Source organism: Microbacterium trichothecenolyticum, from assembly GCF_041938625.1.
Taxonomy (GTDB): Bacteria; Actinomycetota; Actinomycetes; order Actinomycetales; family Microbacteriaceae; genus Microbacterium; species Microbacterium trichothecenolyticum_D.
On sequence record NZ_CP169427.1, the window covers coordinates 167524 to 398209 of the forward strand.

201 protein-coding genes and 7 pseudogenes (2 of these 208 running past the window's edge) are annotated in these 230686 nt (G+C 69.3%); 129 read left to right on the forward strand and 79 right to left on the reverse strand.

Going from position 1 to position 230686, the window contains the following annotated elements:
* The 7 genes and pseudogenes from ACEYYH_RS00825 to ACEYYH_RS00855 all read left to right on the forward strand — a co-directional run.
* Positions 1-192, forward strand: the 3' portion of a protein-coding gene (locus ACEYYH_RS00825; RefSeq protein ID WP_374976414.1) for an SDR family oxidoreductase. Its footprint begins 693 nt before the window's first position; 192 of the gene's 885 nt are visible here — the last part of the coding sequence; the start codon falls outside the window, past its left edge; the stop codon is at positions 190-192.
* A 36-nt stretch (positions 193-228) separates the two neighbouring features.
* Positions 229-495, forward strand: a complete 267-nt coding sequence (locus ACEYYH_RS00830) for a Rho termination factor N-terminal domain-containing protein (RefSeq protein WP_374976415.1) — start codon at positions 229-231, stop codon at positions 493-495.
* A 72-nt stretch (positions 496-567) separates the two neighbouring features.
* A complete protein-coding gene (locus ACEYYH_RS00835; RefSeq protein WP_374976416.1) occupies positions 568-1536 on the forward strand; it encodes a DNA topoisomerase IB in 969 nt (322 codons plus the stop codon).
* Between the two features lie 96 nt (positions 1537-1632).
* Positions 1633-2046: a fluoride efflux transporter FluC gene (locus ACEYYH_RS00840; RefSeq protein WP_374976417.1), complete on the forward strand. Its 414-nt coding sequence runs from the start codon at positions 1633-1635 to the stop codon at positions 2044-2046.
* The gene (crcB, locus tag ACEYYH_RS00845) at positions 2043-2414 is read left to right on the forward strand and encodes a fluoride efflux transporter CrcB (RefSeq protein WP_374976418.1); all 372 of its coding nucleotides are present in this window, start codon (positions 2043-2045) and stop codon (positions 2412-2414) included. The genes ACEYYH_RS00840 and crcB overlap by 4 nt, the downstream gene beginning before the upstream one ends.
* A 91-nt stretch (positions 2415-2505) precedes the next feature.
* Positions 2506-5664, forward strand: a pseudogene (locus ACEYYH_RS00850) (efflux RND transporter permease subunit); the annotation flags it as partial.
* Positions 5665-6721: 1057 nt separating this feature from the next.
* Entirely contained in the window at positions 6722-7204 is a 483-nt protein-coding gene (locus ACEYYH_RS00855) for a 2'-5' RNA ligase family protein (protein WP_374976419.1), read from the forward strand.
* Positions 7205-7488: 284 nt separating this feature from the next.
* Here ACEYYH_RS00855 and ACEYYH_RS00860 read toward each other — a convergent pair whose 3' ends face one another.
* Both ACEYYH_RS00860 and ACEYYH_RS00865 read right to left on the reverse strand, forming a co-directional pair.
* Positions 7489-7743 carry a PLDc N-terminal domain-containing protein gene (locus ACEYYH_RS00860; RefSeq protein WP_374976420.1) on the reverse strand — a complete coding sequence of 85 codons (255 nt, stop codon included), beginning with the start codon at positions 7741-7743 and terminating at the stop codon, positions 7489-7491.
* Complete coding sequence (locus ACEYYH_RS00865) at positions 7743-8465, reverse strand: hypothetical protein (RefSeq protein ID WP_374976421.1); 723 nt, start codon at positions 8463-8465, stop codon at positions 7743-7745. The genes ACEYYH_RS00860 and ACEYYH_RS00865 overlap by 1 nt, the downstream gene beginning before the upstream one ends.
* A gap of 202 nt (positions 8466-8667) precedes the next feature.
* Here ACEYYH_RS00865 and ACEYYH_RS00870 point away from each other — a divergent pair, with 202 nt between their 5' ends.
* The gene (locus tag ACEYYH_RS00870) at positions 8668-9264 is read left to right on the forward strand and encodes an RNA polymerase sigma factor (RefSeq protein WP_374976422.1); all 597 of its coding nucleotides are present in this window, start codon (positions 8668-8670) and stop codon (positions 9262-9264) included.
* Complete coding sequence (locus tag ACEYYH_RS00875; RefSeq protein ID WP_374976423.1) at positions 9261-9767, forward strand: hypothetical protein; 507 nt, start codon at positions 9261-9263, stop codon at positions 9765-9767. Before ACEYYH_RS00870 ends, ACEYYH_RS00875 begins: the two co-directional genes overlap by 4 nt.
* Here the strand turns inward: ACEYYH_RS00875 and ACEYYH_RS00880 are convergent.
* Entirely contained in the window at positions 9740-10309 is a 570-nt protein-coding gene (locus ACEYYH_RS00880) for a hypothetical protein (RefSeq protein WP_374976424.1), read from the reverse strand. The two genes, ACEYYH_RS00875 and ACEYYH_RS00880, sit on opposite strands and share 28 nt — an antisense overlap.
* Before the next feature lie 218 nt (positions 10310-10527).
* On the opposite strand from ACEYYH_RS00880, the gene ACEYYH_RS00885 reads away from it, so the two are divergent.
* Positions 10528-10956: a hypothetical protein gene (locus tag ACEYYH_RS00885; protein ID WP_374976425.1), complete on the forward strand. Its 429-nt coding sequence runs from the start codon at positions 10528-10530 to the stop codon at positions 10954-10956.
* Between the two features lie 290 nt (positions 10957-11246).
* Here the strand turns inward: ACEYYH_RS00885 and ACEYYH_RS00890 are convergent, their stop codons facing one another.
* The 3 genes from ACEYYH_RS00890 to ACEYYH_RS00900 form a co-directional block, all read right to left on the reverse strand.
* Entirely contained in the window at positions 11247-11456 is a 210-nt protein-coding gene (locus ACEYYH_RS00890; RefSeq protein WP_374976426.1) for a hypothetical protein, read from the reverse strand.
* A gap of 160 nt (positions 11457-11616) precedes the next feature.
* Positions 11617-11898: a hypothetical protein gene (locus ACEYYH_RS00895; protein ID WP_374976427.1), complete on the reverse strand. Its 282-nt coding sequence runs from the start codon at positions 11896-11898 to the stop codon at positions 11617-11619.
* An 816-nt stretch (positions 11899-12714) separates the two neighbouring features.
* Positions 12715-13719: a LacI family DNA-binding transcriptional regulator gene (locus ACEYYH_RS00900; RefSeq protein WP_374976428.1), complete on the reverse strand. Its 1005-nt coding sequence runs from the start codon at positions 13717-13719 to the stop codon at positions 12715-12717.
* 174 nt (positions 13720-13893) lie between these two features.
* On the opposite strand from ACEYYH_RS00900, the gene ACEYYH_RS00905 reads away from it, so the two are divergent.
* The 5 genes from ACEYYH_RS00905 to ACEYYH_RS00925 all read left to right on the forward strand — a co-directional run bounded on the left by ACEYYH_RS00905 (position 13894) and on the right by ACEYYH_RS00925 (position 19361).
* Complete coding sequence (locus ACEYYH_RS00905; RefSeq protein WP_374976429.1) at positions 13894-15153, forward strand: ABC transporter substrate-binding protein; 1260 nt, start codon at positions 13894-13896, stop codon at positions 15151-15153.
* A gap of 68 nt (positions 15154-15221) precedes the next feature.
* Positions 15222-16163: a carbohydrate ABC transporter permease gene (locus ACEYYH_RS00910; RefSeq protein WP_374976430.1), complete on the forward strand. Its 942-nt coding sequence runs from the start codon at positions 15222-15224 to the stop codon at positions 16161-16163.
* Positions 16160-17047: a carbohydrate ABC transporter permease gene (locus tag ACEYYH_RS00915; protein WP_374976431.1), complete on the forward strand. Its 888-nt coding sequence runs from the start codon at positions 16160-16162 to the stop codon at positions 17045-17047. The genes ACEYYH_RS00910 and ACEYYH_RS00915 overlap by 4 nt, the downstream gene beginning before the upstream one ends.
* Before the next feature lie 8 nt (positions 17048-17055).
* Positions 17056-18348, forward strand: a complete 1293-nt coding sequence (locus ACEYYH_RS00920) for a family 1 glycosylhydrolase (protein ID WP_374976432.1) — start codon at positions 17056-17058, stop codon at positions 18346-18348.
* Complete coding sequence (locus ACEYYH_RS00925) at positions 18345-19361, forward strand: glycoside hydrolase family 43 protein (protein WP_374976433.1); 1017 nt, start codon at positions 18345-18347, stop codon at positions 19359-19361. Before ACEYYH_RS00920 ends, ACEYYH_RS00925 begins: the two co-directional genes overlap by 4 nt.
* Positions 19362-19557: 196 nt before the next feature.
* On the opposite strand, the gene ACEYYH_RS00930 is transcribed toward ACEYYH_RS00925, so the two are convergent.
* Positions 19558-20031, reverse strand: coding sequence for a GNAT family N-acetyltransferase (locus tag ACEYYH_RS00930; protein ID WP_374976434.1), 474 nt, complete (start codon positions 20029-20031; stop codon positions 19558-19560).
* A 146-nt stretch (positions 20032-20177) separates the two neighbouring features.
* On the opposite strand from ACEYYH_RS00930, the pseudogene ACEYYH_RS00935 reads away from it, so the two are divergent.
* The 18 genes and pseudogenes from ACEYYH_RS00935 (at position 20178) to ACEYYH_RS01020 (ending at position 38426) form a co-directional block, all read left to right on the forward strand.
* Positions 20178-20784 (forward strand): annotated as a pseudogene (locus tag ACEYYH_RS00935) (recombinase family protein).
* 170 nt (positions 20785-20954) lie between these two features.
* Positions 20955-21794, forward strand: a complete 840-nt coding sequence (locus tag ACEYYH_RS00940; RefSeq protein ID WP_374976435.1) for a CPBP family intramembrane glutamic endopeptidase — start codon at positions 20955-20957, stop codon at positions 21792-21794.
* A gap of 66 nt (positions 21795-21860) precedes the next feature.
* Complete coding sequence (locus tag ACEYYH_RS00945; protein ID WP_374976436.1) at positions 21861-22664, forward strand: lysostaphin resistance A-like protein; 804 nt, start codon at positions 21861-21863, stop codon at positions 22662-22664.
* Between the two features lie 206 nt (positions 22665-22870).
* Positions 22871-22996, forward strand: coding sequence for a hypothetical protein (locus ACEYYH_RS00950; protein ID WP_374976437.1), 126 nt, complete (start codon positions 22871-22873; stop codon positions 22994-22996).
* A 225-nt stretch (positions 22997-23221) separates the two neighbouring features.
* Positions 23222-23425, forward strand: coding sequence for a DUF2510 domain-containing protein (locus ACEYYH_RS00955; protein WP_374976438.1), 204 nt, complete (start codon positions 23222-23224; stop codon positions 23423-23425).
* 82 nt (positions 23426-23507) lie between these two features.
* Entirely contained in the window at positions 23508-24179 is a 672-nt protein-coding gene (locus ACEYYH_RS00960) for a GntR family transcriptional regulator (protein WP_374976439.1), read from the forward strand.
* Positions 24180-24297: 118 nt separating this feature from the next.
* Complete coding sequence (locus ACEYYH_RS00965; protein WP_374976440.1) at positions 24298-25590, forward strand: amidohydrolase; 1293 nt, start codon at positions 24298-24300, stop codon at positions 25588-25590.
* Positions 25591-25636: 46 nt separating this feature from the next.
* Positions 25637-27205 (forward strand): ABC transporter substrate-binding protein, encoded by a 1569-nt coding sequence (locus tag ACEYYH_RS00970; RefSeq protein WP_374976441.1) that lies wholly within the window; start codon positions 25637-25639, stop codon positions 27203-27205.
* A 70-nt stretch (positions 27206-27275) separates the two neighbouring features.
* The gene (locus ACEYYH_RS00975) at positions 27276-28301 is read left to right on the forward strand and encodes an ABC transporter permease (RefSeq protein ID WP_374976442.1); all 1026 of its coding nucleotides are present in this window, start codon (positions 27276-27278) and stop codon (positions 28299-28301) included.
* Positions 28298-29260, forward strand: coding sequence for an ABC transporter permease (locus tag ACEYYH_RS00980; protein WP_374976443.1), 963 nt, complete (start codon positions 28298-28300; stop codon positions 29258-29260). The genes ACEYYH_RS00975 and ACEYYH_RS00980 overlap by 4 nt, the downstream gene beginning before the upstream one ends.
* The gene (locus tag ACEYYH_RS00985; protein ID WP_374976444.1) at positions 29257-30150 is read left to right on the forward strand and encodes an ABC transporter ATP-binding protein; all 894 of its coding nucleotides are present in this window, start codon (positions 29257-29259) and stop codon (positions 30148-30150) included. The genes ACEYYH_RS00980 and ACEYYH_RS00985 overlap by 4 nt, the downstream gene beginning before the upstream one ends.
* The gene (locus ACEYYH_RS00990; protein ID WP_374976445.1) at positions 30147-31016 is read left to right on the forward strand and encodes an ATP-binding cassette domain-containing protein; all 870 of its coding nucleotides are present in this window, start codon (positions 30147-30149) and stop codon (positions 31014-31016) included. Before ACEYYH_RS00985 ends, ACEYYH_RS00990 begins: the two co-directional genes overlap by 4 nt.
* Positions 31013-32080, forward strand: a complete 1068-nt coding sequence (locus ACEYYH_RS00995) for a sugar phosphate isomerase/epimerase family protein (RefSeq protein WP_374976446.1) — start codon at positions 31013-31015, stop codon at positions 32078-32080. Before ACEYYH_RS00990 ends, ACEYYH_RS00995 begins: the two co-directional genes overlap by 4 nt.
* Positions 32081-32095: 15 nt before the next feature.
* The gene (locus tag ACEYYH_RS01000; protein WP_374976447.1) at positions 32096-33541 is read left to right on the forward strand and encodes an FAD-binding oxidoreductase; all 1446 of its coding nucleotides are present in this window, start codon (positions 32096-32098) and stop codon (positions 33539-33541) included.
* Positions 33538-34596: a sugar phosphate isomerase/epimerase family protein gene (locus tag ACEYYH_RS01005; protein WP_374976448.1), complete on the forward strand. Its 1059-nt coding sequence runs from the start codon at positions 33538-33540 to the stop codon at positions 34594-34596. Before ACEYYH_RS01000 ends, ACEYYH_RS01005 begins: the two co-directional genes overlap by 4 nt.
* Before the next feature lie 25 nt (positions 34597-34621).
* On the forward strand, positions 34622-35887 hold the full coding sequence (locus ACEYYH_RS01010) for a M24 family metallopeptidase (RefSeq protein WP_374976449.1): 1266 nt from the start codon (positions 34622-34624) through the stop codon (positions 35885-35887).
* Complete coding sequence (locus ACEYYH_RS01015) at positions 35884-37134, forward strand: amidase (RefSeq protein WP_374976450.1); 1251 nt, start codon at positions 35884-35886, stop codon at positions 37132-37134. The genes ACEYYH_RS01010 and ACEYYH_RS01015 overlap by 4 nt, the downstream gene beginning before the upstream one ends.
* Entirely contained in the window at positions 37131-38426 is a 1296-nt protein-coding gene (locus tag ACEYYH_RS01020) for an amidohydrolase family protein (RefSeq protein WP_374976451.1), read from the forward strand. Before ACEYYH_RS01015 ends, ACEYYH_RS01020 begins: the two co-directional genes overlap by 4 nt.
* A gap of 120 nt (positions 38427-38546) precedes the next feature.
* On the opposite strand, the gene ACEYYH_RS01025 is transcribed toward ACEYYH_RS01020, so the two are convergent.
* From ACEYYH_RS01025 to ACEYYH_RS01040, 4 genes and pseudogenes are all read right to left on the reverse strand, one after another.
* Positions 38547-39863, reverse strand: a complete 1317-nt coding sequence (locus tag ACEYYH_RS01025) for a protein kinase (protein WP_374976452.1) — start codon at positions 39861-39863, stop codon at positions 38547-38549.
* Between the two features lie 1020 nt (positions 39864-40883).
* A pseudogene (locus ACEYYH_RS01030) lies at positions 40884-41096 on the reverse strand (DUF1214 domain-containing protein); the annotation flags it as partial.
* 54 nt (positions 41097-41150) lie between these two features.
* The gene (locus tag ACEYYH_RS01035; protein ID WP_374976453.1) at positions 41151-41549 is read right to left on the reverse strand and encodes a hypothetical protein; all 399 of its coding nucleotides are present in this window, start codon (positions 41547-41549) and stop codon (positions 41151-41153) included.
* 37 nt (positions 41550-41586) lie between these two features.
* The gene (locus tag ACEYYH_RS01040) at positions 41587-41880 is read right to left on the reverse strand and encodes a hypothetical protein (protein ID WP_374976454.1); all 294 of its coding nucleotides are present in this window, start codon (positions 41878-41880) and stop codon (positions 41587-41589) included.
* A 381-nt stretch (positions 41881-42261) separates the two neighbouring features.
* On the opposite strand from ACEYYH_RS01040, the gene ACEYYH_RS01045 reads away from it, so the two are divergent.
* Entirely contained in the window at positions 42262-42546 is a 285-nt protein-coding gene (locus ACEYYH_RS01045; protein ID WP_374976455.1) for a MerR family transcriptional regulator, read from the forward strand.
* 9 nt (positions 42547-42555) lie between these two features.
* Here the strand turns inward: ACEYYH_RS01045 and ACEYYH_RS01050 are convergent, their stop codons facing one another.
* The 7 genes from ACEYYH_RS01050 to ACEYYH_RS01080 all read right to left on the reverse strand — a co-directional run bounded on the left by ACEYYH_RS01050 (position 42556) and on the right by ACEYYH_RS01080 (position 48164).
* Positions 42556-43563: a HoxN/HupN/NixA family nickel/cobalt transporter gene (locus tag ACEYYH_RS01050; RefSeq protein WP_374976456.1), complete on the reverse strand. Its 1008-nt coding sequence runs from the start codon at positions 43561-43563 to the stop codon at positions 42556-42558.
* Positions 43564-43632: 69 nt separating this feature from the next.
* Positions 43633-44322 (reverse strand): urease accessory protein UreD, encoded by a 690-nt coding sequence (locus ACEYYH_RS01055; protein WP_374976457.1) that lies wholly within the window; start codon positions 44320-44322, stop codon positions 43633-43635.
* Between the two features lie 45 nt (positions 44323-44367).
* The gene (ureG, locus tag ACEYYH_RS01060) at positions 44368-45150 is read right to left on the reverse strand and encodes an urease accessory protein UreG (RefSeq protein WP_374976458.1); all 783 of its coding nucleotides are present in this window, start codon (positions 45148-45150) and stop codon (positions 44368-44370) included.
* Positions 45143-45817: an urease accessory protein UreF gene (locus tag ACEYYH_RS01065; protein WP_374976459.1), complete on the reverse strand. Its 675-nt coding sequence runs from the start codon at positions 45815-45817 to the stop codon at positions 45143-45145. Before ACEYYH_RS01065 ends, ureG begins: the two co-directional genes overlap by 8 nt.
* Entirely contained in the window at positions 45817-47520 is a 1704-nt protein-coding gene (locus ACEYYH_RS01070; RefSeq protein ID WP_374976460.1) for an urease subunit alpha, read from the reverse strand. The genes ACEYYH_RS01065 and ACEYYH_RS01070 overlap by 1 nt, the downstream gene beginning before the upstream one ends.
* A complete protein-coding gene (ureB, locus tag ACEYYH_RS01075) occupies positions 47520-47852 on the reverse strand; it encodes an urease subunit beta (protein WP_374976461.1) in 333 nt (110 codons plus the stop codon). The genes ACEYYH_RS01070 and ureB overlap by 1 nt, the downstream gene beginning before the upstream one ends.
* A gap of 9 nt (positions 47853-47861) precedes the next feature.
* A complete protein-coding gene (locus ACEYYH_RS01080) occupies positions 47862-48164 on the reverse strand; it encodes an urease subunit gamma (RefSeq protein WP_116194926.1) in 303 nt (100 codons plus the stop codon).
* Between the two features lie 276 nt (positions 48165-48440).
* On the opposite strand from ACEYYH_RS01080, the gene urtA reads away from it, so the two are divergent.
* From urtA to ACEYYH_RS01135, 11 genes are all read left to right on the forward strand, one after another.
* On the forward strand, positions 48441-49742 hold the full coding sequence (gene urtA / locus ACEYYH_RS01085; RefSeq protein ID WP_374976462.1) for an urea ABC transporter substrate-binding protein: 1302 nt from the start codon (positions 48441-48443) through the stop codon (positions 49740-49742).
* A 116-nt stretch (positions 49743-49858) separates the two neighbouring features.
* A complete protein-coding gene (gene urtB / locus ACEYYH_RS01090) occupies positions 49859-50743 on the forward strand; it encodes an urea ABC transporter permease subunit UrtB (RefSeq protein ID WP_374976463.1) in 885 nt (294 codons plus the stop codon).
* A complete protein-coding gene (urtC, locus tag ACEYYH_RS01095) occupies positions 50740-51873 on the forward strand; it encodes an urea ABC transporter permease subunit UrtC (RefSeq protein ID WP_374976464.1) in 1134 nt (377 codons plus the stop codon). The genes urtB and urtC overlap by 4 nt, the downstream gene beginning before the upstream one ends.
* Complete coding sequence (gene urtD, locus ACEYYH_RS01100; RefSeq protein ID WP_374976465.1) at positions 51870-52691, forward strand: urea ABC transporter ATP-binding protein UrtD; 822 nt, start codon at positions 51870-51872, stop codon at positions 52689-52691. Before urtC ends, urtD begins: the two co-directional genes overlap by 4 nt.
* Positions 52691-53371 (forward strand): urea ABC transporter ATP-binding subunit UrtE, encoded by a 681-nt coding sequence (urtE, locus tag ACEYYH_RS01105; protein ID WP_374976466.1) that lies wholly within the window; start codon positions 52691-52693, stop codon positions 53369-53371. The genes urtD and urtE overlap by 1 nt, the downstream gene beginning before the upstream one ends.
* Before the next feature lie 46 nt (positions 53372-53417).
* Complete coding sequence (locus ACEYYH_RS01110) at positions 53418-55151, forward strand: purine-cytosine permease family protein (protein WP_374976467.1); 1734 nt, start codon at positions 53418-53420, stop codon at positions 55149-55151.
* Positions 55151-55714, forward strand: coding sequence for a TetR/AcrR family transcriptional regulator (locus tag ACEYYH_RS01115; RefSeq protein WP_374976468.1), 564 nt, complete (start codon positions 55151-55153; stop codon positions 55712-55714). Before ACEYYH_RS01110 ends, ACEYYH_RS01115 begins: the two co-directional genes overlap by 1 nt.
* Positions 55714-56304 carry a helix-turn-helix domain-containing protein gene (locus ACEYYH_RS01120; RefSeq protein ID WP_374976469.1) on the forward strand — a complete coding sequence of 197 codons (591 nt, stop codon included), beginning with the start codon at positions 55714-55716 and terminating at the stop codon, positions 56302-56304. Before ACEYYH_RS01115 ends, ACEYYH_RS01120 begins: the two co-directional genes overlap by 1 nt.
* Before the next feature lie 176 nt (positions 56305-56480).
* Complete coding sequence (locus ACEYYH_RS01125; protein ID WP_374976470.1) at positions 56481-56957, forward strand: DNA alkylation repair protein; 477 nt, start codon at positions 56481-56483, stop codon at positions 56955-56957.
* A 91-nt stretch (positions 56958-57048) separates the two neighbouring features.
* Complete coding sequence (locus tag ACEYYH_RS01130) at positions 57049-57732, forward strand: phosphatase PAP2 family protein (protein ID WP_374976471.1); 684 nt, start codon at positions 57049-57051, stop codon at positions 57730-57732.
* Between the two features lie 70 nt (positions 57733-57802).
* Entirely contained in the window at positions 57803-59473 is a 1671-nt protein-coding gene (locus ACEYYH_RS01135) for an alkaline phosphatase D family protein (RefSeq protein WP_374976472.1), read from the forward strand.
* 16 nt (positions 59474-59489) lie between these two features.
* Here the strand turns inward: ACEYYH_RS01135 and ACEYYH_RS01140 are convergent, their stop codons facing one another.
* Positions 59490-60062 carry a YdeI family protein gene (locus ACEYYH_RS01140; RefSeq protein WP_374976473.1) on the reverse strand — a complete coding sequence of 191 codons (573 nt, stop codon included), beginning with the start codon at positions 60060-60062 and terminating at the stop codon, positions 59490-59492.
* Positions 60063-60126: 64 nt separating this feature from the next.
* A complete protein-coding gene (locus ACEYYH_RS01145; protein WP_374976474.1) occupies positions 60127-60615 on the reverse strand; it encodes a hypothetical protein in 489 nt (162 codons plus the stop codon).
* 481 nt (positions 60616-61096) lie between these two features.
* Here ACEYYH_RS01145 and ACEYYH_RS01150 point away from each other — a divergent pair.
* Positions 61097-61689 (forward strand): annotated as a pseudogene (locus tag ACEYYH_RS01150) (dihydrofolate reductase family protein).
* A 60-nt stretch (positions 61690-61749) separates the two neighbouring features.
* Here the strand turns inward: ACEYYH_RS01150 and ACEYYH_RS01155 are convergent.
* Positions 61750-62430: a DUF2461 domain-containing protein gene (locus ACEYYH_RS01155; RefSeq protein WP_374976475.1), complete on the reverse strand. Its 681-nt coding sequence runs from the start codon at positions 62428-62430 to the stop codon at positions 61750-61752.
* Between the two features lie 219 nt (positions 62431-62649).
* Between ACEYYH_RS01155 and ACEYYH_RS01160 the strand changes: the two genes are divergently transcribed.
* The 5 genes from ACEYYH_RS01160 (at position 62650) to ACEYYH_RS01180 (ending at position 66876) form a co-directional block, all read left to right on the forward strand.
* Positions 62650-62781, forward strand: coding sequence for a hypothetical protein (locus ACEYYH_RS01160; RefSeq protein WP_374976476.1), 132 nt, complete (start codon positions 62650-62652; stop codon positions 62779-62781).
* Positions 62782-63124: 343 nt separating this feature from the next.
* A complete protein-coding gene (locus ACEYYH_RS01165; RefSeq protein ID WP_374976477.1) occupies positions 63125-63841 on the forward strand; it encodes a lysophospholipid acyltransferase family protein in 717 nt (238 codons plus the stop codon).
* Between the two features lie 82 nt (positions 63842-63923).
* Entirely contained in the window at positions 63924-65048 is a 1125-nt protein-coding gene (locus ACEYYH_RS01170; protein WP_374976478.1) for an outer membrane lipoprotein carrier protein LolA, read from the forward strand.
* 6 nt (positions 65049-65054) lie between these two features.
* Positions 65055-65996, forward strand: a complete 942-nt coding sequence (locus ACEYYH_RS01175; RefSeq protein ID WP_374976479.1) for an ATP-binding cassette domain-containing protein — start codon at positions 65055-65057, stop codon at positions 65994-65996.
* Complete coding sequence (locus tag ACEYYH_RS01180; protein WP_374976480.1) at positions 65983-66876, forward strand: ABC transporter permease; 894 nt, start codon at positions 65983-65985, stop codon at positions 66874-66876. Before ACEYYH_RS01175 ends, ACEYYH_RS01180 begins: the two co-directional genes overlap by 14 nt.
* Before the next feature lie 97 nt (positions 66877-66973).
* Here ACEYYH_RS01180 and ACEYYH_RS01185 read toward each other — a convergent pair whose 3' ends face one another.
* Positions 66974-67648, reverse strand: coding sequence for a TetR/AcrR family transcriptional regulator (locus ACEYYH_RS01185; protein WP_374976481.1), 675 nt, complete (start codon positions 67646-67648; stop codon positions 66974-66976).
* Positions 67649-67768: 120 nt separating this feature from the next.
* Between ACEYYH_RS01185 and ACEYYH_RS01190 the strand changes: the two genes are divergently transcribed.
* Positions 67769-68257, forward strand: coding sequence for a DUF6326 family protein (locus tag ACEYYH_RS01190; RefSeq protein WP_374976482.1), 489 nt, complete (start codon positions 67769-67771; stop codon positions 68255-68257).
* A 90-nt stretch (positions 68258-68347) separates the two neighbouring features.
* Here the strand turns inward: ACEYYH_RS01190 and aztA are convergent, their stop codons facing one another.
* Positions 68348-69004, reverse strand: a complete 657-nt coding sequence (gene aztA / locus ACEYYH_RS01195) for a zinc ABC transporter ATP-binding protein AztA (protein ID WP_374976483.1) — start codon at positions 69002-69004, stop codon at positions 68348-68350.
* Between the two features lie 56 nt (positions 69005-69060).
* On the opposite strand from aztA, the gene aztB reads away from it, so the two are divergent.
* From aztB to aztD, 3 genes are read left to right on the forward strand one after another with little or no spacing between them, the layout of a single operon-like run.
* Positions 69061-71187 carry a zinc ABC transporter permease AztB gene (aztB, locus tag ACEYYH_RS01200; protein WP_374976484.1) on the forward strand — a complete coding sequence of 709 codons (2127 nt, stop codon included), beginning with the start codon at positions 69061-69063 and terminating at the stop codon, positions 71185-71187.
* Positions 71184-72107, forward strand: a complete 924-nt coding sequence (aztC, locus tag ACEYYH_RS01205) for a zinc ABC transporter substrate-binding protein AztC (RefSeq protein ID WP_374976485.1) — start codon at positions 71184-71186, stop codon at positions 72105-72107. The genes aztB and aztC overlap by 4 nt, the downstream gene beginning before the upstream one ends.
* A gap of 28 nt (positions 72108-72135) precedes the next feature.
* The gene (gene aztD / locus ACEYYH_RS01210) at positions 72136-73347 is read left to right on the forward strand and encodes a zinc metallochaperone AztD (RefSeq protein WP_374976486.1); all 1212 of its coding nucleotides are present in this window, start codon (positions 72136-72138) and stop codon (positions 73345-73347) included.
* A gap of 103 nt (positions 73348-73450) precedes the next feature.
* Here aztD and ACEYYH_RS01215 read toward each other — a convergent pair whose 3' ends face one another.
* Positions 73451-74068 carry a TetR/AcrR family transcriptional regulator gene (locus tag ACEYYH_RS01215; RefSeq protein WP_374976487.1) on the reverse strand — a complete coding sequence of 206 codons (618 nt, stop codon included), beginning with the start codon at positions 74066-74068 and terminating at the stop codon, positions 73451-73453.
* Positions 74069-74180: 112 nt separating this feature from the next.
* Here ACEYYH_RS01215 and ACEYYH_RS01220 point away from each other — a divergent pair, with 112 nt between their 5' ends.
* Together ACEYYH_RS01220 and ACEYYH_RS01225 are read left to right on the forward strand one after the other, a co-directional pair.
* Positions 74181-75005 (forward strand): sugar phosphate isomerase/epimerase family protein, encoded by an 825-nt coding sequence (locus tag ACEYYH_RS01220; protein ID WP_374976488.1) that lies wholly within the window; start codon positions 74181-74183, stop codon positions 75003-75005.
* The gene (locus tag ACEYYH_RS01225; protein WP_374976489.1) at positions 75002-76126 is read left to right on the forward strand and encodes a Gfo/Idh/MocA family protein; all 1125 of its coding nucleotides are present in this window, start codon (positions 75002-75004) and stop codon (positions 76124-76126) included. Before ACEYYH_RS01220 ends, ACEYYH_RS01225 begins: the two co-directional genes overlap by 4 nt.
* A 120-nt stretch (positions 76127-76246) precedes the next feature.
* On the opposite strand, the gene ACEYYH_RS01230 is transcribed toward ACEYYH_RS01225, so the two are convergent.
* From ACEYYH_RS01230 to ACEYYH_RS01275, 10 genes are all read right to left on the reverse strand, one after another.
* Positions 76247-77371, reverse strand: coding sequence for a M24 family metallopeptidase (locus ACEYYH_RS01230; RefSeq protein ID WP_374976490.1), 1125 nt, complete (start codon positions 77369-77371; stop codon positions 76247-76249).
* A gap of 182 nt (positions 77372-77553) precedes the next feature.
* The gene (locus ACEYYH_RS01235; RefSeq protein WP_374976491.1) at positions 77554-79269 is read right to left on the reverse strand and encodes a SulP family inorganic anion transporter; all 1716 of its coding nucleotides are present in this window, start codon (positions 79267-79269) and stop codon (positions 77554-77556) included.
* Positions 79270-79338: 69 nt separating this feature from the next.
* Entirely contained in the window at positions 79339-79551 is a 213-nt protein-coding gene (locus tag ACEYYH_RS01240) for a hypothetical protein (protein WP_374976492.1), read from the reverse strand.
* Positions 79552-79657: 106 nt separating this feature from the next.
* A complete protein-coding gene (gene ppk2 / locus ACEYYH_RS01245; RefSeq protein ID WP_374978284.1) occupies positions 79658-80563 on the reverse strand; it encodes a polyphosphate kinase 2 in 906 nt (301 codons plus the stop codon).
* A 108-nt stretch (positions 80564-80671) separates the two neighbouring features.
* Complete coding sequence (locus ACEYYH_RS01250) at positions 80672-81304, reverse strand: TetR/AcrR family transcriptional regulator (protein WP_374976493.1); 633 nt, start codon at positions 81302-81304, stop codon at positions 80672-80674.
* Positions 81301-82068, reverse strand: coding sequence for a tyrosine-protein phosphatase (locus ACEYYH_RS01255; protein WP_374976494.1), 768 nt, complete (start codon positions 82066-82068; stop codon positions 81301-81303). The genes ACEYYH_RS01250 and ACEYYH_RS01255 overlap by 4 nt, the downstream gene beginning before the upstream one ends.
* The gene (gene phnE, locus ACEYYH_RS01260; RefSeq protein WP_374976495.1) at positions 82065-82907 is read right to left on the reverse strand and encodes a phosphonate ABC transporter, permease protein PhnE; all 843 of its coding nucleotides are present in this window, start codon (positions 82905-82907) and stop codon (positions 82065-82067) included. Before phnE ends, ACEYYH_RS01255 begins: the two co-directional genes overlap by 4 nt.
* A complete protein-coding gene (gene phnC / locus ACEYYH_RS01265) occupies positions 82891-83700 on the reverse strand; it encodes a phosphonate ABC transporter ATP-binding protein (RefSeq protein ID WP_374976496.1) in 810 nt (269 codons plus the stop codon). The genes phnE and phnC overlap by 17 nt, the downstream gene beginning before the upstream one ends.
* Positions 83700-84608, reverse strand: a complete 909-nt coding sequence (phnD, locus tag ACEYYH_RS01270) for a phosphate/phosphite/phosphonate ABC transporter substrate-binding protein (RefSeq protein WP_374976497.1) — start codon at positions 84606-84608, stop codon at positions 83700-83702. Before phnD ends, phnC begins: the two co-directional genes overlap by 1 nt.
* Positions 84609-84820: 212 nt before the next feature.
* Positions 84821-85645 (reverse strand): LuxR C-terminal-related transcriptional regulator, encoded by an 825-nt coding sequence (locus ACEYYH_RS01275; protein ID WP_374976498.1) that lies wholly within the window; start codon positions 85643-85645, stop codon positions 84821-84823.
* 95 nt (positions 85646-85740) lie between these two features.
* On the opposite strand from ACEYYH_RS01275, the gene hxlB reads away from it, so the two are divergent.
* The 3 genes from hxlB (at position 85741) to ACEYYH_RS01290 (ending at position 87622) form a co-directional block, all read left to right on the forward strand.
* On the forward strand, positions 85741-86325 hold the full coding sequence (gene hxlB / locus ACEYYH_RS01280) for a 6-phospho-3-hexuloisomerase (RefSeq protein WP_374976499.1): 585 nt from the start codon (positions 85741-85743) through the stop codon (positions 86323-86325).
* A gap of 59 nt (positions 86326-86384) precedes the next feature.
* Positions 86385-87008, forward strand: coding sequence for a 3-hexulose-6-phosphate synthase (gene hxlA / locus ACEYYH_RS01285; RefSeq protein WP_374976500.1), 624 nt, complete (start codon positions 86385-86387; stop codon positions 87006-87008).
* Between the two features lie 119 nt (positions 87009-87127).
* Positions 87128-87622, forward strand: coding sequence for a hypothetical protein (locus ACEYYH_RS01290; protein WP_374976501.1), 495 nt, complete (start codon positions 87128-87130; stop codon positions 87620-87622).
* Positions 87623-87705: 83 nt separating this feature from the next.
* On the opposite strand, the gene ACEYYH_RS01295 is transcribed toward ACEYYH_RS01290, so the two are convergent.
* Entirely contained in the window at positions 87706-88920 is a 1215-nt protein-coding gene (locus ACEYYH_RS01295; RefSeq protein WP_374976502.1) for an MFS transporter, read from the reverse strand.
* 622 nt (positions 88921-89542) lie between these two features.
* Here ACEYYH_RS01295 and ACEYYH_RS01300 point away from each other — a divergent pair.
* Positions 89543-89746 carry a cold-shock protein gene (locus tag ACEYYH_RS01300; protein WP_045296627.1) on the forward strand — a complete coding sequence of 68 codons (204 nt, stop codon included), beginning with the start codon at positions 89543-89545 and terminating at the stop codon, positions 89744-89746.
* 186 nt (positions 89747-89932) lie between these two features.
* The gene (locus tag ACEYYH_RS01305) at positions 89933-91039 is read left to right on the forward strand and encodes a fatty acid desaturase family protein (protein WP_374978285.1); all 1107 of its coding nucleotides are present in this window, start codon (positions 89933-89935) and stop codon (positions 91037-91039) included.
* Here the strand turns inward: ACEYYH_RS01305 and ACEYYH_RS01310 are convergent.
* Both ACEYYH_RS01310 and ACEYYH_RS01315 read right to left on the reverse strand, forming a co-directional pair.
* On the reverse strand, positions 91024-92172 hold the full coding sequence (locus ACEYYH_RS01310; protein WP_374976503.1) for an RNA polymerase sigma factor: 1149 nt from the start codon (positions 92170-92172) through the stop codon (positions 91024-91026). The genes ACEYYH_RS01305 and ACEYYH_RS01310 overlap by 16 nt on opposite strands.
* Complete coding sequence (locus tag ACEYYH_RS01315; RefSeq protein ID WP_116194884.1) at positions 92172-92576, reverse strand: YciI family protein; 405 nt, start codon at positions 92574-92576, stop codon at positions 92172-92174. Before ACEYYH_RS01315 ends, ACEYYH_RS01310 begins: the two co-directional genes overlap by 1 nt.
* A 189-nt stretch (positions 92577-92765) precedes the next feature.
* On the opposite strand from ACEYYH_RS01315, the gene ACEYYH_RS01320 reads away from it, so the two are divergent.
* Together ACEYYH_RS01320 and ACEYYH_RS01325 are read left to right on the forward strand one after the other, a co-directional pair.
* A complete protein-coding gene (locus ACEYYH_RS01320) occupies positions 92766-93329 on the forward strand; it encodes a dihydrofolate reductase family protein (RefSeq protein ID WP_374976504.1) in 564 nt (187 codons plus the stop codon).
* Between the two features lie 273 nt (positions 93330-93602).
* Positions 93603-94685 carry an ABC transporter substrate-binding protein gene (locus ACEYYH_RS01325; protein WP_374976505.1) on the forward strand — a complete coding sequence of 361 codons (1083 nt, stop codon included), beginning with the start codon at positions 93603-93605 and terminating at the stop codon, positions 94683-94685.
* A gap of 132 nt (positions 94686-94817) precedes the next feature.
* On the opposite strand, the gene ACEYYH_RS01330 is transcribed toward ACEYYH_RS01325, so the two are convergent.
* Both ACEYYH_RS01330 and ACEYYH_RS01335 read right to left on the reverse strand, forming a co-directional pair.
* On the reverse strand, positions 94818-94910 hold the full coding sequence (locus tag ACEYYH_RS01330; protein ID WP_374978286.1) for a DUF6578 domain-containing protein: 93 nt from the start codon (positions 94908-94910) through the stop codon (positions 94818-94820).
* Positions 94911-94954: 44 nt separating this feature from the next.
* Positions 94955-96106: a hypothetical protein gene (locus ACEYYH_RS01335; RefSeq protein WP_374976506.1), complete on the reverse strand. Its 1152-nt coding sequence runs from the start codon at positions 96104-96106 to the stop codon at positions 94955-94957.
* Between the two features lie 51 nt (positions 96107-96157).
* Between ACEYYH_RS01335 and ACEYYH_RS01340 the strand changes: the two genes are divergently transcribed.
* Positions 96158-96907 carry a hypothetical protein gene (locus tag ACEYYH_RS01340; protein WP_374976507.1) on the forward strand — a complete coding sequence of 250 codons (750 nt, stop codon included), beginning with the start codon at positions 96158-96160 and terminating at the stop codon, positions 96905-96907.
* Between the two features lie 6 nt (positions 96908-96913).
* Here the strand turns inward: ACEYYH_RS01340 and ACEYYH_RS01345 are convergent, their stop codons facing one another.
* Entirely contained in the window at positions 96914-97717 is an 804-nt protein-coding gene (locus ACEYYH_RS01345; protein WP_374976508.1) for an MBL fold metallo-hydrolase, read from the reverse strand.
* A 101-nt stretch (positions 97718-97818) separates the two neighbouring features.
* Here ACEYYH_RS01345 and ACEYYH_RS01350 point away from each other — a divergent pair, with 101 nt between their 5' ends.
* A complete protein-coding gene (locus ACEYYH_RS01350) occupies positions 97819-97965 on the forward strand; it encodes a hypothetical protein (protein ID WP_374976509.1) in 147 nt (48 codons plus the stop codon).
* Positions 97966-98102: 137 nt separating this feature from the next.
* Here the strand turns inward: ACEYYH_RS01350 and ACEYYH_RS01355 are convergent, their stop codons facing one another.
* On the reverse strand, positions 98103-99188 hold the full coding sequence (locus ACEYYH_RS01355; RefSeq protein WP_374976510.1) for a DUF998 domain-containing protein: 1086 nt from the start codon (positions 99186-99188) through the stop codon (positions 98103-98105).
* 68 nt (positions 99189-99256) lie between these two features.
* Positions 99257-99886, reverse strand: coding sequence for an antibiotic biosynthesis monooxygenase (locus ACEYYH_RS01360; protein ID WP_374976511.1), 630 nt, complete (start codon positions 99884-99886; stop codon positions 99257-99259).
* An 87-nt stretch (positions 99887-99973) separates the two neighbouring features.
* Here ACEYYH_RS01360 and ACEYYH_RS01365 point away from each other — a divergent pair, with 87 nt between their 5' ends.
* Positions 99974-100498, forward strand: coding sequence for a hypothetical protein (locus ACEYYH_RS01365; RefSeq protein ID WP_374976512.1), 525 nt, complete (start codon positions 99974-99976; stop codon positions 100496-100498).
* A 550-nt stretch (positions 100499-101048) separates the two neighbouring features.
* Positions 101049-102839: a DEAD/DEAH box helicase gene (locus tag ACEYYH_RS01370; RefSeq protein WP_374976513.1), complete on the forward strand. Its 1791-nt coding sequence runs from the start codon at positions 101049-101051 to the stop codon at positions 102837-102839.
* Between the two features lie 11 nt (positions 102840-102850).
* On the opposite strand, the gene ACEYYH_RS01375 is transcribed toward ACEYYH_RS01370, so the two are convergent.
* Positions 102851-104128, reverse strand: coding sequence for a glycosyltransferase (locus ACEYYH_RS01375; RefSeq protein ID WP_374976514.1), 1278 nt, complete (start codon positions 104126-104128; stop codon positions 102851-102853).
* A gap of 161 nt (positions 104129-104289) precedes the next feature.
* Positions 104290-104952 carry a TetR/AcrR family transcriptional regulator gene (locus ACEYYH_RS01380; protein ID WP_374976515.1) on the reverse strand — a complete coding sequence of 221 codons (663 nt, stop codon included), beginning with the start codon at positions 104950-104952 and terminating at the stop codon, positions 104290-104292.
* A 69-nt stretch (positions 104953-105021) separates the two neighbouring features.
* Here ACEYYH_RS01380 and ACEYYH_RS01385 point away from each other — a divergent pair, with 69 nt between their 5' ends.
* Complete coding sequence (locus ACEYYH_RS01385; RefSeq protein ID WP_374976516.1) at positions 105022-105966, forward strand: alpha/beta fold hydrolase; 945 nt, start codon at positions 105022-105024, stop codon at positions 105964-105966.
* 54 nt (positions 105967-106020) lie between these two features.
* Here the strand turns inward: ACEYYH_RS01385 and ACEYYH_RS01390 are convergent, their stop codons facing one another.
* Positions 106021-107148 (reverse strand): Rv2578c family radical SAM protein, encoded by a 1128-nt coding sequence (locus ACEYYH_RS01390; protein WP_374976517.1) that lies wholly within the window; start codon positions 107146-107148, stop codon positions 106021-106023.
* 121 nt (positions 107149-107269) lie between these two features.
* Between ACEYYH_RS01390 and ACEYYH_RS01395 the strand changes: the two genes are divergently transcribed.
* Complete coding sequence (locus ACEYYH_RS01395) at positions 107270-108613, forward strand: M15 family metallopeptidase (RefSeq protein WP_374976518.1); 1344 nt, start codon at positions 107270-107272, stop codon at positions 108611-108613.
* 147 nt (positions 108614-108760) lie between these two features.
* Complete coding sequence (locus ACEYYH_RS01400; RefSeq protein ID WP_116194869.1) at positions 108761-109924, forward strand: acyl-CoA dehydrogenase family protein; 1164 nt, start codon at positions 108761-108763, stop codon at positions 109922-109924.
* 495 nt (positions 109925-110419) lie between these two features.
* Here ACEYYH_RS01400 and ACEYYH_RS01405 read toward each other — a convergent pair whose 3' ends face one another.
* The gene (locus ACEYYH_RS01405; protein ID WP_374978287.1) at positions 110420-110971 is read right to left on the reverse strand and encodes a TniB family NTP-binding protein; all 552 of its coding nucleotides are present in this window, start codon (positions 110969-110971) and stop codon (positions 110420-110422) included.
* 50 nt (positions 110972-111021) lie between these two features.
* Here ACEYYH_RS01405 and ACEYYH_RS01410 point away from each other — a divergent pair, with 50 nt between their 5' ends.
* Positions 111022-112341 (forward strand): ROK family protein, encoded by a 1320-nt coding sequence (locus ACEYYH_RS01410; RefSeq protein WP_374976519.1) that lies wholly within the window; start codon positions 111022-111024, stop codon positions 112339-112341.
* 57 nt (positions 112342-112398) lie between these two features.
* On the opposite strand, the gene ACEYYH_RS01415 is transcribed toward ACEYYH_RS01410, so the two are convergent.
* Both ACEYYH_RS01415 and ACEYYH_RS01420 read right to left on the reverse strand, forming a co-directional pair.
* Positions 112399-113556: an alpha/beta hydrolase family protein gene (locus ACEYYH_RS01415; RefSeq protein WP_374976520.1), complete on the reverse strand. Its 1158-nt coding sequence runs from the start codon at positions 113554-113556 to the stop codon at positions 112399-112401.
* Positions 113553-115094, reverse strand: coding sequence for a bifunctional 3-(3-hydroxy-phenyl)propionate/3-hydroxycinnamic acid hydroxylase (locus ACEYYH_RS01420; RefSeq protein WP_374976521.1), 1542 nt, complete (start codon positions 115092-115094; stop codon positions 113553-113555). The genes ACEYYH_RS01415 and ACEYYH_RS01420 overlap by 4 nt, the downstream gene beginning before the upstream one ends.
* 282 nt (positions 115095-115376) lie before the next feature.
* Here ACEYYH_RS01420 and ACEYYH_RS01425 point away from each other — a divergent pair, with 282 nt between their 5' ends.
* The 7 genes from ACEYYH_RS01425 to ACEYYH_RS01455 all read left to right on the forward strand — a co-directional run bounded on the left by ACEYYH_RS01425 (position 115377) and on the right by ACEYYH_RS01455 (position 122804).
* On the forward strand, positions 115377-116684 hold the full coding sequence (locus ACEYYH_RS01425) for an ABC transporter substrate-binding protein (RefSeq protein ID WP_374976522.1): 1308 nt from the start codon (positions 115377-115379) through the stop codon (positions 116682-116684).
* A gap of 31 nt (positions 116685-116715) precedes the next feature.
* Complete coding sequence (locus tag ACEYYH_RS01430) at positions 116716-117687, forward strand: carbohydrate ABC transporter permease (protein ID WP_374976523.1); 972 nt, start codon at positions 116716-116718, stop codon at positions 117685-117687.
* 1 nt (position 117688) lies between these two features.
* Positions 117689-118525 (forward strand): carbohydrate ABC transporter permease, encoded by an 837-nt coding sequence (locus ACEYYH_RS01435; protein WP_374976524.1) that lies wholly within the window; start codon positions 117689-117691, stop codon positions 118523-118525.
* A 114-nt stretch (positions 118526-118639) separates the two neighbouring features.
* Complete coding sequence (locus ACEYYH_RS01440) at positions 118640-119764, forward strand: Gfo/Idh/MocA family oxidoreductase (protein ID WP_374976525.1); 1125 nt, start codon at positions 118640-118642, stop codon at positions 119762-119764.
* 19 nt (positions 119765-119783) lie between these two features.
* On the forward strand, positions 119784-121322 hold the full coding sequence (locus ACEYYH_RS01445; RefSeq protein ID WP_374976526.1) for a GMC oxidoreductase: 1539 nt from the start codon (positions 119784-119786) through the stop codon (positions 121320-121322).
* Positions 121312-121713, forward strand: a complete 402-nt coding sequence (locus ACEYYH_RS01450) for a DUF6379 domain-containing protein (protein ID WP_374976527.1) — start codon at positions 121312-121314, stop codon at positions 121711-121713. The genes ACEYYH_RS01445 and ACEYYH_RS01450 overlap by 11 nt, the downstream gene beginning before the upstream one ends.
* On the forward strand, positions 121710-122804 hold the full coding sequence (locus ACEYYH_RS01455; RefSeq protein WP_374976528.1) for a sugar phosphate isomerase/epimerase family protein: 1095 nt from the start codon (positions 121710-121712) through the stop codon (positions 122802-122804). Before ACEYYH_RS01450 ends, ACEYYH_RS01455 begins: the two co-directional genes overlap by 4 nt.
* A gap of 72 nt (positions 122805-122876) precedes the next feature.
* Here the strand turns inward: ACEYYH_RS01455 and ACEYYH_RS01460 are convergent, their stop codons facing one another.
* Positions 122877-123860 (reverse strand): hypothetical protein, encoded by a 984-nt coding sequence (locus ACEYYH_RS01460; protein ID WP_374976529.1) that lies wholly within the window; start codon positions 123858-123860, stop codon positions 122877-122879.
* 146 nt (positions 123861-124006) lie between these two features.
* Here ACEYYH_RS01460 and ACEYYH_RS01465 point away from each other — a divergent pair, with 146 nt between their 5' ends.
* From ACEYYH_RS01465 to ACEYYH_RS01500, 8 genes and pseudogenes are all read left to right on the forward strand, one after another.
* Positions 124007-124348, forward strand: a complete 342-nt coding sequence (locus tag ACEYYH_RS01465) for a hypothetical protein (protein WP_374976530.1) — start codon at positions 124007-124009, stop codon at positions 124346-124348.
* Positions 124345-125667 carry an alpha-hydroxy-acid oxidizing protein gene (locus ACEYYH_RS01470; protein WP_374976531.1) on the forward strand — a complete coding sequence of 441 codons (1323 nt, stop codon included), beginning with the start codon at positions 124345-124347 and terminating at the stop codon, positions 125665-125667. The genes ACEYYH_RS01465 and ACEYYH_RS01470 overlap by 4 nt, the downstream gene beginning before the upstream one ends.
* Positions 125667-126764 carry a maleylacetate reductase gene (locus ACEYYH_RS01475; protein ID WP_374976532.1) on the forward strand — a complete coding sequence of 366 codons (1098 nt, stop codon included), beginning with the start codon at positions 125667-125669 and terminating at the stop codon, positions 126762-126764. Before ACEYYH_RS01470 ends, ACEYYH_RS01475 begins: the two co-directional genes overlap by 1 nt.
* A gap of 11 nt (positions 126765-126775) precedes the next feature.
* Positions 126776-127663, forward strand: a complete 888-nt coding sequence (locus ACEYYH_RS01480; protein ID WP_374976533.1) for a dioxygenase — start codon at positions 126776-126778, stop codon at positions 127661-127663.
* Between the two features lie 197 nt (positions 127664-127860).
* Positions 127861-128574 carry a 3-oxoacid CoA-transferase subunit A gene (locus tag ACEYYH_RS01485; protein ID WP_374978288.1) on the forward strand — a complete coding sequence of 238 codons (714 nt, stop codon included), beginning with the start codon at positions 127861-127863 and terminating at the stop codon, positions 128572-128574.
* Positions 128571-129212, forward strand: coding sequence for a 3-oxoacid CoA-transferase subunit B (locus ACEYYH_RS01490; RefSeq protein ID WP_374976534.1), 642 nt, complete (start codon positions 128571-128573; stop codon positions 129210-129212). The genes ACEYYH_RS01485 and ACEYYH_RS01490 overlap by 4 nt, the downstream gene beginning before the upstream one ends.
* 1 nt (position 129213) lies before the next feature.
* Positions 129214-129989, forward strand: a pseudogene (locus ACEYYH_RS01495) (thiolase family protein); the annotation flags it as partial.
* A 305-nt stretch (positions 129990-130294) separates the two neighbouring features.
* Positions 130295-130666 (forward strand): annotated as a pseudogene (locus ACEYYH_RS01500) (Panacea domain-containing protein); the annotation flags it as partial.
* 535 nt (positions 130667-131201) lie between these two features.
* Here the strand turns inward: ACEYYH_RS01500 and ACEYYH_RS01505 are convergent.
* The 7 genes from ACEYYH_RS01505 to ACEYYH_RS01535 all read right to left on the reverse strand — a co-directional run bounded on the left by ACEYYH_RS01505 (position 131202) and on the right by ACEYYH_RS01535 (position 137739).
* Entirely contained in the window at positions 131202-131765 is a 564-nt protein-coding gene (locus ACEYYH_RS01505) for an ECF transporter S component (RefSeq protein ID WP_374976535.1), read from the reverse strand.
* A gap of 59 nt (positions 131766-131824) precedes the next feature.
* Entirely contained in the window at positions 131825-132721 is an 897-nt protein-coding gene (locus ACEYYH_RS01510) for a siderophore-interacting protein (RefSeq protein ID WP_374976536.1), read from the reverse strand.
* A gap of 30 nt (positions 132722-132751) precedes the next feature.
* Positions 132752-133600 carry an energy-coupling factor transporter transmembrane component T gene (locus ACEYYH_RS01515; RefSeq protein WP_374976537.1) on the reverse strand — a complete coding sequence of 283 codons (849 nt, stop codon included), beginning with the start codon at positions 133598-133600 and terminating at the stop codon, positions 132752-132754.
* Positions 133597-135546 carry an ABC transporter ATP-binding protein gene (locus tag ACEYYH_RS01520; RefSeq protein WP_374976538.1) on the reverse strand — a complete coding sequence of 650 codons (1950 nt, stop codon included), beginning with the start codon at positions 135544-135546 and terminating at the stop codon, positions 133597-133599. The genes ACEYYH_RS01515 and ACEYYH_RS01520 overlap by 4 nt, the downstream gene beginning before the upstream one ends.
* Positions 135547-135624: 78 nt before the next feature.
* A complete protein-coding gene (locus ACEYYH_RS01525; RefSeq protein ID WP_374976539.1) occupies positions 135625-136176 on the reverse strand; it encodes an ECF transporter S component in 552 nt (183 codons plus the stop codon).
* 241 nt (positions 136177-136417) lie between these two features.
* A complete protein-coding gene (locus ACEYYH_RS01530; RefSeq protein WP_374976540.1) occupies positions 136418-137404 on the reverse strand; it encodes a pirin family protein in 987 nt (328 codons plus the stop codon).
* Positions 137405-137418: 14 nt separating this feature from the next.
* Positions 137419-137739: a GNAT family N-acetyltransferase gene (locus ACEYYH_RS01535; RefSeq protein WP_374976541.1), complete on the reverse strand. Its 321-nt coding sequence runs from the start codon at positions 137737-137739 to the stop codon at positions 137419-137421.
* A 204-nt stretch (positions 137740-137943) separates the two neighbouring features.
* On the opposite strand from ACEYYH_RS01535, the gene ACEYYH_RS01540 reads away from it, so the two are divergent.
* A complete protein-coding gene (locus ACEYYH_RS01540) occupies positions 137944-138801 on the forward strand; it encodes an SGNH/GDSL hydrolase family protein (RefSeq protein WP_374976542.1) in 858 nt (285 codons plus the stop codon).
* A gap of 163 nt (positions 138802-138964) precedes the next feature.
* A complete protein-coding gene (locus ACEYYH_RS01545) occupies positions 138965-141535 on the forward strand; it encodes a DEAD/DEAH box helicase (RefSeq protein WP_374978289.1) in 2571 nt (856 codons plus the stop codon).
* A 119-nt stretch (positions 141536-141654) separates the two neighbouring features.
* On the opposite strand, the gene ACEYYH_RS01550 is transcribed toward ACEYYH_RS01545, so the two are convergent.
* Positions 141655-142533: an SDR family oxidoreductase gene (locus ACEYYH_RS01550; RefSeq protein WP_374976543.1), complete on the reverse strand. Its 879-nt coding sequence runs from the start codon at positions 142531-142533 to the stop codon at positions 141655-141657.
* 152 nt (positions 142534-142685) lie between these two features.
* Between ACEYYH_RS01550 and ACEYYH_RS01555 the strand changes: the two genes are divergently transcribed.
* Complete coding sequence (locus ACEYYH_RS01555) at positions 142686-143222, forward strand: DUF1697 domain-containing protein (protein ID WP_374976544.1); 537 nt, start codon at positions 142686-142688, stop codon at positions 143220-143222.
* 115 nt (positions 143223-143337) lie between these two features.
* Positions 143338-145350: a DNA helicase RecQ gene (recQ, locus tag ACEYYH_RS01560; protein WP_374976545.1), complete on the forward strand. Its 2013-nt coding sequence runs from the start codon at positions 143338-143340 to the stop codon at positions 145348-145350.
* 4 nt (positions 145351-145354) lie between these two features.
* Here the strand turns inward: recQ and ACEYYH_RS01565 are convergent, their stop codons facing one another.
* Complete coding sequence (locus tag ACEYYH_RS01565) at positions 145355-146668, reverse strand: TetR/AcrR family transcriptional regulator (protein WP_374976546.1); 1314 nt, start codon at positions 146666-146668, stop codon at positions 145355-145357.
* 118 nt (positions 146669-146786) lie between these two features.
* Between ACEYYH_RS01565 and ACEYYH_RS01570 the strand changes: the two genes are divergently transcribed.
* The gene (locus ACEYYH_RS01570; RefSeq protein ID WP_374976547.1) at positions 146787-148091 is read left to right on the forward strand and encodes an MFS transporter; all 1305 of its coding nucleotides are present in this window, start codon (positions 146787-146789) and stop codon (positions 148089-148091) included.
* Positions 148091-149884, forward strand: a complete 1794-nt coding sequence (locus ACEYYH_RS01575; protein ID WP_374976548.1) for a glycoside hydrolase family 3 protein — start codon at positions 148091-148093, stop codon at positions 149882-149884. Before ACEYYH_RS01570 ends, ACEYYH_RS01575 begins: the two co-directional genes overlap by 1 nt.
* A gap of 59 nt (positions 149885-149943) precedes the next feature.
* On the opposite strand, the gene ACEYYH_RS01580 is transcribed toward ACEYYH_RS01575, so the two are convergent.
* Together ACEYYH_RS01580 and ACEYYH_RS01585 are read right to left on the reverse strand one after the other, a co-directional pair.
* Positions 149944-150837 (reverse strand): universal stress protein, encoded by an 894-nt coding sequence (locus ACEYYH_RS01580; RefSeq protein ID WP_374976549.1) that lies wholly within the window; start codon positions 150835-150837, stop codon positions 149944-149946.
* Positions 150834-152312 carry an APC family permease gene (locus tag ACEYYH_RS01585; protein ID WP_374976550.1) on the reverse strand — a complete coding sequence of 493 codons (1479 nt, stop codon included), beginning with the start codon at positions 152310-152312 and terminating at the stop codon, positions 150834-150836. The genes ACEYYH_RS01580 and ACEYYH_RS01585 overlap by 4 nt, the downstream gene beginning before the upstream one ends.
* A 143-nt stretch (positions 152313-152455) precedes the next feature.
* On the opposite strand from ACEYYH_RS01585, the gene ACEYYH_RS01590 reads away from it, so the two are divergent.
* Positions 152456-154153 (forward strand): formate--tetrahydrofolate ligase, encoded by a 1698-nt coding sequence (locus ACEYYH_RS01590; RefSeq protein ID WP_374976551.1) that lies wholly within the window; start codon positions 152456-152458, stop codon positions 154151-154153.
* Positions 154154-154171: 18 nt separating this feature from the next.
* On the opposite strand, the gene ACEYYH_RS01595 is transcribed toward ACEYYH_RS01590, so the two are convergent.
* Both ACEYYH_RS01595 and ACEYYH_RS01600 read right to left on the reverse strand, forming a co-directional pair.
* Positions 154172-155008 carry a glycoside hydrolase family 16 protein gene (locus ACEYYH_RS01595; RefSeq protein WP_374976552.1) on the reverse strand — a complete coding sequence of 279 codons (837 nt, stop codon included), beginning with the start codon at positions 155006-155008 and terminating at the stop codon, positions 154172-154174.
* Complete coding sequence (locus tag ACEYYH_RS01600; RefSeq protein ID WP_374976553.1) at positions 155005-155361, reverse strand: VOC family protein; 357 nt, start codon at positions 155359-155361, stop codon at positions 155005-155007. The genes ACEYYH_RS01595 and ACEYYH_RS01600 overlap by 4 nt, the downstream gene beginning before the upstream one ends.
* Positions 155362-155582: 221 nt before the next feature.
* Here ACEYYH_RS01600 and ACEYYH_RS01605 point away from each other — a divergent pair, with 221 nt between their 5' ends.
* Complete coding sequence (locus tag ACEYYH_RS01605) at positions 155583-157688, forward strand: acyl-CoA dehydrogenase (RefSeq protein WP_374976554.1); 2106 nt, start codon at positions 155583-155585, stop codon at positions 157686-157688.
* Between the two features lie 137 nt (positions 157689-157825).
* On the opposite strand, the gene ACEYYH_RS01610 is transcribed toward ACEYYH_RS01605, so the two are convergent.
* Entirely contained in the window at positions 157826-158233 is a 408-nt protein-coding gene (locus ACEYYH_RS01610) for a glucose-6-phosphate dehydrogenase (protein WP_116194854.1), read from the reverse strand.
* 136 nt (positions 158234-158369) lie between these two features.
* Here ACEYYH_RS01610 and ACEYYH_RS01615 point away from each other — a divergent pair, with 136 nt between their 5' ends.
* The 12 genes from ACEYYH_RS01615 (at position 158370) to ACEYYH_RS01670 (ending at position 180793) form a co-directional block, all read left to right on the forward strand.
* Complete coding sequence (locus tag ACEYYH_RS01615) at positions 158370-158942, forward strand: DNA-3-methyladenine glycosylase I (protein WP_374976555.1); 573 nt, start codon at positions 158370-158372, stop codon at positions 158940-158942.
* 39 nt (positions 158943-158981) lie between these two features.
* Positions 158982-161228, forward strand: a complete 2247-nt coding sequence (locus ACEYYH_RS01620; RefSeq protein WP_374978290.1) for an LLM class flavin-dependent oxidoreductase — start codon at positions 158982-158984, stop codon at positions 161226-161228.
* Positions 161229-161461: 233 nt separating this feature from the next.
* Positions 161462-163810: an ATP-binding cassette domain-containing protein gene (locus tag ACEYYH_RS01625; protein ID WP_374976556.1), complete on the forward strand. Its 2349-nt coding sequence runs from the start codon at positions 161462-161464 to the stop codon at positions 163808-163810.
* A gap of 216 nt (positions 163811-164026) precedes the next feature.
* A complete protein-coding gene (locus ACEYYH_RS01630) occupies positions 164027-170089 on the forward strand; it encodes an Ig-like domain-containing protein (protein ID WP_374976557.1) in 6063 nt (2020 codons plus the stop codon).
* A gap of 49 nt (positions 170090-170138) precedes the next feature.
* The gene (locus tag ACEYYH_RS01635) at positions 170139-171110 is read left to right on the forward strand and encodes a MoxR family ATPase (protein ID WP_159847641.1); all 972 of its coding nucleotides are present in this window, start codon (positions 170139-170141) and stop codon (positions 171108-171110) included.
* Positions 171110-172372 carry a DUF58 domain-containing protein gene (locus ACEYYH_RS01640; protein WP_374976558.1) on the forward strand — a complete coding sequence of 421 codons (1263 nt, stop codon included), beginning with the start codon at positions 171110-171112 and terminating at the stop codon, positions 172370-172372. The genes ACEYYH_RS01635 and ACEYYH_RS01640 overlap by 1 nt, the downstream gene beginning before the upstream one ends.
* Complete coding sequence (locus ACEYYH_RS01645; RefSeq protein WP_374976559.1) at positions 172369-174894, forward strand: transglutaminaseTgpA domain-containing protein; 2526 nt, start codon at positions 172369-172371, stop codon at positions 174892-174894. Before ACEYYH_RS01640 ends, ACEYYH_RS01645 begins: the two co-directional genes overlap by 4 nt.
* The gene (locus ACEYYH_RS01650) at positions 174891-176153 is read left to right on the forward strand and encodes an RDD family protein (RefSeq protein ID WP_374976560.1); all 1263 of its coding nucleotides are present in this window, start codon (positions 174891-174893) and stop codon (positions 176151-176153) included. Before ACEYYH_RS01645 ends, ACEYYH_RS01650 begins: the two co-directional genes overlap by 4 nt.
* A complete protein-coding gene (locus ACEYYH_RS01655; protein ID WP_374976561.1) occupies positions 176153-177016 on the forward strand; it encodes a PP2C family protein-serine/threonine phosphatase in 864 nt (287 codons plus the stop codon). The genes ACEYYH_RS01650 and ACEYYH_RS01655 overlap by 1 nt, the downstream gene beginning before the upstream one ends.
* A complete protein-coding gene (locus ACEYYH_RS01660; RefSeq protein ID WP_374976562.1) occupies positions 177016-178422 on the forward strand; it encodes an FHA domain-containing protein in 1407 nt (468 codons plus the stop codon). Before ACEYYH_RS01655 ends, ACEYYH_RS01660 begins: the two co-directional genes overlap by 1 nt.
* Entirely contained in the window at positions 178419-180050 is a 1632-nt protein-coding gene (locus ACEYYH_RS01665) for a serine/threonine-protein kinase (RefSeq protein ID WP_374976563.1), read from the forward strand. The genes ACEYYH_RS01660 and ACEYYH_RS01665 overlap by 4 nt, the downstream gene beginning before the upstream one ends.
* On the forward strand, positions 180038-180793 hold the full coding sequence (locus ACEYYH_RS01670) for a hypothetical protein (protein ID WP_374976564.1): 756 nt from the start codon (positions 180038-180040) through the stop codon (positions 180791-180793). The genes ACEYYH_RS01665 and ACEYYH_RS01670 overlap by 13 nt, the downstream gene beginning before the upstream one ends.
* 39 nt (positions 180794-180832) lie before the next feature.
* Here the strand turns inward: ACEYYH_RS01670 and ACEYYH_RS01675 are convergent, their stop codons facing one another.
* From ACEYYH_RS01675 to ACEYYH_RS01685, 3 genes are all read right to left on the reverse strand, one after another.
* Entirely contained in the window at positions 180833-181324 is a 492-nt protein-coding gene (locus ACEYYH_RS01675; RefSeq protein WP_374976565.1) for a recombinase family protein, read from the reverse strand.
* A gap of 100 nt (positions 181325-181424) precedes the next feature.
* Complete coding sequence (locus ACEYYH_RS01680; RefSeq protein ID WP_374976566.1) at positions 181425-183197, reverse strand: cation:proton antiporter; 1773 nt, start codon at positions 183195-183197, stop codon at positions 181425-181427.
* A gap of 51 nt (positions 183198-183248) precedes the next feature.
* Positions 183249-184271 carry a malate dehydrogenase gene (locus ACEYYH_RS01685; protein ID WP_374976567.1) on the reverse strand — a complete coding sequence of 341 codons (1023 nt, stop codon included), beginning with the start codon at positions 184269-184271 and terminating at the stop codon, positions 183249-183251.
* A 92-nt stretch (positions 184272-184363) separates the two neighbouring features.
* Here ACEYYH_RS01685 and ACEYYH_RS01690 point away from each other — a divergent pair, with 92 nt between their 5' ends.
* The 3 genes and pseudogenes from ACEYYH_RS01690 (at position 184364) to ACEYYH_RS01700 (ending at position 188470) form a co-directional block, all read left to right on the forward strand.
* The gene (locus ACEYYH_RS01690) at positions 184364-185233 is read left to right on the forward strand and encodes a neutral zinc metallopeptidase (RefSeq protein ID WP_374976568.1); all 870 of its coding nucleotides are present in this window, start codon (positions 184364-184366) and stop codon (positions 185231-185233) included.
* Positions 185230-186195 (forward strand): annotated as a pseudogene (gene pip / locus ACEYYH_RS01695) (prolyl aminopeptidase); the annotation flags it as partial. The gene ACEYYH_RS01690 and the pseudogene pip, both read left to right, overlap by 4 nt.
* 703 nt (positions 186196-186898) lie before the next feature.
* A complete protein-coding gene (locus tag ACEYYH_RS01700) occupies positions 186899-188470 on the forward strand; it encodes a DEAD/DEAH box helicase (RefSeq protein ID WP_374976569.1) in 1572 nt (523 codons plus the stop codon).
* A 785-nt stretch (positions 188471-189255) separates the two neighbouring features.
* Here ACEYYH_RS01700 and ACEYYH_RS01705 read toward each other — a convergent pair.
* The 7 genes from ACEYYH_RS01705 to ACEYYH_RS01735 form a co-directional block, all read right to left on the reverse strand.
* A complete protein-coding gene (locus ACEYYH_RS01705) occupies positions 189256-190896 on the reverse strand; it encodes a GMC family oxidoreductase (protein WP_374976570.1) in 1641 nt (546 codons plus the stop codon).
* Positions 190893-192668, reverse strand: a complete 1776-nt coding sequence (locus tag ACEYYH_RS01710) for an aldehyde dehydrogenase family protein (protein ID WP_374976571.1) — start codon at positions 192666-192668, stop codon at positions 190893-190895. Before ACEYYH_RS01710 ends, ACEYYH_RS01705 begins: the two co-directional genes overlap by 4 nt.
* Before the next feature lie 84 nt (positions 192669-192752).
* Positions 192753-194264 carry an MFS transporter gene (locus ACEYYH_RS01715; RefSeq protein WP_374976572.1) on the reverse strand — a complete coding sequence of 504 codons (1512 nt, stop codon included), beginning with the start codon at positions 194262-194264 and terminating at the stop codon, positions 192753-192755.
* A 130-nt stretch (positions 194265-194394) separates the two neighbouring features.
* Positions 194395-195660 (reverse strand): kynureninase, encoded by a 1266-nt coding sequence (locus tag ACEYYH_RS01720; protein ID WP_374976573.1) that lies wholly within the window; start codon positions 195658-195660, stop codon positions 194395-194397.
* On the reverse strand, positions 195647-196627 hold the full coding sequence (locus ACEYYH_RS01725) for a hypothetical protein (RefSeq protein WP_374976574.1): 981 nt from the start codon (positions 196625-196627) through the stop codon (positions 195647-195649). Before ACEYYH_RS01725 ends, ACEYYH_RS01720 begins: the two co-directional genes overlap by 14 nt.
* Positions 196627-197487: a tryptophan 2,3-dioxygenase gene (gene kynA / locus ACEYYH_RS01730; protein WP_374976575.1), complete on the reverse strand. Its 861-nt coding sequence runs from the start codon at positions 197485-197487 to the stop codon at positions 196627-196629. Before kynA ends, ACEYYH_RS01725 begins: the two co-directional genes overlap by 1 nt.
* Positions 197488-197778: 291 nt before the next feature.
* Complete coding sequence (locus tag ACEYYH_RS01735) at positions 197779-198012, reverse strand: glutaredoxin family protein (protein ID WP_116196883.1); 234 nt, start codon at positions 198010-198012, stop codon at positions 197779-197781.
* 175 nt (positions 198013-198187) lie between these two features.
* Between ACEYYH_RS01735 and ACEYYH_RS01740 the strand changes: the two genes are divergently transcribed.
* Positions 198188-199342, forward strand: a complete 1155-nt coding sequence (locus tag ACEYYH_RS01740; protein WP_374976576.1) for a glycosyltransferase — start codon at positions 198188-198190, stop codon at positions 199340-199342.
* Between the two features lie 38 nt (positions 199343-199380).
* Here the strand turns inward: ACEYYH_RS01740 and ACEYYH_RS01745 are convergent, their stop codons facing one another.
* Positions 199381-199962 carry an acyltransferase gene (locus ACEYYH_RS01745; RefSeq protein ID WP_374976577.1) on the reverse strand — a complete coding sequence of 194 codons (582 nt, stop codon included), beginning with the start codon at positions 199960-199962 and terminating at the stop codon, positions 199381-199383.
* A 190-nt stretch (positions 199963-200152) separates the two neighbouring features.
* On the opposite strand from ACEYYH_RS01745, the gene ACEYYH_RS01750 reads away from it, so the two are divergent.
* The 15 genes from ACEYYH_RS01750 (at position 200153) to ACEYYH_RS01820 (ending at position 223448) form a co-directional block, all read left to right on the forward strand.
* Entirely contained in the window at positions 200153-206260 is a 6108-nt protein-coding gene (locus ACEYYH_RS01750; protein ID WP_374976578.1) for a DUF4082 domain-containing protein, read from the forward strand.
* A gap of 86 nt (positions 206261-206346) precedes the next feature.
* The gene (locus tag ACEYYH_RS01755; RefSeq protein ID WP_374976579.1) at positions 206347-207408 is read left to right on the forward strand and encodes a Gfo/Idh/MocA family protein; all 1062 of its coding nucleotides are present in this window, start codon (positions 206347-206349) and stop codon (positions 207406-207408) included.
* Positions 207405-208400: an NAD-dependent epimerase/dehydratase family protein gene (locus ACEYYH_RS01760; protein WP_374976580.1), complete on the forward strand. Its 996-nt coding sequence runs from the start codon at positions 207405-207407 to the stop codon at positions 208398-208400. Before ACEYYH_RS01755 ends, ACEYYH_RS01760 begins: the two co-directional genes overlap by 4 nt.
* The gene (locus tag ACEYYH_RS01765; protein WP_374976581.1) at positions 208397-209539 is read left to right on the forward strand and encodes a DegT/DnrJ/EryC1/StrS family aminotransferase; all 1143 of its coding nucleotides are present in this window, start codon (positions 208397-208399) and stop codon (positions 209537-209539) included. The genes ACEYYH_RS01760 and ACEYYH_RS01765 overlap by 4 nt, the downstream gene beginning before the upstream one ends.
* Positions 209539-210165 (forward strand): NeuD/PglB/VioB family sugar acetyltransferase, encoded by a 627-nt coding sequence (locus tag ACEYYH_RS01770; RefSeq protein WP_374976582.1) that lies wholly within the window; start codon positions 209539-209541, stop codon positions 210163-210165. Before ACEYYH_RS01765 ends, ACEYYH_RS01770 begins: the two co-directional genes overlap by 1 nt.
* Positions 210162-211283, forward strand: a complete 1122-nt coding sequence (locus tag ACEYYH_RS01775) for a DegT/DnrJ/EryC1/StrS family aminotransferase (protein ID WP_374976583.1) — start codon at positions 210162-210164, stop codon at positions 211281-211283. The genes ACEYYH_RS01770 and ACEYYH_RS01775 overlap by 4 nt, the downstream gene beginning before the upstream one ends.
* Before the next feature lies 1 nt (position 211284).
* On the forward strand, positions 211285-213513 hold the full coding sequence (locus ACEYYH_RS01780) for a glycosyltransferase (RefSeq protein ID WP_374976584.1): 2229 nt from the start codon (positions 211285-211287) through the stop codon (positions 213511-213513).
* On the forward strand, positions 213510-214976 hold the full coding sequence (locus ACEYYH_RS01785; protein ID WP_374976585.1) for an oligosaccharide flippase family protein: 1467 nt from the start codon (positions 213510-213512) through the stop codon (positions 214974-214976). Before ACEYYH_RS01780 ends, ACEYYH_RS01785 begins: the two co-directional genes overlap by 4 nt.
* Positions 214969-216117 (forward strand): glycosyltransferase family 2 protein, encoded by a 1149-nt coding sequence (locus ACEYYH_RS01790; RefSeq protein ID WP_374976586.1) that lies wholly within the window; start codon positions 214969-214971, stop codon positions 216115-216117. The genes ACEYYH_RS01785 and ACEYYH_RS01790 overlap by 8 nt, the downstream gene beginning before the upstream one ends.
* A gap of 22 nt (positions 216118-216139) precedes the next feature.
* Positions 216140-217351 carry a glycosyltransferase family 1 protein gene (locus ACEYYH_RS01795; protein WP_374976587.1) on the forward strand — a complete coding sequence of 404 codons (1212 nt, stop codon included), beginning with the start codon at positions 216140-216142 and terminating at the stop codon, positions 217349-217351.
* Positions 217348-218670, forward strand: a complete 1323-nt coding sequence (locus ACEYYH_RS01800) for a glycosyltransferase family 4 protein (protein WP_374976588.1) — start codon at positions 217348-217350, stop codon at positions 218668-218670. Before ACEYYH_RS01795 ends, ACEYYH_RS01800 begins: the two co-directional genes overlap by 4 nt.
* Positions 218667-220226: an acyl-CoA ligase (AMP-forming), exosortase A system-associated gene (locus ACEYYH_RS01805; protein WP_374976589.1), complete on the forward strand. Its 1560-nt coding sequence runs from the start codon at positions 218667-218669 to the stop codon at positions 220224-220226. The genes ACEYYH_RS01800 and ACEYYH_RS01805 overlap by 4 nt, the downstream gene beginning before the upstream one ends.
* A complete protein-coding gene (locus ACEYYH_RS01810) occupies positions 220223-221449 on the forward strand; it encodes a pyridoxal-dependent decarboxylase, exosortase A system-associated (RefSeq protein ID WP_374976590.1) in 1227 nt (408 codons plus the stop codon). The genes ACEYYH_RS01805 and ACEYYH_RS01810 overlap by 4 nt, the downstream gene beginning before the upstream one ends.
* Positions 221450-221466: 17 nt before the next feature.
* Positions 221467-221721: an acyl carrier protein gene (locus ACEYYH_RS01815; protein ID WP_374976591.1), complete on the forward strand. Its 255-nt coding sequence runs from the start codon at positions 221467-221469 to the stop codon at positions 221719-221721.
* A gap of 5 nt (positions 221722-221726) precedes the next feature.
* Positions 221727-223448, forward strand: coding sequence for a hypothetical protein (locus ACEYYH_RS01820; RefSeq protein WP_374976592.1), 1722 nt, complete (start codon positions 221727-221729; stop codon positions 223446-223448).
* Between the two features lie 5 nt (positions 223449-223453).
* Here ACEYYH_RS01820 and ACEYYH_RS01825 read toward each other — a convergent pair whose 3' ends face one another.
* The 3 genes from ACEYYH_RS01825 to ACEYYH_RS01835 are packed head-to-tail and all read right to left on the reverse strand — an operon-like array spanning position 223454 to position 226391.
* The gene (locus tag ACEYYH_RS01825; RefSeq protein ID WP_374976593.1) at positions 223454-224362 is read right to left on the reverse strand and encodes a glycosyltransferase; all 909 of its coding nucleotides are present in this window, start codon (positions 224360-224362) and stop codon (positions 223454-223456) included.
* Entirely contained in the window at positions 224359-225672 is a 1314-nt protein-coding gene (locus ACEYYH_RS01830; protein WP_374976594.1) for an O-antigen ligase family protein, read from the reverse strand. The genes ACEYYH_RS01825 and ACEYYH_RS01830 overlap by 4 nt, the downstream gene beginning before the upstream one ends.
* A complete protein-coding gene (locus ACEYYH_RS01835; RefSeq protein ID WP_374976595.1) occupies positions 225669-226391 on the reverse strand; it encodes a hypothetical protein in 723 nt (240 codons plus the stop codon). The genes ACEYYH_RS01830 and ACEYYH_RS01835 overlap by 4 nt, the downstream gene beginning before the upstream one ends.
* A gap of 64 nt (positions 226392-226455) precedes the next feature.
* On the opposite strand from ACEYYH_RS01835, the gene ACEYYH_RS01840 reads away from it, so the two are divergent.
* Positions 226456-227127: a hypothetical protein gene (locus tag ACEYYH_RS01840; RefSeq protein ID WP_374976596.1), complete on the forward strand. Its 672-nt coding sequence runs from the start codon at positions 226456-226458 to the stop codon at positions 227125-227127.
* Entirely contained in the window at positions 227117-228007 is an 891-nt protein-coding gene (locus ACEYYH_RS01845; RefSeq protein WP_374976597.1) for a hypothetical protein, read from the forward strand. The genes ACEYYH_RS01840 and ACEYYH_RS01845 overlap by 11 nt, the downstream gene beginning before the upstream one ends.
* A gap of 46 nt (positions 228008-228053) precedes the next feature.
* Here ACEYYH_RS01845 and ACEYYH_RS01850 read toward each other — a convergent pair whose 3' ends face one another.
* Positions 228054-229652, reverse strand: coding sequence for a DUF4082 domain-containing protein (locus tag ACEYYH_RS01850; protein WP_374976598.1), 1599 nt, complete (start codon positions 229650-229652; stop codon positions 228054-228056).
* Positions 229653-229843: 191 nt separating this feature from the next.
* Here ACEYYH_RS01850 and ACEYYH_RS01855 point away from each other — a divergent pair, with 191 nt between their 5' ends.
* Positions 229844-230311, forward strand: a complete 468-nt coding sequence (locus tag ACEYYH_RS01855; protein WP_374976599.1) for a VanZ family protein — start codon at positions 229844-229846, stop codon at positions 230309-230311.
* Here the strand turns inward: ACEYYH_RS01855 and ACEYYH_RS01860 are convergent.
* Positions 230271-230686, reverse strand: partial view of a TolB family protein gene (locus tag ACEYYH_RS01860; RefSeq protein WP_374976600.1) — the final stretch only. The gene runs 607 nt beyond the window's last position; only the last 416 of its 1023 coding nucleotides appear in the window; its start codon lies beyond the right edge, outside the window; its stop codon occupies positions 230271-230273. The genes ACEYYH_RS01855 and ACEYYH_RS01860 overlap by 41 nt on opposite strands.

The window sequence follows — 230686 nt, forward strand, 5'->3', positions numbered from 1 at the left end:
CCGATCTGGACGCCACTCATTCCCGCGACCGGATGGGATGCTGAGCGCCTGGCGACGTTCGGACAGGACACGCCGCTCGGGCGCGCGGGGCAGCCTGCCGAGCTCGCCGGCGCATACGTATACCTCGCAAGCGACGAGGCGTCGTTCACATCGGGCGCGATCCTGCCGGTGACCGGAGGCAAGGGTCTGTGAAACCCGCCCACACGGCGGTGCACGAAGGAGGAAGCCATGCCAGGACAGCGCGGATCGAACCTCAAAGACCGCGAGATGTACGAGGAGCTCCGCAAGGACGGCGCCTCGAAGGAGAAGGCCGCGCGCATCTCGAACGCCGCGGCGAACCAAGGCCGCAAGACGGTGGGCAAGCGCGGCGGGAACGCCAAGGACTACGACGATCGCACCGTGTCCGAGCTGCGCAAGCGTGCGAAGGAGCTGGGTCTCAAGGGCTATTCGAACAAGAAGAAGTCCGAGCTGATCTCGATGATCCGCAACCACTGACGTCGGGGGAGACTCGGCCGGCGGGTCACCCGAGCCCGTCGGCCGGCCAGGCGATTTCGGTAGCGTGAACCGATGCCGAAGCTCGCCCGCGTTCGTCCCTACCAGGACCCCGGCTTCCGCCGGCTGCGCGCGGGATCGGGCTTCCGATATCTCGACGCGAAGGGCCGCACGCCCGCATCTCGACACCTGGATCGCATCCAGTCGCTCGTGATCCCGCCCGCCTGGCAGGAGGTGTGGATCAGCGCCCGGCCGGACGGACACATCCAGGCGGTGGGCGTCGACGACGCCGGCCGCCGGCAGTACGTCTACCACCCCGACTGGACGTCGGGCCGCGATCGCGGCAAGTTCGCGCGCTCCCTCGCGCTCGCCGAGGCGCTGCCCCGCGCGCGGGCGCGGGTGACGACGTCGATCCGCCGGGAGGCGCTCGACCGCGAGCGGGTGCTGGCGGTCGCGTTCCGCCTCCTCGACGACGCCGCGCCGCGCATCGGCTCGGAGCGCTATCTCGCCGCGCACGGCAGTAGGGGGCTCACGACGCTGCAGCGACGGGATGTCTCGGTCGAGGCATCCGTCGTCTCGTTCGCCTTTCCCGGCAAGAGCGGCAAGCACCAGGTGCTCGAGCTCGATGACGCCGACCTCGCCGCCGCGATCGAGCTGCTCGCCGCGGGCCGGCCGCGGTCGCCGCTGCTCGCGTGGCAGCGGGGCGGACGCCGCGTGGCGCTGACCCCGGCCGAGGTGAACGCGTACGTGCGGTCGCTGACCGGCGGGAAGTTCACGGCGAAGGACTTCCGGACGCTGCGCGGCACGATCCTGGCCGCCGAGGCGCTCGCGCGTATCGGCACTGTCGACACCAAGACCGACCGCAAGCGCGCCGAGGTGCTCGCGGTTCGCGCGACAGCCGAGGCTTTGGGCAACACCCCCGCCGTGGCCCGGGGTTCGTACATCGACCCGCGGGTGTTCACGAGGTACCGCGAGGGGAACCTGCTCGACCTCTCGGTCACGCCCGAGTCCGCGATCCGGGGACTGCTGCGGCCTGGACACTGACCCCTGTCCGTTCGTCACGGATGTACGCGTATTCGGCGTTGCGGCGTACATCTGTGGCGAACGAACGAGCATGGCGGCGCGGAGTAGCGTGAGGGGATGCCGCAGCCCGTCGATCCCCGGATCCTCGGGGTCACGGTGGCCGGCGGTGCGATCGGCGTCCTCGCGCGGGCGCTCGTGCTCGAACCCGTGACCGACCCCGCCGCGGTGCCGTGGGTCACGCTCGGGATCAACGTCCTCGGATCCCTCATCCTCGGGGTCATCGTCGGCTGGCTCGACGACCGGCGGCCGGTCCTCCGCTCGTTCCTCGGCACCGGGGTCATGGGCGGGTTCACCACCTACAGCGCTTTCGCCGTGGCCACGGCGCTGTGGCTCACGACGCCGTGGCTCGCGGCGGGGCTGGCCGCAGCATCCGTCATCGCAGGTGTCATCGGCGCGATCGTGGGACTGTTCATCGGACGCCGGATCGCCGACCGGCCGGGCGAGATCGAGTACCCGGAGGATGCCGCGTGAGCCCGTGGCTGCTCGTCGCCGCACTCGCGGGAGGCGTCGGGGCGGGACTGCGGTACCTCGTCGACCGGTGGCTCACGCCCGCCGCGGGCTCGCGGTTCCCGGTGGGGATCCTCGTGGTGAACGTCTCGGGCTCGCTCGTGCTGGGCGTGATCACCGGGCTGGGCACGGCGATCGCCCCCGAGCTGGCGCTCGTGCTCGGCCTGGGTCTGCTCGGCGGCTACACGACCTTCAGCACCGTGTCGGTCGAGACCGTGCTGCTCGCCCAGCGCAAGCGCCGGCGTCATGCCGCGCTCAACCTGTTCGGCACGCTCGCGCTCGCCGCCATCGCCGCGGGACTCGGCGTGCTGCTCGGGGGAGCGGTTTCATGAGAGCCGCATGAAATACTGAAGTTCGATACATCTCCGTATCGTGCGGGCTCCCGCCCTCCCCCTGCATCACCTCACCAGCGAAGGCCTCCGTGTGTCGAACCTCGCCGTTCTGAGTCTCAAGAACCGTGCGCTCATCGCGCTGATCACGATCGTCGCCGCCATCTTCGGCGGTCTTGCGCTCACAAACCTCAAGCAGGAACTCATCCCCTCGATCGAGTTCCCCGCGCTCATCGTCGTCTCGACGTACCCGGGCGCGTCGCCCGAGGTCGTGAGCAACGACGTGTCGGTGCCCATCGAAACCGCCATCCAGGGCGTTCCGGGGCTCGAGTCGACGAGTGCGACGAGCACGACGAACGCGTCGATCGTGCAGGCGTCGTTCACGTACGGCACCGACCTCGCGACCGCCGAGCAGAAGATGACGCAGGCGATCAACCGCATCAAGTCGCAGCTGCCGACCGGGGTCGAGCCGAACGTCATCTCGGCGAGCATCGACGACTTCCCCGTCATTCAGCTGGCCGTGACCGGCTACGACGACGAGGCGACGATCCAGGCGCAGCTCGAGGCATCCGTCATTCCGGATCTCGAGGATGTCGCCGGCGTCAATGCCGCCCAGATCGTCGGCGGCGTGGGCCAGCGCGTCACGATCACCCCCGACCAGGCCGAGCTGGCGGCGTCGGGGTACACACAGCAGGCGATCCGCGATGCGCTCGACCAGAACGGCGTGCTGTTCCCCGGCGGCGAGATCACCGAGGGCGACGTGACGCTGACGGTGCAGACCGGCGCGAAGATCTCGTCGGTCGACGAGATCGCCGCGCTCCCGCTGGTGCCGTCGACCGCCGACCAGTTCGTCGCGGGCCCGAAGACCATCGCCGACGTCGCGACCGTCGCAGAAGAAGCAGACCCCGTCACCACGATCTCGCGCGTGAACGGCGAGCCGGCGCTCACGATCGCCGTCACGAAGCTGCCCGCCGCGAACACGGTCGACGTTTCGCGTGGCGTGCTCGCGGTGCTGCCCGACCTCGAGGACTCGCTCGACGGCGCCGAGTTCACGGTGGTGTTCGACCAGGCGCCGTACATCCAGGAGTCGATCGACACCCTCGCGAAGGAAGGCCTGCTCGGCCTCGTGTTCGCGGTGATCGTGATCTTCATCTTCCTGCTGTCGGTGCGCTCGACGCTCGTCGCGGCGATCTCGATCCCGACCAGCATCCTCATCACGTTCATCGGCCTGCAGGCGTTCGGCTACTCGCTCAACATCCTGACCCTCGGCGCGATCACGATCGCGATCGGGCGCGTGGTCGACGACTCCATCGTCGTGATCGAGAACATCAAGAGGCATTACGTCGGCGATGCCGACAAGGGCGACTCGATCCGCCGGGCGGTGCGCGAGGTGGCCTCGGCCATCACCGCGTCGACGATCGTGACCGTCGCGGTGTTCCTGCCGATCGCGTTCGTCGGCGACGTCACGGGCGAGCTGTTCCGTCCGTTCGCGATGACCGTGACGATCGCCATGACCGCGTCGCTGTTCGTGGCGCTGACGATCGTGCCGGTGCTCGCGTACTGGTTCCTGAAGCCCGGCAAGCCGATCCTCGACGAGGCCGGCGTCGCCGTCGATCCCGAGGACCCGGCCGCTCCGCCGAGCCGCCTGCAGAGGTCGTACCTGCCGATCCTCCGCTGGACCCTCAAGCACTCGTGGATCACGCTCGCCCTCGCCGTGCTGGTGCTCGTCGGCACGATCGCCGCGGCTCCCTTCATGAAGACGAACTTCCTCGGCGACTCGGGCCAGAACACGTTCACGATGACGCAGGACATCGGCCCGGCCCCCTCGCTCGAGGCCGAGAGCGCGGCCGCCGAGCAGGTCGAAGAGGTGCTCCTCGACATCGACGGAATCGAGACCGTGCAGGTGTCGATCGGCTCGAGCGGCTCCGCCCTGCGCGACGCCTTCTCGGGCGGCGGCAGCGGCATCACCTACTCGATCACCACCGACCCCGGCGTCGACCAGGTCGCGCTGCGCGAGGAGGTGCAGGCCGCGGTCGCCGACCTCGACGACGCCGGTGAGATCACGGTCGCGTCGGGTGGCGGCGGCTTCGGCTCGACCGACATCGCGATCGACGTCACGGCTCCCGACTCCTCGACACTGCAGGAGGCGACGGATGCTGTGATCTCGGCCGTCGACGGAGCCGACGGCGTGGGCCAGGTCACGAGCAACCTCTCGGCCTCACTGCCGTACATCGCCGTGACCGTGGACCGCGACAAGGCCGCGGAGCTCGGCCTCTCGGAGGTCGCGGTCGGCGCGCTGGTGTCGAACACGATGCAGCCGCAGTCGATCGGCACCGTCGAGATCGACGACACGTCGCTCACGGTGTACCTCGCCGCATCCGAGACGCCCGCGTCGCTCGACGACCTGCGTCAGCTGCAGGTGCCGAGCGCCACCGGCCCGATCCCGCTCGAAGAGGTCGCGACCGTCGAAGAGAGCGAAGGCCCGACCTCGATCACCACCGAGGGCGGCCAGCGCACCTCGACCGTGACGGTGACCCCGTCGACCGACAACCTGCAGACCGCCACGGCCTCGGTGACGACGGCGCTCGCCGACGCCGACCTGCCGTCGTCGGCCGACGCCACGCTGGGCGGCGTCGTGACGCAGCAGCAGGACGCGTTCTCGCAGCTCGGCCTCGCCCTGCTCGCGGCGATCCTGATCGTCTACATCGTGATGGTCGCGACCTTCAAGTCGCTGCGCCAGCCGCTGCTGCTGCTGGTATCGGTGCCGTTCGCGGCGACCGGCGCGATCCTGCTGCAGATCATCACGGGCGTCCCGCTCGGCGTCGCGTCGCTCATCGGCGTGCTGATGCTGATCGGCATCGTCGTGACGAATGCGATCGTGCTCGTGGACCTCGTGAACCAGTACCGCGAGAAGGGCCTGACGGCGCACGACGCGACGGTGGCCGGTGGCTCGCGCCGTCTGCGCCCGATCCTCATGACGGCGCTCGCGACGATCTTCGCGCTCACGCCCATGGCGCTCGGCATCACCGGTCAGGGCGGCTTCATCTCGCAGCCCCTCGCGATCGTCGTGATCGGCGGCCTCGTGTCGTCGACTGTGCTCACGCTGCTCGTGCTCCCGACGCTGTACAACCTCGTCGAGGGCGCGAAGGAACGGCGCATCGAGAAGCGCACGCGCCGCGACGAGGGTGATGGCGGTGGTCCGGCTCCGGAGGGCGACGGTCCGGATGGCGGCACGGATGCTGCGGCCGCGGGCGTGCTCGTGGGCGCAGGCGTCGGAGCAGCCGGTGCGGAGGCACCGGGTGACGCTGCGGGTTCGAGTGGCGCGGTCGGTGCTGTGGGTGTGGCGGGTGCTTCGGCGTTCGAGACGCGCCGGCAGCGCCGTCAGCGCGAGGCCGGCGGTTCGGTTGCGGCCGAGACCTCCGAAGTCGCGGTGCCGGTGATCGAGGAGGGCCCCGACGTCGAGGTGTCGGACTCGACTCCGGCACCCGCTGACGCCGAAGCGGTGACGCCGTTGGCGGACGCGGGCGAGCCCGACGTGGAGGCTGACGAGGTCACACCTGTGGAGCCCGCTTCGTTCGGAACCGAGGCTGTTTCGGAGTCGGACGCCGAGGTGTCGGACGAAGCCGCCCCGGATGCGGCGGGCATCGTCGACACTGAGCCGGCGGCTGGGACGGACACCGCTGTCGACGATGAGCCGGCGGCTGGGACGGACACCGCTGTCGACGAGGAGCCGGCGGTGCAGGTCGAGGAAGCGGAGTCGACGTCGGCGCCCACCGACGCACTGGAGCAGGCGGAGACCGCCGAGCAGGCGGAGGACTCGGAGCCGGCCGCCGACACGGAGCCCGCCCGGACCGATGAGCCGGGGGTTGAAGAGGAAGCCGCGGCCGAAGTCACGCGTGACTCCGGAGAGACCGACGACAACGCGGGGCCTCGCGAGTTCGAGGATGCGCCCGAGTCCGCCGAGCCGGCGGAAGACTTCCCGGCTCCCGCCAGCGACTCCGCGGACGACGGGGACGGCTCTCGCGCGGCCGAGGACGTTGAGTCGGACGATGAAGGCTTCAATGAGCCCGAGAGTGGCGAGGATCGTCCCCGCGACCCTCAATAGAGCAGCTCTGCCGTCACGAGAGCGATTGTCGCTGTGACCTCACGTGTGGCCGCGCGAATAGCGCGGCCACACGTGCATCTTCACCGGGCCGGGTATACGCGCATGCCTGCCTCAGGTGCGGGCCGGCGCGCCGAGCCCTCGTACGTGTGCGCGCTAGGGGACCGCGTTGCGTGCGGCCCCGCTTTGGCTCGATCAGACTGTGGGTGTGGAGAACCCTGCCATCGGGGAACTATTCGTCGTGGTTGCTGCCTTGGGACCGCTCGAGGCCGGTACATCTTTTGGTCGCCGCGAGTGGCCGGCACACGTGACGCTAGCGTCGAACTTCTTCCTGACCGAATCTCTCGAACAAGTCGTTAGCGCTGTCAGCAAGATCTGTGACGGCCTGGGTCCCATCGCTATCACCTTCACCCATCGGGCGATGTTCGGCCCTCATCGAGACATCCCCGTGCGCCTCGTGGAATCCACCCAGGTCTGTGAGCTCCATCAGCGACTCGCCGACCTCTTGCAGGACCTGCCCGGGTTTCGTGCGAGCGAACCCGAGCACTGGCGAGCAGGGTACCGCCCGCACATGACGGAAGTGCCGGACGCGGAGTTCGAGAAGGGTGACCGTGCGCAACTGGCGTACCTCGCTGTCGCCACGCTGACCAAGCGAGACGCGACCATCGTCGGAACGCTTACACTTTGGTAGCCGCGGTCCGATAGGTGTGCGCAGACCGACCTGTGATCGCGCGTCGCCAACCGCGAACTTCGAGGGGCCCCTTCCGCGGATGGACCGTTGGCCGACCGAATTTCGCGGTGCCCTTTGGGCTGGAAGCCCGCGCATCGATGCCCGGCTATCGCACAGGGGCTGGGCGCGACGTGTACGACGAGATGCAGCAGCTTTGCGGTGATAGCTCGGCGCCCGCCAGTGCATCGGAACGGGGAGTAGGCATCTGGCTTGTTGACACCCACTCCCCGTCGATCACGGAATTGCTACCCCAGGGCCCGGCGGCGGCGCCGGGCGCGGTACCCGAAGGTGAACCACAGCACGGTGCCAAGTAGCGGGATCAGCAACTGCAGGACGATCCAGAGGACTTTCGTCTGCGTGGACAGGTGCTGCGCTTTGACTGTAGAAACCACACCGATCGTGATCGCGACCAGGACGATTGCGATCCAGCCGTAGAGGGCGAGGTTCCACCCGAGCGGAATGGTGGGGTCTGGAGACATCGAGACGCTCCGTTCGATCATCAGGACGAGATGTTGCCGTACGAGTCTCCACCTACTCGCAGCTGGATCCAAACCTCCCAGGATCCCCAGGGTGCAGTGACAGTCTGCTGCCAGCGCGAGGTCGCCGGTCCCGAGGCGTTCTCGTACGACTTGCGCTGCGATTCGTACGGGGCACTGCATGTTGTCGGATAGGCACACTGCTGCCATCCGTTGTACGCGTTGGTGATCTGATCGTATCCGCCCTGCACGAGGGTGAAGCTGGCGCGGAATGCGCTCTGTACGGTGCCCCACCAGGCGGACACAGTGCAACCGGTGTAGTTGGAGTACCCGCTACCCGAGCTCACGCTGCAACCCTGCACTGAGAACGGAACGATCGCCCCAGCAGGGACTTCGACGGCTTCCTCAACAGCGGAAACAGCCGGGGAGCCGTCTTCATACCAGCGCACGAAGACGGTGGCGCCGTCCTCCGCGTAGGGTGCGTCACCGACTTGGACGAACGTCGATTCGCTGACCGGCTCAGCGTTGGGAAGGAGCGCATCGATGGGCTGGCCTGCGTCGAGCTTTGCAAGGAGAGCGTCGATCGTCGTTTCGGTCATCCCGAGCGCTTCATAGCCGCTGCGAACCTCGGCGTAGGGATCATCAGCCACGGCCGCCGTGGGCGCGACGACGGTAGCCGCGAGGATCGCTGCCGCTGTGAGTGCTAGTGCCGGCGCGATCCGGCGGTGGAGCTTCCTGAACTTCATCTTTTGTACTCCCGGTCTACTTTGGCGAGGGGGCCGAGGTCCGACCCACATTCCGATATGTCCGAGACGCGGGAAAGGTTCCAAATTGCGGGAGCGATTCGAATCCGGCCCGAGGGCGATGCAGCCGAGTGGATCAGCTCCCGACGTAGGCTGGAAGAGCCTCCGCCGCATGGAGCGGCGTCGGGGATGTTCGGAGTGGGTCATGTCGGAGTCGGAGTCGAGGCCGGAGGCCTCCGACAGCCAGTTGCTGTTTCAGATGTGCAGGGGCGACGAACGCGCTTACCGCGCTCTGTTCCGGCGCCATGAACGCTCGAGCTACCGCGTGGCGCTCGCTCTTGTCCGCAGCACGTGGGACGCGGAAGAGGTCGTCGGGACGGCATTCTTCGAGCTGTGGCGACGGCGCGAGAGCGTGCGGATCGTGGAGGAGTCCGTACTCCCCTGGCTCTTGACCACAGTCTCTTATGCAGCGAAGAACCAGATCCGGGGCCGCCTGCGCTATCAGCGACTCCTTCGTCGCGTTCCTGACGCAGGCACGCAGCATGATCATGCTGACGAGGTAGCGCGGATGGTGGACGCGATCACTCTCACGCGGGACGTAGAGACTGCACTTGCGGCGCTAAATGCCCGGGATGCTGGGATTGTGATCCTGTGCATCGTTCAAGAACTCTCCTACGCGGACGCGGCCGTGGTGCTGGGCGTTCCGGAGGGAACGGTCAAGTCTCGCTTGTCAAGGGTCAAGGCACGCCTGCGCGTCGACCTCAATATGCACGCACCCGGACTTGAGGGGGTGGAAGCATGAACGAGCGGATGCCCCATGGAGCCAACATCGAAGACGCTCTTATATCCAAGATGCGCGCGGACCTCAGCAGGCAACCGTGGTACTCCCGATGGTTCGGAAAGCTCATGATCTTCGGTGGCGCCGGCCTGGTCCTCGCCGGAGGCGGAGTCGCCGCAGTGCGGCTCCTCAGCTCAGAACCTGTGACGGATTCGTTCGTTGTCCATTGCCTCAGCGAAGCGGACATCAATGCTGATGGCTCTTTCCCGGGCGCGGCTGCGAACGTTGCCTCACCAGACGGCGTCCTTCCGGTAGATGACGCGGTGGCGCTCTGCAAACAGATGTGGGAAGCCGGAGCACTGAGGAGCGCCGACCCGCTCGACGCTAACCCAGATCCAGGACGCGCCCCGGCAGAGTTCACCACTTGCGTGACCTCGACTGGTGAGGCCGCGATCGTGCCCGGCAATATCGAGTGCTCGGTGCTCCGGCTTCATCCATATCAGCCGAACGTCCCCGAGGGGCGATAGACAACTGACGATGTGAGGGCTGCAAAACTCCCCATCGTGGAGCAGTAAGGGATGCAGATGAGCACGGAGCCGCCGTAGTCGGTCTCGGTGTAGTTGCTCACCCAACAGTTGTTGAAGCCTTCGGACGACCGGATTACGTTGTTCCACCCGTTGGGCATGCTGGCGAATCCGTAGGTCACGCCGTAGCAGCCCGAGCCGGTTCCCCACTGCACCAAGACGCTGCCGCCCCGAGATGTCGACGTGTACTGCCGCCCGATGATCACAGTGCTCAATGGCGCGAGGCTTGTCCTTGCTTGGGGGACGAGACGTTCGAGATCGCCCGGCGCCCCGGCATCGATGAAGGCCTCCGCTTGCTCGATCGTGTCGAAGCACGAGGTGACGAGTGGTGTGTTGTCGGGTAGTGGTTGCCCCACCGGGACAGCCACGCCACCAATCGTGCAGACCTCACTCACTTCGTCCGCCCGGGCAGCGGGTGCGGGTGCTGTCGTGGCGATCGCGAGTACAGCGGTGATGACCAATGCGATTGTTGAGATTCTGGACACGGGACTCCTCAGGTGTTCAGTCCGCGATGTCCGGCATGTGCCCGGAGGTTCCAAACCCTCACAAAGCGGAGGTCAGTCCGACCGCCACGCGCCGCAGAGAGCGCCCGGGTCAGTGCAGGCGAGCGGAACGAGAAACGCGCAGCGATCGCGGCGCGATGGGAATCGAGTCCGGAGGGCCAAGCCGCATACGCCTACTTGGGTGGGCTCATGCTGCCGCTGTGGCTGATCGACGACGGCGAGCTGGACGTCACCATCCCTGGCGTGTGTGGAAATGGCGACTCGTGCGGGAACTGGTGCTCCCGCTCCGCAACGGCCAGTACCTTACTTCACCGGCGCTACTGCATGAGCTCGGACGCACCTATCCGGTAGTGTTCCCAGCCAGAGCAACCGAACGGGAGATCGATAGCCTGCTCCGCGCACTGGAAACAGAAGGCCTTCTCAATCGCGTGGTCGGGCAACCTGGTTACTACACCGCGGTCGACGCGAAGGATGCCGCCGCACGCTCGGAGCGCGACGTGCCGGCCGGCATGTGCCTGATCTGCGGTAAGCCGCTTTCGAAGGACCTCCTTGGCATGAAAGTGCACTTCGGCGACTGCGAGCGACGGGCGGCGAATCTCGCCCGACGTCCATCGCCGGAGCGATGGTGAACGGATCCGGTCCGGCCCGGAGACGTGGCCGAATCCCTTCCGGTGTAGGGGCACAGTCCAACGAACTAGCAGCGCAGGATCAACGGCGGCCATGGCCTCACTTGAGGCACGCTCTCATCGAAACGCAAGTGCTCGAGAACGACCCGACCCGTTCGCCGGCCGAGCCGTGCTCGACCCCGAGGGAACACAACGGTTGGGCTGATCGCACGCCGACGGCCCGGCTTTCGTGCCTCGCCCGCTTAGGGATGGTAGATGAGCGAGGCAGTTCTGGGATTCTGATCGACGACTCTTCAGCTCGCCTGTGGAAGTCCCTGGGATAACGCCTGGCGGATCCTCCAGACAGGGAAGCCGCTGAGCTGCGCAATCAAGTCGACATCGAACTCGTGCTCGAAGTAGGCCACCCGCACCTCCCGGATGCGCGACGGATTGTCACCGAAAGCAAGTGTGAACTCGGTGGCGTAGCGCTCCCAGACGCTGACCTCATACCCCGGTGCCGTCACGGTTCTCTCACCTCATCCCGGGTCTGACTCTCAGGAGTGGTCGCGGTGCTGATGCGATGCTACGACACCCTTGTTAACGCCAGGAGACAAGGAGAATCCGGGGAAGCTCGCTACGCACGATGTGAATCCCTACGGGGGATGGCCGCCCGGGGTGCACGGTTCACACCGGAGTGACCCGGGGAATTCGGTCCGGCATAGATCGTGTCGTGGTCGCGGCCGGTCGTCGCAGGCCTCGAGCGGTGCGGAGCACATCGTCCCGCGATGCATACCAGCTGGGGCGCTTGCCCAGCCCCAGCCAGATTGCCTCGTAGCCGCTGTCGACTCTTTCGACGTAGGCCACCAGACGCGCTGCGTCGTGCTCGTCAATGTTGGTGTCGCACAGCCGCCACGCTGATTCATCGAGCGGTTCGAACACCAGATTCTGTTGATCGACAGTGATCATCTGAACCTCCGAACCAACAATGCGCCCTCGCCGCGTGCTTCACCAGCCCTTGACCGATCTTCGTGGGTGACGTTCGGTTGAGCCCCCCAATCCGGCGCACCCCGGCTACGTCACGTGCCTCTGTCACCGCGTCGGGGTTGTTGTGGGGTTTGCCTGGCGCTTCCGGGAGATTGCGATCGCGGGCCCGGAAGTACCAGAAGTCCGCGTCGGCTTCGGCGCGGAGCCAGGGAGCCTCGGGTGAGGCTGTCGGCGATCCACGACGCGGCCGATTCCGCGTCGCGATGTATCGTTTCGGCCTAGATCTCAACTGTCGTCAACACTGTGAACGAGGTGCGTGCGACTATCAGGCATGGACACGTCCCGCGCTCGCTCATGTGCCGTCGGGGATCTGGGCGCCCTCGACATCAACCTTCGCGTCACGTTCTCACGCTTACCGAGTGACACGAGGTCGCGACGACGGGTGAGCGGTCGGCTCAAGCGGATTCGAGAGGTCGACTACCTGGTCGGCAACATGCGCCGCCCAGGTATCGAGCTCGTGGTGGCCTTCCCTCTCCAGCACGGAGGTGAGAGTTCAGACGTATACGGTCCACTGCCCCTCAGCTATCAGGTCCACGTCGGCGACCCGATGCTGATTCGCCAGGTGCCGATCGGCTGACGGGCTCTTGCCTTCGATGGCCCAGGCCGGGGACGCCGCCCGCAGTGCGCAGACGGGGACCGAGACCGCCGCCCGCTCGAGGGAACCAGCCAGAGCGCGTGGATCATCGATGGGTTCGGACATGCACCGCCTCCACCCAGGTCCCTCAGTGAGCCCGCGGCTTACCGTCCTGTGGACTCCCTCGCCTGGAGCGTGAAGTCGACGAGCACGCGGCGCGGCGCCGGGTGCTCGGTGGAGCCCATCTGCTCGGTGAGTGCGGCGACGGCCGTCTCGGCGATCCGCTGGCGGCCGAGATCGACGGTGCTGAGGCTGGGAATGGAGTACGACGCCTCGGCGGTGTTGTCGATGCCGATCACGGCGGTGTCGCCGGGCACGTGCAGCCCGGCGTCATCGAGCGCGCGCATCGCGCCGAGCGCGAGACTGTCGTTGAACGCGAAGACGGCATCGAACTGGGCGCCCCGCGCGAGCAGCTCTCGCATGGCGGTGGCTCCGTTGACCTGGATCCACGGGTCGGCCTCTGCGACCAGGTCGGGCTCGATCGCGATGCCGGCCCTCTCGAGCACGGTGCGGTAGCCGTCGAAGCGCAGGGCCGCCGATCCTCGAGTGTCGGCGCTGCGGGCACCGATGACGGCGATCCGTCGGCGGCCGGTGAGAAGCAGATGCTCGGTGGCGAGGGCGGCTGCGGCACGTTGGTCAGTGCTGACATGCACTGCGGCTCCGCCGACCGGGTGGTCGCCGAGAACGACGGTCGGCACCGAGAGCTGCACACTCTCGAGCTCCTCGGCACCGTGATCCATCGGGTTCAGGATGAGCCCGTCGATGTGCTGAAGGCGGGGACTGTCGAGCAGCGCTCGTTCGCGGGCGGCGCTGCCGGTGCGCTCGATCTGCACAACCAGCCCGTGCTCCTCGGCGGCGGCGATGGTCGCCTCGGCCAACTCGGCGAAGTACGCGACGGAAAGGCTCGGAACGGCGAGACCGATGACTCCGCTGCGACCGGAGCGCAGGTTCCGCGCGGCCAGGTTGAGCTTGTAGCCGAGCGCTTCGATCGCGGCCTCGACCTTCTTGCGGGTCTCGGCGGCGACGTACGGGCGTCCGTTCATGACGTTCGAGACGGTCTTCGTGGACACGCCGGCAAGGCGTGCGACGTCCTGCATCTTGACGGTCACGGCGGAGTCCCTTCCAAAAGTTCATCGTACATCGATGTAATACCCCGAACGCGGCAACTTGACGCGCGCGGCGTTAGAGGCTCATACTGATTCATACATCGATTACCGACATCGATTACCTAAACCATGGATCGCCGGGATGCCCGTCCCCGGTCGTCACGAAGGAGTGCCCCCATGAAACGACCTCTCGCCCTCGCGGCCTCAGGCGCCGCCGCCATCCTCGCGCTGGCGGGCTGCACCGCCGGTGCGCCCGAGCAATCCGACGGTCCCGTGGAACTGACGTTCTGGCATGGCTACACCGAGGCCGACGGCGACGTGCTGCAGCAGATCGTCGACGACTTCAATGCCTCTCAGGACGACGTCGAGATCAAGACCGAGGTGAAGACCTGGGCCGTGATCGACGACACGCTGTTGCCTGCGCTGTCTGCGGATGAAGGCCCCGACGTCGTGGCGATGCCGGCCGAGCGGCTCCCCGTCTACGCCGACCGCGGCGCGTTCGTCGACTTGAGCGACTGGTACGGCAGCGCCGACAGCAACACCGATCAGCTCAACCCGCAGGCCGTCGAGATGGTGACCGTGAACGGCGCCCCCTACGGCGTGCCCACCGGTTTCGTTCCGCTCTCGGTGTTCTACAACAAGGCGTTGTTCGCTGCGGCAGGCATCGCGGACTTCCCGCAGACGTGGGACGAATGGCGGGCGGCGGCGACGCAGCTGACCGTGGATGCCGACGGCGACGGCACACCCGAACAGTACGGACTCGCCCTCCCCGACCATGACACCGTCGCGAATGGACTGTGGCCGACGCTCTTCTACGGCGCGGGCGGAGATCTGGTGGAAGACGCCAAGACCGCCGTCATCGATTCCGACGCGAACCGCGAGGCGCTCGAGTACTGGGTCTCGGCCATCCGGGACGACAAGATCTCGCCGACCGGACTGGACGGGATCGGCGCCGATGAGCTGTTCAGCTCGGGCAAGGCGGCGATGCACGTCGGCGGCCCATGGATGGCCTCGATCGCCGAAGACAGCGGCATCGACTACGGCATCGCGGCAGTTCCCGCCGGGCCCGAGGCGCAGGCGGCGTCAGCGATCGGCGTCGCGATGGGAGTCACCGCGCAAGCCGGTGAGGCCGAGACCGCGGGCGCCGAGGCGTTCTTCTCCTACTTCTTCGACCTCGATGTCGCGACACAGTGGTCGCTGGGGTCCGGTTGGCCGCCGCTGCGAACGGATGTCCCGGCCGAAGCCGTCGCCGAGAACCCGGTCGTCGTCTCTCTCACCGCAATCGCTCCGACCAGCCGCGCACTCCTGCCCGGCGTCGTCAACAGCGTCGACGTCCTCGACGCCGTCGACGACCTGACCCAGCGCGCCGTCGCCGGCGAGAACCTGGACGACCTGCTGCCCGCCGCGCAGGACGAGGTCCAGTCGGCGCTCCCGTAGCGTCCGCCGATCATCCGACCCCGATCGGGGCCGCGGCGCGCAGCCCGCGCGGCGGCCCCTGGAGAAACATGGCGACAATCACGCAGCGCCCGTATCGCCCGGCGCCGCAGTTGGGCGGCAGGACCCCCGTCGGGTCGTCCCGGCGCACCTCGCTGATCGCGTTGGCATTCCTCGCTCCCGCCCTCGTCATCCTCCTCGTCTTCGTGGCGTGGCCGATGCTGTCGGCGCTGCGGCTCTCGTTCACCGACGCCTCGGGCTTCGGGCAGGAGGAATACGTCGGGTTCGACAACTACGTGCGCGTGTTCACGGACCCCGACGTGCTTCAGGCGATGGGGAACACCGCGTACTACGCGCTCCTCTTCACGCCGAGCGCGATCGTCGCGGCTCTGCTGCTTGCGCTCCTCGTGAACCATCGGCGGCTCCCCGGGCGTGGCGCTTTCCGTACGGTGCTGTTCCTGCCCTTCATCGTCTCGCTCGCCGTCGCCGCGTTCGCCTGGTCGTACCTGCTCGACCCGCAGATCGGCTTGCTGAATCACTGGCTCCGCGTCTTCGGCATCCAGCTCGGGAACGTGCTCCAAGATCCGGCGCTGGCGATGCCGACGGTCGCGCTCGTCGCGGTCTGGAAGAGCTTCGGCTTCTACCTCGTGATCTTTATCGCGGGCCTCCAGGAGATCCCGGGCTCGCTGTACGAGGCTGCCCGGGTCGACGGGGCGACCGCGTGGCAGCGGTTCCGACACATCACGCTGCCCATGCTCAGCAACACCCTGGCGTTCGTCATGGTCGTCGCCCTGATCGCCGCGCTGCAGGCCTTCGACCAGATCTACGTCATGACCGGCGGCGGCCCCTATGGGACGACGCAGACCGTCGTCATGGAGATCTACACATCCGGGTTCAAGAAGCTCGAGCTCGGCTTCGCGTCCGCGCTCTCGTACGTGCTGCTGCTCATCACCCTCGTGCTCAGCCTCGCCCAGTTCCGGTTCTTCGGTCGTCGAGAGAAGGACGTGCAATGACCTCCCTCACGACCCCGCCGGTCGCCACCTCCGCTCCGCCCACGCGCAGGAGGCGCCACCGCAAGACGGGGCGGGCATCAAGCCTCCTCCTTCTCGTGGCGGCGCTGGCGGCATCCGCCCTCGTGCTGCTGCCCATCGCGATCATCGCGTTCACCGCATTCAAACCCGTCGCCGAGGTCAACGCCTACCCGCCGACGCTGCTGCCTGAGGTGTGGACCCTCGACAACTTCGTCCAGATCTTCGAGGAGTTACCGTTCGCGCGGCTGATCGTGAACAGCTTCATCTTCGCCGGCGGCGTGACGGCGTTCGCGCTGCTGTTCGACTCGCTGGCGGCGTACGCGCTCGCGAGAATCGATTTCCGCGGCAGCCGCGTACTGCTCATCGCGATCATCGCCAGCCTCATGATCCCGTTCCAGGCCACCTTGATCCCCATCTACCAGCTTGTGAGCGACCTCGGCTGGGTGAACACCTACGCCGGGCTGATCGCGCCTCGCGCGGCCGACGCATTCGGCATCTTCTTCCTGCGGCAATTTTTCCTCTCGCTGCCGCGCGACCTCGACAACGCGGCCCGCCTGGACGGCGCGTCCGAGTGGCGGATCTTCTGGAACGTCGTGCTACCCAACGCGAAGCCCGCGCTGCTGACGCTCGCGATCTTCACCTTCGTGAACAACTGGAACGACCTGCTGTGGCCGCTCGTGTTCACAACCGACGCCGAGATGGGCACCATCACGTCCGGACTCACGCTGCTGACCGGCCCCGGCGGGATCATCCCCCAAGGCGTCATGATGGCCGGCTCCCTCATCGCCGTTCTCCCACTCGCGATCATGTTCCTCTTCGTTCAGCGGCGCTTCATCGAGAGTGTCGCCTCGACCGGCCTGAAATGAGAGATCGATTGACTGACTGGTACACCGACGGTCCCCTGCGGTTCGGGCTCGGCATCGAGAACACCTTCGTCCCACAGGGCGGGCCGGGCCTGCGGCCGATCGACGAATACGAGCTCACCGAGCACTACACGCGGTGGCGAGGCGACCTCGATCTCGCCGCCGGCGTCGGGGCGGAGTTCCTCCGCTGGGGCATCCCCTGGCACCGGGTGAACCCCGAACCCGGCCGCTGGGACTGGGGCTGGACCGACCGCGTGATCGGCCGCATGGTCGAGCTCGGCATCCGTCCGATCATCGATCTGCTCCACTACGGCACGCCGCTGTGGCTGGACGGGCAGTTCGCCGCCCGCGACTACCCGCAGCGGGTCACCGAATACGCGGTGGCCGCCGCCGAGCGGTACGCCGATCTCGTCACGGACTACACCCCGGTGAACGAACCCATGATCCATGTACTGTTCTGCGGCGAGTACGGCTATTGGCCGCCCTACCTCCAGGGCGAGGAAGGTGCTGCGCGGCTCGCGATTGCGATCGCGAAGGGCTTCCAAGCGACCCAGCACGGCATCCGCGACGTGCTGGGAGAGCGGGCGACTTTCGTGCACGTGGATGCCTCACTGCGATACGCCGGCGCGGTCGATGAGCCTGAGCACCGAGAGACGGCCGACCGGCTTCGTCACCAGGCGTTCCTCGTCGAGGACCTCGTCACCGGAAGGGTGGGGGCAGAACACCCGCTGGCCGATCTGCTGCTGCGCCATGGGGCCGACGAGAGCACGCTCGACGACTTCGCTCGCCGCCCGGTCCACCCCGACATCATGGGCGTGAACTACTACCCTCGGCACTCGACGGAGGTCTTCGAGCCGGGCGTTCACCACCGCGGCGGCTTCGCCGACCCCAGACCGACGCGCGACGACGGCCTGGCCGGGCTCACCGAGATGCTCGTCGAGTACGCCCAGCGCTACCGGGCGCCGGTCATGGTGACCGAGACGTGCGTCACCGGGACGATCGCGGAGCGGATCGACTGGCTCACCGCATCGGTCGCAGCGGTCGAACGCCTCCGCGCCGAAGGAGTCGCAGTGGTCGGGTACACCTGGTGGCCGCTGTTCGACATGTACGAGTGGACGTACCGGCACAGCTCCGGACCGAAGTCGGACCACCAGCTGGCCATGGGACTCTATGAACTGGTGGAGTCTGACGGCGGTCTGGAACGCCGGCGCACGGCGGTCGCCGACGCGTTTGCGGCGATCGGACGGCGACAGGACGATGCCGGTTGGGCACTCGCCGAGCCGACGATGGAGGAGCTGCGATGAGCGACCGGGTACGGGATGATCACGAGGCATACCTCTTCGCCCACTTCGTGGGTGAGGACGGCCCCGATGCGGAGCAGGTCCACTTCGCGGTGAGCCGTGGCGACACGCTCAGCGAATGGTCTCCGCTGGCCGGCGGCGAACCGGTGCTGCGTTCATTCGTCGGAACGGGCGGCGTCCGTGACCCGTTCGTCATGCGGCTACAGGACGGGGAACGGTTCGTCATGCTGGCGACCGATCTGCAGGTGTACGGCATAGGGCACTTCCGCGCCGCCCAGGAGCACGGCAGCACCGCACTGCTCGTGTGGGAGTCGAGCGACCTGGTGACGTGGGACGGCCCCCGGCGCGTAGAGGTGATGGCGCCCGAGCAGGCAGGAAACGTGTGGGCGCCCGAGGCCATCTGGTGCGAAGAAGCGCAGACGTACGCCGTGTACTGGGCTTCCAACCTGTACGACGACGACGGCGGCGAACGACGCAACGCCGACAGCTACAACCGCATGATGATCGCGACGACCGATGACTTCGTCACCTTCTCGCAGCCACGTGTCTGGATCGACGTGCGCCGCGCCCCCGGTTACGGGACCATCGATTCGACAGTGGTCCGCCATGGCGGTGTGTACCACCGCTTCACCAAGGACGAGCGGCCCGATGTGATGCACGTGTTCCACGAGGTCAGCGCCGATCTGTTCCTTGCCACGACGGATGCCATCGGATCGGCCTGGGACCTCGTCGCCGAGCGGATCGGGTCCGACCACCTCACCCACGGAGAGGGCCCCATCGTGGTGCCCTCGAACAGGGACGACCGCTGGTTCCTGCTGCTGGACTGGCCGCCGTACGGCGGCGGGACGGGCTACGTCCTCTTCGAGACCGACGATCTCGGCTCCGGTCGATGGGCGCGCACCGCCGAAAGCCTCCCGCCGCGGTTCCGCCACGGCTCGGTCATCCCCATAACGGGAGCGGAACGCCGCCGCTTGCTCGCGCAACTCCCGCCCGCCGCCGAGCTCGCCACGTCGTGAACTAGACACAGCGACTTCGAAATGGCGGCGTCGCCGCAGGGACAGCGACCCCAAAGGTTGACGACCAAGGGGCAGGTTCGTCGCCTATGCACCGGTGGGCGCCGTCACCGACCTCGACGCTGTCGTCTGCCCGCGCGCCCCGCATTCGCGCATGGCACGCTGGCGGATGGTGCGTGCGACGGCGAGGAGGCGGAAGTCAGAGTTCGAGGGCGTAGTAGAAGGCGCGCTCGCCCGTGTCTGGATCCTTGCCGCTGAACCCGTGGCGTTCGTAGAAGCGCTGGGCGTCGACGTCTGCCTGGTCGACGTTGATCTCGATGGCTGAGACACCGATTTTGATCGCGTCCATCAGGACCCGGTGGATAATCGCGGATCCGAGGCCGTGACCGCGGTGTGGCGGAGCGACGTAGAGCTCATCGAGGAGTGCGACAGGTCCGTCGTACCAGACGTTGGTTCGTAATGTGAGGAGAGCGACGCCGACTGCCGGGTCACGGATCAAGTACGCGATGGTGCTCGGTCCGGCGAGCATCGACGTGAGCCGTCGCGCGAGAGTGACAGCACCGGGTGTTTCGGTATCGAACTCCGTGTTGAAGTCGTGCAGCAGGCGGGCTACTTCCCCGGCTGCCTCGGGTCCGGCCCTATACGCACGGTCCGCAGCATCGAGCTCCGACATGGCGCGATGCTACCGTCCCGACCACAACGCGCCGCAACCGGCTCATGATGACCGCTCGCGGTGAGCAGTGGGTCAAGGACTTATCAGACCGCACGCAGAGGGATCCCGACCACGGATCCCTGCGATCTCAGAGGGATGCTGAGCGGATGCATGGAATACAGATTGGATACGCCCGGGTCTCGACCACCGATCAGGACCTCACGTCCCAGCGCAATGCATTGTTGCGGATGGAGTTCGCGATGCGAACCTCTCCGTCGATCACGGTTTAACCGGCACGAACCGCGCCAGGCCCGGTTTTCGCGAGGCGCTGGCCGCGGTTCGCGAAGGCGACACCCTGGTGGTTAGGAAGCTCGACCGGTTGGCCCGGTCGTTGCGCGACGCTCGCGAGATCGTCGACGCGCTGACCGCGAAAGGGGTTGCTCTCAGCCTCGGCGGGAGCAGGTACGACCCGACCGATCCCGTAGGCCGGCTCTTGTTCAATGTGCTCGCCATGGTGGCGGAGTTCGAGCGCGATCTGATCAGCATGCGCACCAGGGAAGGGATGGCGGTCGCGCGGGCGAAGAGGAGGTTGAAGGGCAAGCAACCAAACTGTCGATCACGCAGCGAAAGCTGCTGTTCGAGGTCCAGGATCGCGGCGAGTACACACAGACTGAGATTGCCGAGCTGTTCAGCGTCTCCCGGGCGACGGTCTATCGGGAATTCCGGAGGCGCCGCACGGCATTCCTCGCCGCCTGTGAAGCGAACATCTTCTGAACCGATGCTTGCCTCCTTTCGTCTCGCCCGATCCACCCGCCGTGGTGGGTGGGTCGGCGTGTCACGCACGCCCGTGTGTTGACCCAGAGAGGTGAGCTCGTCTGCCAGGATCGGATGACACACGCAGCCGACCGGTCTCGCGAGGGTCCCGATAACTCGATGGAGAGCTGATGGCTGATCGGTCGACGGGATGGAAGGGCTTTTGGAATCGTGGGGGCTTCTGGCGGGCGCTCCTGCTATCCGTGCTGTATCTCGGCGTCTACCTTCTGATCGGCTTCTTGCTCGGACTGATGGCGCCTGAGGGCGGTGACCTGCGGGGCGAGAAGGGCAGCGCGGCCGATGTGTTCTTCGCGACAGCCCTACCGATCATCCTCACGAGCGCCCTTCTCATCGCGTTCGCGGCATCTGTCGGATGGCTGAGGGAGCTGTTCGCCCGGCAGTCGCTGGGTGGCCGGGGATGGATGTGGATCGCGCTGATCGTCGTGCTGGCGATCAACGTCGCCGCGCTGTTCAGCATCGACTACGCCGAGGCTGGCCTGGTCCTCGTCTTCACGTGGCTGCTGGCGGGTTTGTTCGTCGGGTTCGTGGAAGAGCTCGTCACCCGCGGCTTCGTGGTCAACATGATGCGAAAGGCCGGCCACGGTGAGATCGCGGTCGCGCTGGCCTCCGCGGGCATCTTCGCCGCGCTCCACCTGGTCAACGCCTTCACCACCAGCCAGGGAATCGTCGTAACGCTCGAACAGGTCGTCTACACGTTCGCGTTCGGCATCTGCATGTACCTGATCCTGCGCGTCACCCGCACCCTGATCGCACCGATGCTCGTCCACGCCAGCACCGACCCGGTCCTGTTCCTACACGGCAGCTACCCGTCGACCAGCATCCTGGGCCTGCTGCCCACGCTCAGCACCTACCTCGTCGTCGCGACCGGGATCATCCTGATGATCGTGCTGATCGTCAGCGAACGACGCCGGACCGCCCAGCACAATCTCGCTGGCGCAGCGAGCTCCTGACGTCGGTCATCTCGACTGCGAACGCAGCCCATGACGACATCGCCTCCGACGACCGAAACCCGCAGGGTGCGTCCTCGCATCTGGATCGGCCTCGTCGCCGTGCTGATCTACATCGGGTTCGCCGCGGGCTTGGGCAACGTGGTGGGCGGGTTGGCCGGCGACGACGCGACCGCGGAGTTCGCGCTCTCGCACCTCATCCCGCTCCCGATCGCGATCGCCGCCGCCCTGGCGTTCGTCCGCTGGGCCGGGTGGTGGCAGCCGGTGTGGCGAGAGACGCCGACCGTGCAGCTCACCCCGCGGCGGTGGTGGCTGGTCAGCATCCCGGTGCTCGCGGTGCTCGTCCCGCTCGGCCAGGCGGTCACGATCCCCTGGGGTGACCGAGCCATCTCGTTCATCCTCATCGTCGCCATCGGGACGCTGCTGGTCGGCCTCGGCGAGGAACTCGTGTTCCGCGGCATCCTTCTCGTCACCGTCCGGGAACGACACGGCGAGCTCGTCACCCTGCTCGTCACCGCGGTCGTGTTCGCCCTGGCCCACGTGTTCGGAAGCGTCTGGTACGGTCTGCCCCCTGCGGCGATCGCCTTCCAGGTCGCCGTGCTGGCGATGATCGGGGTCGGCTACTACTGGGTGCGACGAGTCACCGGCCGGCTCTGGGCAGCGGTACTGCTGCACGCATTCACCGACTTCGTGCTGTACGTCGGCTCCGAAGCAGGCAACCCCGCCGCGGCGATGGCCACCACCTCCGACGCCACCAATCCCGTCAGCGTCACCGCCCAGATCCTGCTCGCCATCGCCATCACCGCCAGCGTCATCAGCGTCATTCGCGAAGACATCCGCACCCGCCGCCACGCGACGAACCCGGCGCCTTAGCCGCATCTCCCACTGCGCCCCAGCGCCCCTGCGTGCACGCTCGACGTCCCTGATCGCGCCGATGCCGATTACGGATCCCAAGGATCCCAACCGCGTCTGTCGTTCCGTTGTTGATCGCCGCGCGACCGGGCCGCCGCCTTCTTTACGTACCCTCTGATCATGAGCGGGACTGGATTCACCCTCAACCCGGCCGCGAAACAGAACGGGTGCTCGATCTCAACGGTGAAATCGCGATGATCGCGGTAGGTCAGTTCAAGGAGGTCGACCCGGCACTCACCGCCGAAGCACGCGCCGTGTTCGACTCGATCGACTTCGAGACACCCGCCCGGTAGACCACCGCGGGCTCTGCCCGCCAATTCTGCGGCACGTCGACCGGCACGGCTATCGAGGAGCAACATGCCCGATGCCCGCTGAGCATCCCGCCCTCGTGCACCGCACGTGAGGGGATACCCGAACTCACTCGACGCGGACCTGGCTGAAACCTGAGCCAAAGTCGCGGGTCGGGTGAGGACCCTCTCATGAAGTCTCGCTAGCTCGCTATTGCCCGGCTAGCACTCGTGTACTGGAGCCACGGCGTCGGACGTGGCTCTTTCCGTGGACGGAACACCTTGACCGATTCGACCCCCACATCCGCACCCGCCGGATGGTTCCCCGCAGGCGTTGAGGGCCAGGAGTGCTACTGGGACGGCACCTCGTGGACCGACCAGGTTCGTCCTCTCGGGGGCATCGCCAGCGCGGTAGGGATCGGGTCGCGAGTTTGACCGTCGAGCACTCGAAACAAAGTGGGTGGTCGCCGTTGGCATACTGTAGGCAATCTTCGTTCACTGCCGTGAAAGGTGTCTTATGACGTCGGACATTCCGCTGGGTCTCGCCGACCAGCCCCTGTCGGCAAAGATCTACGAGCTTCTGCGCGAACGGATCATCGAGGGCGTGCTGCGGCCGGGGGAGCGAATCCGAGAACGCGAGCTCGCTGCGGAACTGAATGTGTCCCGCATCCCCATCCGGGAGGCGATGCCGCGGCTGGAGGCGGAGGGCTTCATCAAGACTCTTCCGCGGCGGGGCGCAGTGGTTACGGAGATGACACTCAACGATGTCGAGGAGTTGTTCGCGGTGCGTTCGAGCCTCGAAGTGCTGGGCGCGAAACTGGCCGCGCAGGCATGCGCCGCGGGGCGCTCGCCGGATGAGCTCTTCAGCCGCCTCGCCACCGCCGAAGCGTCGTTGGAGGGTGCGGACGATGCCGCAATCGCCGCGGCCAACTCCGCCCTGCACGAAGAAATCCTGAACCTGTCGTCGAACTCTTTGCTCATCGGGCTCATGGGGCCGATCAATGGGCGGGTGCGGCGTCTCTTCCGGCTCGAGGCGGAGCGCGACCAGCGAGTCCTGTGCGCCGAGCACAAGAAGCTGTGCGACGCCATCGCGGACGGCAACGTGGAATGGGCGGGCGCCCTCGCCTACGCGCACGTGGAGCACAGCCGCGTCGACTCGCTGCGGATCATTCGCGAGCGTCTGGAGTGAGCCACTTCGCCGATCTGGTCTACCAGATCGGCGAAACATGCAATTTACGTAGCCGCTGATCCGGTGAAACACGTGGATGGAATCTTGTATACCAAGTTCCTCCCCCGAAGGGTCATCGGTGTACGAATCGCTCCTCCTCCTCGACGGCACACTGCAGGACGGCTCCCGAGTCGACCTGACGGTCGCCGACGGCCGCATCCGGTGCATCGCCCCGGCGGCGGGGACAGCCGATCCCGCTCGCATCGTCGTCGAGTCGGCCCGATTCGGGGATGCCGTGCGCACCGGAACCGTGGCACACGAGACCGCCATCGACCTCGGCGGGCGGCTCGTGCTGCCGGCTCTGGTCAACGGCCACGCCCACCTCGACAAGACGTTCGTCGGATCGGACTGGCAGCCGCACCGGCCGGGCGCGACAGTGGCGGAGCGCGTCAGTGCGGAGCGGGCGATCCGCGACGAGCTCGACGTGCCGGTGGCCGAGCGGGCCGATGCTCTCGCGGCAGCGATGATCGGCTTCGGCACCGGTACCGTGCGTACGCACGTCGACATCGACCCAGCCGTGGGACTCACGTCGCTGGATGCGGTCCTCGACCTCCGGGAGCGTCTGAGGGGCACCCTGCGTGTACAGGTCGTCGCGTTCCCACAGAGTGGCATCATCGCGTCCCCCGGGGTGAGCGCACTCCTCGAGGAAGCCCTCCGCGCAGGCGCCGATGCGATCGGCGGTCTCGATCCCGTCGGTTTCGACCAGGACGCCGAGGGCCATCTCGACACCGTCTTCGGCCTCGCGGCCCGCTACGGTGTCGGCGTCGACATCCACCTCCACGACCTGGGCGAGCCTGCGCAGCGCCAGTACGGCATGATCGCAGAGCGCACACGACGCCATGGCCTGTCGGGACGGGTCGTCGTGAGCCACGCGTACGGACTGGGATCGATCGGCGAGGACGAGGCCAGGCGCGCGGGTGCACAGTTCGCGTCCGCTGGCGTCGCCGTCATGACGAACGGCCCGGCGGGGCCGATGCCTCCGGTGCTGGCGCTGCGCGCCGAGGGCGCGACGGTGTTTTCGGGATCCGACAACATCCGTGACGCCTGGTGGCCGTACGGCGACGGCGACATGCTCGCCGTCGCCCGCCAGGTCGCCTATCAGTCCAACTTCCGCACCGACGACGAGCTCGGCGTCGCCCTCGATCTGGTCACGGCGTCTGCCGCTAGGGCGCTCGGCGTGCACGACTACGGCGTGCACGAAGGGGCAGTCGCCGATCTGCTCGTCATCGACAGTCCGTCCCCGGCCGCCGCTGTCGCCGCCCACCCCCCATCCCGGCTCGTGCTGCACGGCGGACGCATCGTCGCCGCCCAGCTCGCATCCGCACACGTGCTCGCGCCGATGACACTCGACGCGATGGCCACCCGGCCCTGATCCACCCCGTCCTGCAGCACCCGACCTTCCAGAACCCGGAGTGAACATGAGAACCACCAGGACCCGAGTCATCGGCGCCCTCGCGGCATCCCTTGCCGTGGGCGCGCTCGTCACCGCCTGCGCGGGCGGCTCGGCGGCGCCGTCGGCCTCGAGCGACCGAGACGACACCGTCATCATCGGCACCGGAGCGACGCCGCAGACGCTCGACCCGATCCTCGCCTCGGACGTGCAGACCGACTTCACCGTCGGCGGCGCCTACGACAAGCTCATCGACTACGACGACGACGGCGCGATCGTGCCGCTGGTCGCCACCGAGTGGACGTACAACGACGACGCGACCGCCGTCACCCTCACCCTTCGAGACGACGTGGTGTTCCACAGCGGTAATCCGCTCACGGCAGCCGACGTCGTGTACACGCTCGACCGCATCGCTTCCCTGGGAATCGGGGTGTCCTCGTTCCTCTCGTCGTATGCCTCGAGCACCGCGGTCGACGACACGACGGTGGAGATCGCGCTGAACGGCACCAACACGACCTTCGTTGGCGCGCTGAGCAAGGTGTACCTCCTCGACTCCGCGCTCGTCTCCGAGAACGAGGGCAGCGACCAAGGCCAGGCGTGGCTCGCCACCAACGATGCCGGCTCCGGGCCGTACGTCATCACCGACTACACCGCCAACCAGCAGGCCACGCTCGAGCGCTTCGAGGATTCGTGGCGCTTCGACGAGCATCGTCCCGACAGCCTCGTCTACCGCTACATCACCGAGAGCTCGACCCTGCGCGACGAGCTCAAGTCCGGCGGCGTGGACGTGGTGACCGGCCTTACCGGCACCGACCTCGACGCCCTCGCCTCGCAGGACGGCGTCTACCCGCAGGAGCTGTCGAGCATGCTCCAGCTGTTCGTCATGATGAACACGCAGGACGGCATTACGACCGACCCGAAGGTGCGTGAGGCGATCCAGCTCGCCTATGACTACGACGGGCACATCTCGTCGATCCTGAGCGGGCGCGGCCAGGTCGCCACAGGCCTCACGGCCCCGAGCGTGTCATGCCGCGTCGACACGGGTGCCGCGAAGCAGGACGTCGCGGCGGCGAAGGCGCTGATCGCCGATGCCGGTGCAGAGGGCCAGACGCTGACGCTCGCGTATCAGTCGCAGATTCCCGAGCACCAGAAGGCGGCGACCTTGCTGCAGTCGAACCTCAAGGACATCGGGATCACGCTGGAACTCAAGACGGTCACGTACCCGGAGTACGTGGCGATGATCGAGTCGCCTGAGACGACCCCCGACCTGGCGCTGCTGTGGGACTTCCCCTACTACCCGGAGATCGGTCCCATGCTCTACCGGGTCTACGACTCGCAGTTCATCGGCCAGACGAACTACGCGCAGTACTCCAACCCGGATGTCGACGCGCTGCTCGAGCAGGGGATCGCGACCGTCGACCCCGACGCCGCATGCGACCTCTTCACGCGGGCGCAGGAGCTGATCCTCGCCGACGACGTCAGCGTGAACATCTCCAACCCGACCACGACCGTCATGCTGCGCGACGGCATCGAGGGCCTCGAGTACGCGCCGACGTACCAGCTCTTCGACCCGAAGATGCTCGTCCTCGCCGACTGACCCAAGGTGGCTCCGTCCACGAGTGGACGGAGCCACCTTCCCCCGACCGACCCGAACCGAGGAGGCCCGCATGGCGAGGTACATCGCGAAGCGGCTGGGGCTCGCCCTGCTGAGCGTGTGGGGCATCATCACGATCGTCTTCTTCATGACGAAGCTCATCCCGGGCGACGCCGCGCGCGTCGCGGCGGGCCGTACCGCCACGGCCGAACAGGTCGAGCAGGCACGCCAGCGCCTGGGGCTGGACCTCCCGGTGATCGAGCAGTACTTCCTGTTCCTCGGCAAGGCGCTCCGCGGTGATCTCGGCCAGTCCGCGTCGACCCACCAGAGCGTGGTCGGCGACCTTGCGAACACCGTCCCCACCACTCTCCAGCTCGTGATCGTCACCATGTTCGTGACCATCGTCGTGGCTGTGCCGCTGGGTGCACTGTCGGCGGCCCTGCGCGACCGGGCGCCGGATGTCTCGGCGCGAATCCTCTTCGTCCTGGCCGGCGGTGTTCCCGTCTTCTGGCTCGCGATCCTCCTGCAGTGGGTGTTCGCGTCGAATCTCGGCTGGTTCCCGATCTCCGGAGCGAACTCGTTCGGGATGGCGCCGCCGGACGTCACCGGCTTCACCCTGGTCGACTCGCTCATCGCGGGCAGCCCGGCGATGTTCTTCGACTCCCTCGCCCACGTGATCCTGCCCGCGCTCGCCCTCAGCGCGCCGTTCATGTCGACGATCGCCCGCAACGTCCGTTCCAACCTGATCGGCGCACTCGACACCGACTACGTGTCGTTCGCGATCTCGAAGGGTGCGGGCCCCTACCGCGTCGTCGTCCATCACGGACTCCGCTCCACGATGGGATCGACGCTCACCCTGCTCGGCATGCAGTTCGGCTGGATGATGGGTGCCGCGCTGCTGGTCGAGAGCGTCTTCGCGCTCCCCGGCATCGGCACCTACCTGAATCAGGCGGTGCTCAACCAGGACACCTTCGCGGTGCTCGGGTGCGTCCTCGTCATCGGCATCGTCTTCACCGTCGCCAGCCTCGCCGTCGAGCTGCTGCAGATCTGGACCGATCCCCGGGTTCGCGAGTCCCACCTGACGGGAGCACAGGCATGACACTGACATCGACGCCGCCCGAAACGGAAGCGCCCGACCGCGACGCGGCCGCACCGGCATCGCGCGCGACCCGGGCCTCCGAGTGGCTCTCGCCCGCCGGCCTGGGTGGCGGCATCTCACGCGGGCTCCGCGGTCTGTTCGGGCACCGCGCGGCGGCGCTCGATCGCGTGGCCGTCGTCGTGTCGATCCTCCTCGTGGTGATCGCCGTGGTCGGACCGTTCATCGCCCCGTACGACCCGTACCTCGCCAACCCGGCCGACGCGCTGCTGCCGCCGAGCGCCGCGCACTGGATGGGCACCGACGACGCCGGCCGGGATGTCCTTTCGCGGCTCTTGGCGGGGGCCGCCACGACTCTGCTCGCGGCGGTCGCGGTCGTCGTCATCTCGACCGTGATCGGAGTCCTCATAGCCTGCGCTGCGGTGCTCTCGCCGCGCGGCGTGGACGCCACGATCATGCGCATCTGCGACATCTTCATGGCGCTGCCCGCGATGGTGCTGGCGCTCGGGATCGCAGCGGCGCTCGGTCCCTCGCTCGGCTCCGTGGTGCTGGCCATGGTCATCGCCATGTGGCCGGGCACGACGCGTCTGGTCCGCGGAATCCTCCGCGTCACGATGAATGCCGCCTACGTCGAGTCGGCCCGCGTGAACGGCATCAGCCGGTTCTGGACGCTCGTCCGCCACGTGCTGCCGAACTCGCTCGACTCCGTCTACGTGCAGGCGAGCATGGAGATCTCGGGCGCCGTCGTGCTCATGGCGGGCCTCGCGTATCTCGGCGTCGGCGCCCCTCCCCCCAGTGCGGACTGGGGCGCGATGGTCGCCCAGGGACGCGAGTACATCACCACCGCATGGTGGGTGGCGACGTTCCCCGGCCTGGCCATCACCGTCGCGGCGATCGCCTTCGGACTGCTCGGCGACGCCATCCGCGTCCGGCTGGACCCGAGCCTTCGGAGGAAGCGATGACCCTGCCTGTTCTCGAGATCACCGGCCTGACGGTGAGCGTCCCCGACTCGACGCGTACCGACGGCGGTCGCGGCGCCTTGACCCTGGTCGACGGCGTGAGCCTCACCCTCGAGCGGGGCGAGCGCGTGGCCCTCGTGGGCGAGTCGGGGTCGGGCAAGTCCATGACCGCGAAGGCCGTGATGCGACTCGACCCCACGGTGGACCTGGCGGGCTCGATCCGCGTCGCCGGTCACGAGGTGATCGGCGCACCCGAGCGCACCGTGCGGCGGCTGCGCGGCTCCGCGGTGTCGATGGTGTTCCAGGACCCGATGACCGCGCTCAACCCGGTGCTCACGATCGGCGATCAGGTGACCGAGCCGCTTCGTCTGCGGGGAGTGCCGCGGCGCGAGGCGCGGGCGCGAGCCATCGCGATGCTGGACCGCCTCGGTGTGCCCTCGGCCGCTTCCCGCATGGACGCGTACCCGTACGAGTTCTCGGGCGGCATGAGGCAACGCGTCGTGATGGCCGCGGCTCTCATCGGCGGCCCCGACGTCCTCATCGCCGATGAGCCGACGACCGCGCTGGACGTGCGCGTGCAGGAACAGGTTCTCGACCTGCTCGAGGAGCAGTCGCGCGAGCTGGGTCTCGCGGTACTTCTCATCACCCATGACCTCGCGATCGTCGCCGGCTTCGCGCATCGCGTCGCCGTCATGCGTCACGGGCGCATCGTCGAGGACCGCACGGTCGACGACCTCTACGCCGCGCCGCAGCATCCGTATACCCGCGGACTGCTCGCCTCGATCCCGAGCGTCGACGACGACCCGACGGCTCGTCTTCGGACGGTGGACGACGTGATGACGGAGGATGCTGCGCTCGCGGCGTCCGCGACCGCTCTGGAGGTGCGGCGATGACCAGCCCCGTTCTGCCGGTCGACGGCGTCGACCTGCGCGTCGAGAACCTGACCAAACGATTCGGGCGCGGCGCGCGCGAGTTCACCGCGGTGGATCGCGTGTCGTTCCACCTCGGCACCGGTGAGACCCTCGGCCTCGTCGGCGAGTCCGGCTCCGGCAAGTCGACCACCGTGCGTTGCCTGATGGGTCTCGAGCGGCCGCAGGCCGGCACCATCACCTACAACGGGCTCAATCTGCGCCGCATGACCTTCAAGGCCGAGCGCATCTTCCGTTCGCAGGTTCAGATGGTGTTCCAGGATCCGTACTCGAGCCTCGACCCCCGCATGACGATCGGGCAGATCGTGGCCGAACCGCTGCGGGTGCACACCGACCTGGACGCCGCGCAGCGTCGTGCCCGTGTGGGCCAGATCCTCGAGCGGGTGGGGCTCGAGCCCGCCCACATGAAGCGGTTCCCGCGCAGCTTTTCGGGCGGCCAGCGCCAGCGGATCGCCATCGCCCGCGCGCTGGTCGTGCGGCCGCGCGTGCTCGTGTGCGATGAGCCCGTCTCGGCGCTGGACGTGTCCGTCCAGGCGCAGGTGCTCAACCTGATCAAGGACATGCAGCAGGAGTTCGCGCTCTCGGTGCTCTTCATCGCGCACGACCTGGCGGTCGTCCGATACCTGTGCGATCGACTCGTGATTCTCGAGAAGGGGCGCGCGGTCGAGCAGGGCACGCGCGATCAGGTGTACGGCGATCCGCAGCATCCGTACACCCGATCACTGCTGGCGGCCGTCCCGCGGGCCGATCCCGCCGGCGAAAGGGAGCGCCGCCTGCGGCGCCGCGAATCCACCACCATCAGCCCATCGGAAGCGGAGGCCGCCGCATGACGCGAATCGGAACCGACATCAAGTTCATCGACGGGGTCACCCACTTCGGGGGACCGCTCGACACCCTCCGCGAAGTCGCCGCGCTCGGGCTCGAGGGCGTCAACGTGCGCACACTCGACGAGATCGCACCGACGCTGGACCGGGCATTCCTCACGGACTTCGCCCAGCTCGCAGCCGAGCTCGAGCTGTACGTGCAGATGGGCGTCGGCAAGGTCAACCCGTACATGACCGCTGAGCTGCCGCGCGTGCGCGCCCTCGGCGACGGCAGCTACCTCGCCGGCATGGCGCGGCTCCTCACCACGTGCGCCGAATTCGGCTGGACCGAGACGTGGACGGCGGTCGGCGGCTTCAAGCCGTACCCGGGCATCTTCTTCACCGACCGGTTCCGGACGGATGCTGCGTGGGAAGACCAGCTCGCCGCGATCGAGCGCTTCCTGCACCGCCTCGCACCCGTGCTCCGCGACACCGGCGTGCGCCTGAACCTCGAGACGCACGAGGAGATCACGACCTTCGAGCTGCTCCGGCTCATCGAGTCCGTGGGCGACGACGTGCTGGGCGTGTGCCTCGATCCTGCCAACCTCGCGGTCCGGGCCGAGGTGCCGCTGGAGGGGATCGCGCGGATCGCGCCGTACGTGCATACGACGCAGCTGCGGGATGCCGCGCTGTGGCGCACCGACGTCGGCCTGTCGCGCTTCATCGCGCCGTGCGGCGAAGGGGTGATCGACTGGCCGGCGGCGCTCGGCCTGGTGCTGGAACACCACCCCGCCCTGAATCTCACGATCGAGCCCATCGGGCGCGTCCGCGCCGAGATGGCCCTGCACACGTCGGACCCGACCTGGCAGGCGGGCCACCCCGATCTGACCGATGCGGCGCTCGGCGAGCTGTTCGCGCTCGCCGAGGCCTACGAGGCCCGCGCGGCGCGCGGCGAGGCCGAGACCCTCGCGCAGTTGCGCGCACTCCGGCCGGACGCGGAGTTGGTTTCGTTCCTGCTGGCATCCGCCGACCACCTGCGGGCGGTGCTCGCCGAGCTTCCGGTGGCCGTGGCCGTCGGCATCCCGAACTGACAGAAGGAGAACCTCATGACACTCACCCAGCCCGCCGAGACGGTCGTGCTCGACGAACTCGCCACGGCCGTCGCCTGCGACGTCGTGCTGCCCGGCTACGAGGGATACGACCTTCTCCGCCGCGTCTGGAACGCCGACATCGACCGTCACCCCGCTGCGATCGTCCGCGTCCGCACCGCGCAGGACGTGTCGGACGCGCTGCAGTGGTGCGTCAGCCGGGGATTGGCGGTGACCGTGCGGGGCGGCGGCCACAACCTCGCCGGCACAGCGGTGGCGGACGCCGCGGTGCTCATCGACACCGCGCTCCTGAACGACGTGGTGTTCGACGTCGAGGCCGGCACCGTCTCCGTGGGAGCCGGATGCCGGTGGGGCGACGTCGACCGGGCGGCCCAGCCGTACGATCTCGCGGTGCCCGCGGGGGTCGTCTCGCACACCGGAGTCGCGGGGCTCACGCTCGGCGGCGGCTTCGGCTACCTCGCCCGCCTCCACGGCGCGACGGTGGATCACGTGGTCGAGATCGAGGTGGTCGTCGCCGACGGCCGCGTCCTCACCGCGAATGCCGAGCAGAACCCCGAGCTGTTCTGGGCGCTGAAGGGCGCCGGGCACAACTACGGCATCGCGACGCGCTTCACCTACCGCACGGTGGCGCTCCCTGGACTCGCGACGGTGCGGCAGGCGCTGTACCCGGCTTCGGATCGCAAGGGCATCCTGCAGTTCTTCCGGCAGTGGGGTCCCGACGCGCCGGGCAACATCGGCACCTACATCCGCCTGCTGCGCGCGCCCGAGTACTGGACCCAGATCCCCGCGGAGCACCGCGGAGAGCCGATCATCTCGGTCGCCACCGTCTATTACGGAGACCCCGTCGACGAGCCCGCCGAGACGGCCGCCATGTTCGCGCACGGCACGGCGATCTACGAGAGCCTGCGCACGATGCACCACGCGACGCTGCAGCACGCCACCGACGATGAGTTCCGCTACGGCATCGCGCACTACTGGAAGCACCTGTTTCTGCAGGACCTCTCCGACGACGCCATCGACACCATCATCGAGCACAGCGACGCCTACACCGGCCGCGCCCTCAACTCGAGCGCCCACATCGCGCACCAGCTGATGTGCCCGTTCGAGATCCTCGCCGGCCGCCGCGAGCCGCGCGACGCGTCGAACGACTCGACCGCGGGCGTGGGATCGCCGTTCGCCGCGAACATCGGCGCCGACTGGGAGTACCCGGGCGAGAAAGCGCCGCTGGTCGCCTGGGCGAAGGCGTTCGATCAGGCGCTGGCACCGCACAAGGCGGGTACGTATATCAACTTCACGTCCGTCGCCGGCGACGAGTCCGTCGCGCGCGCCGTCTACGGCGACAAGTACGACCGTCTGGTCGCGGTGAAGACCGAGTACGACCCGGCCAACGTCTTCTCGCGCGGCCTCGTCGACCTCAGCGACAACGCCGGGGAGCTCGCATGACGCGCCGGGTCGGCACCGACACGAGCAAGTTCCCCGGTGCGGCGGAGCTGGGCGCGATCGGCACGCTGGAGAGGATCGCCGCGCTGGGACTGGACGGCGCGTTCTTCCGCAGCGCGTTCGAGCTGAGCCCCACGCTGGACGCGGGGGAGCTGTCGGCGGTGGCGGATGCTGCGGTCGACCTCGATCTCTACCTCGAGGTCGGCGTCGCGAAGGTGAACCCGTTCGCGACGCCGGAGGCGCCGCAGATCCGGGCCCTGGGCGAGGGGGACTACCTCCTCGGGATGGCGCGGATCATCCGCGCCGTGACGGCGGTGGGCATCAGCGAGCTGTGGACGGCCACGGCCAACTACCAGTTCCGCATCCGCGGGCTCTACGCGTGCGACCGCTTCCGCACCGATGTCGACTGGGCGGACCAGCTCGCGGCGACGGCCAAGGTGCTCGACCGTCTGGCGCCGCTGCTCCGCGAGACCGGGGCTCACCTCAACATCGAGACGCACGAAGAGATCAGCTCGTTCGAGGTGGTGCGGCTCGTGGAGGATGCGGGTCCGGACGCGTTCGGCATCACGTTCGACACCGCGAATGTCCTCGTCCGCGGGGAGGACCCCGTCGCGGCTGCGCGCCGGGTCGCCCCCTATACGCGCTCGACCCACGTGCGCGACGTCGCACTCCATCGCACCGATGACGGCATCGGCCGGTTCCTCGCCCCGGTCGGACGGGGCGTCATCGACTGGGCCGCCCTGCTGGGTGAGCTCGACCACGGTGGCGCCACCAGCAACCTGTCGATCGAGGGGGTGATCGGGATGAACGCCGAGATGCCGCTGTTCGTGGACGACCCACGGTGGTGGGCCGCCCACCCCGATCTCACGCGCGAGGAGTTCACCGTCGTCGAGGCGCTCACCGCCGACTACGAGCAGCGCGCCGCGGTGGGTGAGGTGCCCGCGCTCGCCGAGCTGCGCCGGCCGGTCGATTCCGGCCAGGCGTTGGCCTTCATCACCGACAGTGCGGCCGCGTTGCGCGCCGCACTCGCCGCCCGCGAGCCGGCGATCGCCGGCTGACCGAGTCACACCCCCGAGGAGAGAAATGACCCTGACCATCGTCCCCAATTCCATCGCTGTCGACAGCGACTACTTCCCGACCCTGAGCCTGGCTGAACGCGATCGCCGCTGGGCGAACGTGCGGGCGTTCCTGTCGGAGAACGGCCTGGACGCGCTCGTGGTGTTCGGGCAGGGCCGCAACGCCAACGACTCCTATCTCACGAACGAGGATGCCCACGCCACCGTCGTGTTCACACCGACCGACGAGCCGCTGTCGCTGCTCGGCGACGTGCCCATCAACCGCTACGACGGCGCCGGCGCCCGATACGAGCGCTGGACCGACAGCTGGCTGCACGGCAACCCCATTGCCAACCTCGCCGCGGTGCTCAAGGAGCGCTCGCTCGACGCCGCGACCATCGGGGTCGTCGGGCTGACCAGCCGTGCCGTCGGCCAGTGGAACGGCGTCATCCCGTTCCGCACCTGGAGCGCCGTGCTCACCGCCCTCCCGTCGGTGGTCTGGGTCGACGTCTCGGATGCCTTCGAGACGCTCACGCAGTTCAAGAGCGAGGAGGAGCAGGAGATGATCCGCAAGGCCGCCGCGCTCGGCGAGGCAGCCTGCGCGGCTTATGTCGACGCCGTTCGGGTGGGGGTGCGCGAGAGCGTACCGACGGCGGCCGCGGTCAACGCGATCATCGCGGGAGGCGGCTGGATCCGTGCCCCGTTCATCCTGGAGCGCGCGGGCTCGCACCGGTTCGGCTGGGGCCAGCCCGAGTGGTTCGGCATGGGAGGTGCTCCCTACGCACTCCAGAAGGGCGACAGCATCGCCTCCGAGATCTTCGCCTACTACGGCGGCTTCGAGTCGCAGCAGCAGATCGACGTCGTGCTCGGCGAGCCCGACAAGCTGCTGCGCGAGCTCGAGGACGTGTGTCTGGAGTCGTACCACGCGGGGCTCGCGGCGCTCCGCCCGGGGCTCCGGTTCGCCGAGCTCGCCGCGATCATGGACGAGCCGCTCAAGCGCTCCAAGACGTGGAACACCGGCCCGATGGTGCAGACGGTGTCGGGGGTGCTCTACAACTCCGCCACCCGGATCGACCCCAGCGTCGACCCCGCACTCTCGCACCTGCCGAAGCTGCCGTCGGGCGTCGGGCTGGACGGCGACTTCGAGATCGGCGAGGGCGTCGTGTTCGCGATCGAGCCCAACGCGCTGCGCGATGGCAAGCGCGTCTGCATCGGAGGCACCGTGATGCTCAGCAGCCGCGGCGTCGAGGAGCTCAACACGATCCCCAACCGCCTCGTGGTGGTGGACGCGTGAGTACCGTGAACCTTCCCTCTGCCGATGACGCCGCAGCAACCGGCGCCCTGCGGGTGGGCCCGGCGGTCCTGGCCGCAGGCGCCGCGACCGGTCCGCTGGCCGGAACCGTCACGGTCACGAAGGACCTCTTCGATGTCGCCGGCCAGCGCATCGCGGCCGGAAACCCCGACTGGCTCGAGGATGGCGAGCCGGCGGCTGCGAACGCGGTGGCCGTGCAGCGCTGGGTGGATGCCGGTGCCACCGTCGTCGGCATCTCCCACACCGACGAGCTGGCGTTCAGTCTTTCCGGCACGAACGTGCATTACGGCACTCCGCGCAATCCCCACGATCCCGAACGGATCCCGGGGGGTTCGTCGAGCGGATCCGTGGCGGCCGTCGCCGGCGGCCTCGTCGACTACGCCCTCGCCACCGACACCGGAGGATCGACCCGCGTGCCGGCGTCGTACAGCGGTGTCTTCGGCATCCGCACGACGCACGGCCGCGTGCCGATGGCGGGCGTGGTGCCGCTGGCGCCGCGCTTCGACACGGTCGGCGTGCTCGCGAGCTCGGGTGCGATGCTCGAGCGAGCGACGCGCGTGCTGCTCGACACCTCGGTGGCGGAGACGGATGCCTCCACCGCCGCGCCGGTGACGCACATCGTGCTCGCCGACGACGTGCTCGCCCTGGCCGACCCCGACACGGCCGACGCAATCGCGGCGGCGGTGCGGCGACTCGGGGAGGATCTGGACGTCGATGTCGCGACCACCGAGCTCGCCGGACCGGAGCTGCTCGGCGACTGGCGTGCGGCGTTCATGGCCCGGCAGATGCCCGAGATCTGGCAGACGCACGGCGCGTGGGTCACGCGGCGGAAGCCATCGTTCGGCCCCGGAGTCGCCACCCGCATGGAGGATGCGCGCAACGCGTCGCGCGACGGCATGCATCTCGCCGACGACGCACGTGTCGAGGTGCTCGCGCGCCTGGACGCCGCGCTCCCTCAAGGTGCCGTGCTCGCCTTCGCCGCAGCATCCGGTCCCGCCCCTCGCGTGGATCTCGATGCGGCGGCCAAGGGATCCCTCCGCGGCCGAACCATCGCGATGACCTGCATCGCAGGTCTCGGGGGGCTACCCGCCGTATCGCTGCCGCTGGCCGAGGTCGAGGGTCTGCCGGTGGGGGTCTGCCTGGTCGCGCGACCGGGGGAGGATGAACTGCTCCTCGCCGTGGCCCGCGCGGTCGACGCCCTCGTCGCGCGCGCCGAGTACGCGGCATGATCCGGATCGGCGATCTCGCCGCGGCCTCCGAGCACATCGTGCTCACGGATGCCGCGGCGCCGGGCATCAGCGGACGCGTCGACATCCGCATCGCCGGCAGCGTGATCGCCGACGTCTCGCCGGCCGGCGCCGCAGCGCCTCCGGCCGACGCGACGATCGTGCCCCTCGACGGGCGTGTCGTCGCTCCGGCCTTCGTCGAGCCGCACCTCCACCTCGACAAGGCGCTGCTGGGCACGCCGCTCGGCGGCGGCGACCTCGGCGCGGCGATCGCGTATACGGCCGAGCGCAAGCGGGGGTTCACCTCCGCCGACGTCCGGGCCCGCGCCGAGCGCGTCCTCGCGGCCGCGCTGCGGGCGGGGACGACCGCGATCCGCGCGCAGACCGAGGTCGATCCGACCGTGGGGCTGCTCAGCATCCAGGTGATGCGCGAGCTCGCCGAGCGTCATCGCTCGTGGCTGGATCTTCAGATCGCGGTGTTCCCGCAGGAGGGCATCCGCGCCCGTGCGGGAACGCTCCCGCTGATGCGTGAAGCACTGGCGCTGCCGGGGACGATCGTGGGCGGCTGCCCCTACACCGAGGCCGACGCGGTGGATGCTCGCGCACACGTAGACCAGGTGCTCGATCTCGCGGTCGAGTTCGGCACCTTCGCCGATCTGCATCTCGACCTCGCCGACGACACGAGTGACCAGCGGTTCGCGCTCGCCGGGTACGTCGCACGGGCCACGCGGGAGCGCGGTCTCGAGGACCGCGTCGCGATCGGGCACGTCACGACGCTGGCGGCGATGCATCCGAGCGAGCGCGGTCGGGTGCTCGACGAGCTCGCGCGCGCGGGCGTCTCGGTCGTCGTGCTTCCCGCGACCGACCTGTACCTGATGGGGAGGTCGGATGCCGCGAATGTGCGACGCGGCATCGCCCCGGTGTCGGACCTGTGGGCGCACGGCGTGCGCACCGCATTGTCGTCGAACAACCTTCGCAACGCCTTCACCCCGACGGGCCGCGCCGATCCGCTGGACATCGCGCTGCTGGCCGGCCGCGTGGGCTTCGCGTCGAGTCGCGAGGACTTCCTGCGGCTGCACCGGGCGGTGACGACGGATGCCGCTGCGGTCGTCGGCTCCGAGCGGGCTCGCGGGCTCGCCGCCGGGGCACCCGCCGACCTCGTCGTCTTCGACAGCACCGATCCCGACACGGTGGTCCTGGATCAGCCGACGCGGCTGCTCGTCCTCGCCGGCGGCCGTCCCGTCTACTCCGCGAGGCTGGAGGAGTCGTTCCACGAGGTGCCGCTGCCCGGGTAGTGCCGCGCGCTCGCCGATGTAGCGGAGGCGCGGACCGCCCCGGCAAACCGCGGCGAGGTGCGTCGCACCTGGATCCGTCCCACGCGCACGAAGTCCGACGTCGGGACTGCGGTGTGGGGATCAGTCGTCTTCGTTCTCCCCCTGCTCTTCCCTGAGCCCCTTCTCTTCCTCTTGCGCCTGCTTGCGCTGTTCCTGCTCTAGTCGCTTCTGCTCTTGATCAGCCTGCTTGCGCTCCTGCTCGGTCATCCCCGGGTCCTCGCCCGCGCCGCCGGTTCCGGTGTTCACCTCGGCGGGCGGGGCGTCGGAGGGGTCTGGGGCTGCCGGGGTCGTCACCACGGGCGCCGGGGTGGGTGGCTGATTGAGCGCCGCGATCCCGACGACGGCTCCGACGAGGACAGCACCTGTCGCGAGCACGCCCGCAATGATGGCCATCCGGCGATTGCGCCGAGCGCCTTGGCCGGCTGCCGTCGCGGCCGGCGGGAGTGCCGCGGCGTTAGGCCGGCCGGCCCCCGTGACGACGCCGACCGGAGCTATGAGGGTCGGCGCGGTGAACGGGACGGTGGCCCCCGTCATCGCGACAAGCGAGTCGGGGACGGGAGCACGCTGTGCGAGGTTGCCGGTCGCGGCCGCGACCTCTGCGGCGGTCGGTCGCTGCGAGGGCTCGGGGTGCAGCATCCGTGTCAGCAGATCGATCCAGGGCTGATCCAGGGAGGCGGGGATCTCGGGTTGCTTCTCAAGGCGGGCGACCGCGGCGGCCATGCCGCCGCCCTGCGGGTGCACCCGCTCGCCGGTGAGCGCCTCGAGGAAAACGAGACCCAGCGAGTAGATGTCGGCCGCGGGCGTGGGCGTGTCGCCGCGGAGCTGCTCGGGGGCCAGGTAGGCCATCGTTCCGATCACCAGCCCCGGCGTGGTGATCCGCGATGTGTCGAGCAAGTAGGCGATGCCGAAGTCGGCGAGCTTCGCGCGCGGGCGAGCGCCCGGGATCTGCGGCGGGCTCAGCAGCACGTTGGAGGGTTTGATGTCGCGGTGCACGACACCGGCCTTGTGGACGACGTGCAGAGCCTCGGCGAGCTCGGCCCCAAGGTTTCCGACGATGTGCGGCGGCAGCGGGCCGCCCGAGGCCAGTCGAGCAGCGAGAGTCGGGCCGTCGACGAACTCCATTGCGAGGTACTCGGGCTGACTGGGCACCAGGCGCGCATCGAACAGGGTCACGAGCGACGGGTGATTCAGCGAAGCGAGCACCGTCATCTCACTGCGCGCGCGCTCCGACGACGCGCCGTCGATGCCGGGCCGGATGAGTTTGATCGCCACCGTTCTGCCCAGCACAACGTCGTCCGCGCGGTAGACGCGCGCCATGCCGCCTTCACCCACGAGGTCGCCGAGCCGATAGCGCCCGTCGAGCAGTGGCGCCGTGTCGCCGACGTTCGCTTCTGCCATCGGTTCCTCCTTCGCCTCGACCGACCGCGACAGCCCCTACGACGGTAGCCGCTGCGTACACACCGCGCCGTCCCCTTGACGGTTCCGCGCAGCTGTGGGAGATGGCGACGGAGGAGACTCGTGAGCCGACAACAACCCCCTGAGAACCTTCGTCGCGTTTTCATGAGCGCCGGGCGCCGGAATCGACCGCGCTACGGTTCGCGGCTGCCGATCGGATCAGACCCCCGGTCACGGTCCCGCAGTCGTTCACCGCCCGCATGCGGGTGCCTCTCGAACGTACTCAGGCCCGCTCACGACGTCCCGCTTGCGAGCAGTGCGCGAATGGGGATCCGCGTTCATCGTCGTCGAGCGCCAAGCGGTCGTGCAGCTCTCCGGATGCCTCGCAGTGAGCGCCCACATACTCCCCGTATGTCGTCGCGACCCGCATTGGATGATGGCGGCGCCCACCCGACTGGCGACAGTGGCGCGAGATTCGCGCCATTCGGAGCTCTTCGCCGGCGCCGCATCTCTGAGACCCCTGCAACCTGCACCGCCCGCTAAGGGATGATCGATGGACGAGGCAGTTCTGCGACTATGGTCGACGACTCTTTCAGCTCCCCTGAGGGAGCCCGTGGGATAACGCCTGTCGGATCCTCCAGACAGGGAAGCCGCTGAGCTGCGCAATCAAGTCGACATCGAACCCGTGCTCGTAGTACGCCACCCGCACCGCCCGGATACGCGACGGATTGTCAGCGAACGCAAGAGTGAACTCGGTGGCGTAACGCTCCCAGACGCTGATCTCGTACCCCGGTGCCGTCACGGTTCTCTCACCTCATCCCGGGTCTGACTCTCAGGAGTGGTCGCGGTGCTGATGCGATGGTACGACATCGGTGTTAACGCCAGGAGACAGGCAGATTCCGGGGAAGCGCGCTACGCACCATCCCGCGCGAGGTCAGGTCCCGCGCGCTGGGGTCCCTCTCCCGGACGACGCCGGCATGAGGATCCGGATCGGGGTGTCCGTGTCCCCGTGGAGCGTGCCCGTCAGACGCTCGCGGGGCGGGTGACCTCGAAGGTCGGCATGGTGTACTCGCCGTCCTGCATCGCCGGACTCGGACCGTAGAGCCGGAGGACGAGGGACGAGTCCTTCTCGGGCAGCGGGAGGTAGTTCGGGTTGCCCCGGTTGGCTTCGTCGTCGGCGCCGAGTTCGATCGTGGAGTACCCGTCCGCGTCGGGGGTCGGTGTGCGGTCGCCGCGGGAGTGACGCCCTGGACCATGGCCCGGTGGGTCTGATCACGGACTCGCGCGGAGTTACTGGCCGTGGATGAATCTCTCGGCGTGTTCGACGGCTTTGTGGAACGAGTCGTTGCGCAGTGAGATCGCGGGATCGTCCGCCACGGTCTTGCCGGGGATCTCGGTGTACCCGGTGAGCCCGGGCGGCCGCAGAACCCAGATGCCTCCGTACGGGGGCAGGTAGAACACGGCGAAGGAGCGTTCCGACTGGTCGTCCTCCCAGACCGGGACCACGGCTACGGCGGCGCCCGTGTCGACGTTGATCCATTGTGCCCGTGGTCGGGGCTGGTCGGCGTCGTACACCGCCGGGTCGAGGAATGGGGCGGTGCCTTCCCCGAACCGCTGTTCGAACCGTTCGTGGAACACGGGGAAGAACGTGTAGTCGTACCGCCGCCAGGCGCTCGCCTTCTCTGTCACTGTGCACCTCTTCGCTTGTCGTCTCTGCGCCAGCGGATCAGGCTCTGGCGAGGTGTCCGTCGTGCACCCGGGGCGGGGCGAGGTGCGGGATAGGCACGGGCTTGGTCCGCTGCGGGGTGGTGCCGAGGTCTGCGAGGACGTCGTGCGCAGTGGCGTACCGGGTGGGCCGGGCGAGGTCTCGCATCCAGGCCACCTCGCACTGGTTGGCATCGGCTTCCCAGATCCGGGCCACGGTGCGGTGCGTGTGCCGCGGCGGGTATCGGGTGTCGATGATCACCCATTCGCCGGGGGCGATCGTGCTGAGTTCGAATCGGCTGTTGTCGACGGTCATGATCGTTCGTCCATCAAGGTCGTTGGTGGCGCCGGGCGTCACCGTGCTTCCGTTACATCGATGACTGTCAGCGTGGCGGCCGATCTCGGAGGAGGGCGGCGGCCCGGCCCACCTGAACACGGGCACCGTGGGGTGCGGGCGTCGCACACGAGACTGCGACGGCTCGACAGGGAACGACGCGGGCGAGGCGCGCCGCCACCTCACGAGATCGGCGTGCTGACTGACAGCAGGTGTGTTCTGTTGGATGCTTCGAACCGGCACAGCTCTCAAGGATCTGTGCCCTGCGCTATAGATTTGTTGTATCACTCGTGACAGGCTGATGCAAGAGGAAAATCCTGGGATGCGGGATGCGGGGAGTGTGAGGCGATGGTGGAGAGCGGGGTGGATGACGCGCAGGGGGTGTACGGGATCTCCGTCGCCGCCGAGCTGGTCGGCATGGGGGTGCAGAACCTCCGTGCGTATGAGGCGCGTGGCCTGCTCGAACCAGGGCGCACGAGGGGTGGCACACGCCGCTACAGCGCCAACGATCTGGTCCGGCTCCGCCGGATCAGCGAACTGCTCGCGGCCGGACTGAACATCGCGGGCATCGCGATGGTGCTGCACCTGGAAGACGAGAACACCCGACTCCGCGAGATGCACGCTGTCCTCACCGCCGAGCACTCCTGACGACCTCGCTCACGCCCGAGCCTCGCGCTGCGAGCGGGCGAAGATCCAGCTCGCCAGCCAGGCGAGGAGGAGTGCGGCGACGATGATCAATCCGAACGAATCGAGGTTCGTCGCCGCGATGACCTCGACAGGGGCCCACCGGATCCCGGCGGAGTCGACGAGCACGCCGCACAGGCCGACGGTTCCGACGATGAACGCAACGGTGACCGAGAGCAGGATGAGGGCGGCGTTGTAGCGGCGGCGCCGCTCGGGGCGATCCGCCGACCAACGGTAGAGCCTCGCCGTGACGATGCTGTTGATGCCGTCGCACGCGACCATTCCCGCCGTGAACAGCAGCGGCAGGACCATGGCGGCGTACCACGGCATGACGATGCCCGCTCCGCCGGCGATCAGAAGCAGCGCGATCGTGGAGGCGGTGTCGAAACCCAGCCCGAACAGCAGGCCGACGACGAACATCTTCCACGGAGCATCCAGCGTCGCCGCGGTGCGCGCGATGATCAGCGAGATAGGGCCACCCGGCACCGCGGCACTCTGACCGCCGGCGTCTCCGCGCGCGCGACGGAGAAGCCGCACGAGGATGACAAGGTTCGCGGTCGCCATGGCCAGGAGGAAGATGCTCGACACCGTCGGCCCCCACACCCCGGTGAAGACCGCCAGCGGAGAATCCTCCGCGCCGATCTGGGAGGTGAGGGCTCCGACTCCGGCCGTCACAAGGCCGACCGCGACCAGCACCACCGTGGAATGCCCCAGCGCGAACCACAGGCCGACGCTCGACGGGTCCCTCCCGTCGTCCACCAGCTTGCGGCTGGTGTTGTCGATGGCGGCGATGTGGTCGGCGTCGAACGCATGGCGCATGCCGAGCACGAAGGCGGTCACGGCGAGGCCGATCCCGAAGGTGGACGTGCCCGCCTGATAGTCGCCGGGCAGCACCACGAGAGTGAACAGCGTCCAGCTGACGAGCAGCAGAGCGCCCGCGACGACCAGCACGCGGCGCGCGGTCGGTGTCATGCGATTCATGGATGCCTCGTTCCCGGCCGCATCGGTGGCAGAAGGCCCCGCCCCGAGCGCGCCGCTTCGTTCGTGTTCTCAACCGACATGCGCAGGCTCCCGGTCGAGCCGCGCCCCGCCGAGGAGGACGCCGCCCAGCGGACTGTCGTGCGCGGCGTCGCCGAGATAGCGCAGCACCGTTCCTCCCCTGTCGAGCTCCAGGCGGGTCGCGCCGGGGACATCGGCGACGGGCTCTTGGTGGCCGACGGCGATGATGCTGTCCATGACCCGGTTCGCGCCGAGGATTCCGGGCACGCGGGCATCGCCGCGCACCTCGAGGGTCTCGCGAACGAGCGGCCCGATCGTGTCAGACACATCCGTGTCCGCCGTAAGCCGGCCGCCGAGCTCCCCGGTGCGGCCGAGGACGAGGGTCTCGCGCAGGACCGCCGACGACAGGCGTCCGAGCCTGATGGTCAGTGACCGCGTGAGGGAACCGGCATCCGTGATCACCGTCGGAAGCCCGTCCCAGGTGAGGTGTGCGTCGGGCTCGAGGTCGACGCGGGCGTGCCACTGCGACGCGTCGCCGGTCTCGCCCGGGCGCCCGTAGACGATGAGGCCGCCGATGTCGACGAGGCAGAGGGTGCAGCCCTCGCCGACGGTGATCCGGAGGCGTACGTCGTCGCCGGGAAGGAGCATCGCGCGCCCGGCGACCAGCGCGACCTCGACGGATCTCCCGTGCCGACGCACGAGTCGCGGCACGACGAGCTCGCCCTCCAGCGTGCAGGACACCCCCACTCCTCGAGGCGAGATGTCGACGACGGTGGGGATCACGGGTCAGGGGTGCACGTGGTCGGCGTGGCTGTGCGCGGGCTCATCTGCGGCGTGCGCGTGCGGCGCCGCGCCGTCCTCGTGCGAGTGGAGGAAGCCGTTGCCGTCCTCGTCGGCATGGAAGTGGGGCGCCATCGGACCCGGATCCTGCGGGATGTGCGAGCCCGCGCGGTGTGCGGCCAGCACGGAGAGCACCCACGCGCGCAGCGCGGCCACCGATGCGGCGTCGCTGCGCGACAGGGCGAGCACCGGTCGGTCGTCGCGCGCGGCGGTCGCATCGGCGACCATCTGCGGGACGTCCACCCCGACGTACGGGGCGAGGTCGGTCTTGTTGACGACCAGGAGGTCGGCGCGGCCGATGCCGGGTCCGCCCTTGCGCGCGACGTCGCCGCCGCCGGCGACGTCGAGCACGAAGATCTGCGCGTCGACGAGCGCGGGCGAGAACGTGGCGGTCAGGTTGTCGCCGCCGGACTCGATCACGACCATGTCGAGCGGAGCGAACGCGCGCTCGAGGTCTTCGGCGGCCAGGAGGTTGGCGGTGACGTCGTCGCGGATCGCGGTGTGCGGGCACGCGCCGGTCTCGACGGCGATGATGCGCTCGGGCTCGAGCACGCCGGCCGAGCGGAGGAAGCGGGCATCCTCGTCGGTGTAGATGTCGTTCGTGATGACGCCGATGCGGATCTCGTCGGCGAGCGCGCGGCAGATCGTCGCGATCAGCGATGACTTGCCGGTGCCGACGGGACCGGCGACGCCGAGGCGCAGGGCGCGGGATGCGGTGGATTCAGGCACGGAAGAGCCTCCTGGTGGATCGCGCGTGGGCCTCGGCCCACGCTTCGGATTGTGGTGCGGTGAGTGCGGGGATTTCGGTGGGGTCGGTGATCGCGGCGATCGCGGCCAGGCGGTCTTCGACGCCGCTGCACAGTTCGGCCACGAGCGACACGAGCTCGAGCGGATCGCGCGGCTCGAGCTTGAGCACGGCGGCGGCGGCCGCCTGCATGTCTTCGTAGACCACGAGTCGCGCCAGCTCCCGCGGCGCGATGTCGAGACCGGCGGCGATGACCCCGAGCACGCACGGCCGCGGCGGCGGGCTGGGACGTGCACGCCACACGGCGATGACCTCGTCCCCCGGAAGCAGCGTGCCGCCCACGCGCAGGTACCCGCGGGCCAGCACCCGGGCGGCGTCGCGCTGCGCCTCGCTCGGGGTGCGGGCTGCCCACGCGGCCTCGACCGCGTCGAGATCGCCGCCCGCGAGGCGGGCGTGCCGCGCGGCGACGGCGGTGCCCGCCTCGACGAGGGTGGTCGTCTCAGCCCTGCCGTGCAGGAGCGCACCGAGGTGCGAAGCATCCACCCCCGCCATCACCGCAGGCTCGACGCCCGCCGAGTGGGCGTGACCGCCCGAGGGCAGCCGCGCGTCGGCCAGCAGCAAGGCGGCGGTGGAGGCGGAGAGCGGTGGCATCAGAACAGCTGGTAGAGCTGGGCCAGGGGCAGTCGTGCGGCGGGCGCGGGCTCGACGCGGTCGCCGTCGATAGAGATGTCGAAGGTGTCGGGTCGGATGTCGATGCGGGGGAGCGCGTCGTTGTTGCGCATGTCGGCCTTGCCGACCTCGCGCGTCGAGCGCAGCGGCAGGAGGCGGCGGGTGAGTCCCAGGCGCTCCTCGAGGCCGGCGTCCAGCGCCGCGGGAGCGACGAACGAGACCGACAGGGAGCCCCCGATCGCGTCGGCGAACGAGGGACGCATCAGCACCGGCTGCGGCGTCGGGATCGACGCGTTCGGGTCGCCGAGCGCCCCCCACACCAATCCTCCGCCCTTGACGACGACGCTGGGGCGGAAGCCGAAGAACCGCGGATCCCACAGCACCAGGTCGGCGAGCTTGCCGACCTCGACCGAGCCGACCTCGCCGTCGATGCCATGGGCGATCGCCGGGTTGACGGTGTACTTGGCCACATAGCGGCGGGCGCGTTCGTTGTCGGCGGGAAGGTTCCCGCCGAGCGAGCCGCGGCGGGCTTTCATGACATGCGCGACCTGCCAGGTGCGCGTGATCACCTCGCCGATGCGGCCCATCGCCTGGGCGTCGGAGGACGTGATCGAGATCGCCCCCATATCGTGCAGGATGTCTTCCGCCGCGATCGTCGTGGCACGGATGCGGGACTCCGCGAACGCGAGATCCTCGGGCACGCCCGGGTTGAGGTGATGGCAGACCATCAGCATGTCGAGGTGCTCGGCGACCGTGTTCACGGTGTGCGGCAGAGTCGGGTTCGTCGACCCGGGGATCACGTACGGCAGGCTTGCGATCGACAGGATGTCGGGCGCATGGCCTCCGCCGGCACCTTCGACATGGAAGGCATGGATGCTGCGTCCCGCCATCGCCGCGATGCTCGACTCGACGAAGCCGGCCTCGTTGAGCGAGTCGCTGTGCAAGGCGACCTGCAGCCCCCACTCCTCGGCGGCGCGCAGGCTGGCGTCGATCGCCGCGGGCGTGGAGCCCCAGTCCTCGTGGACCTTGTAGCCGGCCGCGCCGGCCAGCGCCTGCTCTTCGAAGGCGGCCGCCGACACCGTGTTGCCCTTGCCGAGGAGCAGCACGTTCACCGGCAGCCGGTCGAGCGAGCGGTGCATGTGCTCGAGATGCCAGGCGCCGGGGGTGACCGTCGTCGCCTTCGAGCCCTCGGACGGCCCGGTACCCCCGCCGACGATCGTCGTGATGCCGGTGGCGAGCGCCTCGTGGATCTGTGAGGGGGAGAGGAGGTGCACGTGGGAGTCGATCGCCCCGGCCGTGAGGATCTTCCCCTCGCCCGAGATCACGTCGGTGGAGGGGCCGATGACGAGCCGCGGGTCCACCCCGTCGGCGATGTCCGGGTTGCCCGCACGCCCGATGCCCACGATCCGTCCGTCACGGATGCCGACATCCGCGCGGACCACGCCCCACCAGTCGAGGATCACGGCGTTGGTGATGACGGTGTCGAGTGCGCCGTCGGCGCGCGAGACGGTGCTCTGCGCCATCGATTCGCGGATCGACTTTCCGCCGCCGAATACCGCCTCTTCGCCGCCGACGGTGAGATCGTCTTCCAGCTCGATCCACAGGTCGGTGTCGCCGAGCCGGATCTGGTCGCCCGTGGTGGGCCCGTAGATGCGGGCGTACCGCTCGCGCTCGATGCGCACCATCAGTCGTCCTCCGTCGATCGGATCTGGATGCCGGCCACCCGGCGACTCCCGCGGAGCGACACCGCGGCGACGCGCTTCGAGACGCCGGGCTCGAACCTCTCGGACGTGCCTGAGGGGATGTCGAGCCGGAACCCCGCGGCGGCGGCGCGATCGAATTCGAGCGCGGCGTTCACGTCGGGAAGGTGGATGTGCGAGCCGATCTGCACCGGCCGATCGCCGGTGTTGAGGATCACGAGCTCGAGCCGCTCGTCGGCGGTCCGATCCGCGTTGAGCTCGATCCATCCGGGGCGCACCCGGATGGCGCCGGGTCCGGATGATGAACCTGATGCCATGGCAGCTCCTCAGTCGATCGGATGGTGGAGGGTGACGAGCTTGCGGCCGTCGGGGAACGTCGCCTCGACCTGAACGTCGGCGAGCATGTCGGCGACGCCGTCCATCACGTCGTCCCGGCTCAGCACCGTGCGTCCTTCGGTCATCAGCTGAGCCACTTCCGCTCCGTCGCGGGCGCGCTCGATGACCCAGGTCGACAGCAGTGCGACCGCCTCCGGATGGTTGAGCTTGACGCCGCGCTCCCGGCGGTCGCGCGCCACCATGCCCGCCACAGCGAGCAGCAGCTTCTCCGTGTCCGCTGGTGACAGGTGCATGGGGTGCTCCCTCCGTCGTCGATGTGTCAGAAGTCTGCCATCGCTCGGGAGCAGTGATGTTCTATCGCGCGCGCGAAGCACGCCGAAAACCCCGGAAAATCAATGGAAATCACGAAACCGGCGGTCGCTTTGTTTACATGCTCGATACGTTCGAGCAATGGCAATGTAATGCCGCGGCCCCAGGGTGGGACCCAACCTGCAGCGCCCGTGCGCTCGGTTCGCACCCCACCGCATCACACCCGAAACGCACCGCATCACCCCGAAACGGAGCACAGCATGATCACCACCCACAGGAAGCGCCTCCGGGCGATCCTGGCCGCGGGAGCGCTCGTCACGAGCGCCGCCCTCGTCCTCTCCGGCTGCGGCAGCCGCGCCGGTGACGCCGCCCCGACCGAGTCGGCCGCGGCCGCCGAGAGCTGCGTCGACACGTCCGGCGACACCATCAAGCTCGGCTTCCTCAACTCGCTCACGGGCGGGATGGCGATCTCCGAGAAGACGGTGTCGAACGTCCTGCACATGGCCGCCGACGAGATCAACGCCGACGGCGGCATCCTCGGCAAGCAGATCGAGTACATCCAGGAGGACGGCGCCACCGACTGGCCGACGTTCGCGGAGAAGACCGAGAAGCTCCTCACCCAGGACTGCGTCGCCGCGATCTTCGGCGGGTGGACCTCCTCGTCGCGCAAGGCCGTCAAGCCCGTCGTCGAGGAGCACAACGGGCTGTTCTTCTACCCCGTGCAGTACGAGGGCCTCGAGTCGTCGCCGAACATCTACTACACCGGGGCGACGACCAACCAGCAGATCATCCCCGCAATGGACTTCCTCGCCTCCCAGGGCGTCGAGACGCTGTTCCTCGCGGGATCCGACTACGTCTTCCCACGCACGGCAAACGCGATCATCAAGCTGTACGCCGCGGAGCTCGGCATCGAGATCGTCGGCGAGGAGTACGTGCCCCTCGACAAGGACGACTGGACCACCCAGGTGGCGAAGATCGCCGCGGCGGACCCCGACTACATCTTCAACACGATCAACGGCTCGTCCAACGTCGGCTTCATCAAGGCCTACTACGACGCCGGCCTCTCGCCCGAGACGACGCCGATCATCTCGGTGTCGATCGCCGAGGAGGAGGCCCCGGCGATGGGCCACGAGGTCACCGGCAACTACGCGTCGTGGAACTACTTCCAGTCGCTCGACACCCCGAACAACCCCGCGTTCATCGAGGCGTGGAAGGCGTACCCCGGCTCGAGCGGAGTGACCTCCGACCCGATGGAGGCCGCGTACATCTCGATGTATCTCTACAAGGCCCTCGTCGAAGCGGCCGGATCCTTCGACGTCGACGCGATCAACGCCGCGGCGACCGAGAACGAGATCACCGTCGACGCGCCCGAGGGCGTCGTCACCCTCGACGGTGAGAACCACCACATCTCGAAGCCGGGCCACATCGGCAAGATCAACGCCGACAACCAGTTCGACATCGTCTGGGCGTCCGACGAGTTCATCGAGCCCGACCCGTACCTCTACGAGTACGACTGGTTCCCGGCGAGCGTCCGCGACTCCCTGGTCGCCGCCGCGGGCTGATTCCGCAACGGATGCTGCGACCCCGTGCCGCACGCACGGCACGGGGTCGCAGCATCCACCCGATCCGCACCCCGCGTTCGCACCGAACGCACTCGTCCAGAAGGGAGTGATCGCACATGGAAGCACTCATCCCCCCGCTGCTCAACGGCAGCGCCGTGGGTGCGCTGCTGCTGCTGGCGGCCCTCGGGCTCACGCTCATCTTCGGTCAGATGGGGGTGATCAACATGGCGCTCGGCGAGTTCATCATGGTCGGCGCCTTCGTCACCTACCTGACCCAGCTCGTCATCCCCTCCAGCGACATCTCCATCCCGGTCGCGCTCCCGGTCGCGTTCGTGGTGGCCGGTCTCCTCGGACTGCTGCTCGAGGTCAGCATCATCCAGTGGATGTACCGGCGGCCTCTCGACACGCTGCTCGCTACCGTCGGCGTCTCGCTGATCCTGCAGCAGGTGGCGCTGCAGATCTTCCCCGCTCAGGGCGTCCCCGTCGAGAACCCCGGCTGGCTCCAGGGCCAGATCGACGTCTTCGGCTACGCGTGGCCCTACCGCCAGGCGTTCACCATCCTGCTCGCCGGGGTCTGCGTCGCCGCGCTCGCCGCGTGGCTCAAGTACACGTCCTTCGGGCGCCGCATCCGGGCGACCGTGCAGAACCGGGACCTCGCCGAGACCGTCGGCGTGCGCACCCGCAACGTCGACCGCATCACGTTCTTCGTCGGGTCGGGACTCGCCGGCGTCGCGGGCGTCGCCGCCTCACTGATCGGCGGCACGAACTCCCAGATGGGCGTGCAGTACATCATCCCCGCCTTCCTGGTCGTGGTCGCCGGCGGGATCGGCCAGATCAAGGGCACCGTAATCGCCGCATGGGTGATCGGTGTCGCGATGGCGTTCTTCGCGGACTGGACGAGCGGCAGCCTCGCGCAGGTGCTCGCCTTCGTCCTCGTCGTGGTCTTCCTCCAGGTCCGCCCGCAGGGCCTGTTCACCGTGCGCACGAGGGGGCTGGCATGACCGAACTGACGAAGGCCGATACCGTGAGCCCCGTCGCCAAGCCCGACGCCCGGGATCGCAGGCAGTGGCTGTCACTCATCGGCATCGGGGTGTTCGCGGTGCTCCTCCTGGTGGTCGCCCCCAATGTGCTCTCGATGCACTGGATCAACAACCTGGGCAAGTACAGCGCCTGGGCGATCGTCGCGGTCGGCATCGGCCTCGCCTGGGGTCGCGGCGGCATGCTCGTCATGGGGCAGGGCGTGTTCTTCGCGCTCGGTGCCTATGCGATGGCGATGCACATGACCCTCGAGACGGCGGGGCCTGGTGCGACTCCCACCTTCATGATCCTCTACGACCCGCTGGCCGCGGTTCCCGCGTTCTGGGAGCCGTTCCGCAGCGAGCTGTTCACCGTGCTGGCGATCGTGCTGCTGCCGGTGATCGTGGCGGGAGTCCTGGGATTCGCACTGTTCAAGCGCCGAGTGAAAGGGGCGTACTTCGCGATCCTGACCCAGGCGCTCGCCGTCGCGCTGGCGGTGCTGGTCAGCTCGACGATCCGTGAGACCGGGGGCGACACCGGGCTGAGCGATTTCAAGTACTTCTTCGGCTACGTCCTGAACGACGACGCGAACAAGCTCATGATCTACATGATCACCGTGGGCCTGCTCATCGTGTGCATGCTGGTGGCATGGCAGCTCTATCGCAGCCGCTTCGGCGAGCTCCTGCTCGCAACGCGTGACGCCGAGGATCGCGTGCGGTTCCTCGGTTACGACCCGGCCAACATCAAACTCGTCGCCTTCGTGATCGCCGCGGTCATGGCGAGCATCGGCGGGGCGATGTTCGTGCCCCTCGTCGGCATCATCACGCCGCGGGAGATCGGCGCGTCCGCATCCATCCTGTTCATCGCCGGCGTGGCACTCGGGGGGCGGGCTTCGCTCTTCGGCCCGGTGCTCGGGGCGATGGCGATCGGCTGGGGGCAGTCGAGCCTCGCGTCGAGCTGGCCCGAAGGGTGGATCTACATCCTCGGCCTGCTGTTCATCGTGGTGACGCTGTTCCTCCCGAACGGACTCGCCTCGCTCTTCAGCAGGATGTGGACCGCGGCGCGGAGCACGGCAGACAGGCCCAGAAAGGCCGACAGGAGGCTGGCAGCATGAGCGCGACCGACGCGACGCCTCCCCTCGCCGACGCGGGGGAGCCGTTGACTCCCGATGCCGAGACATCCGTGAAGGTGTCGAACCTCACGGTGACCTTCGACGCGTTCACGGCCGTGAACGACGTGAGCCTGCTCATGCTCAAGGGGCAGGTGCACTTCCTGATCGGGCCGAACGGCGCCGGCAAGACCACGCTCGTCGACGCGCTGACCGGGCTCGTCCCGGCCTCCGGCACGGCGACGTACGACGGCATGGACCTGCTGTCCATGAAGACGAACAAGATCATCCGCGCGGGGGTGGGCCGTACATTCCAGACCGCAACGGTCTTCGATGAACTCTCGGTGCTGCAGAACCTCGACATCGCCGGCGGGGTCCACCGCAAGGCGTGGCGGCTGCCGCTCACGCGTCGCGGCGTCCCGTCGTATGTCGAGGAGGCGCTCGAGACGATCGGGCTGACCGCTCTGCGCGACAAGCCGGCCGGAACCCTCGCGCACGGCCAGAAGCAGTGGCTCGAGATCGGGATGCTGCTCGTGCAGGACGCCAAGGTGATGTTCCTCGACGAGCCCGTCGCCGGCATGAACGCCGACGAGCGCGACGAGACGGGGCAGCTGCTGCGCCGCATCGGCGACGAGCGCACGATCATCGTGATCGAGCACGACATGGACTTCGTCCGCAACTACGCCGAATGGGTGACGGTCATGCACATGGGCAAGCTCCTCACGGCGGGGACGGTCGAGCAGGTGCAGGCCGACAAGCGGGTCCAGGAGGTCTACCTCGGGTCGGCCGCGGACGCCGCCGTCGAGGGGAAGGGCGATCACTGATGCTCGAGATCAAGGGAGTCACCGCCGGCTACGGGCGCACCAAGGTGCTCCACGACGTCACCGTCGAGATCCCCACCTCTCAGGCGGTGTCGGTCATGGGCCACAACGGCGCCGGAAAGACGACGCTCCTCCGTGTCGCCACCGGGCTGATTCCGGTGATGAGCGGCCAGGTGCTGATCGATGGCGAGGACGTCACACGGATGCCGCCTTCCAAACGCGTGCAGCGCGGACTGGGGTACGTCCCCCAAGGGCAGCAGTCGTTCCCGCAGATGACGACCCTCGAGAACCTGCAGCTGGTCGCGAAGCGGCAGTCCGACATCGACGAGGTCTTCGACCTGTTCCCGGTGTTGAAGGAGCTGTTGGCCCGCCGCGCCGGCCTGCTCTCCGGAGGTCAGCGCCAGCAGCTGGCGATCGCCCGCACGCTGCTGACGAAGCCGAGACTCCTCGTGCTCGACGAGCCGACCGAGGGCATCCAGCCCAACATCGTCGCCGACATCGAGCGCGTCATCATCGACCTCACCCGCCGCGGCGACCTCTCGGTGCTCCTCGTCGAGCAGCACGTCGGCTTCGCCCTGCGGTCCACGAACACGTTCTACGTGCTGCAGTCCGGCCGGATCACGATGACCGGCGAGGGAGGTGCCGCCGCCATCGACACCGTCCGCGGCGCGATGGCGATCTGAACCAGATCGATTCGCCGCGGCAACAGGGGCGAAACACGCCTCCGGCATGATCCAGACAGTGGAAGCGCTGGAGGTGAGTGTGCATGCGCTGGGCGTGAGAGCCGGCGCGCGGGGTGGGGACGCACGCTCCGCCGCCGAAGACAGCCTCGAGGACTACGCGTTCCGCTACGTGCCGCGCTCGTTCCGTCGCTGGAGCGCCCTCTCCGTCGGCGGCACCGCCCTCGGTTCCATCGCCTTCCTCGCCGACTTCTCGATCGGGGCCAGTGTGGGTCTCGAGCACGGCACGACGAACGCCGTCCTCGGCATCCTGCTCGCCTCCGTCATCATCTTCGTGGTCGGGTTCCCCGTCGCGTACTACGCGGCGCGGTACAACCTGGACCTCGACCTCATCGCCCGGGGCTCGGGCTTCGGCTATCACGGCTCGATCATCACGACGGTGGTCTTCGCGGGCTTCACGTGCATCTTCTTCGCGCTCGAAGGCGCGATCATGGCCCAGGGCCTGGAAGTCGCGGTGGGGATTCCGCTGCCGATCGGCTACGTGATCTCGACGGTGGTCGTGATCCCGATCGTGGTCTACGGCATGCGCGCGCTGGAGCGGCTGCAGTTCTGGACCACGCCTCTCTGGCTCGCGCTCGCCCTCCTCCCGCTCATCTGGGTCGTGTTCACGCAGCCCGACGCGGTGACCGAGTTCATCGGGTTCGAGGGTGCCTCCGACGGCACGGTGAGCTTCAGCGCCATCGTCGCGAGCGCTGCCGTGTGCTTCGCGCTGACGCCGCAGCTCGCCGAGCAGATCGACTACATCCGGGTCATGCCGCCCCGCACGGCCGCGAACTCGCGGTCCTGGTGGGCGGCGTTCGTCTTCAGCGGTCCCGGGTGGGTGATCTTCAGCGGAACGAAGCAGGTGATCGGGCTGTTCCTCGCCGTCTATCTCGTGACGAAAGTCGACCCGGCGCTCACCGACCGCGCCGCCGAGCCGGTGAAGCAGTTCCTGGGCATGTACCAGTCCCTGGTGCCGGACTGGATCGCCCTCGCACTCGTGCTCGTTCTGATCGTCGTCGCGCAGGTCAAGATCAACGTGACGAACGCCTACTCCGGCTCGCTCGCCTGGTCCAACGTCTACACGCGGGTGAAGAAGCGGTACCCCGGCCGGACGGTCTTCGTGATCTTCAACCTCGCGATCGCGCTCTCGCTCATGCTGATGGACGTGTTCAGCCTCATCTCCTTCGTGCTGAGCCTGTATGCGAACGTCGTCATGGCGTGGTTCGTCACGATCTCGGCCGACATCGTGATCAACAAGCACCTGCTGCGGCTGTCTCCGCTCTTCCCGGAGTTCCGCCGCGGAATGCTCCACAACTGGAATCCCGTCGGCCCGGTCTCGGTGGGCCTGGCCTCGGTGCTCTCCCTGCTGTGCTTCGCCGGCGCGTTCGGGCCGGCGATGCAGCCGTTCTCGGTGCTCGTCGCGATCGGCGTCGCGGTCGTCGTCACGCCGCTCATGGCGATCGCGACCCGTGGGCGCTACTACCTGCGACGGACATCGGACGGCATCCCGAGCCCGATCCTCGACAGCGACGGCAATCCCTCCGGCGAGCGGCTGCGCTGCCATGTCACCGGCTACACGTTCGAGCGGCCGGATATGCTGGCCTCGGCCGAGTCAGGACCACGGGGCGAGCTGCAGTTCGTCTCGTCCCTGGCGCTGACGCTCGACGACTCCGACCGGTACGTCCTCCCGGCGGAGCCGGCCACCACGCTCCATCGAGACGGGCGGGGAAGGATGCTGTGATGGACGAGATCGTCGACACCCCGTCTGCGATCCTCGCGAGCGCCGCCCTGCTGCTGCGGCAGCGCACCTTCGAAGACGTCTCCTACCTCGAACTCGCCGAGGCCACCGGGGTCTCGGAGCGCACGATCTACCGTCGATTTCCGACCAGGTCGCACCTCCTCGAGGCCCTGGCGCGCTGGATCGAGGCGGAGCACTTCCCGGTCCCGGACTTCCGCACGGCGAGCGAGTTCCGTGACGCGGTGCGGGCACGGTTCCGCGCGTACGACGCCGAACCGGCCTTCGCCTTCGTCGCGGCCCGCGGCGGCGCGCTCTCTCCGACTGCGGACGACCCGGCCGCACCGATCACCGAGGCGATCGTCTCGATGATCGACGCCGTGGCGCCGGGCCTGAACCGTCGCGACGCGCGGCGGGCCGCAGCATCCATCCGCTATTTCGCCTCGCCGATGTTCTGGGCGCGGATGCGGACCGGGTTCGACATGAGCGCCGACGAGACGTTCGGGGTGTTCGATCTCGCCCTGCGGCGGGTGCTGCCCGCGGCGACCGAGGCGAATCGGGCGGCGTGATGGCGACGCCTCCACCGGCGTCGCAGATCTCGGGGACGCAGGCGGCGATCCTGGCCGCGTACGCCGAGCTCATCGAGGAGGTCGGCACCGACGACGTCTCGTTCCGACTCATCGCGCTGCGCGCGGGCGTCGGCGAGCGCACGGTCTTCCGCTACTACCCGACGCGCGTCGACCTCCTGCTTGCGACCTCCGCATGGATCGAGCGCACGATCTTCACCCGCGCGGAGTCGGATTCGATCTTCGACGTGCCGATCGCGATTCGCGAGGCGATGGAGGCGTACGACCGCCGGCCCGAGCTGGCGCACGTCGTCGCCGAGACGGCGATGCGGGGCGTGAACGGCGCCGACCCGGCACCCCATCGCGACGACTTCGACGGGATGCTGCGCCGCGAGGTGCCGTCGCTGGGCGACGACGATCGCCGGGCCGTCGTGGCGGCGCTGTGCCACCTCGACTCCTCGGCGACCTGGGTGACGATGCGCCGCGAACTCGGGATGAGCGGCCGCGACATCGCCGACGCCGCCACGTGGGCTGCCGAAGCGATCCTGGACCCGGTCCGCGACCTCGGCGGTGGGGACGGGACGCGATCGTAAGGGGGCCACGAATGGCGCCACGGCCGTTGTCAAAGTCCTCATCGCTGACTAGATTCATTGTTCCCGAGGGAAGGACACAGACTATGAGCCGCGATCGCTGAAATACCAAAGCGAGCCCCCGCCCGACCTGGTCGCGCGGGGGCTTCGTCCTTCCCTAAGGGAGCGAGGATGGTGGTGTGGATTCACCCGCCGCCGCCTTCATCGACCGCACGCTACGGGCCGAGGCGTCGGAGTGGCGCACCTGGGCGGACGGAGACGCGTCGGTCGGCGGGCTGCGGGTCTACGGCGCCTCGGTGGGAGCGATCCGGGGTACCGTCCGCGACGCGCTCAGGCGACATCGCGGACTCCCGCACGACGAGATCACCGCCCTCGCGTCGGAGCTGTGGGCGGTGCCTGTCTTCGAGCGCCGCTTTGCAGCGATCGTGCTGCTGCAGGGGCAGGTGGACGCGCTCACCGGCAACGACCTCACTCGCATCGAGGGGTTTCTCCGCGACGCCCGCATCCCAGATCTCATCGAGCCGCTGGCCTTGGATGTGGTGCGGCCGCTGCTCGCCCGACTGACGGGCAATGGGGCAGATCGTGCCCGCCGCATCGTGAACCGCTGGGCCTCGGCGGATGCCGAGGGTCTCCGCGCCGCCGCCGCTCTCCTGTGACGGCCGGCACCCGCGACTGGACACATCGCCCGATCACCGGGCGAGGCGCTCCGACCTGCTCCCGTCCCGGCCGCGCGGCTAGCCTGTGGGCATGCCGTTGCTCCGAGCCGTCGTCGTGCCGGGGCTTGGCGCGATCGCCCTATTGGCCGCGGCGGGGCGGGCGATGCGGCTCCTCGGCGGCGACGACCCACGCGAGGACCGGGCCGTGCGTGCGCTCCAGAACGCGTTCGGCCACCGGCCGGACGACGGCGATGCCGCCGTCGCGACTGGCACCGCCGATCCGACTGGGCCACGCGAGCCGATCGACCGGGTCACCGCGCCGCTCTCGTGGTATTCCGGCGTGCCGCAGACCATCGCGAACGGGGCGATCTGGTGCGGCGTCACCTGGTTGTTGACGCGCGACCGGCGCTCAGCGGTCGCCCCTGCCGCGGTGCTCGCGCTCGAGACCGCGTGCTTCGTCGCATCCGCGGCGCTCGTGGGGCGGCCACGACCCGAGGGGGTGTGGCGCCCGGAGCAGCCGCACGCGACGTCGTCGTTCCCGTCCGGGCACACGGCGGCAGCCTTCGCACTCCACGGCACGCTCGCCGACCTGCTCGATCGTCACGGCGCCCGCGGCGCGCGGCTCCTCGGCCCGATTATTCGGTACGGGATTCCGGGAGCGATCGCGTTCTCGCGGGTCTACCGCGGCCAGCATCACATCTCGGACACCGTCGCCGGCGTCATCCTGGGACGGTGGAGCGCCGGTGTGGTGCGGCAGGGGCTGATCTCGTCGTAGGCGGCCTGTCGCCGCTTCGCTCACGGGCCTCTCTGGCCGCTGTGGTGTGAATCGGGGTAGAACGGGTTTCATGGGATCCCCGCTGCTGTTGGGGCCGATGCTCCGCTACGTCGACGAGACCTCGGCCAGCATCTGGGTGGAGACGCAAGCCGAGTGTCTGGTGAGCGTCCACGCCGCGGGACGGGCGTGGCAGGCCCGCAGCTTCGCTGTGCACGGCCACCATTTCGCGCTGGTTGAAGTCGACAGGCTAGAGCCTGGCAGCGTCCTGCCCTACCGGGTCGAGATCGACGGGGTCCCTGTTTGGCCCGACCCCGGCTCGGAGTATCCGGCATCGGTGATCGCGACGCGCGCGCCCGGGCAACGGTCGCGGATCGCCTACGGGTCGTGCCGCACCAGTGTCGCGCACGACCGGTCAGGCAACCGAACCCATGGCGTCGATTCGCTGCGTGCCTTCGCGCTCGCGGTGGCAGACGGCCGCCAGGTGCGGCCAGACCTGCTGCTCTTCCTTGGCGACCAGGTGTACGCGGATTCGACCACGAAGGAGATGCAGGCATTCATCCGCAGCCGTCGCGACATTCACAAGGAGCCGGGCAAGGAGCTCAAAGACTTCGAAGAGTACGCCCACCTCTACCAACTGGCATGGTCGGATGACGCGAATCGGTGGCTGCTCTCCTGCGTACCGAGCGCGATGATCTTCGATGACCACGACATCCGCGACGACTGGAACGCCTCGCTCGATTGGAAGAGGAAGATGGAGGCCACCACCTGGTGGCACGAACGCATCGTCGCCGGCTTGGCGTCGTACTGGGTGTACCAGCACCTCGGCAACCTGTCTCCCCGCGAACGTGCCGCTGACGAGATGTGGCAGCAGGTCAGTGGGCGCCGGGACGCCGCTGCCCGCGACCTCACCGCGGCGCTGGACGAATTCGCCGACCGCTGCGACAAGGACCCGAACAGCTACCGCTGGAGTTACTCCCGAGACTTCGACGGGACCCGTCTGATCGTCGTGGATTCCCGCGTCGCGCGAGATCTCACTCCGTCGGCTCGGGGGCTGCTGAACGCTCGCGAGCTCTCGTGGCTCGACGACCACATGCAGGGCGGATTCCGCCACGTGCTGATCGCCACCTCGCTCCCGTTCCTCCTGCCCTTGGGTTTGCATCATGTCGAAGCCTGGGATGAGGCGATCGCACAGGGCGCGTGGGGCCGACTGGCCGCGTGGGTGGGCGAACGGCTGCGGCGCGCCTTCGACCTGGAACACTGGGCGGCGTTCCAGAACAGCTTCCAGGCGGTTGCCGGGATTGCGATGGAGCTGGCAGACGGCGATCGCGGTCCGTCGCCGATGACGGTGACCTTCCTGTCCGGTGACGTGCACTACTCGTATCTGGCCGAGGTCGAGCGCGAGAGCGGCAGCCGCATCGTGCAGGCAGTCTGCTCACCCGTGCGGAATCCCTTGCCCCGCTTCCTGCGTTGGTTCTCTGCCCTGATGTCGTACGGCGCGGCGACACCGCTCGGTGCCGCAGCCGCGCATTCGGCGAAGGTTCCCGACCCCCCGTTCCGCTGGAAGACAGCGAAGGGTCCGTGGTTCGACAACAACCTCGCGCTGCTGCAGGAGGGACCCGACGGATTCACCATGACCTGGCATACGGGGGTGATTGAAGACGGAGACGAGCGACATCCTCGTCTCGAGGAGGTGGCATCGCTCACGGTTCCGGCGAAGAGAGACTCCGAACTGTCGTCCTGATCGGCTGCGCAGCTGGTCAGTGGAGGGTTTCGCCCCGCTTCAGCATTTCGACGTACTCGGCGACACGTGCTGCGCGCGACGCGGGTCGCTTCAGGTTGGCGACGCGGAAGGCCATCGCGAAGCGGTTCTGCGCCGACTGGGACGCGAAGGCCTCCGCGATCTTCGGGTCCGCGTCCAGGGCCTCCTGCAGTTCCTCGGGAAGGTCGCCGTCGCGCTGCCGATACGCGCGGTCCCATCGGCCGTCCGCCTTCGCGCGGTCGATCTCGAGCTGACCCTCGGGACGCATGCGGCCTTCCTCGATCAACCGGGTCACGTGGCCGATGTTGACCCTCGACCAGATGCTCCGCGATCGTCGGGGTGTGAAGGTCTGCAGGAAGTAGTCGGCGTCGAGGGACTGCTTCTGCCCGTCGATCCATCCGAAGCACAGTGCGACATCGAGCGCCTCGGCGTACGTGATCCCGGGCCGGGTCGTGGCCGTCTTCCGCAGTCGCAAGCGGATCCCGGTCGGGTCGGGGTTCGAGTCCAGCCAGGCCTCCCAGTCCGCGACGGTGTCAAGGTGCAGTTCGGGTTTGTTCGCGCGGTCGACCATGGCGGCATGGTAGCGGCCGTCAGAGCATCGGTGACCCACCTCTGCATACGTGACGTTGAACGCGCTAACCGCCGACGAAGCCCTCCGTGACGACCTGTGCTCCCGCCTGCGCGCAGAGCTGAGTGATCGTCGGGAACGCGGCGAGCCATTCATCTGTCCCGATCAACGTCGTGCCCAGCGCGCCAGGCGGGCTGTCGGGGATCGATGCCTGGAGATCAGCGACGGCTTGGCTGAGGACGGTCTCGCCCGAGATGGGTGCCCTGTCGAAGACGCGGGTCGCCAGACGATTCCATGCTTGCTGCTCCTGCGCTTGCATCCGTCCGTCTCGCAGCGCCGCCTCGGCGTTGAACTGGATCGTCAGGACATCCGAGATCGCCGCGCACGTGTCAGTGTCCGTGACCTCAGCAGCATCAGTCCTGGCTGCGGCATCCGTGGTGGGCGACGACTGCGCGCCGGCCGCCGCAGCGGGCGGGGAGGGTGTCGGCTTCGCGCCTTCGGCTGCAGCGTCCGACGCGGTGCAACCGGCCAGCGTCAGCGCGCTTGCGACTGTCACCGCCCCGATCAGAGTGCGTCGACGGGCGCGACCGGCGCCCCGTGTCTGTCCAGCTGTGTGGGCCAAGCCACTGTCCTCTCGGTGTGTGCGGCGCCTGCTGGCGCTGCATCTCCATGGTCATCGTCACACCCCTCGCGGTGAGCTCGTCGTAGACGACGCCAGCAAGTTCTCGGCCGCACTCTGGCAGTGAGGTTGTGGCGCGGAGTACTGTGCTCGCATGCGACGGGGGCTGTCGCGGCATCCGCAGTGGTGTCTTCTCCTGGGCAGTGCTGCCGCCGCACCGGGCGGCATCACAGCGCGTGACGTCGAGAAGCTGTATCGCATCCCTCCCGACTGAGTCTTCTCTCGTGGTGCGCCGGCTGCGCTGTTGCTATTGCTTGGGCACGGCGAGTCTGAAGCGGATCTCGGGGTCGATGAGGTGAGTGGTGTTCGATGCCGGAGGGTGACAGGAGACGGGGGACTCCACAGAGAGGAGGAAACCATGGGGAAAGTGGTCATGAATGCGTCGGTCTCGGTGGATGGCTTCATCGCGGCCGAGAACGACGATCCCGGTCCGCTGTTCGAATGGCTGGTCAGCGGTGACGTGCCGTTGGATGACAGTGGTGTGCTGAACGTGTCGCAAGCGTCGTACGACCACATCCGGCCGTACTGGGACGAGATCGGGGTGACCATCGCCGGCCGCCACGTCTTCGACATCACGGAGGGCTGGGACGGGAAGCCGCCGAGCGGGATCGACCACGTCGTCGTTGTGACGCACCGACCGGCACCCGAGGGCTGGGACCTCGACGCATCCTTTTCCACTTCGTCAACGGCATCGAGGCGGCCGTGACCAAGGCGCAGGAGCTCGCGGGCGGCCGCACCGTCGAGGTCGCTGCCGGCGACGTCGGCGGCCAGGTGCTTGCCGCTGGCTTTGTCGACGAGGTGCGCATGGATGTCGCGCCCGTCGTCTTCGGGACTGGCAAGCGCTACTTCGGCTCCGTCGACTCGCAGCGACTGCTGGAAGACCCAGACGTGGTCGTTCAGGGCAACCGGGTGCTTCACCTGCGCTATCGGGTGCGCCGCCGGTCGATCTGAGTGGCCCCGGCTGCGCTTGTATCACCGCCGCCGGACGGGAACCTCAGCGAGGACCGGTCGTCACATCCGGTCGCTGCGGCCTCGACTCGACGGCTGGGCGGCCTCGAGCAGTTCGGCGCCGAGCGTCTCGGTCAGCCAGGCGCACCAGGTCGAGACGGTGCGCCAGTCGTCGGCGATGATGTCGTACGCGTCGGGCGTCCACATCCAGTCGGCGGGAGGCTCTCGCCTGCCGACGGCGAGCCGTTTGAGCTGCAGGAGCGGGAGGCGGGGGTGGTCGGCCCGGTATCCGCGAGGCGCGGTCTTGAGGGCGTCGTCGCGGAGGAGTTCGAAGCCTGCGCTGCGCAGCTCCTCGAGCAGCGCGTCGAGATCCTCGGCGGTGCGCGGATCGTCGACGGCTTCGCGGAAGCGGGCCAGCGCCAAGGGCGGCACGTCATACACGCCGCCGCCCAGCATCAGACCTTCCTCGCTCAGCTGCACATAGTGCGCCACCCGCGCCTGCGAGACCATGCCGATGTGCAGCTTGTAGGGCGTCTTGTCGGCGCTGAAGCGGACGTCGCGATACGGGCGGAAGATCTTCACCGCCCCGAACTCGGGCTCGAGCTCCGCCCCGAGCGCCTCGAATGGCCCACGGACGGCCGCGTCGTAGCGCGCCTTGTTGGCCGCCCACCACGTCTTCGTGTTGTCGGCGCGAAGCTCGGCAAAGAACGCAACGGCGTCGCGATCGAGTCCTTCGAATCCCACCCGCCGATCGTAGCGAGCGGATGCTGCGGGAACGGAGCTCCGCCGCGGAGTCAACCGCATCGGGCGCTCGAGCCACGCCGAGCGCCTCGAACCTGTCATGGGTGAAGTAGCACGCCGACGGCCGTGCGGGCACACCGCCGGGAGCGCTGTCAACCCCCGTTGCACGGAGGGCCGCGTCGGTGACAGTGGAATCGCCCACACCACGGAGGTACCGACGAGATGGCCAGATCACGCACGAGCCCGGCGAGCAACTGGGATGATCACGACCCGTCCCTGCGCGATCAGGCCGACGACTTCGAGGACGACTTGCGCGCCGAGATGATCAGGTCGGGCCTGATCGCGGATTGGTGATGTCCGACGGCGGCGATCCACGGGCCGACGAGCCTTTCGAGCTGTTCCGCCACGATCGGACGACATGGATCATCCGGGCTACCGGACTTCCGGAAACCGACCCTCGGCACGTCGTCGCGGTGATCACGGACGCTCGTTCCGAAGGGGTTCACGTCGTTTGGGCACAGCCCACCGGCCGCCCGACCCGCTACTTCACAGTCGAGGCAGTCCTCGTCGATCTGTCGCGAGGGGCCAGACCGAGGTCGGGAAGCACGCGACCGGTGCCCATTCCGCATCTGCCCCCGCTCCGCCGCTGAACGAGGCGCACGAGGATCGGCCCGGCCACGACGGATAGGGTGGCGAGGTGACAGCGCCAACTCGGCCGAGCGCCGCCCCCGCCCCCGCACCGCGGCCGGGCGCCGTCTACTTTCTGGGGCGGGTGGTCCTGCGGCCGCTGTTCTGGCTGATGTACCGCCCGCGCATCGTCGGCCGGGCGAACGTGCCCGAGCGAGGGGCGGTGCTGCTGGCGAGCAACCACCTCGCGTCGCTCGACACCGTCATCATCCCGACATCCGCGGCCCGGCCTGTGCAGTTCCTCATCAAGTCGTCGTACTTCACCGGCTCCGGCGTGCTCGGCCGCGTCAAGCGCTGGTTCTTCACCTCGATCGGCGGTGTGCCGGTGTACCGTGCGACCGGTCGCGATGCACGCGCCGCGCTCGACGCGGGCAGCAGCATCCTGCGGGCCGGGAGCGTCTTCGCGGTGTTCCCCGAGGGAACCCGGTCACGCGACGGGAAGCTGCACGAGGGCCACGGGGGTGCGGCGTGGATGGCCCGCGACACGGGCGCCGCGGTCGTACCCGTCGGACTGATCGGCACCGGCACCGCCAAGCCGCTGAGCCATCTGCTGCCGGGGAGACCGCGCCTCGAGGTGCACTTCGGCGAGCCGCTCGACCTCACCGACCTGGAGGGTGTGCCGGACGGCAGGGCTCGCCGCGAGATCACCGAGCGCATGATGGCCGCCATCGCTCGCCTGAGCGGACAGGAACGCTCCGGCAGCGTGAACGCCACGTCGCGCGACTGAGCCGCTCCGCGGAAAGGTCCCGACCGCGTTCTCCTATCCATCTCCCAGCCCGCGCGTCGGCGTCCAGGCGTAGCCTTTCCCCATGGATAGGCGGCACCCGCGCCGGTCACCCGCCCGTTGGCTCCCGGTCGCCGGCGCATTCGTCCTGGTCTCGGCCGTCGCTGCGGCCGTGGTCATTCCGACCGCCGCCGATGCCCGGGTGGATCTTCCCGACAAGACCCCCGCCGCGCTCCTGGAGTTCGCCGCCGCGAGCGATGTCACCGCGATGACGGGGACGATCGAGCAGACGTCGGATCTCGGCTTGCCCGACCTCTCGAGCCTCATGGACTCCTCGGGCAGCGCCGATTCGAGCGCCGGCGCCTCCGATGCCGTCGACCTCCTGACCGGTTCGCACACGGCCAACGTCTACCTCGATGGCGACAGGTCGCGCCTGCAGGTGCTCGATCGCCTGGCCGAGCGCGACGTGTATGTCGACCGGGCCGTGGGAGAGGGCTGGTTCGTCGACTCCGAGACCAAGACGGCGACGCACTACACGGCGGGCGGCGACAACGGCTCTCTCGAGCAGCCCGACCCGACGGTGAAGACCCCGCAGCAGATGCTCGAGGACGCTCTCACGAGGCTCGGCGAATCGACCGAGATCTCGGTAGGGACCGACGGGCGCGTGGCAGGACGTGACGTGTACGAGCTCGTGCTCGTGCCGACGGACGCCGCCAGCATCGTCGGCGAGGTGCGCTTCGCGATCGACGGCGAGACGGGCGCTGCGCTCGCAGCATCCGTCACCGCCCGCGGTGCTGAGCAGCCTGCGTTCGACATCGTGTTCACGGAGGTCTCGTTCGCGGCGCCCGATCCCGCGACGCTCACCTACACGCCCGCGCCGGGGTACACCGTCGAGACGAAGACGCTCTCCCCACCCGACCGTGATCACGCGGCAGCGCCCGGCCAGAGGGATTCGAGGACGGATGCCGCCCACCAGCCGGTCGTGCATGGCGAAGGGTGGACCGCGGTCGTCGAGCTGCCGCAGGCCGACACGAGCAGCTCCGAGGCGGGAGGCCTCGACGCGGCGACGCTCGAGAGCCTGACCCGGCCGGTTGCGGGTGGACGCGTGCTCGAGACGGCGCTCGTGACGGTGTACTTCACCGACGACGGACGTGTGTTCGCGGGTGCTGTCAGCGCCGATCACCTCGCACGGGTCGCGGCCGGCGACTGAGCCCCCGTGACCGACCTCGCGATCCAGACCTCCGGTCTGACCAAGCGGTTCGGCGCACAGACGGCCGTGGATGCCGTCGCGCTCGACGTGCCGCACGGTTCGGTCTTCGGTTTCCTCGGGCCGAACGGGTCGGGCAAGACCACGACGATCCGCATGCTCCTCGGCCTCGTCCGCCCGACTGCGGGCGAGGCCCGCGTCCTCGGCCAGCCGATCCACGAGGCCCTTCAGACCCTGCTTCCCCGGGTGGGCGCACTGGTCGAAGGCCCGGCGTTCGCGCCTTTCCTCACCGGGCGGCAGAATCTGCACCGGTTCGACGCGGCGGGCCGGCACGCAGCATCCGTCACCCGCCGCCGACGTGTCGACGAGGCGCTGCAGCGCGTCGGACTGGCCACGGCAGCCGACAAGAAGGTGCACGCGTATTCGCTCGGTATGAAGCAGCGCCTCGGCATCGCCAACGCGCTGCTCACTCCCCGTGAACTGCTGGTGCTGGACGAACCGACGAACGGGCTGGACCCGCAGGGAACCCGCGAGGTGCGCGGACTCATCCGCTCCTTGGCCGGCGAGGGGGCGACGGTGTTCGTCTCGAGCCACCTGCTCACCGAGGTCGAGCAGGTGTGCACGCACGCCGGGATCATGAGCGCGGGGCGGCTCGTGGCATCGGGCACCCTCGACGAGCTGCGCAGCGGTGACGGCACGGGCCGCCTCCGGCTGCAGACCCTCGATGTCGTGCGGGCGAGAGAGGTGCTCGAGAGCGCGGGAATCCGGACGACGGATGCTGCGCCCTTCACGCTCGTGGGAACACTCGGTTCGGACGGGCCCGAGCCGGAAGACATCGTCGCGGCTCTGGTGCACGCCGACGTGCGGGTGCGCGGCATCACGGTCGAGCGGACGAGCCTCGAGGACAGATTCGTCGAGCTGACAGGGCAGGGCTTCGATGTCGTCGCGTGATTCCGCCGCTCGCCCGACCGACACTGCGCCGACGGCGTCGGCCTCGCGCGCTGCGGGGCGCGGGAGCGGCGTTCCTGGTCTTCTCGGAAGCGAACTGGCGACGCTGTTCCGCCGCCTCCGCACGTGGATGATGCTCGGAGCGCTCGGCCTCGTCCCCGTCCTCCTCGGCGTCGCGGTGCGGATCGCCGGCGGCACGCGTCCCGGTCGCGGCCCGGCGTTCCTCGACCAGGTCACCGACAACGGCGTCTTCGTCGGCCTTGCCGCGCTGACGATCGCGATCCCGCTCTTCCTCCCCCTCACCGTCAGCGTCGTCGCCGGCGACACGATCGCGGGCGAGGCGAGCCTGGGCACCCTTCGCTACCTGCTGGTCGCGCCGTCGGGGCGCGTCGCGCTCCTCGCCGTCAAGTACGTCGCCGCCGCCGTCTTCTGCGTGGTCGCGACCTTCGCTGTGGTCGTGGTCGGTGTGGTCGTCGGCGCGATCCTCTTCGGCGCCGGCCCGCTGACCTTGCTGAGCGGGACACCCGTGAGCCTCGCCGAAGGACTGCTCCGGTGTCTTGCCGTCGTCGCCTACGTGTCGGTGTCGATGCTGGGGCTCGCCGCGATCGGAGTGCTGCTCTCGACCCTCACGACAGTGCCGGTCGGCGCCATGGCGGCCACCGCGATCCTCGCCGTCGCGGCGCAGATCGTCGGTCAGATCCCGCAGCTGTCGGCGCTTCACCCCTACCTGTTCACGGATCGCTGGCTCGACTTCGGCGACCTGCTGCGCTCGCCGATCTCGTGGGACTCGTTCCTCGACAACGCCCTTCTGCAAGGGGTCTGGATCGTGGTCGCGGGAGCGCTCGCCGTCTGGCGGTTCACGACCCGCGATGTGCTGACATAGCCAGGTCGGTGCGCACCTGATGGCGGCCAGCCAGCCGCGCACGTGCGCTCAGCGCGCGTCGATCCCTGCGCGGTGATGCCCCGCTGCGGGACCGGCGCTATGCGGTGGTTCTCAGGGGCTCGAGGGCGGCGAGGACGAGGTCGAGGCCGAAGATGAACTCCTCAGCCGGGTCGAAGCCGGCCGCGACGAGCGCCGCGGCGGACTCGTTGAGGTAGGGGAACTCCTCAGGAGGGAGCTGGGGCAGGTAGACGTCCTCGGCCATGTCCGCGAGCTCATCGGCGGTGTCGAACGGCAGGCCTGCTGCCTGGAGCGCGAAACCGTACACATAGCTGTCGAGCAGCCAGTTGGCGTGCGTCGCCATCAGGGGCGAGAAGCCGGCCCGCCGCAGGCAGGCGGTGACCGCTTCGTGGTGGCGGAGGTTCGCGGGCCCCGGCGATGTCCGCGACTCCATCAGGCCGTTCGCCCACGGGTGGCGGGCGAGAACCTGTCGGGCGGACACCGCCCTCTGTCGCATCGCCGCCTGCCAGTCGGTCCCTTCGGGCGGGAGCTCGATCTCGTCGAACATGACGTCGATCATGGCGTCGAGCAACTCGTCCTTGCTCGCCACGTAGTGGTAGAGCGACATCGCGCCCGCGCCGAGTGTGCCGGCCAGCCGGCGCATGCTCAGCCCATCGACCCCGTCGCGGTCGGCGAGCCGGATCGCCTCGACCACGACCCGCTGCTTGCTCAGCCCCGCGTCTGAGGCGACCTGGCGTAGTTCCTTCGCGGACAAGTGTCTCCTCGCTTGCTCGAACGGCTTGACAATCGTACAGCGTACGGTCATAGTACAGCGTACGACGTACGGTGTACGAACCAACGACAGTCAGACCGCTCCTCGAGAAAGAAGAACCCGATGACCATCCGAACGACATCCCGGAACTCGCTCGACAGCCCGCCCATCCCGGTGCAGGTGAAGCTCGCCGCCGCGTGGACCAGCTTCATGTTCCTCTACGTCTACGTAGACGTCCTCAACTTCTACAAGCCCGGTGTCGTCGACGGCATCCTGAACGGTCTCGTCTGGAGGTTCGACATCAGCGCGACGTTGTTGACGGTCTTTCTCGTGTCGGTGTCGATTCCTGCCGTGATGGTGATGCTCTCCATGGCGCTGCCCGCGCGGGTGAACCGCGCGACGAACCTCGTCGTCGCATCGCTCCTCATCCCGTACTCGATCTTCAACGCGGCCGGGGCGACCTGGGAGTGGGCAGCCTTCTACGGCATCTCCATCGGGATCGAGGTGCTCCTCCTGGCCTTCATCCTGCGGTCGGCGTGGACGTGGCCCCGAACCTCTGTTCTCCCCGCCGCTCCCGCGACGACCGACCTTCGACAGGGCCTTCGCCAGTAGGTGCCAGCTTCAGGCCGCCACGGGCAGCCATGTCACCCCCTGCCCGAAACCGGCACGATGGCGCCTCAGCGCCCCTGGCGGCCTCTGAAGCTATGCCCCGGCCGTCGAGACACGACCTGCTGCCAGACTGACGACGACGTCGGCAGCATCGATGAGCCCTTGATCGTGGCTGACGCACACGACCGCGACGCCACGGTCGGCTTCGACCCTCATGGCGGTCGCGATCCGCGTGGCGGTGTCGGCGTCGAGGGCGGTGGTGGGTTCGTCCAGCAGCAAGGTCTGCGCGCGGCGGGCCAGTCCTTGTGCGAGGAGGGTCCGCTGCTGCTGACCTCCGGAGAGGGTGCCGAACGGTTCTCGTTCCAGAGCAGTCAGGTCGAGGCGATCGAGGGCCGCATCCACTGCTTCACGTGACCTGCGATCGAGTCGGCGCCACGCGGCGACTCGCCCCCATGCTCCCACCGTGACGACATCTCGCACGGTGAGCGGCAGTGCTGGTGAGATCACGGCGCGCTGAGGCACGAAGGCTCGCGACCTCGCACGGAGGGACACGATGCCCGCACGCGGTGTGATCGTCCCCGCGAGCACCTCCAGCAGAGTCGATTTGCCCGCGCCGTTCGGCCCCGCGACCACAGTGAGCGCACCTGCCGGCGCGTCGAAATCGACCCCGCGCAGGGCCGGCGTTCCGGCGTACTCCACGTACACCCCGCGCAGAGAAAGGGCGGCGGAAGGCGACGTTTCGGTGAGCACGGGCCCAGCCTAACTGATTTTGAGAATCGTTCTCATTAACGCTACGGTCGTCGCTCATGTCCCTCATCACACATCCGTTCACGCTGGAGTTCGTCCAGCGGGCCCTCCTCGGAGGCAGCCTCGTGGCTGTGCTGTGCGGTGTCGTGGGCACCTGGGTCGTCGCCCGGGGCATGGCTTTCCTGGGCGAGGCCCTCGGACACGGAATGCTCCCCGGTGTCGCCCTGGCGACACTGCTGGGAGTGCCCGTGCTTCTCGGAGCAGGACTCAGCGCCGCCGCGATGAGCCTCGGGATCGGGGCGCTGCAGCGCCGCGGCCGACTCTCGTACGACACGAGCATCGGCATGCTCTTCGTGGCCATGCTCGCCGCCGGCGTGATCGTCATCTCGTACTCGGGAAGCTTCGCGACGGATGCGACGGCCATCCTGTTCGGCGACATCCTCGCCATCTCCACCGAGGACGTGGTACTGCTCGCCTGGGCGACCGCGATCGGAATCGCGGTCGCCGCGGCCGCGCATCGCTCGCTCGTAGCCCTCGCGATCGACGCACGGGTGGCTGCGGTGCTCGGGCTCCGGCCGAGGATCGCCCAGGCTGTGCTGGTCGGCCTGGTCACGCTCGCTGTCGTCGCGTCGTACCAGGCCGTGGGCTCCCTCCTCGTGGTCGGCCTGCTCATCGCACCGGCCGTCGCAGCCGGCCACTGGACGCGACGGCTGCCCTCGGGGATGGCGCTCGCCTGCGTGTTCGGAGTCGCCGCCGTTGTGCTCGGCCTCCTGCTGTCATGGCACGCCGGCACCGCCGCCGGCGCATCCATCGCCCTGACAGCCGTGCTTCTCAGCGCTGCCTCGTGGGCCGCGCACGCGGCGCACTCGCACCGACGCGGAGGCCATCGCGTGACCCGATACCCGGGGCGCGCAGCATCCGGTCCCGACCACCCACGAAGGAACGAACGCCCCGTGCTCCACAGATCCGCCAGATTCACCACGGTGCTCGCGGTCGCCGGGCTCGCGCTCGCCGGCTGCGCGAGCGCCGAAGCCGACGCCCCCGCCGCGACCGCGACATCCACCGGCCACGGGACGGTCGCCCGGGCGAGTGAGCTGAGCGAGCCGCCGCTCGCCGTGGTGACGATCGACCCCGACGGCGTCGTCCGCCAGCACGACCTGCTCGACGAGTCCGTCGCACAGCTCGGCGAGGTGGCGAATGCGTCGCGCGTGAGCACCGACGGCCGCTACGTCTTCGCCGGCACCGGTGAGGCGCTCTCGATCATCGACAGCGGCCGGTGGACCTGGGACCACGTCGACCACTTCCACTACTACCTCGCGGAACCGGCGATGCTCGGCGAGGTGCCGGGACGCGGTCCCGCCACCGTCGCGACGACGTCGTCGTCGACCACGGGCGGCACCGGGGTCTTCTTCGCTGGCAGTGGCGAAGCAGTGCTCCTCGACACCGCGGCGCTGGCGAAGGGCGAGCTCGTCGAGCGATTCCGCCGGGAGACCGAGCCGCATGACGGCATGGTCGTGCCGATCGGCTCGTACGCACTCGTCACCGAGCCGCAGCACGGCGTTGCCGCATCCGTCTCGGTCCTCGACGAGGACGGGATGCCGCAGCCCGGCGCCACCGCCGACTGTGCCGATGCGCGCGGCACCGTCACGACCCGTGTGGGCGCGGTCATCGGGTGCGCCGACGGCGCGCTGCTGGCGACCCTGGTCGATGGGACCGTGGCGCTCGAGCGCATCCCGTACCCGTCGGGCACGACGGTGCCGCGGGCGACGGCGTTCGCGGGACGCGATGGCCGTCCCACGGTGGCAGCGACGGCGGGGGACCACGCGATCTGGCTGCTCGACACCCGCGAGCGCACCTGGACGCTGCTTGCGGTCGATCGCCCGATCGTGCAGGCGGCCGCGGTCGACGACGAAGCGCAGCACGTACTCGCGCTCGCCGCGGACGGGCGGGTCCTCGTGATCGACGGGACCACCGGCGCGCTGCTGTCGCAGACCGATCCGCTGGTGGCCGACTCGCTCGCGACGGGTGCCGGCAGCCCGACGCTCGTCGCCGACCACCCGCGCGCCTACCTCAACGGCCCCGCGGAGCACGCGGTCTACGAGATCGACTTCGCCGACGCGGCCCGCGTCTCGAGGACCTTCGCCACGCCCACGCAGCCCGCCCTGTTCGCGGAGACCGGCCGATGACCCGCCGTCGGTCGGCAACGCTCACCGCGCTGCTGACGGTCGGGGTCGCAGCATCCGTCCTCTCAGGTTGCGGGCCCACAGGCGACGACCGTCCGCTCGTCGTGGTGTCGACGAACATCCTCGGCGACGTGGTGAACGAGCTCGTGGGCGACCACGTCGAGGTGATGACACTCATGCGGCCGGATGCGGATCCGCATTCGTTCGAGATCTCGGCACAGGATGCTGCGCGTTTGCGCTCCGCCGACCTGCTGGTGTCGAACGGCCTCAGCCTCGAGGAAGGACTGCAGCAGCATCTCGATGCGGCGGTCGCGGAGGGCATCGACAGCTTCGTCGCCGGTGAGGCGATCGAGGTGCTCGATTATGCGAAGGGAGATGCCGCCGGCACCCCCGACCCGCACTTCTGGACCGACCCGGGCCGCATGGTCGATGTCGTCGAGGCGCTGGCGCCGCGGCTGTCGGCGCTGGCGGGCGCGGACGCGGCTGCCGTCGACGAGCATGTCGACGCCTACCTCGCGCAGCTCGAGAGCCTCGACGACGAGATGACCGCGGCGTTCGACAGGATCCCCGCCGAGCGCCGCGCCCTCGTCACCAACCACCACGTGTTCGGCTACCTCGCGGAGCGGTACGGCTTCCGCGTCGTGGGCGCCGCGATCCCGGGCGGAACGACCCTGGCCGCGCCCAGCGCGTCCGACCTCGCCGACCTGGTGACCACGATCGAGGACCACGGCGTGTCGGCGGTATTCGCCGAGTCGTCGTCTCCCGACCGGCTGATGCGGGCGCTCGCCCAGGAGACCGACAGGCACGTCGAGGTGATCCAGCTGTACACCGAGTCGCTCACCGCCGAGGGCGGCGGCGGCGAGGACTACCTGACCATGATGCGCGAGAACACGCAGCGCATCGTCACCGGGCTCTCTCAGTGAGCCCCACACCAAGGAAGAGGAACACCACATGCGCACACGCACACTGCGGCGCGCCGGCCTGATCGCCGTCGCCGCCGGTGCCGTCGCGACCCTCGCGGCCTGTTCATCGACGCCGTCGGCGTCTTACGACGCCGGCGCGGAGACGCCGTCCGCCACTGTGGCCGGCCCCCGGATCGCGGTCTCGTACGAGGGCGGCATCCTCGTGCTCGATGGTGAGACGCTCGAGCAGGTCGCCGACCTCGCTTCGGAGGAGTTCACCCGCCTCAACCCGGCAGGCGACGGACGCCACGTGATGGTCACGATGAGCGAGGGGTTCCAGGTTCTCGACACCGCCGCGGGGAGCACCGACGAGGCCGAGCTCACCGACCTGGTCTTCGCCGCCGACGCCCCGGGTCACGTCGTCCACCACGGCGGCAAGACGATCCTCTACGCCGACGGCACGAGCGACACCACGATCTTCGACACCGACGCGCTGCTCGCGGCCGACGACGAGTTGCCCGATGCGCAGACCGTGCCCGGCGTCGAGGCGCACCATGGCGTCTCGGTCGTGCTCGAGGACGGCACCTTCCTGACAACGGTGGGCAATGCCGATGGCCGAACCGGCATCACGGCGAGCGATGCGTCGGGCGCGGTGATCGCGACGAGCGATGCCTGCCCCGGCGTACACGGCGAGGGGACCGCGGCCGACGAGGCCGTCGTCTTCGGCTGCGAGAACGGGGCCCTGCTCTACCGCGATGGCGAGATCCTCAAGCTCGACGCTCCCGACCAGCCGTACGGGCGCATGGGCAACGCCTACGTGAGCGAGACGAGCCCGCTCGTCGTCGGCGACTACAAGAACGATCCGGATGCCGAAGGTTACCTCCTCGGTGCGGTCACCGTCATCGACACCGAGGCCGGCACCCTCGACGTCGTCGACCTTCCTGAGGGCGTGGAGTACACGTTCCGTGACATCGCCCGCGGTCCGGAGGATCTCGCCTACATCCTCTCCCGTGACGGATCCGTCCACGTCTTCGATCCAGCCGCCGGCGAGATCACCGACGCCTTCCCTGTGATCGAGGCCTGGGAGGGGCCCGCCGAATGGCAGGACGCTCACCCGGCGATCGTCATCCAGGGCGACATCGCGTACGTGACCGAGCCCGCCGCCGACGCGATCCACGCCGTCGATCTCACGACGGGCGAGATCGTGGCTTCGGTGACGCTCGACATCACACCGAATGAGATCGCGGTCGCCGAGGGATGATGGCCGGCGAGGGCGGACCACCAGAACGAGCGGTCCGCCCTCGCTGTCGAGGCCGGCGCACTGAGTGAAGCCGGTGCCGCGTGGCGATCGCGGATGGTTCGGATCAGGACGGCGCGAGGAGCCGTTCGAGGAGCAGCGGGGACTCGTCCTGTGGTGCTGTGGCGTCGAGCAGCCACTGCGTCTGCAGGCCGTCGGATGCCGCGATCACGAGTGCGGCGACCGCCTGGGGATCGACATCGGCCCGCAGCCGCCCGGCCTGCTGACTGCGGACGACCCGGTCGACGAGGCCCGCGCGCACGCGCGCGAATCGTCGGGTCGCGAAGTCCCTCGCAGCCGGGTGTCCCTCCTCGAGCGCCGCCGCGACGAGCATCGAATACAGCTGCACCAGTCCCGCGATCTCGCGGTTGACTCGCGCGGACTCGCGCATCACCTCCACCGGTGTCGCGTCGCGGTCGTCGGGGTGATGAAGGTCGCCTTGACGTTCCGACTCGCGATAGACCTCGACGAGCAGCTCTTCGAGCGAGCCGAAGTAGTGTCGCAGCGCCGCGTGCGTGACGCCGACCTCTTCGGCGATCGCGCGCAGGCTCGTGCGGTCGGAGCCGCGCCGCGCGAACACCTCGATGGCTCGCTCGAGGATCTGCTGCCGCCGCGCGACGCCCTTCGCGTATGAGCCGCGAGAATTGGGCCTTCCTGCAGGATCGGTCTCGGTTTCGTCGGCCATTCGGTCATCCTAGAGCGGCGCGACGGGCAAAACCTCCACGTGGAGGTTTTATGCTACTCTGCCCTGACACGATGCAGTCGATCCGCACGAAGATGTACGAAAGGTGTCCGAAGTGACTCGACCTGAGAGCTCGGTGCAGCTCTACACCCTGGCCGCCGCCTTCTCCGCCGACATGTCCGGCTCGCTGGACAAGCTCGCCGCGATCGGTCTCAAGAACGTCGAGGCCTTCGACTTCGTCCGCCGCCCGCAGGAGATCCGCGCGGCGCTGGACGCGGCCGGCCTCGCCTCGCCGACCGGTCACGCCCCGCTGCTTTCGGACGAGCTGTGGACTCCCGACGGCTCGATCCCCACCCCCGCTCCAGAGGTCGTGTTCGAGGCCGCGGCGGCGATCGGCGCGACCACCGTCATCGACCCGATGGTGCCGACCGACCGCTGGCTGACCGAGGAGGGTGTCGCCGACACCGCCCGCCGCCTGAATGACCTCGTCGATGTCGCAGCCGGATTCGGCCTCACCGTCGGCTATCACAACCACGCCCAGGAGTTCCTGGCCTCGTTCGACGGCCAGACCGCGTTCGAGCGCTTCCTCGAGCTGACCGACGACCGCGTCGCCATCGAGCTCGACCTGTACTGGGCCGCCGTCGGCGGACAGGACGTCACCGCACTGACCCGTGCGATCGGCGACCGACTGGTGGCGCTCCACATCAAGGATGGACTGGTTCCCGCCAGCAACCCGTTCGCTCCCGACGCGCCGGCCTTCACGTCGAAGAGCCTGCTGCAGACCCACCCCGGCGAGGGCGTCGTCGCGCTCTCGGACGCGCTGAACGCCGCCACGGCGGTCAAGTACGCGGTCATCGAGTACGACAATGCGCCAGGCGACGTCTTCGCCGACATCGCGGCGTCGTACGCGTTCCTGCAGGACGGCGGCTTCGTCCGATGACCCGCGTGGGAGTCGGCATCATCGGTGCCGGTGTCATCAGCGACACGTATCTCAAGAACCTGACGTCATTCCCGGACGTCGAGGTGCTGGCCGTCGGCGACCTGCTGCCCGACCGCGCGAAGGACAAGGCCGAGCAGTACGGCGTGCCGGTGCACGGCGATGCCGCGGCGGTGCTCGAGCACCCGGACGTCCAGGTCGTGGTGAACCTCACCATCCCGGCGGCGCACGTCGCGGTCTCGGAAGCGGCGATCAGCGCCGGCAAGCATGTGTGGACCGAGAAGCCGGTCGGCCTCGACCTCGCCGACGTCTCGCGCATCCTGGAGGCGGCGGATGCTGCCGGTCTGCGTGTCGGTTCGGCGCCCGACACCATCCTCGGACCGGGCTTCCAGACCGCCAAGCGCGCGATCGCGGAGGGCGTGATCGGCGAGCCGCTGTTCGCGCAGACCGCGTTCCAGACGCAGGGGCCAGACCTGTGGCATCCGGATCCTGCCTTCCTCTTCAGCACGGGCGCGGGCCCGCTGCTGGACATGGGGCCGTACTACATCAGCGGGCTGGTGAGCCTCCTCGGACCAGTGGCCCGCGTCTTCGCGGCGGGCCTGCGTGCTCGCGACGAGCGGACGGTTCACCTCGGCCCGATCGCCGGCACCAACTTCACCGTGGAGGTGCCGACGACGGTGCAGCTGACGACGGTGTTCGAGGCGGGCCAGCAGGCGCAGAGCCTGCTGAGCTTCGACTCCGCACTCGAGCGCCACGGCATCTTCGAGGTGCACGGCACCGAGGGCACGATCGTGCTGCCCGACCCCAACCAATTCGAGGGTCGCATCGCCTACGTGAAGCCGCTCGGCGTGCTGCGCGACGGTGCGAAGTTCGAGCAGGAGTGGATCGACGTCCCCCAGCAGGGCGCCGTCGTCGGTCGTGGCCTCGGCCTCCTCGACATGGTGCGCGCCATCGCCGAGGACCGCCCGCATGTCGCCAGCGGCCAGCTCGGCCTTCACGTGCTCGACGTCATGCTCTCCGCAGAGCAGTCGGTCGAGACCGGGCAGTCCATCGAGATCGCCACCACGGTCGCTCCCGTGCCGTCGGTACCGGCGGACTTCGATCCGTTCGCCGCGACGCTCTGACGCAGCATCCGCACACGAGGCCGCGCCGTCCCTTGAGGGGCGGCGCGGCCTCTTCGTCGTCGCCGGTATAGGGCTTTGGTCCCGGATTCGTCCGCCGTGAGCGCGAGCGGTGCAGGCCGTTCACTCGACGATGGCGAGTCCGTGATCGGTGTCGTTGAAGCGACGCCCGCCGTCCGCGGTCACGGTCACGATGTCCTCGATGCGGACGCCGAATCGTCCCGCAAAGTAGATCCCGGGTTCGATGGAGAAGCACATCCCCGGCACGGTCGGCCGCACCTCGCCCTCCACCATGTACGGCGGCTCGTGGGTGGTCACGCCGATCCCGTGTCCGGTGCGGTGGATGAACTCGTCGCCGTACCCCGCCTCGGTGATGATGCGGCGGGCGGCGCGGTCGATGTCCTGACAGGCCACACCCGGGCGCACCGCTTCGAACGCGGTCTGTTGGGCGACGCGCACGATCTCATGGACCTCGCTCATCTCCGCCGTGGGTTCGCCCACGCACACGGTGCGGGTCGTGTCGGAGCCGTAGCCGGCCATCAAGCCGCCGAAGTCCAGAACCACCATGTCCCCGGTGAGAATCGTGCGGTCGCCCGCCTCGTGGTGCGGGTTGGCGCCGTTGGGACCCGACCCCACGAGGGTGAAGTCCACCTGTTCATGCCCGAACTCGCGCAGCAGCCGCGCCAGGTCGGCGGCGACATCGGTCTCCTTGCGCCCGGCGAAGCGCACCTTCACGATCTCGCGGAAGGTCGCGTCCGCGGCCGCGCCCGCCGCCTCCAGCCGGGCCAGTTCCGCGGCATCCTTCACCGGCCGCAGCATCGGCAGCCGTTCCGTGATCGACGAGTACCGCACCTTCGGAAGACGTGACTGCAGACCCAGCAGGTGCATCGCCCAGGCAGAGTCGGAGATCGCGAACTCGCCGTCGGCGGTGAGCAACGGGGCGGCCGCGGCGTACGGGTCCGCGCCGTCCCGCCAATCCCTGATCGTCACGGCCCCGGCACCGGCTGCCGACGCGGCATCCGGATGCTCCAGTATCGGCACCAGCAGCTGCGGCTCGGCGTCACAGCGGAGCACGAGCAGGGTGAGCCGCTCGGTGATCGCCGTCGGTTGATACCCGGTGAGCCAGACCAGATCCGGGCCTGGGGTCACGAGCAGTCCATCGAGACCTTCCGCCGCCGCGGCCCGTGCGGCCATGCCCATGCGTGCGCGGTAGTCATCAGACGTGAACGGCGCCGACACTGCTTGCATGGGATCTCCTCACAGCGGACGACGGATGCTGCGACCACGGGTGAACCCGCCGGGACGCAGCATCCGTTCCCGCGACTATCCGGCGAACTCGGGGAGGTCGGCGCAAGAACCCTCATGTGCGTCGAACGGTCCCCATCCTGGACCCGCGTTCGAGGGCGGTCAACAGCATGCGGTGCTCGCGGTCAGACGCCGTCGCCTCTGTTCTCGGCGTCGTTCTGCTCGGCCGCGACCGCTCTGTGGATGTTGCCGTGGATGTGGTCCGCTCCGATGAGGGCGATCACGCCCTCGCGTTCGAGGACGGCGCGCGGGCCCGGCTTCAGCCGCGTCAAGCGGAGTTGGACGCCCGCGTCGCGGACGAGCCTGACGATGTCGGCCATCGAGGCCGCGCCCTGGGAGTCGATGAAGTTGATCCCCCCGCAGTCCAGGACGATCCCCGTCAGTCGCGGGTTCGCCTGGATCACCTCGCGCACGTGGTCCTCCAATGCGTCGGCGGTGGCGAAGAACAGGCCGCCGTCGAACCGGACCACCGACACACTGGGCAGGATCTCGTCGCCCGGATTCGTGTCGATCTCGCGGAAGACCTGCGTGCCCCGTTCGCGACCGAGGGTCGGCATCTGCGGGTGAGTGGCTACGGCGATCAACCAGATCAGCGAGAGTCCGATACCGATGATCACACCGGCGAGCACACCGAAGATCACCGTGGCGAGCAGTGCGACGATCGCGATCCAGAAGTCGACCTTCTTCACCCGGAAGAGCCGCCGCATCTCCGGAAGATTCATCATGCCGCTGACGACGGCCTCGATGATCAGCGCACCGAGGACCGCCTGGGGCAGGTCGGAGAAGAGCGGCGCCAGGAACAGGAGCGTCAGCAGCACCGTGACACCGGAGGTCAGCGATGCCAGCCCGGTCTTCGCCCCCAAGCGGTCGTTCAGCGAGCTCGCCGACAGACTGGTGGAAACCGGCATCCCCTGGAACAGTCCCGAGCCGATGTTGGCGAACGACTGCGCGACGGATTCCTGGTTGATGTCGATCCGATACCGATGCTTGGCCGCGAACGTGCGCGCGTCGCCCGCCGTCTGGGAGAAGCCGATCATGACCAGCGCGACCGCGGCGACGGCGACGGTGCCCGCGTGATCCCACAGCAGCTGACCGTTCGGAATCTGCAGCGCGGGCAGGCCCGCCGGCACGTCCCCGACCACCGCCACCCCCTTGGCCCCGAGATCGAACAGCGCCGACGCGAGGAGTCCACCCACGACGAGCACCAGGGCGCCCGGAACCCGCGGCGCGATCACGCGGAGCCCGAAGACGACGACGAGCGAGATGGCCCCGACGAGCGCCGTCGCCCCGTGCACCGCGTCCAGCGTCCCGAACCACGACCACAGTTCCTGGATCGGGTTCGCGCCCGTGGTCTCGGTGCCGGTGAGCTTGGGGAGCTCCCCGATCACGACGTCGATGGCCGCGCCGAAGAGAAAGCCGGTCACCACCGCTCGCGAGAGGAACTGGGCGATCCAGCCCATCCTGAAGACGGCGAGCAGCAGGAACACGATGCCCGAGGCGAGCGTGATGCCGGCGACGAACGACGCGACGTCCTGTTCGCCGACGATGCCGGCGGCGAGTACGGCACTGGCCGCAACCGCAGCGAGGCCGGAACTCGGACCCATCGAGATCTGCCGGCTCGTGCCGAAGATCGCGTAGAGGATCGCGCCGGCAGCCGCTGCATAGAGGCCGTTCTGCAGCGGCACCCCCGCGATGCCGGCGTATCCCAGGTTCTTCGGGACGATGAGCGCGGCGACCGTGACCCCGGCGATCACGTCGCCGCGCAGCCACACACGTTGATAGGACCGGAGCTGGCCGACGAGCGGAACCCGGGTCGGACGTTCACCACCTGTCGTCGCCATGGGCATGTCTTACCGCAATGTCGAATCGTCCGACAAGCCTGCCGGCGCCGCGGCGCCGCCCAGCGGCACTCACCGATCGGATCGGGAGTCACCCTCCGGCTTCGACTTGTGTCGCGCTCTCAGGGCGGCGAAACCCCACACCAGGCCGAAGAGTACAGATCCGACGCCCCAAGCGGCCTCGCCGGTGGCCCATCCCCACACGCCGAGACCGACGAAACCGGCGGCGAGCACGAGCATGCTGATCCAGCCGACCTGGTTACCGGGCTCGTTCTGCTCACCCATGTGGCTCTCCCCGTTGATCGACGCGCGCCCTGTCTGCTCATCCGACTGTACGACGGCTCCGCCCGCGCCTCGCGAAACGCGGGCCGGGTGGACACCCCCGCCGGGATTACTCGTCCGCGGTCTCGCGGATACCGCGCATCACCAGGCGGGGGTCGGGAGTGCCGATGACCTTGTCATCGCGTCCCTCGTAGTCGAACTGGCGGAGGAAGAATCGCATCGCATTCAGGCGGGCGCGCTTCTTGTCGTTCGAGCGCACGATGATCCATGGGCCGTGCTTCTTGTCGGTGCGGCGGAACATCTCCTCCTTCGCGCGGGTGTAGTCCTCCCAGCGGTCCAGCGACGCCAGGTCCATCGGCGAAAGCTTCCACCGCCTCACCGGGTCGAGCTGGCGGATCGCGAACCGCGTACGCTGCTCGGTGCGCGACACCGAGAACCAGAACTTGGTGACATGGATGCCGGAGTCCACCAGCATCCGTTCGAATTGAGGTGCTTGCACCATGAACTGCTCGTACTCCTCGTCGGTGCAGAACCCCATCACCCGCTCCACACCGGCCCGGTTGTACCAGGACCGGTCGAACATCACGATCTCCCCAGCGGTCGGCAGGTGCTCGATGTAGCGCTGGAAGTACCACTGCCCGAGTTCGCGCTCGGTGGGCTTGCTCAGCGCGACGACACGGGCGGTGCGGGGGTTGAGGTGCTCGGTGAACCGTTTGATGGTGCCGCCCTTGCCCGCAGCATCCCGGCCCTCGAACAGGATGATCGCCCGCCGGCCGTTGTCTTCCAGCCAGTACTGGAACTTGAGCAGTTCGATCTGCAGCCGGTACTTCTCGAACTCGTACGCGTCGCGGTCCAGCAGTTCGCCGTACGGGTACCCCTCCTGCCAGGTGTAGACGGGGTTCCCGTGCGGGTCGATCAGATCCGGATCCGCGGTGTGCCCGTCACGCACCGAATAGCCCTCCTGGCGCAGATGCTCGATGTACTCCCGCAGACCTTCGACCGGCACGCCATCCATCACCGTCGGCTCCTTCCATGGCGGCACGCACACGCCATGGACCGCATTATCCCGGGCGCAGGTGACCGGCGGATACGCCGACCGGTGAGGGCGCCGAGACGAAGCGCGTCAGTCCGCCTCGGCGAGCATGCCCCGCCAGGCGATATCGAAGGCATCCTGGCACCGCTGCCAGACGGCCGGGTCGCTCATCTCCTCGCCGCGGACGACCAACTGGTAGTAGACGACTCCGGCGAGCAGATCGAAGCACGTTGCGGGGTCGAGCTCAGGACGCAGGATGCCGCGCTCGATTCCTGCGGCGATGGCGCGCTCGAGCGGCCCGCGGCGGCGGGACACGTGGGAGGCCCAGTACGCCTTCTGCAGCTCTCGGTCGGCCATGGCGAGCCGGATGCGCTGCCGGAACCGCTCCTCCGAGTAGCCGACGACGCTGATGCTCTGTCCGCCGATGAGCGCTCCCATCACCGCTTCGCGGAGGTCGCCGTCGAGCGGCAGATCGGGTGGCACGGTGCGTCCGACGTCCAGCGCCGCGGCGACGAGAGTGGTCATTGAGGGCCAGCGGCGATAGATCGCGGCGCGGCTGACACCGCTGCGGTGCACCAGCTGCCGCACGGTGACGCTCTCGCCTTCGTCGATGAGCCCGAGCGCACCGGCGAGGATCTGGTCGTCGAGGTCCTCGACGCGCGGTCGACCGGGACCGCGGCGAACCGCGGCCCCGGTCTGCTCTACGGGCGGAGCGATGCTCACGCGGCCACCGCGCGGGCACGCAGCCGCGCCACGATGTCGTCCGTCAGGCCTGCGGCGCGGACCGGGGCGAGGGCGTCGCCGTGCCGCTCGCGGAGCCGGGCGAGCAGGGTGCGCATCGAGATGTCCATGGGCTCAGCATCCGTCGTCAATGCGGTCATCTCGCCGAGGTCGAAACCGAGCCGTTCGAGAAGCACGCCCATGACGGGCTTCATTCGTGCCTGGATGGCGGCCATGTTGGCGTCGGTGCGCGCGTAGTCGGTGACGATTTCGTCGTCGGCGGCGCCGAGGGCGAGCAGCAGCATCGCGGCGAGCACGCCGGTGCGGTCGCGACCGGCGGCGCAGTGGAACGCCGTCGCTCCGGGTGCGAGCGCGATGATCGACAGCGCGGTCGCGAGCTGCGGCGCGGAGGTCTCGACCATGTACGCGTACATCTCGCCCATCGACACGTGGTCGAACGAGATGCGGCCACCCTGCGGCATCCCCGCTCCGATGCTCGCCATGAGCGGCAGGTGGTGGTAGGCGACGGCCTGGTCGGCGAGCGGGCCACGGCCGGTGAGCGCGACCTCGTCGCTGGTGCGCAGGTCGATCACGGCCACCAGGCCACGGTCCACCAGGTCGTGGGCGTCCTGCTCGGTGACGACGGCGAGGTCGTCGGCGCGGAGTGCGATGCCTTCGCGCAGCACTCCGCCGGCCACCGGGATGCCGCCCAGGTCGCGGAGGTTGACGGGAGCGCTGAGCTCCAGGTCGATGAGGGCGGTGGTCATGTGATTCTCCTTCTCATGAATGCGCTGCCCTGGTCGATCGCGGTGACCAGGACGATGATGCAGATGACGATCGCGCACAGGTGCCCGTAGTCGTACATGCGCATCGCGGTGGTGAGCTCGAGGCCGATGCCGCCGGCACCGACGAGCCCGAGGATGGTCGCGCCGCGCACGTTGCCCTCGAAGAGAAGCAGCGTGTACGACACGAGAAGCGGTGCTGCCTGCGGCAGCACGCCGTATTGGACGACCTGTCGCTTCGAGGCGCCGACGGCTTCCATCGCGACGAGCGGTCCGCGGTCGACGGATTCCATCGCCTCGGCGAAGACCTTGCCGATGGAGCCGACCGAGCCGAGCGTCATCGCGAGGATGCCCGCGAACGGCCCGAGCCCGACGGTCGACACGAACATCAGCGCGAACACCAGGTCGGGCACCGACCGGATGATGTTCATCAGCCAGCGGCACGGGTAGTAGACCCATTTCGGAGCGATGTTGGATGCTGCGCCGAAAGCGACCAACAGCGCGAAGACGGCACCGAGCACGGTGCCGACGATCGCCATCTGGAGCGTCTCGATCAGCAGGGCGACGATGGTGCCGAAGTCCGAGAAGTCCGGCGGAAACAGCCGGCCCAGGAACTCGGTCATGTTGACCGCGCCCTCGGCGAGCTTGGCGACGTTGAACTCGGCGCCCTGGAAGGACCAGACCAGCACCGCGAACGCGGCGACCAGGCCGAGCCCGAACCGGGCTCGCGGGATCCGGAAGGCATGCTCGAGGCGGTCCCGCTCCTGCGGGTCCAGCTGCGTTGGCGTCTTCTGCGGGCGCGTCCGCTCAGCCGTGGTGCCCATCGGCGTCCTCCCCGTCGTCGTAGACCACCGCGAGGGCGGTGGCGTCGAGATCGGCGGTGGGTGCCGACACCACGACCTCTCCGTGCTGGAGTCCGACGATGCGATCGCTGTGCGCGAGCGCGAGCGATAGCACGTGCAGGCTGACGAGCACGGGGATGCCGTCCTGGCGGGCGATGTCGCGCAAGAGCGTGAGCACCGAGTCGGCGAGCTTCGGATCGAGCGACGCGACCGGCTCGTCGGCCAGGATCACCCGCGGTCGCTGCATGAGCGCCCGGGCGATCGCGACACGCTGCTGCTGCCCACCGCTGAGCGAGCGGGCCGGCGCGGTGGCCTTATGGGCGATGCCGACCCGGTCCAGCAGCTCAAGCGCGCGGCTGCGCTGCTCCCGCGTGAACCCGCCGACGAGGTTGAACGGCCCTGCGTGGTGCAGGGCACCCGTCAGCACGTTGGTCAGCACGCTGAGCCGGGGGATCAGGTTGAACTGCTGAAACACCTGACCCACCTGCGCGCGCAGAGCCCGCAGCTCGCGCGGTCGCATCGCGGCGACCTCCTGCCCCGCGACCCGGACGCTGCCCCCGGTGATCGGGGCGAACCCGGTGAGGCTGCGCATCAGCGTGGACTTGCCCGACCCGGACGCTCCGAGCAGCGCCACGGTCTCGCCAGGTTCCAGGTCGAGGTCGACCCCGGTCAGCACCGGGGTGCGGTCGTACGCCACCGCGAGGTCGCGCACCGACACCACAGGGATGACGGATGCTGCGACCCCCGCAGCATCCGCCGTCACGGTCAGCGTCATCAGCGCAGATCCTCGAGCTTCACGCCGGCGACCGCGGCGATGTCGACGAAGCCCTGGAACAGCTCGGGCTCGGGGGCGATCACGGTCTCGCGACCGATGAAGCCCTCGCCCAGCGCGCCGAGCGCCTCGGCGTTCTGCTCCGAGAACACCGCCGGCAGTGCCTCCTCGAGGAGCGCGCGGGTCTCGTCGTCCAGTGACTGGCGTGCCAGCACTGTGCCCGCGACCGGCATCGACGGGCTCTCCCCGACGCCGCGCCACTCGCCGTCGGCGAACGGGAAGTACGGCTCACCCATCTGCGTCAGCATGATCGCCGTGCACGCGGCATCCACCTGCCCCTGCTCCAGCGCCGCGAAGCTGCCCTCGTGGCCGCCGGCGAAGATCGCCTCGTAGTCCTCACCCTGCTCGAGGCCCGCCTCGTGGAGCATGTAGACGGGCATGAAGTACCCCGAGCTCGATGCCTGATCGGCGAACGCGACTGTCTCGCCCTCGAGGTCTTCGACCTCCTGGATGGGTGAGTCCTGCAGCACGACGCAGGTCGAGACGGGGGTGTCGTCGCCCTTCCACGCCAGCAGCGCGTCGACCTCTCCCGTGTTGACCGCGAGAGCCGAGGGGAACCCGCTCATGATGCCGATGTCGACGTGGTCGGCGCGGATCGCCTCGACCACGCTCAAGTAGTCGGGCACGTCGGTGACCTCCACGGTGCGACCGGTCTCCTCTTCGAGGAGCGCCGCGAAGGCCTCGATCGGGTTTTCGGCGGAGGGGTCGTCACCGAGCGGGATCGTGGCGATGGTGATCGGGGCGTCGGCGGCGGCATCCGTGTCAGAAGCGGACGCCGCACCGCCGCAGCCAGTGAGGGCGAGGGCGGCGATGCCGAGGAGGGCGAGAGTGGGGAGTGCGACGGCGCGCATGAGGGTGTTCCTTCCGGAGTTCGGGGGGTTTCGAGAACACCGGTATGCAAACTCCGCGAAGTGACCGCGAATTACGAGACCGCTGGACTGCGAATGGAACGGAAGGTGAACAGCTTGTGCGGGCTCGGTTGCGGGTGACGCAGTTCGCCAGATCGCACGTAGAAGGCGCGGCTGCCCATTCGGATAGGCGGCGACCCGCCGAACGGGTGGGTTCAGCCTCGCGCCAGGGACACCAGCTCGGTGCGGGAGGTCGCACCGGCCTTGCGCAGCAGGTTCGACACGTGGAATTTCACCGTGTTCTCGCTGACACCGAGGGTCTGTGCGATGTCGCGGTTGCGGCGTCCGGCGACCACCAGCCGCAGCACATCGCGCTCGCGGGGGCTGGCGTCCACGGCATCCGGCAGATCCTCCGGTTCCGCGGGCGGATCGAGCGGGAGACGGATGCCGATCTCCGACCCCCAGCCGGGCGTCGAGGCGACGGAGAGATGGCCGGCGAGAGCGGCCACCTGCTCGGCCACCGGGCGGAGAGCATCGTCGTGGAGTGTGAGCTCCCCGCGGCCGTCGTCGCGGAGCGCGATGAGCAGGTGCAGCCCGTCGCAGTCCCATTGGATGCGCACGCGGCTCGTCTCGCCGCGGTCGACGATCGCGAGCACCGCGGTGCGCACGATCGCGCGCGCGGCATGCGCGATGTCGCCCGGAAGCGCGCGGCCGTTCGCGGGCGGCTCGACGAACTGCACGTCGAGTTCGCTGTAGCGGACAAGGGGGCGCAGGTCGCCGCGCAGCCGCTCGAAGGCGCCGACGACGGGTTCGAGCGCCGCGCTCTGCTGGTCGGTCTGCACCCGCAGCCCGACGAGGGCACCCGCCGCCACATCGAGGGCCATCGCGCGTGCCGCGCGGTCGTCGAGCCGAGGTGAGCGGAGCGTTGCGAGCAGGGACTCGAGCGTCAGCGCATAGCGATCGCGCTGCTCGGCGAGGGCGCGGGCGTGGTCGGCGGCGGCACGGCGCGCGGCCGCGGCGCGGCTCGGATCGTCGGTCACGAGGACCTATCCTACGACGGTCTCTCCTTTCGGGTAGTAAGGACTGCTCGCGGGGAGGAGCGCGCGCGACCGAGGCGGCGGCGACGCTGGAGGGCATGCCCAGCACCACCGCCACCATCTCGTCCGCCGCGGCGATCTCGCTCGTCGCCAACGAAGCGCTGCGCGCTGCAGAGCGGGCGGCTGTCGCGAGCTCGGAGCAGCTCGACGCCCTCGCGGACCTGCTCCTGTCGGCCGACCGGGTGTTCGTCGGCGCAGCCGGACGCTCCGGCATCGCGCTGCGCATGACGGCGATGCGTCTCATGCACCTCGGTCTCGACGTCCACGTGGTGGGCGACGCCACCACCCCCGCCATCGGCGTCGGTGACGTGCTGCTCACGGCGAGCGGTTCGGGCACCACCGATTCGGTGGTGCGTACGGCGCAGAAGGCGGCCGCCGCAGGCGCGCGCGTCGGCGCGATCACCACCGCCGCGACATCGCCGCTGGGGGACATCGCCGATGTTCTCGTCGTCGTCCCCGCCGCGCAGAAGCTCGACCGCACCGCGGCCTCCTCCGACCAGTACGCCGGCAGCCTGTTCGAGCAGGTCGTCGTACTCCTCGGCGACGGTCTCTTCCATGCGCTGTGGCAGCGCCAGGGCTCGAGCGCCGACGACCTCTGGCCCCGCCACTCGAATCTCGAATGACCTCCGACCCTCGTCGCCGGCCGGCGACAGCATCCACCCCACCACTGATTGGAGCCCCCATGAAGCTGCAGTTCGCGATCGACACCCTGACCACCGAGAAGGCGCTGGAGCTCGCCGCCGCCGCAGCCGCGCACGTCGACATCCTCGAGCTCGGCACCCCGCTGATCAAGAGCGAGGGCCTCGCGGCCGTCACCGCGCTCAAGGAGGCGCACCCCGACAAGGTCATCTTCGCCGACCTCAAGACGATGGATGCCGGTGAGCTCGAGGCCGACATCGCGTTCGGCGCCGGAGCCGACCTGGTGACGGTGCTCGGCTCGGCCGACGACAGCACCATCGCGGGTGCCGTCAAGGCCGCCAAGAAGCACGGCAAGGGCGTCGTCGTCGACCTCATCGGCGTGGCCGACAAGCCCGCCCGCGCCAAGGAGGTCGTCGCGCTCGGCGCCGAGTTCGTCGAGGTGCACGCGGGTCTCGACGAGCAGGCGCAGGAGGGCTACTCGCTCGACTCGCTGCTGCGTGCCGGTGAGGCATCCGGCGTGCCCTTCTCGATCGCGGGCGGCGTCAACGCCTCGACCATCGGTTCGGTGCGCGACGCGGGCGCCCGCATCGCCGTCGTCGGCGGAGCCCTCTACGGTGCCCCCGACGTCACGGCGGCCGCCGCGGAGCTGCGCGCAGCCATCGCCTGACACGTCCCGCACGGCTCGCGGCCCGGGAGCGCCGGAAACGGCATCCCGGGCCGCAGCTCCGGTCGACGACGAGCGTCGGCGAGCGTACTGTGGCGCTCATCGGGTCGTCGGGAGGGATCGTGAAGAAGCGGCGCACTCAGCGCGCGATCACCGCGGACGAGCAGATCGCGCGGTATGCGTACGTCCTCGGAAATGTGCCGGCGAGCGTGGCCGACAAGGCGTACGCCGCCGCCTTGTCCCGACTCTCGCAAGCGCAACGTGAGGCGATCGTCGGCCAGCTCAACGCGGAGCTGCCCGACGCCTCGAAGGTCGCAGCGTCCGTCGATCCCGGTGCGTTCGCGCTGCGCATGCGCGATCTGCTGGTGCGCAACGCGCTGGTGCGCATCCCTGACGCTGCTGTCGTGGCCGCCGCGTTCGTCGCGAGCCCGCCGGTCGCGGCGTACTTCACGACCGGAGCGGGCTCGGTGACGATGGACCAGCAGCCACCGTGGATCCACCAACTGGCCGGGCATGAGACCGCCCCCGTCGACGGAGGAAGGACGCACCACCGCCCCGGCGTGCCCGGCTTCCTGGGCTTGGATCACGACAACGCGGGCGACTCCCGCGAGTGGTGAGTGCACCGGTACGGGGCGACCTGTCGCGACGCTGATCCGCGGGTGACGGGAACGAACGACGACTTCTGTGAGGCGGTGCTGGATCACTGGGGCGTCTGAGCGGTGACCTCGCGGGCGGTGTCGGCGGGCGGGTTCTGCGCTCGGCTCATCAGCACGAAGGGAACGGCGATCGCGGTGATCACGCCGCTCCAGACGAAGGAGGCTCCGTAGCCGCCGACATCCGCCACGCGGCCCAGCACGGGCTGGATGACGACGCCGCCGCCCGAACCCATGAGCGAATCGAAGGAGAGCACCGTCGCACGCTGCTTCGACGGGATCATGTCGTTGAGGTAGGCGCGATGCACGGGGTCGTCGATGGCCGAGGCGATGCCCCAGAGCGCGACGAGCACCACGGCGACCCAGAAGTTGCGCACCAGCCCGACTCCGACCAGCACGAGCGCACTGGTGACCGCCGCCAGCAGGATCGTTGAGGTGCGCCGGCGGAAGAGCCTGCGCACCCATGGCGCGATCGCACCACCGAGGATCGCGGTGCCCGACACCAGGGCGGCCGCGAGTCCGGCGACCGTGTACGCCTCCTCGTCGCCCCACAGCTCCAGCAGGTACGGCTGCAGTGCATAGAACACGTAGATCCCGACGCCCGCCGTGAATGGGCTCGCGAGCATCAGCCAGCGCACGGGCGGATCGCCGAGGCCGTAGCGGATCGAGGCGCGCAACACGGTGCGCGTCGCGCGCAACGGGCTCTCGCCGCGATCGGGCGTGAAACCCAGGTCCCGCATCAGCAACGCGGCGACGACGAACATCAGCACCAGGATGGCGCCTCGAATCAGGAACGGCATACCGAGGTTCGTCAGCTGCGCGACGACGCCGCCGAGCACCGATCCCGACAGCATCGCGACCCCGCCCACGATCTGCGCCCGGCCGAAGACCGTCTCGAGACTGCCTTGATAGGCGGTCGCCTTCAGCGCATCGACCAGCCACGCGTCGACCGCTCCGGAGAAGAACGTGAAGCCGAGACCGAGCAGCACCGAGACGACCGCCCACGCCCAGAACGGCGATTGCCAGATCCACAGCATCCAGTACATGACGGTCGTCACCGCCAGCGTGACCGTGCCCAGAAGGTACGACGCCCGGCGCCCTACGGTGTCGGCCACGACTCCCGTCGGGATCTCGAAGATCAGCATCCCGGCGCTGAAGAAGGCGTTCGCCGCGAACGCCTCGAGGTTGGACAGACCGGCGTCGAGCAGGAACAGCGTGTTGACGCCCCAGATGAGCGACGCGGCGAGCGTGTTGCCGAGCATGAGCGTGTAATACGTGCCCTGGACCCTGCGCGGCGTAGGCAGGGTGGGCGCGGTACGGGTCCTGGAGATGGCGGCACCGCCTCTTTCCACCGAAATCGGACGACACCGCGACCGTATCCCTCACGGGCTCCGTCGGCTACCCCGATTTCGGCATCCGCCGCTGCGCATGCTAGTGTTGTGAGTTGCCTACGGGCAACCGCGCGTTCACCTCTCTGCCTCATCGTGGAGACGCAGATCTGAACGCCTCCATCCTTCCCGCGGCTTCTGCACGCCGCCGCCGCGAATTGCTTCCCACGCATCGCGCCAACCAACGAAACACACCATCATGCACTCCCATCTCCAGGCGCTCGCCTGGCGTCAGGCCGACGACGACGTCCATGTCGCGACGCGCTCCGACGAATACGCTGGCTTCATCGACACGACACTGCACGGTTTCCGCGCGCACGGACCCCGTGGCGAAGACCTCGGGCTCCACGCGACGCCGGCAGACGCGCGCGCGGCGGTCGCAGCATCCGTTCCTTCACCGTTGTCGATGCCGACACCGGTCCCCGTACGTCCGCACCGCATTCGTCGGCGCGGCACCCCCGGTCGCTCCGGCGGCCCGAAGAATAGGAAAGACACGATGGCCACTGGCACCGTGAAATGGTTCAACTCCGAGAAGGGCTTTGGCTTCATCGCACCCGATGACGGCTCGGCCGATCTCTTCGCACACTTCAGCGCGATCGCAGGCAGCGGTTTCAAGGAGCTTCGCGAAGACCAGAAGGTGGAGTTCGACGCCGAGCAGGGCCCCAAGGGCATGCAGGCGGCGAACATCCGTCCGCTCTGACGCTCCCGCGTACACGGCGCCCGTCCCGGCTTCGGCCTGGGCGGGCGCTGTCGTTCACCTGGGCATCACCGATGAATCAGGGAGTATTCCCTCGCGCTCATGTGGATGCACGTAGCCTGAGGTCAGCGATGGGCAACCGCCTCTGGCTTCCAACGGCCGAACGGTCCCCATCGGAACTGGTGCATCATCTCCTCCACCGCTCTCGAGTCTCGGCTCGGTCCCATCCGTCAGACGTACGCCGGCACCGCCGACTTCCCCCACATGACCCGCGCCTACACCGAGGTGTCGCAGGTCGTCCGCGAGACCGGTCTGCTCCGCCGCGCCGAGTGGTTCTACGCCCTCGTCGGGGTCGGTCTTCTCCTGGGCTTCGGCGGCGTCATCACCGGCTTCGTCCTGCTCGGCCAGACCTGGTACCAGCTCTTGATGGCCGGCGCCCTCGGCATCCTGTTCACGCAGGTCGCCTTCCTCGCCCACGAGGCGGCCCACAAGCAGATCCTCGCCTCGGGACCGGCGAACGACCGGCTCGCGCGCTTCCTCGCCGCCGGAATCGTAGGCATCAGCCTCTCCTGGTGGAACAACAAGCACAACCGCCACCACGCGAACCCCAACCGTGTGGGCAAGGACCCCGACATCGAGATCGACACGATCTCATTTCTCGAGACGGATGCTGCGTCCGCAGGCCGTCTGCGCGCTCTGGTGACGCGCAAGCAGGGGTGGCTGTTCTTCCCGCTGCTCACACTCGAAGGACTGAACCTGCACGCGCACGCGTTCCGGCATCTGTTCTCGCGCCAGGACGTCAAGGATCGCTGGATCGAGCTCGCGCTCATCGCCGCGCGCTTCGCGGTGATCTGGACGCCGGTCTTCCTCTTCCTTCCGCTGGGCATGGCGTTCGCGTTCCTCGGCGTGCAGCTGGCGGTGTTCGGCGTGTACATGGGCGCCTCGTTCGCGCCCAACCACAAGGGAATGGCGATCATCGCCAAGGACGCGAAGCTCGACTTCTTCACCAAGCAGGTGCGCACCTCCCGCAACATCAGCGGCGGCTGGTGGGCGACCATGCTCATGGGAGGGCTCAACTACCAGATCGAGCACCACCTGTTCCCCAACATGCCCCGCCCGCACCTGGCACGCGCCCGCGAGATCGTGATGGACCAGTGCCGCCACCTCGACGTGCCGTACACCGAGACGACGCTGTGGCGTTCCTACGGCATCGTCATCGCCTACCTGAACCGCGTCGGCCTGGCCGCGCGCGACCCGTTCGACTGCCCGATGGTCGGGACCTACCGCCCGGTTTGACGCAGGCGCTCCGCCTGGCGCAACAGGTGCTGCTGTTCGAGCGTGCTGGTCGCGCGACGCGCGGCCTGCGCGTATTCGGCAGCGGCAGCATCCGTTTCTCCCGCCCGCTCATGGAGGTACGCCAGCGCGGCGTGGTACCGCGGCACATCTTCGTCCACGGCGTCCAGGGCGGCGAGGCCCGCGCGCGGACCGTCGGCCTCCCCGATCGCGACCGCGCGGTTCAGCCGGATGACGGGTGAATCCCCGAAGACCAGCAGCTCGTCGTACCACTCGACGATCTGCACCCAGTCGGTGTCGGCGGCCCTCTGCGCATCCGCGTGCAGCGCCGCGATCGCGGCCTGCGCCTGGTATTGGCCCAGCCGGTCGCACGCGAGGGCTGACTGCAGGATGGCGACTCCTTCGGTGATCGCGTCCACGTCCCACAGGGCGCGATCCTGCTCGGCGAGCGGAATGAGCCGCCCGCCGACCACCCGGGCCGGTTGCCGCGCATGGTGAAGAAGCATGAGTGCGAGCAGTCCGCTCACCTCGGGCTCGTGGGTGAGCGCTGCGAGCTGCCGTGTCACGCGGATCGCCTCGGCGGCGATGTCGATCTCGCCGGAGTAGCCCTCGTTGAACAGGAGATAGAGCACACGCATCACACGCGACAGGTCGCCCGGCTGATCGAGCGGGATACCGGCGAGCCGCTGCTTCGCGCGACTGATGCGCTGCGCCATCGTCGCCTCCGGCGCGAGGAACGCAACCGCGATCTGCCGCGTGGTCAAGCCCGCGACCGCCCGCAGGGTGAGCGCGATCGCCGAGGTCGGAGTGAGGACCGGGTGCGTGCAGAGGAAGTAGAGCCCGAGCGTGTCGTCCTGCTGCGGCACCGGCCCGGGTTCGGGCTCCTGGGCGAGCCGCTCCTCGCGGGCGCTGCGCGCCGTATCGCTGCGTACCTGATCGAGGAACGCGCGCCACGAGACGGTGACGAGCCACGCACGGATGTCGCGCACTCCGTCGAGGACCGGTCGCTCGGATGCGCGTACGAGCGCGGTCTGCACGGCATCCTCGGCCGACGCGAAATCCGCGCCGCGCCGGACGAGGATGCCGACGACCTCAGGGATCGCGCGGCGCAGTGCCGTCGCGTCCTCCGGATTCATCACACGTCGGCCGGCGGTGCGCTCATCACCTCACGCAGCTCCAGCCACTCGCCGAGAGGAGTGCCGCCGGCCCAGGGAGCAGCCGACAGCTCGGAGGCGAGGTCGAGCGCGCGCTGATAGGAGTCGACCTCGATCATCATCCAGCCCGCGATGAGGTCCTTCGTCTCGGCGAACGGACCGTCGACGACGGGCGGTCGCCCCTCGCCGTCGAATCGGACCCACGCGCCCTCCATCGAGAGCCCCTCCGAGGAGACCAGCTCGCCCGATGCGATGAGCCGCTCCTCCATGTCCTGCATGTACTTCACGTGCGCGGCCCACTCGTCCGGCGTGAGCTGGTCCATCGGGACGGAGTTCACGGAGGTGCGTCCGCCCCGGTAGTGCTTGAGCATCAGGTACTTGGCCATGAGAGCCTCCCGTTCGGTGCGGCCCATTCTGCCGCGTCACAGAGGAGACGGAACCGAGCCCGCGATCTCTACATCGGTCGCCGAAAATGCTTGGAAGGATCGCTGCCGGCGCGGCAGACTGCTGGCGAGCTCGACCCGCCATGAGCGGGTCCGGCCTCGCGAGACCGACGGACAGGAAGGCGTGGCGTCATGGGGAAACTGGTCTACGGCATGAACCTGAGCCTGGACGGCTATGTCTCTGCGGCCGGCGACGATCTCGGATGGAGCGAGCCGAGCGACGAGCTGTTCCAGTTCTGGCTCGACGAGGAGCTTGCGATCGATCAGTTCCTCTACGGGCGCCGGCTGTGGGAGACCATGAGCTCGTATTGGCCGACCGGGGATCAGCAGCCCGACGCGACCCCCGCGCAGATCGCGTTCGCACAGAACTGGCGGGATACGCCCAAGGTCGTGTTCTCGTCGACGATCGACACGGTCGACTGGAACACTCGTGTGTTCAGCGGCGACGCGGTCGCAGAGATCGCCCGCGTGAGGGCGCAGGACGGTGGGCGGCTGAGGGTCGGTGGTGCAGCGCTGGGCGGCGCGGCGATGCGGGCCGGACTGGTCGACGAGTACGAGATCGTCACGCACCCCGTGGTGGTGGGCGGTGGCGCACCGTTCTTCGCTGCGGTGGACAACCGGGTGAACCTGAACCTCACCGAAGTGCGAAAGTTTCCCGGCGGCGTCGTCCTGACCCGGTACGAGACGAGGCGCTGAGCTCGGTCTGCGGGAAACGCCCCGGCAGGTTCCGTCGCGGCCGGTTTCGGTGCATCGGGGTCAGCCGAACGCAACTCGGGTGTCCAACGATGACGCTCGGTGACCGGGTTTGACGACCCGATGTATGTCGGGGGCTTCGGCGCTTCTACGCTCACCGATGGGCCCCGATAGGGTCCGCGCCCGGTAGCTCGATCGTCGCCGGGATCGTGCGGGTCAGTGCGTCCCGCGCGCACCTTCACCATTGAGCAACACCCGACCTGAGGAGGCGACACCGTGAACAAGATCCGCACTGCGACAGCACTCACAACCCTGGGACTCGTGGCAGCGATGATGGCCGGGTGCGCCTCCGCTGCGGCGGAGCCGGGCGAGTCTTCTGCCGGGGCCGACGCCGGCCCCTCGGTTGACGAGCTCCGCCTCGGCTATTTCGCGAACGTGACCCACGCGCCCGCGCTGGTGGGGCTCGAGGAGGGCCTGTTCGCCGACGCGCTGGGCGACGTCGAGGTCACCACCCAGGTCTTCAACGCCGGTCCGGCCGCGATCGAGGCGCTGTCTGCCGGCGCGATCGACGCGACCTACATCGGCCCGAACCCGTCGATCAACACCTTCATCCAGTCCGGCGGGGAGTCCGCCCGCATCGTGGCCGGGGCTGCGACCGGTGGCGCGGCGCTCGTCGTGCGCGACGGCATCGACGACCCGGCCGACCTGGAGGGCACCACGATCGCGACGCCGCAGCTGGGCAACACCCAGGACGTCGCGGCCCGGGTGTGGCTGGCCGATGAGGGCTTTGAGACCGACGCCTCCGGCGGCGGCGACGTGCAGATCACCCCGACCGAGAACGCGCAGACGCTGACGCTGTTCCAGGACGGGCAGCTGGACGGCGCCTGGCTGCCCGAACCGTGGGTGTCCCGGCTGATCGTCGACGCCGGCGCGCACGTGCTGCAGGACGAGGCCGACCTGTGGGAGGACGGGCAGTTCCCCACCACGGTGCTGCTGGTGCGCACCGAGTTCCTCGACGAGCACCCGGATGTGGTCGCCGACCTGCTGACCGGCCACGAAGCCGCGGTGCAGTGGATCGCCGACAATCCGGATGAGGCGCCGACGGTGATCAACGGCGCGATCGAGAAGGAGACCGGCAAGCCGCTCGCCGACGCGGTCATCACCCGGGCGCTGGAGCACGTGAGCTTCTCCGTCGACCCGCACGCCGACACGTTCCAGACCCTGGTCGAGAACGGCATCGAAGCCGGCACCCAGAAGGACGGCTCGATCGAGGGCCTGTTCGACCTGCGCCTGCTGAACGAGCAGCTCGAAGCCGCCGGAGAAGAACCCGTCTCCGCCGCCGGACTCGGCGAGGACTGAAATGACCGACCCACCCCGCTCCGGGGTGGTGTGAGCGCACGACCTGCAACAGAAGCGAGAGGGACGGCACGCAAGCCGCCCCTCTCGCTTCTGGGCGTTGCGGGCTTCGCAAACCTTGTCAGTTCACCGTCATCACGGAGTGCCCGTGCGGGCCCGGATGCCGAAGTCGACCTCGTCGCCTACTGCGAACGGCCTACCGCAGCAGGCCCACTCCCAGTCGTTCAGTCACACCCGCGTCATGCCGACCCACGCTACAGATTCCCGAGGCGTCAGGCGGCAGCATCCGTCTCCGCCTCCGCCGAGTCGGCTCGTTCGGCCGCAGCGAGCGTGCGCGTGAACAGCAGCAGCCAGCCGACCACGAGTCCGGCGCAGACCATCTCGTGGGTGGCGAGGGTGTAGTACCCGATCCAGAACAGGCTCGCCGAGAAGAAGATGCCTGCCGCCACCGCGAAGGCGAGCGCGATGATCGGCCACCGCAGGCACGGCAGCACCCAGCGCAGGCCGAGGAGGAGACCGCCGAAGACGATCGCCATTCCGATGGCGAAGATGTTGTGACCCACTTGGCTGAACGTGACGGGCACGAGTGCAGCGCCGATGAAGCACGCGGCGAGCGCGAGGAACACGAAGTAGACGATGAGCGCCCTCGTGCGGGTGACCCGCGACTCGGTGCGCGCCCACGCCTGCAGGCTGGTCAGCAGGTACATCGCGAGCAGCGCTGTCACCCCGCCCGCCAGGATCAAGGTGGCGTTGAAGACCGCGGACGTCATGTCGCCCCGGCCGCCGAGTTCGCTGAAGTTGAGCCGGTACCACTCGTCGTCCTGCGTCGTCGCCACACTCACGGTGAACCCGGTGGCTACGACGGCGAACAGCAGCAGCACGAGCCGCGTGGCGGTGACATGCGCGGCGAGGGCGAACGACATGTATCCGCAGCCACCGGCCACGAGGGCGACGATCATGGTCGCTGTCAGCGTGTCGACAGCGGCGCCCGGCCAGATCAGCGACGCGGCGTGGAACAGCATCCACTGCACCATCGCGAACACCGCCGCGAGGGAGATCGCCAGCGCTGCGGTCATCCACCGTCGCCGCGAGTGCCTGACGCCCTTCAGCCACGCTTGCCGCGGATCGCGGGCGGCGAGCCGGTAGCTGACAGACGCCGCGGCGAGGGTGACGGATGCTGCGATCACGATGCCGGCCGCGCCGACCGACGCCCCCTCCCACACCGGTGCCGCACGGCCCCAGAACCCGAGTGCTCCGCCGGCGAGCCCGACGGTGAACGCGAGCGCGGCGACCACGATCGCCCGTGCTTCGGTGCGCACGGCGAAGCGTCGCGCTTCGATCACCCCGTCGCGGTGCAGCTGTCTTTCGACCCGCACCGCGGCAGCCTCGAGGCGTGCTCCTTGCGACCACGCACCGCGTGTCATGGCTTGATTGTGCACCCATCGGGGCCCCCGCGGGGGGGGTACGTTGAGGCTGTGGACGGATGGCCCTCCGCACCGGACTCCGACCCCGAGTCGCCCGAGCTCACGGAAAGAAGCTCGCGCCCGTCAGACATCGAACGCGAGCTCGACGCGCTGCGCGCACGGGCCTACGGGCCGGAAGCCGACATCGACGCGGATCCGTCGGCGATGGCGCGGCTGGTCGAGCTCGAGGCGGCCCACCGTGCCGCGACGGCCGCGCGAGCCGCCGCACCGGTCGCCGTCGCCACGGCCGTCACCGCGACAGCACCCGGGGAGGAGCCGACGGCCCCCTCATCGCGGGACGGCGGCTCCCGCGGAGTCAGAGGCCGCCGGACGTGGGCGGTCGTCGCGGTGATCTGCCTTTTCGCGATCGTCGCTGCCACCGTCTGGAACCTCGTGCTGCGCCCCGACGCGACGCTGCGACAGATCGACGCCGACGGCGGCAGCGACGTCATCCGCGTGCTGAGCGCACAGGGGAGGGGGCCCGACGCGTCCACGCTCCGCCAGTTCGAGCCGTACCACGACGTGGGCGTGTGGTCGGTCGAGAACGCTGCGGGGAAGGTCTGCTTCGTCGTCTGGGACCGCTTGGCGAGCGGGCGGTTCTCGATCAAATGCGCCCCACCCGGCCGCGAGGTGGCGCTGTCGCTGACCGTGGAGTCCGAGGGGGTCGACGACTTCGCCCCGTGGCTCCCCGATGGCAGCATCGTCGACTTCCATCTCCGCGACGACACGGTCGACGTCTTCGTGCGACCTCCCGCCGACTGAGCGCCGTCAGCCGCGCTCGGCGATCGACTGCACCTGCCAGTCGTGGATGTCGACGAGCCAGTCCAGCGGGGCGGAGGGGCCGACGCGCGGGTCGTCAGACGCGCGGCCGTCGCGGAGAGCCTCGACGTACGCGCGGTCCTGGGCGAGCCGAAGGCGTAAGGCGTCGGCGCCGCCGACCAAGCCGTGGCCGGGGATGACTGCGGTCACGCCGTCGGCCACGCTCTCGAAGAGGTGGAGCGCGGCGAGGTAGTCGCCGATCGGGTCGTCGGCCTGGAGGTTGAGGAACGGCATCAGGATGTCGGAGAGCATGTCGCCGGCGACGAGGACTCCGCTCGATTCGACCAGCAGTGCGGCGTGTCCGGGGGCGTGCGCGCGGTGCTCGAGGACCCGTACGGCGGGCCCGTCCCAGGGGAGGTGCGTGGTCCCCTCCGGCAGACCTTCGATCAGGCCGAGCAGCTCCATCGGGATCTCGTCGGCGTACTCGGGCGGAAGCCCCTCGGCGACCTGCTCCTTCCAGTCCGCCATAGACAGCAGTTCGCGGACGGATGCTGCGCCCCGGGCAGTGCCGTAGCGCGGCGCGGCGCCGAGGTCGGGGTGCCAGAGCACGTGGTCCCAGTCGGGGTGGGTCGAGAAGGCAGCGACGATCGGGCGGCCGAGCTCGCGAATGTCGTTCGCGAGGTCTGCCATCTCGGCGCGCGTGATGCCGGGGTCGACGAGGAGCACCCCGTCGCGCCCCTGCACCACCGTGGCCTGGGTCTGGATGAACTCGCTCTCGTGGGTGAGTACGTCGTCGGCGACGTGGTTCAGCATCGGATACCTCCGCGGTGGTGTGCGATCGCTCGAGGAAGACGCTAGTCGCGGGCCGGAGCCGTCATCCAGCCCGCGGCCCGCGGCGTGAGACGATGCACGAGATGGATGCCGTGACCCTCGACGAGCTGCGCACGCTGCGCGCCCGTGCCCATGGCCCCTCCGCCGACATCGACCAGGACCCCGCGGCGCTGCAGTTCGTCTTCGACGGCAGCCGCATCGGCGTCTTCCTCGCCGCCGGCGACTCGTGATGGTTGCGGATGCCGCGGCCCCGCAGCATCCGTCATCCCCTCATCGTCGACAACGTGCGTTCTCGCCGAGATCGCACGTTCCGCGCGTCGATGGCGTGTCATCTCGGCGAGATCGTGCGATGTCGACGCGCTGGCCGTCAGTCCTTGCGGCCGGCGACGCCCAGGAAGCGGATGAAGACGGCGATCCAGCCGAAGATCAGCGCGAACACGATGATCTCGAACGCGGTCAGGGAGAAGAAGCCGATCGCGGGGATGAAGAGGATCACCGACGCGACCATCGCGGCGAGGAACGCCCAGGACGCGACGAAGTAGGTGCGGGGCATGCCGCGGAAGAACCGCGTGCCGCCGATGAGCAGCACCAGGTACATCACGGCCATGCCCGAGGCTGACAGGTTATGCGCCGGCATGTTCACGTCAACGGGGAAGATGCCGACACACGCGAGCATGATGCCCATGATGACGAAGAGCACCGGGACCGTTCGCACCGCACGAGGGTTCTCGAGGATGCCCGCCTCCGAGAGCGCGCGCATGTCGTTGGCGACGTAGACGGCGAACGTCGTCACGAGGAGGCCGGCGGCGATGAGGGTGCCGTTGAACACCCAGCTCGAGAGGTCGTCCTCGAAGGTGCCGAGGTGGCTGAAGTGGATCGTCCACCACTTCGGGTCGGGCGTGGTCACCATGGCGGTGAGCGTGCCGATGGCGATGAACGCGAGCAGGAGCGACGACATGCGCTGCGTCGTCATCGCCGACACCGAAAGGTAGACGAACCAGGTCGTGAGGCCGAGCGTGACCGACATCAGCACGACGGCCCAGAACGTCACGATCGGCAGTCCGATGAAGCCCATCGCGAGCACGCGGTACAGCGCGTACACCGCGACGAATGCGAGAGCGGTGTGCACGATAACGACCGAGACCGTGTTGACGATGTACTTCCACGACGGCAGCGACCGGCGCCATTCCTGGCCGGGCCGGTCGCGGGAGCGCCAGTACTCGAGGGTCGAGGCGACGGCGGCGACCGCTGCGGCACCGCACGCGGCCCAGACCGAGAACGAGTCGGCGACGCCGGCGAGCTGCAGATCCGGGGCGAAGATGCCCACCAGCAGGCCGTAGATCGCGCCGATGATGCCGGCGGCGAACGCGGCGTAGACCGCCTCGGATTCGGCCTTGCGGCCGGGCGTCGGGGGAGCGGCGTCTGGCCGTGGCGAGGTGTTCACAGTGCTCACGAGGTCAGAGTACGACCGGGTGAGAACCCCGAGGGTGATCGGCGCAAGAAGATTCGGTCACGGAATCGTCAAGCGCCGCGCTGGAGCCAGGGGCGCAGCATCCGTGTCACCCACGGAAGCACCGCGTACGTCATGACGGGCGTGAGGAGCACCGTCGAGAGCAGCACGCGGGCGATCAGCGGCCACTCCGCGAAGCCCGGGACGAAGCCGAGAAGCCACGAGGCGAGGAGGTTCGTGGGGAAGAAGCCGAGCCAGATCGTGACGGCCTGCTTCCAGCGCGGCGGGGCCGCCGGGATGGGCTGCTTGACCGGGCCGGTGACCGGTGCGCTCGCGTGACCCGGATGCCTCGACTCGACGTGAGTGGCGAACGGGGCGTCGAACCATCCCTCGATGCCGGTGCGACGCTCGACCCTGACTTCGCTCGCGAAGGCGCGACCGGAGTCGAGCCACCAAGACCGCTGCGGCGAGTCCTCCCAGGCTTCGAGGGTCGGGATGTCGCGGAAGCGGTAGAGCATGTACCAGAGGTCGCTGCCTTCGCCCGCGCGTACCCAGCCGGAGCCGAGGAACCCCGCGAAGCCCGCGGCGAGATCGGTGCCGGCTTGCATCCAGCTCGTGGCTTCGACGGTGCGAGATGGATCGATGCGCCGTTCGATCGCGACGGTGATGGGGTGGGCCACGGGTTCTGCCATGCCATCCATTCTGCGGATGCCGGGATCGTGGTGCTCACCGGGACGCACGCAGGCGCGGCGGCGTAGGCGAGGGCGCGCGGCAGTGACAGCAGCCAGATGCCCATCGTGACGAACGCGACGAACTCGAAGAGCGCGAGGGTGATCAACCCGGCGGTGAGTATGCCCATGCCCGTGGCGAGCAGGGCGACGCAGAGCATGGTGGTCGTGCGGAATCGACGGCTGCGACCGGGAATTGCAAGTCCCGTCGCGACCGTCGAAAGAAACGACAGACCCAGGGCGGTGGCGATGAGGTCGTGGCCCACCGTGCTCACCGGGATCGGCACGAGTCCGACGCCGGTGAGGAACAGGCCCGCCGAAACGATCGATCCGCGGAACGCACGGGCCGAACGACGACGGATGCCGCTGGGCAGCGCCACCGCGATCAGCACGCCGTACACCGCGAGGAAGAAGCCGGAGAAGATCGTGATGCTGTTGAACGTGCGGCCTGAGAAGTCGGTATGCGTGCCCAGCTGCGAGAAGTGGAGCTGCCACCACGTCGCGTCGCGCGTGGTGAGGATCGCGAGGGCCACGCCGACCGGGAGCGACAGCACGGCCAGCCTGCCGATGCGGTGGGCGATGTAGCCGGGATCGGCCGTGGCGGCCGCAGGCTCGGCCGGAGTCGTCGCGACGGTGGTGGTCGTGACCGGGGTGACGGTGGCGCTGGCGGCGACGGCGGTGGTCGTCGTCGCGGAACGGGGAGCGGCGTCGGCGGATGTGCTCGTCGCAGCGCGCGAGAGCGCCCGGGCGACGGCGAATTCGGGGTCGACGCGGGTGAGCGTCGACGCGCTGACGGCAGCCGTCGCGCGCAACGGCGAGACGGTGACCGGTGGAGCGTCGGAAAGGGTCGTGGGAGGCATTCGACTCACGATCGGTTCTGCACGGCGTGCCCGAAGCCGGACATCCCCCCAAAGAACCCCCGGTCCGGGGCCCGTTGGTCAAGACGGTAGATCCCCAGTTCAGCGGCGAACCGCTTACCGAAACTGTATCCCGTAGAGCCGGGAAAGCGCTGGTCGATGGTATATAGGGTCTCCGTGGCGCACGCACGATGCCCGGTACGCTGGACACGCCGGTTCACGCGCCGCGCCGGGTGGACGGCGTGCGGGTGCCGCTGACCCGCACCTGGAGGAGCCGGATGCCCAAGAACAAGAAGCCCGGCGGAGGCCGCGCGGCGAAGAACTTCGACCCGCGGTACAACCCCAAATACCGTGCGGCGAGCGAGGGTCGCGACGGTCAGGACGGCAAGCGCCGACCCGGCGAGTCGTCGGCGGGGAAGCCCGGGAGCCGCAGTGCCGGGCACCGCGGACACCGCACGGAATCCACGGATGCTGCGGCCCCGAAGCGCCGCTGGACGGAGCAGGAACGCGCGGGCCGCGACGAGGCGCGGGCGATCCGGACGCACACGCGGGACGACCGCGGGCGCCCAGGGCGTGACCGCGACGACCGCCGCGACCCGGGACGCACCGAGACTCCGCGCCGGGATGCGGCCCCCCGCCGGGATGCGGCGAGCCGGGATGCGGCCCCCCGCCGGGATGCGGCGAGCCGGGACGCGGCGCCGCGCCGGGATTCCGGCGCGCGTAGGGATCTTGAGCCGCGTCGCGATGCGGCGCCTCGCCGGGACTCGGGCGTGCGCAGGGATGCTGCGCCCCGGGGAGGATTCGCGCCGCGCCGGGACGCGACGCCGCGCCGGGACGAGTCCGCTCGCCGTGACATCGTGCACGACCGGCTGCAGGCCGACGCGGTCGCACCTGCCGCGGTCGAAGGTGCGACCTTCGCCGATCTCGGCCTCGGACAGAACATCGTCAAGACGATCGCGGAGCTGGGGGCGCAGCATCCGTTCCCCATCCAGGCGGCGACGATCCCCGCGATCCTCGACGGTCGCGACGTGCTCGCGCGCGGGCGCACCGGGTCGGGCAAGACCATCGCGTTCGGAGCGCCGCTCGTGGAGAGCGTGCTGCGGTCGCAAGCGGGGCAGAATCGCGAGTTCGGCCGGCCGCCGCGCGCGCTGATCCTTGCGCCCACGCGCGAGCTGGCGCTGCAGATCGACGCGACGATCCAGCCGATCGCGCGCAGCGTCGGCCTGTTCACCACCCAGATCTACGGCGGTGTGCCCAAGGCGCGGCAGCTCGGCGCGCTGAAGAAGGGCATCGACATCGTCATCGGCACGCCGGGGCGCATCGAAGACCTCGTCGAGTCGCGCGCGCTCGATCTCTCGCAGGTGCGCGTCGCCGTGCTCGACGAGGCCGATCACATGTGCGAGCTCGGCTTCCTCGAGCCGGTGCAGCGCATCATGCGCCGCACGCCCCGCGACGCGCAGCGGCTGCTGTTCTCGGCGACGCTCGACGGGGAGGTGTCGTCGCTGGTCGGCGAGTTCCTCAGCGAGCCGGCGGTGTACGAGGTCGCGGGCGAGACACAGCAGTCCGGGACGATCGATCACCGCGTGCTCGTCGTCGACCACCGCGACAAGCGCGACATCCTGCGCTCGCTCGTCGACCGCCCGGGAAAGACGCTGGTGTTCACCCGCACGCGGGCGTTCGCCGAGATGCTCGCCGAGCAGTTCGACGAGGTCGGCATTCGTGCGCTGGCGCTGCATGGGGACCTCGACCAGGCCCGCCGCACGCGCAACCTCGAGAAGCTCACCTCGGGGCGCATCGACGTGCTGGTGGCGACGGATGTCGCGGCCCGCGGCATCCACGTCGACGACATCGATCTCGTGGTCCAGGCCGACGCGCCCGACGAGTACAAGACGTATCTGCACCGGTCCGGCCGCACCGGCCGCGCCGGGCGCTCGGGAACCGTCGTCACGCTGGTGACGCGCGCGCGGCGCGAGCGCCTCGCCGACCTGCTCGAGCGCGCCGACATCGAGGCGCCGTTCGACGACGTGCGCCCCGGCGATGACCTGCTGGAGGAGCTCGCCGGGCGCTGACGTCACGTCGCTCACCGCCCCGACTGGGCCACGAACCCTTCGAGGAGTTCGGCGGCGCGCGGCGCTCCCCCGAGTGACCTGAGCTCGGCGGCGATGCGGGTCGCAGCATCCGTCATCGTCCGATCTGTCGAGGCGCGCTCGAAACCCGCGGCCACCTGGGCTGGTGTGGGCGTACCGGTGCGGAGGTCGACGCCCGTGCCCGTCCACGCCACGCGCGCCGCGATCTCGGGTTTGTCCAGGTCGCCGCCGGCGATGACGAGGGGGATGCCGTGGCTGAGGGCGGACAGGGTGCCGCCCCAGCCGCCGTTGGTGATGACGACGTGGGTGCGGGGGAGGAGCGCGTCATAAGGGAGGAATCCCGCGACGCGTGCGTTCGCCGGGACGGGGAACGGCAGCTCGTCGCGACCGCGCACGCCCGTCGACACGACGGCGAGCACATCGCGGTCGGCCAGTGCCTCGAGTGCGGGGCGGATGAGGTCGGTGGGGTCGATGTTCTGCGTGCCCTGCGTGACGTGCACCACGGTGCGGCCGTCGAGGTCGCCCCACCAGTCGGGGAGGGGCCCTGGCGCGGAAGGCGGCGCGGCGAGGAGGCCGACGAAGTCGAGGTGCGCGGGACGGTCGGTGCGGGCGAAGTCGAGCGACGGCGATCCGCTGGCGAGGATGCGCTGGGGCGACAGCGCCGTCTGCTCGAACGTCAGCGGGGCGGGCGGCAGGCCGACCGCGACTCGCGCACGCACGATCGGCTTGGTCAGCGGTCGCATCGCGAGCGGCGCGATGCCACGGAGCGCAGCATCCCGTGTCTTCGTGACGGAGTTGCGGCCCGGCGTGAGGCCCATGCCGCTCGGCGGCCCCTGCCGGCTCGTGAGGTGAAGCGGCAGCACGGCGATCGTCGCGCGCGGGCAGCCGGACCTGTCGGCGAAGAGCGCTGCTCCGATGGAGGTGTCGTCGGTGACGAGCGCGTCCCAGGGCTCGCGATCCCACTCGGCCTGCAGATCGGCGACCTGCGCCGGGGCGGTGTTGATCATGACGTCTTCGAGGTTCAGGAAGACCTGCCTGAGGCCCTTGCGGCCCTCGAGTCGAGGGAACGTCGCGCGCAGATCGTTCTCGTCGAAGTCGGGTGCTTCGCGCCACGGCACGAGGACGGCTCCGGATGCCTCGACCCCTTCACGGAACGCACCGCCGGTGTAGAACCGCACGTCGTGGCCGCGTGCGACGAGCTGTTGCGCGACCGCCCGCAACGGCGTGACATGCCCGGTGAAGGGCATCGCCGTCACAAGGAATCGGGTCATTGGGACATCGTGTCGCAACCTGGGGAGGACGCACCAGGGGCCTCGCGTGCAGCAGGGTGCGTCGCCGAGCCAGGGGACTTCGGCCGAGACCGGGGATGTCGCCCTCTGTTTCGGCGGGAATCCCCCGCTTCGGCGGGCCGATGCGGCGCGTGGGCGCCGGGTCAGGCGGCGGGCTGGGCGCTGATCGTGGCGATGACGTCGGGGTCGCCGCCCAGGGAGGTGAGACGCGCGCGGAGCGCGACCTCCGCGCGGCGGTACGGCTCTTCGCTCGTGTGGAGCAGCGAGCGGGTGTTCGCGGCCTCGAGGAACGACACCATCTCGAACGTGAGCTGCCGCGCGTCGTCGAGGAGGGGCAGCTCCCCGGCGGCCATCGCGTACTCGATGCTCACCGTGAGGTAGTCCTCCCACTCGCTCGACGCCGCCACGATCGCGTCGCGGACGACGCCCGGCTTGGCGTCGAATTCCACGGATGCTGCGGCGAAGAAGCATCCGCCACGGAACACGCGATCGCGCGAGTAGCCCAGCCAATCGCAGAGGAGGGTGCACACACGGACGAGGCCGCGGGGGGTTCGCGCGCGGGCTGGTGCGACCACGCGATCGATGAACACCTCACGGGCAGCGGCGACGACGGCGAGCTGCAGCTGCTCCTTCGAGCCGAAGAGGGTCGCGATGCCACTCTTGCTGTGCCCCGAGGCATCCGCCAGCCGCCCGATCGTGAGGCCGTCGAGGCCATCGACCGTCGCGGTGTCGACCGCGTACGAGAGCACGGCGCGCCGCGATTCATCGCCTCGCAGGCGGCGTCGATCGATGGGGGCTTGTGTCACGCCTCGAGATTACCGTACGATCGTTCGTGTTCATAAGTACGATCGTTCGTATTCTCTGATCGGAGCACCATGAATCTCGCACTCGCCGCCGCCGGCACCTCCGTTCGTACCGCGGCCGCCCTCTCGCCGCGGTGGGGAGCCGCCGTGGCCATGCCACTCTTCGGTCACGTCGCGAAGCCGCGTCCCGTGCACGCCGATGACGAGGCCACGATGCTGCGCGCCCGCCTGGGCACGGTGCGCATCCCGGGGATCGCCCGCCGGGGTGTCGACGTCGACACCTACGAGTGGGGCCATGGCCCGCGCACCGTCGTGCTGTCGCACGGCTGGAACGGGCGCGCCAGTCAGTTCTCGTTGCTCGTGCGCGAGCTCGTGGCCGAGGGGTACCGGGTCGTCTCGTTCGACGCGCCTGCCCACGGCGCGTCGGGTGGTCGGCGCACGTATCTCGTCGACTGGCTCGGTGTGTTCGCCGCTCTTCAGGAGCGTCACGGCGCATTCGAGGCGATGATCGGGCACTCGTTCGGGGGGCTCGCAACGCTCGTCGGCGTCGCCGGCGGCGTCGATGCCGCGCGCGTCGCGACCATCGCCGCGCCCGCGGACGCCGACCTGCTGCTGAGCCAGTTCCAGGGCATCCTCGGCTACCCCGACACGGTCGCAGCGAGCATGCGCGAGCTCTTCGCGAGCCGGTACTTCCCCGGAGAGCCCGACCCGTTCGCGTGGCTGTCGACGGTGCGGCGCCCGCTCCCGGCCGGAGTGCCGCTCCTTGCTGTTCACGACCACGGCGATCGCGTCGTGCCGTTCGACGAGGCGGGCCGGATCGTCGCCGCGAATCCGGGGTCGGAGATGCTCGCGACGACGGGCCTCGGGCACAACCGCATCCTCACCGACGACGCGGTGCTCGACGCCGTGCTGGAGCACGTGCGGGCCTCGCGCGCGGTGGCAACGCGCGGTCTCGCGGCCGAGGTCGCGCCGGTCGAGGTCGGGCCGGTCGAGGAGTTCAGCGCCGTCGCGGCGTAACGGCCCGCGAACATCGGCCCTCGAGCGACGACGCCGCCCGCCGGCGGGTGCGACTCAGAAGAGGCGACCGGATGCCTCGGCCCCGGGTGTCGACCGCGACGATGCCGCTCGCAATGACGTGGCGCCGGCGCGTCCCCGCGACGTCACGACGATCGGCGGCGCGCTGCGCGCGTCGGCGCGATCGGCGAGACCCGCCACGGGCGCGCCGCGCGGATTCTCTTCCTCGGCCTGTCCGTCGAGGCCGTGCACGCGCAGGAGCGGACGCACCCGCTTCGCGAGCCAGGAGCGGTAGGCCTTCGGCGCGTACGCCGTCGCGCCCGGATAGAGTCCGCGATACGACGACACGAGTTCGGGGTGCCGCTCGGCGAGCCACTCGAGGAACCACTGCTTGGCCCCGGGCCGCAGGTGCAGCGCGCCGTACACGACCCGCACCGCTCCCGCCGCCTTGATGCGAGCGAGCGCGTGGTCGATCGCAGCGATCGAGTCGGTGAGGTGCGGGATGATCGGCATCAGGAACACCGTGACGCGGAACCCCGCCTCCGTCGCCGCCCGCACCGTCTCGAGGCGCGCGGTCGCATTGGGCGTGCCCGGCTCGATGAGGTGCTGCAGCTCGTCGTCGAACACCGCGATCGACATCGCGAGCGTCACGTGCACCTGGTCGGCAGCATCCTTCAGCAGTGGCAGATCCCGCCGCAGCAGCGTGCCCTTCGTGAGGATCGAGAACGGCGTGCCCGACTCGGTCAGGGCCGACACGATCCCGGGCATCAGCCTGTAACGCCCTTCCGCCCGCTGATACGGATCGGTGTTCGTGCCGAGCATGACCGGCTCATGCTGCCAGCTGCCCCGCCGCAACTCCTTCTCGAGCACCTCGGCGACGTTCACCTTCACCACGACCTGCGTGTCGAAATCCCGCCCCGCATCGAGCTCGAGGTACTCGTGGGTGCCCCGGGCGAAGCAGTAGACGCATGCATGGGAGCACCCGCGATACGGGTTCACGGTCCAGTCGAAGGGCATCGCCGACGCGCTCGGCACGTGGTTGAGGGCGGACTTGCAGAGCACCTCGTGGAATGTGACGCCGGCGAACTCGGGGGTCGTGACCGAGCGCACCAGACCGTTGAGCTGTTCGAGGCCGGGCAGGGCTGCGGCATCCGCCACGCCCAGTTCCTGACCTTGCCACCGCATCCACCTATGAGAACAAAAGTTCGAACTTAAGTCAAGCTTCGCGCTGCGGTGTCTAGAACATCAACGAGACGGATGTCGCTTGCCTGGCCAAAACGGGCCGTCACGGGTCAGAATGGCAGACGTGACGGAGCCTGGCCGGCTCGCTACCCCCCGAGCCGCCCCCGAGACTCGTCGCGCCGCCCGAGCGATGCGCGAGGAGGCTGAGAGGCGTGCCCGCGCGGCGGGGGCCGCCCCGGCCGCCGGTGCTGCCGACGCCGCTCCCGCCGACGACCTCCTGGCGTTCGAGCTGCCCAGCGACGACTTCGTGCCCGGGTCGATCGCAGCGGGCGCGCCGTCGACGCTGCCGCTCGAACTCCGCCCGACGGGCGCCGCTCCCGAGCGCAGCGACTCGACGCCGCACCACGTCCCCGACGCGCGGGTCCGCGGGCGCCGCCGGGCGGTCCGCTCACCCCGGCCCGTCGTCAGCGAGCGCCGGGCGGCGCGCGCCGACGGACTGCTCGACGTCGACCAGGGTGCACAGCCTGTCCGCCACGCGCGACCGCGCCGGCTGACCAAGCGGCTGATCATGGTCGCCGGGCTCGCCACCGGCGCCGCGCTGCTGCTCGGATCCGCGGCGATGACCGCGATGATGCTCCCGTCCGAGCCGCAGGCCGCGGGCACCGATGCCGCGCTGACGATGAAGGCGGAACTGCCCGAGGTCGAGCAGCTCCCCGTCCCCCAGGTCGAGGAATCCCCCCCGGCGGCCGACATCTGCGCCCTCCCCGACGTCGCCGCCGCCGTGCAGCGCGGCGACGACGAAGCCGCGATCGTCGCAGCGGGCGGCGGTGAGGCGTTCCGCGCCGCCGTGGTCGAGGGGCGTGCCCCCTGCGTGGACCTCGGCGACTCGGCGCGCGTCTGGACCGTCATAGACAAGATCCGGCCGGCCAATCCGATCGACTACCGCCCCAGTGCTCTCGTGCTCCCCGACGGGGTGCGCAACATCGAGGGCGGCGCATTGCGCTCGGACGCGGCATCCGCTCTCGCCTCCCTCGTCACCGCGGCCCGCAACGCCGGAGCGGGTGAGATCGCGCTCGAGAGCGGGTTCCGCTCGTACCAGACCCAGCAGCAGACGTATGGGCGCCACTTCGCCGAGAGAGGCGACCGAGCCGACCAGGTCAGCGCGCGACCCGGGTACAGCGAGCACCAGCTCGGCCTCGGTGCCGACATCGTCGCGTGCGCCGGCTCGTGCGGCACGCTCGACCAGCTCGCCGCGACGCCGCAGGGCCGGTTCGTCGCCGAGCACGCGTGGGAGCACGGGTGGATCGTCCGCTACACCGACGGAGCCACGCCCGTGACCGGCTACCTCCCCGAGCCGTGGCATCTCCGCTACATCGGCCCCGAGCTCGCGAAGGCCTATCATGACGGCGGCTGGACCTCCCTCGAGGAGTTCTTCGCCCTCGACCCGGCTCCCGACTATCTCGGCTGACGTCGGGCGTCGGCACTACTCTGGCGGATCACGGATGCCGCGGGGTCGAGGCATCCGTGAAGGCTGAAACTGAGTACCATTGAAGGTGAGATGCAATTCCACCGGGGCCGCATCTCCCCAGACTCGAAGACGAGAGGAAGGCGCATCATGGAGCGCGAGATCTACGACGAGGACCACGAGGCGTTCCGCGACGTCGTCAAGGAGTTCGTCAAGCGCTACGCGTCGGACGAGAAGCGCAAGCAGTGGGACGCCGCCGGCGAGATCGACCGCGCGACCATGCTCGCCGCGGGCGAGGCCGGCATCATCGGCCTGTCGGTGCCCGAGGAGTTCGGCGGCGCCGGCATGCTGCAGGACTATCGCTTCCGCTCGATCGTGCTCGAAGAGACGATCGGCGCCGGCCTCGGCTCGCTCGCCGGTGCCCTGGGCATCCAGGACGACCTGGCCGTGCCGTACATCGTGCACATGGGCACGCAGGAGCAGAAGGAGAAGTGGCTCCCGGGCATGGCGACCGGCGAGATCCTCGGCGCCCTCGCGATGACCGAGCCCGGCGCGGGCAGCGACCTGCGCGGCATCAAGACCACGGCGAAGCGCGTCGAGGGCGGCTACATCGTCAACGGCGCGAAGACGTTCATCTCGTCGGGCAAGACGGCCGACATGGTCGTGACGTTCGTGAAGACCGGCGAGGGCAACCGCCCCGACGCCTTCAGCCTGCTGATCCTCGAGGACGGCATGCAGGGCTTCGACCACGGCAAGAAGCTCGAGAAGATGGGCTTCCACGGCTGGGACACCGCCGAGCTGTCGTTCACCGACGTCTTCGTGCCCGAGGAGAACCTCATCGGTGGCAAGGAGGGCCTCGGCTTCATCCAGCTCATGATGAACCTGCCGCTCGAGCGCCTGTCGATCGGTGTCGCTGCGGCCGCGGCCGGCGAGGCGGCGTTCGCGTGGACCCGCGACTACGTGCTCAGCCGCGAGGCGTTCGGGGAGCGCATCGCCGACTTCCAGAACACCCGCTTCAAGCTCGCCGACATGGCAACGACCGTCGACGTGATGTGGGCGTACGTCGACCGCGCGATGATGCTCTACAAGGACGAGAAGCTCACCGCCGAAGAGGCCGCGAAGGTCAAGTTCTGGACGACCGACCGCGAGGCCGAGCTCCTCGACGTCGGCGTGCAGCTGCACGGCGGCTACGGCTACATCACCGAGTACCCGATCGCCCGCGCCTACCTCGACGCACGCGTGCACCGGATCTACGGCGGCACCAACGAGATCATGCGCGACCTCGTCTCGCGCCAGATCGTGGGCAAGCGCTGACGCTCACTCGATAACTGTGAGACAGCATCCAAGTTGATCCAATGATCCATCGAAGTTGATCCAGCAAATCCAACTTGATCCAAATCACGTAGTTGATCCATGGAAACACTGGGATCGCGGCAGTGATTGTCTGGGAGGGCCCGAGAGATGCCCATGAAGAATCGGCCGACGCCGGCGCAACTCACTGCCTCTTGGCCGGACCAGCCTTCGACAGACAGCGCAGGTGAAGTTGCTCGTCGCTTCGCGCTGAACCTTCGTGTGGCTATCGGCGACCGAAGCATCCGTTCGATTGCCCGAGAGGCCGACGTGGACGAGGGGTCGGTGAGGGCTATTCTCACTGGCTCCTCGTGGCCGGACTTACGGACGACCGCCAGACTTGAAAAGGCACTCGGGCAGGCTCTCTATCCACGTCAGTGAGCAGGAGTGACGGACTTCGCGCAAATCGCGATACCGCTTTCCTGGGGAAGTCAGCGATGAGTTCGAGGGCTGCCGTGGTCAGGAGTCGGGACAGGGCGCCGATGGAGCCTCCAGTCCGTCTCCAGAGGAGTTCCGCGTGCGGCAGGAGCGTCTTCGGAGGGTGCGCGAAGAGGTTGATCTGCTCCTCGAAGGAGCAGATGATCCCTTCCACAGGCTGCGGTCCGCCGCGGTTTCATATCCGAGTCCGCCGAGCTTCACGAGCGTCGACCGCGCAGCGAACTGAAGGCCCAAGTCTCCCTCGGTCACCGAGGTGCGTTCGAGGTTGATTCCCACGTACATGGGGACCGCGTGGACTCCATTCATCAGGTTCTTGATTGCCTGCGCCGACTCGAAGTTGGACCGAGTGACGGCGGCGAGGTTCTGCATCTCGTCGATGACCACGAGGCTTGTTCGTCCTTCGCGCAGGTGGCGCAGTACGAGCTGCGTGCGCTCCTCCAGCGTCATGGTCCTGGTCACCGGATTGCTCGAGTATCCAACGTCAGCTCTCCGTCGCGAAGGTGATGTAGGTCTCACCCTCTGGCGCATGATGAGCACGGGATAGACGTGACGGTTGATTTGAGCACGATCGATGTGCTCTCCTGAAGATGACTTTTGGCCATGGTGTACATATCCTTGGGAGGATGCAGAACTTGTCGGCTGAGTATTCGCCGGCCAGGCCGCTGGCGCCGGAGCAGATCGAGCCGTTGGTGACGCTCATCAATCTCGTGCGGACGGGCGAAGCGACGACGCGACCGACGCTGGGGCAGGTGTCGGCGCTCGGCCGCACGATCGTCACACAGCGAGTCGACCAGGCGATCGAAATGGGGTACCTCGCTGAGGGTGAACTCGGTCGTTCGACGGGTGGCCGACAGCCGAGGCATTTGCGATTCTCCGGCCAATTGGGGCGGTTCGTTGCAATCGAGTTCGGCACGCTCCACGTAGGTGTCGCCATCATGGATCTTGCTCAGAGCGTCGTCCGTGAAGGCCATGCGGAGTGGGACCTCACGCGAGGTCCGGATGAATCTATGGCCTTTGTCAGTGAGTTGCTGGACGGGATGCTTGAGGAGGGCGTCCCGATCTGGGGAATCGCGGTCGGAATTCCGGGGCCCGTCGACTTTGGGTCCGGACGACCGATCGCACCGCCGATCATGCCCGGGTGGCACCTCTTCAACATTCGTGCCTGGATGGAGGACCGCTACGGTGCCCCGGTGTTCGTCGACAACGAGGCGAACCTCAAGGCCTTGGGCGAGCTGTATGCGCTGGGGGCGTGGGACCAGCACAACTTCGCTGAGACGGACAACATCCTCTACGTGAAGGTAGGAACCGGTATCGGGGCCGGTCTGATCTCTGAGGGCCACGTGCACCGCGGTGCTAACGGTGCGGCCGGTGATGTGGGTCATATCGCGGTCGCTGATCGAAACGAGGTGGTATGTCGTTGCGGTCAGCGGGGGTGCCTGGAAGCGATAGCGGGCGGATGGGCGCTCGCCCGCGATGGCGAAGTCGCCGCATCCAGTGGTGAGAGCCAGTTTCTCGCGCGGATCGTCGAGCGTCGGGGCTATGTCCAGCCTGCGGATATCGCGGAGGGGGCACTGAATGGGGATCCGACGTGCATCGATCTTGTAAGTCGGTCGGGCCGCGTCGTGGGCGAGATGCTCGCTTCGCTAGTCAACTTCTTCAATCCGTCTGCCGTTGCGATCGGCGGGTCCATCGCCAGCACAGGGGACCTTTTCTTGGCGGCCGTGCGACGGGTTGTGTATCGGCGGAGCCTTCCCTTGGCGTTGCGCGACCTTCGAATCATTCCGGCTGTCGCCGAGCATGAGATCGGACGGATTGGCGCCGGCCGGCTCGTCGCGGAACGCATCTTCCAGCACGAGGCGATGGTGACTTGGCTGCCTCAGGGGTCTCCGCGCGCGAACCTCGAAGCTGTCTATAGCGCTCGCCTTCGCAGAAACCCGGCATAGGGAGGTCGAGAGCGCGTTGATCGGAGGCGCTCCGGACCCGGCGCGATGGAACCGCGGTCAACCTGCCAGGCTCTCTAGACTCCCAGGGCGGAGAAGTTGCTCGCGAAACCAGTCTGCAACCACTTCATTTCGCTCCACGCTGTGGTTGTAGAGGGTGTGTTCGCCGTCTGGCCAGTGCACCAGCTCAGCTGCGTCGATGTCGCGGACTGCCTCGAGGTATGCCGCCGCGTCTTGCTGCGTGACCAACTGGTCAGCGCCGCCGTGCAGCACCAGAAGGGGCGAGCGCAGTCGGTGTCGCTTAGGCAGAAAGTGGAGACCTCGAATGAGGTCGCTGGAGTGGTCTCCGCCGTCCGCCAGGCCGAGGAACGCCAGGAACTGTTCGCGGGGTCCGACGGCGTCGGGCAGGTCAGCGGCCACAGGTGAGCAGTTCACTGCGCAGGCCCGCACGCGGGTGTCGGCCGCGCAGACACGTGCCGCGAGCATCCCACCGATGCTGTTGCCGTAGATTCCGACGGGCAGTCCCGACGTCCGTGAATCGGTCTCGAGAAAGTCCACGAATCGGCGGTAACCCGCCAGCGTGTTCTCTGAGGCATAAATGTGGGACTCGAGGCGCGTGGATCCTTGCCCAGGGCCTTCTGCCAGGAGGCAAGCAAGTCCGCGTGCAGCCAGCGCCTCGCCGACTGCGAGGTACGCGGCTCCCCATCCGCTCAGCCCACCCCATACCGCTACCGCTCCGGAGGGAGCGCTGGGGGGAAGTATGAGCCAGCCCTCGACGACTCCGTCGCCGTAAGGTAGCGAGACTCTTTCGATGCCGCCCTTCAGCTGGGCGTAACGCCCCACTGCGTCCTGAAATTCGCGGTAGAGCGCGCGTTTACGGGCAGTGTCCTGGTTGATGACAATCTGAGCAACGTTGATCGCCGCGGCGCCAGCTCGAATTGCAGCCAGTTGTGTCGCCGCCGTCCCGCTTGCGCCTGCTTCGTTGGCGCGCACCAATTGGCGGTGTCCGATCTCGGCTGCGACCGAGACCCATTCCTCGTCGCGCGCGGTTCGCCAGAGAAGCTCTCGCGCATCCGCGGCATCCATTCCGTAGTCGGTCAGGCGCGTGTAGGGAAGTGATGCATGCCACTCACGGGGTTCGCCACTCAAGCTTTCGAGTGAGGGGAGCGCTCCCCCCCGTCCGACGACACCGCGCCGAGGCATCGGCTTGTCGATCATGCGACCGCGGTCTCCCGCAACTGGAAGGCCTCGTGCACGCTCGCGATAAGGGGACCGACTTCGGTCGCGTCCCCAGCGCCGTAGACAATGTGATCCGGGCGAACCAGAGCGGCGACCGCACCGATTGACTTCAACCATCCGGTGTATCGGTTGCTCACGTCTTCCACTTGGTCAAGATCGACGATCTGAGCGCCTATTGCTTTCAGGGTCGCGAGCTCGCCGTCATCGAGGGCGTCGATCACGGAGCGGAAAGTGATCAGTCGAAACCCGGTGCCGAGAAGATCGTCGCCGCGCCCGCGACGTCCGCCCACGACGACGTCGCCCTGCGGAGCCATCACGCCCGACGCGGAGTCACCATGCAACGCAGGCCCAACGAGCCTGGGGAAGGGTGCCGGTCCTTCCGCGGTTCCGTCGAAGAAGGATCGGTCTCGCGCGGCTGCCGCGACCGGGTCGGTTGTGTTCGCAACCCGACCGAGCGCGATCGCTGATTGCACTACGAAGTCGGCATGCGGTCGCCGTTCAGACTCGTACGTGTCCAACAGGGTTTCATCGGCCCTCCCTTTCAGGACGAGATCGAGCTTCCACGCGAGGTTGGCCGAGTCGCGAATCCCCGAGCAAGCGCCCTGGCCGAGATACGGGGGCATTGTGTGTGCGGCGTCCCCGGCGATGAAGACTCGCCCCTTGCGCCACTTGTCTGCGACACGGCCGGTAAAGCTGTAGCGCAGGTAGCGCAGCGGCCGCAGGTCCGCCTGGGTGAGACCGTGAGTTTTCTCAAGCCACGCCCAGCCTGCAGAGATGTCGGCGTACTGTTCGGGATCCTCGCTAGGCAGGATCGCGAATTCGAATCGCTGACGGTTGTGTCCGATGCCCATGAACATGTGCCCGCGGCGAGGGTCACAGTACTGCTTCGCGATTGAGAACTTCTCGGGCATTGGCCGCAACCACTCGGCGTCGAAGGTCACCCATGTCTCGTTGAAGTCGTAGACGGTCATGCTGGTTTCCATTGCTTCGCGCACCATGCTCCGGTTCCCGTCCGCGCCGATCGCGTATCGCGCGTGGACCGTCTGGGCCTGAGAAAGGTCGGGCTGTCGATCCACAAACGGAGCGATTGTGATCTCGACGTCGGTGTCCGACTGCGCAATGTGCGTGACGACCCAGCCCTGACGGATGTCAACGTTCGAGAGCGTACGAAGTCTCCGGTCGAGTGCGTCCTCGATGTCGGGCTGGTAGATGGAGTTGTGCTCGGGATACCCCTGATCGCCCTCGTGAGTTGGGATGAAGAGAAGCGGTTGGTCCTGACCGTTCACCCACTCGTACACAGTGGGCGACGAGTCCGCCATCGCGGCATCGATGTCGCATATCTCCTGGAGGGTTCTCGCGGTCTGGTCATCGATATGCGTCAGTCGGGGAAGCCCGTAGAGCGTAGGCCACCGTTCGATGACGATTACTCGATGCCCTGCCTTGCCGAGGAGGCCGGCGGCCGAGATGCCCGTGGGCCCATAGCCAATGACTGCGACATCGTAGGTGGCAACATCCATGTTGGACTCCTTGTCGGGTAGAGCGACCCGGATCCGCTTGCATCACTGCGAGAGGGGGCAAAGTCTTTTGTCTCACAGAATCACAAGTGCCGCAACCATGCGGCACGGGTGAGCCCTGTTGGTTCGTTTTCTGCGCCTAACGTCGGAGTCAACGTTTGTCGATGAGCATCTTCTGTTGCGCAGAAGCACAAGTATGCGCAATGATATACGACTGCGGGCCCGCATCCGACGGCCCCCGGCTCGGCCCCGAGCCAGACAACGAAGTCAGAAAGGCATCACAGCATGAGGCAGAAGAACCGGCGGCCGCTGTTGGTCGCTACCCTCGCCATTCCCTCCGTTGCCGCAGCGACAGTGCTCGCCGGCTGCGCACCCGGAGGAACCGACGATAACGGCGGAGAGGGTGAACCCGTCACCATCACGCTGGCAACCGAGACTCGCTTTGGCGAAGACAGCGCCTACGAAGACGTCATCACCGCATTCAACGAGTCCAACGACCAGAACATCACGGTGGAACTCCAGGAGATTCCGACCGAGGACTACTACAAGACGATTCGCACTCAGTTCCAGGCAGGCAACGCACCCGATGTCGTTTGGGGCTCGCCGGGCAACGGGTCCTTCAACGCGTTGGGTCCGTTCGCCGAAGCCGGTCAGCTCGTGGATCTGTCCGGCGAAGACTGGGCGACCTCATCGATTCCGGAGAGCTCCCACGAGCTCTACTACTCCGACAATGTGCTGACCGCCGTACCGGTCGACGTTGCACCGATCTCGCAGGTCATCAACGTCACCGCCTACGAGTCGGCGGGTCTGGAGTACGCGACAACGTTCGATGAGGTGCTCGACCAGTGCGCTGCGGTTCGCGATGCGGGACTGACCTCCCTCCTGGGTGTCGCAGGCGCCCAGACCAGCAACACCGGTCTTGTGGCGATGGAACTCGCAGCCTCCACGGTGTACGCGGAGGACCCCGATTGGAACGAGCAGCGTGCCGCCGGCGATGTGAGCTTCGCGGACTCGGACGGGTGGAAGCAGGCCCTCGAGGACTTCCTCACACTCAACGAACAGGGCTGCTTCCAGCCGGGAGCGGAGGGCGGTTCGCCCGAGACGGTCACACCCGAGTTCGCCGGAGGCAAGATCCTTGGGATCTTCGCGCCTGCCGGTATCGCCGTGAACCTCGCCACCGTCGCCCCCGATTCGGAGATCTCGGTCGGAGCATTCCCGGGCGAGACTGCGGAGGACACCTTCCTCTTCGCGTCGCCTTCGAACGCGCTGGCGATCAACGCAGCAAGCCCTCACGTCGATGCCGCTAAGGCGCTGCTGGAGTTCTGGATGCAGCCCGAGCAGCTCGACTCGTTCGCCGAGGTCAGCGGAAATGTCTCGCTCACCAGCATCCTCGAGGGAACTCCCGTGGCCGATCGATTTGCGAGCCTTGAGACGTACCTGACAGACCCCGAGCGAAACGCACCACTGCCGAACCTGGTGTGGCCCAACACGGAGGTGTATGACGCTCTGGGGACCGGCGTGCAGGGGCTCATCACGGGGCAGACCACTGTCGACGATGTTCTGCAGGCGATGGACGCGGCCTGGCAGGGCTGACGAGCACACCTGGAATCGAAAGGGGAACCGCATGAGCTCCATGGCTACGAGGCCTGACGGAGCCGAAGCGGCGCGCTCGGTCGGGTCGGGCAACCGGCCCGACCGAGCGGGGCTCCCGCGTCGGAAGCGCCCGGGCCGCGAGAGGGTCGGCCGAAGGGTGGCAGTCTGGTGGTGGGCGGTGCCCGCCGTCGTTCTCACCATCGGAATCCAGTACTTCGGGGTTGTCGCGGGGTCAGTGTTCGCATTCACTGACTGGCGGGGAATTGGCCCGTTCAACTTCGTCGGGATCGATAACTTCGTCACGGCTTTCCAGTCACCCGAGACGCTGCAGGCCCTTTGGAACACGCTCTTCCTCGCGGTGCTGTTCGTGCTTCTCACCAACGCGATCGGCCTCGGGCTTGCAGTCGCGCTCAACAGACAGCTAAGGCTTAGACACCTTCTGCGCGTCCTGATCTTTCTCCCCGTTGTGCTTAGTCCGCTTGCCGTTGCCTTCGTATGGAAGTTCATCTTTCAGCCGAACGGCCCACTGAACGGGTTCCTGCGATGGGCCGGCTTGGAGGGCACAACAGCCTGGCTAGGGGATCCCGACACGGCGATCTGGACCATCGTGATCGTGGTCGTCTGGCAGAACATCGGGTTCACGATGGTCATCTATCTCGCAGGTCTGGCAAACATACCGCCGGAGCTGGAGGAGGCGTCCGCCGTCGATGGCGCTGGAGGGTTCACACGGTTCTGGCGAATCGTTTTCCCGCTGCTGCGTCCGACGGTCGTCATCGCTTCCGCGCTGACACTCATCCAAGGCCTGCGGATCTTCGATCAGGTGCTTGCGCTCACAGGCGGTGGACCCTTCAACGCGACTCAGACGCTGGCGACGCTGGTCTACAAGGAGACTTTCGTGAACGGAAAGTTCGGCTACGGGTCTGCGCTTTCGCTCGTCCTCACCATTCTCATCACGATCGCGGCGGTCCTCCAGGTCCTAGTGCTGCGACAGAAGGAGGACTGACATGCACCGGTACTCCGGACGCACGTTCGCACTCGAGATCGCGGTGCTTCTATTCGCAATCGTGCTGATGATCCCGTTCTTCTTCCTTGTGAATGTCGCACTCAAGGGTGATAGCGACGCATTCTTGTCGCCAGCGATCGCGCCACCCAACCCGCCAACGGTCGCGTCGTTCGTCGACGCCTGGGCTGGGTCACCCACCGGCAACATCCCCTTGGGATTGCTGAACAGCGTGATCGTGACCGCCGGGAGCCTTGTGGTTCTGATCGCATTCGGATCGATCGCCGCCTACACCATCACTCGGATTCCGGGACGGTTGAGCACTGGGCTGTACATCCTCTTCCTGATCGGCATCATCTTGCCGTTCCAACTCGGCATGGTCCCGATCTACGTCGTGCTGAGATCCGTTGGGCTCGTGGGGACGCAACTCGGAATGATCGTCCTCTATAGCGGGCTTCTCATGCCGCTTGCCGTATTCCTGTATTCCGGGTTCACTCGATCCCTGCCTCGTGAGTACGAGGAAGCGGCGCAAATGGACGGATCGTCGCGGCTGCAGACGTTCATTCGGATCATCTTCCCGCTACTCGGACCCGCAACAGGGACGGTCGCCATTCTCGCCGGCCTGATCATCTGGAACGACTTCTTCACGGCTCTCATATTCCTTGCGGGCTCGAAGAACGCGACTCTCCCAGTCGTCATCTACGGGTTCGTGGGAGCCAACGTTTCCACTTGGAACGTCATCTTTGCCGGGATCATCATCTCGATGATTCCCATCCTTCTCTTCTACGTCTTCGCACAACGGAAGTTCATACAAGGGTTCGCCGGCGGCATCAAGAGCTGACGACCGACCGATCCGATAAGGGCCGACGTCGCGTCCGACGGAGAGCCCACTCGCACACCGCGCCAGCGCACCGGACTGACGCGCCGCCAGGCGTATCCACGAAAGGAGAAGACCGTGTCAGAGGCTCTTCGAGCTGCCATCATCGGAACGGGCTTCATGGGTACTGTCCATGCACAAGCAGTCCGTGCGACCGGGAATGAGGTCGTAGGTTTCGTTGGCACGTCCGCTGAATCCGCCCAAGCGGTGGCCGATCGATTCCCCGGAGCGGCGGCGGCGACGTCACTGGCCCAGATGCTCCGCCACGGCGTTGACGTAGTCCACATCTGCGCACCAAACGATGTTCACGCCATCTACGCCGAGGAGGCGATCAACGCCGGACTTCACGTCATCTGTGAGAAGCCGCTGGCAACCTCGGTCGACGACGCGACCCGGTTGACCCGGGACGCGCGTGCGCGCGATCTCGTGACAGGAGTGCCTTTCGTTTACTGGTTCTACCCGATGGTCCGCGAGATCAGGAGTCGCGTCGAGGCGAACGCTGACGACCGGCTCTGGCTCCTGCACGGCAGCTACCTACAGGACTGGTTGGCTGACCCTGCGGCGAGCAACTGGCGGGTAGACCCGAAGCGGGGCGGCGCATCCCGGACCTTCGGTGATATCGGGGTGCACTGGTGTGACCTGATGGAGTTCGTCACCGGCCAGCGCATCACGCGACTGACCGCAAGAACGGCCAACGCGTTCCAGCGCCACGGAGGGGAGACGGCGAACCTCACTGAGGATGGCGCCGTGGTGCTCTTCGAAACGGATCAGGGCGCCCTGGGCTCGTTGGTCGTCAGCCAGGCCAGCGCGGGACGACGCAATCGGCTCTGGTTCTCTTTCGACGGCCCAGGGTCCGCTTACTCATTCGACCAGGAGCATCCCGAGCAGGCGTGGATAGGAGGGCCGGCGCAATCCACCGTCGTCGACCGCGCACCAGTTCCGGGAAGCTCTACGACCCGCCCATTCGCCTTGCCCGCGGGGCACCCGCAGGGATATCAGCACTGCTTCAACGACTTTGTCGCAGACACCTACTCGGCGATACGGGGGGCTGCGCGCGCAGGGCGGCCTGAATTTGTGGACGGTCTCCGAGCCGCCATCATCACGTCCGCAGTCATGGAATCCGTAGAGACGCAATCTTGGGTGGACGTGCCCACGCTCGACGACACGTTGTCCCACACACGCTCGCTCGCAGCCCAGCGATAGAACGAGAGGTTCAATCACGATGAAGCAGGACAGCTTCGACGTCGTTATCGTCGGAAGCGGCCCAGTAGGTTCTACCGTCGCCCGTACACTCTCGGACGAGGCATCCGGCCTGCGAGTACTTCTCGTGGAGGCCGGCCCGCTCGTGACAGACCCCCCGGGGCGTCATGTGAAGACGCTTGCAGATCCGGCGGCGGTGGAGCGAGCCCAGAGGCTGTCGCAAGCGGGACGCCCGACCACAGCACCTCCACCCGGAGCGATTGCCGCGCGACCCGGCACCTACCTCGTTGGTGATGGGAAAGTTGCCCCCGACGGGACCGGCTTGCCTGCCGCCGCGATGTCGAAGAACGTTGGCGGGATGGGCGCCCACTGGACATGCGCCTGCCCCGTTCCTGGGGATGGTGAGCGGATTCCCTGGATCCCAAGACCCGACTTCGACCAGGTCTTCGACGATGCGTGGCGCCTTCTTCATGTCACGCAAGAGGCTTTCGAAGGTTGGCCGCTCGGCGCCGAGGTCCGGGCCGCACTCCGGGGCGCCCTCGATCCAAGCGTTCCGGCCGACCGACAAGTACAGCCCATGCCGCTTGCCATCCGGGTCGCGCACGGCGACCGCTATTGGACGGGGACTGACGTCATCCTCGGCGACGCGGTGACCAGCGGATCGGTCGAACTGCGGGCCGAGACCACCGCGACGCGGATCGAACGAGACGGCGACCGTGTGTTCGGCTTGACTCTGCGTGATCGCGACGGGCGGGAGTCAACGGTGAAGACCCGGGCGGTGTTCGTGGCCGCCGACTCCTTCAGAACCCCTCAGCTGCTACACGCGTCGGGTATTCGGCCGTCCGCGCTCGGCCGATACCTCAACGATCATCTGCAGGTCATGGCTTTGGCGAGGCTTGACGACAGCCTGATTCCAGACACCGTGCGCACGGAGTCGCCACGAACGGAAGGCACGCTCGAACTGTTCTCCGGCGTGAACTGGATCCCGTATGACCAGGAGCGATCCCCTTTCCACGGTCAGATCATGCAGATGGACGCCTCGCCGGTTCCGATAGAGAACGTCACTGAGACGTGGCCAGGTTCGATTGTCGGCATCGGTCTGTTCGGATGCAAGGAGATTCGACCCGAGGACCGAGTCACTTTCGATGACTCGAATCTCGATGAGAGTGGCCTGCCGGCGATCGGAATCGAATATGCGCTCACCGAGACAGACCGCGCGACGATCGCCGATATGCAGCGCGCCGCCGGTCGTCTGGCCGACGCGCTCGGCGGGCTCGTGGAGGGCCAGAGTCCTACTGCTTTGCCGAACGGAAACTCGCTGCACTACATGGGCACCGTGCGCATGGGAGCTGCCGACGACGGCGCCTCTGTCTGCGACCCATTCGGCCGCGTATGGGGGACGCAAGGGCTGTATGTCGGCGGAAACGGCGTCATCCCCACGCCCACTGCGTGCAACCCCACTGCTACGAGCGTCGCCCTCGCGATCCGCTCGGCGCGCGCGCTGATCGACGACATGCGCCAACTCGGCGTCCCCACGAAGGAGAACCCCATTGCTACCTGAACAGATTATCGAGCGGGGGACGCTGCGCGCGGCGGACGGTCGCATCAGCGTCTCGGTGCGGATGCCTTGGTATCGCGCCCTGCCGCTCTCTTCAATCGCCGCCGTGCGCATGAACGTCGACGGTATTGAACTGCCGTCCGAAGACCTTGTGTGGCAGACAACCGACGGCGACCGCTATCGATTGGATGAGTTGCCTGCAAGGCACGACCGGTGGTGGTTCGTACTCGACTCGGCGACGCTCGAGGGGCCGATGCCGGATATCTCGGATGTGGCCGACCATGAGGTCCAGGTCGCGATTGGACTGTACATCCCCTACGTGCCCTCCGCCCAGGGGCCGCCGCTACTGATTGAGAACGACCGCAAAACGATGACACTGGAGCAGGCAGCATGACAACAACCACGTCTACGGTCGACCTCGGGACTCCGATCCAGGGAGTGACCCTATATTCCTTCACGAGATTCTGGCACTCGCGCCAGATGACCTTCGGGGAGCTCATCCGTGAGGCCGCTCGTCGCGAGCTTGGCCCGGGGTTGGAGGTGGTCGGCTTCCAATCGATCCGAGGGTTCCCCTACTTCGATGACGAATTCGTCCGAGAGTTTCAAAGCATCGTCGACGAGACGGGTCTTCTGCCGACCGCCCTCGGGGCGAACGCGGATGCGGGGATGCGCCGTGACCGGATGCTGAGTCCTGACGAACTCGTGGACTATATGACGCCGCAGATCGAGGCCGCTCAGCGGCTGGGATTCCCCATCGTCCGCGTACAGTACTCCGTGACCGCAGATGACATGGAGCGGCTGCTACCGGTGGCGGAGCGAGCAGGCGTCACGCTCGGGATGGAAATCCACGCACACCACAGCCCCAACCATCCGACGATGCAGCGCCTGCTCGAACGATACGAGAAGCTTGGATCTCCGCGCCTCGGCTTCATCCCGGATTGGGGCGCGACGATGGTCCAGGTGCCGCGCTCGCTGCTGGAAAAGTGGAGGCGGCGCGGCATCGCACCCGAGGTGATCACCGCCGTTGACGAGTACTGGAACGGCAAGCACGGGCATGGTGGATTGACCGACGAGGAACAAGAGCGCCAGCTCCACGAGTTTGCGGAGTTCGCTCGTTCCCTGGGAGCCGAAGAGATCGCCTTCGAGCTCGCTGTGAATGCCGTAACACTCTTCGGGCATGCGCCACTCGAGGAATGGCGCGACATCTTGCCGTGGGCGGTCCACACGCATGGCAAGTTCTACGAGATTGACGCGCAGGGCGAAGACCCGTCGGTGCCCGCGAGGGAGATCATCGATCTCTACGTGAAGGAAGGATACTCGCGAACAATATCCAGCGAATGGGAGGGGTTCCACTGGAATGACTGGGAGAACGCATTCGATGTGATCGCCAGTCAGCAGGCGCTCCTCCGGGACGCGGCGGCGAGAAGCGGGTCGCGCATGATCGTCGACCCTTCCGAAGCGCGCTCAATTCGGGGCTGGGTCTAGTTCCACGATCTAGCCGAGTGGCGTCGTCCGTGCGATGGGCGGCGCCACTTCCCGTCTAGCTCGGGCAGTGCCTCACTCTCTGATGGCCGATCGGAAGACCTCTCGGTGCGCAAGAGTCATGGTCTCACCGTTGGTCTCCGCGGCCGGAAGCCATTCATGGCCGCCCCACTCGCTGGTGATGGGGCCGGCGAAACCCGCCCTCTGCAGCTCGCGCGCGAGATCGCGGATCGGGGAGGTGATGATTCCGGCCTCGTCCTCAAGGTCCCAGAATTTCAGGTGCACGACATCGACTAACGCGAGGAAGTCGCGAAACTCTCTGACGTTCGAGTTCCCGAATCGACTGAAAGGCATCGAGAGTCGCAACTTTGCGTCTGGCGACATCGGGCCAGCGGCGGCGAAGGCCTCGCTCCGAATCGAGTCGCCGCCTAGGGGCCACCCCTCCTCAAGCAATCGCACGGCTTCCTCCGCCACTCCGAGTCGCCTGAGGTCCTCCAAGTACGTCACTGGCAGGCCGTACATGCACGCCGACAGGTCGAACACGAATCCGAACTGATCTGGGAAACGCAGTGCGAGCTCGACTCGCCGAGCCAAATCGGGTGAGGTCGCGCGAATAGGACCTTGCGCCTCCTGATTCAGCCTCATGCCGAGTCGATCGAGGTGTGGGAGAAGCCTCTCTAGGATCGCCAGCTCCAGGCCCCAGGTTATCTTGACCGTCGTGAACCCGAGTCGCGACGCGGAGTCGATCTGACGGACGATGTATTCGACCCGAGAGCGCATATCGGCCGCGGACCGAGGGTCGATGAACAAGTCGTCGTACACGCCAAATTGGGTCAGCTCAATGTCATGTTCGTCGACCGCCTGCCGGAACGCGGCGGCCTCCCAACTGGCGACATCCGGGAGAGTCGCGAAGTGCTGAAACCCGTCGATTTCGAACGAACGGGCAACGTTGCTCTCCCGTAAGTTCACGAGGAGCTGGGTCGCACTCACGTCCCCGCGCATGAGTTCTCTGGTGAATGAGAACAGTGTGACTGCCCATTGATCATCGAGCGTGGTCATCGATCCCAATCTTTCTGCACTTCTGTGGTAGCACACATAGGTTATGCTTCTGGTAAGCATAACCCTCTGCGAGCGAGGACCACTTGTCATTCACCAACGGATTCATCGTCGATCTGTCGGCATCATCGAGCGAAGGCGCGCTGGTCGTGACCATCACGCTCCCTTGGATGCGCAGCATTCCATGGACGTGCGTCTCTGACATCGTCGTCTCTGACTTCGGCGCCGCGATGCCGATCGGCGAGGTGATCCTGGTGCGCGGACCGGACGAGGTCAGTGCGCGGGAATGCAGCGCGCTCGGCGGGTACTGGACGACCGGGGAGCGTGTCACGCTCCGAGTCCATGGACTTCCTGAGCCCGGATCGGGTGTCTCCCTCGAGGTGCGCGTCGCGTTCTTCATCCCATATGTGAACGCCGGTGGACGTCCGCCCCATCTCATTGCGACCGACAGAGTGGCAGCGACATCGGCCCCAATCGGGAGGGCAGCATGAACCGACGCATCCCGCGGGTCGCGGATCTGCTCCCCCTTGTTCGCTTTCAGCGACCCGCCCTCAGCTTGCGTGATCGGCTGGCGAACGCGCACACCATCGAAGACCTCCGGTTGCTCGCCAAACGCCGAACTCCGCGCGGACCGTTCAATTACGCAGACGGGGCGGCAGACGAAGAGATTTCACTGCGCCGTGCCCGAGATGCCTTCGCTGACGTTGTCTTCCATCCCTCGGTGCTCCGCGATGTCGCGGAAGTGGATGCCTCTACGACGGTTCTGGGGAAGCCGGTTTCGATGCCTTTTGGTATCGCCCCCACTGGTTTCACTCGCCTCATGCACACCGAGGGGGAGCTCGGCGGGGTGACGGCCGCGGCGGAGGCCGGAATCCCGTTTACGCTCTCGACGATGGGGACGGCGGCAATCGAGGATGTCGCTAGGCGCGCTATGAGCGTCTCGTCATCATCCAGAACCTGGTTCCAGCTCTACGTCTGGAAGGATCGCGGTCGGTCCACCGAGCTCATTCAGCGCGCGGCGGCAGCCGGCATGGAGGCGCTGGTTGTCACGGTCGATGTCCCCGTCGGCGGACGCCGGCTTCGAGACCTCCGTAGCGGAATGACGGTGCCCCCGGCTCTGACGCCGAAGACGTTCCTGGAGATGATTCCGCATCCCGCTTGGTGGTTCGACGTCCTGACGACAGAGCCGCTCGCATTTGCATCGCTGGACCACTCCACCGGAAGCATCCGTGCCCTGTTTGAAAGCATGTTCGACCCATCCGTGACCCTTGACGACCTCGACTGGATCAGGGAGACCTGGAGCGGTCCGGTCGTCGTGAAAGGGATTCAGACTGAAGCCGACGCCGTTCGAGTTGCCGAGGCGGGGGCCGATGCGATCGTGCTCTCAACCCACGGAGGTCGTCAGCTGGATCGGGCGCCGGCCCCCTTGGACCTCCTCCCGGCGGTCGCGTCGACGCTTCGGGACCGGTCCAACAGGACCGAGATCTGGCTTGACACGGGCATCTCATCGGGGGCGGACATCCTCGCGGCGCGTGCCATGGGTGCCAACTTCACCCTCATAGGGCGCGCCTATCTGTACGGCCTCATGGCGGGTGGGCGTTTGGGAGTCGCCCGAGCGATAGAGATTCTCCGCACGGAGATGGAGCGCACAATGCGGCTCCTCGGAGTGCGCGACTTGAGCGAGCTGTCGCCAGCGCACGTCTCACACATCCGCTCAGCGGCCGGCACTCGGGAGGGCGGCCGACTGCTCGGGGACCGCATCGAGACCCGCCGCGCGCACGGACGCGCAGAAGCAACGAGGGATTCATGATGGCTGATTTTCGCGAAAGGGACGCCTCCCGTCAGCAGACTGAGTTCGACCACGTCACCCTTGGCCAGAGAGTGCTCTTTCGTAGTGGCGCCGCCGCGGAACTCGCAGTCCTGGCTCTCGACGATCTGCGTGCCGAGCGCGTGCTGCTCATTGCGGACGCCTTCGTTCAAGACCTGAGCGACGAGGTTGCACGTCTTACGCCAGTTGTCGCTCGCATCCACGAAATCGTGCAGCATGTCCCCGGCGTCAACGCGAGAGATGCGGTAGAGCTCGCCCGAACCAGTCGCGCGGATGCGGTGGTGAGTATCGGGGGTGGGTCGTCCACCGGGCTGGCGAAGATCGTCGCCCGGGATACATCCCTACCCATCGTCGCAATCCCCACGACATTCGCGGGCTCCGAGGCGACCAATGTGTGGGGGATGACAGAAGGCGAGCGCAAGACGACCGGCGTGGACAACAAGGTGCTGCCGGGCACGGTGATCTACGATCCCAGCCTGATGGCGACCATGCCGACACGGCTAGCGGTCGCGAGCGCGTTCAACGCGGCTGCGCACGCCATCGATGGCTTCTGGGCACCCCGAGCAGATCCGATAAACCGTGCGCTGGGCGCTGAAGGGCTTCGTGCGTTGTTCTCCGGGCTGCGGTCGCTCCATGGCGAGTCGAACAGCCTGCCCGCGATGGAGCGAACCGTTTACGGCGCGTATCTCGCCGCTGTCGCGTTTGCTTCAGCGGGGTCCGGACTCCATCACAAAATCTGTCACGCCCTGGGCGGCACGTTCAACTTGCCTCACGCAGAGACACATTCCGTCGTGATCGGATACGTGACGGCGTTCAACGCTCCGTATGCAACTGACGCTGCCGAGCGTGTTTCGGCCGCGCTCGGTGGGGCCGCACACCCTGGCAATGCCATCTACCTCCTGCGTAAAGAGGTCGGGTCGCCCTCCTCGCTCGCAGAACTCGGGCTGCGGGAGCGCGACATCCCGCGGGCCGCCGAAATCATCCTCCCTTCCGTGCCGCCATCGAATCCGCGACCCGTCGACCAGGCGGACCTCGAGTCGCTGCTGCGAGCAGCATGGGCGGGTGACCCGATCGAATGAAGGGGTACGACGTGGACCATGACGTCTCTACGGAGCAGGTCGCACGCGAGCAGGCGCTCGTCGAGACAGTCGTCGCCTCGTTCGACGGCGCGCCCGACCCGAGGCTTCGCGAACTCCTCCAGGCCCTCACGCGTCACCTCCATTCCTTCGTTCGCGAGGTGCGACTCAGCGAAGACGAATGGAACGAGGCCATCCGCTTTCTCACAGCGGTCGGCAAGATCACCGACGACAGGCGCCAAGAGTTCATCCTGCTCTCCGATGTGCTCGGCCTCTCCATGCAGGTCATCGGCGTGAATAACGAGGCCTATGGCGATGCAACGGAGGCCACCGTCTTCGGCCCGTTCTTCGTCGAGGACGCGCCTGAAATCCCGCTGGGTGGGGACATGGCGTTTGGGGCCGCGGGTGAGCCATGCTGGGTGGTCGGCACGGTCCGTGACACGGATGGCAAGCCAGTGGTTGGCGCACGGATCGAGGTGTGGGAAGCCGACGAGGACGGCCTCTACGACGTTCAGTACAGCGACGACCGTCGCGCCGCGCGTGCACATCTATTCACGGACGGGGCGGGGGAGTACCGATTCTGGGGTCTAACACCCACGCCATATCCCATTCCGCACGACGGGCCCGTAGGACGGATGCTCGCAGCCACGAACAGGTCACCGATGCGCGCGTCGCATCTCCACTTCATGGTCACCGCGCCGAACAAGCGCCGCCTTGTCACGCACATCTTCGTCCGCGGGGATCGAATCGGGTGGAAAGACACCGTCTTCGGTGTCAAGGAAAGCCTGATCAAGGACTTTCACCGCCATGCGCCTGGGTACCCTACCCCAGATGGTCGCATCATCGACGGAGCCTGGAGCGACGTTCGGTTCGATATCGTCCTGGCTCCATCCGATCACTGAGGTGGCCCACCGAGGATGAACGGCACGTCGGGCGCTGCCGGCGACCGGACCATGACGACCGGAGAGGGAAGACGATGACGCGGACGATCACCTCGTTCGCCGGGCGAAGGGTCGACCTGACTCCTCCCGAGACCGAAGTTTGGCTGAGTGCAGATGATCGATAAGAGTGTGACGGATGCTACGGCCGCCGTGGCGGGATCCCGGACGGGGCCACGGTGATGATTGGGGGCTTCGGCCGGGCCGGGCAGCCCGTGGAGCTTATTGACGCGCTCATAGACCAGGGCGCATCGGGGCTAACCATCGTGAACAACAATGCCGGAAACGGCGACACCGGCCTGGCGGCATTGCTGGCCAAGGGCCGGGTCCGCAAGATCATCTGCTCGTTCCCCCGGCAGCACGATTCCTGGGTGTTCGACGACCTGTACCGCGCGGGCGAGATCGAGCTCGAACTCGTGCCACAGGACAACCTCGCCGAGCGGATCCGCGCGGCCGGTGCCGGGATCGGGGCGTTCTTCTCGCCCACGGGCGCCGGCACGCAGCTCGCGGAGGGCAGGGAAGTGCGCGAGATCGACGGTCGCGCCTATGTGCTGGAGTACCCGATCAGGGCCGACTATGCGCTGATCTCGGCTCTGCGGGCCGATCGCTGGGGCAATCTCGTCTTCCGGGAGACGGCGCGGAACTTCGGGCCGATCATGGCCACCGCGGCGACGACCACGATCGCTCAGGTGGACGAGCTCGTGCCGCTTGGATGGATGGACCCCGAGACGGTCGTCACGCCCGGCATCTTCGTCGGCCGTGTGGTCGCGGTGGGGGAGCGGGCGTGGCTCCGGGACGGCGAGTTCGTCGGCGGGGTCGACATCGAGGGTCGCCCGGCCGTCGCATCCGCAACTGCGCCGGAGGTCGACCAATGACCCGGATCACCCGTGACGAACTGGCGGCGCGGATCGCCGCCGACATCCCGGAGGGCGCGTACGTGAATCTGGGGATCGGGGCGCCCACCCTGGTCGCGAACTATCTGCCCGACGAGCTGGAGATCATCCTCCACACCGAGAACGGCCTTCTCGGGATGGGACCGACGCCCGACGAGGGTGCCATCGATCCCGACCTGATCAACGCAGGCAAACAGCCGGTCACCGCTCTACCCGGCGCCGCGTACTTCCACCATGCGGACTCGTTCGCGATGATGCGCGGCGGCCACCTCGATGTCTGCGTCCTCGGAGCCTTCCAGGTGTCCCAGACCGGCGACCTCGCCAACTGGTCCACCGGCGCACCGGGCGCCATCCCGGCCGTCGGCGGCGCGATGGATCTAGCGATCGGTGCGAAGCGAGTGTTCGTGATGACCGACCTTCTCACCAGGACAGGCGGCGAGTCCAAGCTCGTCGAGGCCTGCACCTATCCGCTGACTGGAGTGGGCTGCGTCACGCGCGTCTACACCGACCACGCCGTCTTCGATGTGGCCGGGGGTCGCTTCGCGGTGCGGGAGGCGTTCGGCGACAACACCGTCGAATCGCTGGCGGCGCTGACCGGCCTCGACCTAGAGGAGGAATGAGATGTCCGGCACCTACATCTACGACGCCGTGCGCACGCCTTTCGGGCGTGCCGGAGGCGCCCTGTCCGGCATCCGTCCCGACGACCTCGCCGCCGTGGTCATGCGGGCGGCCGTCCAGCGCACCGGCCTGGACCCGGCGCGCATCGACGACGTGATCTTCGGTGACGCGAACCAGGCCGGCGAGGACAACCGCAACGTCGCGCGTATGGGCGCGCTGCTGGCGGGCTTCCCGACGACCGTGCCGGGCGTCACCGTCAATCGCCTCTGCGGATCCTCGGCCGAGGCGGTGATACAGGGGTCGCGCGCCATCGAGGCCGGTGACGCTGAGATCGTCCTCGCCGGCGGCGTGGAGTCGATGAGCCGTGCACCGTACGTCGTCGAGAAGTCCCCGAGGCCGTGGCCGGCCGTCGGTAACCAGACGCTCTGGAACACGGCGATCGGCTGGAGGATGACGAACCCGAAGCTGCCGGCGGAGTGGACGATCTCGAACGGGCAGTCCGCAGAGAAGCTCGCAGGCATCTACGGGATCTCGCGCCAGCAGCAGGACGCTTTCGCGCTGCGCAGCCACCGACTCGCCGCCGAGGCGTGGGCCCGGGGGTGCGTACGACGACGAGATCGTGCAGGTCGAGGGGGGCGGAGCTGGCTCGGGACGAGGGCATCCGCGACGACACGTCGCTCGACAGGCTCGGCACGCTCAAGGCGCTGTTCGCCGCCGACGGGACGGTGACCGCCGGCAACTCCTCGCCCATCAACGACGGCGCATCGGCGGTGCTGCTCGTCTGAGCAGATCGCTGTCGCGCGGACCGTCGGCAAGTTCATCGAGATCGGGATGAAAGGCCTTGCCGACGGAGCTGAGAATACCGCGCCCGAGGTGGCAGGAGCGATAGCACTGCTGGCCAAAACACCGGAGTCTGGCGATGATGAACCGGGGAATGTCCCTGATGACCCATACAATCCGAGTGACGACCTGGGGGTGAAGTGACATGACGACCATTCATGACGTCGCCGCCTACGTGCTTGAACGCTTTCCCGGCGGCGTGTCAACCATGAAGTTGCAAAAGCTCTGCTAACTCGCGCAGGGGTGGTCGCTAGCGCTGCTCGGCCGCCAACTCTTCGCTGCTGATTTTCAGGCGTGGCGGCGTGGCCCGGTTAGCCGGGACCTTTACAACCTTCATCGTGGTGACTACTCGGTGAGTTCGTGGCCAAACGGGGACGCTACCGCGCTTTCCCAGCGGGAGCGCATCGTGGTTGACGCGATGCTCAAGAACTACGGAGCGCTCAGCGGCCTCGAGTTGAGCGAGTTGACGCATCGTCCTGGAACTCCGTGGAGCAGGAGCCGCGGAAACATCCATACCGACGCTGCATCCAACGCTGTAATCCCGAAGCCCGCGATTGAGAGTCACTTCCGGGAGAGGCTTCTCTCACGGGAAGTGGCAGCGCGCAGCTCGTTCTAGAGCCGAGGGGTCGACGTAGGAATCGCGACGTGTCGGTAATGCCTGCGGGACGCTGTGCTGGCGTCGTTCGGCGGGCCTGAGAGACCCCGGACGCATTTACGGGGTTGGGTCTCGGCCCCCAAGATTCGTTCCAGACTGGATCAAGTAGTTTGACCGAGCCGCGCCTGCCGTTGTCGCCGGCAGGGCGTATTTCCATGGATCAAGTATCGAATCCTGGATCAAGTGAAGAGGTGTCTCACAATAACGGATGCCGCGACCCGGCGCCTCTGCGGAGGCACGGGGCCGCGGCATCCGTTCGTTGTCGCCCCAGCGTTGACGCGCCGCCCGGATTTGGCGAGTCGCCAGAAAGCACGGTCAGGGTCGTGCAGCTTTGGCGAGTGGCCAGAATGCGCCCTGAGGCCCGTGCTGTTTTGGCGAGTCGCCAGAAGGCACGGTCAAGGCCGTGCGGCTTGGCGAGTCGCCAGAGCGCGCCGTGGGGCCCGTGCCGTATTGGCGAGTCGCCAGAAACGATGTGCGGGGTGGGGAGCCCGTCTTCTCAGTGCTGACCGGCGGGGCCGGCACCCCGGCCGAGACCGCGGGATGCGAGGCCCCGACGGCGGGCGAGCTTCGCCACGCCGGCCTTGCGGAGCCGGTCGGCCACGAGGATGCCGAGCGCGACGCCCGCGACGCAGCTCGCGATCGTGAGGGCGAAGAACGTGATGAGGGCCCACGGCTCCATCGTCCACAGGTTGAACGATGCGGCGGCGAGCACGGGGTATATCGCGCCGACGAAGACGGCTCCGGCGTAGTACTGCCACGTCCGCCACGACCGGTACAGGGTCACCAGGAACGCGAGCTCGGCGAAGAACGCCCACCAGATCGCCGCCCCGAGGAACGGGAACACGACCAGTCCCGAGATCACGCCGACGAGGATGCCGGCGAACGGCCGCTCGAGCAGGCGCAGCGCGACGGTGGCCGGCAGCAGCCAGAGCCCGGCGATCGCGACCGAGACGAACGGCACGGTGGCGAACAGCACGGTTGAGATCCAGCCGGCGCCCCACAGCATCACGCCGCCGGCGACGCCGATCGCAGCGCACGTCAGCAGATACGCGGTGGTCACGCGCGCGCGGGTGCTTCGCGGCGGGGTGGGCGCGCCAGAGGACGGGGCGGCGGGCGCGGTCACGAGTGGGCCTCGACCGTCGCGCGCTGGGACCTCGGGGCGGGCGACGCGGCGCCGACGCGCCAGTAGCCGCAGAAGCTCACGAGGTCCTTCGAGACGCCGCGTTCGCTGACGAGGTGACGGCGGCCCTCGGTCGCCAGGGCCTGTTCGCCGACGAGGTAGGCGTGGAACGCAGCATCCGGAATCGGAGCCTCGCGAAGTGCCTGCAGCGCCAGGGTTCCGGGCTTCACGTCGTGCTCTCGCACGATCCACCGCACGGTGACGCCTTCGGGGTGGGGGAAGTCGAGGGCGTCCTCAGCCGAGGGGACCTCGACGATCGCGAGCCCGGTCGCGTGCGACGGCAGGGCGGCGCAGATGCCGGCGATCGCGGGGAGCCCGGTCTCGTCCGAGACGAGCACGACGCGGTCGGTGCCGCGGTCGGGGTTGAACGTGAGGCCCTCGTCGATCACGACGACGCTCTCGCCCGCCTGGCAGGACTCGGCCCAGCGCGAGGCGGGGCCCGCCGTGCCGTCGGCCCCGCCGGCTGTGCCGTTGCTCGAAGCAAGCCCGTGCAGCACGAAGTCGACGTCGATCTCGGCGCCGGTCGTCGCGGTGGCGGGGCGGAACGCGCGCACGGTGTAGTTGCGCATCACCGGCCGCACGCCGTCGGGGATGCGAAGGTACTTGAGGTACCCGAACATCTTGTTGGCCTTCGCGGGCAGGCGCTCGAGGCCCTCGTCGCCGCCGAGCGGCAGGAACAGGCGGAACCACTGGTCGTAGCCCAGGGGCGTGAACCGGTCGATCTCGCCGCCGCCGAGCGTCACGCGCATCCAGTGCGGCGACAGGCGTTCGGTGCGCAGCACCGTGAGGTGCACGAGACCCTGCGTCTCGGGCTTGACGAGCCGGGGGTGAGCCATGTCGGTGCTCCTAGTCGGAAGGCCAGGGGGTCAGAGGACCCAGGGGAAGAGGACGATGAACAGCGCGGCGGAGACCGCCCAGAACGCGAGCACGAACACGCTGTCGCGCACGCGCCACGGCACGAGGTACCGCTCGGTGCGGTCGGGGTGGGCGCCGAAAGCGCGGGCGTCCATCGCGAGGGCGACGCGCTCGGCGTGACGGATCGCGCCGGCCATGAGCGGCACCACGTAGCCGAACCAGCGGGCGATCGCCGAGAACGGACCCCGGCCGCCGTGGGCGCCGCGGACGCGGTGCGCCTGCCGGATGACGTCGAGCTCGTGGCCGAAGCGCGGCACGAATCGGAACGCCGCCAGCGCCGTGTACCCGATGCGGTAGGGCACGCGCAGCTGCTGCACGGCCGCCCGCACGAGATCGGGGCCGGTCGTCGAGAGTCCGGCGATGAGGGTGAGGGCGAGGATCGCGGCGAGGCGCAGGCCCGTCGCGAAGCCCACCTCGAGCGCGCCGCCGTACATCGTCCAGCCGCCGATCTGCCACAGCACCACGGACTGCTCGACACGCGACGCGTCGGTCCACAGCGCGAAGCCGAAGCCGATCACGACCGCGCTGAGCGGCAGCGCCAGGAACAGGATCGCCGCGAGACGCCGCGTGAGCGACACCCCCACCAGCAGCACGACGTACGCGAGTGCGAGGAACGCGGCGGGGGTCGCAGCATCCCGCACGAACACGAGCAGCACCATCGCGGGCAGCGGGGCGGCCAGCTTCGCGAGCGGGTTCATGCCGTACAGGAAGCGGACAGCGGATGCCTCGACCCGCCGCGCGTACGGATCGAAGGTCGAGTGCGCAGCAGTCGCCGCGGTGAGCGGTCCGGTGTCGGTCACGCGGCACCTCCCGAGCGGCGCCGGGTTCGCAATTCAGGCTGAACGGGGCCGATCCCTGCGGTTTCGCCGGGATTCGCTGCGTCCTGCCTGAGTTGTGAGCGCGCGGAGAGGGGCGAGGGAGCCTGCGCGGAGCCGGGGAGGTCGGCGAGGCGGGCGACGCGGGACAGCTCGGGGTGGTTGCGCACGCCCTGAAGCGCGCGGCGGAGCGGCGGCGGGCGCAGGCCGGCGCGGGCGATGAGGGCATCGTCGGCGAAGAGGTCGGCGGTCGGGCCCTCGGCGAGCACGCGCCCTTCCGACAGCACCACGGCGCGGTCGGCGTAGTCGGTCACGAGCTGCATGTCGTGGGTGACCACGACGATGGTGGTGCCCTCGGCGTTGAGATCCGACAGGAGCGAGAGGAGTTCGTCGGCGCGGGCACGGTCCTGGCCGAATGTCGGCTCGTCGAGCACGAGCACCGGGGCGCCGGCCACGAGGGCGGTGCCGACCGAGAGGCGGCGCTTCTGCCCGCCCGACAGGAGGAACGGGTGGCTCTCGGCCTTCGCGGCGAGGCCGAAGCGCTCGAGCAGGGCCTCGGTGCGGACGCGGACCTCGTCATCGGAGAGGTGCTGGCGGCGCAGGCTGTGCGCGATCTCGTCGAACACGGTGTGCGCGATGAACTGGTGCTCGGGGTTCTGGAAGACGAAGCCGATGCGCGAACTCAGGGTGCGGGCGTCGGCTCGGCCGACGTCGAGCCCGTCGACGTGCACGGTGCCCGTGGGTGGGGAGACGACTCCGGCCAGGGCTTGGATGAGGCTCGTCTTGCCGGCGCCGTTCGCCCCGACGACCGCGACGAAGGCCCCGCGGGGGATGTCGAGGTCGACGTCGTGCAGGACCTCGGTGCGCCCGCGGCGCAACGAGAGGCCGCGAACCCGGATCAGAGGCCGCTCCTGCGACCTCCCGTTCGCGGATCCGGAATCCGGCGATGCGCCGGTTTTCCGGGTCGCGGCAGTAGCAGCATCCGGAAACGGCGCGATTGTCCGAATTTCGGATGCCGCGGGCAAGGGTGCGTGCGGAAGCGTGGCGGAAGGGAGTCCAGCGGGCGCGGGCTCGGCGTCGAGCGCGGCGCGGAGCTCGCCGGGGGTCAGCGGCAGCGGATCGAGGGCGAAGCCGGCGCGGCGCAGCCGCAGGGCGGCGATCGTCGACACCGGGAGCCAGACGCCCATCGCGTGGAGGTCCTCGGCGCGCTCCCGCAGCACGTGATCCACTGATCCGTCGGCGGCGAGGAATCCATCGTGGTCGAGCACGACGACCCGGTCGACGAAGCCGACGGCGGCGTCGAGGTTGTGCTCCACGAGGAGGATCGCGCGGTCGCCGGCGGCGACGAGTTCAGCGAGGGCGGCGTAGACCTCCTCGATCCCGGCGGGGTCGAGGTTCGCCGTCGGCTCGTCGAGCACGAGGAGGGGCGAGCCCATCGCGAGAGCGCACGCGATCGCGAGCCGTTGGCGTCCGCCGCCCGACAGGCGGTCGGGGTTCTCGCGCCGGCGTTCCCACAGGCCTACCCGACGAAGCGCCTCCTCGGCGCGGGCGAGCACCTCGGCCACCGGCATCCGCAGGTTCTCGGGTCCGAAGGCCACCTCGTCGAGGAGCGTGCCGGTCACGAGTTGCGCGTCGGGATCCTGGAAGACCATCCCCACACGCGTGCTCAGCTCGGCGACGGGCGTCGCCTGCGTGTCGAGCCCGTCGACCTCGACCGACCCGGTGACGGTCGCCGGCACGGCCTGCGGCAGCAGTCCGTTCACCGCGAGGGTCAGCGTCGACTTGCCCGATCCGCTCGGTCCGAGCAGCAGCACGACCTCGCCGGGGGCGATGTCGAACGACACGGATGCCGGCGCCGGCGTGGTCTCGCCGTCGTGGGTGATGCCGAGCTCGCGCACGCGCAGCAACGGCACGGCAGAGGACACGGGCATCCGATCGTCGAGGGAAACTTAGCCTTCCCTAACTTACCGGCCCACCCGGCGGCGGCGAAACGGCCTCGAGCGCGGAAGTCAGCGCTGACTGCGGCGGGCGACCCCGGCTCGCCGCAACGCGGAGCCGATCGCGAGGCCGACGGCCGTCCAGGCCACGGGTCCGACGATGAACAGCGCGACGTACACGATCTGACCCCATGGCGGGAAGCGCGTCACGTCGGCCGCGAACCAGATCGCGGCCGCGATGACGACGCCTACGATCACCGCCGAGAGGAAGAACCGCCACGGCTCCCAGCGCTTGTAGCGCGAGGTCGCGGCGATGAGCTCCTGCAGTCCGCCGATGAGGAGGGCGGTGCCGATGTAGCGCCCGATCCAGAGCGGCACGACCGCGCTCGCGACCAGCGCGGCGACCATGTGGGTGATCAGCGCGACCCAGGGTCGGCGCAGCAGCTCCTGCGCGACGACGCCGGGAAGCACATGCACGCCGAGCACAAGCCCGTAAAGGATCGGCGCGGCTGCCGAGACGAAGCCGCTGATCGCTCCCGCGCCCGCCTGCAGAACCCCGGTCGCGACGCCGATAGCGGCGCAGGTGAGCAGAACGCTCGTCGACATCCGGGTGCGGCCAGCCACCTGACCAGCGTACTGGGATGCGGCCTCGCGATTCTCACCGAGCTCTCATTCGTTGAGATCCCTCCGGCCGTTACCGTGGAGGTCGCTGCGCTCCAACGTTGTGGCGCAGCGACCTCCACGAGTCGCGAGCCTCGGCTCGAACACGACCTCGCAGGTTCGGCCCGGGCGCCTCTGCGCGTTGCGGATGACGGAGGCCGCGGCCGCAGCATCCGGTTCCCCGAAGACGTGTGCGGGGGAGGCGTTACAGGCGGCGCCGGCGCCGGGTGAGGCGGACGGCCGGCATGGGCGGGGCGGGGATGCGCTCGTCGCCGTGGTCGATGACGTGGCCGAAGCGGGCGGAGCCCGACTCCCAGGCCTCGCGGGCCGCGACGATCTCTTCGTGGGTGCGGCCGACGAAGTTCCACCACATGACGACGTCGTCCTCGAACGGCTCGCCGCCGAGGAGGAAGAGCGTCGCGCCCCCGGGGCTCGAGATCACGACGTCGTCGCGATGGGTGCCGAGGTAGAGGAGGTGCGCGGCGTCGACGACGACGTCGTGACCGGCATCCGCGGCGACCGCGGCCTCGCCGTAGACGGCGACGACCGCGTGCTCCCAGGCGGGGTCGAGCGGCACCGTCACGGTCGAACCCGCCGGAATCCGCAGCTCCGCGCCGACGATCGGCGTGTAGACGGTGGCCGGCGAGGCGACGCCGGCGAGCTCGCCGAGCACCACCGTGGCCGAGCCCGGCTCGCCCGCGGCCGGCCGGAGCTCCAGTTCGGGCAGCACCGCGTGCTGCTCGAACGCCGGCCCACCGTGGCGTCGCGACTCAGGCAGGGCGACCCAGAGCTGCAACGCGTCGAGGGGTGCGGCATCGTCTCCCACGGAGTACTCGGAGTGGGCGATGCCTGCGCCGCTCGTCATGAGGTTGAGGGCGCCACGACGCACCACGACATCACTGCCGACGGAGTCGCGGTGCCGCACGTCGCCGAGGTACGGCCAGGTCACCGTCTGCAGGCCGATGTGCGGGTGCGGCTCGACGCGCATACGCGTCTCCTGCGGTCCGAACCGGTCGAGGAAGCACCAGGCGCCCACGAGCGGCAGCTCGCGCTGCGGCAGCGCGCGGTGCACCGACATCGCGCGCACGCCGCCGAGCGGCACCGCGCGGGCCTCGAGGAGCAGCGTTCGCGGTCCTGCGCATTCGACCGCGGATTCGGTGGCGACGGCGTCGTCGGCGTCCAGTCGGGTCATGTCGCCGGCCCCGATCACTCCGGGTGCGGCTGGTCGGGCCACTCGATCGTGAGCCCGGGCACCTCGTGCGTGCGCAGGTACTTCGCCACCACGGGGCAGTGGGGCACGACCGTCTCGCCGCGGCGCGCGACATCCGCCATCGCCTCCGCGACGATCGCCTGGGCGATGCCCCGGCCCCGGAATGCCGGATCGACCTCCGTGTGCGGGAAGTGCAGGCGGCGCTTCGCGTCGATGCGGAACACGGTGAATCCCGCGAGCACCCCATCGACGTGCCCCTCGTAGCGGCGGTCCTCGTCGTTGCGGGTCACGATGGTCTGCGTTTGCGTCTCGGTCACGTCATTCCCTCCGTCGTCCTTCTCAACGTACGTGTGCGCGGCGTGATTCCGCCAGCGCGCGTGCAGGCGGACCCCTGGCGGGAAGGGGGCGGCGGGTCTATCGTCGGCGTCATCCGCGGCGTCCGTGCGGGGCGAGGAGCACGGCCATGCAGCCGCGGGTCGATTCGGGGGAGTCGATCCGGTCCAAGGATTCGAAGGGGAATCATGAAACGACGCATTCTCGCCGCGCTCGCGGCAGCGGCACTCGGACTCGGCCTGATCGGTGCCGGGGCGGCAAGCGCGACGGCCGCGCCGCCGGAGCCGGTGGCGAAATACGTGGCTCTCGGCGACTCCATCGCGGCGGGCCAGGGCGGAGGAGTCCCCCTCGACTCGTGCGCGCGCACGGACGGAGGCTATGCCGCCCAGCTCGACGATGTACCGAGGATCAATCTGCTCCGCAACGCCGCCTGCACCGGAGCCACGATCGAAGACACGTGGGCCCAGTTGTCTCAGGTGAATCGCGGCACCACCCTCGTGACGCTCACCGTCGGCGCGAACGACCTCGGTCTCGATGCGGTCTACGCGCAGTGCGCGACGGTTCCGAACGGCGGCGACCTCAATGCCTGCCTCGCGGCGGTGCAGGGAGTCATCCAAAGGGCCCCCGGCCTCATCGAGCCGCTCGCGATGCTGATCGGGGCGACCGCGCAGCGCGCGCCGAACGCCACCATCGTCGTCACGGGGTACCCGTACCTGCTCGAGCCGGTGAACATGGAGCGGTGTCTGGAGTTCCTGAGCATCGCGAACTGCCAGGCCCTCAGTTCCCTCGCCGTCGCCGTGAACACGGCGACGGCCACCCTCAACGGAGCCATCCAGGCAGCCGTGGCAGGAGCCCAGGGGAACGGTGCGAACGTGGTCTACGCCGACGTGGTCGGCGCGTTCGCCGGGCACGGCGTGCAGCTCGTGCCGGAGGCGCCGAGCGACCCGTGGTGGGGGCTCGACCCGGTGAACGACCCGGCCGGATTCCTGCACCCGACGTACGCCGGATACACCGCCTACGCGCAGGTCATCCTCTCGACGCTGTAGAACCGCCACGGCCGGCTCCGCCACGGCGGCGGCGCAGATGAGATGACGGATGCCGCGGGTCGCGGCATCCGTCATCGTCCGCCGTCGTGCCACGCGGGCGAAGGAGGGTGCCGCGCGCACCGGCGGCGGAAGAGCGGATGTCGCGACCTGGCAGACTCGGACGGTGACGCTTCTCGAGACCATCACGGCCGCAGCCGAGGCCTCGGGTGCGCCCGCGGAGGCGCCGGACGCCGATGCGCTGTACGACGCGTTCGTCGAGTGGGCGGGGGACCGGGGCTTCGCGCTGTACCCCGCGCAGGACGAGGCCGTCATCGAGATCGTGTCGGGCTCGCACGTGATCCTGTCGACGCCGACGGGCACGGGCAAGTCGCTGGTGGCGGTCGCGGCCCACGCGGCGTGCGTCGCGCGGGGTGGTCGCACCTACTACACCGCCCCGATCAAGGCGCTGGTGAGCGAGAAGTTCTTCGCGCTCGTCGACATCTTCGGTGCGGCGAACGTCGGCATGGTCACGGGCGACTCGTCGGTGAACCCGGATGCCCCGATCGTGTGCTGCACCGCCGAGATCCTCGCGAACCTGGCCCTGCGTCAAGGCCCCGACGCCGCGGTCGACCAGGTCGTGATGGACGAGTTCCACTACTACGGCGACCCCGACCGCGGGTGGGCCTGGCAGGTGCCCCTGCTGCTCCTGCCGCGCGCGCAGTTCGTGCTCATGTCGGCGACGCTCGGCGATGTCACCACCATCGCCGAGGACCTCGAGCGCCGCACCGGCCGCACCGTCTCGCGCATCACGGGCGTCGAGCGCCCGGTGCCGCTGCACTTCTCGTACGCGCGCACGCCCGTGCACGAGACCGTCGAGGAGCTGCTGCAGACCGGTGAGGCGCCGGTGTACATCGTGCACTTCTCGCAGGCCGCCGCGATGGAGCGGGCGCAGGCGCTGTCGTCGATCCGGATCGTGAGCCGCGAGCAGCGCGACGCGATCGCCGAGGCGATCGGCGGATTCCGCTTCACGACGGCGTTCGGCCGCACGCTGTCGCGCTACGTGCGTGCGGGCATCGGCGTGCACCACGCCGGCATGCTGCCGCGCTATCGCCGGCTGGTCGAGACGCTCGCCCAGCGGGGTCTGCTGCGCGTGATCTGCGGCACCGACACCCTGGGCGTCGGCATCAACGTGCCGATCCGCACCGTGCTCATCACGGCGCTGTCGAAGTTCGACGGCACGAAGATGCGGCAGCTCACGGCCCGTGAGTTCCACCAGGTCGCCGGTCGCGCCGGACGCGCGGGCTACGACACCTCGGGAACCGTCGTCGTGATGGCGCCCGAGTGGGAGATCGAGAACGAGGCCGCCCTGCGCAAGGCCGGCGACGACGCCGCCAAGCGCAAGAAGATCGTGCGCAAGAAGGCGCCGACGGGCGTCGTCAACTGGGGGATCGGGTCGTTCGAACGACTGGTCGAGGCCGAGCCCGAACCGCTCGTGCCGCAGCTGCAGCTCACCGCCGCGATGCTCATCAACGTGATCGCGCGCGGCGGCGACGTGTTCGAGAACGTGCGCAGCCTGGTGTTCGACAACCACGAGCCCCGCGCCCGGCGCTACGAGCTCGCGCGGCGCGCGATCGCGATCTTCCGGACGCTCCTCGCCGCCGACGTCGTCGAGATCGACCGGGCATCGGAGGGTACGGATGCCTCGGCCCGCAGCATCCGGAATCACATCCGTCTCACGGTCGACCTGCAGCCGAACTTCGCGCTCAATCAGCCGCTCTCGCCGTTCGCGCTCGCCGCGATCGAGCTGCTCGACCCGGATGACACGGCGGGCACCGCGGGGACGGGGCATTACGCGCTCGACGTCGTGAGCGTCATCGAGGCGACGCTCGACGACCCGCGGCCGATCCTGTCGCAGCAGGAGTTCAAGGCACGCGGCGAGGCGGTCGCGGCGATGAAGGCCGACGGCATCGAGTACGACGAGCGCATGGCGCTGCTCGAAGAGGTCACGTACCCGAAGCCGCTCGAGGAGCTGCTCGCGCAGTCCTACGAGGTGTTCGCGTCGAGCCAGCCGTGGGTGCGCGACTTCGAGCTGTCGCCGAAGTCGGTCGTGCGCGACATATTCGAGCGGGCGCTGTCGTTCTCGGAGCTGATCTCGCTCTACCAGCTCGCGCGCAGCGAGGGCCTGGTGCTGCGGTACCTCTCCGACGCGTACCGCGCGATCCGCCAGACGGTGCCCGCCGAGGCGCAGACCGACGACCTGCACGACCTCGTCGCGTGGCTCGGCGAGGTCGTGCGGCAGGTCGACTCGAGCCTCGTCGACGAGTGGGAGGCGCTGATCAACCCCGTCGACGACCCGTCGGCGCCGGTGGTTCCTCCCGCGCCGCCGTCGGTGCTGACGAACCGGCGCGCGTTCGGCGTGCTGGTGCGCAACGAGCTGTTCCGGCGCGTGCAGCTGGCCGCGCTGCAGCGCGACGAGGAGCTCGTCGAGCTCGACCCCGACGTGGACTGGCCGGCGGCGCTCGACGCCTACTTCGAGGACCACGACGAGATCCTCACGGGTGGCGCGGCCCGGTCGCCGCGACTCGTGACCGTGGACGAGACGGATGCCGCGTCCTCGGGGCTCTGGCGCGTCGAGCAGACGATCGACGACCCGGCGGGCGACCACGACTGGCGCATCCGGGGCGTTGTGGATCTCGAGGCTTCCGAGGAGGCCGGCACCGCGGTGGTGCGGGTGACCGAGGTCGTGCGGCTGTAGCCGTTCGTTCCGTTGCCGAGATCAGGAGATCTGGCGCAGGCAGGACGATCGGCGGCGAATCGTCCTGTGCTCGCCAGATCTCCTGATCTGGGAAAGGGCCTCGGGGCCTCGGCCGCCGCTCAGCCGAGTCCGAGTCCGCCGTCGGTCGACAGCACCTGGCCCACCACCCAGGCGCCGTCGGGCGTCGCGAGCCAGCCGATGAGCCGTGCGGGATCGGCGGGCTCGCCGTAGCGGCCGAAGGGCGTCGACCGCATCCACGCCTGGATCTCGTCGAGCGGCCGGTCGGTCGTCTCGGGGTCGAGATAGCCGGTGTTGACCGGACCCGGGTCGATCGTGTTGAGGATGATGCCGAGATCGAGCAGCTCGGCCGCCACGGTCTTCGTGACGCCTGCGAGCGCCGCCTTGCTCGCCGCGTAAGCGACCTCGCCGCGCATCGCGCCGTGGATCTGGCCCGACGTCATCCAGAACACGCGCCCAATCGGCTCGGCGAATTGAGCCGGCCGCTCGACGCGCTCGCCGGGGCGCGCCCCGGGGTCGAGAGCGCCCGCGTGCAGCGCCGCGAACTCCCGCGTCAGCAGCAGCGTCGAGCGCGCGTTCGTCTGCCAGTGCGCGTCGAGCCGATCGGCGGTCATATCGAGGATCGACCCGTCGTCGCCCGACTGCGCATGGTTGCACACCAGGATGTCGAGCCGCCCGGTCAACGCGCGCGCGGCCTCGATGACGCGGGGGACGGATGCTGCGTCCCGCAGGTCCGCGCTGACATCGCCGAGCCGCGCGCCCGGCGCGAGCTCCGCGCGCAGGGCTTCGCGCACGGCGTCGAGGTCGTCGCCGCCCCACGGCAGGCGGGTGTCGTGCGGGCGGTAGTGGTGGACGAAGACGTCGGCGCCGAGGCGCGCGAACTGGGTGGCGACGGCGAAGCCGATGCCGCGCCGGCGCGAGACGCCGGTGACGAGGGCGGTCTTGCCGGCGAGCGGCAGGGACGACGGGGAGGAGAACATGCGGTGCCTTTCGAGGACGCTGGGTTGCAGCATCTGTTTCACCGTCCGCGGAAATGAGGGCGGACGGGGTGGTGACGGAGACGGGTCACAGGCATTGCATGACGGCGACGCTACCGCATGCGGTGAGAGGAGGCATCCGGGATGATGGCGGCATGCCGACCTATGTGGCGTTCCTGCGGGCGATCAACCTCGGAGCGAACCGGAAGTTCCCGAAGGCCGACATCGTGCGGGTGGTCGAGGATCTCGGGTTCACCGACGTCGAGACGCACATCAACACCGGCAACGTGCGGTTCACGACGCCGATGCGCTCGCGGGCGAAGATCGAGAAGGCGCTCGAGGACGCGTTCGCCGCCGACCGCGGGTTCGACGTGCCGACGATGGTGTTCACGACCGCCGAGCTGAAGGCGATCGCGGCTGACGCGGCGGCCTTGAGCGCGGAGCACCCCGGGCTCGAACGCCACTACGTCTATCTGCTCAAGGACGAACTGCCGAAGGAGACCGTGGCGCGCATCACGGAGCTGGCGACGGATGCCGGGGGGATGGTCGTCAGCGGACGCGCGGCGCACGCCCTGCTCGGGCCGGGGTACCAGGCCGGCGACGTCGATCCGCTCGGCGCCGCGAAGCTGCTCGGCGTCGCGACCAACCGCAACCTCAACGTCATCGCGACCCTCGCCGACAAGTGGTGCTGACGAGGATGCCCGGGAGTCTCCTCCCCACGACCCGCGGAATTGGATTCGGCGCGGGTTGTGCACCGGGGCGGGCTCGCGGGGGAGCGCGTCGGATGCCGCGGCTACCCTGGGACGGGTGACAATCCCCCAGGGCGACCCGTACGCCGACCTCGCGTGGGAGCCCGCCTGGGCGCCGCCGGCCGATGAGTACAGCGCGCCCCCGCCTGACGACTCGTGGGCTCCGCCGGAGGACGGGTGGATGCCGCCACCCGATCCGCTGGCGGGCGGCTCGACGTCGATCGACCCGTTCGCGGGGGCAGGCCCGCGTCGCGACTTCACGGGCGCCGACGCGGCCACCGTGTTGCGCGAGGTGTACGGCTACGACGCGTTCCGCGGTGAGCAGGGCGCGATCGTCGACCATGTCATCGCCGGCGGCGACGCCGTCGTGCTGATGCCCACCGGCGGCGGCAAGAGCGTCTGCTACCAGGTTCCGGCGCTTGCACGCCCCGGCACGGGGCTCGTCGTGAGCCCGCTCATCGCCCTCATGCACGACCAGGTCGACGCACTCGTCGCCAACGGCGTGCGCGCCGCGTACCTCAACTCGACCCAGGCGCCACCCGAGCGCGCGGCCGTCGAGCGGGCGTACCTCGCGGGCGAGCTCGACCTTCTCTACGTCGCCCCCGAGCGGCTCAACACCGAGGCGACGCTGCGGTTCCTCGCGCGCGGACAGCTCAGCGTCATCGCGATCGACGAGGCGCACTGCGTGTCGCAGTGGGGCCACGACTTCCGGCCCGACTATCTCGCGCTGGGGGCCCTCGCCGAGCGTTTCCCCGGTGTGCCGCGCCTCGCGCTCACCGCGACGGCGACGCCGGCGACGCATCGAGAGATGACCGAGCGGCTGCAGCTGCCGCAAGCGCGCCACTTCGTGTCGAGCTTCGACCGGCCCAACATCCAGTACCGCATCGAGGCCAAGTCCGACCCGCGGCGCCAGCTCGTCGCGTTCATCCGCTCGCAGGGGTCCGGCGCGGCAGGCATCGTCTATGCGCTGAGCCGCAAGTCCGTGGAGCAGACGGCGGAGTTCCTGTCCGCCCAGGGCGTCGACGCCCTGCCGTATCACGCGGGCCTTCCCGCCGAGACGCGCGCCGCGAACCAGTCCCGGTTCCTCCGCGAGGACGGCGTCGTGATGGTCGCGACGATCGCCTTCGGCATGGGCATCGACAAGCCCGACGTGCGGTTCGTCGCGCACATCGACCTGCCGAAGTCGGTCGAGGGGTACTACCAGGAGACCGGCCGCGCGGGCCGCGACGGCGAGGCATCCGTCGCCTGGATGGCCTACGGCCTCGGCGATGTCGTGCAGCAGCGTCGCATGATCGACCAATCGCCCGGCGACCGCGCCTTCAAGACCCGGCTCGGCCAGCACCTCGACGCGATGCTGGGTCTCTGCGAGACGGTCGGATGCCGCCGCCAGAACCTGCTCGCCTACTTCGGCGAAGCGTCCGCCCCGTGCGGCAACTGTGACACCTGCCTCGAGGCGCCCGACACATGGGACGGACTCGTCCCCGCGCAGAAGCTCCTCTCGACGATCGTGCGCCTGCAGCGGGAGCGCGGCCAGGCGTTCGGCGCCGGCCACCTCGTCGACATCCTCCGCGGCGCCTCGACCGACCGCATCCGCCAGCAAGGACACGACCAGCTCTCGACCTACGGGCTCGGCGCCGACCTCAGCGACCAGGACTGGCGCAGTGTCATCCGCCAGCTGCTGGCCCGCGGCATCCTCGTCGCCCGCGGCGAGTACGGCACGCTCGCACTCGGCGAATCCGCCGGCGGCGTGCTGCGCGGCGAGACGCCGGTGCCGCTGCGCCGCGACGTGATGGGCCGCTCCGGCGGCGTCGCGCGCGTGCGCAAGAGCACCGCTCCCGAGACGCTCGACCCGGCCAATGCGGGCCTCTTCGAGGCGCTGCGCGCGTGGCGCGCCGGCGTCGCGAAGGAGCTCGGTGTGCCCGCCTACATCGTCTTCGGCGACGCCACGCTGCGTGCGCTCGCCGAGCGTCGCCCCGCGAGCCTCGCCGACCTCGACGGCGTCTCGGGCATCGGCGCCAAGAAGCGCGAGGCCTACGGCGAGGCCGTGCTCGCCGTGGTCGCCGCCGCCTGACCCGTCAGGACCGCGGCAGCACGTCGTCGAGGTGCGCGGTCAGCTGGGCCGCGACATCCACCGAGGACCGGTCGTAGAGCCACTGGTACTGCAGGCCGTCCCACAGGGCGGTGAGCCACAGCGCCTCGAACTCCGGATCTCGGTGGGAAGGGAGATCGCCGTCCTCCTGGGCGGCGCGGAACAGCGCAGCGAAATGGTCCACCACGCCGCGGAAGCGCTCCTCGAAGTACGGGTGCGCGGGGTGGTCGGCGGGCACCGCCTCGCACGACAGCACGGCGTACACCTCGATCAGGCCGGGGGCCGTGGCTGCGTTGACCGTCGCGCCGCGCGGCAGGCCCCGCAGCTCGTCGGCCGCGCGGTCGGCGGGCACATAGTCCGCGCGCGACTCGATCAGCTGGTCGCGGTGGCTCAGCACCGCGCTCAGCAGCTCCTCCTTCGAGCCGAAGTAGTGCAGCAGCGTCGACTTCGAGACGCCGACGCGTTCGGCGATGTCGCGCAGGCTGGTGTCGCCGTACCCGTCCTCGGCGAAAAGCGCCGTGGCTCCATCGACGATGAGCGCGCGGCGCTCGCGGCCCACGCGGTAGCCGGGGGGCGCAGCATCCGTGCCGGTGAAGGAGGGCATCGGCGGCACCGGCGCTGCCGTCGACGCCGGTGGGGGATCGCCGGGGTCGCGCCAGCCGACGGGCTGCGCAAGCGACTCCTCGTAGGTCTCGAGGATCTCGGCGATGTCGACACGCTCAGGAAGGTACTGCGCGAGCAGCTGCAGCCCGTCCCAGGCGGCGGCGATGCGCACAGCCTCGCCGGCGGGGTCGCGGTCGGCGGCGACGATGTCCTGCGTGATCGCCTCGTCGATGGCGTCGATCGACAGCGCCCTCAGGCGTGCGTACCGGTCGCGCATGATCTCGTGCGCGGGATGGCGGGGAGTGGATGCCTCGCCCGTGAGCGCCGCGAAGAGCTCGAGGTAGCCGGGCACGGTCGCGTTGCGGCGGGCGAGCTCGCTGTACGCGAGAGTGCCGGGGTCTTCCGCGGCCATGCGCTCGAGCATCTCGGTCTCGTTGTCGCGCTCGAACAGGTCGACGACGGCGGCGAGCACCGCGTCTTTCGTGGCGAAATGCCGGAGCAGACCGGGGTGGCTGATGCCGGCCGCGGCCGCGATGTCGCGAAGCGACGTGGCGCGGTAGCCGCGGGTGACGAAGGCGTCGTGCGCGGCCGCGACGATCGCGGTGCGGGTCTGCTCGGCGCGGGCGGTGCGCACGGCTCCGGGTACGGTGATCGCCGCCACGTCGTCACCGCCTCCCTGCGCTCGTCGTGCGCCCATCCTATCCTCACCGATTACCATGCGGTCGAATTTCAGTTACCAAACGGTCTGGTTTCAGGTACGCTCGTGCCTGACGCGCGTCGGAGCCGACACGCGTCGCTCCCGAGAAAGGACTCCGATGACAGAGATGTCGCCCGCCGCAACGGCTGCGGCCGCCGGTACGACCGGCTTCAAGGCCCCGGGCACGACGCCCGGGAAGACTCCCCGCGGCTACACCCCCGGCCTCGCCGCGGTGAACTTCGGCGTCTACCTGGCGCTCTTGACGCCGGTCATGGTGTCGATGGCCTTCAAGATCCAGCACATCTCGCCGACGACAGAGCAGGCGACCGCGAACCTCGGCCTCGTCCTCGGCGTGGGTGCCTTCTTCGCGCTCATCGCCAACCCGCTCGCCGGCCGTCTCTCCGACCGCACGACGTCCCGCTTCGGCATGCGTCGTCCCTGGGTGCTCGGCGGCACGCTCGTCGGCCTCGGCGGCTTCGCCCTCATCGGCATCGCGGACTCGGTCTGGGTCGTCCTCGTCGCGTGGTGCATCGTGCAGGCGGCGATGAACGCCGTGCTCGCCGCGGCCAACGCGACCCTGCCCGATCAGGTGCCGCTGGCCAGCCGCGGCAAGGTGTCGGGCGTCATCGGCATCACCACGCCGCTCGGCATCCTCGGCGGCTCGTTCCTCGTGACGTTCCTCTCCGACGACTTCGCTCGGTTCGTGGTGCCCGCGGCGATCGCGACGGTGCTCACGGTCCTGTTCGTTCTCGTCCTCAAGGACCGTCGCCTCGACGAGAAGCCCGCGCAGAAGTTCACGATCGGCCAGTTCTTCGGTTCGTTCGTCTTCAACCCGGTCAAGCATCCCGATTTCGGCTGGACGTGGCTGACGAAGTTCCTGGTGATGTTCGGCTACGCCGGCATCGCCACCTTCCTGCCCTTCTACCTCACCGAGAAGTTCCAGCTGGACGAGCAGACCGCGATCCAGACGATCCTGCTCGCCAACGTCGCGTCGATGGCCGCGATGATGATCTCGTCGCCGATCGGCGGCATCCTCTCCGACAAGATCGGCAAGCGTCGCCCGTTCGTCGCGATCGCCGGCATCGTCATGGTGGGCGGCCTCGTCCTGCTCGCGTTCGCCCCCGACGTGACCACGCTCATCGTGGCGCAGGCGATCATCGGCTTCGGCGCGGGCTCGTTCTTCTCCGTCGACCTGGCGCTGGCGACCGAGGTGCTGCCCAACCCCGAAGACACCGCCAAGGACCTCGGCGTGCTCAACATCGCCAACGCCCTGCCGCAGTCGATCGCCCCCGCGATCGCCCCGGGCATCATCGCGTTCGGCGCCACGACGGCCCTCGGCGGCTACACCGTGTACTACCTCTTCGGCGCGCTCGTGGCCCTCGCCGGCGCCGTGCTCGTCTACCGCATCAAGGGAGTGAAGTGATGACCGACATTCTGACGACGGATGCTGCGACCCCCGCCGCGCCCGAAAGCCGACCCTGGCTCGACGCGAGCCTGCCCGTCGACGAGCGTGTCGGGCTGCTCCTCGCCGAGATGACGGTGGAGGAGAAGGCCGGTCTCTTCTTCCAGACGATGATCGTGATGGGTGAGGGCGGCGAGCTCTCCGAGGGCGACTCCGCCTTCGGCATCCCGTCCAACCGCGAGTACGTGGTCGGCCGCCACATGAACCACTTCAACCTGCTCGGCGTCGCACCCCGGGCCAGCCACATCGCGGCCTGGCACAACAAGCTGCAGGAGCTCGCAGCGTCCACTCGCCTGGGCATCCCGGTGTCGATCTCGACCGATCCGCGCCACTCGTTCAGCGACAACCCGGGCGCCGCGATGTTCGCCGGCCCGTTCTCGCAGTGGCCCGAGCCCCTCGGCCTCGCGGCGACGCGTGACGCCGAGCTGGTCCAGCACTTCGGCGACATCGCGCGCCAGGAGTACACGGCCGTCGGCATCCGCGTGGCCCTCCACCCGCAGGTCGACCTCGCGACCGAGTCGCGCTGGGCGCGCCAGCTGCAGACGTTCGGCGAGGACGCCGACCTCGCGGGCGAGCTGGGTGCTGCGTACGTGCGCGGCTTCCAGGGCGAGGCCTTCGGCCCCGGCTCGGTGAGCACGATGACCAAGCACTTCCCGGGCGGCGGCCCGCAGAAGGACGGCGAGGACCCGCACTTCGACTACGGCCGCGAGCAGGTCTACCCGGGCGGCCAGTTCGAGCTGCACCTCAAGCCTTTCGCGGAGATCTTCGCCGCGGGCGGACGCCAGATCATGCCGTACTACGGCATGCCCGTCGGCACCGAGTACGAGGAGGTCGGCTTCGGCTTCAACAAGGGCGTGCTCACGGGCCTGCTGCGCGAGCGCTTCGGCTTCGACGGGATCGTCTGCACGGACTGGGGCCTCGTCACCGATCAGCCGATCATGGGCACGGACTTCGCCGCCCGCGCGTGGGGCGTCGAGCACCTGACCCCCGCCGAGCGCATGGTGAAGATCCTCGACGCCGGCGCCGACCAGTTCGGCGGCGAGCACGACCCGTCGCTGCTCGTCGGCCTCGTCCGCGACGGCCGCGTCAGCGAGGAGCGCCTCGACGTCTCGGCCCGCCGCCTGCTGCGCGAGAAGTTCGAGCTCGGCCTGTTCGAGAACCCGTTCGTCGACGTCGAGGCTGCCGACGCGATCGTCGGCTCGGCCGAGTTCCGCGCCGCGGGCGAGGCCGCGCAGCGCGCCTCGATCGCGGTGCTGTCGAATGACGGCGCCCTGCCGCTGCGCCGCCGCGCGAAGCTCTACGTCGAGGGCATCGCGCCTGAAGCGGCCGCGCAGTTCGGCGAGGTCGTCGACACGCCGGAAGAGGCGGATGCGGCGATCCTCCGCCTCCAGGCACCGTACGAGCAGCGCGGGTCGATGTTCGAGAACTTCTTCCACGCGGGCTCTCTCGACTTCCCCGAGGAGGTCGTCGCCCACGTGCGCGAGGTGTCGGCGGCGGTGCCGACGGTGGTGGACGTGTTCCTCGATCGTCCCGCGATCCTCGGCCCGATCGTCGAGGCCGCGGCTGCGGTCACGGCGAACTGGGGCGCGAACGCCGAGGCGCTCCTCGACGTGCTGACCGGCGGATCTCCGGCGACCGGCAAGCTGCCGTTCGACGTGCCGAGCTCGATGGCCGCGGTCGAGGCCTCGCGCCCCGACGTGCCCTTCGACACCGCCGACCCGCTGTTCCGCTTCGGTCACGGTCTCTCGCTCTGACCCGCGAGGACGACGGATGCTGCGCCGCGACCTCGCGGCGCAGCATCCGTCGTCCGTCCCTACACCGCGGAGCCCGGCACGACGACGACGGGCACCGGTGCGTTGCGGAGGATCTTCGATGCGCTGGAGCCGAGGAACACCTGGGCGAGGCGGTGCGTCGACGACGACCCGACGACCATGATGTCGCCCTCGGTCCAGCCGACCGACGACACCGCGGTGCCCCAGTCGCCGGCGGCGGCGATGCCGTACTCGAGCTCGTCGTCCGAGAATCCGAGTGTCTTCAGGTGCGCCGCCGCCTCGCGTTGCGCGGCGGCGGCCTGCACGGCCCATAGCTCGATCACCTGGGTCTGCGCGTGGCTGATGTCGGTGGTGACGGGGCGGCGCGACGGGTTCACGAGGAACGTGACCAGGCGCATCCGCGCCGACGCGATCCGGCTGAACTCCGACACGCGGTTCAGCAGCGACCAGCTGGCGTCGTCGTCCCGGAAGCCGACGGTCACCCGCGTGACCGGGCTCGTCGTGCGGTAGCTGCGCGGGGCGATGGCCACCGGCAGGGGCGAGGAATGGACGAGCCGGTCGGTCTTGGAGGTGAGGCGGACCCGCCCGGGCTCGGCCTCTTCGGCCGACCCCACCACGATCATCCGCGCGTCTCGCGCCACGGCCTGCTCGATCAGCGCCGCCGGCGCCGATCTGCCCGCGACCCACACCGCCTCGGCGGAGATGCCGGGGTGATGGGCGAAGTCCGACAGGGCGAGCTCCGCGCTCAGCCGACCCTCGCTCGCGGCCCACTCCTCGTACTCGCGGTCGACGCCGCCGGCGAGCGGGGTGCCCCACCCCTGCGGGACGACCGACACCGCGACGATCGGCTCGGGGTGGGACCGGGCGAACTGGACGGCGAGCTCGATCGCGCTGCGATCGTCATTGCGCGGTCCGTAGCCCACCAGGTACGTCACGTCTCCTCCTCGGGATGGATCGGCTCCGCGATCTGCTCCGGCGAGGTGTAGTCGTTGAGGGTCGCGTGCCGGCGGCCATAGAACCAGTAGTAGAGCAGCACGATCGCGATCCAGGAGCCGAAGATCACCCACGTGACGGCGGCGAGCCCTGACAGGATGTAGACGCACGCGGCGATCGTGAGGATCGGCACCACCGGGTAGAGCGGCACGCGGAAGGGCCGCTCGAGGTCGGGCTTCGTGCGCCGCAGCACCATGACCGCGAGCGCGACGACGCTGAACGCCACCAGCGTGCCGATCGAGACGGTGTCCCACAGGTAGTCCGACGGCACGAAGCCGGCGATGACCGCGACGATCGCCGAGACGACGATCGTGTTGTAGATCGGCGTCATCGTCTTGGCGTTGACCTTGAGGAACCTGCGCGGCACGAGCCCGTCGCGCGAGATGGAGAACAGGATGCGGGTCTGGCCGTACAGCGTCACCAGCGTCACCGAGAAGATGGAGACGACCGCCCCGGCCGCGAGGATCGTGCCCCAGATCGGGTTGCCCGTGATGTTCTCGAGGATCTGCGCGAGGCCGGCCTGGCCGGCCTCCTCGGTCGAGAAGAACTCGACCGGTTCGGCGGCCAGCCCCGCGATCGCGACCAGGATGTAGACCGTCGAGACGATGATGAGGGCGCCGATGATCGCGCGGGGGAGCGCCTTCTGCGGGTTGCGCACCTCCTCTCCGGCCGTCGCGACGGCGTCGAGGCCGATGAACGAGAAGAAGATCGTCGCTGCGGCGGCGCTGATGCCGGCCGCGCCGAACGCGAAGAAGTCCTCGAAGTGGTCGGCGTTGAACGCGGTGAAGCCGAGGACGATGAATAGCGCCAGCACGCCCAGCTTGATGAGCACCATGATCGTGTTGACCGTGGCCGACTCGGCGACGCCGCGGATGAGGAGCAGACAGCACAGGCCGACGAGCACCACGGCGGGCAGGTTGATGATGCCACCGGTCGCCGCGCCGTCCGATCCCGGGATGAACGACACCGACAGGGCATCCGGCAGCCGGAAACCAAGGGTGTTCTCGAGCAGCTCGTTGAAGTAGCCGCTCCACCCGACCGCGACCGCCGAGACGGCGACGCCGTACTCGAGCAGCACGCAGCCGGCGATGATCACCGCCCAGATCTCGCCCAGCGCGTGGTACGTGTACGAGTACGTCGAGCCGCTCACCGGGATCGCCGAGGCGAGCTCCGCGTAGCAGAGCGCCGAGAGCCCGGCGCAGATCGCGGCGACGATGAACGAGATGATCACGGCCGGCCCCGCCTCGGGGATCGACTCGCTCAGGACGAAGAAGATCCCGGTGCCGACGGTCGCGCCGACGCCGAACATCATGAGCTGGAAGGTCCCGATGTTCCGGGCGAGCTCCTCGCCCTTGTGGTGCTTCAGCTGGATGACGATGGGCTTGCGTCGAAAGAGCTGCTCGCCGAGTGCGGCCATGTCGGACTCCCCACGGGGTGGCCCGGGCCACGGCACCCGGGGTGCCCCCAGTCTGGTGCGAGAGGCGCAGCCGGTACAGGCCCCCGCTGCGACGCATAGGCTGACGGAGGCGGGCGACGAGGCCCGCGACAGGGGAGAACGGCGTGGCCACGAGCAACATCGAGATCGCACAGCAGGCCGAACTCTGGCCGATCACGCGGATCGCCGAGGGCCTCGGCATCCCGGACGAGGAGCTCGAGCCGTACGGCCGGTACAAGGCGAAGGTGTCGCTGCGGCACCTGCGCACGCTCCGCGACAGGCCGCGCGGCCGGCTCGTGCTCATGACGGCGGTCTCGCCGACCCCGGCCGGCGAGGGCAAGACGACCACCACCGTCGGCCTCGGCGACGCGCTGACCCGCCTCGGCGAGAAGGCGATGATCTGCCTGCGCGAGCCGGCGCTGGGGCCGGTGTTCGGCATGAAGGGCGGCGCCGCAGGCGGCGGCTACGCGCAGGTCGTGCCCATGGAGGACATCAACCTCCACTTCACCGGCGACTTCTCGGCGATCGCGATCGCGACGAACCTGCTCGCGGCGCTCATCGACAACCACGTGCACCACGGCAACGCCCTCGGCATCGACATGCGGCGCGTGACCTGGCGTCGCGTGCTCGACGTGAACGACCGCGCGCTGCGCGACGCGGTGATCGGCCTCGGCGGCCCGTCGAACGGCTACCCCCGCGAGGACGGCTTCGACATCGTGGTGGCGAGCGAGGTCATGGCGATCTTCTGCCTCGCGACCGACCTCGCCGACCTCAAGGAGCGCCTGGGCGAGATCGTCGTCGCCTACCGGCGTGACCGCACACCGATCCGGGCCCGCGATCTCGAGGCGCACGGCGCGATGGCCGCGATCCTGCGCGACGCGCTCGCCCCGAACCTCGTGCAGACCCTCGAGCACACGCCGGCGTTCGTGCACGGCGGCCCGTTCGCGAACATCGCGCACGGCTGCAACTCGTACCTCGCGACCGACTCCGCGCTGCGCCTGGCCGACTACGTCGTGACCGAGGCCGGCTTCGGCGCCGACCTCGGCGCCGAGAAATTCGTCGACATCCTCTGCCGTACCACCGGCCTCCGCCCTGACGTCGCGGTGGTGGTCGCGACCGTGCGGGCGATGAAGTACCACGGCGGGGCCGACGTCGCCGACCTTCCGCACGAGAACGTCGCGGCGCTCCATCGCGGCACGTCCAACCTCATCCGGCACCTCACGACCCTGCGCGAGACCTGGGGGATCCCGACGGTCGTCGCGATCAACCATCGTGCGGAGGACACGGATGCCGAGACCGCGGCGCTCGTCGCGGCCGCGGAGTCCGTCGGGGTCACGGCCGTGGTCGCGAAGCACTTCGCCGAGGGCGGCGCCGGGGCGGAGGAGCTGGCACGCGAGGTTGTGCGGATCTGCGACGGGCGCGCGGCGGAGCAGGGGGACGCAGCATCCGCTCTGCACTTCACCTACCCCGATGACGCGACGCTGTGGCGCAAGATGAGCGCGATCGCGACGCGCATCTACGGGGCGTCCGAGATCACCGCGTCGACCGCCGTCCGTGCGCAGATCAAGCGTCTGCAGGACGAGGGCTACGGCGGGTACCCGGTGTGTGTCGCGAAGACGCAGTACTCGTTCTCGACCGACCCGAAGCTGCGCGGCGCGCCGACCGGGCACGTCGTCGACGTCCGCGAGGTGCGTCTCGCCGCCGGAGCGCGGTTCGTCGTGATGATCTGCGGCGACATCATGACGATGCCGGGGCTGCCGGCTGTGCCCGCGGCCAACAGCATCGACGTGGACGACGAGGGGCGCATCGTCGGGCTGTTCTGAGGACGGGGCGTTCGGGGATCAGAGCGGCGGGAACGTGCGCACGCGCTCGACGCGGAGCGTGTGGGGGAGCGCCGCGAGGTCGCGCGTGCCGTCGGTGCGCGGCAGCTCGTAGAGGTCGAGCATGAGCTGGACGGGGTAGTCGATCGTCTGGTGCACGGTCTTGACCCAGCGATGGTCGATGAAGAACCGCACCGCGTCGGGCGTCCATTCGACGGCGTAGTCGTGCATCTCGGTGAGATCGCCCTCGACCCGGATCTTCTCGAAGTCGTCGCGCAGGCGCGGGTCGTGCTGGCGCTTGACGCCGACGCCGACCCAGCCGCCTTCGTCGTCCAGCTCGCTGCCGAAGATCTCGGCGATGCAGATCTCGCCGCTGTCGTCGGGAGTGCCTTCGAACCCGATCGGCCAGAACGCGACCATGGCGTCGGGGTGGCGCACGGCCGCCATCCGCACCTCGATCACGCCGAACCGCGGGAGGTGAAGCAGTCGCTCCGGCTGCTCTTCGCGCACCACGAGGCCCTCGCGGAAGCGGTGCTGTCCGATCTCGCTGCCCCGGTCACCGGAGAACTGGCCGGTCTGCAGGTGCGAGACACGGTTGTCGCCGTCGAACTCAGGCGACCACGGCGCGGTGTCGGCGTCGATGAACAGCTCGAGCGCGTCGGGCGCGACCGAGTACTTGGCGGCGGTGCGCTCGCGCGACGACCAGTGCGGCAGGTAATGCGGCCACCACACCGTCTCGTCGAGCACGCCTTCGCCGAACCGCTCGTCGAGGTCGGGCTCGCGGCCGTCGAGGTCGAGCGGCGACGTGTCGAGGGCCGCGGCGTCGTCGGTCATGTCGACCATGGGGTCTGCGGTCACCGGTCGGTGACGAGGATGGTGTTCCCGTCGGGGTCGGTGGCGGTGAAGAACAGGCAGCGGTCGGGGTCGCCCTGCACCTCGCCCGGATGGGCTCCGAGCCTGGCCAGCAGCTCGTGCACCGGCTCGAGGTCGTCGACGCGGAAGTTGCACGTCGCCCACGGCAGGCCGGGGACGACATGGATGCCGCTCTTCGGTCCCATGAGCGTCACCTGGCCATGCGACCCGGACAGCACGCTCGAGAAGTCCGACTCTTCGGCGACGCCGAGACCGAAGACATCCGCGTACCAGTGCGCACTCGCGCGCGGATCGTGCACGGGGATGAACGCGGTCGTGATCGCCGTCGGAGGGGCCATGCCCTGAGCCTAGGCCTCGCCGCGGACGTTCGCGCGGTGCTGCCGGAACCGCCCCCGCGCACCCTCCGGATGCGCGAGACCTGTGCGTCTCGCACAACGCATCCGTCACCCGTGTCGCATCGTCGTTGTGGACATCCACCAGATGCTTTGAGAGGAGGTTGTGGGAGTCCTACGGTCGAAGGGAACGTGATCCTTCCCCGTCGCACCGAGAGGTGATGCACATGGCTGACGCCGCCGTCCGCACCAAGAAGCCCGCCGTCCACAAGAACACGCCCGCCGGCGGAGCCCCGACCGCTCCGCACACCGCGGCCGAGGCATCCGATCCCCGCATCGACATCGCCGCGGTCACCGATCTGCTGCTCGGCACATGGGGCGAGACCCGCCGCGAGGCCCGCGAGATGATCAAGGACCCCGCGTTCTGGCGCGTCGAGGGGCAGTCCATGCCCGAGCACCGCGAGCGCGTGCTGACGCAGCTGCACCTGCTCGTCGAGCACGGCGGCTCGCGCCGGGCGTTCCCGCACGCGTACGGCGGGCTGAACGACAACGGCGCCAACCTCGCCGGGTTCCAGGAGCTCGTGCTCGCCGACCCGAGCCTGCAGATCAAGTCGGGTGTGCAGTGGGGCCTGTTCGGCTCCGCGATCTTCCAGCTCGGCACGGAGAAGCACCACGAGGCATGGCTCCCCGGAGTCATCGACCTGAGCCTCCCGGGCGCGTTCGCGATGACCGAGACCGGACACGGATCGGATGTCGCGGCCATCGGCACGACGGCCACCTACGACCCCGACACCGAGGAGTTCGTGATCCACACGCCGTTCCGCGGCGCATACAAGGACTATCTCGGCAACGCCGCGCTGCACGGCAAGGCCGCGACGGTGTTCGCACAGCTCATCACGGGCGGCGTCAACTACGGCGTGCACTGCTTCTTCGTGCCGATCCGCGACGACGAGGGAGCGATGCTCCCCGGCATCGTCAGCGAGGACGACGGCGTCAAGGGCGGCCTCAACGGCATCGACAACGGCCGCCTCGCGTTCGACCAGGTGCGAGTGCCGCGGTTCAACCTCCTCGACCGCTACGGCCAGGTCGCCGCCGACGGCTCGTACACCTCCGACATCCCGACGCCGGGTCGCCGCTTCTTCACGATGCTCGGCGCCCTGGTGCAGGGCCGCGTCTCGCTCGACGGTGCTGCGACGACCGGCACGGCGCTCGCCCTCCACATCGCGCTCACCTATGCGAACCAGCGTCGCCAGTTCGACTCGGGTCACGGCACCGAAGAGGTCGTGCTGCTCGACTACGGCAAGCACCAGCGGCGCCTGCTGCCGCTCCTCGCCCAGAACTATGCGCAGTTCTTCGCCCACGACGAGCTGCTCAAGAAGTTCGACGGGGTCTTCTCGGGTCGCACCGACACCCCCGAGGAGCGCGAAGACCTCGAGACCCTCGCCGCGGCGCTCAAGCCCCTCAGCACCTGGAACGCGCTGAGCACGATCCAGGAGGCCCGCGAGGCCTGCGGCGGCTCGGGCTTCCTCGCGGAGAACCGCATGGTCGGCCTCCACCAGGACCTCGATGTCTACGTCACCTTCGAGGGAGACAACAACGTCCTCCTCCAGCTGGTCGGCAAGCGCCTGCTGTCGGACTATGCCAAGCAGTTCAAGGGGAAGGATGCTGCGGCCCTCGCCCGCTACGCCGTCGGCCAGACCGCGGGCAAGGTGTTCCACGGCGCGGGTCTGCGTCAGCTCGGGCAGACGGTCACCGACTTCGGCTCGACCGCGCGTTCGATCGAGCTGGGCCTGCGCACCGACCAGCAGCACGAGCTGCTCGCCGGGCGCGTGCAGCAGATGGTGGCGGATGTCGCGGCCGCGCTGCGTCCGGCGTCCAAGCTGTCTCCTGCCGAGGCCGCGGCGCTGTTCAACAGCCACCAGGCGGAACTCATCGAAGCGGCACGCGCGCACGGCGAGCTCCTGCAGTGGGAGGCCTTCACCGACGGTGTGAACCGCGTCTCCGACGAGGGCACGAAGCAGGTGCTGACGTGGCTGCGCGATCTCTTCGGCCTGCAGCTCATCGAGAAGCACCTTGCGTGGTACATCATCAACGGCCGGCTCTCGACTCAGCGCGCAGCATCCGTCTCCCGTTACATCGACCGGCTCGCGGCGCGGCTGCGTCCGCATGCGCAGGATCTCGTCGACGCCTACGGCTTCGCGCCCGAGCATGTGCGCGCGCCCATCGCGTCGGGTGCCGAGCGCGAGCGCCAGGACGAGGCCCGCGAGTACTACCGCGTGCTCGCCGCGTCGGGCAACGCGCCTGTCTCGGAGAAGTCGCTCAAGAAGAAGTAGGCACGAGCCTCTCCGAGATCAGGAGATCTGGCGGAGGCAGGACGATTCGGCCGGAATCATCCTGTGCTCACCAGATCCCCTGATCTCGAGAATCCGGAGGCTCGTGATGACGGATGCTGCGTCCCGTCGCCGTGGGATCAGGAGGCGGTCCAGCCGCAGTTGCCGCACTCGCCGGTCGCCGAGACCTCGATGAAGCAGTTCGGGCACATCGCGCGGACGCGCTCGGGAACGACCGGCTTGGCGACGCGGCGTTGCGCGGCCGGTCGAGGAGAAGACGACTTCGCGCGCGCCGTCGAGGCGGCCGCCGCCGGCTGCGGGACGATGGCCGCGGCGGGCACGTGGTACGCGCAGTAGAAGCGCACGTAGCCGTCGTGATTCTTGGGGTGCCGGTGCTTGTACGCCCAGAGCTCGGTGCGGGGCAGCAGCTCGGAGTCGGGGCCGCACGTGAAGCAGCGCGTCGGCTCGCCCGGGACCACGTCCGCGAGGAGCACGGGGTTCTCGAAGGGGACCGAGTCCCGCCAATCCGCCGACGCGACGATCTTCATGGTCCTGCCTCCCAGCTGTGCGGGCGCGATGAGCCCGACATTCCAAGGTAAGCGACGGAGGCGTCATCCGGGAATCGGCCTGGTGACGGGGCGCTGAACGCGGGCGACGTCGGTGGCGCCCCCTAGGCTGGCGCGGGTGAGCCTTGACGTCCGCCTCGGCGCCGACGGCCGCGCGCGCTGCGCGTGGGTCGGCGACGACTCCGAGTACGCCCACTACCACGACGAGGAGTGGGGGTGGCCGCTGCACGGCGACCGCGCCCTCTTCGAGAAGATGAGCCTCGAGGGATTCCAGGCCGGGCTGTCGTGGATCACGATCCTGCGCAAGCGGCCGCGGTTCCGCGAGGTGTTCGCGGGGTTCGATCCCGAGGCCGTGGCGGCGTTCGGCGACGACGACGTCGCACGATTGATGACGGATGCCGGGATCATCCGCAATCGCGCCAAGATCGAGGCCACGATCTCCAACGCGCGACTGGTCCTCGAGCTCGAGCCGGGCGAGCTGGACGCCTTCATGTGGTCGTTCGCCCCGGCCGCCCATCGACGCCCGGCGACGTTCGCGGAGGTGCCGGCGATCACCGCCGAGGCCGAGGCGATGAGCAAGGCGCTCCGGGGGCGCGGCTTCCGGTTCGTCGGCCCGACCACGATGTACGCGCTCATGCAGTCGGCCGGCATGGTCGACGACCACGTCGACGGCTGCTGGCGCGTCGGCTGAGGGCGAGGAACAACGAGCAGTCCCCATGCGTTCGAATGGATCGTGGACTACGGACACCTGCTCGAATTCGGCGCCTTCATCACGCCTTCCGCCGCGAGCCCCGAGGCGCCGGTCCTGCTGTCGCAGGTGGCCGAGGCAGCCGGTCTCGATCTCGTCACCTTCCAGGACCACCCGTACCAGCCCGCGTTCCTCGACACGTGGACGCTCATGTCGTTCGTCGCGGCGCGCACCGAGACCATCCGCATCGCGCCCAACGTGCTGAACGTGCCGCTGCGCCCGCCCGCCGTCGTGGCGCGCGCGGCAGCGAGCATCGACCTGCTGTCGGGCGGGCGCTTCGACCTCGGCCTCGGCGCCGGCGGCTTCTGGGACGCCATCGAGGCGATGGGCGGGACGCGGCTCACGCCTGGTCAGGCGGTGACGGCCCTGGGCGAGGCCATCGACGTCATCCGCGAACTGTGGCGCACGGATGAGCGCCGGGGTGTCTTCACCGACGGGAAGTACCACGCGGTGCACGGCGCGAAGCGCGGGCCGCGGCCGGCGCACGACATCCCGATCCACATCGGCGCGTACAAGCCGCGCATGCTCGCGCTCACCGGCCGCAAGGGCGACGGGTGGCTGCCGTCGCTGGGCTACATGAAGCCCGGCGACCTCGCCCGGGGCAACGCCGCGATCGACGAGGCCGCGGCGTCCGTCGGCCGCGACCCGCGCGAGATCCGGCGCCTGCTCAACATCGGGCAGCTCGCGGCCGACCCGAACGAGTTCGCCGAGCGCCTCGCCCGCCTCGCCCTCGAGGACGGCATCGGCACCTTCATCATCGCGGCCGACGACCCGAACCTGCTCCAGCGCTTCGGCGAAGACGTGGCGCCCGCCGCCCGCGAACTCGTCGCCGCTGAGCGCGGCCGGCAAGGCACGGCCGCAGCATCCGTCCGATCCGCCGCCGCACTCGCCGCGCGGCGCGACGGCATCGCGTACGACGACGTGCCGGCAGGCCTGCGCGCGATCGAACCCGGCGACTTCGACTACGCCGACGTGCGTGCCACCTACATGCGCGGCGGACGCCCCGGCCTCGTGCTGCAGCCTTCGTCGGCCGAGCAGGTCGCCGAGGCGCTTGCGTTCGCGCGTCGGCATCCCGAGCTCCCGCTCGCGGTGCGCAGCGGCGGTCACGGCATCAGCGGCCGGTCGACGAACGACGGCGGCATCGTCATCGACCTCCGCCGCCTCGACGAGATCGAGGTGCTCGACGTCGATCGCCGGCTCGTGCGCGTCGGGCCCGGTGCGCGGTGGGCGCAGGTGGCCGCGGCGCTGGGCGAGCACGGCTGGGCGCTGACGTCGGGCGACTACGGGGGCGTAGGCGTCGGCGGGCTCGCCACCGCAGGCGGCATCGGCCTGCTCGCGCGCGAGCACGGCCTCACGATCGACCACCTGCGCGCCGCGGAGGTGGTGCTCGCCGACGGCTCGCTCGTGCGCGCGGATGCCTCGACCCGCCCCGACCTCTTCTGGGCGATCCGCGGCGCAGGCGCCAACGTCGGCATCGTCACGGCGTTCGAGTTCGAGGCCCGGGAGGTCGGACAGGTGGGCTACGCACAGCTCGCGTTCCAGGTCGACGACGTCGCCGGGTTCCTCGAGGGCTACGGCCGCATCGTCGAGTCCTCACCGCGCGACCTCACGCTCTTCCTGCTGACCGGCGGGCCGCGCCCCGGCCAGCCGCAGGTGGTGCAGCTCTACGGCGTCGTCGACTCCGACGACCCCGACACGATCATCGCCCGCCTGCAGCCCTTCGCCGAGCTCGCGCCGCTCGTGCAGCAGTCCGTGCAGCTCACGACGTACGCGCAGATCATGGCGAACGCCGACCTCGGCCCGCAGCACGGCGCGGGCGAGCCGCACTCCCGCTCGGGTCTCATCGAGCACATCACGCCCGCCTTCGCGGCGACGGTGGAACGGATGCTGCGATCCGGCGCGGTGCCGTTCTTCCAGCTGCGCGCCGTCGGCGGGGCGGTGGCCGACGTCGCCGAGGACGAGACCGCGTACGCGCACCGGTCGGCGAACTTCTCGGTCGCGGCGCTCGGGTCGAACCCGGAACGGCTCGACGCCGAGTGGCGCACCCTCGCCGACCACGTCGACGGGATGTACCTGAGCTTCGACTCGTCCGAGCGCCCGGAGCGCATCGCCGAGGCGTTCCCGCCCGCGACGCTGGAGCGACTCCGGCGCGTGAAGGCGGCGTACGACCCGACGTGCGTCTTCCGCGACAACTTCGCGATCGAGCCTGCAGAGTCCGACGCGGCCTGAGCCGCAGCATCCGTCCCCCGCTCACATTTTGGCGACTCGCCAGAAAGCCCTGGAGAAGGGCCCATTCCTGGCGACTCGCCAAGAGTCGGGTGACGTCTGGTTCTGGCGACTCGCCAGAAAGCGTGAGTGAGAGCGGCATTCGTGGCGACTCGCCAAAAGGGAGGAACGGACGACGACGGATCGAGCAGGATTCAGGAAGCGCGGTGTCCGGGTTGCCGGGCATACTCGTGCGCATGGCATCCGAGTCCCACATCGCTGATTCGCACGAGGTCATCCGCGTCGTCGGCGCCCGCGAGAACAACCTCAAGAATGTGTCGGTCGAGATCCCGAAGCGGCGGCTGACCGTCTTCACCGGCGTGAGCGGCTCGGGCAAGTCGTCGCTGGTGTTCGGCACGATCGCGAACGAGTCGCAGCGGCTCATCAACGAGACGTACCCGACGTTCGTGCAGCAGTTCATGGGGCAGCTGAGCCGCCCCGAGGTCGACGCGCTCGAGAACGTGAGTCCGGCGATCATCGTCGATCAGGAGCGCATGGGGTCGAACGCACGGTCAACGGTGGGCACGGCCACCGACGCGCACGCGATGCTGCGGCTGCTGTTCAGCCGCATCGGGTCACCGCACGTCGGCTCGCCGCAGGCGTTCTCGTTCAACATCCCCTCGGTGTCGGGCGCCGGCGCCATCACTCTCGAGAAGGGCGGCAAGCAGGTCAAGGAGCGCCGGTCCTTCGAGATCACCGGCGGCATGTGCCCGCGCTGCGAAGGGCTCGGCGAAGTGAGCGACGTCGACCTCGACGAGCTCTACGACAAGACGAAGTCCCTGCAGGACGGCGCGATCCAGGTCCCGGGGTACAACCCCGACGGCTGGATGGTGAAGGGCTTCTCCGAGTCCGGCTTCGTCGATCCGGCGAAGCCCATCCAGGACTACACCGACCAGGAGCGCGCCGACTTCCTCTACAAGGAGCCGACGAAGGTCAAGATCAACGGCATCAACATGACCTACGAGGGTCTCGTGCCGAAGATCACGAAGTCGATGCTCCAGAAGGACCGCGAGGCGTTGCAGCCCCACATCCGTGCGTTCGTCGATCGCGCGGTGAAGTTCCTGCCGTGCCCCGACTGCGGCGGCACCCGCCTCAACGAGGGGGCGCGTTCGTCGAAGATCAACGGGATCAGCATCGCGGATGCTGCGGCCATGCAGATCACGGATCTCGCGACGTGGCTCGGCACGGTGGACGACCCGTCGGTCGCGCCGCTGATGGTGGGCCTGCGCCAGACGATCGCCTCGTTCATCGACATCGGGCTCGGCTACCTGTCGCTGGATCGCGCGTCGGGCACGCTCTCGGGCGGAGAGGCGCAGCGCACCAAGATGATCCGCCACCTCGGCTCGGCGCTGACCGACATCAGCTACGTCTTCGACGAGCCGACGGCCGGGCTGCACCCGCACGACATCCAGCGCATGAACCGGCTGCTGAAGCTCCTGCGCGACAAGGGCAACACGGTGCTCGTGGTCGAGCACAAGCCCGAGGTCATCGAGATCGCCGACCATATCGTCGACCTCGGTCCGGGGGCCGGTCGTTCGGGCGGCGAGGTGCAGTACGAGGGCGATGTCGCGGGTCTGCGCGCCTCCGGCACGATCACCGGTCGCCACCTCGACGACCGCGCGCGGCTCAAGGAATCGACGCGCGCCCCGAAGGGCGCGCTCGAGATCCGCGGCGCCGCCCAGCACAACCTCAAAGACGTCGACGTCGATGTGCCGCTCGGCATCCTCACCGTCGTCACGGGCGTCGCGGGCTCGGGCAAGTCCTCGCTCATCCACGGCAACGTGCCGGGCTTCGACGACGTCGTGGTCGTCGACCAGGCCCCGATCAAGGGCAACCGCCGCTCGAGTCCGGCGACCTACACCGGCATCCTCGACACGATCCGTTCCGCCTTCGCGAAGGCCAACGGCGTGAAGCCGGCCCTCTTCAGTGCCAACTCCGAGGGCGCGTGCCCGGCCTGCCGGGGCCTCGGAGTGATCATCACGAACCTCGGCTTCACGCAGACGGTCGAGACGCTGTGCGAGCTGTGCGAGGGCTCGGGTTTCAGTGACGAGGTGCTCGAGTACACGCTCGAGGGCAAGAACATCGCCGAGGTGCTCGCGATGTCGGCGGCCGAGGCATCCGTCTTCTTCTCCAAGGGCCCCGCGCACACGACGCTGATGCGCATGATCGACGTCGGGCTCGGCTACATCACGCTCGGCCAGGCGCTCAACACGCTGTCGGGCGGCGAGCGGCAGCGACTGAAGCTCGCGATCTCGATGGCGAAGAAGGGCGCGATCTACGTGCTCGACGAGCCCACCACGGGCCTGCACCTCGCCGACGTCGAGAACATGCTCGGGATGCTGGACCGCCTGGTCGAAGCGGGCAACAGCGTCATCGTGATCGAGCACCACCAGGCCGTGATGGCGCACGCCGACTGGATCATCGACATCGGTCCCGGGGCCGGGCACGACGGCGGGTCCATCGTCTTCGAGGGAACTCCGGCCGACCTCGTCGCGGGCGCCGAGACCCTCACGGCCCAGCATCTGCGGGAGTACGTCGGCGCGTGACGAGCGGCCCAGGCGGCGGATGGGTGTTTGTCCCCATCGATCGGGCCTGATCAGGCGGAATACGATCTCCCCCGTTGACACTTCCGGTCTCGTCGCACCTGCGGGCGCGGGTTAGGCTGGGGGTTCCCCCAGGTCTTCTGTGAGCTCGCGACGCCCCTCGCCGGGGTCCCACGCCACGACAAGACGCACGATGCCCCGGAGGAGGCCGACGTCCCCATGAGCTCATTCGCCTGGCTTCGCGCGCGCCCGCGCGCCCTCGCGTCGGCAGGCGCGGTGACCGCTGCAGCGGTCACGATCACGACGCTCGCGTTCGTCTACCAGGGCGTGCCCACCACTGAAGTCGACCTCCACGACGGCGGCGTGTGGGTGACGAAGCAGTCGAGCCTGCTCGTCGGGCACTTCAACCACGAGTCGCAGGTGCTCGACGGGGCCTTGCGCACCACAAGCGACGACTACGACATCCTCCAGTCCGGAAGCACCGTCCTCGTCGTCGATGACGCCGGCTCCACCGTGAGCGTCGTCGACCCCGCGATGGTCGCGCTCTCGGGCGCCGCAGGAGTTCCGGGTGGCGCCGATGTGGCGCTCGGCGGCGACACGGTCGCGATCCTCGACCCCTCCTCCGGCGACCTGTGGGTCGTCTCGAGCGGGAGCGTCGGCTCGTTCCAGGTCGAGGGCACCGACCCGACCGCGAACGTCGGCAAGGGGGCGGACGTCGCCGTCGGCGTCGACGGCGTCGTCTACGCCGTCTCGCCGAAGGACTCCGATCTCGTCACGATCCGCGTCGGCGCGGACGGCACCCCCGAGGAGCCGAGTCGCTCCGGTCTCCCCGACGTCGGCGACAACGCCGAGCTCTCCGTCACCGCGGTCGGCGACAAGCCGGCCGTGCTCGACACCGCTAGCGGCACCGTGATCGTCGACGGCCGTCGGGCCGAGGTCGACGGCGGACGCAGCGCCGTCCTGCAGCAGCCGTCCGCAGCATCCGATGCCGTCACGATCTCCACGGCGTCCGCCCTCGTGCGCGTGCCGTTCGACGGCTCGGAGCCGACGACCGTCGAGGCCGGCGCCGACGGCGCCCCCGCCGAGCCGGTGTGGCTCGAGGGCTGCGGCTACGCCGCATGGACGGGTTCCGGCAGATTCGTGCGCGACTGCGCGGGCGACGCCGACGACCTCGCCGTCGACATCGACGGCATCGAGCCGACGTCGCTGCTGAAGTTCCGCGTCAACCGCGATGTGGTCGTTCTCAACGACGTCGTCGGCGGTGCCACGTGGATGGCGGCCGACGAGCTGCAGCGCGTCGACAACTGGGACGAGATGACCCCTCCCGAGGGCGAGACCGAGGACGACGAGCAGACCACGGAGGAGACGACCGAGACGGTCCTCCCCGAGCGCTCCGAGATCAACACCCCGCCCGACGCGAACGACGACGACCTGGGCGTGCGTCCGGGCCGCACCACGATCCTCCCCATCCTCGACAACGACAGCGACCCCGACGGCGACGTGCTGACGACCCGCGTGGTCGACGGCGGCCCGTCGGTCGGCGAGATCCAGTCGATCGACAACGGCCGGGCGCTGCAGATCGCCGTCCCGGAGGATGCCCAGGGCTCGGCATCCTTCACCTACGAGGTCTCCGACGGCCGCGGCGGCACCGACACCGCGAAGGTGTCGTTCTCGGTGCACGGCTGGGACGTCAACTCGCCGCCGAAGCAGAACCGCGTGACGACGGTCGCCGTCGAGGCCGGCGGCACCATCACGTACAACGTGCTGCCCGACTGGATCGACCCCGACGGCGACGACGTCTTCCTCGGTTCGGTCCAGCCCGCGGAGGGGGATGAGGCCGACTACACCTCCGACGGCCGCATCACCTACCGCGCGGTCGGCGGCACCCAGGGACGCAAGGACGTCGAGATCACCGTCTCGGACGGCTCCGATGTGACCGTCGGCACCGTGCGGTTCGACGTGCGTCCCGTCGGTTCCATCGACCCGGTCACGAACGCCGACTACATCGCCGTCCGCACCGGACAGACGGCCACCGTGTCTCCGCTCGCGAACGACGTGGGCGCGGGCCGCGAGCCGCTGCGCCTCGCGCGCGTCGACCCAGTGTCGGGCGCCGACATCGTGCCCGACTACGCGAACAAGACCTTCACGTTCCGCTCGGCGACACCGGGCACCTACTACGTGCAGTACATGGTGGCGGCCGGCGCCGCCGGCGTCCCCGGCATCGTGCGCGTCGACGTCCTCCCCGAGGGCGAGACCGACCTGCCGCCCGTCGCGGTGCGCGACGTCGCGCTGCTGCCCAGCGGCGGCGAGGTGCTCGTCAACGTGCTCACAAACGACTCCGACCCCTCCGGCGGCATCCTCGTCGTGCAGTCGGTGACCGTCGAACCGAACTCGGGCGTCGCGGTGGCCGTGCTCAACCACGAGACGCTCCGCATCAGCGACCAGGCGGCGCTTTCCGAGCAGGTGCGCATCTCGTACCGCATCTCGAACGGCTCGCAGTCGGCCGAGGGCGACGTCATCGTCATCCCGATCCCCGCGCCCGCCCAGCTGCGCCCGCCCGTCGCGAACGACGACCAGGTCGTGGTGCGTGCGGGCGACGTCGTCACGATCCCGGTGCTCGACAACGACTACCACCCGAACGGCGACACGATCCACGTCGCGCCTGACCTCGTGCCGCCCTACATCGAGCCCGAGGACGGCGAGATCTTCATCTCGCAGGACACCGTGCGCTTCCGCGCTTCGGACGAGCCGGGAACCGTCTACGCCACGTACGAGGCCGTCGACAGCACCGAACAGAAGGACGCCGGCTACATCACCATCCAGGTGCTGCCGGTGAACGCCGACACCAACGCCGCTCCGCGGCCGCGCGACATCACCGCGCGCGTGCTCGCCGGCAGCCGCGTCCGCATCGCGGTACCGCTGGACGGCATAGACTCCGACGGCGACTCCGTCGAGCTCGTGGGGCTCGCGTCCTCGCCGGGCAAGGGCCGCATCACCGATACCGGGTCCGACCACCTCGTCTACGAGGCGTTCGACGACACCGCGGGCGTCGACACCTTCAGCTACCGCGTGCGGGACCGCCTCGGCGCCGAAGCCACCGCGACCATCCGCGTCGGCATCGCGCCGGCCGAGGGCGTGAACCAGGCGCCGTACGCCGTCAAGGACTCCGTGATCATGCGGCCCGGCCGCTCGGTCGCCGTGCCGGTGCTCGCCAACGACTCCGACCCGGACGGCGACGAGTTCGGCATCGTCAAGAACGGCCTGATCCTGCCCGACGTGGCGGGGTTGAAGGCGAGGGTCGACGGCAACCGCGTCGTCGTCACGTCGCCCTCGCAGCCCGTCGAGACGTCGCTGCAGTACACCATCCGCGACGCGCGCGGAGCCGAGGCGAAAGCCGTGCTGCAGATCACCGTCGCCGAGGACGTTCCACTGCAGAAGCCGATCGCGCGCGACGACTACGTGCTCGCCGCCGACGTCGAGGACGGCGTCGTCGACCTCGAGGTGCTCGCGAACGACGAGGACCCCGACGGCACCGTCGACGACCTCGAGCTCAAGGTCGCGGACGCGACCTCGCGCGTGCTCGCCGACGGAAAGGTGCGCGTCACGCTCGGCGACACCGGCAGGCTCGTGACCTACACGATCACCGACCGCGACGGGAACGAGGCATCCGCCTTCATCCACGTCCCGTCGCTGTCGTCGCTGCCCCCCACTCTCATCTCGACCGAGCCCGTCGAGGTCAAGAGCGGCGAGACCGTCGAGCTGGCGCTGTCGAAGTATGTGCGCGCCGCGGGCGGCGGGAAGGTCGTCATCACGGAGGCCGCCAAGGTCACCGCGGCGCACCACGACGGCTCGTCGCTCGTGAAGGACCAGACGACGCTCGTCTACACGTCGGCCGCGGGGTACTTCGGCCCTGATGCGATCACCTTCGAGGTGACCGACGGCACGGGTCCCGACGACCCCGAGGGCCGCAAAGCGACGCTGACCCTGCCGATCACCGTGCTGCCGCCCGAGAACCAGCAGCCGGCATTCGTCAACGGCCAGATGGATGTCGCGCCCGGTGAGGACGCGACGACCCTCGATCTCGGCGGGCTCACGACCGACCCCGATCCCGAGGACGAGGGCCGCATCGAGTACCAGATCGTCGGCGGGTCCCCCGACGGCATGACCGCGACGATCCAGGACGACGAGCTCCGCGTGAGCGCGGCCGCCGACACGAAGAAGGGCACGGCCGGCACGATTCGCCTGCGCATCACCGACGGCACCACGGAGCCGATCGAGGGCACCGTCAACGTCCGCGTCATCGCGTCGACCCGTGAGCTGCCGACTGCCAACGACGACATCGTCGACGAGGCGCACCAGGGCAAGACCGTCACCGTGCCGGTGCTCGCCAACGATGTGAACCCGTTCCCCGACAAGCCGCTCGAGGTCACCACCGCTCTGCTCGAGACCGGCCAAGGCGACGTCGTCGTGTCGGGCAGCGACGTGAAGGTCACCCCGGACGCCACGTTCTTCGGCACCATGACCGTCCGCTACCGCGTGCAGGACGCCACGGGCGATGTCGACCGCGAGGTCGAGGGCCGCATCCGCCTGACCGTCCAGGGCAAGCCCGACGTGCCAGGCACCCCGATCGTGTCGAGCGTCCAGGACCGCACGGTCGTGCTCTCGTGGACGCCGCCGGCGAACAACGGCGCCGAGATCGAGCGGTATCTCGTCTCGTCGACGGCGGGCAACTACGAGAAGGAATGCCTCGCCACCACGTGCACGCTCGACGGGCTGACCAACAACGTCGAGTACAACTTCACGGTCGTCGCTGAGAACCGCGTCGGTCCGTCCGACCCGTCGGCGCCGTCCGAGACGGCGCGCCCCGACGCACGTCCGGACACCCCGGCGGCGCCGAGCCTGACGTTCGGCGACCGGAGCCTCAACGTCGCGTGGGTGACCCCGACGACCCCCGGCTCACCGGTGGAGAAGTACACGCTCGAGATCTCGCCGGCGCCGCCGTCGGGTATCTCGCAGAAGACCGACGTCGTAGGCAACGCGATCGTGTGGGACGGCCTGCAGAACGGGGTCGATTACCAGGTGCGCGTCCAGGCGCACAACCGCGCGCCCGAGCCGTCGAGCTGGAGCACGTGGTCGGTGAGCGAGATCCCGGCGCGCGCCCCGGAGCCGCCGGCGGCGCCGTCGGTCAACCGACTCGATCCTGTGGGCGATCAGGCCCAGCTGGAGGTCGTGTGGGCCGCGCCGGCCGACAACGGCGACGCCATCTCGGGCTACGAGCTGCAGGTGATGCAGGGCTCGTCCGTCGTACGGACGATCACTGGGATCCCGGGCAGCCAGACCCGCCAGGCCGTCAACGTGACGACCTCGACGAGCGACTACACGTTCCGGGTCCGGGCGACGAACAAGGCCGGATGGGGGAACTGGGGCGCCCCCTCCGCTCCTCGCCGCGCCTTCGGTGTGCCGGGACAGCCTACGAACGTCTCGCTGTCGACGCCGACTGGGAACAGCGCCGTCGTCGTCGCGTACTCCGACGCCCCGGGCAACGGCGCGACGGCGAGCGAGGTGAGGTACGAGTACTCCCTGAACGGCGGTGGCTGGGCCGCGATGCCGGCCAACAAGACGATCGGCAACCTGTCGAACGGCACGACGTACACGATCCGCGTGCGTGCCTACACGTCCATGGACGGCGTGCGCTACACGGGTCAGGAGTCCGCCCCGTCGAACGGCGCCATTCCGTACGGACCCGTGCGCGACCCCGGCGTGAGCGCGACCCGAGAGGGCACCAGCGTACGGGTGGGCTGGAGTGCGCCGGCCGAGAACGGCCGCCGCATCACCCAGGTGCAGATCCGGATCAACGGCGGCGGCTGGGAGAACGTCAGCAACAACGGATCGCGGCTCGTGGGCAACGGATACGACCAGCGCCACGAGATCGAGGTGCGCGCCTACGACGCGGCGGACCAGGTGTCGCGCGTGGTGTCGGCCGCGGCGACGACGGCGCCCAGACCGCAGCCCTCCGCGCAGACCGTCAAGGGCGCGTCGGGAAGCTGGGGCGATTGCGGGTCCGCGTCGTGCGCCTACATGGCGGTCACGGTGAAGAACTTCCCCGCCGGCAACTATCGCCTGCAGTGCAACGACAACGGCGGCTCGTGGGGTGGGGGCAGCACGACGTGGGTCCCCGAGAACGGCACCGTCCGGGCCAATTGCTACTACGGGTACCCCGGGGGCCGCGCGTGGGTGACCATCATCGGCTGGGGCAACGCCGACGCGATGACCTGGTACTAGCCCGCGCCACACGACACGCACGACACGCAACGAGAGAACGAGATCACTCATGACGATGACCCCCGAACAGGCGGCCTGGTTCCAGGGCACCTTCGCGCGACTTGTCGACAACGTCGACCAGGCCCTCATGGGCAAGCGCGAGGTGGTGGCGCTGGTGCTCTCGGCGATGCTCGCCGAGGGCCACGTGCTGCTGGAGGATGCCCCGGGCACGGGCAAGACCAGCCTCGCCAAGGCCCTCGCGGCCACCGTGCAGGGCACGTCGAGCCGCATCCAGTTCACGCCCGACCTGCTCCCGTCGGACGTGACCGGTGTCACGATCTACGACCAGACCTCGCACCGTTTCGAGTTCCACCGCGGTCCGGTCTTCGCCTCGATCGTCCTGGCCGACGAGATCAACCGCGCCTCACCGAAGACGCAGTCGGCGCTTCTCGAGGTCATGGAGGAGTCCCGCGTCACCGTCGATGGCGTCGCGCACGAGGTGGGCCGCCCGTTCCTGGTCATCGCGACGCAGAACCCCATCGAGCAGGCGGGCACCTACAAGCTGCCCGAGGCGCAGCTCGACCGCTTCCTCGTGAAGACGTCGATCGGCTACCCCGACCTCGCTGTGGCCGAGCGCATCCTCGCGGGTGCGGCCGACCGCAACCCGTCGGCGCACCTGCCCGCGATCATCACGACGGGCGCGGTCGCCGACATGGCCGACCTCGCCGGCACCGTCCACGTCGACCCCGCCGTGCTGCGCTACACGGCGCAGCTCGCCGAGGCCACCCGCAACGACCCGGCCACGCGGCTGGGCGTCTCGGTCCGCGGCTCGCTCGCGATGATCCGCGTGGCCAAGGTCTACGCCGCCGCGCAGGGGCGCCACTTCGTGCTGCCCGACGACGTCAAGGCGCTCGTCGCACCGGTGTGGACGCACCGGCTCGTTCTCGACCCGGAGGCCGAGTTCGCCGGCACATCGGCCGAGGCGGTCATCGCGCGAGTCCTCGAGTCGATCGCCGCACCGCAGGCGAGGTCCGCGGCCTGATGACGACGGAGGCACTCGGGCAGACGGCGGCCACTGAGGACCGCCGCGCCTGGTACGGGCAGCTGCTGCTCGGCACGCTGCGGCGTGCGGGCGCGGTGCTCGGCCGCGTGTTCGGGGTTGTGCGCCCCGTCGCCTGGGTGCTCATCGCCGGCGCGCTCACGCTGTGGATCGCCGGCCAGTCGCTCGGCTGGTGGGAGCTCACCGTGGCGGCGATCTCGATCACCGTCGTGCTGGCGCTCTGCCTGCTGTTCCTCATCGGCCGCACCGCCTACGACGTCTCGCTCGACCTCAACCGCACGCGCGTCGTCGTGGGGGAGCGGGCCGTCGGCGCGCTGACGCTGGCCAACACCAGCACCCGCGCCATCCTCCCGTCGCGCGTGCTGCTGCCGGTCGGCAGCGGCCGCGGCGTCTTCGACGTCCACCGGCTCGCGGCGGGCGAGTCCGCCGAAGAGCTCTTCGCCATCCCCACGTCGCGGCGCGCGGTCGTGAAGGTCGGTCCGGTGAGCGTCGTGCGCGGCGATCCGCTCGGCCTCTTCGAGCGCGTGCACCGCCGCGACGAGCCGGTCGACCTCTTCGTGCACCCGCGCACCGTCCTGTTCGACGGGCAGTCGCTCGGCTTCCTCCGTGACCTCGAGGGTCTTCCCGCCACCGACCTGTCGCCCGACGACGTCTCGTTCCACGCGCTGCGCGAGTACCAGCCCGGCGACGACCTGCGTCACGTGCACTGGAAGTCGACCGCACGCACCGGCCACATGATGGTGCGCCAGTACGAGGAGACGCGCCGCTCGCACTTCGTGATCGGCCTGTCGACGAGCCCGGGCGACTACCGCGACGATGAGGAGTTCGAGCTCGCGATCTCGGCCGCGGGCTCCCTCGGCCTGCGTGCCCTGCGCGACTCCCAGCGCGTCGAGGTGCGCGTGCAGGAGCGCGCCCTGCCGTCCGGTACGGGCAAGCAGTTCCTCGACTCCCTGTCGGCGCTCGGCCACTCGAAGCCGAAGGCGGGCTCGGTCGTCGAGCTCGCCGGCATCGTCGCCGCGACGCTGCCCCTCGCGAGCGTGGTCGTGCTCGTGTGCGGCAGCAAGGTCGACCCGGGCGACCTGCGCACGGCCTGCAGCCGACTGCCCTTCGGCGCACGCGTGCTCGCGGTGGTCGCGTCGGCGGACCACGCCGCGCCGTCGCTGCGGAGGATCGGAGAAGCGGATGTCGTGACCCTCGGTGCGCTCGACCAGCTTCCGAACGCCCTCCGGAAGGTGCTGGCATGAGCGCGCCCGTCACCCCGCTCCCGACGCGCGCCGAGTCGGCGGCGACACCACGGGCGGCAGCATCCGCTCCCCGCACTCCCCGTGTCGAGGCGCTCCCGACCCGCCGCTGGATCCTCGACCTCACCGCCGTCGGGCTGCTGCTGCTCATTCCGATCGTGGGTTTCCGGCCGACCTTCGACGGCGCCGGCTACCTCGTCGCCGCGCTCGGCGGCCTCGTGCTCGGCATGGGGCTGGGCGTGCTCGGACGGCTCCTGCGCTGGGGCATCCTGCTCCTCACCGCCGCGACGATCGCGGTCTACTTCCTCTTCGGCGGGGCGCTCGCTCTGCCGCACACCACCGTCGCAGGCGTCATCCCCACCCTCGACACGCTCGGTCAGCTCGCGCTCGGCGCCGTGATGTCGTGGAAAGAGCTCCTCACCACGATCGCCCCGGTCGCGACCGACGACGGCCATCTCATCGTCCCCTTCATCCTGTCGCTCGTCGCGGCGGTGCTGACGACGTCGCTCGCGCTGCGGCTGCGCAGCGCCGGGTGGGCGCTGCTGCCCGCGGCGGCGTTCCTCGCGATCGAGATCGCGCTGGGCACGTCCGAGCCCTTCGTGCCCGTCGTGCAGGGCGTCGCGTTCGGAGTCGCCGGCGTGGTGTGGCTCGCACTGCGCCAGGCGTGGCAGCCGCAGGCCGCCGCGATCTCGGTGGGCGAAGGCCCGGCCCGCTCGGGCGCCGGGCTTCGGCGCGCGCTCATGGGCGGCGCCGTCATCGCGATCGCCGCCGTCATCGGCGTCGCCACGAGCGGGTTCGCGGCGCCGTCGTCGCCGCGCTACGTGCTGCGCGACGTCGTGATCCCGCCGTTCGACATCCGCGAGTTCGCGAGCCCCCTGCAGTCGTTCCGCGCCTACGTGCGCGACCACCCCGACGACCCGCTCTTCACGGTCAGCGGCCTGCCCGAAGGCGCCCGCATGCGCCTGGCGACGATGGACGCCTACAACGGCACCGTCTACAACGTGTCGGACGACGGCACCGGCTCGTCGAGCGCGTTCGCGCCCGCGCGCACCAACATGTCGGCCGACGCCGAGGGCACGCCGGCCACGGTGCACGTCGAGATCGGGGAGCTCGAGAGCGTGTGGATGCCGGACGCCGGCGCTGTCCAGAGCGTCACGTTCGACGGCGCCCGCGCCGATGATCTCCGCCGCACCGCGCATTACAACGAGGCGACCTCGACGGGCGTCGTCACGCTCGGCCTCGAGAAGGGCGACGAGTACACGCTCGCGGCCGTGATCCCCGAGGTGCCGAGCGACGAGGCGCTCGCCGACCAGAGCTTCGCGCCGCTCAAGATGCCGAAGCAGGTCGGCGTTCCCGAGGCACTGGCCGACATCGCCTCGAAGACGGTCGCCGAGGCCGAGACGCCGGTGGAGCAGGTGCGCGCCCTGCAGCAGATGCTGTCGGAGGGCGGGTACTTCAGCCACGGCCTCGCCGGCCAGCCGCTCTCGCGCGCCGGCCACGGCGCCGAGCGCATCGCGACGCTGCTCGGCTCGGAGCAGATGGTCGGCGACGACGAGCAGTATGCGACGGCCATGGCGCTGCTCGCCGCCCAGGTCGGCATCCCTGCGCGCGTCGTCATGGGGTTCTACCCCGACGAAGACACCGCTGGTGAGCCCGTCTACACCGCGACCGGCGAGACGCTCCACGCCTGGGTCGAGGTCGCGTTCGACGGCGCCGGCTGGGTGCCGTTCGACCCGACGCCGCCCGAGGACCAGGTTCCGAGCGACCAGACGACCAAGCCCAAGGCCGACCCCAAGCCGCAGGTGCTCCAGCCGCCGCCCCCGCCGACGGAGCCCGTCGACCTGCCGCCGACCGTCGCCGACGACCGTGGCTCGGAGGACGAGAACGCCTTCGACGTGGGGCTCCTCTGGACGATCGTGTCGATCGGCGTCGGCGTGCTGGGGCTGCTGGCCGTGCTGCTCGCGCCGTTCATCGTGATCGGTGCGCTGAAGGCGACGCGCCGCCGCAAGCGCCGCGAGGCGGAGCGCGCGTCCGACCGCATCAGCGGCGGGTGGGACGAGCTCGTCGACCGCGCCTCTGACTTCGGCGCCCCGGTGCGCCCCGGCGCGACGCGCCAGGAGGACGCCGGCGTGCTCACCGCGGCGTTCGCCGAGCCGCGAGTCGCGACCCTCGCCTCGCGCGCCGACCTGGAGGTCTTCGGCCCGACCGAGCCGTCGCCCGACGACATCGAGGCCTTCTGGACGCAGGTCGACGAGATCGTCGGCGGCATGGGGAAGGGTCGCTCGGTGTGGCAGCGTCTCGGCGCAAGGCTCAGCATCCGTACACTCCTCGAAGGCACGCGATTCGCTCTGCCGGAGCGCCCGGCGCGAGCGACGGCCACGCCCGGCGACCCGGCGACGCAGCCCGCCGACTCCCCGCAGCACGACGCCCCCGCGTCGAAGAGCATGGCCCGGCGTTCGCGCCGCGGCAGCAAGACCCGGAGTGCGCCCGAGCCCTCCGCCCACCCCCCACAGGAGAACGAATGACCGTGAGCCCGCCAGGCGCCGCCCCCGCGGCGACCATCGGACGCCGTGTGGGGGCGTACGCGATCGACATCGGCGTCGCCTGGGTGATCGGCGCTGTGCTGGTCGGCATCGTGGCCGGCATCATCTTCGGCGTCGGCCCAGCCTCGGACCGCGACGGCCTCGCGGCCATGATCCTGCTGAGCTACCTCGGGATCGGCTTCCTGCTGTTCGTCTGGTGGCTCGTCTACTCGGCCATGCAGGGCGGTCGCGGCGGCTCGATCGGTCAGCGGATCCTCGGACTGCGCCTGCACGACGCCGCGGCCACCGGACCCATCGGGTTCTGGCGCGCGATCCTGCGCAACCTCGTGTTCAACCTCGCCGCGTCGATCGTGGTCGGCTACTTCACGCCGCTCTTCGACTCCCGTGCCCGCCGCCAGGGATGGCACGACATGGCGGCAGGTGCGGTCGTCGTCGACATCCGGAACACGGATGCTGCGACCCCGGCGTCCGCGACACTGCCCGCGGCGAACCCGTACCTGCCGCCACCGGCAGGCGCCGCATCGTTGCCGCCGGCGCCCCCAGCCCAGCCTGCGGCCCCCGTTCGTGCGCCGGGACTCATGCTCGCGGCCGTCGCGTCCACGCCCGCGCCGGCGACGATCCGTCCGGCCGCCCCGGTGCCGACCGGCGTGATCGACGACCTCCCGTGGGTCACGCATGATCCGCCGGTCACCCACGCGCCGCAGTCGGAGCCCTTCCCCGGCGTCACCATGCCGTTCCCGGCCGCGACGACGACCGAGCCGCTGGGCGCGACCGCCACCGTGCTCGCCGCCCCGGCCGCGCCTGCCGCAGCCGGTGCGGTCGCAGCATCCGTCGCCCCGGCGTCCGTGGAAGAGGACATCGAGTCCACACGCATCGTCGTGCCGCCGCCGGCGCTGCGGGCCGCGCTGTACGACGGCGCGCCGGTGCTTGCGGTGCTCACGTGGGACGACGGCACGCGGATGGCCGTGTACGGCCGCACGCTGTACGGCCGCAACCCCGCAGGCGAGGACGGCGCGGTCGCGATCCCGGTGCGCGACGAGACCCTCTCGCTGTCGAAGACGCACTTCGAGGTCGGCGGCGGCGCCGGCGGCGCGTGGATCGCCGATCGCCACTCGACGAACGGCACGACGCTCGTCCGCGACGGCGGGCGGATTCCGCTCACGCCGGGCGCGCGTACGAACCTGCGCGACGGCGACACGCTGGAGTTCGGCGACCGCCGCGTGACGGTGGGGCTCCCGTGATGAGCGGCGATACCGCGCCGATCGCGGTCGCCTTCGGGGCGTCGACGGACGCCGGCCTCCGCCGCCGCATCAACGAGGACTCGTACCTCGCGGTGTCGCCGCTGTTCCTCGTGGCCGACGGCATGGGCGGGCACAACGCCGGCGAGATCGCGAGCGCGACGGTGATCCAGGAGTTCTCGGGTCTCGCCGGCCGCGAGAGCCTGACGATCGACGAGGTGCAGGCCGGCGTCGTCGCCGCGCGCCGCCGCGTCGCGGCGCTGCCGGCCGGTGCCGGCGCGGGCGCGGGCACCACGCTCGCGGGCGTCGTGATCGCCGACGTCGACGGCGAGGGGTACTGGCTCGCGCTCAACCTGGGCGACTCGCGCACCTACCGCCTCAGCGAGGGGCATTTCGAGCAGGTGAGCGTCGACCACTCGGTCGTGCAGGAGCTCGTCGACAGCGGGCAGCTCGCCGCCGACGCCGCCCAGCGCGACTCCCGCCGCAACGTGATCACGCGGGCGATCGGCGCGGGGAGCGTCGCCGAACCCGACTACTGGCTCATCCCCGCGGAGGACGGCGACCGCATCCTGGTGTGCTCCGACGGACTCTCGGGCGAGCTCGAGCAGGACGCGATCCACGGCATCCTGCTCGCCGAGGCCGACCCGCAGGCGGCCGCGACGCGGCTCGTGCACGAGGCGATGGTCCGCGGCGGTCGGGACAACATCACCGCGATCGTCGTGGACGCCCTCGCGGTGCGCACCCGGACGAACCGCGCATGCGAACGCGATACGGTGCCGGTGAGCGCCCCGGCCGCCACCGACGACACCGACACCGACATCGACGGCGACACGCTGCCCCGCGCGGTGTTCGCGGGAGGATTCTGATGCCCACGCGCTACGCTCCCGGATCCACGCCGGTCGCCGTCACCCCGCGCGGATTCGCCGTGCTCGAGCCCGGCGCCTCCGCGTCGCTGCTCACCCGCATCCGCGCACTGCTCGCCGACGGCCGCGGCCTCGGCGGCGTGATCGAGGCGCTCACCGGCGCGTACGGCGCGTCGTTGACCGCGATCCCGGCCTTCGCCGTCGCGCTCGCCGAAGGCGATGGACTGCGCGTCGCCGTGCGCGGCGACTTCGCGTTCGACGTCGACGCCGCGGCGTCCGAGCGCGTGTCGGGCGCCGGCGTCACCACGTGGACCGAGCGCGTGATCCCGGGCGCGGTGCGCGTGGCGCTCACCACCTCGGGGTCCGAGACACCGGCCGAGTTCGAGATCGCCGACGGCATCGTGCTGGCGAGCAGGATCGAGTGGGATGCTGCGCCCGCGGGTGCGTCGACGGCGAGCGGCGACGAGCCGGCCGAGGTCGCGCCGGGTCCGCGCCGGCGCGAGGTCCCCGTGGCGCCCGCGGTGTCGGAGTCCCCATCCGCGCCTCCTGTCTTCGCCGGGACACGGGTCGATGACGGCGACACGCCGGAGACGGATGCTGCGGCCCGGCGTGTCGGACGACCTGCCCGTGTCTCGGCACCTGAGGCGGGGACGGAACCGACGCCGGGGATGGCCGCCTCGGGGCTCATCGACTCGAACTCCGTGCCGTCGGTGGTCGACGCCGAGACCCTGCTCCCCCTCGACTCGGCCCTCGACGCGCCTGCCGCGACTGTCGTGCCTCCCACCGGCGCGGCGCCCGTCGGTGAAGACGAATCCGCCGCGGGATTCGACGACCTCTGGGGCGCCACGGTGATCCGGTCCGTGGAGGACGCCGCCGTCCGTCCCGACGTCGAGGACGAAGGCGGCGCTCCCGCCCAGGTCCCCGCCCCGGCCGGCGACCACGACGGTGCGACGATCTCGCTCGCCCAGGCCCGCGCACTGCGCGAGGCGACGGGCGGCGCCGGGGGCGCAGCATCCGGATTCCCCATCGATTCGGCTCCCGCACCGCTCGCGCCGCCGCGGCCGCCCGCTCCCGGACGCATCCGTGTCTCGACGGGGCAGGTGCTGCAGCTCGACCGCACGATCGTGATCGGCCGTCGCCCGCGTTCGACCCGCGTGAGCGGCACCGACCTGCCCCACCTCGTGGCCGTCGACAGCCCGCAGCAGGACATCTCGCGCAGCCACGTCGAGCTGCGCGTCGAGGGCGAGAGCATCGTCGCGACCGACCTGCGCACCACGAACGGCACGACGCTGCTGCGCCAGGGCGCCGACCCGGTGCGGCTGCACCCGGGGGAGGTCACCGTCGTCATCCCGGGCGATGTGCTGGACCTCGGCGACGGCATCACGGTCGCGATCGAGGGGGTGTCGTGAGCTCCAAGCGCGCACCGATGGCGCCGCCGGACCTTCCCGGCTTCACCTACGTCGACCTGCTCGGCTCGGGCGGCTTCGCCGACGTCTTCCTGTACGAGCAGCAGCTGCCGAAGCGCCGCGTCGCGGTCAAAGTGCTGCTCACCGATCGCATGTCGAGCGGGTCGGTCGAGGAGTTCACCGCCGAGGCCAACGTCATGGCGATGCTGTCGACGCATCCGGCGATCGTCACGATCTACCAGGCGGGTGTCGCCAAGGACGGCCGCCCCTACCTCGTCATGGAGTACTGCCCGCGGCCGAACCTGCAGGTGCGGTACCGGCGCGAGCCCTTCTCGATCGCGGAGTCGCTGCGCGTCGGCGTGCAGGTCGCGGCCGCCGTCGAGACGGCGCACCGCGCCGGCGTGCTGCACCGCGACATCAAGCCCGCGAACATCCTCGTCACCGAGTACAACCGGCCGGCGCTCACCGACTTCGGCATCGCATCGACCACGAACGCGGCCGCCGAGTCCGCCGGGCTGTCGATCCCGTGGTCGCCGCCGGAGTCGTTCGCCGACGTGCCGCGCAGCGACCCGCGCTCCGACGTCTACGCGCTCGGCGCGACCGTCTACACGCTCCTCGCCGGACGCTCGCCGTTCGAGCTGCCCGGCCAGCGCAACGGCGCGGCCGAGCTGATCCACCGCATCGAGACGCTGGCGCTCCCCGCCCTCGGCCGTGCCGACGTGCCCGCGTCGCTGCAGCGCGTGCTCGAGCGTGCGATGGCGAAGGCGCCCGTCGACCGGTACGAGAGCGCCCTGGCCTTCGCCCGCGCGCTGCAGACCGTGCAGATCGAGCTGTCGCACTCCGTCACCCCGATCGACATCCTCGACGACCACGTCCCGGAGGACATCGAGGAGGACGAGGACGACGGCCTCACCCGCGTCCGCGGCGTCGTCAGCATCACCCCCGAGACGACCCCGGCGGCCGGTATGACCCGCCCGTCGGCCACGACCGCGCCGAGCCGGGCCTCCGCGCCGCAGTTCGAACCCGCCCCCGTCGAGACCGAGACGGTCGCCCGCCAGGCGCCCGGGATCGCGCCGTCGGCGTACGAGCAGACCGTCCGCCGCGACCAGGTCGGCCTGCCGGTGTCGCTCGACGAGACGATCGTCCGCGCTCCCGCGTTCGACGCGGCCCCTCTGCAGGAGGCAGTGGATGCTGCGCCCCCGCGCCCTCGCCGCACCGGCCTGTGGATCGGACTCGGTGCCGCCGCGCTCGTGATCGTGGCGGTCATCGTCGGCGTCTCGTTGCCGGGCATCCTGTCGGGCACGGCGCAGGAACGGCCGGCGCCGACGGAGTCGTCGAGGCCGCAGGACCCGCTGTCGACGGTCGTGCCGGCCGTGACGGACGTCGTCGGTGCACCCGCCGAAGGCGGTGTGACGTTCACCTGGACGAACCCCGACCCGCAGGACGGCGACTTCTACATCGTCGAGACGGTGTCGCTGACCGACACCACCGGCGAGACGGAGTCGGTCGACAAGCCCGAGATCGTGGTCGCGGCCGCCGTCACGGGGCAGACCTGCGTCGACGTCACGCTGGTCCGCGCGAACGGCACGCAGCAGCAGGATCCCGAGAAGACCCGGGGGTGCACGCCGTGACAGCCGCAGAGGTCGACGAGCTCAGGGTCGAGTTCGCGGGCGAGGAGTTCTCGGTCGCACCCGACACTGTCTTCACGGTGGGCCGCGAGGGCGACCTCGCGATCGACGACAACCTGTTCCTGCACCGCAACTTCCTGACGATCCAGAACATCGAGGGGCTGTGGCTGCTCTCGAACGTGGGCTCGCGCCTGTCTGCGACGGTCACCGACACGGGCGGGCGTGTGCAGGCCTGGCTGGCACCCGGCGCGCGGCTGCCGCTCGTCTTCGCCGCGACATCCGTCATCTTCAGTGCCGGTCCGACGACCTACGAGCTCACGATCCACGCGGCCGAGCCGACCTTCCGCGACACGCAGCCGCCCGCCGACGACGACGGCCTCTCGACGATCGGCGAGGTGCCGCTCACCCACAGCCAGCGCGTCATGATCCTCGCGCTCGCCGAGCCTGTGCTGCGGCGAGAGGGCACCGGCATGAGCGAGCTGCCGACGTCGGCGCAGGCCGCCGAACGCCTCGGCTGGACGCTCACCCGGTTCAACCGCAAGCTCGACAACGTGTGCGACAAGCTCGACCGCGTCGGCGTGCCGGGCATGCGCGGCGGAGTGCGCTCGTATGCGACCAATCGCCGTGTGCGGCTCGTCGAGCACGCGATCGCGGCACGCCTCGTCACACGGGACGACCTCCCGCTGCTGGACGTCGAGCGCGAGAACTCGCTCAGCGGTGACAACTCCGGAGAGGACGACGCGTGAAGCTCACCGGGGAGTACCCGCAGTGAGACGTGGGTCGCGTCAGCGGCCGGCGTCGTAGAGGTGGCGGCCGCCGTGGCTGACGACCTTCACGACGACACCGCGACGGTGCAGCTCCGCGACGGTGCGCGTCTCCTCGTCGATGTCGCGGCCGAGGGCGTGCACGTTCGCCACGACGAGCACGTCTCCGCGGACGAGTGTGCCGAACAGGCGCACGAGACGGTCCTCCCACGACTCGAGGGTCTCGGGCGCGGGGTGGCGGAAGCCTTCGATCGGCACGCCGAAGCGCGTGAGGTCGCCTCGCTGCTCGACCACGGAGGGCATGTCGTCGCGGGCGATCACGAGCCCGACGAGGCGTGAGCCGGCGGGCTGGGCCAGCCACCAGTTGCGGTTCTGCTGCAGTTCGGTGAAGCACTTGGGGCACTCGGCCGCCTGGTGCGGCAGATGCAGCGGCGCGGTGTCGGCCGCGACCGACCCCGGAGCCGGCACCGCGTGCGTGTGCGCGGCATCCGGCATCTTCGTCGTCTCGCTCATGTGAGGCCCCCTCGCTCGCTCCCCATTCTCTCACCCGGTTTCCCGCTCGTTGAGCGAGCTTGCGAGTCGAAACGCTCGAGCGCGGCGCACAATCCTTGGCTCAGTCGTCCTCGTCGTCCAGACGCAGCTCGAGGCTGAGCTGGTCGGCGTCGAGCTCGGCCAGGGCGTGCCGCAGGGCGGGCGTCGAGTACTCCCCGCCCGACGAGAGCTCGTTGAGGCGCCGGCGCATCGCCTCGATCATCGCGAGGCGGAGCTCGAGAAGGTCGCGGGTCGCCAGGCCCTCGGCGTCGTCGGGCGGGTCCACCATGCGGCTGCCGACGAGCGAGACGAGGTCCTCGGCGAACTCGGAGCGGTCGCGTCGGCGCAGTGCGGGATCCGACAGCGCCCCGATCGCCGCGCCGCGCAGCTCGTCGTCGAGCGCCGACTGCTCGGCCTTGTCGAGGCTGTCGTCGCCGGCCCTCTCGATCCGCAGCGCCTTCACCACCCATGGCAGCGTGAAGCCCTGCAGCATGAGGCTGCCCACGGCGACCGCGAACGCGATGAACACCAGCAGCGCGCGATCATCCGTGACGTCACTCGAGATCGTCTGCGCGGCAGCGAGCGTCACCACGCCGCGCATGCCGGCCCACACGATGATGGCGCCGTGCTTCCAGCCGAGCGGCGAGGCCTGGTAGTAGTCGAGGTCGCTGAGCGCCCGCGACACGCGCGTGCGCATCGACGAGAGCCGCCGCTGCGCGCGGGGGTCGTCCAACGACACGTCCCCGCGCCGACCGCGAGAGCGGGGATCGGGCACGGCCACGCCGTCCGCGATCTGGTCGAGCCGCGAGTTCATCGCCTCGAGGCGGGTGCGCTGCCGCCCGCGGGCGCGCCGGCTCTGCAGCCAGACCAGCAGCGAGACATACGCCGCACGCGCGGCGATGATGATCGCCAGCGCTCCCAGCGCGATCCCGAGGCCGGTGCCGAGGCCGTTGTGCTGCTCGACGTTCTGCGTGACGATGTCGCGCAGCTCGAGGCCCATGATGAGGAAGACGGCGCCCTCGAGCACCAGCTCGATCGTGTGCCAGTTGTGCTCATCGGATCGACGCTGCTCGGGTGTGAACCACCGCGCCGCGCCCTGGCCGGTCACGATCCCCGCGACCACCGCCGCGACGAGGCCCGATCCGCCCAGCTCCTCGGTGGGGATGTACGCGATGAAGGGCACCACGAAGCCGATCGCGGTGTTGGCCGCGGAGTTCTTGATGAGCGCCCGCAGCCGGAGGTTGAGCCAGCCCACGACCGCACCGACGACGACAGCCACCACGACGCCCCACGCGAACGCCGGGATGAACCCGAACCCGACGCGGGTGTCGCCGCCGACGCTGGTCGCGATCCCGACCGAGGCGATCATCGTGCGCAGCAGCACCAGCGCCGTCGCGTCGTTGAGCAGGCTCTCGCCCTCGAGCATCGTCACCACGCGGCGCGACACACCCAGGCGCTTGACGATGGAGGTGGCCACCGCATCCGTCGGACTGAGGATCGCCCCGAGCGCCACCGCGATGGCGGGATGGATGCCGGGGATCACGGCCATGAAGAAGAACCCGAGCAGCACCGAGCTGATGATGACGAGCAGGAACGACAGGCCCGCGATCGGGCCGAAGTCCCGGCGGAACTCGATGGCGGGGAGGGAGACGGCCGCGGAGTAGAGCAGCGGCGGCAGCACGCCGACGAGGATGAACTCGGGGTTGATCTCGGGGATCTCGACGAACGGCAGCAGGCTCACCGCGCCGCCGACGAGCACGAGGATCAGCGGCCCCGCGATCCCGAGCTTCGGGGCGACCGCCGTCGCGAGCGCGATGACCACGATCGCGATGATGACGACGACCAGGGCTTCCACGCCTCAGAGCCTATTGCGGGGCGCTGCCCACCCTGCTGACCTGCCGCGGGGTCAGAGCACGCCGAGCGCCCGGACCGCGTCGCGCTCCAGGGCGAGTTCGTCGACGGATGCTGCGACCCTGGCCCGCGCGCGATCGTCGAGGTCGAGTCCCTCGATGACGCGATAGCCGTGGCCGTCGCCGCGCGACGTCACGGGGAACGAGCACACCAGCCCCTCGGGAACGCCGTATTCGCCACGCGACACGACCGCCGCCGAGGTCATGCCGCGGCGGGTGCCGAGCTGCTCGTCGCGCACGTGATCGATCGCGGCGTTCGCCGCCGAGGCGACCGACGACGACCCGCGCACCTCGATGATCTCGGCGCCGCGCCTCGCTACGCGCGGGATGAAGACGTCGTCGAGCCATGCTCTCGCTGCGGCCTCGCCGCCGAGGCGCTCGGCCAGGGCATCGCGCACGTACGTCGCATCGGGCAGGGTCGCGTGCGAGACATCGGGGAACTGGGTCGCGGAGTGGTTGCCCCAGATCACGACGTCGGCGATGTCGCCCGCTGCGACCCCGAGCACCTCCGCGAGCTGGCCGACGGCGCGGTTGTGGTCGAGGCGCGTGAGGGCGGTGAAGCGCTCGGACGGGATGTCGGGTGAGGCGGATGCTGCGGCGATGAGCGCGTTCGTGTTCGCAGGGTTGCCCACCACGACGACGCGCACGGCGTCGTCGGCGACGGCGCCGATCGCCCTGCCCTGCGGGCCGAAGATGCCCGCGTTCGCCGCGAGCAGGTCGCCCCGCTCCATGCCGGCCGTTCGTGGTCGCGCGCCGACGAGCATTGCGATGCGGGTGCCGTCGAAGGCGGTGAGAGGGTCGTCGGTGACATCGACGTCGGCGAGCAGCGGGAACGCGCAGTCCTGGAGCTCGAGCGCCGCGCCCTCGGCCGCGCGCATGCCCTGGGGGATCTCGAGCAGCCTCAGCCGAACCGGACGATCCGGGCCGAGCATGTCGCCCGCTGCGATGCGGAACATCAGCGCGTAGCCGATCTGGCCTCCGCCGCCGGTGATGGTCACGGTCGTGGGTTCGCTCGCCATGCTCCCGAGCGTAGCCCCGCGCATTGTACTCATTCCTGCCGATTCGGGAATGGTTCCTGCTGAGCAGAGGACTGTCGGGGTACCGTGACGGCATGACGTTCAATGAGAACGCCAACGTCGGGGGGAACACGGCGAGGCGTCGAGGCGGCGGCGTGGCCGTGGCAGGCGGCGGCATCGCGGGCCTCGGCGCGATCGCGGTGATCCTGTTCCAGCTGTTCACCGGACAGGATCTCTCGAGCGTCATCCCCTCGCAGCCGCAGGTCGGATCCGGCGAGGAGTCCGAGATCCAGCAATGCGAGACGGGCGCCGACGCGAACGCGAACGACGCGTGCCGCCTCGCGGCCGGCAGTCTCGTGCTCGATCAGTACTGGGAGACCCAGGTGCAGGGCTATCGGGCGCCGCAGCTGGTCATCGTCGACCAGCAGACGAGCAGCGCGTGCGGCACGGCCTCCAACCAGACCGGCCCGTTCTACTGCCCTCCCGAAGAGACCGTCTACATCGATCCCACGTTCTTCGGCCTCCTGCGACAGCAGTTCGATGCGTCGGCCGGCGACCTCGCGCAGCTCTACGTCCTCGCCCACGAGTACGGACACCACGTGCAGTACATCGCGGGGATCATGGACCAGCACCCGAACAACGGCACCGGCCCCGACAGCAACGGCGTGCGCACCGAGCTGCAGGCGGACTGCTTCGCCGGCGCGTGGGTGGGCGACATGACCGAGCAGCGCGACGATAACGGCGTACCGTATCTCAAGGAGCCCACCCAGCAGCAGATCGCTGACGCGATCAACGCGGCCGGCGCGGTGGGCGACGACCACATCCAGCAGGAGTCCGGGGGCTTCGTGAACCCCGAATCCTGGACCCACGGTTCGAGCGAGCAGCGACAGAGCTGGTTCGAGACCGGCTACCGGAACGGTCCTTCCGCGTGCGACACCTTCGCCGTCTCGGGGGGAAGCCTATGAACGAACACCTCGACGACATCCTCTATCCGCCCATCGAGCCCTACGACACCGGCACGCTCATCGCCGGCGAGGGCAACCGCATCGCGTACGAGCAGAGCGGAAACCCCGAGGGAAAGCCGGTGGTGTTCCTCCACGGCGGACCGGGCGCCGGCACATCGCCCTGGCACCGCCGCTTCTTCGACCCCGGGCGGTACCGCATCATCCTGCTCGACCAGCGCGGCTGCGGCCGCTCCACCCCGCACGCGAGCGAGCCCGACGCCGACCTCCGCCACAACACCACGTGGCACCTCGTCGCCGACATCGAGCTGCTGCGCAAGAACCTCGGCATCGAGAGATGGCAGGTCTTCGGCGGCTCGTGGGGGAGCGCGCTCGCCCTCGCCTATGCCGAGTCGCACCCGCAGGCCGTCACCGAGATCGTGCTGCGGGGCATCTTCACGCTGCGCCGCCACGAGCTGGAGTGGTTCTACGAGGGGGGCGCGGCATCCATCGTCCCGGATCTGTGGGAGGACTTCATCGCCCCCATCCCGATCCTCGAGCGCTCGCAGCTCACGGAGGCGTACCACCGCCGGCTCGCCGACCCCGACCCGGCCGTGCACGTGCCGGCCGCCGTCGCGTGGTCGCGGTGGGAGGCCTCGAACCTCACGCTGCTGCCCGACGCCGAGCTCATCGAGGCGATGACGGAGCCGAAGGCGGCGGTCGCCTTCGCGCGCATCGAGAACCACTACTTCCTGCACGGCGGCTGGTTCACGCCGGATCAGCTGATCGCGCAGGTCGACCGCATCCGTCACATCCCCGCTGTCATCGTGCAGGGCCGCTACGACGTCTGCACTCCCGCGATGACCGCCTGGGACCTGCACCGCGCGTGGCCCGAGGCCGACTTCGTCATGATTCCGGATGCTGCGCATGCCGCGTCCGAGCCGGGCATCGCGTCCGCGCTCCGCGCCGCGACGGACCGCTTCGCCGAGGCGCCCGCCGAGTCTGCGCACGTCGAGACGTCGGCGGAGCCAGAAGCCGGCGAGGACCCCGAAGCCGAAGCCGACCCGCAGACCGAGCCGGAGCCGGAGGCGCAGACGGACGAACCCGACGAGCCGGAGCATCCCGAGTCCCAGTTCGAACCCGAGGACGTGACCGACCCCGCAGACCCGCCGGCCCCAGAGCCGGTGCTCCGTCGTGAACGCAACGGCAAGCGAGCCAAGAAGCGCAAGGACACCGCCGACCTCTGACCGAGGCGCCCGACCACGTTCCCGCTCGTTGAGCGAGCTTGCGAGTCGAAACGCCCGAGCGCGGTGCGACCGCTGACCCGAGGTGCCCACTCTGTCTCCCGCTCGTTGAGCGAGCTTGCGAGTCGAAACGCCCGAGCGCGGTGCGACCGCTGACCCGAGGTGCCCACTCTGTCTCCCGCTCGTTGAGCGAGCTTGCGAGTCGAAACGCCCGAGCGCGGCGCACACCCTCGCGCACTGCCGGGGGAACGCTCAGCCGCCCACTGGTAGGGTGGAGAACCTTGCAGCGCATTCTTGCGCTTCTCGCGTCGTAGAACGCTTCCCTCGCGCCGGCACCCGGACCCCGATCCGAAGAACCGCGCTGACATCTTTCGTACGGCGACCCGCGGGCGAGATACGCCCCGGCCACCGACAGGGCACTCGCGTGCCCGGAGAACATCCCCTCATGACCGAAACCTCGTTCGGCGCGCTCGGCGTGCCTCAGCCCCTTGTCGACGCGCTCGCCGCGGGCGGCAAGACCACCGCTTTCCCGATCCAGGTCGACACGCTCCCCGACACGCTCGCCGGCCGCGACGTGCTCGGCCGGGGCAAGACCGGCTCGGGCAAGACCCTCGCCTTCTCGATCCCGATGGCCGCGCGCCTCGGCGGCAAGCTCGCCGGCGGCAATCGTCGCAAGGGCCGCCCGCTCGGCCTCGTGCTCGCGCCGACGCGCGAGCTCGCGACGCAGATCGACGCGACCCTCGCCCCGCTCGCCAAGGCCTACGGCCTCACCACCACCACGATCTTCGGCGGCGTGAACCAGAGCCGCCAGGTGAACGCCCTCAACGCCGGCGTCGACATCGTCGTGGCGTGCCCGGGCCGCCTCGAGGACCTCATGAAGCAGGGCTTCGTGCACCTGGACGCCGTCGAGATCACCGTCATCGACGAGGCTGACCACATGGCCGACCTCGGCTTCCTGCCGGGTGTCACGCGCATCCTGAATGCGACGCCGGCCGGCGGCCAGCGTCTGCTGTTCAGCGCGACCCTCGACAACGGGGTCGACAAGCTCGTGAACCGGTTCCTGCAGAACGAGGTGCTGCACTCCGTCGACGAGGCGCACTCGCCCGTCGCCGCGATGACGCACCACGTCTTCACGCTCGCCGACGCCGACGCCAAGAAGGACGTCGTCAAGGCGCTCGCCTCGGGCATGGGCCGCCGCATCCTGTTCATGCGCACCAAGCACCAGGCGAAGAAGCTCGCCAAGCAGCTCACCGGCCAGGGCATCCCGGCCGTCGACCTGCACGGCAACCTCTCGCAGGCCGCGCGCGACCGCAACCTCGCGGCGTTCTCGTCGGGCGCCGTCAAGGTGCTCGTGGCGACGGATGTCGCGGCCCGCGGCGTGCATGTCGACGACGTCGAGCTCGTCATCCACGTCGACCCGCCGATGGAGCACAAGGCGTACCTGCACCGCTCCGGCCGCACGGCCCGTGCCGGTGCCGAGGGCGCCGTCGTCACGCTCGTGCTCCCCGAGCAGAAGCGCGACGTCTCGCAGCTGCTGCGCAAGGCCGCCATCTCGGTCGAGCCCGTCGCCGTGACGGCGACCTCGCCCGAGGTCGTGGAGCTCGTCGGCCAGGTCGCCCCGTACGTGAAGCCGGTCCCGGTCGCCGAAACGCCGCGCGGCACCAGCCAGGGCGCGAACGCCCAGCGCAAGCGCGCCGCGCGCGACGCACGCGAGACGGATGCTGCCGCCCCCGCCGGTCGCTCCGGCGGCCGTCGTCGTCGCGGTTCGGGCCAGGGCGGTTCGGGCCAGGGTGAGCGTCGCCAGCAGGCCGGGGGCGGTCAGCGCCGCGACGCCGCGACCGCGCACGACAAGGCCTCGCACCAGCGCCACGACCAGAGCGCGGGCCACTCGCGTTCGGCTCAGCCCGCCGGCAACCCCCGCACCCCCGGCCGCCGCGCCTCGTCCGGCGGCACCGGCAAGCTCATGGTCGGCTCGGTCGTCCGCCCCAACGGCACCAACCGCCGCGGCGGCCGCTGACCCCTCGCGCACGCTTCCCAGACGCCCCGTCGCTCCTGCGGCGGGGCGTCTTCGTTGTGGATGCCGCGACCGGGGGTCGCAGCATCCATCCCTCCCTCGCCAAAGGGCGGGGTCCGGTGTGTCTTTCGCCGCCCGGCGCCGCCGCCCGCTCGACATGTTCTGATCCACTCGACACGTCCGGTGCGCGCGAAACATCGCGACTCGTCCGGGACACCGCGACTCGACAGCGTGGCGTCTCGCGAGGGCGGATGCCGCGTGCCGCGCGCCGTGCCGCGCGCCGTGGGTTGCGGCATCCGTCGGTTGAGGGACGGGGCGCCCGCTCGACATGTTCCGATCCGCTCGACACGTCCGGTGCGCGCGAAACATCGCGACTCGTCCGGGACACCGCGACTCGACAGCGTGGCGTCTCGCGAGGGCGGATGCCGCGTGCCGCGTGGCGTGCCGCGCGCCGTGGGTGCGGCATCCGTCGGTTGAGGGACGGGGCGCCCGCTCGACATGTTCCGATCCACTCGACACGTCCGGTGCGCGTGAAACATCGCGACTCGTCCGGGACACCGCGACTCGACAGCGTGGCGTCTCGCGAGCGCGGATGCCGCGTGCCGCGCGCCGTGCCGCGCGCCGTGGGTGCGGCATCCGTCGGTTGAGGGACGGGCCGCCCGCTCGACATGTTCCGATCCGCTCGACACGTCCGGTGCGCGCGAAACATCGCGACTCGTCCGGGACACCGCGACTCGACAGCGTGGCGTCTCGCGAGGGCGGATGCCGCTGTGTGCGGCGGGCGCGGGTCAGATGCGGCGGCCGAGGATGAGGTCGGCGGCGACCTCGCCGATCACGATCGCGGGGGCGTTCGTGTGGCCGCGGATCACCGTGGGCATGACGGAGGCGTCGGCCACGCGCAGGCCGGCGACCCCGCGGACGCGGAGTTCGGGGTCGACGACGGATGCGGCATCCGTCCCCATCCGGGCCGTGCCGACGGGGTGGTAGAGCGTGTGGGAGTAGCGGCGCATCGACAACTCGGCGCGCTCGGCAGGCGTCATGTGCTCGCCGCCCTCGGGCTGCACCCAGCCGCCGGTCGTGACTGCGCCCAGGGCGTCGGTGTCGATGAGGCGCTCGCACTCCGCGAGACCCGCGAGCATCGTCTCGGCATCGATGCCGTCGGGGTCCGACAGGTACGCCGGGTCGATGAGCGGCGCTGCGGACGGGTCCGCGGACGCGAGCCGGATCGTGCCGCGGCTGCGCGGGCGGAGCAGGATCGCGCCCACCGTGAGCCCGTGCGCCGGCGTCGGTACGAGGCCCTCGCCGACGTAGGGCGCCGAGGCGAAGATGATCTCGATGTCGGGGAGCCCCTCCGGCGCGCCGGTGCGATCGGCGACGTCGGTGCGGACGAACCCGTAGGCCTCGCCGACGTTGGAGGTCAGCATCCCTTTCCGCGCCGCCAGGTACTTCACGAGCTCGGCGGGCTTCTCAGCGGCGAACAGCGTGCCGCCCTTCGCGGCCGGTGCGAGCCCGGCGACGAGGTGGTCCTGCAGGTTCGCGCCGACATCGGGCGCATCGACCAGGACGTCGATGCCGTGTTCAGCCAGGTGTTCGGCCGGACCGATGCCGCTCAGCATGAGCAGCTGCGGGGTGTTGATCGTGCCGCCGGCGAGCACGACCTCGCGCCGTGCGCGCACGTGGCGCGTGATCCCGTCGATGTCGACGTACACGCCGGTCGCACGCCGGTCGCCCTCGACCCCCGCGAAGGTCACGCGCCGCGCGTGCGCTCCGGTGACCACGCGCAGGTTGCGCCGCTTCTTCGCCGGGCGCAGGTACGCGTCGGCGGTCGAGGCGCGAGCACCGCGGCGCTGGCTCACCATCGTCTGCGAGAACCCCTGCGCCGCCGGCAGATTCGGCGGAGTCAACGGATGCCCCGCCTCGGCCGCCGCCGCCAGGAACGCGGCCGTGTGCGGCCGGGGGTCGCGCTGGTGCTCGACCGACTGCGGACCGTGCGCGCCCTGCGTCGCATCGGCCGGGTCGGACGTGCGCTCGACGCGCTGGAAGTAGGGGACCAGGGCGTCCCACGACCAGGTCGGGCCTGCAGCATCCGCCCATTCGTCGTAATCGGCGGCGAAGCCCCGGATCCACATCATCGCGTTGAGCGAGGACGACCCGCCCAGCGTCTTGCCGCGCGGCCAGTAGACGGTGCGGCCCTCGAGGCCCGGCTGCGGGACGGTGTCGTAGTTCCAGTCGTACGCGCCGCGGAACAGCTTCGAGAAGGCCGCCGGAACGTGCAGTTCGAGCGCCTTGTCGGGCCCGCCGGCCTCGAGCAGCAGCACCGAGACGTTCGGGTCCTCGCTCAGGCGGGCCGCGAGCGCGGCGCCCGCGGAGCCGGCGCCGACGACGACGTAGTCGGCCTCGAGTCCATCCGCGCCGAACCCGGCGGTCACGCCCGCATGGCCTTCGTCAGGGTTTTCACGAGTCCGGGGAGCCTGCCGTCGACGAGGTACCGCGTGAGGCCGGCGCAGACCTCGGCGCCGGTGCGCGAGCTGAGGAACCACGGGGGCGTCGGCAGGATGCTGAAGACGCCTTTGCCGATCGAACGCGGGAACGGGCGGAACGGGCCGCGCGCGACCGACCGCTCGACGCGGTCCAGCAGCAGCGCGTTGTGCACGACGCCGATGCCGCTCGACACGTCGGCGAGGGTCGCCCCCGGGAAGCCGCCCCACGTGAGGCGCGCCGTGAGGAAGTTGAAGGCCGTCCACGTGTTGATCGCGATGTCGCCGTAGCGGAGGTCGGCCATCGCGCGCTCGAACCCGTCGCCGAGCGCCCGCTCGGTGACCGGGTCGATGATGACGTTCGCGCCGAGCGTGCCGGTGAGCTTGTCGTTGGCGTGCGCGACCGCCGCGTCGAGGAACTCCTGGCCCGTACCGCCCACCAGAGCGACCCCGAGGATCGGCGCGAAATACTCGACGGTCTCGACCGGGTCGGCGCCCTCGCCCTGGCCGACGTCGACGATCGCGCGCGTGCGGTCGGCGCTCCACACAGCGTCAGGATAGGCGGATGCTGCGGCCTCCAGCCGCTCGTCGCTCCGGGGGTACCAGACCGGGCGCTCCGGGGCTGCGGCGTACGCCGTGTGGAGCTCGCGCAGGAACTCCTCGCGCTGCGGCCAGTCGGAGCTCACGATCACGACCTGGCCCGCGATGCAGTTGTGTCCCGCGTTCACGAGGCGCATCGTCGCGACGTGCTGCGCCTGGTATGTCAGGTCCGCCGCTGTCCAACGGCCGGGCACCACGATGATGGGAGAGACGCCGCCGAGTTCCGCCGTGATCGGCACCGGGAGCTTCGGGGTTCCGGATTCGCGGGCGGCCGCAGCATCCGTTCCCGTTCCCCACACGATCGCGTCGAACGTCGCCGCCGAGCCGGTGATGTGCACGTGGGCGAAGCGCGGGTGCGAGGTGAGGTAGGCGCCGGTCGCGGCGCCGCCGCGCACGATGCGCACGAAGCCGGGCTCGATGAGCGCGGCGAGCGCGCGCTCGAACACGGGCACGAGGGCGTCCTGGGTCGGGTTGACCTTGAGCAGCGCCACGCGGTTGTGCGCGAACAGCTCGTACAGCACGTCGGCGATCGGGATCGACGTGACGTTGCCCGCGCCGAGCACGAGGCCGACGCCGCCCGACTCGGTCGGGGTGAGCTGCGCGAGGCCCGCTGCGCGGGTCGCCTCGCTCGCGGAGACGCCCGGCTCGAACCACACCTCGCCGGTGAACCCCGACAGCAGGAACTTCTCGGTGCCGTTCAGCGGGAACGTGTGCGCGCGCACCCGTCCTCCCGGCGCCTCGTCGAGCGCGACGCCGTCGAGCGGACTGCGGCCCTTCGCGAGCGCCTCGAGCGTCTCGCGCAGCGCGTCGAGCAGTCCGATGACGGCATAGGGTCCGCCGAGCCACTCTTCTCCGGACAGCGGATGTCCGGGCGTCAGGCCCTTCGACATCGTCGCCGTGTCGGCCCACTCCTGCGCGACGGCGCCGACCGCGTCGCGGACACGACCCAGCAGGCGCGCCCGCTGGTCGAGCGTGAGGGCCACCCACACCTTCGCGCCCGCGTCGAGCCGATCGAGATCGGCGTCGAGCGCTGCGCGCTCGTCGGCGGGAAGGGCCGGCGCGGGCGGGCGCTTCGCCGGCGCCTTGCGCGGCTTCGCGGGGGTCGCGGAGGAGGTGGGGGACATGTGTTCTCCTTCGAACTCGCGCGGCGGCTCCCGCTCGTGAGTCCGTCACGGGGCATCCTACGTCACGCCGCCCGGCACTCGGTGTCAGCCGGACTGCGACTGGGTGTCGTGGCGATCGATGTCGGCGCGGCGCAGCGGGTACCGGGCGAGGGTGAGCAGGCTGACGCCGATCAGCACCGCCGGCGCGAGGCTGAAGCTCACGACGATGCCCGTGATCGCGGCATCCGGCTGCACGGTGACGCTTCCCGCCAAGACCTGGGTGCCGGTCGACGAGACGTACCCGGTCACCGCGAGGATCACCGCCAGCGTCGTCGCGCCGAGCGCGAACCCCACGGTCTCGCCGGCGGTCCATACTCCGCTGAACGACCCGGCTCGGCCCGGGCCGTGGGTGCGCTCGTCGTGGGAGATCACGTCGGGCAGCATCGCCATCGGCAGCGACTGCATGCCCGCGTACGCGATGCCGGCGACGCCGACGGGTACGTAGATCCAGTCGCCCGGCGCCCACAGCATGCCGAGGATCGACAGCGCCGCCACCGCGAACACGACGCTGGCGATGGTGAACGTGCGCTCCTTGCCGATGCGCCGCGCCACGACGCCCCACGCGGGCGCGGCGAGCAGCGCCGGCGCGATGAGCGCGACGAACAGCAGCTCGACCGCGGCCTGCGAGTGCAGCACCCACGTCGCGACATACTGTGCGCCCGCGAGCATGAGCCCGGTCGCGAGGGCTTGGAGCACGAAGGTGGCCAGCAGCAGCCGGAACGGCCGGCTGCGCCTGAGTGCGCCGATCCCTTCCGCGAAGTGCTCCCGGATCCCCGCGTTCGCAGCACGCGCCCCGCCGTCTTCCGGCGAGAGTACAGCTGGTCGCCGAGATGCTGGTTCGTTCCCACCCTCTCGTCGACCAGCTGTACTCTCGCGGATCGGCGGAGGGGGGACGGATGCTGCGCGCCTGGCGACGCCCGTGGCAACCAGCATCCCGATCCCGATCACGACACCGCACACGACGCCCATGACGAGGTGCTGGACGAACGGGTCGTCCGACACGCGGCGGAGGGCCGGACCACCCGCGCCGAACAGCAGGATCGCGAGGGTCAGCACCACCACGCGCCAGGTCAGCAGGCGCGTGCGCTCGTCGTACCGCGGAGTCAGCTCGGCGGGAAGCGCGATGTACGGCACCTGGAAGAGGCTGAACGCCGTCGCCGTCAGCGTGAACGCGACGAGCACCCAGATGCCCGCGACCACCGGTCCGAGCGAAGGCGGCACCGCGAACGTCAGCGCGAACAGCACGGGCAGCGCGAGTGCGCCGATCAGCATCAGGCGTCGCCGGCTGCCGTGGCGTGCCAGGTCGCGGTCGGTGAGCGCCCCGATGACCGGGTCGATCACGACGTCCCACACTTTGGCGACCGTGATGACGGCCCCGGCCGCGAGCGCCGCGACCCCGAGCGAGTCGGTGAGGTAGTACGTCAGCACGAGCCCCGGCAGCGTCGCGAACCCGCCCGTGCCGAGCGACCCGGTCGCGTAACGCGCGATGGTGCCGCGGCCGAGCCGGGCGGAGGTGGATGCCGGAACCCCAGTCGCCGGCGGAGCCTCGTTGCTCATCGCGCCAGTGTAGGTCAGCGCCGCCCCGCGCTTCGCCCGCGAGAGTACAGCTTGTGGACGAGGGGTAGGGAACGCCCCAGCATCTCGGCGACCCGTTGTACTCTCGCCGGCTGCGGCGAGGTGCGCCTGGTCAGGGCTCCGCGCGCACCGCGGCCTCCACCGCGCGAAGCCCGGCGAGCGTCTCGGCGAACGACGTCGACAGGGGGGAGAGGCCGATGCGGAGGCCGCCGGGGTCGCGGTAGTCGGGGATGACGTCCTGCGTCCAGAGCCGCGCGGTCACCGCGCGCATCGACGGATGCGACAGCGTCACGTGGCCGCCGCGCTCGGCGGGATCGCGGGGCGAGGCCACCGTGACGCCGAGCGGGGCGAGCAGCTCGTCCGCCACACGCACCGCGAACTCGGTGAGCGCGACCGACTTGGCGCGCACGGCCTCGATGCCGACCTCCTCGAGCAGGGCGAGGGTGTCCTGCATCGCGAGCATGCCGACGATCGGCGGCGTGCCCGACAGGAAGCGCCGCATCCCGTCCGCCGGGCGGTACGAAGGCCCCATCGCGAACACGTCGGCCGTGCCCATCCACCCTTGGATGGGCTGGGCCAGCCGATCCTGCAGCCGCGACGCGACGTAGGCGAACGCCGGCGAGCCGGGCCCGCCGTTGAGGTACTTGTAGGTGCAGCCCACAGCGAGGTCGACCCCCCACGCGTCGGCCTCGACCGGCACCGAGCCCGCGGAGTGGCAGAGGTCCCACAGGATGAGCGCGCCGGCGTCGTGGGCGATGCGGGTGAGGGTCGCAGCATCCGCCAGATATCCGGATCGGTATGCGACGTGCGAGAGCAGCACGACCGCCGTCTCGGGGCCCACCGCCTCGCTCAGCGCCGACGCGGAGACCCCGCCCGCGAGATCGACGTCGATCCAGCGCACGCGGCCGCCGCGCTCCGCGGCGATGCCCTCGACCAGGTAGCGGTCGGTCGGAAAGTTGTCGCGGTCGACGACGATCTCGACCCGCGCGGGATCGGCGGCGACCGCGGCGTCGAACGCGGCCCGCAGCAGCTTGTAGAGGAGCACGGTGGTCGAGTCGCCGATCACCGTCTGCCCCGCGGCGGCGCCGATCGCCGCGCGGCCGACGGCGTCGCCGATCTCGAAGGGCAGCTGCATCCACGACTCGTCCCACCCGCGGATGAGGCGCCCGCCCCACTCGTCGCGTGCGAACGCGCCCAGTCGCTCCACGCTCGCGCGCAGCGGACGCCCGAGGGAGTTGCCGTCGAAGTAGACGAGCGACGTCTCGGCTCCGACGAACGCGTCACGGTGGGCGCGCAGCGGGTCGTCGGCATCGAGAGCGGATGCTGCGTCCTCGAGCCCTTCGGCGACGGCCGCCGCCGCGGGGTCAGTGGTCGTCATGGATGAGCTCCTCGGTGGGGACGACGGTCGCGCCGCGCAGCCACTCGGCGACCTCGTCGAGTTCGGCGGGCGGCGGCCCGGGGACGAAGGTGCAGACGCCGGAGGGCGGGTCAGCCAGCGGCCAGGGATCCGCCAGAGCTGCGATGAGCGCGGCACCGCGGATGCCCGCGCGGTCGAGCGCGGCGACCTCGTCGGGGTTGACGCCCACCGGCTGATCGCCGTTGCCGAGGTCGGTGCCGTAGAGCACCCGCCCGCCTGCGGCGGCGAACCCGGCGAGGTTGACCCGGGCGAAATCGCCCGCTTCCTCATCCCCCGCGTGGATCGCGAGCGTCGAGATCCACACCTGGCCGGCCTTGACCGCGTGGGCGGTGAAGGTCCGGCCGACGAACCCGCTGAAGGGTGTGTGGGCGAAGCCGTCGACCCCTGCGTCGAGCGCGAGCTGCGGCATCCCGTGGCCCTCCGCATGCGCGACGACCGGCAGTCCGCGTTCGCGTGCGACCTCGACGATCGCGGCCAGCGCCGCCGCGTCGAGCACCGGTCCCGCGACGCTGTTGAGCGAGGCCTTGATGACGGAGGCCCCGAACGAGGCCTGCTCGTCGACCGCCGTGGCCGCGCCGCCGGCGACGCCCGGATGGGTCGAGGCGTCCGCGATCTCGCGCGCGATCTCGGCCGGCGCCCACGGACGCCCGACCGGGTAGCCGCCGACCGCCGTCAGAAACGCGCCGGCATATGCCACGCGCGGAATGCCGTGGTTCTCCCGTCGTGCCAGAGTCACCGGGTCGCCGCCGAGGTCGACGACGCCGGCGATGCCGCCCGCGGCCAGAGCGCTCTCGTCGATGAGGTGCAGGTGCACGTGGTGATCGGTGAACGGAGGCAGCGAGACGCCGTGCTCGCCGGTGATGGCGCGGTGGCAGAGCGCCGCGTCCGGGCCGAGGAGTTCGCGCAGGGCGTCGGGATCGTGCGACATCACAGCTCCGTCCGCACGGCGTACAGCTCGGGGAAGAAGGTGAGATCGAGCGCCCGCTGCAGGAACGGCACGCCGCTCGAGCCGCCGGTGCCGGTCTTGAAGCCGATGATCCGCTCGACCGTCTTGAGATGCCGGAAGCGCCACAGCTGGAAGTTGTCCTCGAGGTCGACGAGCTCCTCGCACGTCTCGTAGGCCGCCCAGTGGGCCTCGGGGTCCCGGTAGATCTCGGTGAACACCGGCACGAGCTCCGGCGTGTAGGTCCACGCCTTCGTGACGTCCCGCTCGAGCACCTCAGCGGGGATCGGATAGCCCGAGCGGGCGAGCATGCCGAGGAACTCGTCGTACAGACTCGGCGCGTCGAGCGCCGCGCCCACGAGCGCGTGCGCGGCGGCGTCGGAGGCGAACACCCGCAGCATCGCGGCGTTCTTGTTGCCCAGCATGAACTCGACCGCGCGGTACTGCGCGGACTGGAAGCCGCTGGCGTTGCCCAGCACGCCCCGGAACTGGCCGTATTCGGCCGGGGTGAGGGTCGCCAGCACCGACCACTGCTCGGTGAGGGTCTTCTGGATGTGCTTGACGCGCGCGATGCACTTGAGCGCGGGGGCGAGCTGGTCTTCGCGGAGCAGACGGCAGGCGGCGCCGAGCTCGTGCAGCACGAGCTTCAGCCACAACTCCGTGGTCTGGTGCTGCACGATGAACAGCAGCTCATCATGATGCTCCTGCTTGCCGCCGCTGCCGCTGAGCGGCCGCTGGGCCGACAGCAGGGTCGCGAGATCGAGATAGCCGCCGTAGCTCATGCGGTCCTCGAAGTCGGTGACGACAGATCCCTCGATCGCCCGGGTATTGCGTTCGACGCTCACGGCCTCAGCCTAATTCGGACGGATGCCGCGGCGTCAGGGTGTCACGATGGTTCGAGGCGTTTCGACTCGCAAGCTCGCTCAACGAGCGGGGGTGCGGGCTCGCTCAACGAGCGGGGGTGCGGGCTGGCACACGGGCGAGGGTGCGGGCTCGCTCGACGGGCGAGGGTGCGGGCTCGCTCAACGAGGGTGCGGGCTGGCACAACGAGCGGGGGTGGGGGCTCGCTCAACGAGAGTGCGGGCTGGCACACGGGCGAGGGTGCGGGCTCGCTCGACGAGCGGGAGTCACCGGCCTCAGATGAGGGAGAGTTCGCGCAGCTTCGCCTCGACGTCGGCGTTCGACGGCTCGACGTGGTGCGAGGCATCCGGGTACACGACGACGGGGATGTTGGTCCGGCCCGAGATGTCGCGCGCGACATCCGCCGCGGCGGGGTCGGCCACCAGGTCGACGTAGGTGTACGAGATGCCGAGCGCGTCGAGCTGCTTCTTGGTGCGGATGCAGTCGCGGCACCAGTCGGCGCCGAACATCGTGAGGGTGGAGGGGGAGGACGCGGGGGAAGTCACCCTTCCATTCTCAGGGATGGATCCTGGACGAGGGCCGTGCACCGTCCGGGGTGCGCGCCCGTGCATCGGCCGATGGTGTCCCCTGCGTCGGCTGAACGCGGAGGCGCCGATTCACCGGCGCATGGGAGGATAGCCCGCGATGCAGTTGTCGATCGTGGTTCCGACGTACAACGAGGCTCCGAACATCGCGGAGCTCGTCCGGCGTGTCACCGCCGCGGTCCAGAGCCGGGGCGGGCTCGACGCCGAGATCATCTTCGTCGACGACAGCACGGACGCCACTCCCGACGTGATCCGCGAGGTCGCGGCATCCGCTTCCCTGCCCGTCCGGCTGATCCATCGCGATCGTCCCGTCGGCGGCCTCGGCGGAGCCGTGATGGAGGGCTTCGCGGCGGCCGAGACAGACGCCTGTCTGGTCATGGACGCCGATCTGCAGCATCCGCCGGAGGAGATCCCCGCGCTGTGGCACCGCTACTCGCGCGGCGACGTGGATCTCGTGATCGCGTCGCGGTATGCCGGCGGCGGCACCTCCGGCGGCCTCGCCGACCGCACCCGGGTGATGGTGTCGAAGGGGTCGACCGCGGTGACGCGCGCGATGTTCCCCATCCGGCTGAAGGACGTCTCCGACCCGATGACCGGGTTCTTCCTCATCGACCGGCGCACGATCGACTCCGAGCAGATGCGCCCGCGCGGCTTCAAGATCCTGCTGGAGATCCTCGCGCGCCGGCCGATGCGCGTGGCCGAGATCCCGTTCGACTTCGCCGACCGCCACGCGGGGGAATCCAAGGCGTCGGTGCGGCAGGGTCTGCACTTCCTCACGCAGCTGACCGCGCTTCGCTTCGGCAAGATGTCGCTGTTCGCCGTGATCGGCGGGCTCGGCGCCGTCGCCAACGTCGCGATCGTCTGGGCGCTCACGTACTGGGGCGTGGACTACATCGTGGCCGCGATCGTCGCCGCCGAGGTCACGATCATCGGCAACTTCCTGCTCCAGGAGCGCTTCGTCTTCCAGGACATGCGCGAGAACGCGTCGGGTGTCTGGCTGCGCTTCGCGAAGTCGTTCAGCTTCAACAACGCCGAGGCCGTGATCCGCATCCCCATCGTTGCGATGATGGTCTCGACCGGACACATCTCGGCGGTCGTGGCGACGGCGATCACTCTCGTGGTCGCGTTCTTCCTCCGCTTCCTCTTCCACTCGCTCGTCGTGTACGCGCCCCGCAAAGCGGGCGTGGAACCGAGCCCCGCCCGTCGCTTCGTCGAGGAGCTCGACCACGAGGCCATGCAGCCCGGCGAGCTCTAGATTCCGGATGCCTCGGCCCGCGGCATCCGTTCATCTCCTCAGTCCGCGAGGCGCAGCGTCTCGGCGTCCTGCACGTAGCGCTCGCCCGTGTCGGGGCAGACCCACTCGTCGCCCTCGCCCCGGAGCGGCTTGCCGGCGCGTCCGACCCAGCCGACACGGTGCGCCGGCACTCCCACGACCAGCGCGTACGGCGGGACGTCCCTCGTGACCACGGCGCCGGCCGCCACGAGCGCCCATTCGCCGATTGTGACCGGGGCGATGCACACGGCCCGCGCGCCTATCGATGCGCCGGTGCCGATCGTCACGCCGACCTGGTGCCAGTCCTGCGAGGTCTTCGGGCTGAGGTCGGGATTGACTGCCCGCGGGAACTCGTCGTTCGTGAGCACGGCGGCAGGGCCGACGAAGACGCCGTCGCCCAGCCTCGCGGGCTCGTACACGAGCGCGTGATTCTGGATCTTGCAGGCGTCGCCGAGCACGACGCCCGGACCGATATAGGCGCCGCGGCCGATGTTGCAGTCGGCGCCCAGAACCGCCGCCTCGCGGATCTGCGCCAGATGCCACACACGCGTACGGGCACCCAGCCGGGCACTTTCCGCCACATCGGCTGATGCGTCGATCATCGTGGAATCGTCCATTGTCCTCTTCCCCGCTTCGTCGCTCGGGTTCCATTGTGCGACGCGATGTGGTTATACTGCGCGCGGGACCCTCCGCGGGCACTGGGGAAGTATCGCACGCGGATGTCTTCTCAGCCGGTCACCCGAAGGCCGACGGGGAGACAGCACCGACGAGGGCGTCGGGAACAGGGAAGCAATGGGGATCAGCCAGCCTTCGGCGACGGTTCTGTCCGGATCTCGGGCGTACCGCAAGAAGCTCGTCACCTTCGCTGCGCTCGCAGCGCTGGTGATCGCACTGCTGAGCGCGGTTGCCTCCGGCGAGCAGGCCCGAGCGGCGAGCCCATGCGGGGTGAACATCAATCCGATCACATGCGAGAACCAGAACCTCGGCACCGATCCCGACGTGTGGGACATCACCGGCGCGGGAGACCCGTCGATCCAGGGCTTCGCCACGGACATCTCGGTCAATTCCGGGCAGAGGATCGACTTCAAGATCGACACTGATGCCCGCTCATACCGCATCGACGTCTACCGAACGGGGTGGTACCAGGGACTCGGGGCGCGCTTCATCACCTCCGTGCCCGTCAGCGCGACACTGCCGCAGGGGCAGCCGCAGTGCATCTCGGATGTGGCCACCGGACTCTATGACTGCGGCACATGGGGCGTCTCGGCGTCCTGGACGGTTCCCGCAGACGCGGTGTCGGGCGTCTACATCGCGAAGCTCACGCGCGCCGACGACGGCGGGGCGAGCCACATCACGTTCGTCGTGCGCAAGGACGGCAACACGTCCGACCTCTTCTTTCAGACCTCCGACACGACGTGGCACGCCTACAACACCTACGGCGGCGCGAACTTCTACCAGGGCGGTGCGAACAACCGCGCGTACAAGCTGAGCTACAACCGCCCCTTCGCCACCCGCAACTCGACCGACCTCAACTCGCCGTCGGGCAACACCCAGCGCGACTTCTATTTCGATTCGGAGTACCCCACCGTCCGATTCCTCGAGCGCAACGGGTACGACGTCACCTACACGACGGACGTCGACACCGACCGGCGCGGGGCGGAGCTGCTCAACCACAAGGTCTTCCTCTCGGTCGGGCACGACGAGTACTGGTCGGGCGCCCAGCGAGCGAACATGGAGGCGGCGCGCAACGCGGGAGTGAACTTCGCATTCCTGACAGGCAACGAGGGGTACTGGCGGACGCGCTGGGAGTCGTCGGCGGATGGCTCGAACACGTCCTACCGCACTCTCGTCAGCTACAAGGAGACATGGGGCAACGCCAAGATCGATCCCGATACGCAGTGGACCGGGACTTCCCGCGACCCGCGCTACGCCACGCCGGCACAGGGGGCACGCAATCCCGAAAACGCGCTGACGGGCACGATGTACATGGTCAACGACATCGATCTGCCGCTCAGGGTCGGGTCCGAAGAGGGCAAGCTGCGCATCTGGCGGAACACGGGCCTGTCCGCCCTCGCGGCCGGCCAGACCGCGGACCTCGGCGACGGCATCCTCGGCTATGAGACGAACGAGGATGTGGACAACGGCTTCCGTCCGCCGGGACTGATCCGCATGTCGACGACGGTGGCGCCGACCACGCAGTATCTGCGGGACTACGGCAACGTCGTCGCCGCGGGTACGACCCGGCACCACATCACCCTCTACCGCGCGGCGAGCGGAGCTCTCGTGTTCTCGTCCGCCACCATCCGGTGGGGGTGGGGGCTCGACGACGTCCACGACGGAAGGCAGGGGACCTCCGATTCGCGCATCCAGCAGGCGACGGTCAACGTCCTCGCCGACATGGGCGCGCAGCCGTCCACGCTGATGTCCGGGCTCGTGGCGGCGGCGAAGAGCGCCGACACGACAGCGCCGACGACGACGATCAGCGCTCCGACGGAGGGGCAGTCGATCGCGAACGGCACCGCCGTCACCGTGACCGGGACGGCCTCCGACTCCGCCGGACGGGTCGCGGGGGTGGAGGTCTCGACCGACGGTGGGGCGACGTGGCGCCGCGCCGAGGGCACCACATCCTGGACCTTCACGTACGTGCAGCAGGGCGACGGGGCGCAGACCATCAAGGCCCGGGGCATCGATGACAGCGCCAACTACTCATCGGCCGGCACGACCCGATCGGTCACGGTCGGAGGGCCGTACTCCGCGCTGGGCAACGCCGTGCCGGCCACCCTGTCGGCCGATGACACCCAGTCGGTCGAGCTCGGCCTGCGCTTCTCCACCGAGGTCGACGGGTACGTCAGCGGTGTCCGCTTCTACAAGGGCTCCGGCAATGGGGGCCAGCACGTCGGCTCGCTGTGGAACTCCTCCGGCTCCCGCCTCGCGACCGTCGTCTTCTCCGGTGAGTCCCCTACAGGCTGGCAGACCGCCCAGTTCTCCTCGCCCGTGCCGATCATCGCCGGGCAGACGTACACCGTGTCGTACACGGCACCGCAGGGCGGGTACGCCTTCCAGGAGCGGTACTGGCCGTACAGCGCGCGCCCGTCGTCACCCGTCACCGTGAGCTCCGCCACGGGTGCGAATGTTGCGGGGGTCTATGGGACACCGGGGCAGTTCCCGACCACGACCTGGGCCGACGCCAACTACTTCGTCGACCTCGAGTTCACCAAGTCCGATACGTCTCCGCTGCGGATCCAGCTGCGCACCCCGGGCGCGGGAGCGACGAGCGTCGCGCTCGACACCGCAGTCACCGCGACCCTGACGCGGCCCGCTGTCCCGGAATCGGTCGGCCTCACCCTCACGGATCCGAGCGGAGCCGTCGTCTCCGGCACGGTGTCGTACGACGCCCCGACCCGCGTGATCCGGTTCGTGCCCGCAACGCCGCTCCAGCCCAGCACCGTCTATACGGTCGGCCCGACCGCGCGGGACACGAACGGCGTCGGCCTGGCTCCGGACTCCGGCTGGTCGTTCACCACGCGTGCCGACGGGCAGAGCGACGGCCAGTGCCCATGCAGCCTCTTCGACGACAGTCGTGTCCCCGCCGTCCCGAGCGACTCCGACTCGTCCGCGGTCACCCTCGGCGTCGGGTTCACGGTCGGCTATCCGGGCACGATCACCGCCCTCAAGTTCTTCAAGGGCCAAGGCAACGGCGGAACCCACGTCGGCACGCTCTGGAACGACGCCGGCACGGCCCTCGCGACGGTGGAGTTCACCAACGAGTCAGCCTCGGGCTGGCAGAAGGCGACGCTGTCGGCGCCCGTGACGGTGCAGCCTGGTGTACGGTACGTCGTCTCGTACCGCGCGACACAGGGCAGGTACTCGGCCACGCCCGCGACCTTCGCACAGGAGTACACGCGCGGGCCTCTGACCGTCGCGGCGAACGGCGCCGTCTTCACGTACGCGAACGCGTTCCCGACGCAGGCCTCGACGACCGACTATGGCGTCGACGTCGTGTTCCAGCCACTGGGCGACAGCCCCGTGATGACGAATTCGACCCCTGCCGCCGGCGCGACCGCCGTCGCCGCGAATGCGCCCATCTCGGCGACCTTCAGCGGCGCCATCCGCACCGGGTACACGGGCGCGGTCACTGCGAACGGAAGCGCCGTGGCCGGATCGTGGGCGCTCTCGGGCGACAAGAAGACGGTGACCTTCACACCTGCGGGCACGTATCCGGCATGGGCGCAGGTGGCGGTGTCGATCACCGGCCTCGTCTCGGAATCCGGCGTGGCAGGCCCGGACGTCGCGTGGTCTTTCACCGCCATAGGCTCGACGACGATCGTCTCGCTGATCGGAGGTGCGACCCCCGCGCAGACCGAGGCCTCCGACACCGCGTCGGTCGAGCTCGGCATGTCGTTCACGACGGGCGTGTCGGGCAAGGCCACCGCGATCCGGTTCTACAAGGCGACCGCGAACACCGGCACCCACGTCGGGTCGCTGTGGAACGCGGCCGGCCAGCGCATCGCGCAGGCGACCTTCACGTCGGAGACCGCGAGCGGATGGCAGCGGGTGGTGCTGGCGAATCCGGTCGCGCTCACCCCCGGTCAGGTGTACACGGTGTCGTACTACGCCCCGCGCGGGGGGTACTCGTACACCAGCGGATACTTCGCCTCACCCGTGTCCTCGGGACCGCTCACCGCGGTGAGCCCCGCGAACGGCGTCTACCGGTACGGAGATGCAGCGGCGATGCCCACCGCCTCCTGGAACTCGACGAACTACTTCGTCGACCTCGAGTTCGTCCCCGATTCGCAGGACGGCCAGGAGCCTCTGGTTGTGGAATCCACCTCTCCGGTCGACGGGGCGGCCGCCGTCTCGATCGACGCGCCCATCGCAGCCACCCTGAGCGCAGACGCCGGAGGGCAGGCGGTCTCGCTGACGGTCACGGGCGCCGGCGCAGACGTCTCGGGCGCAGCATCCTACAATCCGGTCACGCGCACAGTCTCGTTCGCGCCGGCTGCCCCCCTCGCCTATGCAACGCTGTACACCGCGACCGTCACCCTCGACGGGCTCGCCCTCGACACGTGGACGTTCGAATCGGCGGTGCCGCCGATTTCGGGAGTGGTCCAGACGCTGTTCGGCGCTGACGTGCCCACGATCCCCTTAGTGGCCGACACGGACGCGGTCGAACTGGGCACCGCGTTCACCGTCGCCAAGCCGGGCCACGTCACGGCACTGCTCTACTACAAGGGCGCCGGGAGCACCGGCACGCATCGTGGCACCCTGTGGTCCGCGACCGGTCAGGAGCTGGCCCGCGTCACCTTCGACACCGAGACCGCGTCGGGCTGGCAGCGCGCGGCACTGAGCGCACCGATCCTCGTCACACCGGGAAACACATACGTCGTCTCGTACTTGGCGCCCCAGGGCGGCTTCGCCACGACTGCTGGGTACTTCGCGCAGCCGCGGATCTCGGGCGACATCACCGGTCCCGCGACGGACAACGGTCGGTACGTCTACGGGACGAACGGAGGGTTCCCGACCACGAGCTTCAACGCGACTGCATATTTCGCGGACGTCCAGGTCGACTTCGGTCCGGCCGGCGACCCACCTCCGGCCGCGCCGACCCTGACGTCGCGAGCCCCGGCTGCCGACGCGACCGGTGTGTCCACCACGGCAGCGATCAACGCGACCGTCGCCGATGCGACGTCGGCGACCATGGTGGTGTCGACCGGAGGCACCCCGGTAACGGGCACGAGCAGTTACGATGCCGCCTCCAGCGTCGTCGCCTTCGCGCCGGCGGCTCCACTCGCCCGCGGCACGTCGTATTCGGTCGCAGTCACCGTGGACGGAGAGTCGATCGTCGGCGGCACATGGTCGTTCACGACGCTCGCGGCGCCATCGATCACAGCCCGCAGCCCGGCAGCATCGGCGACGAACGTGGATCCGACGACGGTGACGGTATCGGCGACGCTGTCGAACGCCTCCGCGGCGGCGCTGACCATGGCCAGCGGCGGCACCTCCGTCGCGGGAACGTCGAACTTCAACGCGGCGACCGGCACGGTGACCTTCGTCCCCTCAGCCTCACTGCAGTGGGGCAGGTCCTACGACGTAGCCGTCACGGCGGACGGTGTCGCGGTGACTGGCGGCGGGTGGTCGTTCTCGACGCTCCCGGCCGCGACTCTGTCAGCCACGACTCCGGCCGCCGGCGCGACCGCGGTCGATCCCGCGACCGCTCAGATCACCGCGCGACTCACCGGCGCGGTGAGCGCCTCGATCGTGCTCAGACTAGGTGCGACGAACGTGGCGGGGACGTCTGCCTTCAACGAGTCGACAGGCGTGGCGACGTTCACCCCGACCGTAGCGTTGGACTGGGTGAAGACGTACACGGCGACCGTCACTGCCAACAGCACGGCGGTACCGAACGGCACTTGGTCGTTCACGACGGTGGTCAAGCCCGACCAGGTGAGCCTCTTCACCACCGGGACGCCGGCGAACGCGAACGCCAACGCACTGCTCGCCTACCAGGTGGGGACCCGTTTCCGCGTCAGCGCCCCCGGCGTCGTCACCACGATCCGCTATTACAAGGGGAGCCAGAACAACGGCACCCACACCGGCTACCTCAGGAGCGCGAACGGCACTGTGCTCGCGCAGGTGACCTTCCGCAACGAGACCTCCTCGGGCTGGCAGACGGCGGTGCTGTCGTCGCCTGTGCGTCTGACTGTCGGCACGGAGTACCGGGTGACGCTGCTCAGCTCCGGCCGCTACCCCATCACCAACGGGGCGCTCGCGTCCGTCGTGACGGCCGGGCCCCTCTCGACGATCGCGAACGGCGGTGTCGCGGGTGTCGGGTCGGGGAACCCGGGGACGACGAACAACAACAAGTACTGGGTCGATGTCGTGTTCGACCCTGACAACTGACGACACGAACAGATGAGGTGAAGATCCGTCACGAGCAGAACCCTCCGGTTTGGGGACCGGAGGGGAAGAGATTGGGGGTGCTCGAGGTGGCAACACGACTGAGGGCGGCGGTGATCGGCGCGGGGTACTGGGGTCCCAACCTCGCGCGGAACTTCCGCGCGTCGAGCGACTGGGAGCTGGCCGCGATCTGCGACCTCGATGTCGCGCGGGCGCTGCGCGTCTCCGACAGCATCGGCGGCGTGTCGGTGACGGCCGACTTCGAGGACGTCCTCGAAGATCCGACAATCGACGCGGTCGCCATCGCCACGCCCGCCCGTACCCACCACGCGGTCGTGCTCGCCGCCCTCGAGGCAGGCAAGCACGTCATCGTCGAGAAGCCGGTCGCCGACTCTCGGGAACACGGCCTCGAGATGGTCGAACGCGCGCGTCGGAACGGCCTCGTGCTGATGGCAGACCACACGTATTGCTACACGCCGGCCGTCCTCAAGATCCGCGAACTCATCGACGAGGGTGCGCTGGGTCAGATCCTCTTCGTCGACAGCGTTCGCATAAACCTCGGGCTGATCCAGCCCGATGTCGACGTGTTCTGGGATCTGGCCCCGCACGATCTCTCGATCATGGACTTCATCCTCCCGGGCGGGCTCGATGTCAGGTCGGTGTCGGCGCACGGCGCCGACCCGCTCGCCACCGGCAGAGCATGCATCGGTTATCTGGTGATGCCCCTCGCAGCGGGCGGCATCGCCCACGTGCACGTCAACTGGCTGAGCCCCACGAAGATCCGCCAGATGGTGATCGGAGGCACCAAACGCACGCTCGTCTGGGACGACCTGAATCCGCAGCAGCGCGTCAGCGTCTACGACCGGGGCGTCGACCTGGCGCTGCAGTCCAAGGGCACGGCCGACAGCAGGGCGGCCAACGTCTCGTACCGACTCGGCGACACGTGGGCGCCGGCGCTCCCGGAACGCGAGGCGCTCGCCGCGGTCGTCGGCGAGTTCGCCGCGGCCATACGGCAAGGCCGGCCTGCGCGCACGAGCGGCGACGCAGGTCTCCGCGTCCTGTCGGTGCTCGAAGCCGCGTCGACCAGCCTCAGCGCCTCCGGAGCGCCCCGCCCGGTCGACACGCTCGTCAAGGAAGCCCAGGGAGCATGACCCACCTCGAAGGCACCCGCGTACTCGTCACCGGCGGTGCGGGCACGATCGGATCCACCCTCGTCGACCAGCTGCTCGCGGCAGGGGCCGCCCACATCGACGTGCTTGACAACCTGGTCCGCGGGCGCCGCGGCAACCTCGACGACGCGCTGCCCACTGGCCGGGTCGAGCTGGTCGAGGGCGACATCCGCGACGCGCGCCTCGTAGACGACCTGACCGCCGACAAGGACGTCGTCTTCCATCAGGCGGCGATCAGGATCACGCAGTGCGCCGAAGATCCCCGGCTCGCGCTGGAAGTGCTCGTCGACGGCACCTTCAACGTCGTCGAGTCCGCGGCGAGACATCGCGTGAAGAAGCTCGTCGCCGCCTCGAGCGCCTCGGTATACGGCATGGCGGAGGAGTTCCCCACGACCGAGCGTCATCACCACGAGAACAACGACACGCTCTACGGCGCCGCCAAGACCTTCAACGAAGGTCTCGTTCGCAGCTTCCGGGCCATGCAGGGACTGGACTATGTGCTGCTGCGGTACTTCAACGTCTACGGACCGCGCATGGACGTGCACGGGCTCTATACCGAGGTGCTGGTGCGCTGGATGGAGCGCATCGCCGACGGACGCCCGCCGCTCATCTTCGGTGACGGCAGGCAGACGATGGACTTCGTGTGCGTGCCCGACATCGCACGGGCCAACATCCTCGCCGCCCGCAGCGATGTGGTCGAGGGCACGTACAACGTCGCCAGCAGCACCGAGACGAGTCTGCTGGCGCTTGCCGAGGCGCTGCTGCGCGCGATGGGCTCGGACCTCGGCGTCGAGCACGGTCCCGTGCGCGCGGTCAATGGGGTGGTGCGCCGGCTGGCCGACACGGCGGCGGCGAAGCGCGACCTCGGTTTCGAGGCGACGATCGGCATCGACGAGGGGCTCCGGCGGCTCGTCGAGTGGTGGCGGCCGCTGCGCGATGAGATCGCCGCGGGCCGGACAGTGACGGTGCCATGAGCGATCGCATCAACGTCATGGTCCCGTGGCTCGGTCAGGAGGAGACGGATGCTGCGGCCGAGGTCATCGCGAGCGGTTGGATCGCGCAAGGCCCTCGTGTCGCGCGGTTCGAGCAGGCGTTCGCGAAGACGATGCAGGCGCGGTACGCGGTCGCGACGAGCAGCTGCACGACGGCGCTGCACCTGTCGCTCATCGTGGCGGGCGTCGGTTCGGGGGACGACGTCGTGGTGCCGTCGTTCTCTTTCATCGCCACCACGAACGCCGTGCGCTACTTGGGCGCGAACCCTGTGTTCGCCGACGTCGATCCGGTGACCGGCAACGTCACGGGTCACACCGTCGCCGAAGCTCTGACGCCCCAGACCCGCGCGGTCATCGCGGTCGATCAGGGTGGTGTGCCCGTCGATATCGACGACATCCGCTCGTTCACCGATCAGCTGAACATCGTCGTCATCGAAGATGCCGCATGCGGCGCCGGCTCGATCTACAAGGGGCTCCCCGTCGGCGCGGGCGCAGAGATCGCCGCGTGGTCCTTCCACCCGCGCAAGCTGCTCACGACCGGCGAGGGGGGAATGCTCACCACCTCGAATCCCGACTGGGCAGACCGGGCGCGGCATCTCCGCGAGCACGCGATGAGCGTCTCGGCCGCGGAGCGGCACGAGTCGGTGCTGCCGCCGGCCGAGGAGTACACCGAGGTCGGGTTCAACTACCGCATGACCGATCTGCAGGCCGCCATCGGCCTCGTCCAGCTCGGCCGCCTGCCGGAGATCGTTGCGCGCCGTCGCGAGATCGCGGAGCGCTACCGGGCTGCCATCGATGACATCGCCGGCCTCCGCGCCGTCGCGGACCCCGAGTACGGTGCGTGCAACTTCCAGTCGTTCTGGGTCGAGGTCGCCGAAGGCTACCCGACAGATCGGGACGGCCTGCTCGAAGCGCTCGCCGACGAGGATATCTCCGCCCGGCGGGGGATCATGGCGTCGCATCGCCAGCCGCCTTATCGCGATCTCACCCCGGAGGTCGGATTGCCGGTCACGGAGCGCCTCACCGACAGCACACTCATTCTTCCCGTGTTCCACCAACTCACCCAGGAGGATCAGGATCGCGTCATTGCCGTCCTCCGCTGGCCGGGCGGAGCAGTGTGATGGCGGAGGGCATTCTCCTGGTCGGTGCGAGCGGGCTGGCGCGCGAAGTGCTCGCCGCGGGCATCGACGGAGTGGTGGGCATTCTCGACGACGATGCGGATCTGCACACCACAGAGATCGCGGGAGTCCCCGTGCTCGGGTCCGTCATGGAGGCTAGCTCGCGGACGGAGGCGCTGCTGGTCTGCGTCGGACGAAGCCAGGGACGCCGCGGCGTCGTGCGCCGCCTGCGCGATGCCGGGGTCGGCGAGAGGCGCTACGTCAGCTTCGTCGCAGGATCGGTGCGGATGAGCCCGTCGAGCCATGTCCTGCCCGGAACGATCCTGCTGGATGGCGTTGTCGTGACGGCAGACGTCGCGGTGGGTCGCCACGTCGTGGTCATGCCGAACTGCACGATCACGCACGACGATGTCCTCGAGGACTTCGCGACGCTCGCCGCCGGGGTGTCCCTCGGCGGATCTGTGCGCATCGGCGAAGCGGCGTACATCGGGATGAACGCATCAGTGCGTCAGGGACTCCGCGTCGGCGCCGCGTCGACCGTCGGCATGGGGTCCGTCGTCCTCGACGACGTGCCGGACGAGGCGACCTGGGCGGGCGTGCCCGCACGCGAGATCGGACGGTCGTCATGAACATCCCTGTCCCGTTCCTTGACCTCGCCGCACAGCAGGCCGAGATCGCCGACGAGGTGCTCGCCGTCTGGCGCGAGCAGTTCACGGCGGCCTCGTTCATCGGCGGCCCCGAGGTCGAGGCGTTCGAGCGGGAATACGCCGCCTACATCGGAGTGGAGCACGTCGTCGGCGTCTCCAATGGAACGGACGCCCTCGAACTCGCATACCGCGCGATCGGAGTCGACCGTGGTGACGAGGTCATCATGCCGGCGAACACCTTCATCGCGACAGCGGAGGCGGCGTCGCGGATCGGCGCCGTGCCGGTGTTCGTCGATGTCGACGACGAGCATCTGCTGATGGATCCCGATGCCGTCGAGGCAGCGATCACCGGGCGAACCAGGGTGATCACGCCCGTGCATCTGTTCGGCCAGACCGCGCCGATGGAGCGCATCCGGGCGATCGCCGACAAACACGGTGTGGAGATCGTCGAGGATGCGGCGCAGTCGCAGGGGGCGTCCGGCCCGATCGGCCGCGCCGGAGCTCTGAGCCGAGCCGCGGCGACGAGCTTCTACCCCGGGAAGAACCTGGGCGCCGCGGGCGACGCGGGCGCGGTGATGACCGGGGACGCAGGCATCGCCGCGAGGATCAGGAACCTCGCTGCCCATGGCAGCTCGGAGAAATATGTGCACGATCGCGTCGGCATGAACGCTCGGCTGGATGCGGTCCAAGCGGTGGTGCTACGGGTGAAGCTGCGGCGGCTCGAGGCGTGGAACGCCGCCCGCCGGGCCGCAGCCGCGCGCTATGCCGAACTGCTGGCCGGCCTCGAAGACGTCCGGGTGCCGGCCGTGCGCGCCGGCAATGACGACGTCTGGCACCTGTACGTCGTGCGGGTGGGGGGGCGGCAGAGCGTGATGGACGGAATGCGCGCCGCCGGCGTCGGGGTCGGAATCCACTACCCGACCGCGGTGCCCCATTCGGAGGCGTATTCGAGCCTGGGCTACCGCCGGGGGCAGTTCCCGGTCGCGGAGGCGGCGGCGAGACAGATCCTCTCGCTGCCCATGTATCCGCACCTCACGGAGGACCAGCAGACCACCGTTCGTGATGCGCTCGTCGGCGCCTTCGTCAGGGGAGGAGGGTGAGATGTCTGTCCAAAGCGCCGTACGGACCGTCGACGTCCGCACCCACTGGAGGGATACTCCGCGTCCTCGTCTCGTGTTCTTCCGGTTGAACGAGCCCGACCTGCCCGGGTTCGTGGCGGGTCACTTCGCGGATCACGTGCGGTGCCTGGAGCAGTACTTCGAGGTCGTCCTCGTCACCGAGGACGCAGACTACGACGAGGTGGTCGACCGGGTGAAGCCCGATCTGGCGATGTTCGAGTCGGGCGTCTACGCGCGAGCGGGTCGTTCCGTGAGGAACACCCACCGCCATCCCGAGATCCCCAAGGTCGGGTTCCTCGATTCCGATGCGTACTGCTTGACGCGCTCGGTGTTCCTCGCCGACATGGAGGAGTGGGGCGTCGAAATCTTCTTCACGCACGCCACATCGGCGACGGGCTATTCGAGCGAGATCGCCGACCGCACCTTCTCGTGGCCCAACTTCGCCGACCGCCGGATCTTCCGCTCCTATCCGGGTGAGCGGTCGCAGTCCATCCTCCTCAGCGGCAGCCGGGCGACCAACTACCCGTGGCGAGTCGCGGTCGATCGGCTGCTGCGCGAGAAGTTCCCCGTGCGCAGTCTGCCCCACACCGGCTGGTTCTCCCGGGCGGCGACCGAGGGCATGCCGTCCGGCGAGGCCTATGCGCGCACGCTGAGCGACGCCCTGATCATCCCGACCTGCGGAACGATTGCGGGAGAGCTGGTCCGCAAGCACTTCGAGATCCCCGCCGCCGGTGCCGTCCTCGTCACGGAGAAGACGGTGTCGCTCGAAGCAGCCGGCTTCGTCGACATGGAGAACTGCGTCTTCGCCGATCTCTCGGATGTCGTGGCGAAGGTCGAGCACCTGCTGAATCACCGCGACGAGCTGGAAGCCATCGCCGCGGCGGGTCAGCGTCTGGCGCACGAGCGCCACTCCATCGAGGATAGGGACCAGCTGCGCCAGTGGTACGAGTTGCAGAAGGACTGCGGCGTCGGTGAGCACGTGGTCCAGAGAGGTCTGTTCGCGCCGCTGACGGTCGAGATCACCGGCGACCGCCGGTCGCCGGTGAGCCCGGTGTCGCCGGCCGGCCTCGACCGCCGACTGGTCGACGAGGGTCGCCGTCTACTCGAGCGGGGCGACCCGGCAGGCGCATCCGATCGGTTCGCGCAGGTGCTCAACCTGCACTTCGAGCCGGAGGCGGCGCTCCTGCTCAGTCGCTGCTGGCTCGCCGAAGGGCGGCCGGATCTCGCGCGACGGATGCTCGAGTACTCGACCGACGCGGTCGTGCGGGTCCACGGCGCACCACGTCCGGATCCCGTCGAGTGGGCGTGGCTGATCCGCGCGGCCCTCTGTGAATCGGATCCGACCCGGGCGCGCGATCTCGCGGAGGAGTACCCCCTGCTGCGCCACCCGGAACTGGACCGAATGCGTTGGGTGGTCTCCGTTGTCACCGCCGCGCCGCTGGGCTTCGCCGAACGGCCACCGAGCCTGACCCTCCATCCCGATGCGCCGCAGTCGTGGCCGGTGTGGCGGTCGGCCCTCGAAGACCAGCTCCGGGCGCTGAACGCGACGATGCTCGCCGACCGCGTTCACCATGTGCCGCCGCCGTTGCGCGAACTCACCGGAGCACCCCGCTCAGGCCTCGGCGACAGGGCCGGCCGAATGGTGCGGCGGACCGTCCAGCTGGGCAAGAGGGTGCGGGCACGCCTCTACCGCGAATGGACACGGCTTCGCACACCGACGGCCGGCGCGGATCACCTGTCCGTCTTCCAGCTCCTCGACGGGCGCTCGCTGGATGTCGTCATCTCGCTCGCGCCGCCCGCGGCTGTTCAGGTGAGGCTGGATGACCTCGTCGCGAACGACGGCTCGGGTGTCGGGATCGTGCGCCTCGGGCGGACCGAGGAAGCGACGGCGGGCACGACGTTCTCGCCCCGGGGATTTAGCTGCGGACTCGCTCCGGGGCTTCTGGACCGGATCCCCGACTGGGGGCGGGGGTTCGTGGTGGCCGGCGCTGCGGCTGCTTGTCGGCTCTCGGTCGGGCAGTTGGGCGGCTGCGAGGTGTTCGCCGTTGTCGAGAGTCCCGTGGACCGGACCCCCGTCGAACGAGAGCTCGGGCAGTCCGACGCGTGGCGCGAGGCCGACGACGAGATGCGGGAGCGGATCGTCGCCGCGCTCGCGAACCATCGCACGCGCGTGTGGCAGCGCACCCGCCCCGACGGGACCGTGCCGGCATGACGGGCGAGGACGGCGTGCAGCCGGACCGGTCGCTCGGTTCGCAGGCGACTCGCGCGGCCGCCTGGAGCGGTGTGAGCACGGTCGTGCTGCGGCTCGGCACGCTGATCGTCGGAATCGTGCTGGCCCGCATACTCACTCCCGAGCAGTTCGGCATCTACGCGGTGGCGCTCACTGTGCAGTCGATCCTCATCACCGTGGCTGACCTCGGCCTGTCGGCCGATCTCATCCGGTCCAAGGAGCCGGAACGCATCGCCCCGACTGTCGCAACGCTCGGTCTCGTCATGGGGACGGTGATGACGGCGATCACGTTCGGCTTCAGCACCACCCTTGCGGCGCTGCTCGGAAGCCCCGCCGCGGCCCCGGCGATCGCGGTGCTGTCGTTCACCCTCGTGCTCGCGGGGGCTACCGTCGTTCCCTATGCGATGCTCCAGCGCCGATTCCAGCAGCGGGAGATGTTCGTCGTCGGCGTCGCGGACTTCCTGGTTTCGACCACCGTGACGCTCCTCCTCATCGCCGCCGGGTTCGGCGTCATGGGTCTCGCTATCGGGCGGGTCGCCGCCCAGATCGTGTCGTCGGCGATGCAGTTCGCCCTGGCGCGGGTCAGGCCCCGCTACGGGATCGACCGCTCCATGTTGAGGCCGGTGCTGGCATTCGGCGTTCCGATCGCGGCGGCCAACCTGCTGTCGTGGGCGCTCCTCAACGTCGACAACATCGTCCTCGCGCGAGTGGCGGGTGCGACGGCACTCGGCTACTACGTGCTCGCCTTCAACATATCCAGCTGGCCGATGAGCGCCCTCGCCCACGTCGTGCGCTCGGTCTCGCTGCCGTACTTCGCACGGTCGACCCGCGGTGGTGAGGGCCTCGCCGCCCTCACGGCGGCGGCATGGGCGGGCGCGTTGCCCGCGGGGGCGGTCCTCGCGGCGCTCGCCGCGCCGCTCATCGAGGTCGTCTACGGCCCGAAGTGGCTTCCGGCGGCGCCTGTCCTGGCGGCTCTCGGGGTATACGGCAGTCTGCGCGTCGTCTTCGACATCTTCGCGGGCTACCTGTATGCGAAGGGACACTCCGGTCCCGTGCTGGTGATCCAGATCATCTGGCTCGTCGTCCTCACGGCGGCGATGATGTTCGCGACCCGCGCTTACGGCATCGTCGGAGCGGGCTGGGCGCACGTGCTCGTCGCGATTGTGGTCATCCTTCCCGCGTATCTGATCGCCCTCCGGGTGGCCGATGTGCACGCGCGCGACTTCTTGCGGGAGGCCTGGTGGCCGACCGTGGCGACGATCCCGACCGTCGCGACGGCGATCCTGGCGCGTGTTCTCTTCCCGGCCGCGCTGCCGGCTCTGCTGGTGGGTGGGTTCGCCGCCGTGACGACGTACGGCGTCCTCATGTGGCCATGGCTCGTCAGGCGGCTGCGCGAGATGCGCCGCGTCACGACAGCGACCGCGTCGGGGGGATCCCGTGCCTGACAATCGGTGGCGTGTCTTCGCCGAGAAGCAGGCCGTAGGCGGGCGGACGCTCCGGCTCATCGCGCGGCTCGCTCCGAGACCACCGCGCCCCAGCTGGCGAGGGGCTGCGGCGCGCGTCGCGCCCATCGCGCGGGCGACCGTTTCCGTCGTGATCCCCTGCTATAACTACGCGCGCTACCTGCCGGACGCGGTGCATTCCGCGCTCGCGCAGAATGGCGTCGATGTCGAGGTCATCGTCGTCGACGATCGCTCGACGGACGACAGCAGGCAGGTAGCGGAGCGGCTCGCCGACGCCCATCCCGAGGTCCGCGTGATCGTGAATCCGGAGAACCTCGGCCACGTGCGGTCGTTCAACGTCGGGTGGGAGGCATCCACGGGCGACTTCGCAGTGAAGCTCGACGCCGACGATCTGCTCGCGCCCGATGCGTTGACTCGCGCCGTCGCGCTCTTCGAGGCGCATCCGTCGGTGGGGATGGTCTACGGGCATCCCCGCCACTTCGCGGCGGATCGGCCGCCTGCTGCGCGGGTGGAGACCGTCCGCTGGGTCGTGTGGCGCGGCGAGGACTGGCTGATGGAGCGGTGCAGACTCGGCGTGAGCGCCATCACGAATCCCGAGATGGTCCTGCGGTCCGCTCTCCTCCGGGAGTCGGGCCCGATGGATCCGTCCGTCACCTTCGCGCCTGACATGGAGATCGCCCTTCGGCTCGCAGCGATCTCCGACATCGGGTACGTCGCGGGAGCGGACCAGGCGCTTCACCGCGAGCACGCCGGCAGCATGAGTGAGACCGACGGCGCCGGAGTCCTCGTCGATATCCAGGCCCGGCGTACGGCGTTCGATCGGGCCTTGCGCGCACGCGCCGACTCCGAGAGATTCCGCAGCCGAGCGCGCAGGGCGCTGGCGCGGGATGCGCTGCGACTCGCCTCGGCCGCAGCCGACCGCACGCGGAACGCGATGGCGGGACGGGACCTGGTCGGCTTCGCGACCGACGTGTGCCCCGAGAGCCGCGAGTGGCGAAGCTACAGGAGGCTGCAGGCTCCATCGCCGATCGTCGCGCGCAGCCTGTCCGCCCTCGGACGGAAGGCGCGGCGCAGAGTCCGGAGCGAGGCGTACTTCGCCCGCTGGATGGTCTCGGGGGTGTGACATGGCGACAGGGAGTGGGGTCGTGGTCGCGAGCAGGAAGCTGACTGCCCGGGTCCGGCGCGCCTGGGAGGTTGGCCCCCGCGGTGTCGCCCAGCGGCTGGCGCAGCGCGCGTATCAGGCGACGGGCGCGGCGGAGCTTCGTCTCAATCTCGCCCTGGAGGACCACCTGACCGACGCTCCCGGCTCGCTGCCGGTCCCGCAGACGCGACCCGTGCGGGGCAGGCCGCTGTCGGTGGGCTGGGTGTGCACACCGCCGACTCCCGGCTCCGGCGGACATACCACGCTGCTGCGGATGGTCGCCGGCCTCGAGGCGCGCGGCCATTCCTGCGTCCTGTACCTCTACGACAAGGACGGACTGGACGTCCGCGCCGCGACCCACCTGCTCCGCGCGCACTGGCCGGAGGTCGGTGCCGCCGTGCGTGACGTGAGCGAGGGCATCGCGGGCGTGGACGCGGTGGTGGCCACCGGCTGGGAGTCCGTGCACCTCATCGTGAAGAAGGCGCTCGCTCCGCTGCGCAGGCTCTACTTCATCCAGGACTACGAACCGTACTTCTACGGTCGGGGCGCGGAGTACGAGTTCGCGGCGATGACGTACCGCCTGCCTTTCCGGCGCATCGCGCTCGGGGAGATGCTCGACGGGATCATCCAGGCCGAGACCGGTTTGCGCAGCGACGTCGTTCCGTTCGGATGCGACTCCTCGTCCTACGGATTGCCGCTCGCGCCGGTCGAGCGCCAGGGTGTCGTCTTCTACTGCCGACCCGATTTCCCGCGCCGTGGCTACCAGCTCGCCGCGCTGACTCTCATCGAGTTCCATCGGCTCTTCCCGGATGAGCCGATCCACGTCTACGGCGCTGCGCCACGCGGGCTGGACGTCCCCCACACCTTTCACGGCAGACTCAGCCCGGCGCAGTTGAACGAGCTCTACGGCCGGACTGTGGCGGGCCTCGCGATGTCGTTCACGAACATGACGCTGGTGGCCGAGGAGATGATGGCGGCGGGCAACATTCCCGTCGTCAACGACATCGATCTCGCGCGCCTGGTGCTCCCGAACCCCATCGTGAGGTGGGCCGCGCCAACCGCGGGCGCGCTGGCGCGCCAACTCGGCGAGGCCGTGTCAGCACCCGACGTCGATGCGCGGGCGGTGGCGGCCGCGGCATCCGTGACGGGGCGGTCGTGGCAGCCGACGTACGACGCTGTCGTCCGCATCATCGAGGAAGAGGTGTACGGCACATGAGGTCACCGCACGTTCTGATCATCGTCGAGAACCTCCCGGTTCCCCTGGACCGCAGGGTCTGGCTCGAGTGCCAGGCGCTCGTGGCGCGAGGCTACCGCGTCAGCGTCATCTGCCCCAAGGGCCCGGGGGACCCCGCTCGCCAGCGGATCGATGGCATCGACATCTACAAGTACGCGCCGGCGCCGGAGGCCAAGGGGCTGTTCGGCTTCGCGTGGGAGTTCGCGTACAGCTGGGTGCGGACCGCGCTGCTGTCGCTCGCGGTGTGGCGCCACCAGCGCTTCGACATCATCCAGACCTGCAATCCGCCGGACACGTATTGGCTTCTTGCGCGGCTGTGGCGCGTCCGCGGGGTGAAGTTCGTCTTCGACCACCACGATCTCGACCCTGAGCTGTTCATCTCGCGGTTCGGCCGGCCGGTCGGTCTGCTCAAGCGACTCGAGTATCGAGGCCTGCGCTGGCTGGAACGGCGTACCTTCCGCAGCGCAGACCGGATCATCTCCACGAATGAGTCCTACAAGGCGGTGGCTGTCCGCCGGGGGGATCGCCGCCCCGGTCATATCACCGTGGTGCGCAGCGGTCCCGACACCGAGATCATGCGCCCGATCTATCCGGCGGAGCCTCACGCGGCAGACACCGTCGAGCTGGTGTACCTCGGAATCATGGGGCCGCAAGACGGAGTCGACCAGGTGCTGATGGTGATGGACGAGCTCGTCCACCATCGCGGCCGCGCTGATGTGCGGGCGACGCTCCTCGGGTTCGGCGACTGCCTCGAGGACCTCAAGCGGCAGTCGGTGCAGCTCGGGCTCGAAGAGAGCGTCACGTTCGCGGGTCGGGTCGACCGCGACGCGATCGCCGAGTTCCTGAGCCGCGCCGACATCGGCCTGTGCCCCGACCTCAAGACCCCGCTGAACGACCTCTCGACCATGAACAAGACCATGGAGTACATGTCGTACGCCCTGCCGTCGGTCGCATTCGATCTGGTCGAGACCCGCGTCTCGGGTGCCGATACCGTGCTCTACGTGCCGTCCGGCGACATCGCGGCGTTCGCGGACGCCGTCGAGCGTCTCATCGACGATCCGTCGCTGCGTGCCCGGCTCGGCCGCAAAGCGCGTGAGCGCGTCGCGCGAGAGCTCGACTGGCGCCCGCAGGCCGAAGCGTACGTCGGGGTGTTCGACGAGGTGTCGGGGTTCTCGCAGCCGGGGCCGGCGGTTCCGCCGGCGGTGGGGGTGAACGGCACGGACGCGCGGGGACGGCGGTATGTCGATCTCGCGGACACGGCCGAGTTCGAGCGGTACCTCGCCGAGAGGAGGGCGCCGTGATCCGCATCGGCGTGCACGATCTCCTCGCCGGAGCGGCGGCGCTCTCGCCCGATGCACCCGCCCTCACGTACCGCCGCGAGACGATGAGCTACGAGGGTGCGTGGTCAGGTGCGCAGGCGGTTGCCGGGCTCCTGCTGTCGCTCGGCCTGGAACGGGGGGACCGCGTCGCGGTGTACCTCGAGAAGCGGATCGAGACCGTTCTGGCGATTTTCGGAGCGGCGACCGCCGGTGCGATGTTCGTACCGGTCAACCCCGTGCTCAAGCCGTCGCAGGTGGGTCACATTTTGACCGACAGCGGCGCGCGCTTCCTCGTCACCTCGGCGGAGCGGCTCGGACAGCTTGCCGGCATCCTGCCGTCTGCGGCGATCGAGCACGTCATCGTCGTCGGCCCGACCCCTTCGCCCGCACCAGGCGTCGACGTCCACGTCTGGCCGCGGGCGACGGATGCTGCGTCATCCGCGCTTCGTCACGTGCCGGTGGATGGCGACCCGGCAGCCATCCTCTACACGTCGGGGAGCACCGGTCTGCCGAAGGGGGTGGTGCTCAGCCATCGCAATCTGATCGCCGGCGCCGAGAGCGTCAGCTCGTACCTCGGCAACTCGGCCGACGACGTGATCCTGAGCGTTCTCCCGCTCAGCTTCGACGCCGGATTCAGCCAGGTGACGACGTCGTTCGCCGTCGGCGCCCACTGCGTGCTCATGAACTACCTCTTGCCGAGGGAGGTGCCCGGGCTGTGTGCGCAGCACGGGGTGACCGGGCTCACCGGGGTTCCACCGCTCTGGCTGCAGCTCGTCGACGCGTCCTGGCCGGTGGAAGCGGCCAGGCGCATCCGCTACTTCGCGAACACGGGCGGACGGATGCCTCGCGCCACCCTGGATCGACTGCGCGGCGTGTTCGTCGACGCTGATCCGTACCTCATGTACGGCCTCACCGAGGCATTCCGGTCGACCTACCTCGATCCTGCCGAGGTCGACCGGCGCCCCGACTCGATCGGCAAGGCGATTCCGAACGCCGAGATCCTCGTGCTTCGGCCCGACGGCACGCCGTGCGCGCCCGGCGAAGAGGGCGAGCTCGTGCATCGGGGTCCGCTGGTCGGGATGGGGTATTGGGGGAATCCTGTTCGGACCGCGGAGCGGTTCCGACCGATCGGGCGATCAGAACAACCTTGGCGGGCACCTGAGATCGCGGTCTGGTCGGGCGACACCGTCATCGCTGACGACGAGGGATTCCTCTACTTCGTCGGTCGCACGGACGACATGATCAAGACGTCGGGATACCGGGTGAGCCCGACCGAGATCGAGGAAGCCGCTTACAGCACGAGCATCGTCCGCGACGCGGTGGCGGTCGGTGTCGCCGACCCTGCCCTCGGGCAGCGCATCATCCTCGTGGTCACTTCGCCGAACGGTGCGCTGGACAGCGCGACGGTGATGTCCGCGCTGCGTCCGCTGTTGCCGCTGTACATGCTCCCGGCTCGTGTCGAGATACGGGACGAGCTCCCGCGCTCCGCGAACGGCAAGTTCGACCGCGCCGTGATCAGGGCCGAGGTGTCGGCATGATCCCGTCCGAGCACGTGACCGCATTCGGAGCCATGGCCGGCGAACTGCGCGTCGGCGGGATGCCGCTGAGCAGGTTGGCGTCACGGGTCGGAGCCACGCCGTTCTTCGCATATGACCGCGCGGTGATGAATGCCCGTATCGACCTTCTGCGCGAGTTGCTGCCGAGCCGCGTCGAGCTCAGCTTCGCGATGAAGGCGAATCCGATGCCCGCCGTCGTCCAGCATCTCTCCCAGCGCGTGGACCGCATCGATGTGGCTTCCGCCCTCGAGATGCGGTGCGCTCTCGACACCACCATCCGCCCCGATCGAGTCAGCTTCGCCGGACCGGGCAAGACACCGGAAGAGATCCGCCAAGCCGTCGCGGCCGGAGTGATCGTCGAGGTCGAGTCGACGACGGAGCTCATTCGGGTGCTGAAGGCCGGTGACGACCTGGGTCTCACCCCGCTCGTCGCCCTCCGGGTCAATCCCGACTTCTCCGTGAAAGGCTCTGGCATGCGGATGGGCGGCGGTTCGCAGCAGTTCGGCATGGATGCCGAGCAGATCCCTCAGGTTCTCGCCGAATATGCCGAAGCGGGCATGGATCTGCTGGGCTTTCACGTCTTCGCCGGATCACAGAATCTGAACGCGGAGGTCATCGTGGAGGCGCAGCGTCGCACGGTCGATCTCGTGACCCGACTCGCGGATGAGCTCCCGCGGCCGATCCGGTACCTCAACCTCGGCGGCGGATTCGGCATCCCGTACACCGAGCGCGATCGCCCACTCGACCTCGACGTGGTCGCAGCCGGCCTCCACGACCTCATCGACGGTCCGATCGCCGAGCGCTTCCCCGAGTCGGCCACGGTGATCGAACTCGGCCGTTACCTCGTGGGCGAGGCCGGTGTCTATGTGACGCGGGTGGTGGATCGCAAAGTGAGCCGTGGCCGCACCTACCTCGTCGTCGACGGTGGGATGCACCACCAGCTGGCCGCGTCAGGCAATTTCGGGCAGGCGATCCGACGCAACTACCCGCTGATCGTCGGCAATCGCACGGATGCGGGCGCTGGCGAGGCCGTGACCGTGGTCGGGTGTCTCTGCACGCCGCTCGACCTGCTCGGCGACGACGTCGAGCTGCCACCCGCCGGAATCGGCGACCTCATCGTCATCTTCCAGGCCGGCGCCTATGGGCTCACAGCAAGTCCCACCGCCTTCCTCGGGCATCCCGCCCCCGCCGAAGTCCTCGTCTGACCGTCAAGGAGCAGCACATGACCGCCACGTTGGATCTCGTCCGCCACACCCTCATCGAGACGCTGGAGCTGCAGCACCCGCCCGAGGATCTCACAGCGGACACCCCGCTGTTCGGCGCTCTGCCCGAGCTTGACTCCTTCGGCGTCGTGGCTCTTGTCACCGCGCTCGAGGAACGCTTCCAGATCACGATCGACGACGACGAGTTCGGGGCGGATCTCTTCGAGACCGTCGGGTCGCTCACCGAATTCGTCGATGCCAAGCTCACTGCCTGACTGAGATGTACGACTCCGCAGCCCTGCCCGGCTTCATCGCCGCGGATCCCGGTGTGCTCGACGCCGCGTTCCCCGTGGATCGCCGAGTCGACCGGACCACCTGCGGACCCGTGACGCTCGCGACGTGGAGCCTGGAGGCGGGGCCGGGCGGCAACCGGACGCTCCCGCTCTCGCGGGTCGTGCGGACCGCTCACGGTCGGGTCGACGACCGCCGTCTGATGCGTGCCATGCGTGGAGACCCGCGAGATCTCGCGGTCCTGCTTCCCCCGTTCGCCGCGGTGGCGGGGGACGAGCGTGGAGTCGTGATGGTGGCGGATGCGATGGGGTTCCGCCAGCTCTTCCACTCCGATCCGACAGCCTCTGGACCGCCCGTGCTGTCCACGTCGGCGATGCTGGCCGCGCGGGTGCGCGGCGCCGGGCTCGACGAAGCTGCCTGGGGCGTTCAGTCGCTGCTGGGGTGGCAGCTCGGACAGCGCACGCTGTTCAGCGGGGTGACCAAGCTTGAACCAGGGGCCGCCGCTCGCCTCTGCGCCGACGTCGAGATCGCGGCAGCGGCGCCGGACGACGAGGCGCCGGTGACCCTCGAGGAGGCGGTGGAAAAGGCCGCCGCTGTGCTGCGAACGTCGCTGAACGTGCTTCTCGACGAGCAGCCTGACGCCGTCCTCCAGCTCACCGGCGGGATGGACTCTCGCGTACTGCTCAGCGCCATCGACGCCTCTCGCCGTCGCGGACTGCGTGCCATGACGCTCGGCCTGCCGGGTCATGGGGATGTCGACATCGCCGCGGGTCTCGCCGCGCGCTACGGGCTGCGTCACGAAGTACACGGTCTGGCCGACCTCGAGACCGTCGAGACCGGCGACGCGTGGGACGCATGCCGCGCGGCGGCGGTGGAGCTGGACGGGATGTCGGATCCGGTGGCTCTCGCCGCGCTCGGCTTCGGGGAGCGCAGCTTCGACCAGGGGGTGCGCATCTCGGGGCTCGGCGGCGAAGTCGCGCGCGGCTTCTACTATGTCGGCCGGGTGGACACCCGCGCGGTGACCGAACGCCAGGCCGCTCAGCTCGCCGCGTGGCGGATGTTCGCGAACGAGTCCGTGGAGGACGGCATGCTGGATGAGAATTTCGCCGCGTGGGCGCACGAGATCGCGATCTCGGAGGTGCTCGCCGGGCTGCGCGGCGACGATTGGTTCCGGGCCACCGACTCGCTCTACCTTCGGCAGCGCATGCAGCGGTGGGCTGGCGCTACCGACACCGCGGTCGCCTATCGGCGTGTCGTCGTCAATCCGATGCTCGACCACGGATTCATCGGGTTGGCGCAGCGGCTCGATCCCCGCGACAAGGCGAACTCCCGCTTCCTCGCGTCGCTTCAGGTGCGGTTGGATCCGGAGCTCGGCCAGATCCCGCTCGAAGGGCGCCTCGCCCCGATTGCGTACGCTCGTCCTCAGCGCAGTCAGGCCGCCGCGAAGGCGGTGCTCACGGGACGCAAGTTCGCGCACAAGGCCGTGCAGCGGCTCCGTGGCGCGAACCGTGCACCGGCCGGCGGGCGTGTCCTGAGCGAAAAGGTGGTCGAGCACTGGCGATCGCACCCACAGTTGCTGGAGTCCGCGTCGCACGCGCGATTCGTCAAGCCGGAGTGGATCGAAGGGGTGGCAGCGGGCCGGATCCACCCGCGACCGAGCTCGGTCGCCTTCCTCACCAATCTCATCGTGGCGACCTCGCCTTCGGGGTGATCGCCTCAGCGTGGGAGCAGGGTGTCGCTCGCGCGCAGGGCAGGGGGGCGTTCCGCTGGCCGCAGCAGTGCGCGCATCGAGGTCCGGGCCTCGGGGCGACCGAACACGGTGCGACGCAGCTCGATCAGCACCATCATCCCGAAGTAGATCCACGCCCGCGCCGTGCCCGTGCGCCGCCGGTAGAGCCGCACGCGATTCACCATCTTCATGGTGTGCGTGGTCGGGCTCTCTCCGGAGCCGCCGCCGACGTGCATCGCGCCCGCCCGGGGTGTGTAGACGGTTGCCCAGCCCGCATCCTTGGCGCGCAGGGCGAAGTCCGTCTCCTCCGAGTACAGGAAGTAGCTCTCGTCTAGGCCGTTCAGCGCGCCGAAGCACTCGGCGTCGACGAGCAGGATGGCGCCCACCGCCCAATCCACCTCGTGTTCCCGCTCGTACTCGGCCGGATCCTCGATGCGCTCGGCGAACACAGGGAGTCGGGTGAAGCTCAGCCCGCCCACCCGGGCCAGGGTCGGACGTCGACGGAGGGTCGGCGAGAGCGAGCCGTCCTCTTCGCGGACGCGAGGAGCCACAATGCCCACACCAGGGCTCTTCAGCGTCGACAGCATCTGAGGCACGCTGCCGGGATCGAGCGTGGCGTCAGGATTGAGGATCAGGATCGCCTGGGACGGGGGCGAGGCTGCGACCGCGCGGTTGATCCCCGCGGCATACCCGTCGTTCTGCGAACGGATGAGCGCGCAGTCGGTGCGCCCTTCGAGAAGGGCGGCCGTGCGGTCCGTGGAGCCGTTGTCGACCACGACCACCGAGTAGGCGATGGTTCCCATCGCCGCGGGGATGCTGCGCAGCAGGTCGGAGATGTGTCCCTCGCTGTTGTAGGTCACCACGACGGCGGCGACGTGCACGGCTGGCGGTTTCACCTGAGGAGCGCCTCCAACCCGGCCTTCTGGAGTTCGATGCGTCGCAGCGCGCCGGCGAGACCCAGCAGGAGGAAGAGCGTTCCCATCGTCATCGGGAAGTTGAAGGCGTCGAACATCACGAGGCACGCGAACCCGGTGACGATCGCCGCGATCATCGCGAGCGCGAGATCGCGACTTCCCTCGTCGTGCAGCGAGGCCCGCAGGCGGAGCAGGGCACCCGCAGCGACGAGACCCAGCGCGAGGAAAGCGGTCGTGCCCGCGAGGCCGATCGTCACGAGCAGCAGGAGGTACTGGTTGTCGAAGATCCGGTACTTGGGCAGGAAGGTTCCCAGGCCCCGGCCGAACAGCGGATTGTTCTCCACGAACTCGAAGGCGAGATCGAAGCTGTTCGTCCGGGATGTGATGCTCGGGTCGTTCGACAGCCCGGTGAAGAGCCCGAGGATCGAGCGGAACAGGTTCGGCGTGACGACGGCCATCGCCAACAGCCCGACCAGGCCGAGCCCGATGATCCGGAGGCGCCGCTCCCGGTGCCACCCGATCAGGCAGATCGCCACTCCGATCGCGGCACCGAGGTAGGCGGATCGCGACGACGTGAGCGGGATCACCGCAGCGAGAGCGAGGGCGGGAAGCCAACGCACGATCAGCCGGCGATGTGTGTGGTAGAAACCGACGTGCAGTGCGAGCGGCAGCAGCATGGTGATGACGGCGCCGTATTCGATGGGGTGCGTGGCGGTGCCGGAGGGCCGGGGGAACGCATCTCGCCCGAAAGAGAGCGCGTCGCGCGACGCCGTGAGCCCGGGGATGGCGATCAGGTCGATCCAGAGGCGCCTTGTCAGCACCTGGAAGATTCCCAGCAGGCCGATGATGCCCCCGCAGACGGTGAAGCGCCAGATGAGCTCGTCGAGGCGTCGGCGGTCGAAGATCGTGTCGTGCGCCAGCAGCAGCGTGCCCGACCATGATCCGACCGCGAGAAGCGCGACATCGCCGGGGCTCAGCTCGTCGGGGCTCATCGGTCGCGACATCGCGAGCAGGTAACTGACCCCGACTGTGAGGACGAAGATCCCCAGCGCCACACGGATCGGCTGCAGGTCGAAGCGTGCCGCACGCGCTGCGCCCACCCGGAAGAAGATCCACAGTACGAGGCTCCCCAACCCGAAGATCATCGACGGGGCGCCGGCGCTGGCGAGCGGGGCGAACACCAGGCGCGACGGTATGAAGAGAAGGAGCGCGATGTAGACCGTGAGCCACGCGACCGCGTCCGTGATCGGGGGGCCGATCACTCGAGGGAGAACGCCGGTGCGGGTGCTCACGGAACGCTGCGGCGCACGCGAGCTGACACGGGGGCGAGGTGGTCCCCCTCCACAACGGTCGTCGGCTGCGTGCTCGTGTCCAGGATGCTTGCGACGTGCTCTTCGACGACGGTGTGCCTTCGGGCCCTCCGGCGCAGCATGAGCCCGTCAAGCGTGAAGGCGAGGGCGCCCGTCGCCACGAGTCCGACGGCTGCAGCTGCAAGCACGATGCGGATCGTGGCGCTGTCATCCTGCTCGGCCTCCGTGTCGGCGGTGAACGGGATCGAGCTCACCGTCGCGGTAGCGGGGACGTCGACCTCGCTCTGCATGCGCTGAAGCTGGATCGGGATGTCGTCCATGAGGAAGTGGAGCGTCTCGAGCGCTCCCTCGGGCGACGAATCCGTGACATCGACGGCGATGACCGGTCCCCGCGTGGATTCCTCGATCGCCACGGTGTACTCGGCGTCCGGCGCGCGATCCTCGACCGCGGCCTGTGCCGGGGCGCTCTGGAAGTAAGCGACGATCAGCCGCGCAGGCAGGTCGAGATCCGACAGCGCCAGGAACGGGTTGCCGCCGGGCGGCACGGCGTTCTCGGGGGGCAGCAACAAGACGAGGCCACGAGTGTTGTACACGGGCGGCGTCAGCTGAAAGGCGCCGAAGGCGAGGGCGGTCGTGGCCAGGATCCCCGCGACGAGCACGTACCACCTGCGTCCGAGCGAGCGAATCACATCGAGTAGCACGGCGCTGTCCTCTCGGTGCCGGCTCCCCTAGCCGACGGACGGTAGTCTAGTCGCGGGTGGACAGATGACACTGTGGGATTTGGTCACCGCCACCGTGCGCCGCTGGCCGATCCTTCTCGCGGGCGCGGTGCTGACCGCTGTGATCGCATATGCCGCCGTCAGCGACGACGGCGTCTACTACACGCGCACAGAGCTCGTCCTCCTCGCTCCGTCGAGCACCGACTACCCCAACACACTGAAGACGAAATCCGGCAGCCTCGTGGTCACGGCGGGTCTCCTCGCGAAGCGCATGATGGGGCCCGGCGAGCCCGCGAAGTACGCGTCTCCTGACGTCACGCTGATCGGTGAAGGCATCCGCGAGGGGTGGTCGCTGCGCCTCCCCGACACCGGGGGGCAGTGGGCGTCCAACTTCGGCGAGCAGGTGCTGTTCCTGGAGATCGTCGCACCGGATCGGGAGACTGTCGCGCAGCAGCAGGAGACACTCATCCGTCGCGCGCAGGCGGAGCTCGACGCCATGCAGCGCGAGTTCGGCGTGGAGCCCGTCAACGACATCACCGTCCGGCCGGCGCCGCAGACCGCGGCGATCTTCCACGTTGCGGGGAGCCGGCCCCGGGTGCTCGGCATGTCTGCGGTGATCGGGGTGACCTGCACTCTTGCGGTGATCGTCCTGCTCGAGTACCGGCAACGCCGACGAGATCTGCCCTACCCCGCTCGGCTGGCCGGCGATGCCGTCTGACGAGGGCGGGCGCGGCGATGCTTTCCGTCCCGAGGTCCGCCCGATCGAGGCAGGGGATCGTGTCGCGGTCGCCGCGTATCTGCATCGCGCGCTCAATCCGCGCGTGCCGATCGGCGCCTGGGGAGCGCTCATCGCGCCCCCCTGGGGGCGATGCGGGCCGAACAGCGGGTTCGTGCTCCTGCACGGGGGCGAGGTCGTCGGCGCGTACGTCGCGGTCTACTCCGAGCGTTCCATGGGCGGCACGATCGTTCCGGTGTGCAACCTTGCCGCGTTCTGTGTCGACGAGGGCTTCCGGGCGCACGGCCTGCGTCTCGTTCGGTCGCTGATCTCTCAGAAAGGGTTCGACTTCACGGATCTGTCCCCGAGCGGCAACGTCGTCGCGATGAACGAGCGCCTCGGCTTCCGGCGCGTCGAAGGGCCGACACGGCTGTCGATGAACCCGTGGGCGGTGCGTTCTCGCGGTCTGGTCGTCACCGACGACCCGGCACAGCTCGAGCGGGTGCTCCGCGGCGACGACAGCAGAGTGTACACAGATCACGTGGCGGCGACCGCCGCGCATCACCTCCTCGTGCGACGGGGGGACGATTACGCGTACCTCGTCTACCGCAGGGACCGCCGTAAGCGGCTTCCCGTCTTCGCCACCCCGCTCTATCGCGGCGGCTCGGTCGACCTGCTGCGCCAGGCATGGCCTGCCGTCGGGGCGGCCCTGCTGCGCCGTGGTCACCTCGCTACCCTCGCGGAGGAGCGGATCCTCGGGTTCACGCCACCCGGGCTCGGCCGCTCTCTGCACAGCCCGCGCCCCCGGATGGTACGTGGCGATCGACTCCCGAACGACGCGATCGATTACCTGTACAGCGAACTGGCACTGCTGAAGTGGTGAGATCCGAAGGCCGGATCCCACCACTTCAACGGTGCCGCCCCCGTGGTCAGTTCGCTGGAGCCACGCGGGTGCCGTCGTCGTAGAGATTGTTGGTCCAGACGTTGCCGGGTGCCTGGGAGTCGAAGGACGTGATCGCCCCCCAGTATCCGCATCGGCCGGACTTCCCCTTCTGGTAGACGTTGTTGGTGTACTTGATGTTGTTCGTTCCCACGGAGTGGGGCTTGTTCGGGGTGGAGCCGCCGTAAGAGCAGTAACCGCCCGAGCCCGCGATGATCAGGTTTCCGTCGACCGTCACGTTCTCGACGATGTCGAAGTCGCCATAGCCCGTGATGGCAGCCGAGCATCCGGCGTCGGGTGCGATGTCGGGCGCGTCACATGCGATCGTGTTCCCGATGAGCGTGCTGCTCGTGTTGACGCGGATGCCGGACTCATGGTTCTTGCCCGAGTAATCGGTGAACTGCCCGTGGACGTACGAGTCCTTCACCGTGCAGAACGCGTAGCAGTTGATGGAGCGCGCGCCGCCGGTGACCTCCACGCGGGTCGCGGTGAACCACGCGTCGCCGATCCCGGTCCACGGTCCGTCGGCGGCGTGGACCTCGCTGTCGGTGATGGTGAAGGAGCCGACGCGATCGGTGTAGTCCGCATAGACGTTTCCGTCGATGAACGAGTTCTTGATCACGACATCTTTCGCCAGGATCCGAAGGTCGCAGTCGACACGCTTCGAGTCGATGACGTACCCGGCGGTCTGGATCGTGCAGGGGCCGGTGTACGGGGTCAGCGTGGTGCCGGACGGGACTCCTGTCGTGTCGGAGTTGGGGAACGTCCGGCCGTTCGCGACGAAGCCTCCGGCGTCGGAAGCCGGCGGCGTGGGTGTGACCGTCGGCGTCGGCGTGGGCGTGGCCGTCGGAGTCGGGGCCGGCGTGGTGGGTTTGGGCGTAACGGTCGGCGTCGGCGTCGGCGTCGCGCTGGGTGCGGGCATCGCGGTCTGAGTGGGCGAAGGCGCCGGGGTCGTCGGCGCGGGAGTCGCCACCGGTGCACTCGAGGGCTTGTAGACGATGTCGACCAGGTAGTTCGATCCTGCGTAAGAGGACGTGGGCACCGAACTCGTCGAGCCGTAGCGGTAGACCCCTGCTCCCGCGCTGAGGCTGAAGCCGTTCTGAGTGCGGCTCCCGGTGAGCGCGCCCTCGGTGACCGGGTAGCCGCCCCGGGGTGCATGGTACGACGCGACATAGGATGATCCTGCCGTCAGCGAGACGGGCGAATCGAGCGGAATCGTCCGCCATCCAGCCGTGCGCGACGTCGCGAACGAGACCTGAGCGAGGACCCTTCCCGACGCCGTCCAGAGGGTGGCCTTCTTCACTCCGGTCGCGCCGGCACCTTGGTAGTACTGCAACGCCGTCACCTGACCCGACTTCTCCGGGCGGAAGCGGATTCCCAGCTCGACCGCGCTGCGGTCGGAGTCGGCGGCGACGGCCGGTCTCAGATCATCGGCGAAGATGCCGGTCGTTGTGGGCGCCGCGATGGCCGGCGCGACGGCGAGACCAGCGACCGCGAGGACGGCGACGATGCCGGCGGAGAGGGCGAGGTTGGCGCGGCGGATGCGGGTGCGGAGACGTAGGCGAGCGCGAAGTGCTTTTCGTGACATGAAGATTCCGATGAGGGGGAGAACGGGGCTCCGCCGGATGCGTAAGAGGCGGGGCCGGGGTATTCGAAGTATCGCCGACACTCCGCGTGTTCCATACCCCATGAGAGAACACTCATGTACACTCCACCCACTCGCAGCGTCCATGGCACCACCGCGGGGTCATGGTCGTCGCCTGCAGGTGGGAGGAGGCCATGTCCGATCCAGCCGTATCGAGTAAAGGCTGGGTGACCGGCGGATTGGCGCTGTATTCCCTGGCTTTGTTGGCGGTGCTGCTGCTTCCCGTGTCGTACTCCGGCATCGTCAACGCGATCGGTGACTGGCTCCGATACGACGTCGGGATCGCCTGGTTCGGCTCGGGCTGGATCGAGTTCGGTGCGAACATTCTCATGTTCGTCCCCCTGGGATTCCTCTTTACCCTGTTCTTCCGCCGTCCTTGGTTCGGAGTGGTGGTCGCCCTCGTGCTGTCGGCGGCCGCTGAGGTCGCGCAGATCGTCATCCCGACGCGCCAGCCCACGGCCCGCGACATCGTGGCCAACACCCTCGGGGCCGCTCTGGGCGCCGCGCTCGCGTGGCTGATCGTCCTTCGGCGAAGGCGTACTGCGGCAGAGCCGCCGGGCGTTACGGACGCACCACCGACGGGGACCACGCGTGCTCCATGAAGATCTCCGGCTGCGCCGTCCCGTCGGCTGCGAGCATCCACACGTCGTAGTCGCCCTCCTGTCCGGCACGCGGCATCCCGTACAGGATGGTGTCGTCGTCGAGCCACTCGATCTGATCGTCGACGTTGCGTGACTCGGGAAGCACCACGATCTCAGCCGTGCCGAGATCCATGACGGCGGGCGTCCAGTGCGTGATCGGGCCCGTTCCACCGGTCTTCGATTTGAAGGCGATGCGGCTCCCGTCGGGGGAGAGCGAGGGACACTCCACGTCCTCGGCGACCGTCGAGAGGGTGAGCGACGCGATGTCTCCTTTCACGAGATAAGTCCCGCCGGTCGTCGTGAGGCCGGCCGTGGCGTAGAAGGAACCATCGTCGA

Excerpts from the sequence above, each read along its gene's own strand:
- ACEYYH_RS00830 (WP_374976415.1), top strand. The coding sequence starts at position 229 with ATGCCAGGACAGCGCGGATCGAACCTCAAAGACCGCGAGATGTACGAG.
- ACEYYH_RS00835 (WP_374976416.1), top strand. The coding sequence starts at position 568 with ATGCCGAAGCTCGCCCGCGTTCGTCCCTACCAGGACCCCGGCTTCCGC.
- ACEYYH_RS00840 (WP_374976417.1), top strand. The coding sequence starts at position 1,633 with ATGCCGCAGCCCGTCGATCCCCGGATCCTCGGGGTCACGGTGGCCGGC.
- ACEYYH_RS00860 (WP_374976420.1), bottom strand. The coding sequence starts at position 7,743 with ATGATCGAACGGAGCGTCTCGATGTCTCCAGACCCCACCATTCCGCTC.
- ACEYYH_RS00865 (WP_374976421.1), bottom strand. The coding sequence starts at position 8,465 with ATGAAGTTCAGGAAGCTCCACCGCCGGATCGCGCCGGCACTAGCACTC.
- ACEYYH_RS00870 (WP_374976422.1), top strand. The coding sequence starts at position 8,668 with ATGTCGGAGTCGGAGTCGAGGCCGGAGGCCTCCGACAGCCAGTTGCTG.
- ACEYYH_RS00875 (WP_374976423.1), top strand. The coding sequence starts at position 9,261 with ATGAACGAGCGGATGCCCCATGGAGCCAACATCGAAGACGCTCTTATA.
- ACEYYH_RS00895 (WP_374976427.1), bottom strand. The coding sequence starts at position 11,898 with ATGATCACTGTCGATCAACAGAATCTGGTGTTCGAACCGCTCGATGAA.
- ACEYYH_RS00905 (WP_374976429.1), top strand. The coding sequence starts at position 13,894 with ATGAAACGACCTCTCGCCCTCGCGGCCTCAGGCGCCGCCGCCATCCTC.
- ACEYYH_RS00910 (WP_374976430.1), top strand. The coding sequence starts at position 15,222 with ATGGCGACAATCACGCAGCGCCCGTATCGCCCGGCGCCGCAGTTGGGC.
- ACEYYH_RS00915 (WP_374976431.1), top strand. The coding sequence starts at position 16,160 with ATGACCTCCCTCACGACCCCGCCGGTCGCCACCTCCGCTCCGCCCACG.
- ACEYYH_RS00925 (WP_374976433.1), top strand. The coding sequence starts at position 18,345 with ATGAGCGACCGGGTACGGGATGATCACGAGGCATACCTCTTCGCCCAC.
- ACEYYH_RS00930 (WP_374976434.1), bottom strand. The coding sequence starts at position 20,031 with ATGTCGGAGCTCGATGCTGCGGACCGTGCGTATAGGGCCGGACCCGAG.
- ACEYYH_RS00940 (WP_374976435.1), top strand. The coding sequence starts at position 20,955 with ATGGCTGATCGGTCGACGGGATGGAAGGGCTTTTGGAATCGTGGGGGC.
- ACEYYH_RS00960 (WP_374976439.1), top strand. The coding sequence starts at position 23,508 with ATGACGTCGGACATTCCGCTGGGTCTCGCCGACCAGCCCCTGTCGGCA.
- ACEYYH_RS00970 (WP_374976441.1), top strand. The coding sequence starts at position 25,637 with ATGAGAACCACCAGGACCCGAGTCATCGGCGCCCTCGCGGCATCCCTT.
- ACEYYH_RS00975 (WP_374976442.1), top strand. The coding sequence starts at position 27,276 with ATGGCGAGGTACATCGCGAAGCGGCTGGGGCTCGCCCTGCTGAGCGTG.
- ACEYYH_RS00980 (WP_374976443.1), top strand. The coding sequence starts at position 28,298 with ATGACACTGACATCGACGCCGCCCGAAACGGAAGCGCCCGACCGCGAC.
- ACEYYH_RS00985 (WP_374976444.1), top strand. The coding sequence starts at position 29,257 with ATGACCCTGCCTGTTCTCGAGATCACCGGCCTGACGGTGAGCGTCCCC.
- ACEYYH_RS00990 (WP_374976445.1), top strand. The coding sequence starts at position 30,147 with ATGACCAGCCCCGTTCTGCCGGTCGACGGCGTCGACCTGCGCGTCGAG.
- ACEYYH_RS00995 (WP_374976446.1), top strand. The coding sequence starts at position 31,013 with ATGACGCGAATCGGAACCGACATCAAGTTCATCGACGGGGTCACCCAC.
- ACEYYH_RS01000 (WP_374976447.1), top strand. The coding sequence starts at position 32,096 with ATGACACTCACCCAGCCCGCCGAGACGGTCGTGCTCGACGAACTCGCC.
- ACEYYH_RS01005 (WP_374976448.1), top strand. The coding sequence starts at position 33,538 with ATGACGCGCCGGGTCGGCACCGACACGAGCAAGTTCCCCGGTGCGGCG.
- ACEYYH_RS01010 (WP_374976449.1), top strand. The coding sequence starts at position 34,622 with ATGACCCTGACCATCGTCCCCAATTCCATCGCTGTCGACAGCGACTAC.
- ACEYYH_RS01020 (WP_374976451.1), top strand. The coding sequence starts at position 37,131 with ATGATCCGGATCGGCGATCTCGCCGCGGCCTCCGAGCACATCGTGCTC.
- ACEYYH_RS01025 (WP_374976452.1), bottom strand. The coding sequence starts at position 39,863 with ATGGCAGAAGCGAACGTCGGCGACACGGCGCCACTGCTCGACGGGCGC.
- ACEYYH_RS01040 (WP_374976454.1), bottom strand. The coding sequence starts at position 41,880 with ATGACCGTCGACAACAGCCGATTCGAACTCAGCACGATCGCCCCCGGC.
- ACEYYH_RS01050 (WP_374976456.1), bottom strand. The coding sequence starts at position 43,563 with ATGAATCGCATGACACCGACCGCGCGCCGCGTGCTGGTCGTCGCGGGC.
- ACEYYH_RS01065 (WP_374976459.1), bottom strand. The coding sequence starts at position 45,817 with ATGCCACCGCTCTCCGCCTCCACCGCCGCCTTGCTGCTGGCCGACGCG.
- ACEYYH_RS01070 (WP_374976460.1), bottom strand. The coding sequence starts at position 47,520 with ATGGTGCGCATCGAGCGCGAGCGGTACGCCCGCATCTACGGGCCCACC.
- ureB (WP_374976461.1), bottom strand. The coding sequence starts at position 47,852 with ATGGCATCAGGTTCATCATCCGGACCCGGCGCCATCCGGGTGCGCCCC.
- ACEYYH_RS01080 (WP_116194926.1), bottom strand. The coding sequence starts at position 48,164 with ATGCACCTGTCACCAGCGGACACGGAGAAGCTGCTGCTCGCTGTGGCG.
- urtA (WP_374976462.1), top strand. The coding sequence starts at position 48,441 with ATGATCACCACCCACAGGAAGCGCCTCCGGGCGATCCTGGCCGCGGGA.
- urtB (WP_374976463.1), top strand. The coding sequence starts at position 49,859 with ATGGAAGCACTCATCCCCCCGCTGCTCAACGGCAGCGCCGTGGGTGCG.
- urtC (WP_374976464.1), top strand. The coding sequence starts at position 50,740 with ATGACCGAACTGACGAAGGCCGATACCGTGAGCCCCGTCGCCAAGCCC.
- urtD (WP_374976465.1), top strand. The coding sequence starts at position 51,870 with ATGAGCGCGACCGACGCGACGCCTCCCCTCGCCGACGCGGGGGAGCCG.
- urtE (WP_374976466.1), top strand. The coding sequence starts at position 52,691 with ATGCTCGAGATCAAGGGAGTCACCGCCGGCTACGGGCGCACCAAGGTG.
- ACEYYH_RS01110 (WP_374976467.1), top strand. The coding sequence starts at position 53,418 with ATGATCCAGACAGTGGAAGCGCTGGAGGTGAGTGTGCATGCGCTGGGC.
- ACEYYH_RS01115 (WP_374976468.1), top strand. The coding sequence starts at position 55,151 with ATGGACGAGATCGTCGACACCCCGTCTGCGATCCTCGCGAGCGCCGCC.
- ACEYYH_RS01120 (WP_374976469.1), top strand. The coding sequence starts at position 55,714 with ATGGCGACGCCTCCACCGGCGTCGCAGATCTCGGGGACGCAGGCGGCG.
- ACEYYH_RS01130 (WP_374976471.1), top strand. The coding sequence starts at position 57,049 with ATGCCGTTGCTCCGAGCCGTCGTCGTGCCGGGGCTTGGCGCGATCGCC.
- ACEYYH_RS01135 (WP_374976472.1), top strand. The coding sequence starts at position 57,803 with ATGGGATCCCCGCTGCTGTTGGGGCCGATGCTCCGCTACGTCGACGAG.
- ACEYYH_RS01140 (WP_374976473.1), bottom strand. The coding sequence starts at position 60,062 with ATGGTCGACCGCGCGAACAAACCCGAACTGCACCTTGACACCGTCGCG.
- ACEYYH_RS01160 (WP_374976476.1), top strand. The coding sequence starts at position 62,650 with ATGGCCAGATCACGCACGAGCCCGGCGAGCAACTGGGATGATCACGAC.
- ACEYYH_RS01170 (WP_374976478.1), top strand. The coding sequence starts at position 63,924 with ATGGATAGGCGGCACCCGCGCCGGTCACCCGCCCGTTGGCTCCCGGTC.
- ACEYYH_RS01180 (WP_374976480.1), top strand. The coding sequence starts at position 65,983 with ATGTCGTCGCGTGATTCCGCCGCTCGCCCGACCGACACTGCGCCGACG.
- ACEYYH_RS01190 (WP_374976482.1), top strand. The coding sequence starts at position 67,769 with ATGACCATCCGAACGACATCCCGGAACTCGCTCGACAGCCCGCCCATC.
- aztB (WP_374976484.1), top strand. The coding sequence starts at position 69,061 with ATGTCCCTCATCACACATCCGTTCACGCTGGAGTTCGTCCAGCGGGCC.
- aztC (WP_374976485.1), top strand. The coding sequence starts at position 71,184 with ATGACCCGCCGTCGGTCGGCAACGCTCACCGCGCTGCTGACGGTCGGG.
- aztD (WP_374976486.1), top strand. The coding sequence starts at position 72,136 with ATGCGCACACGCACACTGCGGCGCGCCGGCCTGATCGCCGTCGCCGCC.
- ACEYYH_RS01215 (WP_374976487.1), bottom strand. The coding sequence starts at position 74,068 with ATGGCCGACGAAACCGAGACCGATCCTGCAGGAAGGCCCAATTCTCGC.
- ACEYYH_RS01225 (WP_374976489.1), top strand. The coding sequence starts at position 75,002 with ATGACCCGCGTGGGAGTCGGCATCATCGGTGCCGGTGTCATCAGCGAC.
- ACEYYH_RS01230 (WP_374976490.1), bottom strand. The coding sequence starts at position 77,371 with ATGCAAGCAGTGTCGGCGCCGTTCACGTCTGATGACTACCGCGCACGC.
- ACEYYH_RS01235 (WP_374976491.1), bottom strand. The coding sequence starts at position 79,269 with ATGGCGACGACAGGTGGTGAACGTCCGACCCGGGTTCCGCTCGTCGGC.
- ACEYYH_RS01240 (WP_374976492.1), bottom strand. The coding sequence starts at position 79,551 with ATGGGTGAGCAGAACGAGCCCGGTAACCAGGTCGGCTGGATCAGCATG.
- ppk2 (WP_374978284.1), bottom strand. The coding sequence starts at position 80,563 with ATGGATGGCGTGCCGGTCGAAGGTCTGCGGGAGTACATCGAGCATCTG.
- ACEYYH_RS01255 (WP_374976494.1), bottom strand. The coding sequence starts at position 82,068 with ATGACCACCGCCCTCATCGACCTGGAGCTCAGCGCTCCCGTCAACCTC.
- phnE (WP_374976495.1), bottom strand. The coding sequence starts at position 82,907 with ATGGGCACCACGGCTGAGCGGACGCGCCCGCAGAAGACGCCAACGCAG.
- phnC (WP_374976496.1), bottom strand. The coding sequence starts at position 83,700 with ATGACGCTGACCGTGACGGCGGATGCTGCGGGGGTCGCAGCATCCGTC.
- phnD (WP_374976497.1), bottom strand. The coding sequence starts at position 84,608 with ATGCGCGCCGTCGCACTCCCCACTCTCGCCCTCCTCGGCATCGCCGCC.
- hxlB (WP_374976499.1), top strand. The coding sequence starts at position 85,741 with ATGCCCAGCACCACCGCCACCATCTCGTCCGCCGCGGCGATCTCGCTC.
- hxlA (WP_374976500.1), top strand. The coding sequence starts at position 86,385 with ATGAAGCTGCAGTTCGCGATCGACACCCTGACCACCGAGAAGGCGCTG.
- ACEYYH_RS01295 (WP_374976502.1), bottom strand. The coding sequence starts at position 88,920 with ATGCTCGGCAACACGCTCGCCGCGTCGCTCATCTGGGGCGTCAACACG.
- ACEYYH_RS01300 (WP_045296627.1), top strand. The coding sequence starts at position 89,543 with ATGGCCACTGGCACCGTGAAATGGTTCAACTCCGAGAAGGGCTTTGGC.
- ACEYYH_RS01310 (WP_374976503.1), bottom strand. The coding sequence starts at position 92,172 with ATGAATCCGGAGGACGCGACGGCACTGCGCCGCGCGATCCCTGAGGTC.
- ACEYYH_RS01315 (WP_116194884.1), bottom strand. The coding sequence starts at position 92,576 with ATGGCCAAGTACCTGATGCTCAAGCACTACCGGGGCGGACGCACCTCC.
- ACEYYH_RS01320 (WP_374976504.1), top strand. The coding sequence starts at position 92,766 with ATGGGGAAACTGGTCTACGGCATGAACCTGAGCCTGGACGGCTATGTC.
- ACEYYH_RS01335 (WP_374976506.1), bottom strand. The coding sequence starts at position 96,106 with ATGACACGCGGTGCGTGGTCGCAAGGAGCACGCCTCGAGGCTGCCGCG.
- ACEYYH_RS01345 (WP_374976508.1), bottom strand. The coding sequence starts at position 97,717 with ATGCTGAACCACGTCGCCGACGACGTACTCACCCACGAGAGCGAGTTC.
- ACEYYH_RS01350 (WP_374976509.1), top strand. The coding sequence starts at position 97,819 with ATGGATGCCGTGACCCTCGACGAGCTGCGCACGCTGCGCGCCCGTGCC.
- ACEYYH_RS01360 (WP_374976511.1), bottom strand. The coding sequence starts at position 99,886 with ATGGATGGCATGGCAGAACCCGTGGCCCACCCCATCACCGTCGCGATC.
- ACEYYH_RS01365 (WP_374976512.1), top strand. The coding sequence starts at position 99,974 with ATGCCCATCGTGACGAACGCGACGAACTCGAAGAGCGCGAGGGTGATC.
- ACEYYH_RS01370 (WP_374976513.1), top strand. The coding sequence starts at position 101,049 with ATGCCCAAGAACAAGAAGCCCGGCGGAGGCCGCGCGGCGAAGAACTTC.
- ACEYYH_RS01375 (WP_374976514.1), bottom strand. The coding sequence starts at position 104,128 with ATGACCCGATTCCTTGTGACGGCGATGCCCTTCACCGGGCATGTCACG.
- ACEYYH_RS01385 (WP_374976516.1), top strand. The coding sequence starts at position 105,022 with ATGAATCTCGCACTCGCCGCCGCCGGCACCTCCGTTCGTACCGCGGCC.
- ACEYYH_RS01390 (WP_374976517.1), bottom strand. The coding sequence starts at position 107,148 with ATGCGGTGGCAAGGTCAGGAACTGGGCGTGGCGGATGCCGCAGCCCTG.
- ACEYYH_RS01400 (WP_116194869.1), top strand. The coding sequence starts at position 108,761 with ATGGAGCGCGAGATCTACGACGAGGACCACGAGGCGTTCCGCGACGTC.
- ACEYYH_RS01410 (WP_374976519.1), top strand. The coding sequence starts at position 111,022 with ATGCAGAACTTGTCGGCTGAGTATTCGCCGGCCAGGCCGCTGGCGCCG.
- ACEYYH_RS01415 (WP_374976520.1), bottom strand. The coding sequence starts at position 113,556 with ATGATCGACAAGCCGATGCCTCGGCGCGGTGTCGTCGGACGGGGGGGA.
- ACEYYH_RS01420 (WP_374976521.1), bottom strand. The coding sequence starts at position 115,094 with ATGGATGTTGCCACCTACGATGTCGCAGTCATTGGCTATGGGCCCACG.
- ACEYYH_RS01425 (WP_374976522.1), top strand. The coding sequence starts at position 115,377 with ATGAGGCAGAAGAACCGGCGGCCGCTGTTGGTCGCTACCCTCGCCATT.
- ACEYYH_RS01430 (WP_374976523.1), top strand. The coding sequence starts at position 116,716 with ATGAGCTCCATGGCTACGAGGCCTGACGGAGCCGAAGCGGCGCGCTCG.
- ACEYYH_RS01435 (WP_374976524.1), top strand. The coding sequence starts at position 117,689 with ATGCACCGGTACTCCGGACGCACGTTCGCACTCGAGATCGCGGTGCTT.
- ACEYYH_RS01445 (WP_374976526.1), top strand. The coding sequence starts at position 119,784 with ATGAAGCAGGACAGCTTCGACGTCGTTATCGTCGGAAGCGGCCCAGTA.
- ACEYYH_RS01455 (WP_374976528.1), top strand. The coding sequence starts at position 121,710 with ATGACAACAACCACGTCTACGGTCGACCTCGGGACTCCGATCCAGGGA.
- ACEYYH_RS01460 (WP_374976529.1), bottom strand. The coding sequence starts at position 123,860 with ATGACCACGCTCGATGATCAATGGGCAGTCACACTGTTCTCATTCACC.
- ACEYYH_RS01470 (WP_374976531.1), top strand. The coding sequence starts at position 124,345 with ATGAACCGACGCATCCCGCGGGTCGCGGATCTGCTCCCCCTTGTTCGC.
- ACEYYH_RS01475 (WP_374976532.1), top strand. The coding sequence starts at position 125,667 with ATGGCTGATTTTCGCGAAAGGGACGCCTCCCGTCAGCAGACTGAGTTC.
- ACEYYH_RS01490 (WP_374976534.1), top strand. The coding sequence starts at position 128,571 with ATGACCCGGATCACCCGTGACGAACTGGCGGCGCGGATCGCCGCCGAC.
- ACEYYH_RS01510 (WP_374976536.1), bottom strand. The coding sequence starts at position 132,721 with ATGGCTCACCCCCGGCTCGTCAAGCCCGAGACGCAGGGTCTCGTGCAC.
- ACEYYH_RS01520 (WP_374976538.1), bottom strand. The coding sequence starts at position 135,546 with ATGCCCGTGTCCTCTGCCGTGCCGTTGCTGCGCGTGCGCGAGCTCGGC.
- ACEYYH_RS01530 (WP_374976540.1), bottom strand. The coding sequence starts at position 137,404 with ATGACCCGACTGGACGCCGACGACGCCGTCGCCACCGAATCCGCGGTC.
- ACEYYH_RS01540 (WP_374976542.1), top strand. The coding sequence starts at position 137,944 with ATGAAACGACGCATTCTCGCCGCGCTCGCGGCAGCGGCACTCGGACTC.
- ACEYYH_RS01550 (WP_374976543.1), bottom strand. The coding sequence starts at position 142,533 with ATGTTCTCCTCCCCGTCGTCCCTGCCGCTCGCCGGCAAGACCGCCCTC.
- ACEYYH_RS01555 (WP_374976544.1), top strand. The coding sequence starts at position 142,686 with ATGCCGACCTATGTGGCGTTCCTGCGGGCGATCAACCTCGGAGCGAAC.
- ACEYYH_RS01565 (WP_374976546.1), bottom strand. The coding sequence starts at position 146,668 with ATGGGCGCACGACGAGCGCAGGGAGGCGGTGACGACGTGGCGGCGATC.
- ACEYYH_RS01570 (WP_374976547.1), top strand. The coding sequence starts at position 146,787 with ATGACAGAGATGTCGCCCGCCGCAACGGCTGCGGCCGCCGGTACGACC.
- ACEYYH_RS01575 (WP_374976548.1), top strand. The coding sequence starts at position 148,091 with ATGACCGACATTCTGACGACGGATGCTGCGACCCCCGCCGCGCCCGAA.
- ACEYYH_RS01585 (WP_374976550.1), bottom strand. The coding sequence starts at position 152,312 with ATGGCCGCACTCGGCGAGCAGCTCTTTCGACGCAAGCCCATCGTCATC.
- ACEYYH_RS01600 (WP_374976553.1), bottom strand. The coding sequence starts at position 155,361 with ATGGCCCCTCCGACGGCGATCACGACCGCGTTCATCCCCGTGCACGAT.
- ACEYYH_RS01605 (WP_374976554.1), top strand. The coding sequence starts at position 155,583 with ATGGCTGACGCCGCCGTCCGCACCAAGAAGCCCGCCGTCCACAAGAAC.
- ACEYYH_RS01610 (WP_116194854.1), bottom strand. The coding sequence starts at position 158,233 with ATGAAGATCGTCGCGTCGGCGGATTGGCGGGACTCGGTCCCCTTCGAG.
- ACEYYH_RS01625 (WP_374976556.1), top strand. The coding sequence starts at position 161,462 with ATGGCATCCGAGTCCCACATCGCTGATTCGCACGAGGTCATCCGCGTC.
- ACEYYH_RS01630 (WP_374976557.1), top strand. The coding sequence starts at position 164,027 with ATGAGCTCATTCGCCTGGCTTCGCGCGCGCCCGCGCGCCCTCGCGTCG.
- ACEYYH_RS01635 (WP_159847641.1), top strand. The coding sequence starts at position 170,139 with ATGACGATGACCCCCGAACAGGCGGCCTGGTTCCAGGGCACCTTCGCG.
- ACEYYH_RS01640 (WP_374976558.1), top strand. The coding sequence starts at position 171,110 with ATGACGACGGAGGCACTCGGGCAGACGGCGGCCACTGAGGACCGCCGC.
- ACEYYH_RS01645 (WP_374976559.1), top strand. The coding sequence starts at position 172,369 with ATGAGCGCGCCCGTCACCCCGCTCCCGACGCGCGCCGAGTCGGCGGCG.
- ACEYYH_RS01650 (WP_374976560.1), top strand. The coding sequence starts at position 174,891 with ATGACCGTGAGCCCGCCAGGCGCCGCCCCCGCGGCGACCATCGGACGC.
- ACEYYH_RS01655 (WP_374976561.1), top strand. The coding sequence starts at position 176,153 with ATGAGCGGCGATACCGCGCCGATCGCGGTCGCCTTCGGGGCGTCGACG.
- ACEYYH_RS01660 (WP_374976562.1), top strand. The coding sequence starts at position 177,016 with ATGCCCACGCGCTACGCTCCCGGATCCACGCCGGTCGCCGTCACCCCG.
- ACEYYH_RS01675 (WP_374976565.1), bottom strand. The coding sequence starts at position 181,324 with ATGAGCGAGACGACGAAGATGCCGGATGCCGCGCACACGCACGCGGTG.
- ACEYYH_RS01685 (WP_374976567.1), bottom strand. The coding sequence starts at position 184,271 with ATGGCGAGCGAACCCACGACCGTGACCATCACCGGCGGCGGAGGCCAG.
- ACEYYH_RS01690 (WP_374976568.1), top strand. The coding sequence starts at position 184,364 with ATGACGTTCAATGAGAACGCCAACGTCGGGGGGAACACGGCGAGGCGT.
- ACEYYH_RS01700 (WP_374976569.1), top strand. The coding sequence starts at position 186,899 with ATGACCGAAACCTCGTTCGGCGCGCTCGGCGTGCCTCAGCCCCTTGTC.
- ACEYYH_RS01710 (WP_374976571.1), bottom strand. The coding sequence starts at position 192,668 with ATGTCCCCCACCTCCTCCGCGACCCCCGCGAAGCCGCGCAAGGCGCCG.
- ACEYYH_RS01715 (WP_374976572.1), bottom strand. The coding sequence starts at position 194,264 with ATGAGCAACGAGGCTCCGCCGGCGACTGGGGTTCCGGCATCCACCTCC.
- ACEYYH_RS01720 (WP_374976573.1), bottom strand. The coding sequence starts at position 195,660 with ATGACGACCACTGACCCCGCGGCGGCGGCCGTCGCCGAAGGGCTCGAG.
- ACEYYH_RS01725 (WP_374976574.1), bottom strand. The coding sequence starts at position 196,627 with ATGTCGCACGATCCCGACGCCCTGCGCGAACTCCTCGGCCCGGACGCG.
- ACEYYH_RS01735 (WP_116196883.1), bottom strand. The coding sequence starts at position 198,012 with ATGTTCGGCGCCGACTGGTGCCGCGACTGCATCCGCACCAAGAAGCAG.
- ACEYYH_RS01740 (WP_374976576.1), top strand. The coding sequence starts at position 198,188 with ATGCAGTTGTCGATCGTGGTTCCGACGTACAACGAGGCTCCGAACATC.
- ACEYYH_RS01745 (WP_374976577.1), bottom strand. The coding sequence starts at position 199,962 with ATGATCGACGCATCAGCCGATGTGGCGGAAAGTGCCCGGCTGGGTGCC.
- ACEYYH_RS01750 (WP_374976578.1), top strand. The coding sequence starts at position 200,153 with ATGGGGATCAGCCAGCCTTCGGCGACGGTTCTGTCCGGATCTCGGGCG.
- ACEYYH_RS01760 (WP_374976580.1), top strand. The coding sequence starts at position 207,405 with ATGACCCACCTCGAAGGCACCCGCGTACTCGTCACCGGCGGTGCGGGC.
- ACEYYH_RS01765 (WP_374976581.1), top strand. The coding sequence starts at position 208,397 with ATGAGCGATCGCATCAACGTCATGGTCCCGTGGCTCGGTCAGGAGGAG.
- ACEYYH_RS01770 (WP_374976582.1), top strand. The coding sequence starts at position 209,539 with ATGGCGGAGGGCATTCTCCTGGTCGGTGCGAGCGGGCTGGCGCGCGAA.
- ACEYYH_RS01775 (WP_374976583.1), top strand. The coding sequence starts at position 210,162 with ATGAACATCCCTGTCCCGTTCCTTGACCTCGCCGCACAGCAGGCCGAG.
- ACEYYH_RS01780 (WP_374976584.1), top strand. The coding sequence starts at position 211,285 with ATGTCTGTCCAAAGCGCCGTACGGACCGTCGACGTCCGCACCCACTGG.
- ACEYYH_RS01785 (WP_374976585.1), top strand. The coding sequence starts at position 213,510 with ATGACGGGCGAGGACGGCGTGCAGCCGGACCGGTCGCTCGGTTCGCAG.
- ACEYYH_RS01800 (WP_374976588.1), top strand. The coding sequence starts at position 217,348 with ATGAGGTCACCGCACGTTCTGATCATCGTCGAGAACCTCCCGGTTCCC.
- ACEYYH_RS01810 (WP_374976590.1), top strand. The coding sequence starts at position 220,223 with ATGATCCCGTCCGAGCACGTGACCGCATTCGGAGCCATGGCCGGCGAA.
- ACEYYH_RS01815 (WP_374976591.1), top strand. The coding sequence starts at position 221,467 with ATGACCGCCACGTTGGATCTCGTCCGCCACACCCTCATCGAGACGCTG.
- ACEYYH_RS01820 (WP_374976592.1), top strand. The coding sequence starts at position 221,727 with ATGTACGACTCCGCAGCCCTGCCCGGCTTCATCGCCGCGGATCCCGGT.
- ACEYYH_RS01840 (WP_374976596.1), top strand. The coding sequence starts at position 226,456 with ATGACACTGTGGGATTTGGTCACCGCCACCGTGCGCCGCTGGCCGATC.
- ACEYYH_RS01845 (WP_374976597.1), top strand. The coding sequence starts at position 227,117 with ATGCCGTCTGACGAGGGCGGGCGCGGCGATGCTTTCCGTCCCGAGGTC.
- ACEYYH_RS01850 (WP_374976598.1), bottom strand. The coding sequence starts at position 229,652 with ATGTCACGAAAAGCACTTCGCGCTCGCCTACGTCTCCGCACCCGCATC.
- ACEYYH_RS01855 (WP_374976599.1), top strand. The coding sequence starts at position 229,844 with ATGTCCGATCCAGCCGTATCGAGTAAAGGCTGGGTGACCGGCGGATTG.